At 60.8% G+C, this 228,623-nt stretch carries 208 protein-coding genes, 2 tRNA genes and 6 pseudogenes (2 of these 216 cut by a window edge); 110 read left to right on the plus strand and 106 right to left on the minus strand.

Features of this window, described 5'->3' with window-relative positions:
- A protein-coding gene (locus tag I5961_RS01005) for a GlcG/HbpS family heme-binding protein (RefSeq protein WP_227234082.1) crosses the window boundary here: on the minus strand, positions 1-425 show its 5' portion. The gene continues 58 nt to the left of window position 1, outside the view; only the first 425 of its 483 coding nucleotides appear in the window; the start codon lies at positions 423-425; its stop codon lies off the left edge, out of view.
- A gap of 136 nt (positions 426-561) precedes the next feature.
- Here I5961_RS01005 and I5961_RS01010 point away from each other — a divergent pair, with 136 nt between their 5' ends.
- Together I5961_RS01010 and I5961_RS01015 are read left to right on the plus strand one after the other, a co-directional pair.
- A complete protein-coding gene (locus I5961_RS01010; protein ID WP_085697973.1) occupies positions 562-1,242 on the plus strand; it encodes a heavy metal response regulator transcription factor in 681 nt (226 codons plus the stop codon).
- Entirely contained in the window at positions 1,232-2,617 is a 1,386-nt protein-coding gene (locus I5961_RS01015) for a heavy metal sensor histidine kinase (protein WP_227234083.1), read from the plus strand. Before I5961_RS01010 ends, I5961_RS01015 begins: the two co-directional genes overlap by 11 nt.
- Before the next feature lie 132 nt (positions 2,618-2,749).
- Here the strand turns inward: I5961_RS01015 and I5961_RS01020 are convergent, their stop codons facing one another.
- The gene (locus I5961_RS01020) at positions 2,750-3,754 is read right to left on the minus strand and encodes an AraC family transcriptional regulator (RefSeq protein WP_085697975.1); all 1,005 of its coding nucleotides are present in this window, start codon (positions 3,752-3,754) and stop codon (positions 2,750-2,752) included.
- 100 nt (positions 3,755-3,854) lie between these two features.
- Here I5961_RS01020 and I5961_RS01025 point away from each other — a divergent pair, with 100 nt between their 5' ends.
- Positions 3,855-4,931, plus strand: a complete 1,077-nt coding sequence (locus I5961_RS01025; RefSeq protein WP_227234085.1) for a fatty acid desaturase — start codon at positions 3,855-3,857, stop codon at positions 4,929-4,931.
- 118 nt (positions 4,932-5,049) lie between these two features.
- On the opposite strand, the gene I5961_RS01030 is transcribed toward I5961_RS01025, so the two are convergent.
- From I5961_RS01030 to I5961_RS01040, 3 genes are read right to left on the minus strand one after another with little or no spacing between them, the layout of a single operon-like run.
- On the minus strand, positions 5,050-6,660 hold the full coding sequence (locus tag I5961_RS01030) for an arylsulfatase (protein WP_227234086.1): 1,611 nt from the start codon (positions 6,658-6,660) through the stop codon (positions 5,050-5,052).
- Between the two features lie 14 nt (positions 6,661-6,674).
- Positions 6,675-7,490, minus strand: coding sequence for an ABC transporter ATP-binding protein (locus I5961_RS01035; RefSeq protein WP_085702770.1), 816 nt, complete (start codon positions 7,488-7,490; stop codon positions 6,675-6,677).
- Positions 7,487-9,085, minus strand: coding sequence for an ABC transporter permease (locus tag I5961_RS01040; protein ID WP_227234088.1), 1,599 nt, complete (start codon positions 9,083-9,085; stop codon positions 7,487-7,489). The genes I5961_RS01035 and I5961_RS01040 overlap by 4 nt, the downstream gene beginning before the upstream one ends.
- Before the next feature lie 303 nt (positions 9,086-9,388).
- Here I5961_RS01040 and I5961_RS01045 point away from each other — a divergent pair, with 303 nt between their 5' ends.
- A complete protein-coding gene (locus I5961_RS01045) occupies positions 9,389-10,402 on the plus strand; it encodes an ABC transporter substrate-binding protein (protein ID WP_227234089.1) in 1,014 nt (337 codons plus the stop codon).
- 39 nt (positions 10,403-10,441) lie between these two features.
- Here the strand turns inward: I5961_RS01045 and I5961_RS01050 are convergent, their stop codons facing one another.
- Entirely contained in the window at positions 10,442-11,362 is a 921-nt protein-coding gene (locus tag I5961_RS01050) for a LysR family transcriptional regulator (RefSeq protein ID WP_085702767.1), read from the minus strand.
- Positions 11,363-11,543: 181 nt separating this feature from the next.
- Between I5961_RS01050 and I5961_RS01055 the strand changes: the two genes are divergently transcribed.
- Positions 11,544-12,464: a TauD/TfdA dioxygenase family protein gene (locus tag I5961_RS01055; RefSeq protein ID WP_007952791.1), complete on the plus strand. Its 921-nt coding sequence runs from the start codon at positions 11,544-11,546 to the stop codon at positions 12,462-12,464.
- Between the two features lie 127 nt (positions 12,465-12,591).
- Here I5961_RS01055 and I5961_RS01060 read toward each other — a convergent pair whose 3' ends face one another.
- On the minus strand, positions 12,592-14,202 hold the full coding sequence (locus tag I5961_RS01060) for an alkaline phosphatase family protein (protein ID WP_085702766.1): 1,611 nt from the start codon (positions 14,200-14,202) through the stop codon (positions 12,592-12,594).
- Between the two features lie 322 nt (positions 14,203-14,524).
- Between I5961_RS01060 and I5961_RS01065 the strand changes: the two genes are divergently transcribed.
- Together I5961_RS01065 and I5961_RS01070 are read left to right on the plus strand one after the other, a co-directional pair.
- Positions 14,525-15,571: an AAA family ATPase gene (locus tag I5961_RS01065; protein ID WP_085702765.1), complete on the plus strand. Its 1,047-nt coding sequence runs from the start codon at positions 14,525-14,527 to the stop codon at positions 15,569-15,571.
- Position 15,572: 1 nt separating this feature from the next.
- Positions 15,573-16,076, plus strand: a complete 504-nt coding sequence (locus I5961_RS01070) for a hypothetical protein (protein ID WP_085702764.1) — start codon at positions 15,573-15,575, stop codon at positions 16,074-16,076.
- A gap of 35 nt (positions 16,077-16,111) precedes the next feature.
- On the opposite strand, the gene I5961_RS01075 is transcribed toward I5961_RS01070, so the two are convergent.
- Complete coding sequence (locus tag I5961_RS01075; RefSeq protein ID WP_227234091.1) at positions 16,112-17,056, minus strand: LysR family transcriptional regulator; 945 nt, start codon at positions 17,054-17,056, stop codon at positions 16,112-16,114.
- Positions 17,057-17,221: 165 nt separating this feature from the next.
- On the opposite strand from I5961_RS01075, the gene I5961_RS01080 reads away from it, so the two are divergent.
- From I5961_RS01080 to I5961_RS01120, 9 genes are all read left to right on the plus strand, one after another.
- Positions 17,222-19,582 (plus strand): TonB-dependent receptor, encoded by a 2,361-nt coding sequence (locus I5961_RS01080; protein ID WP_227234092.1) that lies wholly within the window; start codon positions 17,222-17,224, stop codon positions 19,580-19,582.
- A gap of 24 nt (positions 19,583-19,606) precedes the next feature.
- Positions 19,607-20,950, plus strand: coding sequence for an aryl-sulfate sulfotransferase (locus tag I5961_RS01085; RefSeq protein ID WP_227234094.1), 1,344 nt, complete (start codon positions 19,607-19,609; stop codon positions 20,948-20,950).
- A gap of 181 nt (positions 20,951-21,131) precedes the next feature.
- Complete coding sequence (locus I5961_RS01090) at positions 21,132-21,458, plus strand: hypothetical protein (protein WP_007952780.1); 327 nt, start codon at positions 21,132-21,134, stop codon at positions 21,456-21,458.
- A 379-nt stretch (positions 21,459-21,837) separates the two neighbouring features.
- Positions 21,838-22,650 (plus strand): energy transducer TonB, encoded by an 813-nt coding sequence (locus tag I5961_RS01095; protein ID WP_227234095.1) that lies wholly within the window; start codon positions 21,838-21,840, stop codon positions 22,648-22,650.
- Positions 22,651-22,736: 86 nt separating this feature from the next.
- Complete coding sequence (locus I5961_RS01100; protein WP_227234097.1) at positions 22,737-23,462, plus strand: MotA/TolQ/ExbB proton channel family protein; 726 nt, start codon at positions 22,737-22,739, stop codon at positions 23,460-23,462.
- 1 nt (position 23,463) lies between these two features.
- Positions 23,464-23,865 (plus strand): ExbD/TolR family protein, encoded by a 402-nt coding sequence (locus tag I5961_RS01105; protein WP_227234098.1) that lies wholly within the window; start codon positions 23,464-23,466, stop codon positions 23,863-23,865.
- A gap of 168 nt (positions 23,866-24,033) precedes the next feature.
- The gene (locus I5961_RS01110; RefSeq protein WP_085702757.1) at positions 24,034-24,615 is read left to right on the plus strand and encodes an alpha/beta hydrolase; all 582 of its coding nucleotides are present in this window, start codon (positions 24,034-24,036) and stop codon (positions 24,613-24,615) included.
- A gap of 54 nt (positions 24,616-24,669) precedes the next feature.
- Positions 24,670-25,602: a sigma 54-interacting transcriptional regulator gene (locus tag I5961_RS01115; protein WP_227234100.1), complete on the plus strand. Its 933-nt coding sequence runs from the start codon at positions 24,670-24,672 to the stop codon at positions 25,600-25,602.
- Between the two features lie 164 nt (positions 25,603-25,766).
- Positions 25,767-26,564 carry a MetQ/NlpA family ABC transporter substrate-binding protein gene (locus I5961_RS01120; protein ID WP_085697980.1) on the plus strand — a complete coding sequence of 266 codons (798 nt, stop codon included), beginning with the start codon at positions 25,767-25,769 and terminating at the stop codon, positions 26,562-26,564.
- A gap of 413 nt (positions 26,565-26,977) precedes the next feature.
- Here I5961_RS01120 and I5961_RS01125 read toward each other — a convergent pair whose 3' ends face one another.
- A complete protein-coding gene (locus tag I5961_RS01125) occupies positions 26,978-28,138 on the minus strand; it encodes an AAA family ATPase (protein WP_085697981.1) in 1,161 nt (386 codons plus the stop codon).
- Between the two features lie 144 nt (positions 28,139-28,282).
- Here I5961_RS01125 and I5961_RS01130 point away from each other — a divergent pair, with 144 nt between their 5' ends.
- From I5961_RS01130 to I5961_RS01145, 4 genes and pseudogenes are all read left to right on the plus strand, one after another.
- Positions 28,283-29,386 (plus strand): efflux RND transporter periplasmic adaptor subunit, encoded by a 1,104-nt coding sequence (locus I5961_RS01130; protein ID WP_085702754.1) that lies wholly within the window; start codon positions 28,283-28,285, stop codon positions 29,384-29,386.
- A pseudogene (locus tag I5961_RS01135) lies at positions 29,383-30,446 on the plus strand (efflux RND transporter periplasmic adaptor subunit). Before I5961_RS01130 ends, I5961_RS01135 begins: the two are co-directional and overlap by 4 nt.
- Entirely contained in the window at positions 30,443-33,508 is a 3,066-nt protein-coding gene (locus tag I5961_RS01140) for an efflux RND transporter permease subunit (protein ID WP_227234102.1), read from the plus strand. Before I5961_RS01135 ends, I5961_RS01140 begins: the two are co-directional and overlap by 4 nt.
- Positions 33,509-33,598: 90 nt before the next feature.
- Positions 33,599-35,851 (plus strand): glycoside hydrolase, encoded by a 2,253-nt coding sequence (locus I5961_RS01145; RefSeq protein WP_227234103.1) that lies wholly within the window; start codon positions 33,599-33,601, stop codon positions 35,849-35,851.
- 3 nt (positions 35,852-35,854) lie between these two features.
- Here the strand turns inward: I5961_RS01145 and I5961_RS01150 are convergent, their stop codons facing one another.
- The 12 genes from I5961_RS01150 to I5961_RS01205 form a co-directional block, all read right to left on the minus strand.
- Entirely contained in the window at positions 35,855-36,481 is a 627-nt protein-coding gene (locus I5961_RS01150) for a class I SAM-dependent methyltransferase (RefSeq protein WP_085697986.1), read from the minus strand.
- 48 nt (positions 36,482-36,529) lie between these two features.
- The gene (locus tag I5961_RS01155; RefSeq protein WP_065261159.1) at positions 36,530-37,174 is read right to left on the minus strand and encodes a methionine ABC transporter permease; all 645 of its coding nucleotides are present in this window, start codon (positions 37,172-37,174) and stop codon (positions 36,530-36,532) included.
- Positions 37,164-38,288: a methionine ABC transporter ATP-binding protein gene (locus tag I5961_RS01160; protein ID WP_227234105.1), complete on the minus strand. Its 1,125-nt coding sequence runs from the start codon at positions 38,286-38,288 to the stop codon at positions 37,164-37,166. Before I5961_RS01160 ends, I5961_RS01155 begins: the two co-directional genes overlap by 11 nt.
- Positions 38,289-38,290: 2 nt before the next feature.
- Entirely contained in the window at positions 38,291-39,100 is an 810-nt protein-coding gene (locus I5961_RS01165; protein WP_227234106.1) for a MetQ/NlpA family ABC transporter substrate-binding protein, read from the minus strand.
- 69 nt (positions 39,101-39,169) lie between these two features.
- A complete protein-coding gene (locus I5961_RS01170; RefSeq protein WP_227234108.1) occupies positions 39,170-40,522 on the minus strand; it encodes an LLM class flavin-dependent oxidoreductase in 1,353 nt (450 codons plus the stop codon).
- The gene (locus tag I5961_RS01175) at positions 40,522-41,715 is read right to left on the minus strand and encodes an SfnB family sulfur acquisition oxidoreductase (RefSeq protein ID WP_227234109.1); all 1,194 of its coding nucleotides are present in this window, start codon (positions 41,713-41,715) and stop codon (positions 40,522-40,524) included. The genes I5961_RS01170 and I5961_RS01175 overlap by 1 nt, the downstream gene beginning before the upstream one ends.
- A gap of 37 nt (positions 41,716-41,752) precedes the next feature.
- A complete protein-coding gene (locus I5961_RS01180; RefSeq protein ID WP_227234111.1) occupies positions 41,753-42,994 on the minus strand; it encodes an SfnB family sulfur acquisition oxidoreductase in 1,242 nt (413 codons plus the stop codon).
- Positions 42,995-43,260: 266 nt separating this feature from the next.
- Positions 43,261-44,025, minus strand: a complete 765-nt coding sequence (locus tag I5961_RS01185) for a hypothetical protein (RefSeq protein ID WP_085697992.1) — start codon at positions 44,023-44,025, stop codon at positions 43,261-43,263.
- A gap of 456 nt (positions 44,026-44,481) precedes the next feature.
- On the minus strand, positions 44,482-45,231 hold the full coding sequence (gene tcyN, locus I5961_RS01190; protein WP_064382730.1) for an L-cystine ABC transporter ATP-binding protein TcyN: 750 nt from the start codon (positions 45,229-45,231) through the stop codon (positions 44,482-44,484).
- A gap of 3 nt (positions 45,232-45,234) precedes the next feature.
- Entirely contained in the window at positions 45,235-45,900 is a 666-nt protein-coding gene (gene tcyL, locus I5961_RS01195) for a cystine ABC transporter permease (protein ID WP_011331947.1), read from the minus strand.
- Complete coding sequence (gene tcyJ / locus I5961_RS01200) at positions 45,900-46,700, minus strand: cystine ABC transporter substrate-binding protein (RefSeq protein WP_227234112.1); 801 nt, start codon at positions 46,698-46,700, stop codon at positions 45,900-45,902. Before tcyJ ends, tcyL begins: the two co-directional genes overlap by 1 nt.
- A gap of 312 nt (positions 46,701-47,012) precedes the next feature.
- Positions 47,013-48,017 carry a D-cysteine desulfhydrase gene (locus I5961_RS01205; RefSeq protein ID WP_085702744.1) on the minus strand — a complete coding sequence of 335 codons (1,005 nt, stop codon included), beginning with the start codon at positions 48,015-48,017 and terminating at the stop codon, positions 47,013-47,015.
- A 190-nt stretch (positions 48,018-48,207) separates the two neighbouring features.
- Between I5961_RS01205 and epsC the strand changes: the two genes are divergently transcribed.
- Entirely contained in the window at positions 48,208-49,134 is a 927-nt protein-coding gene (gene epsC / locus I5961_RS01210) for a serine O-acetyltransferase EpsC (protein ID WP_227234114.1), read from the plus strand.
- A gap of 288 nt (positions 49,135-49,422) precedes the next feature.
- Complete coding sequence (gene betT, locus I5961_RS01215) at positions 49,423-51,384, plus strand: choline transporter BetT (protein WP_176247724.1); 1,962 nt, start codon at positions 49,423-49,425, stop codon at positions 51,382-51,384.
- 24 nt (positions 51,385-51,408) lie between these two features.
- Here the strand turns inward: betT and I5961_RS01220 are convergent, their stop codons facing one another.
- A complete protein-coding gene (locus I5961_RS01220) occupies positions 51,409-51,669 on the minus strand; it encodes a hypothetical protein (RefSeq protein ID WP_085697997.1) in 261 nt (86 codons plus the stop codon).
- A 268-nt stretch (positions 51,670-51,937) separates the two neighbouring features.
- Here I5961_RS01220 and I5961_RS01225 point away from each other — a divergent pair, with 268 nt between their 5' ends.
- Entirely contained in the window at positions 51,938-52,120 is a 183-nt protein-coding gene (locus I5961_RS01225; protein ID WP_065261145.1) for a type II toxin-antitoxin system HicA family toxin, read from the plus strand.
- Positions 52,117-52,581: a type II toxin-antitoxin system HicB family antitoxin gene (locus tag I5961_RS01230; protein ID WP_371917921.1), complete on the plus strand. Its 465-nt coding sequence runs from the start codon at positions 52,117-52,119 to the stop codon at positions 52,579-52,581. The genes I5961_RS01225 and I5961_RS01230 overlap by 4 nt, the downstream gene beginning before the upstream one ends.
- 22 nt (positions 52,582-52,603) lie before the next feature.
- Here I5961_RS01230 and I5961_RS01235 read toward each other — a convergent pair whose 3' ends face one another.
- Positions 52,604-53,566 (minus strand): substrate-binding domain-containing protein, encoded by a 963-nt coding sequence (locus I5961_RS01235; RefSeq protein ID WP_371917922.1) that lies wholly within the window; start codon positions 53,564-53,566, stop codon positions 52,604-52,606.
- Here I5961_RS01235 and I5961_RS01240 point away from each other — a divergent pair.
- From I5961_RS01240 to mgrA, 3 genes and pseudogenes are all read left to right on the plus strand, one after another.
- Positions 53,447-54,439 (plus strand): annotated as a pseudogene (locus I5961_RS01240) (TonB-dependent receptor); the annotation flags it as partial. The gene I5961_RS01235 and the pseudogene I5961_RS01240 sit on opposite strands and share 120 nt — an antisense overlap.
- A 1-nt stretch (position 54,440) precedes the next feature.
- Positions 54,441-55,760, plus strand: a complete 1,320-nt coding sequence (locus I5961_RS01245; protein ID WP_227234115.1) for an LLM class flavin-dependent oxidoreductase — start codon at positions 54,441-54,443, stop codon at positions 55,758-55,760.
- A 39-nt stretch (positions 55,761-55,799) separates the two neighbouring features.
- Positions 55,800-56,837, plus strand: a complete 1,038-nt coding sequence (gene mgrA / locus I5961_RS01250) for an L-glyceraldehyde 3-phosphate reductase (RefSeq protein ID WP_085702740.1) — start codon at positions 55,800-55,802, stop codon at positions 56,835-56,837.
- 160 nt (positions 56,838-56,997) lie between these two features.
- Here mgrA and tauD read toward each other — a convergent pair whose 3' ends face one another.
- The 7 genes from tauD to I5961_RS01285 form a co-directional block, all read right to left on the minus strand.
- The gene (gene tauD, locus I5961_RS01255; protein ID WP_085698001.1) at positions 56,998-57,840 is read right to left on the minus strand and encodes a taurine dioxygenase; all 843 of its coding nucleotides are present in this window, start codon (positions 57,838-57,840) and stop codon (positions 56,998-57,000) included.
- A 57-nt stretch (positions 57,841-57,897) separates the two neighbouring features.
- A complete protein-coding gene (tauC, locus tag I5961_RS01260; protein ID WP_085702739.1) occupies positions 57,898-58,737 on the minus strand; it encodes a taurine ABC transporter permease TauC in 840 nt (279 codons plus the stop codon).
- Positions 58,734-59,528 carry a taurine ABC transporter ATP-binding subunit gene (tauB, locus tag I5961_RS01265; RefSeq protein WP_227234117.1) on the minus strand — a complete coding sequence of 265 codons (795 nt, stop codon included), beginning with the start codon at positions 59,526-59,528 and terminating at the stop codon, positions 58,734-58,736. Before tauB ends, tauC begins: the two co-directional genes overlap by 4 nt.
- A 16-nt stretch (positions 59,529-59,544) precedes the next feature.
- Complete coding sequence (tauA, locus tag I5961_RS01270) at positions 59,545-60,522, minus strand: taurine ABC transporter substrate-binding protein (RefSeq protein ID WP_227234118.1); 978 nt, start codon at positions 60,520-60,522, stop codon at positions 59,545-59,547.
- A 267-nt stretch (positions 60,523-60,789) separates the two neighbouring features.
- Positions 60,790-62,373 carry a glutamate--cysteine ligase gene (gene gshA, locus I5961_RS01275; RefSeq protein ID WP_227234120.1) on the minus strand — a complete coding sequence of 528 codons (1,584 nt, stop codon included), beginning with the start codon at positions 62,371-62,373 and terminating at the stop codon, positions 60,790-60,792.
- 317 nt (positions 62,374-62,690) lie between these two features.
- Positions 62,691-63,074 (minus strand): PaaI family thioesterase, encoded by a 384-nt coding sequence (locus tag I5961_RS01280; protein WP_007952699.1) that lies wholly within the window; start codon positions 63,072-63,074, stop codon positions 62,691-62,693.
- Positions 63,074-65,398, minus strand: coding sequence for a Tex family protein (locus I5961_RS01285; RefSeq protein WP_085698005.1), 2,325 nt, complete (start codon positions 65,396-65,398; stop codon positions 63,074-63,076). The genes I5961_RS01280 and I5961_RS01285 overlap by 1 nt, the downstream gene beginning before the upstream one ends.
- A 360-nt stretch (positions 65,399-65,758) precedes the next feature.
- Between I5961_RS01285 and ompR the strand changes: the two genes are divergently transcribed.
- Positions 65,759-66,499 (plus strand): two-component system response regulator OmpR, encoded by a 741-nt coding sequence (gene ompR, locus I5961_RS01290; protein WP_007952694.1) that lies wholly within the window; start codon positions 65,759-65,761, stop codon positions 66,497-66,499.
- Positions 66,500-66,613: 114 nt separating this feature from the next.
- A complete protein-coding gene (locus tag I5961_RS01295; RefSeq protein ID WP_085698006.1) occupies positions 66,614-67,927 on the plus strand; it encodes an ATP-binding protein in 1,314 nt (437 codons plus the stop codon).
- 35 nt (positions 67,928-67,962) lie between these two features.
- Here the strand turns inward: I5961_RS01295 and rimK are convergent, their stop codons facing one another.
- The 3 genes from rimK to I5961_RS01310 are packed head-to-tail and all read right to left on the minus strand — an operon-like array spanning position 67,963 to position 70,140.
- The gene (gene rimK / locus I5961_RS01300; protein WP_065257794.1) at positions 67,963-68,868 is read right to left on the minus strand and encodes a 30S ribosomal protein S6--L-glutamate ligase; all 906 of its coding nucleotides are present in this window, start codon (positions 68,866-68,868) and stop codon (positions 67,963-67,965) included.
- Positions 68,865-69,311: an ATP-dependent zinc protease gene (locus I5961_RS01305; protein WP_170844915.1), complete on the minus strand. Its 447-nt coding sequence runs from the start codon at positions 69,309-69,311 to the stop codon at positions 68,865-68,867. The genes rimK and I5961_RS01305 overlap by 4 nt, the downstream gene beginning before the upstream one ends.
- A 49-nt stretch (positions 69,312-69,360) precedes the next feature.
- Entirely contained in the window at positions 69,361-70,140 is a 780-nt protein-coding gene (locus I5961_RS01310; RefSeq protein ID WP_227235557.1) for an EAL domain-containing protein, read from the minus strand.
- Between the two features lie 116 nt (positions 70,141-70,256).
- On the opposite strand from I5961_RS01310, the gene I5961_RS01315 reads away from it, so the two are divergent.
- Entirely contained in the window at positions 70,257-70,664 is a 408-nt protein-coding gene (locus I5961_RS01315; protein ID WP_085702734.1) for an RNA-binding S4 domain-containing protein, read from the plus strand.
- A 65-nt stretch (positions 70,665-70,729) separates the two neighbouring features.
- Here I5961_RS01315 and I5961_RS01320 read toward each other — a convergent pair whose 3' ends face one another.
- On the minus strand, positions 70,730-71,530 hold the full coding sequence (locus I5961_RS01320; protein ID WP_085698009.1) for a phosphatase PAP2 family protein: 801 nt from the start codon (positions 71,528-71,530) through the stop codon (positions 70,730-70,732).
- 104 nt (positions 71,531-71,634) lie between these two features.
- Here I5961_RS01320 and hslO point away from each other — a divergent pair, with 104 nt between their 5' ends.
- Together hslO and I5961_RS01330 are read left to right on the plus strand one after the other, a co-directional pair.
- Positions 71,635-72,537 (plus strand): Hsp33 family molecular chaperone HslO, encoded by a 903-nt coding sequence (gene hslO / locus I5961_RS01325; RefSeq protein ID WP_227234121.1) that lies wholly within the window; start codon positions 71,635-71,637, stop codon positions 72,535-72,537.
- A gap of 181 nt (positions 72,538-72,718) precedes the next feature.
- A complete protein-coding gene (locus I5961_RS01330) occupies positions 72,719-74,260 on the plus strand; it encodes a phosphoenolpyruvate carboxykinase (protein WP_085702732.1) in 1,542 nt (513 codons plus the stop codon).
- Positions 74,261-74,325: 65 nt separating this feature from the next.
- On the opposite strand, the gene nadS is transcribed toward I5961_RS01330, so the two are convergent.
- From nadS to I5961_RS01355, 5 genes are all read right to left on the minus strand, one after another.
- Complete coding sequence (gene nadS, locus I5961_RS01335) at positions 74,326-74,613, minus strand: NadS family protein (protein ID WP_041475108.1); 288 nt, start codon at positions 74,611-74,613, stop codon at positions 74,326-74,328.
- Positions 74,614-74,615: 2 nt separating this feature from the next.
- Positions 74,616-74,930, minus strand: a complete 315-nt coding sequence (locus I5961_RS01340; RefSeq protein WP_011331970.1) for a type II toxin-antitoxin system RelE/ParE family toxin — start codon at positions 74,928-74,930, stop codon at positions 74,616-74,618.
- A gap of 111 nt (positions 74,931-75,041) precedes the next feature.
- Positions 75,042-75,341 (minus strand): hypothetical protein, encoded by a 300-nt coding sequence (locus I5961_RS01345; protein ID WP_227234123.1) that lies wholly within the window; start codon positions 75,339-75,341, stop codon positions 75,042-75,044.
- Between the two features lie 347 nt (positions 75,342-75,688).
- Positions 75,689-76,816, minus strand: coding sequence for a hypothetical protein (locus tag I5961_RS01350; protein ID WP_085698015.1), 1,128 nt, complete (start codon positions 76,814-76,816; stop codon positions 75,689-75,691).
- Between the two features lie 102 nt (positions 76,817-76,918).
- Entirely contained in the window at positions 76,919-77,200 is a 282-nt protein-coding gene (locus tag I5961_RS01355) for a hypothetical protein (protein ID WP_085698016.1), read from the minus strand.
- A 304-nt stretch (positions 77,201-77,504) separates the two neighbouring features.
- On the opposite strand from I5961_RS01355, the gene I5961_RS01360 reads away from it, so the two are divergent.
- The 4 genes from I5961_RS01360 (at position 77,505) to I5961_RS01375 (ending at position 82,104) form a co-directional block, all read left to right on the plus strand.
- On the plus strand, positions 77,505-78,008 hold the full coding sequence (locus tag I5961_RS01360; protein WP_227234124.1) for a polysaccharide deacetylase: 504 nt from the start codon (positions 77,505-77,507) through the stop codon (positions 78,006-78,008).
- A gap of 371 nt (positions 78,009-78,379) precedes the next feature.
- Positions 78,380-80,308, plus strand: a complete 1,929-nt coding sequence (locus I5961_RS01365) for an ATP-dependent DNA helicase RecQ (protein ID WP_227234126.1) — start codon at positions 78,380-78,382, stop codon at positions 80,306-80,308.
- Between the two features lie 109 nt (positions 80,309-80,417).
- Positions 80,418-81,641 (plus strand): 3-hydroxyacyl-CoA dehydrogenase, encoded by a 1,224-nt coding sequence (locus I5961_RS01370; RefSeq protein WP_227234127.1) that lies wholly within the window; start codon positions 80,418-80,420, stop codon positions 81,639-81,641.
- 31 nt (positions 81,642-81,672) lie between these two features.
- The gene (locus I5961_RS01375) at positions 81,673-82,104 is read left to right on the plus strand and encodes an acyl-CoA thioesterase (protein WP_085698020.1); all 432 of its coding nucleotides are present in this window, start codon (positions 81,673-81,675) and stop codon (positions 82,102-82,104) included.
- A 64-nt stretch (positions 82,105-82,168) separates the two neighbouring features.
- Here I5961_RS01375 and I5961_RS01380 read toward each other — a convergent pair whose 3' ends face one another.
- From I5961_RS01380 to I5961_RS01395, 4 genes are all read right to left on the minus strand, one after another.
- Positions 82,169-82,648, minus strand: a complete 480-nt coding sequence (locus I5961_RS01380) for a YMGG-like glycine zipper-containing protein (RefSeq protein ID WP_227234129.1) — start codon at positions 82,646-82,648, stop codon at positions 82,169-82,171.
- A gap of 210 nt (positions 82,649-82,858) precedes the next feature.
- A complete protein-coding gene (locus I5961_RS01385; RefSeq protein ID WP_227234130.1) occupies positions 82,859-85,207 on the minus strand; it encodes an FdhF/YdeP family oxidoreductase in 2,349 nt (782 codons plus the stop codon).
- Complete coding sequence (gene fdhD, locus I5961_RS01390; RefSeq protein WP_085702727.1) at positions 85,204-86,043, minus strand: formate dehydrogenase accessory sulfurtransferase FdhD; 840 nt, start codon at positions 86,041-86,043, stop codon at positions 85,204-85,206. Before fdhD ends, I5961_RS01385 begins: the two co-directional genes overlap by 4 nt.
- Positions 86,044-86,135: 92 nt before the next feature.
- Entirely contained in the window at positions 86,136-87,023 is an 888-nt protein-coding gene (locus I5961_RS01395) for a LysR family transcriptional regulator (RefSeq protein ID WP_064382760.1), read from the minus strand.
- Between the two features lie 137 nt (positions 87,024-87,160).
- Here I5961_RS01395 and lysM point away from each other — a divergent pair, with 137 nt between their 5' ends.
- Entirely contained in the window at positions 87,161-87,601 is a 441-nt protein-coding gene (gene lysM, locus I5961_RS01400) for a peptidoglycan-binding protein LysM (RefSeq protein WP_085698024.1), read from the plus strand.
- Positions 87,602-87,657: 56 nt separating this feature from the next.
- On the opposite strand, the gene yrfG is transcribed toward lysM, so the two are convergent.
- A complete protein-coding gene (gene yrfG / locus I5961_RS01405; RefSeq protein ID WP_085698025.1) occupies positions 87,658-88,320 on the minus strand; it encodes a GMP/IMP nucleotidase in 663 nt (220 codons plus the stop codon).
- An 88-nt stretch (positions 88,321-88,408) separates the two neighbouring features.
- Here yrfG and nudE point away from each other — a divergent pair, with 88 nt between their 5' ends.
- Both nudE and cysQ read left to right on the plus strand, forming a co-directional pair.
- Entirely contained in the window at positions 88,409-88,975 is a 567-nt protein-coding gene (gene nudE, locus I5961_RS01410; RefSeq protein ID WP_064382762.1) for an ADP compounds hydrolase NudE, read from the plus strand.
- Between the two features lie 11 nt (positions 88,976-88,986).
- Positions 88,987-89,814 (plus strand): 3'(2'),5'-bisphosphate nucleotidase CysQ, encoded by an 828-nt coding sequence (gene cysQ, locus I5961_RS01415; protein WP_227235558.1) that lies wholly within the window; start codon positions 88,987-88,989, stop codon positions 89,812-89,814.
- 13 nt (positions 89,815-89,827) lie between these two features.
- Here cysQ and I5961_RS01420 read toward each other — a convergent pair whose 3' ends face one another.
- From I5961_RS01420 to rfbC, 4 genes are all read right to left on the minus strand, one after another.
- Positions 89,828-90,283: a YiiD C-terminal domain-containing protein gene (locus I5961_RS01420; protein WP_085698027.1), complete on the minus strand. Its 456-nt coding sequence runs from the start codon at positions 90,281-90,283 to the stop codon at positions 89,828-89,830.
- Positions 90,284-90,323: 40 nt separating this feature from the next.
- Positions 90,324-91,712: a sigma-54-dependent transcriptional regulator gene (locus tag I5961_RS01425; protein ID WP_085698028.1), complete on the minus strand. Its 1,389-nt coding sequence runs from the start codon at positions 91,710-91,712 to the stop codon at positions 90,324-90,326.
- Positions 91,709-93,517 carry a sensor histidine kinase gene (locus I5961_RS01430; protein WP_085702725.1) on the minus strand — a complete coding sequence of 603 codons (1,809 nt, stop codon included), beginning with the start codon at positions 93,515-93,517 and terminating at the stop codon, positions 91,709-91,711. The genes I5961_RS01425 and I5961_RS01430 overlap by 4 nt, the downstream gene beginning before the upstream one ends.
- Before the next feature lie 106 nt (positions 93,518-93,623).
- On the minus strand, positions 93,624-94,169 hold the full coding sequence (rfbC, locus tag I5961_RS01435; protein WP_085698029.1) for a dTDP-4-dehydrorhamnose 3,5-epimerase: 546 nt from the start codon (positions 94,167-94,169) through the stop codon (positions 93,624-93,626).
- A 180-nt stretch (positions 94,170-94,349) separates the two neighbouring features.
- Between rfbC and I5961_RS01440 the strand changes: the two genes are divergently transcribed.
- The 9 genes from I5961_RS01440 (at position 94,350) to I5961_RS01480 (ending at position 103,959) form a co-directional block, all read left to right on the plus strand.
- Complete coding sequence (locus I5961_RS01440) at positions 94,350-97,262, plus strand: aminotransferase (protein WP_227234132.1); 2,913 nt, start codon at positions 94,350-94,352, stop codon at positions 97,260-97,262.
- A gap of 179 nt (positions 97,263-97,441) precedes the next feature.
- A complete protein-coding gene (gene aguA, locus I5961_RS01445; protein ID WP_007952634.1) occupies positions 97,442-98,548 on the plus strand; it encodes an agmatine deiminase in 1,107 nt (368 codons plus the stop codon).
- Positions 98,549-98,793: 245 nt separating this feature from the next.
- Positions 98,794-99,006, plus strand: a complete 213-nt coding sequence (locus I5961_RS01450) for a hypothetical protein (protein WP_007952633.1) — start codon at positions 98,794-98,796, stop codon at positions 99,004-99,006.
- Positions 99,007-99,245: 239 nt separating this feature from the next.
- Positions 99,246-99,914 (plus strand): DsbA family protein, encoded by a 669-nt coding sequence (locus tag I5961_RS01455; RefSeq protein WP_227234133.1) that lies wholly within the window; start codon positions 99,246-99,248, stop codon positions 99,912-99,914.
- Positions 99,915-100,213: 299 nt separating this feature from the next.
- Positions 100,214-101,515, plus strand: a complete 1,302-nt coding sequence (locus tag I5961_RS01460; protein ID WP_085698033.1) for an OprD family porin — start codon at positions 100,214-100,216, stop codon at positions 101,513-101,515.
- A 231-nt stretch (positions 101,516-101,746) separates the two neighbouring features.
- Positions 101,747-102,493: a 2OG-Fe dioxygenase family protein gene (locus I5961_RS01465; RefSeq protein ID WP_011331995.1), complete on the plus strand. Its 747-nt coding sequence runs from the start codon at positions 101,747-101,749 to the stop codon at positions 102,491-102,493.
- Between the two features lie 79 nt (positions 102,494-102,572).
- Complete coding sequence (locus I5961_RS01470) at positions 102,573-102,950, plus strand: GNAT family N-acetyltransferase (protein WP_007952618.1); 378 nt, start codon at positions 102,573-102,575, stop codon at positions 102,948-102,950.
- On the plus strand, positions 102,947-103,663 hold the full coding sequence (locus I5961_RS01475; protein ID WP_227234135.1) for an AzlC family ABC transporter permease: 717 nt from the start codon (positions 102,947-102,949) through the stop codon (positions 103,661-103,663). The genes I5961_RS01470 and I5961_RS01475 overlap by 4 nt, the downstream gene beginning before the upstream one ends.
- Positions 103,642-103,959 carry an AzlD domain-containing protein gene (locus tag I5961_RS01480; protein WP_007952614.1) on the plus strand — a complete coding sequence of 106 codons (318 nt, stop codon included), beginning with the start codon at positions 103,642-103,644 and terminating at the stop codon, positions 103,957-103,959. The genes I5961_RS01475 and I5961_RS01480 overlap by 22 nt, the downstream gene beginning before the upstream one ends.
- Here the strand turns inward: I5961_RS01480 and I5961_RS01485 are convergent.
- Positions 103,876-104,802, minus strand: a complete 927-nt coding sequence (locus I5961_RS01485; protein WP_085698035.1) for a LysR family transcriptional regulator — start codon at positions 104,800-104,802, stop codon at positions 103,876-103,878. The genes I5961_RS01480 and I5961_RS01485 overlap by 84 nt on opposite strands.
- Before the next feature lie 446 nt (positions 104,803-105,248).
- On the opposite strand from I5961_RS01485, the gene I5961_RS01490 reads away from it, so the two are divergent.
- The 4 genes from I5961_RS01490 (at position 105,249) to I5961_RS01505 (ending at position 107,734) form a co-directional block, all read left to right on the plus strand.
- Positions 105,249-105,782: a PBECR2 nuclease fold domain-containing protein gene (locus I5961_RS01490; RefSeq protein ID WP_227234136.1), complete on the plus strand. Its 534-nt coding sequence runs from the start codon at positions 105,249-105,251 to the stop codon at positions 105,780-105,782.
- Between the two features lie 348 nt (positions 105,783-106,130).
- Positions 106,131-106,349: a tautomerase family protein gene (locus I5961_RS01495; protein WP_007952610.1), complete on the plus strand. Its 219-nt coding sequence runs from the start codon at positions 106,131-106,133 to the stop codon at positions 106,347-106,349.
- A complete protein-coding gene (locus I5961_RS01500) occupies positions 106,346-106,990 on the plus strand; it encodes a DsbA family oxidoreductase (protein ID WP_227234138.1) in 645 nt (214 codons plus the stop codon). Before I5961_RS01495 ends, I5961_RS01500 begins: the two co-directional genes overlap by 4 nt.
- A gap of 33 nt (positions 106,991-107,023) precedes the next feature.
- A complete protein-coding gene (locus I5961_RS01505; RefSeq protein ID WP_085608639.1) occupies positions 107,024-107,734 on the plus strand; it encodes an SDR family NAD(P)-dependent oxidoreductase in 711 nt (236 codons plus the stop codon).
- A 58-nt stretch (positions 107,735-107,792) separates the two neighbouring features.
- Here the strand turns inward: I5961_RS01505 and I5961_RS01510 are convergent, their stop codons facing one another.
- Positions 107,793-108,059, minus strand: coding sequence for a DUF3077 domain-containing protein (locus I5961_RS01510; protein ID WP_085698038.1), 267 nt, complete (start codon positions 108,057-108,059; stop codon positions 107,793-107,795).
- Positions 108,060-108,587: 528 nt separating this feature from the next.
- On the opposite strand from I5961_RS01510, the gene I5961_RS01515 reads away from it, so the two are divergent.
- Positions 108,588-109,013, plus strand: coding sequence for a type II toxin-antitoxin system HicB family antitoxin (locus tag I5961_RS01515; protein ID WP_227234139.1), 426 nt, complete (start codon positions 108,588-108,590; stop codon positions 109,011-109,013).
- A gap of 115 nt (positions 109,014-109,128) precedes the next feature.
- Here I5961_RS01515 and I5961_RS01520 read toward each other — a convergent pair.
- The 7 genes from I5961_RS01520 to I5961_RS01550 all read right to left on the minus strand — a co-directional run bounded on the left by I5961_RS01520 (position 109,129) and on the right by I5961_RS01550 (position 114,651).
- Positions 109,129-109,204, minus strand: a tRNA-Thr gene (locus tag I5961_RS01520).
- A gap of 76 nt (positions 109,205-109,280) precedes the next feature.
- On the minus strand, positions 109,281-110,096 hold the full coding sequence (locus tag I5961_RS01525) for an FkbM family methyltransferase (RefSeq protein ID WP_227234141.1): 816 nt from the start codon (positions 110,094-110,096) through the stop codon (positions 109,281-109,283).
- Positions 110,097-110,441: 345 nt separating this feature from the next.
- A complete protein-coding gene (locus I5961_RS01530) occupies positions 110,442-111,677 on the minus strand; it encodes a methyltransferase (protein ID WP_227234143.1) in 1,236 nt (411 codons plus the stop codon).
- Positions 111,658-112,347 (minus strand): ABC transporter permease, encoded by a 690-nt coding sequence (locus I5961_RS01535; RefSeq protein WP_007952568.1) that lies wholly within the window; start codon positions 112,345-112,347, stop codon positions 111,658-111,660. Before I5961_RS01535 ends, I5961_RS01530 begins: the two co-directional genes overlap by 20 nt.
- Positions 112,344-113,039: an ABC transporter permease gene (locus tag I5961_RS01540; RefSeq protein WP_085698042.1), complete on the minus strand. Its 696-nt coding sequence runs from the start codon at positions 113,037-113,039 to the stop codon at positions 112,344-112,346. The genes I5961_RS01535 and I5961_RS01540 overlap by 4 nt, the downstream gene beginning before the upstream one ends.
- 78 nt (positions 113,040-113,117) lie before the next feature.
- The gene (locus tag I5961_RS01545; RefSeq protein WP_085684088.1) at positions 113,118-113,864 is read right to left on the minus strand and encodes an ABC transporter substrate-binding protein; all 747 of its coding nucleotides are present in this window, start codon (positions 113,862-113,864) and stop codon (positions 113,118-113,120) included.
- 13 nt (positions 113,865-113,877) lie between these two features.
- Positions 113,878-114,651 (minus strand): ABC transporter ATP-binding protein, encoded by a 774-nt coding sequence (locus tag I5961_RS01550; protein ID WP_007897462.1) that lies wholly within the window; start codon positions 114,649-114,651, stop codon positions 113,878-113,880.
- 552 nt (positions 114,652-115,203) lie between these two features.
- On the opposite strand from I5961_RS01550, the gene gabP reads away from it, so the two are divergent.
- Positions 115,204-116,595 carry a GABA permease gene (gene gabP, locus I5961_RS01555; RefSeq protein WP_085698043.1) on the plus strand — a complete coding sequence of 464 codons (1,392 nt, stop codon included), beginning with the start codon at positions 115,204-115,206 and terminating at the stop codon, positions 116,593-116,595.
- Between the two features lie 70 nt (positions 116,596-116,665).
- Here gabP and I5961_RS01560 read toward each other — a convergent pair whose 3' ends face one another.
- The 4 genes from I5961_RS01560 to I5961_RS01575 form a co-directional block, all read right to left on the minus strand.
- Positions 116,666-117,118, minus strand: coding sequence for a hypothetical protein (locus tag I5961_RS01560; RefSeq protein ID WP_085698044.1), 453 nt, complete (start codon positions 117,116-117,118; stop codon positions 116,666-116,668).
- 6 nt (positions 117,119-117,124) lie between these two features.
- A complete protein-coding gene (locus I5961_RS01565) occupies positions 117,125-117,538 on the minus strand; it encodes a hypothetical protein (RefSeq protein ID WP_085698045.1) in 414 nt (137 codons plus the stop codon).
- A 20-nt stretch (positions 117,539-117,558) separates the two neighbouring features.
- Positions 117,559-118,530, minus strand: coding sequence for an alpha/beta fold hydrolase (locus I5961_RS01570; protein WP_085702714.1), 972 nt, complete (start codon positions 118,528-118,530; stop codon positions 117,559-117,561).
- Positions 118,531-118,599: 69 nt separating this feature from the next.
- The gene (locus I5961_RS01575) at positions 118,600-119,658 is read right to left on the minus strand and encodes a PDDEXK nuclease domain-containing protein (protein WP_085702713.1); all 1,059 of its coding nucleotides are present in this window, start codon (positions 119,656-119,658) and stop codon (positions 118,600-118,602) included.
- A gap of 261 nt (positions 119,659-119,919) precedes the next feature.
- Here I5961_RS01575 and I5961_RS01580 point away from each other — a divergent pair, with 261 nt between their 5' ends.
- The gene (locus I5961_RS01580; protein WP_085702712.1) at positions 119,920-120,369 is read left to right on the plus strand and encodes a hypothetical protein; all 450 of its coding nucleotides are present in this window, start codon (positions 119,920-119,922) and stop codon (positions 120,367-120,369) included.
- A gap of 5 nt (positions 120,370-120,374) precedes the next feature.
- Here I5961_RS01580 and I5961_RS01585 read toward each other — a convergent pair whose 3' ends face one another.
- The 5 genes from I5961_RS01585 to I5961_RS01605 all read right to left on the minus strand — a co-directional run bounded on the left by I5961_RS01585 (position 120,375) and on the right by I5961_RS01605 (position 124,566).
- Positions 120,375-120,635 (minus strand): hypothetical protein, encoded by a 261-nt coding sequence (locus tag I5961_RS01585; RefSeq protein ID WP_227234145.1) that lies wholly within the window; start codon positions 120,633-120,635, stop codon positions 120,375-120,377.
- Between the two features lie 205 nt (positions 120,636-120,840).
- Positions 120,841-120,916, minus strand: a tRNA-Phe gene (locus tag I5961_RS01590).
- Positions 120,917-121,007: 91 nt separating this feature from the next.
- Positions 121,008-121,280: an oxidative damage protection protein gene (locus I5961_RS01595; protein ID WP_007952551.1), complete on the minus strand. Its 273-nt coding sequence runs from the start codon at positions 121,278-121,280 to the stop codon at positions 121,008-121,010.
- Positions 121,277-122,344 (minus strand): A/G-specific adenine glycosylase, encoded by a 1,068-nt coding sequence (mutY, locus tag I5961_RS01600; protein WP_085702710.1) that lies wholly within the window; start codon positions 122,342-122,344, stop codon positions 121,277-121,279. The genes I5961_RS01595 and mutY overlap by 4 nt, the downstream gene beginning before the upstream one ends.
- The gene (locus I5961_RS01605) at positions 122,341-124,566 is read right to left on the minus strand and encodes an AsmA family protein (protein WP_085698053.1); all 2,226 of its coding nucleotides are present in this window, start codon (positions 124,564-124,566) and stop codon (positions 122,341-122,343) included. Before I5961_RS01605 ends, mutY begins: the two co-directional genes overlap by 4 nt.
- Positions 124,567-124,921: 355 nt before the next feature.
- Between I5961_RS01605 and I5961_RS01610 the strand changes: the two genes are divergently transcribed.
- The 7 genes from I5961_RS01610 to I5961_RS01640 all read left to right on the plus strand — a co-directional run bounded on the left by I5961_RS01610 (position 124,922) and on the right by I5961_RS01640 (position 130,763).
- On the plus strand, positions 124,922-126,586 hold the full coding sequence (locus I5961_RS01610) for an OFA family MFS transporter (RefSeq protein WP_085611172.1): 1,665 nt from the start codon (positions 124,922-124,924) through the stop codon (positions 126,584-126,586).
- 292 nt (positions 126,587-126,878) lie between these two features.
- Positions 126,879-127,472: an imidazoleglycerol-phosphate dehydratase HisB gene (gene hisB, locus I5961_RS01615; protein ID WP_039764670.1), complete on the plus strand. Its 594-nt coding sequence runs from the start codon at positions 126,879-126,881 to the stop codon at positions 127,470-127,472.
- Positions 127,472-128,110: an imidazole glycerol phosphate synthase subunit HisH gene (hisH, locus tag I5961_RS01620; protein ID WP_085698054.1), complete on the plus strand. Its 639-nt coding sequence runs from the start codon at positions 127,472-127,474 to the stop codon at positions 128,108-128,110. The genes hisB and hisH overlap by 1 nt, the downstream gene beginning before the upstream one ends.
- Complete coding sequence (locus tag I5961_RS01625; protein WP_056787227.1) at positions 128,111-128,371, plus strand: DUF2164 domain-containing protein; 261 nt, start codon at positions 128,111-128,113, stop codon at positions 128,369-128,371.
- A 42-nt stretch (positions 128,372-128,413) separates the two neighbouring features.
- Positions 128,414-129,151, plus strand: a complete 738-nt coding sequence (gene hisA / locus I5961_RS01630; protein WP_085698056.1) for a 1-(5-phosphoribosyl)-5-[(5-phosphoribosylamino)methylideneamino]imidazole-4-carboxamide isomerase — start codon at positions 128,414-128,416, stop codon at positions 129,149-129,151.
- Positions 129,152-129,160: 9 nt separating this feature from the next.
- Positions 129,161-129,931: an imidazole glycerol phosphate synthase subunit HisF gene (hisF, locus tag I5961_RS01635; RefSeq protein WP_007897430.1), complete on the plus strand. Its 771-nt coding sequence runs from the start codon at positions 129,161-129,163 to the stop codon at positions 129,929-129,931.
- Positions 129,932-130,007: 76 nt separating this feature from the next.
- Positions 130,008-130,763: a substrate-binding periplasmic protein gene (locus I5961_RS01640; RefSeq protein WP_085702709.1), complete on the plus strand. Its 756-nt coding sequence runs from the start codon at positions 130,008-130,010 to the stop codon at positions 130,761-130,763.
- Here the strand turns inward: I5961_RS01640 and I5961_RS01645 are convergent.
- The 5 genes and pseudogenes from I5961_RS01645 to gpmI all read right to left on the minus strand — a co-directional run bounded on the left by I5961_RS01645 (position 130,744) and on the right by gpmI (position 137,452).
- On the minus strand, positions 130,744-132,150 hold the full coding sequence (locus tag I5961_RS01645; RefSeq protein ID WP_085702708.1) for a Vps62-related protein: 1,407 nt from the start codon (positions 132,148-132,150) through the stop codon (positions 130,744-130,746). The genes I5961_RS01640 and I5961_RS01645 overlap by 20 nt on opposite strands.
- A 107-nt stretch (positions 132,151-132,257) precedes the next feature.
- Positions 132,258-133,033, minus strand: a pseudogene (locus I5961_RS01650) (divergent polysaccharide deacetylase family protein).
- A gap of 2 nt (positions 133,034-133,035) precedes the next feature.
- Complete coding sequence (locus I5961_RS01655; protein ID WP_085698060.1) at positions 133,036-134,355, minus strand: S41 family peptidase; 1,320 nt, start codon at positions 134,353-134,355, stop codon at positions 133,036-133,038.
- Between the two features lie 33 nt (positions 134,356-134,388).
- On the minus strand, positions 134,389-135,675 hold the full coding sequence (locus I5961_RS01660; protein ID WP_085698061.1) for a murein hydrolase activator EnvC family protein: 1,287 nt from the start codon (positions 135,673-135,675) through the stop codon (positions 134,389-134,391).
- Between the two features lie 250 nt (positions 135,676-135,925).
- Entirely contained in the window at positions 135,926-137,452 is a 1,527-nt protein-coding gene (gpmI, locus tag I5961_RS01665; RefSeq protein WP_085702706.1) for a 2,3-bisphosphoglycerate-independent phosphoglycerate mutase, read from the minus strand.
- A gap of 152 nt (positions 137,453-137,604) precedes the next feature.
- Here gpmI and I5961_RS01670 point away from each other — a divergent pair, with 152 nt between their 5' ends.
- From I5961_RS01670 to secB, 3 genes are all read left to right on the plus strand, one after another.
- Positions 137,605-138,018 (plus strand): rhodanese-like domain-containing protein, encoded by a 414-nt coding sequence (locus tag I5961_RS01670; RefSeq protein WP_085702705.1) that lies wholly within the window; start codon positions 137,605-137,607, stop codon positions 138,016-138,018.
- 1 nt (position 138,019) lies between these two features.
- Entirely contained in the window at positions 138,020-138,274 is a 255-nt protein-coding gene (gene grxC, locus I5961_RS01675) for a glutaredoxin 3 (RefSeq protein WP_039764687.1), read from the plus strand.
- 63 nt (positions 138,275-138,337) lie between these two features.
- Positions 138,338-138,823 (plus strand): protein-export chaperone SecB, encoded by a 486-nt coding sequence (gene secB, locus I5961_RS01680; RefSeq protein WP_007909233.1) that lies wholly within the window; start codon positions 138,338-138,340, stop codon positions 138,821-138,823.
- A gap of 183 nt (positions 138,824-139,006) precedes the next feature.
- Here secB and I5961_RS01685 read toward each other — a convergent pair whose 3' ends face one another.
- Entirely contained in the window at positions 139,007-139,462 is a 456-nt protein-coding gene (locus I5961_RS01685) for a tRNA (cytidine(34)-2'-O)-methyltransferase (RefSeq protein ID WP_007952520.1), read from the minus strand.
- On the opposite strand from I5961_RS01685, the gene I5961_RS01690 reads away from it, so the two are divergent.
- The gene (locus I5961_RS01690; protein WP_227234147.1) at positions 139,461-139,901 is read left to right on the plus strand and encodes a hypothetical protein; all 441 of its coding nucleotides are present in this window, start codon (positions 139,461-139,463) and stop codon (positions 139,899-139,901) included. The genes I5961_RS01685 and I5961_RS01690 overlap by 2 nt on opposite strands.
- 410 nt (positions 139,902-140,311) lie before the next feature.
- Here the strand turns inward: I5961_RS01690 and ntrC are convergent, their stop codons facing one another.
- The 5 genes from ntrC to glnA form a co-directional block, all read right to left on the minus strand.
- Positions 140,312-141,748, minus strand: a complete 1,437-nt coding sequence (ntrC, locus tag I5961_RS01695; protein WP_007952518.1) for a nitrogen regulation protein NR(I) — start codon at positions 141,746-141,748, stop codon at positions 140,312-140,314.
- Complete coding sequence (gene glnL, locus I5961_RS01700; RefSeq protein ID WP_007952516.1) at positions 141,745-142,830, minus strand: nitrogen regulation protein NR(II); 1,086 nt, start codon at positions 142,828-142,830, stop codon at positions 141,745-141,747. Before glnL ends, ntrC begins: the two co-directional genes overlap by 4 nt.
- 230 nt (positions 142,831-143,060) lie before the next feature.
- On the minus strand, positions 143,061-143,684 hold the full coding sequence (locus I5961_RS01705) for a DUF4124 domain-containing protein (protein WP_227234149.1): 624 nt from the start codon (positions 143,682-143,684) through the stop codon (positions 143,061-143,063).
- Positions 143,681-144,190 carry a DUF4124 domain-containing protein gene (locus I5961_RS01710; RefSeq protein ID WP_227234151.1) on the minus strand — a complete coding sequence of 170 codons (510 nt, stop codon included), beginning with the start codon at positions 144,188-144,190 and terminating at the stop codon, positions 143,681-143,683. Before I5961_RS01710 ends, I5961_RS01705 begins: the two co-directional genes overlap by 4 nt.
- 144 nt (positions 144,191-144,334) lie before the next feature.
- On the minus strand, positions 144,335-145,741 hold the full coding sequence (glnA, locus tag I5961_RS01715; RefSeq protein ID WP_085698068.1) for a glutamate--ammonia ligase: 1,407 nt from the start codon (positions 145,739-145,741) through the stop codon (positions 144,335-144,337).
- A 327-nt stretch (positions 145,742-146,068) separates the two neighbouring features.
- On the opposite strand from glnA, the gene thiI reads away from it, so the two are divergent.
- Entirely contained in the window at positions 146,069-147,523 is a 1,455-nt protein-coding gene (gene thiI / locus I5961_RS01720; protein WP_227234152.1) for a tRNA uracil 4-sulfurtransferase ThiI, read from the plus strand.
- A gap of 139 nt (positions 147,524-147,662) precedes the next feature.
- Positions 147,663-149,483, plus strand: a complete 1,821-nt coding sequence (typA, locus tag I5961_RS01725) for a translational GTPase TypA (protein ID WP_085702700.1) — start codon at positions 147,663-147,665, stop codon at positions 149,481-149,483.
- Between the two features lie 148 nt (positions 149,484-149,631).
- Here the strand turns inward: typA and I5961_RS01730 are convergent, their stop codons facing one another.
- On the minus strand, positions 149,632-150,069 hold the full coding sequence (locus tag I5961_RS01730) for a YkgJ family cysteine cluster protein (protein WP_007952500.1): 438 nt from the start codon (positions 150,067-150,069) through the stop codon (positions 149,632-149,634).
- 257 nt (positions 150,070-150,326) lie between these two features.
- Between I5961_RS01730 and I5961_RS01735 the strand changes: the two genes are divergently transcribed.
- The 5 genes from I5961_RS01735 (at position 150,327) to I5961_RS01755 (ending at position 159,643) form a co-directional block, all read left to right on the plus strand.
- Positions 150,327-152,777 (plus strand): glycogen/starch/alpha-glucan phosphorylase, encoded by a 2,451-nt coding sequence (locus tag I5961_RS01735; RefSeq protein ID WP_227234154.1) that lies wholly within the window; start codon positions 150,327-150,329, stop codon positions 152,775-152,777.
- A 102-nt stretch (positions 152,778-152,879) separates the two neighbouring features.
- A complete protein-coding gene (locus tag I5961_RS01740) occupies positions 152,880-156,470 on the plus strand; it encodes a DUF2339 domain-containing protein (protein ID WP_227234156.1) in 3,591 nt (1,196 codons plus the stop codon).
- A complete protein-coding gene (locus I5961_RS01745) occupies positions 156,467-157,831 on the plus strand; it encodes a DUF3999 domain-containing protein (RefSeq protein ID WP_227234158.1) in 1,365 nt (454 codons plus the stop codon). Before I5961_RS01740 ends, I5961_RS01745 begins: the two co-directional genes overlap by 4 nt.
- A gap of 195 nt (positions 157,832-158,026) precedes the next feature.
- Positions 158,027-159,037 carry a class 1 fructose-bisphosphatase gene (locus tag I5961_RS01750; RefSeq protein WP_085698074.1) on the plus strand — a complete coding sequence of 337 codons (1,011 nt, stop codon included), beginning with the start codon at positions 158,027-158,029 and terminating at the stop codon, positions 159,035-159,037.
- Between the two features lie 3 nt (positions 159,038-159,040).
- Positions 159,041-159,643, plus strand: coding sequence for a DUF924 family protein (locus tag I5961_RS01755; RefSeq protein ID WP_227234159.1), 603 nt, complete (start codon positions 159,041-159,043; stop codon positions 159,641-159,643).
- Positions 159,644-159,655: 12 nt separating this feature from the next.
- Here the strand turns inward: I5961_RS01755 and I5961_RS01760 are convergent, their stop codons facing one another.
- From I5961_RS01760 to I5961_RS28730, 4 genes and pseudogenes are all read right to left on the minus strand, one after another.
- Complete coding sequence (locus tag I5961_RS01760; RefSeq protein WP_227234161.1) at positions 159,656-159,988, minus strand: type II toxin-antitoxin system RelE/ParE family toxin; 333 nt, start codon at positions 159,986-159,988, stop codon at positions 159,656-159,658.
- The gene (locus tag I5961_RS01765) at positions 159,985-160,257 is read right to left on the minus strand and encodes a type II toxin-antitoxin system Phd/YefM family antitoxin (RefSeq protein ID WP_039764708.1); all 273 of its coding nucleotides are present in this window, start codon (positions 160,255-160,257) and stop codon (positions 159,985-159,987) included. Before I5961_RS01765 ends, I5961_RS01760 begins: the two co-directional genes overlap by 4 nt.
- A 124-nt stretch (positions 160,258-160,381) precedes the next feature.
- Entirely contained in the window at positions 160,382-161,146 is a 765-nt protein-coding gene (locus tag I5961_RS28725; RefSeq protein ID WP_371917923.1) for a methyl-accepting chemotaxis protein, read from the minus strand.
- Between the two features lie 93 nt (positions 161,147-161,239).
- A pseudogene (locus I5961_RS28730) lies at positions 161,240-162,274 on the minus strand (cache domain-containing sensor histidine kinase); the annotation flags it as partial.
- A 282-nt stretch (positions 162,275-162,556) separates the two neighbouring features.
- On the opposite strand from I5961_RS28730, the gene I5961_RS01775 reads away from it, so the two are divergent.
- Both I5961_RS01775 and I5961_RS01780 read left to right on the plus strand, forming a co-directional pair.
- Entirely contained in the window at positions 162,557-162,811 is a 255-nt protein-coding gene (locus I5961_RS01775; RefSeq protein WP_007952486.1) for a hypothetical protein, read from the plus strand.
- A 31-nt stretch (positions 162,812-162,842) separates the two neighbouring features.
- On the plus strand, positions 162,843-163,412 hold the full coding sequence (locus tag I5961_RS01780; RefSeq protein ID WP_085702695.1) for a lipocalin family protein: 570 nt from the start codon (positions 162,843-162,845) through the stop codon (positions 163,410-163,412).
- A gap of 137 nt (positions 163,413-163,549) precedes the next feature.
- Here the strand turns inward: I5961_RS01780 and I5961_RS01785 are convergent, their stop codons facing one another.
- Positions 163,550-164,914, minus strand: coding sequence for a formimidoylglutamate deiminase (locus I5961_RS01785; RefSeq protein ID WP_227234164.1), 1,365 nt, complete (start codon positions 164,912-164,914; stop codon positions 163,550-163,552).
- A gap of 146 nt (positions 164,915-165,060) precedes the next feature.
- On the opposite strand from I5961_RS01785, the gene hutC reads away from it, so the two are divergent.
- The 20 genes and pseudogenes from hutC (at position 165,061) to I5961_RS01885 (ending at position 189,678) form a co-directional block, all read left to right on the plus strand.
- A complete protein-coding gene (gene hutC, locus I5961_RS01790; protein ID WP_170844914.1) occupies positions 165,061-165,771 on the plus strand; it encodes a histidine utilization repressor in 711 nt (236 codons plus the stop codon).
- On the plus strand, positions 165,768-166,337 hold the full coding sequence (locus I5961_RS01795; RefSeq protein WP_227234165.1) for a HutD family protein: 570 nt from the start codon (positions 165,768-165,770) through the stop codon (positions 166,335-166,337). The genes hutC and I5961_RS01795 overlap by 4 nt, the downstream gene beginning before the upstream one ends.
- A 446-nt stretch (positions 166,338-166,783) precedes the next feature.
- Entirely contained in the window at positions 166,784-168,481 is a 1,698-nt protein-coding gene (gene hutU, locus I5961_RS01800) for a urocanate hydratase (RefSeq protein WP_227234167.1), read from the plus strand.
- A gap of 177 nt (positions 168,482-168,658) precedes the next feature.
- Positions 168,659-170,131, plus strand: a complete 1,473-nt coding sequence (locus I5961_RS01805) for a purine-cytosine permease family protein (RefSeq protein WP_085698082.1) — start codon at positions 168,659-168,661, stop codon at positions 170,129-170,131.
- A 70-nt stretch (positions 170,132-170,201) separates the two neighbouring features.
- Complete coding sequence (locus I5961_RS01810) at positions 170,202-171,170, plus strand: ABC transporter substrate-binding protein (RefSeq protein WP_085702691.1); 969 nt, start codon at positions 170,202-170,204, stop codon at positions 171,168-171,170.
- A gap of 84 nt (positions 171,171-171,254) precedes the next feature.
- Positions 171,255-172,106 carry an ABC transporter permease gene (locus tag I5961_RS01815; protein ID WP_085698084.1) on the plus strand — a complete coding sequence of 284 codons (852 nt, stop codon included), beginning with the start codon at positions 171,255-171,257 and terminating at the stop codon, positions 172,104-172,106.
- The gene (locus tag I5961_RS01820) at positions 172,103-172,933 is read left to right on the plus strand and encodes a quaternary amine ABC transporter ATP-binding protein (protein WP_085684013.1); all 831 of its coding nucleotides are present in this window, start codon (positions 172,103-172,105) and stop codon (positions 172,931-172,933) included. Before I5961_RS01815 ends, I5961_RS01820 begins: the two co-directional genes overlap by 4 nt.
- Positions 172,934-173,115: 182 nt before the next feature.
- On the plus strand, positions 173,116-174,639 hold the full coding sequence (gene hutH, locus I5961_RS01825) for a histidine ammonia-lyase (protein ID WP_227234169.1): 1,524 nt from the start codon (positions 173,116-173,118) through the stop codon (positions 174,637-174,639).
- A 117-nt stretch (positions 174,640-174,756) separates the two neighbouring features.
- Positions 174,757-176,289, plus strand: coding sequence for a histidine ammonia-lyase (gene hutH, locus I5961_RS01830; RefSeq protein WP_227234170.1), 1,533 nt, complete (start codon positions 174,757-174,759; stop codon positions 176,287-176,289).
- A gap of 145 nt (positions 176,290-176,434) precedes the next feature.
- Positions 176,435-177,640, plus strand: a complete 1,206-nt coding sequence (gene hutI / locus I5961_RS01835; protein WP_227234172.1) for an imidazolonepropionase — start codon at positions 176,435-176,437, stop codon at positions 177,638-177,640.
- A gap of 10 nt (positions 177,641-177,650) precedes the next feature.
- Positions 177,651-178,450, plus strand: a pseudogene (gene hutG, locus I5961_RS01840) (N-formylglutamate deformylase).
- Positions 178,451-178,725: 275 nt separating this feature from the next.
- Positions 178,726-179,673 (plus strand): choline ABC transporter substrate-binding protein, encoded by a 948-nt coding sequence (locus I5961_RS01845; RefSeq protein WP_085702686.1) that lies wholly within the window; start codon positions 178,726-178,728, stop codon positions 179,671-179,673.
- Positions 179,673-180,590: an alpha/beta hydrolase gene (locus tag I5961_RS01850; RefSeq protein WP_227234174.1), complete on the plus strand. Its 918-nt coding sequence runs from the start codon at positions 179,673-179,675 to the stop codon at positions 180,588-180,590. Before I5961_RS01845 ends, I5961_RS01850 begins: the two co-directional genes overlap by 1 nt.
- 104 nt (positions 180,591-180,694) lie before the next feature.
- Positions 180,695-181,666 (plus strand): prolyl aminopeptidase, encoded by a 972-nt coding sequence (pip, locus tag I5961_RS01855; protein ID WP_085698092.1) that lies wholly within the window; start codon positions 180,695-180,697, stop codon positions 181,664-181,666.
- A complete protein-coding gene (gene dtd / locus I5961_RS01860) occupies positions 181,663-182,100 on the plus strand; it encodes a D-aminoacyl-tRNA deacylase (protein WP_085698093.1) in 438 nt (145 codons plus the stop codon). The genes pip and dtd overlap by 4 nt, the downstream gene beginning before the upstream one ends.
- 321 nt (positions 182,101-182,421) lie before the next feature.
- Complete coding sequence (locus I5961_RS01865; protein ID WP_085684400.1) at positions 182,422-184,236, plus strand: glucan biosynthesis protein G; 1,815 nt, start codon at positions 182,422-182,424, stop codon at positions 184,234-184,236.
- Positions 184,229-186,799 carry a glucans biosynthesis glucosyltransferase MdoH gene (gene mdoH, locus I5961_RS01870; protein WP_085702684.1) on the plus strand — a complete coding sequence of 857 codons (2,571 nt, stop codon included), beginning with the start codon at positions 184,229-184,231 and terminating at the stop codon, positions 186,797-186,799. Before I5961_RS01865 ends, mdoH begins: the two co-directional genes overlap by 8 nt.
- A gap of 253 nt (positions 186,800-187,052) precedes the next feature.
- Entirely contained in the window at positions 187,053-187,850 is a 798-nt protein-coding gene (locus tag I5961_RS01875; protein WP_085698095.1) for a transporter substrate-binding domain-containing protein, read from the plus strand.
- A 141-nt stretch (positions 187,851-187,991) separates the two neighbouring features.
- Complete coding sequence (locus I5961_RS01880) at positions 187,992-188,951, plus strand: amino acid ABC transporter permease (RefSeq protein WP_085702683.1); 960 nt, start codon at positions 187,992-187,994, stop codon at positions 188,949-188,951.
- Complete coding sequence (locus I5961_RS01885) at positions 188,944-189,678, plus strand: amino acid ABC transporter ATP-binding protein (RefSeq protein WP_085702682.1); 735 nt, start codon at positions 188,944-188,946, stop codon at positions 189,676-189,678. Before I5961_RS01880 ends, I5961_RS01885 begins: the two co-directional genes overlap by 8 nt.
- 49 nt (positions 189,679-189,727) lie before the next feature.
- Here I5961_RS01885 and I5961_RS28735 read toward each other — a convergent pair whose 3' ends face one another.
- From I5961_RS28735 to ubiE, 11 genes and pseudogenes are all read right to left on the minus strand, one after another.
- The gene (locus I5961_RS28735) at positions 189,728-190,600 is read right to left on the minus strand and encodes a methyl-accepting chemotaxis protein (RefSeq protein WP_371917924.1); all 873 of its coding nucleotides are present in this window, start codon (positions 190,598-190,600) and stop codon (positions 189,728-189,730) included.
- Positions 190,583-191,644: pseudogene (locus tag I5961_RS28740) on the minus strand (methyl-accepting chemotaxis protein); the annotation flags it as partial. The gene I5961_RS28735 and the pseudogene I5961_RS28740, both read right to left, overlap by 18 nt.
- Positions 191,645-191,751: 107 nt before the next feature.
- Entirely contained in the window at positions 191,752-192,459 is a 708-nt protein-coding gene (locus I5961_RS01895) for a 16S rRNA (uracil(1498)-N(3))-methyltransferase (protein WP_227234177.1), read from the minus strand.
- On the minus strand, positions 192,456-193,244 hold the full coding sequence (gene tatC, locus I5961_RS01900) for a twin-arginine translocase subunit TatC (RefSeq protein WP_085608402.1): 789 nt from the start codon (positions 193,242-193,244) through the stop codon (positions 192,456-192,458). Before tatC ends, I5961_RS01895 begins: the two co-directional genes overlap by 4 nt.
- On the minus strand, positions 193,241-193,705 hold the full coding sequence (gene tatB, locus I5961_RS01905; protein ID WP_085702680.1) for a Sec-independent protein translocase protein TatB: 465 nt from the start codon (positions 193,703-193,705) through the stop codon (positions 193,241-193,243). The genes tatC and tatB overlap by 4 nt, the downstream gene beginning before the upstream one ends.
- 10 nt (positions 193,706-193,715) lie before the next feature.
- A complete protein-coding gene (locus tag I5961_RS01910; protein ID WP_007952423.1) occupies positions 193,716-193,994 on the minus strand; it encodes a twin-arginine translocase TatA/TatE family subunit in 279 nt (92 codons plus the stop codon).
- A gap of 25 nt (positions 193,995-194,019) precedes the next feature.
- On the minus strand, positions 194,020-194,352 hold the full coding sequence (locus tag I5961_RS01915) for a phosphoribosyl-ATP diphosphatase (protein ID WP_007952422.1): 333 nt from the start codon (positions 194,350-194,352) through the stop codon (positions 194,020-194,022).
- Positions 194,345-194,746, minus strand: a complete 402-nt coding sequence (hisI, locus tag I5961_RS01920) for a phosphoribosyl-AMP cyclohydrolase (RefSeq protein WP_007909357.1) — start codon at positions 194,744-194,746, stop codon at positions 194,345-194,347. The genes I5961_RS01915 and hisI overlap by 8 nt, the downstream gene beginning before the upstream one ends.
- A gap of 80 nt (positions 194,747-194,826) precedes the next feature.
- The gene (ubiB, locus tag I5961_RS01925) at positions 194,827-196,431 is read right to left on the minus strand and encodes a ubiquinone biosynthesis regulatory protein kinase UbiB (RefSeq protein WP_085698101.1); all 1,605 of its coding nucleotides are present in this window, start codon (positions 196,429-196,431) and stop codon (positions 194,827-194,829) included.
- The gene (locus tag I5961_RS01930; protein ID WP_085702675.1) at positions 196,428-197,051 is read right to left on the minus strand and encodes an SCP2 domain-containing protein; all 624 of its coding nucleotides are present in this window, start codon (positions 197,049-197,051) and stop codon (positions 196,428-196,430) included. The genes ubiB and I5961_RS01930 overlap by 4 nt, the downstream gene beginning before the upstream one ends.
- A complete protein-coding gene (ubiE, locus tag I5961_RS01935; RefSeq protein WP_007952418.1) occupies positions 197,051-197,821 on the minus strand; it encodes a bifunctional demethylmenaquinone methyltransferase/2-methoxy-6-polyprenyl-1,4-benzoquinol methylase UbiE in 771 nt (256 codons plus the stop codon). The genes I5961_RS01930 and ubiE overlap by 1 nt, the downstream gene beginning before the upstream one ends.
- 165 nt (positions 197,822-197,986) lie before the next feature.
- Here ubiE and I5961_RS01940 point away from each other — a divergent pair, with 165 nt between their 5' ends.
- On the plus strand, positions 197,987-198,262 hold the full coding sequence (locus I5961_RS01940; RefSeq protein ID WP_007952417.1) for a polyhydroxyalkanoic acid system family protein: 276 nt from the start codon (positions 197,987-197,989) through the stop codon (positions 198,260-198,262).
- A gap of 55 nt (positions 198,263-198,317) precedes the next feature.
- On the opposite strand, the gene I5961_RS01945 is transcribed toward I5961_RS01940, so the two are convergent.
- The gene (locus I5961_RS01945) at positions 198,318-199,265 is read right to left on the minus strand and encodes an IS110 family transposase (protein ID WP_227234178.1); all 948 of its coding nucleotides are present in this window, start codon (positions 199,263-199,265) and stop codon (positions 198,318-198,320) included.
- Between the two features lie 434 nt (positions 199,266-199,699).
- Between I5961_RS01945 and I5961_RS01950 the strand changes: the two genes are divergently transcribed.
- Together I5961_RS01950 and I5961_RS01955 are read left to right on the plus strand one after the other, a co-directional pair.
- A complete protein-coding gene (locus I5961_RS01950; RefSeq protein ID WP_085698102.1) occupies positions 199,700-200,122 on the plus strand; it encodes a phasin family protein in 423 nt (140 codons plus the stop codon).
- 10 nt (positions 200,123-200,132) lie between these two features.
- On the plus strand, positions 200,133-201,008 hold the full coding sequence (locus I5961_RS01955) for a phasin family protein (protein WP_227234180.1): 876 nt from the start codon (positions 200,133-200,135) through the stop codon (positions 201,006-201,008).
- 100 nt (positions 201,009-201,108) lie between these two features.
- Here the strand turns inward: I5961_RS01955 and I5961_RS01960 are convergent, their stop codons facing one another.
- The 10 genes from I5961_RS01960 to I5961_RS02005 form a co-directional block, all read right to left on the minus strand.
- A complete protein-coding gene (locus tag I5961_RS01960; RefSeq protein ID WP_227234181.1) occupies positions 201,109-201,729 on the minus strand; it encodes a TetR/AcrR family transcriptional regulator in 621 nt (206 codons plus the stop codon).
- A 27-nt stretch (positions 201,730-201,756) separates the two neighbouring features.
- Positions 201,757-203,439, minus strand: a complete 1,683-nt coding sequence (phaC, locus tag I5961_RS01965; protein WP_085704928.1) for a class II poly(R)-hydroxyalkanoic acid synthase — start codon at positions 203,437-203,439, stop codon at positions 201,757-201,759.
- A 151-nt stretch (positions 203,440-203,590) separates the two neighbouring features.
- Positions 203,591-204,445, minus strand: coding sequence for a poly(3-hydroxyalkanoate) depolymerase (gene phaZ / locus I5961_RS01970; RefSeq protein WP_007952412.1), 855 nt, complete (start codon positions 204,443-204,445; stop codon positions 203,591-203,593).
- 154 nt (positions 204,446-204,599) lie between these two features.
- A complete protein-coding gene (phaC, locus tag I5961_RS01975; protein ID WP_085698106.1) occupies positions 204,600-206,279 on the minus strand; it encodes a class II poly(R)-hydroxyalkanoic acid synthase in 1,680 nt (559 codons plus the stop codon).
- A gap of 257 nt (positions 206,280-206,536) precedes the next feature.
- A complete protein-coding gene (locus tag I5961_RS01980) occupies positions 206,537-206,914 on the minus strand; it encodes a gamma-butyrobetaine hydroxylase-like domain-containing protein (protein ID WP_085698107.1) in 378 nt (125 codons plus the stop codon).
- 153 nt (positions 206,915-207,067) lie between these two features.
- On the minus strand, positions 207,068-208,405 hold the full coding sequence (hslU, locus tag I5961_RS01985) for an ATP-dependent protease ATPase subunit HslU (protein ID WP_085704930.1): 1,338 nt from the start codon (positions 208,403-208,405) through the stop codon (positions 207,068-207,070).
- Positions 208,406-208,460: 55 nt separating this feature from the next.
- Complete coding sequence (gene hslV, locus I5961_RS01990) at positions 208,461-208,991, minus strand: ATP-dependent protease subunit HslV (protein ID WP_039772440.1); 531 nt, start codon at positions 208,989-208,991, stop codon at positions 208,461-208,463.
- Positions 208,992-209,249: 258 nt separating this feature from the next.
- Positions 209,250-209,966, minus strand: a complete 717-nt coding sequence (locus I5961_RS01995) for an SPOR domain-containing protein (protein ID WP_011332070.1) — start codon at positions 209,964-209,966, stop codon at positions 209,250-209,252.
- A 1-nt stretch (position 209,967) separates the two neighbouring features.
- Positions 209,968-211,704 carry an arginine--tRNA ligase gene (argS, locus tag I5961_RS02000; RefSeq protein ID WP_085704997.1) on the minus strand — a complete coding sequence of 579 codons (1,737 nt, stop codon included), beginning with the start codon at positions 211,702-211,704 and terminating at the stop codon, positions 209,968-209,970.
- 212 nt (positions 211,705-211,916) lie between these two features.
- Positions 211,917-214,136 carry a primosomal protein N' gene (locus I5961_RS02005; protein WP_085698110.1) on the minus strand — a complete coding sequence of 740 codons (2,220 nt, stop codon included), beginning with the start codon at positions 214,134-214,136 and terminating at the stop codon, positions 211,917-211,919.
- A gap of 284 nt (positions 214,137-214,420) precedes the next feature.
- Between I5961_RS02005 and rpmE the strand changes: the two genes are divergently transcribed.
- The 3 genes from rpmE to I5961_RS02020 all read left to right on the plus strand — a co-directional run bounded on the left by rpmE (position 214,421) and on the right by I5961_RS02020 (position 216,916).
- Positions 214,421-214,639 (plus strand): 50S ribosomal protein L31, encoded by a 219-nt coding sequence (gene rpmE / locus I5961_RS02010; RefSeq protein ID WP_085698111.1) that lies wholly within the window; start codon positions 214,421-214,423, stop codon positions 214,637-214,639.
- A gap of 41 nt (positions 214,640-214,680) precedes the next feature.
- Positions 214,681-215,463, plus strand: coding sequence for a thermonuclease family protein (locus tag I5961_RS02015; RefSeq protein WP_227234183.1), 783 nt, complete (start codon positions 214,681-214,683; stop codon positions 215,461-215,463).
- 184 nt (positions 215,464-215,647) lie between these two features.
- Positions 215,648-216,916 carry a malic enzyme-like NAD(P)-binding protein gene (locus I5961_RS02020; protein WP_085698113.1) on the plus strand — a complete coding sequence of 423 codons (1,269 nt, stop codon included), beginning with the start codon at positions 215,648-215,650 and terminating at the stop codon, positions 216,914-216,916.
- 269 nt (positions 216,917-217,185) lie between these two features.
- Here I5961_RS02020 and I5961_RS02025 read toward each other — a convergent pair whose 3' ends face one another.
- A complete protein-coding gene (locus I5961_RS02025; RefSeq protein WP_371918985.1) occupies positions 217,186-219,630 on the minus strand; it encodes a penicillin-binding protein 1A in 2,445 nt (814 codons plus the stop codon).
- A 218-nt stretch (positions 219,631-219,848) separates the two neighbouring features.
- Here I5961_RS02025 and I5961_RS02030 point away from each other — a divergent pair, with 218 nt between their 5' ends.
- The 9 genes from I5961_RS02030 to gltB all read left to right on the plus strand — a co-directional run.
- Positions 219,849-220,913, plus strand: a complete 1,065-nt coding sequence (locus tag I5961_RS02030; RefSeq protein WP_007952389.1) for a pilus assembly protein PilM — start codon at positions 219,849-219,851, stop codon at positions 220,911-220,913.
- Entirely contained in the window at positions 220,913-221,479 is a 567-nt protein-coding gene (locus tag I5961_RS02035; RefSeq protein ID WP_085698115.1) for a PilN domain-containing protein, read from the plus strand. The genes I5961_RS02030 and I5961_RS02035 overlap by 1 nt, the downstream gene beginning before the upstream one ends.
- Positions 221,476-222,099, plus strand: coding sequence for a type 4a pilus biogenesis protein PilO (gene pilO / locus I5961_RS02040; RefSeq protein ID WP_085698116.1), 624 nt, complete (start codon positions 221,476-221,478; stop codon positions 222,097-222,099). The genes I5961_RS02035 and pilO overlap by 4 nt, the downstream gene beginning before the upstream one ends.
- Entirely contained in the window at positions 222,096-222,620 is a 525-nt protein-coding gene (locus tag I5961_RS02045) for a pilus assembly protein PilP (protein WP_227234185.1), read from the plus strand. Before pilO ends, I5961_RS02045 begins: the two co-directional genes overlap by 4 nt.
- Before the next feature lie 14 nt (positions 222,621-222,634).
- Positions 222,635-224,713 (plus strand): type IV pilus secretin PilQ, encoded by a 2,079-nt coding sequence (gene pilQ / locus I5961_RS02050; RefSeq protein WP_085698118.1) that lies wholly within the window; start codon positions 222,635-222,637, stop codon positions 224,711-224,713.
- Positions 224,714-224,717: 4 nt separating this feature from the next.
- Positions 224,718-225,236, plus strand: coding sequence for a shikimate kinase AroK (gene aroK, locus I5961_RS02055; RefSeq protein ID WP_011332081.1), 519 nt, complete (start codon positions 224,718-224,720; stop codon positions 225,234-225,236).
- Positions 225,237-225,388: 152 nt separating this feature from the next.
- A complete protein-coding gene (aroB, locus tag I5961_RS02060) occupies positions 225,389-226,489 on the plus strand; it encodes a 3-dehydroquinate synthase (RefSeq protein ID WP_085698119.1) in 1,101 nt (366 codons plus the stop codon).
- Between the two features lie 10 nt (positions 226,490-226,499).
- On the plus strand, positions 226,500-228,101 hold the full coding sequence (locus I5961_RS02065) for an AAA family ATPase (RefSeq protein ID WP_227234187.1): 1,602 nt from the start codon (positions 226,500-226,502) through the stop codon (positions 228,099-228,101).
- A gap of 349 nt (positions 228,102-228,450) precedes the next feature.
- Positions 228,451-228,623, plus strand: partial view of a glutamate synthase large subunit gene (gltB, locus tag I5961_RS02070; protein WP_227234188.1) — the start only. Its footprint extends 4,273 nt past the window's final position; only the first 173 of its 4,446 coding nucleotides appear in the window; it begins with the start codon at positions 228,451-228,453; its stop codon lies beyond the right edge, outside the window.

A 228,623-nucleotide genomic window follows, 5' to 3' on the forward strand; every position in this document is an offset into this window, starting at 1 on the left:
TCCTGCTCGCCGCCGCCGGAACCGGCCACGCCCATGGCGCCGACCAGTTCTTTTTCGGCGAATAGCGGAATGCCGCCGCCGAGCAGCAGCAACTCATCAAGGGTGTTGAGGTTGGCGGTTTCCGGATTGCTGCGGGCGCGCTCGGCGAACAGCCGGGTCGGGGTTTTCGTCGACAGCGCGGTGTAGGCCTTGCGTTGGCTGGCGGCGGTGTTATGCGGGCCGATACCGTCGCCGCGCAAGGTCACCAACAGGTTGCCGCCACGGTCGAGCACCGACACCGTGGCGGTGCAGTTTTCCAGCGCCGCGTCGGCCAGCAGCCGCGCGGTTTTCAGATCGAGATCAGCGTGACGGGGCAGCTCAGGCGTGGCGTGCGCCGCGCCGCTGAGGCCGATCGCGAGGCTGGCAAGCAGGTATTTGACGGACATGGGCAGGCTCCAAAAGCGAAGGCCGTCACCTTATCCGCCGGTCCCCGTCGAAACCTCGTCAGTCGGATTACAAGTTTGTAATGGGCAACACGGTCGAAGGAGCCTAGCCTGTGTCTCTGATCAATCGAGGTGTGCCATGCGTTTGCTGGTCGTAGAAGATGAAGCCAAAACCGCGAATTTCCTCGCCAAAGGGCTGGGCGAGTCGGGTTTCGCCGTGGACGTGGCACTCAATGGCCTCGACGGGCGCTACTTCATCGAGCAGCAGGAATACGACCTGATCATCCTCGACGTGATGCTGCCGGGCCTCAACGGCTGGCAATTGCTCCAGCTGATCCGTCAGCGCGGCGCCACGCCGGTGCTGTTCCTGACGGCGAAGGATGCCATCGAAGACCGCGTGCGCGGCCTCGAACTGGGGGCCGATGACTATTTGCTCAAACCGTTCGCCTTTGCCGAATTGCTGGCGCGGGTGCGCACGTTGTTACGACGCGGGCCAATGCGTGAGGCCGAGTCGTACAGCATCGCCGATCTGGAAATCGACGTGCTGCGCCGCCGCGTCAGTCGGGGCGGCCAGCGCATCGCCCTGACCAACAAGGAATTCGCCCTGCTGCATCTGCTCGCCAGCCGCCAGGGCGAAGTGCTGTCGCGCACGCTGATCGCTTCGCAAGTGTGGAACCTGAATTTCGACAGCGACACCAACATGGTCGAAGTCGCGGTGCGTCGCTTGCGTTCGAAAGTCGATGATCCGTACATGCCCAAACTGATCCACACCGTGCGCGGAGTCGGCTATCAACTCGAAGCCCCCGACGATGCGCGCTAGATCCATCGCCTGGCGCCTGGCCCTGGCGTTCGCTGCCGTCTGCGCGCTGGTACTCAGCGCGATCGGCGTGTTCCTGTATCGCTCGCTGGCCTCGGAAATCGCCTGGCGCGACGACATGGCGTTGCTCGGTCGCCTGGAACAGGTGCGCGCGCTGCTCGCCGACAGCGACAGCCTAGACGCCTTGCAGGCGCGGCCACGGCTTTACCAGAACATGCTGGGCAACCTCGACAGTCTGCTGCTGGTGCAACGCGCGGACGGCTCGAATGTGATCACGATCAACCCTCGTCAGCGCGAACTGCCGTCCATACAGGCCATTGCGCGAGAGCAGCCGCCGCAACGCCGCGATGTGCTGACCTGGCAAGCGGCGGACGGTGTCGAGCTGGCGCTGTTGTCAGGTCAGGCTCAAGGTCCGAACGGTGAAGCGCTGACCGTGATTGCTGGCAAGGTCTTGAGCGAGCGCGAGCAGATGCTAGGCAGCTATCGGCTGCGCTTGTATCTGGCGGTCGGGCTGGGTGCCGTGCTCGCCTTCACGCTGGGCCTGGTGCTGCTGCGCCGAGGTTTGCGGCCTCTGCGCAAGCTGAGTGAAGCGCTGCGCGGCATCGACCTGCGCAGCCTCGATCAACGCGTTCCCACCGCCGGCACGCCAGCGGAATTGCTGGAACCGGTGCACGCGCTGAACGGCATGCTGGTACGGCTGGACGATGGCTTCCAGCGCCTCTCACAGTTTTCCGCCGACCTCGCCCATGAAATCCGCACGCCCCTGCACACCTTGCTCGCGAGCAACGGCCAGGCACTCAATTACCCGCGCAGCAGCGCCGAGTATCAGGAAGTGCTGGCGTCGAACATGGAGGAGTTCGAGCGGCTCAAGCGCATGGCCGAAAACCTGATGTTTCTCGCCCGCGCCGAGCAGGCCGAGCGAGCGCTCGATCTGCGCACGCTGGAACTGCACGACATCGGCGATGAGTTGTGCGACTACTTCGAAGCCCTGGCCGACGACCGGGGAATCCGCCTCGAAAACACGTTCAGCGGAGAATTGCTGGCCGATCAGCAACTGCTGCAACGCGCCTTGGGCAATCTGTTGGCCAACGCCGTGCGCCATGCCGACGCCGGTTCGATCATCAGCCTGCGCCGGCGCGACGAACCAGGCATGTGCTGGCTGCAAGTCCACAACCTCGGCCCGGTCATCGCGCAGGAGCATCTGGACAAACTGTTCGACCGCTTCTACCGCGTCGACCCGTCCCGCGCGCAGCCTGGAGATTCCGGCGGCTTGGGACTGGCGATCGTGCAGTCGATCATGCAGTTGCATGGAGGGCGGGTGCGGGTCAGCAGTGGTGCAACGGGTACGGTGTTTGAGCTTGGATTTGCAGCGATCTGAATGGCCTCTTCGCGGGCAAGCCTGCTCCCCCACTAGTCGAGGTGTGACACAGGGTTTTTGTACGCCCCAATCCTTGTGGGAGCGGGCTTGCCCGCGAAGAGGCTGGTCGATTCAGTACAAGTTCCGGCCCCTTCAACGCAACTGATCCCGAAACTGCCCCGGCGTCATTCCCGTCCAGCGCTTGAACGCGCGGCTGAAGCTGCTCGTATCGGCAAACCCCAGCAGATAACTGACCTCACTCAGCGAGCATTGCGGATCGCGCAGGTGCAGCAGCGCGAGGTTCTCGCGGCTTTCATTCAATAGCGTATCGAAGCGACAACCCTCGTCCGCCAGGTGCCTTTGCAGGCTGCGCAGGCTCAGGTGCAGGGCCTGGGCGATGCGTTCGGCGCTGGGTTCGCCTTCGGGCAGTTGTTCTTCGATGGCGTCGCGCACCTTGCGCTCCCAGGTCAGCGGCTTGAGCTGAGCGAGGGTGCGTTTGAGCACGGCTTCGTTGTGCTCGGCCAGTTCCGGGTTGGCATCGTCGAGATGGCTGTCGAAGTCGGCGAGGGCGAATTCGATGCGGTCTTCTTCGGCGGAAAAATGCACGGGTGCGCGGAACACCTTGTGCCATTGATGCGCGTCAGCGGGTTCCGGGCGGCGCAGGTACACCGCCAGCGGCGCGTAGTCGCGGCCGAGGCGATTGCGGCAGGTGCGCACGTAGATTGCGGCGAAGGCGTCGATGGCCTCGAAGGCGGGCGCCGGGTTGTCCGCCGGGATTTTCAGGCGAAACCGATAGCGGTCTTCGGTGCGGGTCAGCTCCAGTTCCAGCGCGTCGCTGACCACCTGGTGATAACGCACGATCCGCTCGAACACTTCCCGCAGGCTGCCGCTGGCCACCAACGCGTAGCCCAGTGCGTGAAATGTCGTAGGGCTGACGAACCGCGAAACCCGCAAACCGATCGCCGGATCACCGCTGACCTGCACCGCGATTTCCCACAGGCGTGTCGTCGCGGATAGCGGGTAGCGGGCGTTCGGGTCGTCCATCAGTTGCGGATCGAGCCCGGCCTGCTGGCACAGGGCAGTGCTGTCCAGCCCCAGCGCGTCGAGTTGCTTGCGCAGGGCACGGGTCCAGCTGGCGAGAGAAGTCGGTTCCTTCATGCTGGTTGGCGCTTCCGGTCAACAGGTTGGCGTTCTCGGCTACCGCGTTCGGAACCCGCGCGGGGCAGGATGCGAACATCAATAACCAGAGGATGGAAGCATGGACCGTACTTCTGCAAGTCCCCGGCGACACAATGCTGCCCAGCGATCAGCGCATATTCGCGAAGTGGTGCTGGCCAAGGGCGTCGAGCTGCGCGAGCGCTACCCGATTCTCAAGCATCAGGACGCCCTCGGTGCGGGGATTCTGGCGTTTGCCCTGGCCGGGATGATCGGTTCGGCGGCGCTCTACATCACCGGGCACATGGCAGGGTGGGCGTGCCTGTTGCTCAACGCGTTTTTCGCCTCGCTGACCCACGAACTCGAGCACGACCTGATCCACAGCATGTATTTCCGCAAACAGCGCGTGCCGCACAACCTGATGATGGGCCTGGTGTGGCTGGCGCGGCCGAGCACGATCAACCCGTGGATTCGTCGCCATTTGCACCTCAATCACCACAAGGTGTCCGGCACTGAAACCGACATGGAAGAACGCGCGATCACCAACGGCGAACCCTGGGGTTTTGCGCGGTTGCTGATGGTGGGTGACAACGTGATGTCGGCGTTCATCCGCATGCTGCGGGCCAAGACCTGGGCGCATAAATTCAGCATCATCAAGCGCTCACTGAAGGTCTACGCGCCGTTGGCGCTGGTGCATTGGGGCGCGTGGTATGTGTTTCTCGGGTTTCATGCGGCCAACGGAATTGCTGACTTGATGGGTTCACCGATTGAATGGTCAGCGACCACGTTGTCGGTGATGCAGGTGATCGATATCGCCGCCGTGGTGATCATCGGCCCGAACGTGTTGCGCACGTTTTGCCTGCACTTCATCAGTTCGAACATGCATTACTACGGGGATGTGGAGCCGGGTAACGTTCTTCAGCAATGCCAGGTATTGAACCCTTGGTGGCTGTGGCCGTTGCAGGCGTTCTGCTTCAACTTCGGCAGCAGCCACGGGATTCATCATTTTGTGGTGAAGGAGCCGTTTTACATTCGCCAGTTGACGGTGCCGGTGGCGCATAAGGTGATGCGGGAGATGGGGGTTCGTTTCAATGATTTCGGGACGTTCGGGCGGGCGAACCGGTTTGTTCGCAAGGATGAAGCAGAGGTGCAAGAAAACGCACGTACAGCCCGGGCTTGATGGTGAGTTTGCGGGCCTCTTCGCGGGCAAGCCCGCTCCCACAGGGGAATGCATTTCAACTGTGGGAGCGGCGGTGCGACGATTCGACTTGCCCGCGAAGGCGTCAGGTCGGGCAACCTCAATCCGGCTGAAACGGCGAGGCACTCAAAATCACGCCAGTCTCTTCCACATACTTTTGCCAGTGCTCGATCAAGGTGTTGAGCTTGTCCGGCTTACTCGACGCCAGGTCATGAATCTCCCCAGGATCACTCCCCAAGTCATAAAGCTGCCAGGTCGCCGGCCCCACCGGCCCGGGGATCCACACTGCCTTCCACTGACCCTGCCGAATCGCCCGGCGCCCGAACAACTCCCATCCAGTGACGGTGTGTTCGTCATGCACCTGCGCCGTCTCGCCGGACAGGAAACCCAGCCACGATTTCCCGCGCAACGGCGCCACCGGTTTGCCGTGCCACTGCTTGCCGGGATGGCGCACGCCGGCCAGATCGAGGAGGGTCGGCGTGATGTCCATCACCGTGCCGAAACCATGGCTGATCTGCCCCTTGAGCGGCAGCTGCGGATAGTGCAACAGTGCCGGAACGCGAATCCCGCCCTCGGTGGTGAACGCTTTGAACAGGCGTGACGGCGCGGTCGCCACCTGCGCCCAGTTCGGTCCGTACCAGACGTAGGAATTGGCGCGGCCGATGTTGTCGAGGCTGTTGTCGTAATGCTGGTTCAGATAGGTCAGCAATTGCGGGCCGAACTTGGGGAAGGCCTCCAGCAGCGCGCCTTCGGCACCGTTGTCGGACATGAACAGGATGAAGGTATTGTCGAGCTGGCCCTGCTGGCGCAGGTAGTCGACGACGCGGCCGATGTTCCAGTCCATGCGCTCGACCATCGCGGCGTAGACCTCCATCGCCCGCGCGGAAATGCGTTTTTGTTCATCGCTCAGCGCAGCCCATTGCGCGGTCAGCTGGATCAGCGGATGCGGCTCGACATCCGCTTCGATCAGCCCCAGCAACTTGAGTTTTTCCAGCCGCTCAAGGCGCAGCACTTCCGGCCCCGCGTCGTAGCGGCCACGGTATTTTTCGACGATATCGGCGGGCGCCTGCAACGGCCAGTGCGGCGCGGAAAACGGCAGGTACGCGAAGAACGGCCGGCTCTGGTCACGCTCCTTGAGGTACTGCAACAGCTTGTCGCCGAAGGCGTCGGAGGAATAGAAATCCTTCGGCAATTCGTCGATGAACGTGTCGTCCTCGATGTACAGCGCCGGGGTGGATTTCAGCAGGCCGGGCGTGTGCTCATCGTAGGTCGGTTCGAATCCGTAGTGGTTGGCCGCACCAGGCAGCAGCGAGAACGAACGCTCGAAACCACGGGCGTGGGGCGCCAGTTCGGCGGTCAGGCCCAGGTGCCATTTGCCGCTCATCAAGGTCTGGTAACCGGCTTCGCGCAGCAACTCCGGCAACGCGACGACACGGTCGTTGAGGTAACCCTCGTAGCCCGGTTTGCCGATCAGATCCGGGGTCAACGCTTCGGCCATGGTGCCGATGCCGGCGATGTGGTGATCGGTGCCGGTAAGCAGCATCGAGCGGGTCGGTGAGCAGGTCGGTGCGGTATGAAAGTCGGTCAGGCGCAGACCGTTGTTGGCCAGGGCATCGAGGTTCGGCGTGGCGATTTCGCCGCCAAAAGCACCGATGTCGGAGAAGCCGAGGTCATCGGCCAGAATCACCAGAAAGTTGGGACGTTGCGGCATCAACAGGCTCCTGTTCAGCAGGCAATGAACGACAACGGCAGATCACGGATCTGTACCGGTGCGCTCGGTTGGTAATGATCGTCACTGGTCAGTTCGTGCAGCAGCTCTTCGCGCAACTGATGGAAGTCAAAACTGCTGCGCTGGCGTGGATGGGGCAGGGTGATGCCCACCACCTGTTTGATCCGGCCCGGGCGTGGCTCCATCACCACTACGCGATCAGCGAGGAAAATCGCTTCCTCGACATCGTGGGTGACCAGAATCGTGGTGATTTTTGCCCGTTCACGAATCGCCAGCAGTTCGTCCTGCATCTGCTGGCGGGTCAGTGCGTCGAGGGCACCGAAGGGTTCGTCGAGCAGCAAGATCCGCGGGCTTGCCACCAGCCCGCGAGCGATCGCCACGCGCTGGGCCATGCCGCCGGAGAGTTGATGCGGATAGGCGCGAGTGAAATCGCGCAGCCCCACCAGCTCGATGAAGTCGTTGATGCGCTGCTGTTTTTCGGAGGCAGCCAGCGGCTCATTGACCAGGCCCAGACCGATGTTGTCGGCGACCGTCAGCCACGGGAACAAACGATGTTCCTGAAACACGATGCCGCGCTCGCCGCCGATGCCGTTGACGGCTTTGCCATCGACTGTGATCTGCCCGCGAAATTGCGTATCGAGGCCCACCAGCAAGCGCAGCAGGGTGGATTTGCCGCAGCCGCTGGAACCGACGATGGCGACGAACTCGCCCTCCGCAATGTCGAGGTTGAACTCGCGAATCGCCTCCAGTTCGAAGCCGTCGACGTCGAAGGATTTGCCTACATGGTTGAAGCTGACAATCGGTGCGTTCATGCGTGTCTCCAGCGGGTGGCGCGGATTTCCAGGCGTTGGCCAATGAGGTTGAGCAGGGCGCCAGTGAGGCCGACCAGCAGCATCCCGGCCATGATCAGGTCCATGCGCAGCAGTTGTTGGGCGCCGATCATCTGGCTGCCGATGCCGCCGTTGGACGGCATGAAGTATTCGGCGCCGATGGTGCCGAGCCACGCGTAGATCAGACTCAGGCGCAGGCCGGCGAAAATCCCCGGCGCAGCGCCCGGCAACACCAATCGACGCAGGCGTTGAGCGAGGCTCAGGCGCAGTACTTGTGCGGCTTCGTTGAGCTGCGGTGAGAGGTTGGCGACGCTGCGTTGGGTCGCGACAAACAACGGAAAGAAAGCGGCGAGGGCGACGAACACCCACTTCGCCAGTTCGCCCAGACCGAACCAGGCGGTGAGCAGCGGCACCCAGGCGAAAATCGCGATCTGGCGCAGGGCGGCGAGGGTCGGACCGAGTACGCGCTCGCTGGTCCGTGACAGACCCAGCAACAAGCCCAGCACGAGGCCGAGGCCGCCGCCAATCAGCAAGCCGCCGAGGGTGCGGCCCAGGCTCAGGGCCATACCTGAAATCAACGTGCCGTCTAGCAATCCGTTTTTCGTCGCCTCAAGCACTGCCCACGGGCTGACCAGAATGTTGGCATCGATCCATTGCTGATCGACCGCCAGTTGCCACAGCGCGAACAGCGCCAGTGGCAACAGCCACGGCTGCACGCGCTGCCAGCCTTCATAGCGTGGGCCGCGACGAATTTCTGCCGTGGCGGGATGCGGCCAGTGCACCAGTTTCCTGTCCAGCAGGCCGATGCCGCGATCCATCGCCACGCCGATCAGGCCGATCACCACGATGCACACGAACACGATATCGAGCATGAACAATTGACGCGCCCAGACCATCAGGTAACCGATGCCTTCGCTGGAGGCCAACAACTCAACGGCAAGCAACGACGTCCAGCCAGCGGCCAGTGCCAGGCGTATGCCGGCCATGAATGCGGGGAGGGCGGCGGGCAGCACCAGTCGGCGAATCAGCAACCGTGGCGGCAGGCGTAACACGGCGGCGGCTTCGCGCAGTTTCGGTTGCGCGTCACGCACGCCGACCAGGGTGTGCAAGGTAACTGGCACTACGATGGCCTTGACCAGCACCACCAGTTTCAGCGTTTCGCCGATGCCGAAAAAAACCATGAACAGTGGAATCCACGCCAGCGTCGGCACCTGGGCCAGACCGGCGAAAGTCGGGAAGACCAAGCGTTCGAGGCGACGGCTCAAGCCCAGCGCCGCGCCGAGTACCGCGCCGGCGGTAATGCCCGTCAGCAGGCCCCAGAACAGCCGTTGCAGGCTGATCCACAAGTGACTCCACAACTCGCCTTGGGACAGCTCGATCGCGCTGTTCCACACCAGTGACGGCGCCGGCAGGATCTGTTCGCTCATCCATTGATTGCGCGCCGCCAGCCACCACAGGGCGAACAGTCCGAGCGGCAATATCCAGGGTAGAACGCGGTGGCTCAGGCTTGGCCAGGTGCGCCGGCTTTTCAACGGTGGTGCGGCCAGGGGCAGGCTGAGCAGGGATTCACGGGCCATGGTGACCTCCGTTGTCGGGTTGGATCGAGTTAGCGGAATTAGCTGAATAACAATGGTTATAAGCGAGTTTGAAAATAATCATTTTGGAGATAAGCAGCGCCATTTAAGGCCTCCAGCCCTGCGCGCATCCAATGCATTCGAAGAATATTTTCGATGCTCTCCCTGCATACCGCTCTGCATGGCCGGACTTTCCTGGCTTAGCTTGAAAAGCTATAAAAATGTGCTTTTTAAGTATTTAAGTGCTGGCGGGGATTGCGCCTACTTTCGGCTCCTCAATGCCCGCCGTGATCAGGAGCCGTACCCATGAACTTTCGTCTCAAACGTGTCATCAGTCTGTTTGCCGCGCCGGCCCTGGCGGGTCTGCTGGCGTTCTCTGCCCAGGCCGACGAGCTCAAGGAAATCAGGATTGCCGTGCCTGATCTGAGCGCCGGCACCCAGCACAGTGGCGGGGGCATCGTGGACGTGCTGCGCGATCAGCAGATCTTTGAAAAGGCCTTCGCCGATCAGGGCATCAAGATTCAGTGGAGCTTCTTCAAGGGCGCTGGACCGGTGATCAACGAGGCATTCGCCAACGGCCAGGTGGACCTGGCCTATCTCGGAGACCTGGCGGCGATCATCGGCAAGTCCAACGGACTGGATACGCGCCTGCTCAGCGCCAGCGCCCGGGGAGTGAAGCAATACCTCGGCGTGGTGCCGGGTTCCGGGATCAAGACGTTGCAGGATCTCAAGGGCAAGCGCGTGGCGATCTTCCGGGGTACGGCGACCCAGTTGTCGTTTGACGCGGCGCTGGCCAGCGTAGGCCTGAGCGAGAAGGACGTGAAAGTGATCAACCTCGATTTCAACGCAGCGGTGGCGGCGTTGGCGGCGAAGCAGATCGATGCGTCGTGGGGTAGCTCCGGGCTGACTGCATTGCAGGCCAAGGGCCTGGCCGAGTTGCCCCTGAACACCAAGGATCTCGGCGGTGCAGGCAGTGTGCAGTCGGTGCTGGTAGGAACCGGCAAGTTTGTCGATGGGCATCCGGACGCCGTGGCGAAGCTGCTCAAGGCGCAGCAACAGGCAGTGGAGTGGCTGACTCAGGACGGCAACAAGGACGCCTACGTGCAACTGGTCTCGGGGCTGGCGAGCTACCCGCCGGTCATTCTGACCCAGGATCTGAAGGATCAGAACCTGAGTGAAGTGTTCCCCTCGACACTGGATCCTCTGTTCCTCGAAAACCTGCAGGGAAAAGTGGATCTGGCGGCGCAGCAGAAGCTGATCCGCAAGCCGTTCAAGGTGAACGAGTGGGTGGCGCCGGAGCTGGCGGCTGCGAAGCTTTGAGTCATGCGGTCATTCCCGCGCAGAGCGTGGGAATGACCCTCAAACCGCGACGCTGACTTCCTGTTTGTCCACCGCCACCAGCGTCTCGATCATCGCCCGCGCCGCCGGTGACAGCCGGAATCCCGTACGGCTGACGATCCCGCACCGCGCATTCATGCTCTCCAGGTTCTGCGGCAGATTGCGCCAGTGCAGCAGCGCCAGCGAGCCTTGGGCGATGTCCTCGACAAAGGCCTCTTCGGTGCCGACGCCGATCGCGTTGGACTGCAGCACCACTTTCACCAGCGCCGGAAAATGCTCGGTCTCGATGGTCGGTGAGAAATCGATCCGGCCGCTGAGATTCGCCAGCAATTTGCGAATGCCCGGCGGAATCAGCGTGGTCGCCAGCGGGTAGTCGAACATGTCGTTGGTCGACAGGCTTTCCTTGGCCAGCAGCGGATGCCCCGGCCGGCAGAAAAACACTCCGCGCTTGGGAGTCAGCGGCTGGGTCTGGAAGTTCGGGTCGGACTCGAAATGGCGGATGTCGGCGATGAAGAATTCGATCTCCTCGCGGCTCAGGGCGCGGCTGAGTTTTTCCCAGTTATCTACTTGAAAACAGGTGCGCACTTTCGGGTGCGCGTTGATGAATTGCGCCACCGCGTCCGGCACCAGTTTCACCGCTGGCGCCGGGCCGCAACCGAAGTGCAGTTCGCCGGCGTCGAGCTTGGTCATCTGCGTCACTTCGGCGCTGAGCAATGCCGCGCCTTGCACCAGCGTCAGGGCGTGCTGCAGCACCACCTGGCCTTCGGGCGTGGGGCGCAGATCCTTGTTGCCACGATCCACCAGCACACAGCCGAACTCCTGCTCCAGCCCTTGAATACTGCGGCTGAACGCCGGTTGAGTGATGCCCATGGCGTCGGCCGCGCGGACAAAACTGCGGTGTTCGTTGAGGGCGATGAAGTAGCGCAACTGGCGAAGATCCATATGCTTTTCCGGCATCCTAAAAATAGCTCGAAGGCATTTGCGACGAGGGCTGCCTGAGGTTTTAAATGCAAGCTCTTATTCCGTCAACGAAGCATGTGAATATCTATTAGATGTAAATGGAATATAGATAGAGCGTTGTTTCGCTGCCGTCCAACCGCAAGCAGTCGATGAGGGTCTACCCATGAGCAATGCCGCACTCGCTGTAAAACCCGCTGTCCACGCGCTGGACATTCATCCGGTGGCCGGCCGCATCGGCGCCGAAATCCGTGGCGTGCACCTGTCCGGTGAGCTGGATGCCGCGACGGTTGAAGCCATTCAACAGGCGCTGATCCAGTACAAGGTCGTGTTCTTCCGCGAGCAGACCCAGCTCGACGATCAACGTCAGGAAGCCTTTGCGCATTTGCTGGGCGAGCCAGTGGCGCACCCGACCGTGCCGTCCCGCGAGGGCACCCGTTATCTGCTGGAACTGGACGGCGCCGAAGGGCAGCGCGCCAACTCCTGGCACACCGACGTAACTTTCGTCGATGCCTACCCGAAAGCCTCGATCCTGCGTTCGGTAGTGGCCCCGGCATTCGGCGGCGATACCCTTTGGGCGAACACCGCGACCGCGTACAACGAACTGCCGACCGAATTGCGCGAGCTGGCGGACAAGCTGGTGGCCGTGCACAGCAACGAATACGACTACGCCGCTGTGAAGCCGGATGTGTCGGCGGAGAAGCTTGAGCGCTATCGCAAGATCTTCACCTCGACGGTTTACGAGACCGAACATCCGGTGGTGCGTGTACACCCGATCAGCGGCGAAAAGAGCTTGCTGCTGGGGCATTTCGTCAAGCGCATCAAGGGCTATTCCCAGGCTGATTCGGCGCATCTGTTCGGCTTGCTGCAAAGTCATGTGATCCGCCAGGAGAACGTCGTGCGCTGGCGTTGGAAGGCCGGTGATGTGGCGATCTGGGATAACCGCTCGACGCAGCATTATGCGATTGATGACTACGGCACTCAGGATCGGGTGGTGAGGCGGGTGACGCTCAAAGGGGAAGTGCCGGTCGGGGCGAATGGGCAGCGTAGTCAGACCATCAAAGGCGCAGAAATCGTCGGCGTCTGACTGATCGTTCCCACGCTCTGCGTGGGAATGCAGCCCGGGACGCTCTGCGTCCCAAAGCGGACGCAGAGCGTCCATTGAGGCATTCCCACGCGGACGGTTCGACGCCTCGACGTGGGAATGATCACTGTCACCACACGCCGATCTGAACCATCTTCTCCGTCTCCGGCTCCCCATAACGAAACCGCTGCCCACGCAAATCAATCTCCTGATGACTGATGGTGGTACGCCGCTTCAGTCCGCGCACCCACTCGAACAAATACCCCGCATGTTCCTCGCGCACCGCCGCATATGCCGGATCCGCGCCCAGATCCTGCAGCTCCTGCGGGTCATTCAACAGATCGAAAAGCTGCGGCCGGAAGCCGTCGTATGCCAGGTACTTCCAGCGCTCGCTGCGCACCATGGTCATGCGGCAGCGGTCGATCGGCTGGCCCAGTCGCTCACGTGCCGGGGCCTGGAAGGCATAGTCGTATTCGCTGATCGCATAGCGGCGCCAGTCAGGACTTTCACCGTGCAGCAGTGGAATCAACGAACGACCTTCAAGGCGATGTTCGGCTCCCGTCACACCCAGCGCTTCGAGAAAGGTCGGCACGCCATCGATGGTTTCCGCCAGGCGCTCGTCCACCGTGCCCCGTGTGACGTCCGCCGCTGCACGCGGGTCGCGCACGATCAAGGGAACGCCCACTGCCTGCTCCAGCAAAAACTCTTTCTCGCCCAGCCAGTGATCGCCCAGAAAGTCGCCGTGATCGCTGGTGAACACGATCAGCGTGTCTTCCCAGCGGCCGGTGCCTTGCAGGAAATCGAACAGCCGCCCCAACTGATCATCGACCTGTTTGACCAGGCCCATGTACGTCGGGATCACGTTCAGTCGTACCGGATCTTTGGAGAAATTCAGGCTTTCCTCATGCTGGCGAAAGGCCTGATAGACCGGGTGGTCGCTTGGAGAGGCATTACGTACCGGTTCGAGAATCGATTTCGTACTGTACAAGGTGTGGTACGGAGCCGGTACGATGTAAGGCCAGTGGGGTTTGATATAGGACAGGTGTAAAAACCACGGTTTTTCACCTTGCTCACCGATGAAGTCGATGGCTCGATTTGTAGTGTAGACAGTCTCTGAATGTTGCTCGGGAATTCGCGCTGGCAAATGGGCATTGCGCATTTGCCAGCCGCTGAGGATTTCGCCGTTGTCGCCTTCGGCAGCGTTGGCCCAGTCGTGCCAGGGGTTGCGTCCTTCGAAACCCTGCTCGCGCAGGTAATGGGTGTACGGCGCGGATTCGCGTTTGTCGTCGAACAGCGGGTCGTCGGGGAAGATGCCGTCGTGGCGAAAGTACGGCTCGAAGCCGACTTCGTTAAGCACTTCGGCCTGGGCGCTTTCGGGGTTGATCGCCAGCCGCTGCAAGGCATCGACGTTGGCCGTGGCGTGGGTCTTGCCGACCAGCGCAGTACGAATGCCGTGGGGGCGCAGGTAATCACCGATGGTCAGTTCTTCCAGCGGCAGCGGCACGGCGTTCCACGCCACTTGATGGCTGCTGACATAGCGCCCGGTATAGGCCGACATCCGTGACGGGCCGCAGATCGTGCCTTGAGTGTAGGCGCGGCTGAAACGCACGCCGGCGGCGGCCAGGCGATCGATGTTCGGAGTGTGCAGGTGCGGGTGGCCGTAGCAGGACAGGTAATCGCGGCGCAGTTGATCGCACATGATGTACAGCACGTTGCGCACAGGGTTTTGCGGGTTGGACATGGGGTTCACCGGTCAGAAAGACAGGTGAGGTTTTTCGCTTTCGGCGAGGGTGTTCGGCAAGTGCATTCGGGGAATGCCTTCGATGCAGCAATTGCATAGTGCAGAGAGGGAAAAATCCTTAGAACACAGGTGATTTTTGAGTCTCTTTGATTAAGCAATGGCCAGCTAACCAAGCTATCATCCCTAGGCATTCTTGCGTGCGGCAGCCCTTGGCCGATTCAAATTTTGCTAATACAAATCTCCTGATGCCCCAGGTTTGGTAGTGTTAACGTCGCTAATGGCGACTTTATCTGTGCCGCTGCGCTCTTATCTCGAGGACACCATGCTCAAGCAACTCCACATAAAAAACTTCACAGTCTTTGAAGAGGCCGATCTCCAGTTCGCAAAGCATTTGAACGTGATTGTGGGGGAAAATGGTGCAGGCAAGACGCATCTCTTGAAGCTGGCGTACGCCGGTTTGGCGACTAGCTCTGAAGAAAGTAACAGGCCGGTGGCTCTCTCTATAGAACCGACCAAGGCGACGTTGCAGCTGCGTATGGCAGAAAAATTGATCGGTGTTTTCCGCCCCGAATCCTTAGGTCGGCTGGCTCGACGTAGGAGGGGGCGAGAACGGTGTGATATCAGGCTCTGTTTTGATAAGAATGAATATGATCTGGCTTTCAGCTTTGCAACTAACAGCAAGACGGAAGTCAGTGTGGAGCATCTTCCTCATCGTTGGTTAAAAGCTACACCTACTTATTTACCTACTCGTGAGTTATTGAGTATTTACCCAAACTTTCTCGCGGTTTATGACGGTCACTATCTAGAGTTTGAAGAAACATGGAGAGATACCTGTCGCCTGCTTGGGGGACTGCTGCGTAAAGGACCTACCGAAGAAAGGGTTAGGGAGTTGCTTGCCCCGTTGGAAGCCGCTATGCAGGGCAGCATCGAGCTTGATAAAAGTGGGCGATTCTATCTGCGCAATAACAGTGGGCGAATGGAAATGCCGCTGGTGGCGGAAGGTCTGCGCAAATTGGGAATGTTAGCCCGGCTCATCAGTACCGGTGCTTTGCTCCATCAAGGTTATTTGTTTTGGGATGAACCCGAAGCTAATTTGAATCCTCGGCTGATCAAGCAAGTAGCGAGGACTATCGTTGACTTGAGCGCCAGTGGAATTCAAATTTTTGTAGCAACTCATAGTTTGTTTTTGTTGCGCGAGTTGGAAATTCTTCTGGCCAATAGATCTCTGGATACCGCGTTTTTTGGTTTGCATTCCAGCGAAATCGGCGTTGTCGTTCAGCAAGGCAAGGGGCTGGAAGATATAGGCGATATCACAGCGCTTGAAGAAAGTCTTCAACAGTCAGATCGCTATCTGGAACTGGAGTCCTGATATGCCGAGATTGGATGTAGACGGGCTTTTTTTTAGTTTTCCCGAGGAGTGGCGGGCTAGCAAATTTGATGAGTGGGGATACTATCGAAATCATTTCTTGAAGCAGCGCGACAAGATTAAAGCGATAGATATTCTGGTTCTCTCTCCAGAAAACACTGCATTTTTGGTAGAGGTAAAAGATTATCGTCATCCGCAAGCGGTTAAACCTTCGGATCTCCCAGAGGCCATCGCCAATAAAGTCTTCTGTACTCTAGCTGCGCTTTTACCAGCTCGACTGCATGCCAGTACCGAGGACGATGAGAGAGAACTGAGTCGGGATGTCTTGAATTGTCAAAGGCTTCAGATAGTCGTGCACATCGAACAGCCTCAAGCTCATTTACCGAAGGTAGATTTGGCTGATGTGAAGCAAAAGCTGAAAAAGCTCCTGCGTGCTATTGATGCTCACCCCAAGATTGTCAGCATGACCAAACCTCAAGGTATGGTTTGGAGTGTGTCTGCCCGTTAGTCTGCCTCTGGGTTCATTGGTGTGAAAGTTGAAATTCAAACGGCCAGATTTGCCAGCGAGCAGACCTCCTCTTCCACCGCATCGATTGCCTTGATCTGCTCGATCATCGCCTCGGCCAACGGCGACAGGCGATACCCGGCGCGGCTGACAATTCCGTAACGGGTGTAAAGCTCATCCAGATCATCCGCCAACCCCTTGACCTTCAAACACACCAACTCGCCACGAGCCTGATGCAGCGCATCCGAATAGGCACCGACGATGCCGATTGCATCGGAGCGCAGCACCACGCCGAGCAGGCTGGCGCTGTTTTCACACTCCACGTTCGGGACAAAATCCGGGCGGCCACTGAGGTCGACAATGACCTTGCGCAGGTTCGGCGGACGAATGCTCACGGCCAGTGGATAACTCATCAATTGCTCTGCCGTGACTTGCTCGAAAGCGCCCAGCGGATGCCCGGCGCGGCAGCAGAAATGCCATTTGCGTGGCCGCAAGCGGTGGGTCAGATAATCCGGGTCCGCCTCGAAGTGCCGAGTGTCGGCGACGAAGAATTCGAACTCCTCGCTCAGCAGTCTTTTGCTCAGGCTCTGCCAGTCATCGACCTGGTAGTGCACCCGCGCTTTCGGGTAGCGGCCGATGAAGCTGCCGATCGCTCGCGGGATCAATCCTGCCGCCGGCGCCGGGCCGCAACCGAAGCGTAATTCCCCCGCCTCCAGCCCGTTGAACTGGCTGATCTCGTTGGCCATCTGCTGCGCACCGCTGACCAGTCGCCGCACGTGTTCAAGCAGCACCTGGCCCTGTTTGGTCGGCGGCAATTCCTTGCGCCCGCGATCCACCAATTGGCAACCGACGCTGTGCTCCAGCGCCTGAATGCTGCGACTGAACGCCGACTGCGACAGGTTCACCGCCTGCGCGCCGGCGACAAAGCTGCGTTGTTCGGCAAGGGCGATGAAGTGTCTGAGTTGGCGCAAGTCGATATGCATTTTTCACATAAAAAATATCCGGGAAATGCATTGGATATGCATTAGGTCGACTCCTTATAAAGGCAATCTCTTATGCAGTAAATCTTTGTAAAAACATAAATAAATAACTTAAAAGAATATGCAGTGCGGTTGATGTCTGCGTGTTTTTTGACCAGGAGCAGCCCCATGAGTCCGTTGAATATCGCTTCACCGCCGCCGCCACGACGGCTCAAACATCTGCCTCTGGCCCTGTTGCTGGCGGGGAGTGCCATTTGGAGCCACGGCTACGCCGCTGAAGCGCAAACCCCTGCGCCGGCACCGGCAGACAAGGCCACGAGCGCCACTTCGCAACTGGAAACCGTGACCGTCACCACCCGCCGTCGCGAAGAAAGTTCTCAGGATGTGCCGACGCCAATGAGCGTGGTCAGCGGCCAGACGCTAGAGACGCAAAGGGTCTACCGGATTCAGGATCTGCAGCAGCTGGTACCCAGCGTCAACGTCGCCTACATGCATGCACGCCAGTCCAGCGTGTCGATCCGGGGCCTGGGCAACAACCCGGCCAGCGATGGTCTGGAAGGCAGCGTCGGGCTGTACATCGACAACGTTTATCTGGGTCGCCCGGGGATGGCGGTGTTCGACCTGATGGACATCGAACAACTCGAAGTCCTGCGCGGGCCGCAAGGGACGTTGTTCGGCAAGAACACCACCGCCGGGGTGATCAACATCAGCACCCGCGCGCCGAGTTTCACCCCGGAACGCAGCATCGAAACCTCGTTCGGCGAGGACGGTTACTTTCAGACCAAGGGCACGCTGTCCGGGCCGCTCAACGATCAGTTGGCCGGACGCATATCTGCCTATCGCACTCGCAGCGACGGCGACATCAAGAACGAATTCAACGGCCATGATCTGAACGGTGGTTCCCGCGACGGTTTCCGGGCGCAGTTGCTGTTCAAGCCCAACGAAGACTTCAATCTGCGCTGGATCGGTGACTACAACGAAGAGGATTCCAGCGCCGGCACCCGCGTGCTGTTCAACACCGGGCCGACCATCAATGGCGTCAATCTCTACTCGACCCGAGCCGCCGCTGCTGGCGCGACACTGGTCAACGGCTCGCACCGCAAAGTCAATCTGGACAGCGACCAGCACGTCACCGTGCATCAGGGCGGCACGTCGGTGGAGGCCAACTGGACCCTGCCGAGCGACTTCACCCTGACCTCGGTCAGCTCCTACCGCTTCTGGAATTTCACCCCGCGCAACGATGATGGCCTCAACGTGGCGGCGACCTACAACGCCGGGGTGTCGGTGGAGGACAAACAGTATTCCCAGGAATTTCGCCTGGCATCGCCCAAGGGCGAGTTCTTCGATTACGTCCTCGGTGCCTACTATTTCGGCTCGGACCTGGACAACAAATCCTTCGCCTATTACGGCCCACAGGCGGACATCTGGAACGGCACGCCACGGGGCGCACTGGCCAACGTCAACAGCGTCGGCCGTGGCCATATCAAGACCGACAGCTTCGCGCTGTTCGCCCAAGGCACCTGGCACCTGACCCCGCGTCTGGATTTCACCGCCGGGGTGCGTGGCACTTATGAAGAGAAGAACGCCTGGGTCAATCGTGATGCGCCGGTGGGTGGCGCAGCGGTCACCGGCGCCGCAGCCAATGCGCGACGCGGCCGCACCGGCGCCTACGATTCCGGCGACCTGAACCAGTACAGCTCCAGCCCGTCCGGATTGCTCAACCTCAGCTATCGCTTCACCGATGATCTGCTCGGCTACGCCACGCTGTCCCACGGCGAGAAATCCGGTGGGGTCAACCTCGTGGTCGGCTCGGCTCCTACCGCTGGCGCCGACTCGCTGCTGATCGGCACCGAGCGCGCCAACAACGCCGAACTCGGCTTCAAGAGCACGCTGTGGGATCGGCGTTTGCAGCTCAACGCCAACGTGTTCTGGACTCAGGTCAACGCTTACCAGACCAACGCCTATGACGACGTCAACCGGGTGCAATACCTGACCAACGCCGGCTCAGTGCGCTCGCGCGGGGTGGAGTTCGACAGCACCGTGATCCCCGTGCGCGGCCTGACGCTGAACTTCAACGGCTCGTACAACGACGTCAGTTATCTCTCGTACAAGGACGCGCCGTGCCCGCCGGAAGTCAGCCAGGCCCCGGGTGCTCCGGCCTCTTGCGACCTCAGCGGTCATCAGGTGGTCGGCGCTTCGAAATGGATCGGCAACGCCAACGGCAAGTACGAATGGAATCTGGATAACGGCCTGCAACCTTACGTCACCGGCAGCTACGCATTCCGCTCCAAAGCGGTGGGCACGGTCGAGGATTCCGACTACGGCCAGATCCCGAGCTACGCGGTGGTCAACCTCTCCACCGGCTTGCGCGGCGACTTCAATCAGGGCCAGTGGGATGTCTCGCTGTGGCTGAAAAACGCCTTCGACAAAACCTACTACACGACCCTGTGGACTGGCGGCAACGGCGGCTATGAAGGCCTGCTCGGTACGCCGCGCACCCTCGGCGTCACCGGTCGCTACGACTTCTGATCGATCCTTCAAGGAGCCGCAATCATGTTGCCCATCACAACCGCTTTACCGGTGTTGTTGTCCGGCGCAGTGCTCAGTGCCGGGGCGCTCGCCGCGCCCAGCGTCTACCCCACCGGCGTTACCCGTTACGACCCGGCCAAGGCCTTCAATCAATATGTGATCTTCAGCGGTGCCGACAAGCAGACGCACCTGATCGACATGAACGGCAATGAGGTGAAGAGCTGGCCGCAATCAGGTTTTCCCTCGGCAATCATCGACCCGAAACTGGTCGGTGGAGAGCGCGGCCATGTGTTGCTGCAGCTGAGCGAAAAGGATCCCGGCAAGTTGGGCTCTGCCGGCAACGGCCTCGGCAATCAGAGCATCGGCGAGCTGGACTGGAACGGCAAAGTCGTCTGGCAGTGGGGCGACCAGGCACCCGGTGGTGCTGCGCAACAGCATCACGATCAGCGTCGCCTGAGCAACGGCAACACCGTGGTGCTGGCGAACAAGGTGCACAAGGTCAAAGGCTTCAAGGTGCCCGAGGTGATCGACGATGCGATCTACGAGGTCAGCCCCGCGGGCGAGGTGAAATGGCAGTGGCTGGCGTCGGATCACTTGAACGAGTTCGGCTTCACCGCCGAACAATTGAAGCTGGTACGTGCCAGCGAAAATCCGGATTACCTGCACATCAACAACCTCAGCCTGGTCGGGCCGAACAAGTGGTTCGATGCCGGCGACAAGCGCTTCAACCCGGACAACCTGCTGCTCGATTCGCGCAACGCCAATTTCATCGCGATCATCGACAAACACAGCGGCAAAGTGGTGTGGCGCCTGGGGCCGAACCTGCCGTTGGCCAATCCGAAAACCGCGCAGCAGATTCCGCGTCCGGTAGACCAGTTTGTAGGTCAGCATGACGCGCACATCATCCCGGCGGGGTTGCCCGGCGCGGGCAATCTGCTGGTGTTCGACAACCAGGGTTTGGCGGGTTACCCGAACGTCACGCTGGGGCTGATTTCCGGTTCGCGGGTGCTGGAAATCGACCCGGTGAAAAACGAAATCGTCTGGCAGTACAGCGCCGCCAATTCGAAGCAGCCGGGGTGGGCGTTCTACAGCTCGTTCATCAGCAGCGCGCGGCGCTTGCCCAACGGCAACACGTTGATTGATGAGGGCATGAACGGGCGATTTTTCCAGGTCACGGCCAATGGCGAAAACGTCTGGGAATACGTCAGCCCTTATTTGGGCAAGGCACCGGGCAGTGACGCGATCAGCAATTGGGTCTATCGGGCCCTTCCTGTGAGTTATGACTGGGTTCCTGCGGAAACGCCGCGTTCGGAGACGGCAGTGATTGCGCCGGCCATTGGTGTGCAACAAACCAATGCCAGTCGTTAGTTATCACGACGATTCACAATCGAAATAAGTTATGAATGACTTGAATAGTGCATATAGCAATTTCGTTGAAAAGTCGCGTGGACAATAAATGAATGTCCAACCATCCTGAGTGTCGTGAGTTTCCAGGAGGAAACTTGCTCTCATCGGAAGACACTTATCCAACGATAAAGGAAATCTCGTTATGTCGAGCATTAATGGCAACTATGTAAACGCTAACGCTGGCGCCAAACTGACGATCACCGATGGCAACGACTCCAACGGCACCTTCAGCGGAAAGTTCAGCCAGAACGGCGTGAACTACGACATCGCGTACGGTCACTACCACTTCCAGAACAGCACCGGGCAGCCTACGATCATTACTTTCGCGGCACTGAATGACGGCACTGGCTATCAGTCCTGGACCCTGTTCTCGCCGGATCATAACTACTCGAAAGTGCGTGCGGTGGGCTCTCGCACCAACTTTGACGGTGATGTAGTCGGTCTGGCCGGGGAGTTTGTCAAGCAGTAATAAATTCTGTAAAGCGAAGGCCGATGCATTAATCATGCATCGGCCTTTTTATTTGCCTTTTAAAAAATTGGTCAACTATCACCTTGGTATTAGTTGTCACTGAATCCCGGGTCATCGATAACCTGATGCCTTGGATGAATACTTTTTATGCCGGGAAAGCATGCCGATTTTGGCGAATCGCTGGAAGCCTTGCTGGTCGGGGCTTTGGCGGAAATGACTGTTTCTTATATTCCATATGCGTCTATCCATAAGATGAAAGATTACTTTCGGAGATAAGCGGCTGGCCCAATGATTGATCCATCGATCACGCCGTGGGGGATTCAACAAGCGGCGGATTGGTTAAGCGAAAAAACGCAAAGAGACCGCAGGGAGTCATTCAATGGGCAATGTCCAGACCGCCGCCAGTGCACAGGAGGTGCTGTGGCGCCAGGCGCCGAGCGGCGAGTTGGTCGATCTCGGCCGGCCTCATTGTGTGCCGTTGGGGCAGCTGCGTCTGCAGCGCGCGCCCAAGGGCATCCTGAGCCGCCGCGAAACGATTCTGCTCGGCGTTCTGGCGCTGGTAGTGCACGGCGCGGTGATCTACTGGATCAACCAGCATCCGACGCCGGCGCTGCCGATCGTGCCGCCGGAAATTCCACCGATGACCATCGAGTTTTCGCGTCCGGCACCCCCGGCGCCGCCTGTGGTTGTGCCGCCGCCACCGGTACCTGTGGTCGAGCCTCCGCCGCCGGTGGAAGACGAACTGGCGACCAAGCCACCACCGAAACCGAAGCCGATTCTCAAACCGAAACCGGTCGCCAAACCCGTACCGAAACCAGCGCCAAAAGCGGTCGAGCAAACACCGGCTCCGCCACAACCGGCAGCCCCGGTCGCTGCGCCAGCGCCACCTGCACCACCGGCGCCTGCTCCGGTGACGCCGGCCTCGGCCAACGCCGCGTACCTGAAGAACCCGGCGCCGGAATATCCGTCGCTGGCCCAGCGTCGCGGTTGGGAAGGCACGGTGTTGCTGCGGGTTCATGTGCTGGCCAGCGGCAAACCGGGAGAAATCCAGATTCAGAAAAGCAGTGGCCGGCAACAGCTCGACGACGCGGCGCTGGACGCCGTGAAGCGCTGGAGCTTCGTGCCGGCCAAGCAGGGTGATGTCGCCCAGGACGGCTGGGTCAGCGTACCCATCGATTTCAAGATTCATTAATTGGTAATCAGCCGGCTTTATTCTCGCGGTGTGTCTGTAACCGTCATCGCGAGCAAGCTCGGCTCCCACACACGAGGGAACTCATCATGACGTTACTGGCATCTCCACTGGAATCCATCGAAAGCGCGGTGATCTGGCTGCTGGTGGTCTTCTCTGTCGCAACCTGGGGCCTGGCATTGCTCAAGGCTTTGCAGTTCGGCCGGTTGAAGGCGCAGGACCGCAAATTTCACAAGCGCTTCTGGGCGGCGTCGAGTCTGGACTCCGCCGCCGAGTTGAGCGAAACCCAGCCCGGCGCTGCAGCGCGGGTGGCACAAGCCGGTTATGCGGCGATTCAGGTGGGCGAGGCCCCGCAGGCCAATGACCTGAGCCAGGCGATCAACCATCAGGATCGTCTCGAACGTGCCTTGCGCCAGCAGATTGTCCGCGAGCGCCGTTCGCTGGAAACCGGTCTGGCGGTGGTCGCGAGTATTGGCAGCACCTCGCCGTTCATTGGTCTGTTCGGCACGGTGTGGGGAATCATGGAAGCGTTGAAAGGTATCAGCGCGGCGGGCTCGGCTAGCCTGGAAACGGTCGCCGGTCCCATCGGTGCAGCGCTGGTCGCCACCGGTGTGGGGATCGCGGTCGCGGTGCCGGCGGTGCTGGTTTACAACTACTTTTTGCGTCGTCTGAAACTGACGGCGGCGGACCTGGACGACTTTGCCCACGACTTCTACAGCCTGGCGCAAAAGAGCTCGTTCCGTGTGCTGATCCACCCGACCGCGCACAAGGCTGCGGTCCAGGGCAACGCGACAAAAGTGAAGGAGGCGTCCTGATATGGCCTTCTCCACGCAAGACAGCGACGAGGTGCTGAGCGAGATCAACGTGACGCCGCTGGTGGACGTGATGCTGGTGCTGCTGGTGGTGTTCATCGTCACCGCGCCGCTGCTGACCAACGCGATACCGATCAACCTGCCGAAAACCGAAGCGGTGGCACCGGTCGAGCAGAAAGACCCGTTGGTGGTGAGCATCGACGGTACGGGAAAACTGTTTATCAACAAGGACGAAATCCAGACGGATTTGCTGGAGTTCAACCTCAAATCGGCCAAGGCCAAGGACCCGGAAGTGCGCGTGCAATTGCAGGCCGACAACGGGGTGAATTACGGCGAAGTGGCGCGAGCCATGGCTTCGATTGAGCGGGCGGGCATCACCAGGCTGTCGGTGATCACTGCACGATAAGGGTTTGACGTTTTTCCGGGGCCGTCTCCTTGGCAGGGTGCGGCCCCTTTTTTGTTCGTTGCTTGATATTCGTTTAGGGTCTTAATAAATAGCTTCTTATTCCTTAACGAATATAAATCCCGTCCCTATACTCGTTCAGGAACAGACACGACGCAGGAGAGCTCCCCCATGCGCAACGAATCAATCCGCTATCTGATTGTGCCGGGCTGGCAAGGATCGCCAGAAGATCATTGGCAAACCCACTGGCAAAACAGCCTGCCCAACAGCGCGCGGGTGGAGCAGGCCGACTGGCTGACGCCGCGTCGTGAAGACTGGGTCGCGGCGCTGGCCGAGGCGATTGCCGCCGACAGCTCGCCGGTGATTCTCATCGCGCACAGCCTGGGCTGCATCACCGTGGCGCACTGGGCGGCCACCGCGCCGCTGCATCACCTGCGTCAGGTGCGCGGCGCGCTGCTGGTCGCACCGGCGGATGTCGAACGCCCGGCTTGCGCGCCGGCACTGCGCAATTTCGCACCGATTCCGACCGATCTGTTGCCGTTCCCGAGCCAAGTCGTCAGCTCCGACAACGACGCCGCCGTCAGCGCGCCGCGTGCGCTGGAACTGGCGCGCAACTGGGGCGCCGAGGCGGGGATTCTCGCAGGCGCCGGCCATATCAACGTGAAGTCCGGGCATCAACGCTGGGAGCAGGGATTCGCTTATCTGTATCGCCTGCAAAACCGCATGGAACACCACGCCCGGCGCCGTGCCTGACCCATTTTTTTTTCAACGCCCCCGTCTCCCGGCGATTTGGGGCGGGAGTCTGCCATGAGTTTTGAAACCTTCGGTCAGCCGTTGCTGACCTTTCCCGATGCGGAAAAAAGTCCCCTGAGCATTCGCGCCAAGGCGCTGGTGTTCGTCGATCCGCGCTCACGCCAGTTGCGCGAGGAAATGGCCCAACTCGCACCGCGCTCGATCTCGGTGTTGATTCGCGGTGAGACCGGCACCGGCAAGGAATTGCTCGCCCGCCACATCCACCGTGCCAGTGATCGCAGCGGGCTGTTTGTCTCGGTCAATTGCGGCGCGATCAGCCCGACCTACGCCGATGCCGAATTGTTCGGCTACGCCGCCGGCAGTTACAGCGGTTCGGCCAGCAGCCGCGCTGGCTGGTTCGGCTCGGCCAACGGCGGCACCTTGTACCTGGACGAAATCGGCGACCTGCCGCTGCCGATCCAGATCAAGTTGCTTGCCGCCCTGGAAAATCACGAAGTCACCCGCGTCGGTGCTCATCAACCGAGCCCTGTGGACGTACGTCTGGTGGCGGCGACCAGCATCGATCTGGCGCAAGCGGTGGCGGCGGGGAAATTCCACGAGCGGCTTTATCACTATCTCAGCGAAGGGCAACTGGAACTGCCGGCACTGCGCGCGCGGGTCGGCGACATTCTGTCGCTGGCCGAGTACTTCCTCGGCATCTACAGCCAGCGCCTCGATCTGCCAGTGCCGCTGATCAGCGAAGCGGCGCAGCAGGTGCTGGAACAACACAGTTGGCCGGGCAACACTCGGGAGCTGGAAAATGTCATTCATTTTGCGCTGCTGGTGAGCACCGGCGACGAAATCCTGCCGGAGCACCTGAACCTGCCCGAGGTGTCTGGGCCGCTGGTTCAGATCGAGCGTCATGCGGCGAGCATCAGCCTCAATGGCACCGCCGACGAACGTAAGGCATTGAAAGAATTGCTGTTGAGTCTGAGCGAGGCGTTGTAACCATTTTGTTCAACATGAACAAAATGGAATATGAAGCTGAATAAACGTTATTGTCCTGGAATAAAAAATCCCGGTATTGTCCGCTTCACGCCAGCAGTAGCACATCGCTGGCACACGTATTAATGCCGTCGTCGATGACGACCGATTTTCGATAAGGACACTGCATGAAAAAGGTTCTGTTGTTTACCGCATTGGCGGCTGCTCTGACTGCTTCCCTGGCCCAGGCCGGCGAGAAACTGGTGGTGGCCGCGACGCCAGTGCCGCACGCCGAAATCCTCGAACTGATCAAACCGACCCTCGCCAAAGAAGGCGTGGATCTGGAAATCAAAGTCTTCACCGACTACGTTCAGCCGAACGTACAAGTGGGCGAGAAGCGTCTGGACGCCAACTACTTCCAGACTCTGCCGTACCTGAACAGCTTCAACCAGGGCAAATACAAGGACGACAAGGCCAAGTACCTGGTAACCGTGCAAGGCGTTCACGTTGAACCGTTCGGTGGTTACTCGAGCAAGTACAAGACCCTGGCCGAATTGCCTGACGGCGCCACCATCGCCATTCCGAACGAAGGCAGCAACAGCGGTCGCGCACTGATCCTGCTGCAGAAGGCCGGCCTGATCGAGCTGAAAGATCCGAAGAACGCCCTGGCCACGCCAAAAGACATCGCCAAGAACCCGCACAACTTCAAGTTCAAGGAACTGGAGTCGGCCCTGCTGCCGCGTGTTCTGAAAGAAGTCGATCTGGACATGATCAACACCAACTATGCGCTGGAAGCCAAGCTGAACCCGACCAAGGACGCCCTGGTGATCGAAGGCGCGGATTCGCCTTACGTGAACTTCCTGGTCGCCCGTGAAGACAACAAGAACAGCGATGCCATCAAGAAACTGGCCGCTGCCCTGACCAGCCCTGAAGTCAAAGCGTTCATCGAGAAGAAGTACGACGGCGCGGTACTGCCGGCGTTCTGATCCGACGCAACAGCAACCCTCTTCAAGGTTGGAAAAAAACGCCGATGAACAGCGATGGTCATCGGCGTTTTGTTTGGGGCGTGGGTCACTCAGGCAGCGCTGGTTTTCAGCGCCCTGCGCAAAGCCACCAGCCATTTCACGAAGTCCTGCGGGTCCGGTCGCTGCGGCACTTTTACGTCCATGTTCTCTTCCTTGTTATGGTTTGGCCGGGGGAGTCTGGCCAAAAGCTGTTCGTCCTTGGAGGGCCTTCATGAAAAAAAGATCCGTCCTACAGCGGAAGGAAAAATAGCTTTCTTATTCTGTCGGGGCAAATCCCGCGCAGCAGTTCCTGAAGAAGTTCTCCGACGTCGAAGCGCTGACTGGGAGATGGCCAGGCGGGCGGTTTTCCGATGATGGGCTCTTGGCTGGCAGGGCTAATCAGGCCAATTCCACGCCGGCTCATCCAGAACCCTCTGCCCGACGATCCCGGTCTGGCCGAGGGTTTTTTCCAGCACGATGCAATTGCATTCCGGGTCTTGCTGCAACGCCGAAATCAACCGCCGGGCATGGGATACCACCCACACCTGACACTGCTCCGACACGCGGATAATCAAGCGCGCCAGCGCCGGCAGCAGGTCCGGATGCAGGCTGGTTTCCGGTTCGTTCAGCACCATCAGCGACGGCGGGCGAGGCGTCAGCAGCGCGGCGACCAGCAGCAGATAACGCAATGTGCCATCCGACAGTTCCGCCGCCGACAACGGTCGCAACAAACCCTCCTGAAAAAACTCGATGGCAAAGCGGCCGCCCGCCAGCGGTGCAATATTCAGCCGTGCGCCGGGAAACGCATCACTGATCGCGGCCTGCAACGCGTCGGGATCGCCAATCTCGCGGATCGTCTGCAAAGCGGCTGCCAGATCTCGCCCGTCGTGATGCAGCACCGGCGTGCGGGTGCCCAGTTGCGGCTGGCGCACCGGGGCGTCGGCGTCGCTGCGAAAGTGATCGTAGAAGCGCCAGCGGCGGATGAACTCGCGCATCTGGAACACTTCCGGCGAGCTGCGCAGGCTGCCGACCTGATCGAACAGGCTGTCGAAGTTCGGCGTGTGCTGGGCCAGCACGTCCCAGTTGCGGCCGTCACGGACACGGATCATCCGCCCGTCGCGATCCACCAGCAAACTCGCCGGACGATACAGCGGGCCGGCCCAGATGCATTCCTTTTTGATTTCCGGGTCGAGGGAGAAGAACGAAAGACTCGGCTCCGGCAATCCCAAGGCGATCGAATAGCTGAAGTCCTCGCCGGCAAAGCCCAGGCGCAGGCGTTTGACGCCCCGGCGCACGGTGGACTGGATCGGCACCTCGCCGTTGCGCATGCGCCGGGTGATGGTTTCCGGTCCGGCCCAGAAGGTCGAATCCAGCCCACCCTCGCGGGCCAGCGCATTGACCACGCCGCCCTGAGCGGTTTCCGCCAGCAGCCGCAGCGCCCGGTACAGGTTGGACTTGCCGCTGCCGTTGGGGCCGGTGATCAGGTTCAGACGGCCCAGCGGAATCACCAATTTATTGATCGAGCGGTAATTGGCTACCGCGAGGGTCTTGAGCATGAAAATCCTTCTTGGGTGCCCCGAAATCCGGGTCAGGATACTCGCTGCACAGAAATGCCTGTATCGCGCGGACGAAGGTTGAACCCTGTTCTAAGCTCACAGTCGTATCGTCACTTGCACGTTCGTACACAGGAAGGAGTCTGCATGGCGAGTCCCGGATTGAAAACAGCGGTCATGCTGAGTCTTTTCGCTTTGTTGAGCGCATGCGGCGAGAAAAAGGCGCCCGAAGAGTACCTGCCCCGGGTCTTCGTCCAGGAAGTGAGCCCCGTCAATTACGCCGCCGCCGTGACCCTCACCGGTGATGTTCAGGCGCGGGTGCAGACCGAACTGTCGTTCCGCGTCGGCGGCAAGATCATTCAGCGCATGGTCGATGTCGGTGACCGCGTCTCCGCCAGACAAGTGCTGGCCAAACTCGATCCGAAGGATTTGCAGACCAACGTCGATTCCGCCCAGGCCCAGGTGCTGGCCGAGCAGGCGCGGGTCAAACAGAGCGCCGCCGCGTTCGTCCGCCAACAGAAACTCTTGCCCAAGGGCTACACCAGCCAGAGCGAATACGATTCCGCACAGGCCGCATTGCGCAGCAGCCAGAGTGCCCTGAGCGCGGCCCAGGCGCAGTTGGCCAACGCCAGGGATCAATTGAGCTACACCTCGCTGATCGCCGATGCGCCCGGCGTCATCACCGAGCGTCAGGCCGAAGTCGGCCAGGTGGTTCAGGCCACAGCGCCGATTTTCAGCCTGGCCCGGGACGGCGACCGCGACGCCGTGTTCAACGTGTACGAGTCCCTGCTGGCCGAGCGGCCGGCGGAACGTTCGATCGTCGTGAGCCTGCTCGACAACCCCGCCATCAAGACCACCGGTACCGTGCGCGAAATCACCCCGGCGGTGTCCGCGCAGTCTGGCACGGTGCAGGTCAAGGTCAGCCTCGACAGCCTGCCGCAGGGGATGCAACTGGGCTCGGTGGTGAGCGCCACGGCCAAGGGCACTGGCAAGTCGGCCGTTGAATTGCCGTGGTCGGCGCTGACCAAGAACGTCAGCGATCCAGCGGTGTGGATGGTCGACGATAACGGTGAAGCGCAGCTGCACAACGTCACCGTCGGCCGCTACCTGATCGGCAAGGTCATCATCAGCGAAGGTCTCAAGGGCGGGGAAAAAGTCATTGTCGCGGGTGGGCAATTGCTGCATCCGGGCATGAAGGTCGAAATTGCCGAAAACACCTACAAGGGCCTGCAACCGGGAGCGCAGCCATGAAGCGTCTGGGGCTGATATCCATTGGCGTGTTGCTGGCCGCCTGTTCGAAAAGCGAGCCACCGCCGGAGCCGGTACGGCCGGTGTTGTCGGTCAAGGTCGAGGCGATGAACGAGGAAAACCTCGGGCGTTTCGCCGGCAGCATTCAGGCGCGCTATGAAAGCAACACCGGTTTTCGCGTCGGCGGGCGCATTGCCAGCCGCAACGTCGATGTCGGCACCGAGGTGCAAAAGGGCACGCTGCTCGCCACCCTCGATCCGTCCGATCAGCAGAACCAGTTGCGTTCGGCCCAGGGCGACCTGGCCAGGGTTCAGGCACAGCTGATCAACGCTCAGGCCAACGCCCGCCGTCAGCAAGCGCTGTTCGACCGGGGCGTGGGCGCGCAGGCGCAGCTGGACATTGCCATGACTGACCTGAAAACCACCCAGGCTTCGCTGGATCAGGCGCGGGCGGCAGTCAAACAAAGCAAGGATCAACTCGACTACACCGAGTTGCGTTCGGATCACAAAGCCGTGGTGACCGCTTGGAATGCGGAGGCCGGGCAAGTGGTGACGGCGGGCCAACAGGTGGTGACCCTGGCGCAACCGGACATCAAGGAAGCCGTGATCGATCTGCCCGACACCCTGGTCGATGAGATCCCGCCCGACGTGGTGTTTCTGGTGGCCGGGCAACTCGACCCGAGTATCAACACCACGGCAACCCTGCGCGAGATCGAACCGCAGGCACAAAGTGCGACGCGCACCCGACGCGCACGGCTGACCCTGGCCAATACACCCGACGGCTTCCGCCTCGGCACGGCGATCAGCGTCACCCTCAGCTCGGCGATCAAGCCGCGTATCGAATTACCAGCCACGGCGTTGCAGGAGGTCGACGGCAAACCGCGAATCTGGGTCATCGACACCCGGAGCAAAACCGTCAACTCGCGCGACGTCAGCGTGATCAGCCGCACCGACAGCAGCGTGGTGCTCGCGGGGGCGTGAAGAACGGCGAGCGCGTGGTCAGCGCCGGCGTCAACAGCCTCAAACCCGGACAATCCGTGAAACTTGACGAGGACAGTCAATGAAAGGCTCTTTCAATCTCTCCGAATGGGCCCTCAAGCATCAGTCTTTCGTCTGGTATCTGATGTTCGTGGCATTGCTCATGGGGGTGTTTTCCTACTTCAATCTGGGGCGCGAGGAAGACCCGTCGTTCACCATCAAGACCATGGTGATCCAGACCAGATGGCCAGGTGCGACTCAAGAGGAAACCCTCAAGCAGGTCACCGACCGCATCGAGAAAAAACTCGAGGAACTCGATTCCCTCGACTACGTGAAAAGCTACACGCGCCCCGGCGAATCGACGGTCTACGTGTACCTGCGCGACACCACCAGTGCCAAGGACATACCGCAAATCTGGTACCAGGTGCGCAAGAAGATCGACGATATTCGCGGGCAGTTCCCTCAAGGCATTCAAGGGCCGGGATTCAACGACGAATTCGGTGACGTGTTCGGTTCGGTGTACGCCTTCACCGCCGACGGCCTGACCATGCGCCAGTTACGCGATTACGTGGAACAGGCGCGGGCCGAGATCCGCAGCGTGCCGGGGCTGGGCAAGATCGAGATGATCGGCCAGCAGGATGAAGTGATTTACCTGAACTTCTCGACCCGCAAACTGGCGGCGCTGGGCATCGATCAACGACAAGTCGTGCAGAGCCTGCAATCGCAGAACGCGGTGACTCCCGCCGGTGTGATCGAGGCGGGCCCCGAGCGGATTTCGGTGAGAACGTCCGGGCAGTTCGCTTCGGAGAAAGATCTGGCCGAGGTCAATCTCAAACTCAACGACCGCTTCTATCGCCTGGCCGATATCGCCGAAATCACCCGTGGTTACGTCGACCCGGCCACCCCCGAGTTCCGCTTCGACGGCAAGCCGGCGATCGGTCTGGCGATTGCCATGCAGAAGGGCGGCAACGTTCAGGAGTTCGGCAAGGCCCTGCACAAACGCATTGATGAGGTGACGGCGGATCTGCCGGTGGGCGTGGGTGTGCACACGGTGTCCGATCAGGCGGTGGTGGTAGAGGAAGCCGTCGGCGGCTTCACCAGCGCGCTGTTCGAAGCGGTGGTGATCGTGCTGGTGGTCAGCTTCATCAGCCTCGGGGTGCGCGCCGGGCTGGTGGTGGCGTGCTCGATTCCGCTGGTGCTGGCGATGGTGTTTGTGTTCATGGAATACAGCGGCATCACCATGCAGCGGATTTCCCTCGGTGCTCTGATCATTGCCCTCGGCTTGTTGGTGGACGACGCGATGATCACCGTGGAAATGATGGTCACGCGCCTGGAAATGGGCGAGAGCAAGGAAGAGGCCGCGACATTCGCCTACACCTCGACCGCGTTCCCGATGCTCACCGGTACGCTGGTGACGGTCGCCGGTTTCGTCCCCATCGGTCTCAACGCCAGCTCGGCCGGCGAGTACACCTTCACGCTGTTCGCGGTGATTGCCGTGGCGATGATCGTGTCCTGGATCGTGGCGGTGTTCTTCGCCCCGGTGATCGGCGTGCACATTCTCAGCACCAACGTGAAACCCCATGAAGCCGAACCGGGACGCGTCGGCCGCGCATTCAATGGCGGTTTGCTGTGGTGCATGCGCAATCGCTGGTGGACCATCGGCATCACCGTGCTGTTGTTTGTGCTGGCGGTGTTCTGCATGCGGTTTGTGCAGAATCAGTTTTTCCCGTCCTCGGACCGACCGGAAATCCTGGTCGACCTCAACCTGCCGCAAAACGCCTCGATCGACGAAACCCGCAAGGCCGTCGACAAACTCGAGGCCACGCTCAAGGGCGATGCGGACATCGTGCGCTGGAGCACCTACATCGGCCAGGGTGCGATTCGTTTCTACCTGCCGCTCGACCAGCAATTGCAGAACCCGTACTACGCGCAACTGGTGATCGTCAGCAAAGACTTCGAAGCCCGCGAGGCGCTGAGCAAGCGCCTGCGCGAACGTCTGCACAAGGATTTCGTCGGCATCGGCAGCTACGTGCAGGCGCTGGAAATGGGCCCGCCGGTGGGGCGTCCGATCCAGTACCGGATCAGCGGCAAGGACATTGATCAGGTGCGCAAGCATGCCATCGACCTGGCGACTGAACTGGACAAGAACGAGCACATCGGCGAGATCATTTACGACTGGAACGAGCCTGGCAAAGTCCTGCGAATCGACATCGCCCAGGACAAGGCGCGCCAGCTCGGCCTGTCGTCCGAAGACGTGGCGAACCTGATGAACGGCATCGTCAGTGGCGCGCCGCTGACCCAGGTCGACGACGATATCTACCTGATCAACGTGGTCGGTCGGGCTGTGGATTCCGAGCGCGGTACGCCGGAAACCCTGCAGAACCTGCAAATCGTTACGCCCAACGGCACGTCGATTCCACTGCTGGCCTTCGCCACGGTTCGTTATGAGCTGGAGCAGCCGCTGGTGTGGCGTCGTGATCGCCTGCCGACCATCACCATCAAGGCGTCGGTGCGTGACGAGATTCAGCCGACCGATCTGGTGAAAATCCTCAAGCCGTCCATTGATGCCTTCGCCGAAAAACTGCCTGTGGGCTACAAGGTCGCCACCGGCGGTACGGTCGAGGAAAGTGGCAAGGCGCAAGGGCCGATCGCCAAGGTGTTGCCGTTGATGCTGTTCCTGATGGCGACTTTCCTGATGATCCAGCTGCACAGTGTGCAGAAGCTGTTCCTGGTGGCCAGCGTCGCGCCGCTGGGGTTGATCGGCGTGGTGCTGGCGCTGGTGCCGACCGGTACGCCAATGGGCTTCGTGGCCATCCTCGGGATTCTGGCGTTGATCGGCATCATCATCCGCAACTCGGTGATCCTCGTGACCCAGATCGACGAATTCGAGCGCAAAGGCTACTCGCCCTGGGATGCAGTGGTGGAAGCGACCGAGCACCGACGCCGGCCGATTCTGCTGACCGCTGCGGCGGCGAGCATGGGCATGATCCCGATCGCCCGGGAAGTGTTCTGGGGGCCGATGGCCTACGCGATGATCGGCGGGATTGTGGTGGCGACCCTGCTGACACTGCTGTTTCTGCCGGCGCTGTATGTGGCCTGGTACAAGATTCGCGAGCCGAAGAAGGACGCTTCGACATCGGCCCATTAAGCAGGCTTGTTACATATTTGCGAAGGGTCTGACTTACAGCGTCGGCGTATTCAGTTAACGTCCCCGATCCTTTGGGAGAAGGGACGTCTGATGTCTACCGTTATTCGCTGGCTGCGCGCGCTATTGCTGATTGCCGGATTGTGCGTTTCATCCCTGTCATGGGCCGACACGTCATTGGAAAACTCGCTGTGGCGCGTGCAACTCGATCCTGCAACGCTGGCTGTCCGTGTCACCCCGGCCGGCGGCGAGACGGTGCAGGCATCGGCGGGGATTGCCCCACACAAAGTCAGTCAGTTGAGCAGACGCGACAACCGCATCGACTGGCAATGGGATGACGGGGCCTGGACCCTCAGCGCCACGCTCGATCAACGTGATCTGTCCTTCTCGATCAAGGCGCGTGAGCCGGCAGAACTGGAATTTCTCCATCAGCCTGCCAGCGCGCTGGGCAAGGCGCTGATCTGGCCTCTGGCCGAGGGGCACTATGTGCCGCGTGGCGATCCGGTATGGCAGGCCTTTCTGTTGAGTCAGGGGGAATTCAATACCACTCAGGATCTGAGCTTGCCGCTCTGGGGGGTTGAACATGACGGGTTCAGCCTGCATTGGCTGATGACCAATCCCTACAACAATCGGCTGCTGTTCAGCGACCAGGGCAAGGCTCTGGCACTGTCCGCCCGGCATCGTTTCACCCCGCTCGAGCCGTCCACACCAATGACATTCACCCTGTTTCTCGGGGCGGCCGACCCGTTGGCTGGCGCCAAACGCTACCGGCAGTGGCTGATCGATAACGGTCGCCATGAAAGCTTGAACAGCAAATTCGAAAAAACACCTGAGGCGAAGCGGCTGTTGGGCGCCAGTCATCTGTACCTGTGGGGCAACGACCTGCTGGGCGCCAGGGATGTACGCAGTTGGCCCTTGCTGCTCGACACCTTGCGCGGGGGTGATGCGTTGATCCGTGAACTGAAAGCGGGAATGGATCATGAGGCGTTGCAGATCCTTGCCAGTGGCACGGTGTTGAACGGTTATCAGAAAAAAGTGCTTCTGCGCAGTCTCAACCACGCCTTGAATACGCTGGCGCGCAAGACTTGGCAGGCCCGTGCCGTGCCGGACATGCAGGCTCTGGCGAGCGGTTACGCTGATGTGCGCGCGCAAGTGGCTGCTTCACTCGGTGAAGCGCTGACCCCCGAGCCCGAGCGCTGGGGCAGCACCTTGTCATTGGAAACGATCAGGCAAGTACAGAATGCCGGTCTGTTGCGTCTGTGGTTGGGATTGGGCGAAGGCTGGGAAGGTGGCCTGTGGCACCCCGAGGCGATCAAGGCCGGCGTGGCGGCGGGTTATCTGATCGCACCGTATGACTCCTATGAAACGGCGCTGAGCCGCAATGAAAACCCTGACTGGACCACGGCCCATCTGGGGGACAAGGCAAATCTTGAATGCGCAGTCGTAAAGAGCGACGGAACGCTGAAAAGCGGCTTCCAGCAATCGGGGCATTACACCGATCCCCGTTGCGTGCGGCCGTTGCTTGAACAGCGGGTCGCGGCGATTCGCGACGCCGCCGGTTTCAACAGCTGGTTTCTCGATGCCTATGCCACCGGCATGCTGTTCGACAGCTACCGACCCGGGGCAACGATGACCCAGGCCCAGAATGCCGAAGGCAACATCGGGGCATCACGCTGGATCAATGAAGTGTTGAAACTGCCCACCGGTTCAGAGGATGGCAACGCAACGACCGCGCAAGGCGTGTTGTTCACCCATGGCATGCAGACCCCGGTGATCGGTTGGGGTGACGTCGAAATGAGCAAGAACCCCGAATCCAGGTACTTTGCAGGCAAGTGGTATCCGCCGGAGCAGCCAGAGGTTTTCTTCAAACCTGTGCCGATCAAAGAGTCTTTGCGGCGTATTCACTTTGACCCGGCCAGCCGTTTGCCGTTGTATCAGGCGGTGTTCCATGGGTCGGTCATCACGTCCCACCATTGGCTGTTCGATAGTCTGAAACTGACCAATGTAAGGGCGGACAACGAACTCGCACAGTTGCTCTACAACGTTGCGCCGCTGTATCACCTCAGTGCTGACACGCTTGCACAGCGATTGCCGCAGATTGCCCGTCAGGATGCGTTCTTCCGGCCTTTGCATGAACGTCTGGCGACCCAGGCGCTCACCGGTTTCGAATGGTTGAGCGCGGACCGGCTGGTTCAGCAGACCTCCTTTGAAGACGGCACGCGATTGCTGGCCAATTTTGATATTCAGGCGCGTGAAGTACAGGGGCAGACGCTGCCCGGGCGGAGCCTTACGGTGCGTTCACCCGCAAGTGCGCCGACCCGGTTTCAGATTGAGGCGAGGCCCTGAGTTTCAGGTTTTGCGCCAGACACTCGCCAGCCACGGCTGCTGCTCCCGCGGCAACCCTGCCGGCCGGTAGTAATGCTCAAGTTCCACGAATCCGGCAGCGGTCAACAACCCGCGCCATGCCTCCAGATCGTGGTACGAGCCATAACGCGGCCCGTTCCAGCCTTCACGGTTGTCCCCGCGAGGATTGGAGCTGAACAACACGCCCCCCGGTTTTAGTGTCCCGTGCAACTGCTTCAACACCCGTGGCAATTCCTGCAACGGCACATGAAACAGCACCGCATTGGCGAAGATTCCGTCGAAGCGTTCTGCCGGCAGATCCAGCTTCAGAAAGTCCTGACACCACACTTCACAGCCACTGTCCTCTCGAGCCATCTGCGCGAATTTTTCCGCGCCGTCGAGGCCGACGGCGATGTGACCCATTCGTGTGAAGGTCTGCAAGTCCCGGCCCGGCCCGCAGCCGAAGTCGAGAATGGAAAGCGGCCCTTCAGCCTGAATATGCCGCAGCAGGGCGTCGATGTTCTGGCTGACATCATGGTCGCGGGTGCCTTCACGAAAATCCTCGGCCACCGCGTTGTAGTGGCCGAGGGTAGTGGAGGTGATCTGTTCCAGATCGATAGGCGTCTGTTTCATGGTCGGGCTGCGCTGGCAATGGATGTTGCCGACTATACGCCATGGGATTCAGCGCTTGTTCAACCCTCGCGCCAGACGGTCGCCGCCCAGTTGAATCACCGCCACCAGCGCCACCAGCAGCACGATCACGGTCAGCATGATCTGGCTGTCGAAGCGCTGATAGCCGTAGCGATAGGCGATGTCGCCCAGACCGCCGGCGCCAATCGCTCCGGCCATTGCCGATGAGTTGATCATCGTCACCAGCGTAATGGTGAACCCGCCGACGATGCCCGGCAGCGCTTCGGGCAGCAGCACATGCCAGACGATGTGCCAGCGCCGGCAACCCATGGCCTGCGCGGCTTCGATCAAGCCGTGGTCGACTTCACGCAGGCTTACTTCGGCAATCCGCGCAAAAAACGGCGTGGCCGCGATGGTCAGCGGCACAACGGCCGCCCAGACACCGTAGGTGGTGCCGACGATCAGCCGGGTGAACGGGATCAGTGCCACCATCAGAATCAGGAACGGAATCGAGCGAAACAGGTTCACGAAAGCACCCAACGCACGATTGAGCACTGGCGCCTCGTAGATGCCGCCCTTGTCGCTGGTGACCAGAATCACTGCCATGGGAATCCCGGCGAGCAATGCAATCAGCGATGACACGCCAACCATCAGAAACGTGTCGATGAAACCCTGCAGCAAGCGATCAAACCACATAACCCAGCACCTCCGTGCCTTGTGCCCACTGGCCCGCACGCTGACGCAGTTCCTCGGCGTTCAGCTTCGATCCCGCGACTGCCAGCAGCAATTGTCCGAGTGCATGGCCCTGAATCCGCTCCACGCCCCCCTGCAGCAATTTCACCCGACCACCGAGGGCGGCGAACAGCGCGGCCAGATCCGGTTCATCCTGCTGGCTGCCGGTGAACTGCAAACGCAGCACCACGGCCGCATCGGACGAAGACGGTTGCGCCTGCAAACGGCTCTGCAACTCTTCGGGCAAGGCATGTTGCAGTGGCGCGAGCAATGTCTGGCTGACGTCGTGCTGCGGGTTGCCGAACACTTCCCAGACCGGACCCTGTTCGACGATGCGGCCATGTTCCAGAACGACGACGCGGTCGCAGATTTCCCGGATCACCGCCATTTCGTGAGTGATCAGCACGATGGTCAGGCCCAGGCGTTTGTTGATCTCGCGCAGCAGGCCGAGGATCGACTGTGTGGTTTCCGGATCGAGGGCGGAGGTGGCTTCGTCGCACAGCAGAATGTCCGGGTCGTGCACCAGCGCGCGGGCAATGCCGACGCGCTGTTTCTGCCCGCCCGACAACTGCGCCGGATACGCCTTGTGCTTGGCTTGCAGGCCCACCAGCTCCAGCAGTTCGCAAACCTTTTTTTCCCGTTGCTCCTTCGGGACGCCGGCGACTTTCAGTGGCAGTTCGACGTTCTGCCACACCGTTTTCGCTGACATCAGGTTGAAGTGCTGGAAGATCATGCCGATCCGCCGGCGCAGGGCGACGAGGCGATCTTCGTCGTACTCGCCGATGTCCGCCTGATCGATCAGCACCCGGCCCGAGGTCGGTTGTTCGAGGCGGTTGATGGTGCGGATCAGCGATGACTTGCCGGCGCCGCTGCGGCCGATAATGCCGAACACTTCACCGCGCTGGATTGCCAGGTCGATGCCTTGCAGGGCCGCGACCGGGCCTTGTTTGCCGTCGTAGGTTTTGCCGAGCCCGACGAAACGCACATGGGCGCGGTTCAGTTCGGGATGCAGTTCGGTGCGCTGCGCAAGCGCGGGTGACTCTGGAAGATCCAGTCGCCGTTGAATGGCTGCCGTCATCCTCAGCTTTCCCAACCGGCCTGGTACAGCTTGCCGTGGGCCTTATCCAGCGCCGCGCGAACGGCCGGCGAATGCTGGTAGATGTCGACGAACTTGATCAGGCGCGGGTCGTCCTTGGTCTTGGGCTGGATCACGAACTGGATCACGTATTCCTTGTGGTCGAGGCCGTCGAACAGCAACGCGGAGCCGGCATCGAAGGTCTTCGCCAGACGGATGTAGGCCGGGTAGCCCTGGACCAGATCGGCGTCGTCGTAGGCGCGCACCAGTTGCACGGCTTCGACCTGGAGGATCTTGATCTTCTTCGGATTGACGACGATGTCGTCTTCGGTGGCCTTGTAGCCGACACCCGGTTTCAGGGTGATCAGACCGGCCTTGGCCAACAGTTGCAGACCGCGTCCGCTGTTGATCGGGTCGTTGGCGATGGCGACGCTGGCGCCCTCAGGCAGTTCGTCGAAGCTTTTGTATTGCTTCGAGTACAGGCCGACGTTGTTGATGATGCCCGGCGCGAACGGCACCAGGTCGAAACCGGAAGCGGCCTTGGCGTTTTCCAGGAACGGGATGTGCTGGAAGTAGTTCACGTCGATGTCACCGGCGGCGAGGCTGACGTTCGGTGCGATCCAGTCGGTGAACTCCACCAGTTCCACTTTCAGGCCCTGTTTGGAGGCTTCTTCGACGGCCGCTTCCAGCGGAATCGCGAACGCGGCGGTGGTGCCGATTTTCAACGGCGCATCGGCGGCGAACACCGCCGAGCTGAACAGGCCGAAGGCCAGGGCCAGTGCTTTGACTGGGTGGGAGAGCAGTTTCTTGGTCATGGTGGTTTTCCAGTCAGTTGATTCAGCCTGATCGCTCCCACGCGGAGGTGGGAACGATCGGTGCAAGGGTTAGTGTCGGTAGTGGGCGCCCGTGTGTTGCTGCGGCAGGTGCGCTTCGCCGTGAAACAGTTTTTCCCGCAGGCTGCCGGTGTCGTATGCGGTCTTGTACGAGCCGCGCCGTTGCAGTTCGGGAATCACCAGGTCGATGAAATCCACATAGCTTTCCGGGGTGACGATGCGGGTCAGGTTGAAGCCGTCCAGACCGGTCTCGGCGATCCACGATTCCAGCTCATCCGCCACTTGTTGCGGTGAGCCGACCACGGTGATGTAGCGCCCGCCGAGGGCGTGCTGGTCGAGCAATTTGCGCCGGGTCCAGTCGTTGTTCTGCAGGTTCGTGGTGGCGGACTGGATCGCGTTGCTCTTGACGTACTGGATCGGCTCGTCGATTTCGTACCGGGAAAAATCGATCCCGGTGGACGCCGAAAAATGCGCCACACCCGCTTCGGCGCTGGCGTAGCTCAGGTATTCGGCGTGCTTGGCCCAGGCCGCTTCTTCGGTCTCGCCGACGATCACGTTCAGGCCCATGAACACCTTGATGTCCTCCGGGTTGCGACCCGCTTCGACGGCGCTGGCACGGACCTTGTCTACTTGCACCCTGGTCGACGGCTTGTTCTGACCGCTGATGAACACGCACTCGGCATGACGTCCGGCAAACAGCAGACCGCGCTGCGAACTGCCGGCCTGGAACAGCACCGGCGTGCGCTGCGGCGACGGTTCGCACAGGTGATAACCCTCGACCTGATAGAACTCGCCCTTGTGTTCGACCTTGTGCACCTTGTCTGGCTGCGCGTAGATCCGCTGTTGTGGATCGTTGAGTACCGCGCCGTTTTCCCAACTGCCTTCCCAGAGTTTGTAGAGCACTTCGAGGTACTCGTCGGCCTGGTCGTAACGCCGGTCGTGCTCGACCTGTTCGCTCAGGCCCATGGCCTTGGCGGCGCTGTCCAGATAGCCAGTGACAATGTTCCAGCCCACCCGTCCACGGCTCAGGTGATCGAGGGTCGACAGGCGGCGGGCGAACAGATACGGCGGCTCGTAGGTGAGGTTGGCGGTCAGGCCGAAACCGAGGTTTTTGGTCACCGCAGACATCGCCGACACCAGCAGCAGCGGGTCGTTGACCGGCAACTGGATCGACTCTTTCAGGGTGATGTCCACCGAGTTCTGATAGACGTCGTACACGCCGACGATGTCCGCGATGAACAGCCCGTCGAACAGTCCGCGCTCCAGCAGCTGTGCCAGCTCGGTCCAGTATTCGAGGGTCTTGTACTGGGTCGAGGTGTCGCGTGGATGAGTCCACAAGCCGTGGTTGATGTGGCCGATGCAGTTCATGTTGAACGCATTGAGCAGGATCTTTTTCTTGCTCATCAGATGGTCCCTCGCAGCGGAGGGTTTTCATCGTTGAGGTAGTAATTGCCCACCGCGTGATACTTCCAGCGCACCGGGTCGTGCAGGGTGTGCACCCGGGCGTTGCGCCAGTGACGGTCGAGGCCGTGCTCGATCAGGGTGGCCTGGCTGCCGGCCAGTTCAAACAGCGTGCTGCCGGCGGCCAGGGATATTTCGGTGCTGATCGCCCGTGCTTCGGCGACGGCAATCGAGGCTGCTGCGACCGTCTCGGCGTTGGTTTCGGCCTGGGCAGTGTCGAGGAATTCGCCGGCGCGTTCGAGCAAGGCTTCGGTGGCGTGCAGACGAATGCTCAGATAGCCGAAACTCTTGAGGGTCAGCGGGTCTTCGGTGGCCTTGTCGTTGCCCGAATCGATCCATGGCCGGGTCTTGCTGCGCACGAAGTGCAGCGCATCTTCGTAAGCGGCGCGGGCGATGCCGGTGTCGATGGCGGCGTGAAGGATCTGCGCCAGCGGGCCGACCGGGGTCGGGCGTTCGAAAGCACTCTGGAACGCGATGACATCTTCGGCAGCGACATACACGTCTTCGAACACCACCGAACCGCTGCCGGTGGTGCGCTGGCCGAAGCCGCTCCAGTCGTCGATCACGGTCAGGCCTTTGCTGTCGCGCGGGACGAAGGCCAGTTGCTGCACGCCGTTTTCATCGACGACGGACGTTGGAATCCGTTGGGCGTAGATCGCGCCGGTCGCATAGAACTTGCGGCCGTTGATGCGATAGCCGCTGCCGTCGCGTTTGAGGCTGGTGACTCGGTCGTGGGCGGTCCTGGTGCCCAGTTCTGCCAGGGCATTGCCGAAGCGCCGGCCGGCGAGGACTTCGGCGTACAGGCGTTGTTTCTGCTCGTGGCTGCCATTCACCCGAAGCACTTCCAGGGCATAGAAATGGTTCTGTGGAATCTGCCCGAGCGAGCCGTCCGCCCGGGCGATCAGGGCGATGACTTTGGCCAGGGTCACGTTGGATACGCCGGCGCCGCCGTATTCCTTGGGCACGCTGATGCCCCACAGGCCGGAGCGGGAAAACACGTCGAGCTCCGGCAGCGGCAGCCGGCGTTCGCGGTCGCGCAGGTTGCTGTCGCGCTGGAAATCTTCGGCCAGGTCGCTGGCGACGATCAGGGCTTGCTCGTCGCTGGTGATGACCGCGACGGGGTGGGAAAGAGTCATGTGTTTCTCCAGAGATCTGGTCAAAGTGTTCTGGTCGTCAGATCCAGGAATGGCGAGCCGGAAGTTTTCCGTTGAGGCAATAAGCGCCGACCGCGTGGTACTTCCAGCGCACCGGATCGTGCAGGGTGTGGACCCGGGCGTTGCGCCAGTGACGATCGAGGTTGAATTCGGCGAGGGTGGCGCGGCTGCCGGCCAGTTCGAAAAGTTTTTCGCTGGCCAGCAGCGAGATCTCGGTGGTCAGCACCTTGGCTTCGGCCACGGCAATCGAAGCGCGGGCGGCGGATTCGGCGGTCAGTGGCGCGGCGTGCACCTGATCCAGCACTTGCCCGGCCTTGCGCAGCAATGCTTCGGCGGCGTGCAGTTCGATTTTCAGTTTGCCGATGTCGGCGATCACGTAGAGGTCATCGCTGGCCCGCTCGACCCTGGCGTCGATCCACGGCCGGGCGCGGGTCTTGACGAATTCGATGGCGTCATCGATGGCGCCACGGGCGATGCCGGCGTCGATGGCTGCCTGAATCAGCTGCGACACTGCGCCCTGGGTGTTGGGCTTTTCGTTGATTTTCCAGTTGTCCACCACGAGGCCGGCATCGACCCGCACGTTGTTCAACAGGATCGTGCCACTGGCGGTGGTCCGCTGGCCAAAACCCGACCAGTCATCGACGATGCGCAATCCCGGCGTACCGCGACGGACGAAGGCCAGGACTTGCTTGCCGTCATCGTTCAGCGCCTTGACCGCCACCCAGTGGGCGAACAGGGCGCCGGTGGAATAGAACTTCTGGCCGTTGATCACGTAGTCATCGCCGTCGGCGCTGATGCGCGCTTTCAGTTCCAGGGTGTCCCTGGTGCCGCGTTCAGGTCCGGCATTGCCGATGCGCCAGCCTTCGAGCACGCTCTGCAGCAGCTGTTTTTTCTGCTGTTCGGTGGCGCTGCCGAGGATCAGGTTGATGATGCCGAACTGGTTCTGCGGGATCTGTCCCAACGCCGGGTCGGCTGCGGAAATGATCGCGAACACTTCGGCCAGGGTGACGAAGGAAACCTGCGGGCCGCCGAACTCGCGCGGGATGGCGATGCTGCCCAGACCACTGCGGGTGAACTGTTCGATTTCCGACCATGGCAGCTTGCGCTGGCGGTCACGTTGGGCGGCCTGCACGCGAGCGACTTGCGCCAGTTCATGGGCGGCCTTGATGGCTTGATCGTCGTTGCGCAGCACTTGCGCGGGCAACAACAACGGGGCGATGTCCAGGTCACTCTGGACGTTTGCGTCTGCCAGACTGGACATCAGTGCCGCTCCTTGACTGCACGCAATGCCCTGGCGATCTGCACTGGGGTGATTGTGTTCCGGACCATGTTACCTACCTCACATCTCATGAAAGACGCCGCAAAAGTGCGGCGAACGAAAGAATGTCCGGTGGTCCGGTTTATATACCCTAATCGCGTATAAATTTTAAATAAACTAACTTTTGGGAATATGTATAGAAGAGGGCGTGGTCCGTCTGGTTAAGCGTGCGGCGGCGAAGGACGTTGTCCCTCGCCGATCATCGATGCTTATTTTTTTCGCGGCTCTGCTGCCTTCAGCGTTTTCTTGAGCGGCACCTTGAGGTAAGGGTTCACGCAGCCGATTTTCAGCGTTCGCGGCGGCGCCCAGCGCGAGTTGTTGCCGACCCGGTCGAGGATGCAGTAGGTGACGTCCAGCCGCAGATCTTCACCGGCTTCGGTGATGATCGCCGGTGGCACCCAGACCTGGACCGGCTTGCCGATGTCGGCCGGGGTGATGCGCGCCAGGTCCATCCGTACATCGCCCCAGCGCAAGGTGATGGCGTCGTCTTCGGCCATGTTCAGATACGGCTCGATGGTCAGCGGCACGCCGCGTCTGATCTGGTTCGCGTTGACGCCGTTGCGGCGAATGGTGTCGGGCAATGTCACCGGTGCAAGTTGCTGGTTCTCGTCGCCACACAGCGCTGGAGGCTGCCCGCCGGGGCAGTCGAGCTTCACCGTGACCCGCGCGGCTGCCGACAGCGATGGCCCGTGACCCACCCGCATGACCCGATAGTGGATGCGTGACGAGCCGCTGGCGATGAAGCTTTCCGGCACTCGCAGGCTGACCGGGGCAGCGACATCCTGCGCTGTCAGCACATGAGAGGCGACATAGCAGTTGTTCCAGAAAAGTTCGATCAAGTCGCCGGTGTCCATGTCCGGATAGGGCGGTACATCGACCCGCAAGCGGGCCGCTGCCGCGAGGTTGATGCCGTTGGTTTGCGAGGGCGCCAGGCGCGGCGCGGCCAGTTCGGGGATGTGCGAAGTGCGGGTCATGAAATCCTCTCCTTGAAGCCTTGCAGCGAAATCCGTTTCTGAAAGTTCAAAAGACCAGAATGACCTGGTAATAAAAAACAGGACTTCTCGGCCGATCGGTATTGGGTCTTGGTGATGTGCGGGTTGCGATGAGTGACTAGATAAAAGTTCGCCGAATGGCATGTCAACGGACAGGATTGTTTAATTGAAGAATTACGGACTTATCAGAATGCTCCTACATCGATAAAGCACTCTACCTATCCGGCTTGGCGAATCGGGCCACGGATTTTGCCGGGTTTGACGGTTCTGACGTCGATTGGTTTGGGTAGCTGGCTATTCGAAGGGCACTGAATTTAATTACGCCGGGTCTGTTGCAGGACATATATATGTACCGCAATGGATTGATTAAGTTTTTGGCAGGAAGGATGTAAATAAAACTTCCATCCATGGAAGTTTGTGTTCAGGAAAGTTAGCGGCTCAGCCGTTGTTTCTGAACTTGCTGAGGAACTGTCGAGTGCGTTCTTCTTTCGGATTGGCAAACAACGCTTTCGCCTCACCTTGTTCGACGATCACGCCTTTATCGAAAAACACCACGCGGTTGGCCACGTCGCGGGCGAACGCCATTTCGTGGGTTACGATCACCATGGTGCGTTTCTCCTCGGCGAGGCCGCGGATGGTCGCCAGCACTTCACCCACCAGTTCCGGATCGAGGGCCGAGGTCGGCTCGTCGAACAGGATCACTTCCGGCTCCATCGCCAGCGCCCGGGCAATCGCCACGCGCTGTTGCTGGCCACCGGACAGGCGCCGTGGGTAGGCGTCTTCCTTGCCCGCCAGGCCGACCTTGGCCAGCAGCTTCTTGCCCAGGGCAATGGCTGCATCGCGGGGCGTCTTCTTGACCACGATCGGGCCTTCGATGACGTTTTCCAGGGCGGTGCGGTGGGGGAACAGGTTGAAGTTCTGGAACACGAAGCCCACGTGCTGGCGCAGGTTGCGCACCAGGCTCTGCTGCTGGTTCAGCGGGCGGCTGGTATCGATCTCGATCTCGCCGACCTTGATCCGACCGCTGGTGGGTTCTTCGAGGAAGTTCAGGCAACGCAGGAACGTGGTCTTGCCCGAGCCGCTGGGGCCGATGATGGCCACGACCTCGCCTTCCTTCACCTCCAGATCAATGCCGTTGAGCACGACTTGACCCTTGAACTGCTTTGTCAGTTTTTCCACGACAATCATGGGTCAGGACTCCTGGTCGTGCCGATTGACCCGCTCTTCCAGCTTGTTCTGGAAGTGCGACAGCACCGTGGCCAGAATCCAGTAGATCAGCGCGGCGGCAAGATACATGGTGAAGACTTCGAAAGTCCGGGCGGTAATCAGTTGTGCCTGACGGAACAGCTCCGGCACCTGAATGGTGGCGGCCAGTGCGGTGTCCTTGACCAGTGAAATGAAGCTGTTGCCCAGCGGCGGCAAGGCCGTGCGCATGGCCTGCGGCAGGATGGCCCGGCGCAGGGTCTGCGCGCGGGTCATGCCGATGCTCGCAGCGGCTTCCCACTGGCCGCGTTCGATCGAACCGATCGCGGCACGCAGGATTTCACAGGCATAGGCGGCCATGTTCAGCGAGAAGCCGATCAGCGCCGCCGGCAGCGGGTCGAGTTCCATGCCCAATTGCGGCAAGCCGTAATAGATCACGAACAGTTGCACCAGCAACGGCGTGCCGCGAAAGAACGACACGTAGATGCGGGCCAGCCAGCTGACCGACTTGAAACGCGACAGGCGCATCAACGCCAGGCCAAAGCCCAGCAGCAGGCCGAAGAACATGCCGCCGAGGCTGAGGATTACCGTGTAGTACGCGCCCTTCAAGAGGAAGGGCGCGGAGTCCAGTGCGAGTTGGAAAGCCTCTTCCATTATTTGGTGACGTCAGCGTTGAAGTATTTCGTGGACAGCTTCTCAAGGGTGCCGTCGGCACGCAGTTCGTCGAGGGCCTTGTTCACGGCGGCCAGCAGCTCAGGCTCGCCTTTGCGCAGGGCAATACCGGCTTCCTGACGCGAGAAGGCTTCACCGGCAGCGACGGTTTTCGGCGCTTTCTTGGCATATTCCAGCGCAGCCAGACGGTCGATCAGGATGGCGTCGGTACGGCCGTTGTTCAGGTCGGCGAACTTGGTCGGATCATCGTCGTAGGTGCGAACGTCGGCACCCGGCACGTTGGCGCGGACCCACTGTTCGTAGTTGGTGCCCAGACCCACGCCGACTTTCTTGCCGGACAGGTCAGCGGCGGACTTGATGTTCAGCGCGGCGGCCTTGTCTTTCAGCACCAGCGCCTGAATCCCGGAAACGGTGTACGGCTCGGAGAAGTCATATTTCTTCTTGCGCTCGTCGGAGATGGTCACCTGATTGACCACGACGTCCAGACGTTTGGATTCCAGGGCCGCGAGGATGCCGTCCCATTTGGTCGGCTGGATCTTGGCCTTCACGCCCAGCTTCTTGGCCAGTGCTTCGGACAGCTCGACTTCGAAACCGGACAGCTTGCCGTTCTCGTCAACGAAGCTGAATGGTGGGTAAGTGCCTTCCAGGCCGACGTTGATAACGCCTTTGTCCTTGATCTGTTGCAGTTGTTCACCGGCAACGGCGCTGCTGATCAGACCGGCGCTCAGTGCCAGGCCCAGCGAACCTACCAGCAGATTTCGACGTAGTGCGGAAAGAATCATGACAAGCCCCTGTGTTTTCTTATGGAAGACGCTTAAGGAAAGTTGGCGAATCCGGGAATTGGACGACAGCGCTATCCTGCCTTAAAGCAGCTTATGCGTCTCTCGCGAAATTCGCCTGCGGCGAGACTATATGCCGGCTCTTTTAGAATGGAAAATAATGAATTTTCAATTTGTTATTCTTCTTTGGAATATTTGTTGTTGTTTTGCGAGTGTTCCCTGGCTCCGCGTCCCCTTTGAAAGGGGACACGGAGCATCCCGGGCTGCATTCCCATGCAGGGCGTGGGGAACGAGCGCTGCGGTACGCGCTTCGAATTACAGAAAGTCCTTGTAAGCGAACAACGCCGGAGCGCCGCCGGTGTGCAGGAAGATGATCGGGCCTTCATCGAAGCGCCCGCGTCCGATACCGTCGAGCAGCCCGGCCATGGCTTTGCCGGTGTAGACCGGATCGAGCAGCACCGCGTCCTGGCTGGCCAGCAGCTTCACTGCCGACAGCGTCCCGGCATTTGGCTCGCCATAGCGCGGGCCGAAGTATTCGTCCCACAGCTCGACCTTGAAGCTGTCCGGCAGCGCCACGCCCAGCAGGTCGGCGGTGCGTTCGGCCAAGCCCTGGACTTTCGGGCGCTGATCTTCTTCGCTGCGCGAAACCGTTACGCCGATCACCGGCAGTTGCGGCAGGGCTTCGCTCAACGCCAACGCCAGACCGCTGTGGGTGCCGGCACTGCCCGAGGCCAGGACCACGGCGGAAAATTGCAGCCCGGTGTCCTTGATCTGCTCAGCCAGCTCCAGACCGGCGCGCACGTAACCCAGCGCGCCGAGGGCGTTGGAGCCACCGATCGGCACCAGATACGGCTTCTTGCCGTTGCTGCGCAGGCGCACGGCGAGGGCGGCCAGTTGTTCGTCGGCGTTATCGAGGTTGTCGACCAGCTCGACCTTGGTGTCGAACAGATCCAGCAGCAGGCGGTTGCCGTTGCCGGTGTAGTTGCTGTCATCGGTGCCCAGCGGATTTTCCAGCAGGGCCACGCAGCCCAGGCCCAGTTTCGCGGCCAGCGCGGCGGTCTGGCGAACGTGGTTCGATTGCAGTGCGCCGGCGGTGATCAGGGTGTCCGCGCCTTGGGCGAGGGCATCGGCGGCGAGGTATTCAAGCTTGCGCAGCTTGTTGCCGCCCATGGCCAGCGGCGTCAGGTCATCGCGCTTGATGTAGACATCGCGGCCGAGCCAGGTGGACAGGCGTTCAAGTTTTTCCAGTGGGGTCGGTTGGCCGAGCAGGTCGAGGCGGTTAAAGCGTTGCAGCTGTTGTTTGATCGGTTGTGTGGACATGGTTCCGTACTGGCGGAGGAAGATCACAGGACTATAGGCACGCCGATTTTCCGGGGCAACCGCCAATCGCTTATAGCCAAAAGTGCTTGGGCCAGCACTATCGGTTCTTAATTCGCGCCCGTGGGCTTGCCGTAAAGTAGTCGCCGTTGACGCGGCCAGACAGTCCGGCCGCCCGTGAGGAGTCTTTACCGTGAGCGAGCGTTCCAGCCATTGGCAATTGCAGACCATCGTCAGCCAGCTGCGTACCGCGCGGGATCAGTGGCGGGCACAAAATGGCCGTGCTTCCGGCGAGCAGGGCGGGCGCGAATTGCCGTCCCGTGATGCGATGGCGCAGATCCTTGAAGCCCTGTGCGGCGCGCTGTTTCCGATGCGGCTGGGGCCGGTGGATCTGCGTGAAGAGAGCGAAGATTTTTACGTCGGGCACACCCTCGATGTTGCGTTGAATGCGTTGCTGGCCCAGGCACGACTTGAACTGCGTTACGTCGCCCGCCACAGCGCCCGGGATGACAGCGAAGTCGAGGCGCAGGCCACCAGGATCATTCAGGATTTCGCTCTGGCGCTGCCGGGCCTGCGCAGTCTGCTCGACACCGATGTGCTGGCGGCGTATCACGGCGATCCGGCGGCGCGCAGCGTCGATGAAGTGCTGCTGTGCTATCCGGGGATTCTGGCGGTGATCCACCATCGTCTGGCTCACCATTTGTACAGCGCAGGCCTGCCGCTGCTGGCGCGGATCAGTTCGGAAATCGCCCACTCGGCAACCGGCATCGATATTCACCCGGGCGCGCAGATCGGCCGCAGTTTCTTCATCGATCACGGGACGGGAGTGGTGATCGGCGAGACCGCGATCATTGGCGAGCGCGTTCGGATCTATCAGGCGGTGACCCTCGGCGCCAAACGCTTCCCGGCGGACGAGGACGGCCAGTTGCAGAAGGGCCATCCGCGGCATCCGATCGTCGAGGACGACGTGGTGATCTACGCCGGAGCGACGATTCTCGGGCGGATCACCATCGGCAAAGGCTCGACCATCGGCGGCAACGTCTGGCTGACCCGCAGCGTGCCGGCCGGGTGCAACCTGACCCAGGCCAATCTGCAGCATGATGACGGGACACAGAAGTAACACTTGCGCCTCATCGTTCCCGCGCAAGGCGGGAACGATCGCTCTCACTAAAGCGTCATACCCCTCCTTGAGCTAGCGTACGAAAGGTACCGCTGAGCCCTGCGATTAGTCCTGAGCGTACTATCCATGTTTAACTTGAACGTTCATTCAAGTTAAACCGGCGGTTCGCTGCCCGCTCACAACAGGAGGCTTGCCTTTGCTGAGTCCGATCATTTCAGCCATTTTCCAACCCCGTGAGGTGCACCGTTCATGAGCGCATCCTCCACCCCCGCCAGCGGTCTGGTGCGCATGAATCCACCGGTGTTCTGGTTCGCCGCAACGGTGATCCTGCTGTTCGGCCTGACGGTCATCGCCATGCCGGAACAGGCCGGCGCCTGGCTTCTCGAAGCGCAGAACTGGGCGGCCAACACGGTCGGCTGGTACTACATGCTCGCGATGACCCTCTATCTGATCTTCGTGGTGGTCACCGCATTGTCGGGCTACGGCAAGATCAAACTCGGTGCCGACCACGACGAACCCGAATTCAGTTACCTGTCCTGGGCCGGCATGCTGTTCGCCGCCGGGATCAGCATCACGCTGTTTTTCTTCTGCGTGTCCGAACCGCTGACCCACATGATCCAGCCGCCGCAAGGCGAGGCCGGCACGGCTGAAGCGGCGCGTCAGGGGATGCAGATTCTGTTTCTGCACTGGGGTCTGCACGGCTGGGGCGTGTTCGCTTTCGTCGGCATGGCGCTGGCGTATTTCGCCTACCGGCACAACCTGCCGCTGGCCCTGCGTTCGGCGCTGTACCCGCTGATCGGCAAGCGCATCAATGGCCCCATCGGTTACGCGGTGGACGGCTTCGGCATCATCGCCACGGTGTTCGGCCTCGGTGCGGACATGGGCTTCGGCGTGCTCCATCTCAACTCGGGTCTGGATTACCTGTTTGGCATCGCTCACACCCAGTGGATTCAGGTCGGCCTGATTACGTTGATGATGGGCGCGGCGATCATCGTGGCCGTCTCCGGCGTGGATAAAGGCGTGCGGGTCATGTCCGACATCAACATGCTGCTGGCCTGCGCGCTGCTGCTGTTCGTGTTGTTCGCCGGCCCCACACAGCATCTGCTCAACACCCTGATCCAGAATCTGGGCGACTACCTCGGCGCGTTGCCGATGAAGAGTTTCGACCTCTACGCCTACAACAAACCGAGCGACTGGCTCGGCGGCTGGACGGTGTTCTACTGGGCCTGGTGGATTGCATGGTCGCCGTTCGTGGGCCTGTTCATCGCACGGATTTCCCGTGGCCGGACCATCCGCGAATTCGTCTTCGGCGTGCTGCTGATCCCGCTCGGTTTCACCCTGGCGTGGATGTCGATCTTCGGCAACAGCGCCATCGACCAGGTGCTCAATCACGGTATGTCGGCTCTGGGCATGTCGGCCCTAGACAACCCGTCGATGACCCTCTACCTGTTGCTGGAAACCTACCCGTGGAGCAAGACCGTCATTGCGGTGACGGTGTTTATCAGCTTCGTGTTCTTCGTCACGTCTGCCGACTCCGGCACTGTGGTGCTCTCGACCCTGTCGGCCAAGGGCGGAAACCCGGATGAAGACGGGCCGAAATGGCTGCGGGTGTTCTGGGGCGCGATGACCGCACTGATCACCAGTGCGCTGCTGTTCTCCGGCAGCATCGATGCGCTGAAGTCGGCGGTGGTGCTGACCTCGCTGCCCTTCTCGATGATTCTGCTGCTGATGATGTGGGGCCTGCACAAAGCCTTCTATCTGGAGTCGCAGAAGCAGATCGCGCAACTGCATTCGCTGGCGCCGGTGTCCGGCTCACGGCGGGGCAAGGGCGGCTGGCGTCAGCGCCTGAGTCAGGCCGTGCACTTCCCGTCGCGGGACGAGGTGTACCGCTTCATGGACACCACGGTGAAACCGGCCATCGAGGAAGTGACGGCCGTGTTCGCCGAGAAAGGGCTCAATGTCGTTACGCAACCCGATCCGGCGCACGACAGCGTCAGCCTGGAAATCGGTCACGGCGAGCAGCACCCTTTCATCTACCAGGTGCAGATGCGCGGCTACTTCACTCCTTCGTTCGCCCGCGGTGGCATGGGCTCCAAGCAGCTCAACAATCGCCGCTATTACCGCGCCGAAGTGCATCTGAGCGAGGGCAGTCAGGACTACGATCTGGTCGGTTACACGAAAGAGCAGATCATCAACGACATCCTCGACCAGTACGAACGGCACATGCAGTTCCTGCATCTGGTGCGTTGATCGGGGCAGGGCGCCGGGACGTTTTCAGGTCTCGGCGCTCAGCACCATGAACAACACCATCGCCGCAATCGGCACGCCGAACACGGCACTGCCGATCGCAATCTCCGACCCCAGCGTCTGCCCGGCGTGCACCACGCCGACCGCCCCGTTGATCACCGTCAACGCCAGCCACAACGCCGCGAAGCCATAGGCCAGCGTCTGCCGACTGAAGCCGATGCGCTCGCCGATGTAGAACATCAGCGCCAGCAGGATCAGGCCGAAGAAGATGATGATTGCGGTGTGCATGGTCGGGATCTACCAGTGGATGGGAGTCGTCCTGGCTTTGCTCGTGTTGAGCATAGGTCAGCTGTCGGGCTCATGCTGATCGACACATTTCGCCACGTATACATCTGTTTATGAGAGCTGTGTGCCAGGGCGCGTCCACCGCCGATCTGGCGATTAAACACGCGCCTGTCCACTAGGCTAATATCTCTCCAAGTGTGTATGGTGTGTATTGATGAAGAAGGACAGCTCTTAAAGTACGCAGCTCTTGCTGTCGAACGGGGCGAAGGAAATGCGTAGTCGGGAAATGATCAGGATGATCGAGGAGGATGGATGGTATCTGGTCGCCGTCAAAGGCAGTCACCACCAATACAAACATCCGGGCAAGCCAGGGAGGGTGACGATCAAGCATCCGGATTCAGATCTTCCCAAGGGAACGATCAACAGCATCTTGAAACAGGCGGGTTTGAAATGAAGCCCGTCATTGGAAACGAAATTCCCTTAATGGACATGTCAGAGGAAGGATTCACTTACATGAAATTCCCGGTCGTTCTGCACAAGGATGCCGACTCAGACTACGGAGTGATTATCCCGGATGTACCCGGGTGCTTCTCCGCAGGCACTACGGTAGCCGAAGCATTTGACAACACTCAGGAGGCACTGGCCTTGCACTATGAAGGACTGGTCGCTGATGGCGCACCGTTGCCTCGGGTTCAGGACATTGATGCCCATCTCGAGAATCCGGATTACGCCGGCGGTATCTGGGGTGTAGTCGAGTTTGATATCACTCCCTACTTCGGCAAGTCGGTGCGCTTCAACGCTACGCTCCCGGAGCAGTTGCTGGAGCGTATTGACCAGACTGTACGACGTGATCAGCGTTACAGCTCTCGCTCCGGATTTCTGGCTGCTGCTGCCTTGCGTGAATTGTCAGCTTAAGGCCGATTTACAGAATTCTGGGTCAGGTACTTTCTCGCTCGATGACTTGGCATTGCAGCAAATTAAGTCGCTGCACCTCATCGCTCGGCAGCACGCCCAGGCTTTCCAGCACCCGCGTCGCCGCGAGTACGCCGATCTCCAGCGCCGGCGGTTTGATGGTGCTCAGGCTCGGCAGCAGCATCTCGGCAAACGGGTAATCGCCGAAGCCGAGGACGGCGCAGTCTTCGGGGATCTTGAGGCCGGCGCGTTGCCCGGCGAGCAGGCCGCCGGCGGCGAGGTTGTCGTTGGCGAAGATGATGGCGTCCGGGCGTTGTGAGGCGTTCATCAGCGCTTCCATTCCTTGCTTGCCGGCCTCGAACGGGGCGTGATCGGCGTCCGGTGCGAACACCCACGGTTCCAGACCGAATTCACGCATGGTCGCGGCGTAACCGTCGCGGCGTTCCAGTGCGCTGAAGTCACCTGGCGCGCTGTTCTGCACGAAGGCGATTCGCCGATAGCCCTTGCCGTGCAAATAACGAGCGGCGTTGACCCCCACTTCGAAGTGCGAGAAACCGATCTGAATCGGTTCGCGATCCGGTTGGTAATCCCAGGTCTCGATCACCGGGATATCCGCTTCGGCGAGCATCTTTTCCGTGCCCGGACTGTGGAAGTGACTGGTCACCACCAGCGCCGCCGGTGACCAGCCGAGGAATGCCCGTACCGCGTTTTCTTCTTGCTCCGCGCTGAAGTAACTCGAGGCCAGCAGCAGTTGGTAGCCATGAAGTTCCTTGAATACGTCGGCGGCCTGTTCTACATGCACGGCATGGATGACGAGACCTATCAGCGCACGCTGACCACTACCACGCGCACAGATCGCGGCGTTGCCGATTACAGCACCACCAGCGACAGCTATGCAGTGTTCGGCGAGAGCACGCTGAATTTCACTTCGGACTTGCGTGGCATCGCCGGCCTGCGCTACACCCACGACGATCTGGAATACGATCACCGTCGAGTTTCCACTTCCGCCACCACCGTCAGCGGCATTCAACCGGCCACCAGGAGTTCCGGTTCGGTGGACGAGGACGGTTGGTCCGGCCGGCTCGGTTTGCAATACGACCTGAGCGATACCGTCACCACTTATCTGACTTACTCGCGCGGCTACAAAGGCCCGGCCTACAACGTGTTCTTCAACATGCAGCCGCGCGACACCGAAGCGCTGAAACCGGAAACCTCCAACACCTGGGAGGCGGGTATCAAAGCCTCAAGCTGGAATAATCGCCTGACCACCAACCTCGCGGTTTTCCACAGCGACTACGACAACTATCAGGCGAACTTCTTCGACACCGTCGCCGGGCAAGTCGTAACTCGGCTAATCAACGCCGGCAGCGTCAGCACCGAGGGTGTGGAACTTGATTTCGCTCTGCAGGCGACCCAGCAACTGAAGTTCTCCGGCGCGCTGGCCTACACCCGCGCCCGGATTGATGAGTTCGCCTGCCCGGCCGGTGCGGCGGCGTCGTGCAACGTCAACGGCAAACCGCTGCCGTTCAGCCCGGACTGGAAAAGCTACGTGCGGGCCGACTACACCATCGCGCTGGATAACGGCCTGGATATCGAACTCGGCACCGACTACAGCTGGCAGAGCGAAGTGCAGTACGACATCAGCCAGAACGCCGACACCAAACAGGGCGCCTACGGTCTCTGGAACGCCAGCGTGGCACTGGCCGATTACTCCAATGGCTGGCGCGTGGCGTTGCTGGGCAAGAACCTCACCGACAAGACGTATTCGCCATTGCTCGCCAGCGGTGGCAACTACATCTACCGCGCTGTGCCGCGCGACGACGAGCGCTACTTCGGCGTGCAACTGCGCAAGGACTTCTGAGATGAGCAGACAGCTGAAACTCGGCGCGTTCCTCATGGCCACCGGGCACCACGTTGCTGCGTGGCGGCATCCGGACGTACCCGCCAACGCCGGGCTGGATTTCGCCCATTACAAACGCCTGGCGCAAATTGCCGAGGCAGCGAAGTTCGACACCTTGTTCGTCGCCGACAGTGTTGCCGCCCCGACCCAGGACATCGCCAGCCGCATGGCCCGTTCGGATCACTTCGAACCGCTGACGTTGCTCTCGGCTTTGAGCGCAGTGACCGAACACATCGGCCTGATCGCCACCGCCACCACCAGCTACAACGAGCCCTACCACGTGGCGCGTAAATTCGCCTCGCTCGATCACCTGTCGGGCGGGCGAGCGGGGTGGAATCTGGTGACCTCGGACAACGCCGCCGAAGCACAGAATTTCGGTCGCGATGAACACATCGGCCATGCCGAACGCTACAGCCGCGCCCGGGAATTTCATCAGGTGGTCACCGGGCTCTGGGACAGTTGGCAGGACGATGCCTTCATTCGCGACAAGGCCAGCGGCGCGTATTACGATCCGGAAAAACTGCATGTGCTGGATCACGTCGGCGAACACTTTCGGGTCAAGGGCCCGTTGAACGTTGCGCGTTCGCCACAGGGTCAGCCGGTGATCGTACAGGCCGGCTCGTCGGAAACCAGGCGTGAACTGGCGGCGCAGACGGCCGAAGTGGTGTTCACCGCGCAGACTTCGCTGGCCAACGCCCAGGCGTTTTACGCCGACCTCAAGGGACGCTTGCCGAAGTACGGACGCAGTGCCGATTCGCTGAAAATCATGCCCGGCGTGTTTGTTGTGGTCGGACAAACGGAAGCCGAAGCGCAGGAAAAATGTGAAACGTTTCAGCAATTGGTCGAACCCGAGGTTGGCGTCGCCCTGCTTGGGCGTATGCTGGGCAACTTCGATCTGTCGAAGTACCCGCTGGACGGGCCGCTGCCGGAACTGCCGCTGACTGAAAGCGGCCAGCAAAGTCGACAGAAACTGCTGACCGAACTGGCTGGCCGGGAGCATCTGACCCTGGCCGAATTGGGTCGCAGAATCGCCGGCGGTCGCGGGCATTACAGCGTCGTCGGCACCCCGGCGCAGATTGCCGACCGCTTGCAGGAATGGTTCGAGCAAGGCGCGGCGGACGGTTTCAACGTGCTGGTGCCGCACCTGCCGGGCGGGCTCGAAGACTTCGCCATTGGCGTGGTTCCGGAACTGCAACGGCGCGGGCTGTTCAGAACCGAATACGAGGGCCGGACCTTGCGCCAGAACCTTGGCCTCGCCCGGCCCGGCAACAGATTTGCGTAGCAATCGACACCCGATTCAAGACCGACAAGAGAGGATTCGATGACTTACACCGCTGCCGAAAACCGCTATGACTCCATCCCTTACCGCCGCGTCGGACGCAGCGGTCTGGTATTGCCGGCGCTGTCCCTGGGCCTGTGGCACAACTTCGGCGACAGCACGCCGATCGACACCCAGCGCGCGTTGCTGCGTACCGCGTTCGATCTGGGGATCAACCACTTCGACCTGGCCAACAACTACGGCCCGCCCTACGGCAGCGCCGAGACCAATTTCGGCCGCCTGCTGCGCGAAGACTTCAAGCAGTACCGCGATGAACTGATCATCTCCAGCAAGGCCGGTTGGGACATGTGGCCCGGCCCTTACGGCCAGGGCGGCGGTTCGCGCAAATACGTGCTGGCCAGCCTCGACCAGAGCCTGCAACGCCTCGGTCTGGACTATGTGGATATCTTCTATTCCCACCGCTTCGATCCGGACACCCCGCTGGAAGAAACCGCCAGCGCCCTCGCCACTGCGGTGCAGCAAGGCAAGGCTTTGTACATCGGTATCTCGTCGTACTCCGGGGTGAAAACCCGCGAAATCGCCGCGTTGCTCAAAGAGTGGAAAGTGCCGCTGTTGATTCACCAACCGGCGTACAACCTGCTCAACCGCTGGGTGGAAAAGGACCTGCTCGACACCACCGACGAACTCGGCACCGGCGTGATTGCGTTCACTCCGCTGGCGCAAGGTCTGCTGACCGACAAATACCTCAACGGCGTGCCGGCGGATGCACGGGTCAATCGTCCGGGCGGTGGTTCGTTGCAGGCTTCGCACTTGTCCGAGGCCAACATCGCTCACGTGCGGGCGCTGAACGAGATCGCCAAGCGTCGTGGCCAGAGCCTGGCGCAACTGGCGTTGGCGTGGACGCTGCGCGATCCGCGAGTGACCTCGGCGCTGATCGGCGCGAGCCGGCCGGAGCAGATTATCGAGAACGTCGAAGCGTTGAAGAACCTGAGCTTCAGTGCGCAGGAGCTGGCGGAAATTGACCGGTTTGCCCAGGAGGGCGGGATCAATCTTTGGGAGAAGCCTTCCACGGCTGAATAAGTGACTGGCGCCGAGTCATTCGGCGCCTGCTCTGACGCTTTCGCGGGCAAGCCCGCTCCCACAGGGGCCGAGTCGTACACAAAACTTGTGAACGCCGCTGTACCTGTGGGAGCGGGCTTGCCCGCGAAGAGGACGGCTCAAGCACCAGGAAGATCGGTGCCTATTTAAAGAACGGCACATCCCCCAACACCGTAGCCCGCTGCATCACCCGTCGCGCCGGACGGTAATCATCCACCGCGTAATGCTGGGTCACGCGGTTGTCCCAGAACGCGATGTCATCCTTCTGCCAGCGCCAGCGAATGGTGAATTCAGGGCGTGTCGCGTGGGCGAACAAGAACTTCAGCACCGCTTCACTCTCGGTTTCCGACAGCTCATTGATCTTCGACGTGAACCCTTCACTGACGAACAGCGAACGCCGTCCGCTTACCGGGTGCGTGCGAATTACCGGGTGCGACAGCGGGGGATTCTTGCGCCGCGCCGCTTCCCACTGCGCCAGTGCTTCCGGGGTGTTGCCGTAGCGCTCCAGCGGAAACGAGCGGGTGAAATCATGCGTAGCGGTCAACCCTTCGAGCATTGCCTTCATCGGCGCCGACAGCGCTTCATACGCGGCAATGCCGCTGGCCCACAACGTGTCGCCACCAAACTCCGGCAACAGCTTGGCGCTGAGCACCGCGCCCATGGCCGGGGTCGGCAGGAAGGTCACGTCGGTGTGCCAGATCGCGTTGTCGCGTACGTCGGTGACGGCGGTGTCGAGGATCAGCACTTCCGGCTGTTCCGGCACGTTCGGGTAGATCGGATGAATGTGCAGATCGCCGAAGTAGGCGGCGAAACGCGCCTGCTGCGACGGCTCGATCGGCTGATTGCGGAAGAACAGCACCTGGTATTTGAGCAGCGCCTGCTCGATGGCGTCGCGTTGTTCCAGGTTCAGCGGCTGGCTGATGTCGACGCCGCTGATCTGTGCGCCGAGGGCCGAGCTTAACGGGGTGATGTTCAGGCTGCTCATGGTGGTTCTCTTCAATTCCGGGGCCCCGAAACTGTCGGGGTAGTCAGTGCTGAAAAATCAGTGGGCCTGGCCGTGCCACGGCACCAGCTTGCGTTGCAGGGCGCGCAGGCCCATTTCCATGGCGAAGGCGATCAGGGCGATGACCAGAATCCCCAGCACCACCACATCGGTAACCAGAAATTGCGCGGCCGACTGCACCATGAAGCCCAGGCCGCTGGTGGCTGCGATCAATTCGGCGGCGACCAGAGTCGACCAGCCGACACCCAGACCAATGCGCACACCGGTCAGAATGTCCGGCAGGGCGCTGGGCAAAATAACGTGGCGGATCAGTTGTGCGCGGGTGGCGCCAAGCGATTGCGCGGCGCGCAGTTTGGCCGGGTCGACGGTGCGCACGCCGGTGGCGGTGGCAATCGCGATCGGGGCAAAAATCGCCAGGTAGATCAGCAGCACTTTTGACAACTCGCCGATGCCGCACCAGATCACGATCAGCGGCAGATAGGCGAGTGGCGGAATCGGCCGGTAGAACTCGATCAGCGGATCGAGCACGCCACGGGCGATGCGATTGGCGCCGATGGCAATGCCCACCGGCACGGCGGTCAGAATCGCGAAACCGAGGCCCAGGCCGATGCGGCTCAGGCTCGCGCCCAAGTGCTGCCACAACGTCGAGTCCATGTAGCCCGTGGTCGCCAGCAACCAGCCTTTTTGCAGCACGGCAGATGGTGGCGGCAGGAACAGCGGCTCGATCAGGCCGGTGGCCGTGACGGCCCACCAGATCACCAGTAACGCGAACAGGGTCAGCAGGCTGATCCAGCGGATGCTGAGGCTGCGGCGCACGGGAATCGCCACCGACGTGGTGGCGGGTTTCACTGCGGTGGCGGAAACGTCGTAACTGCTCATGCGCGCTCCTGCCGTTGAACGGCGCTGCGTTGCGAGAACACTTTGGCCAGCACGTGTTCGCGGGTTTCGATGAAGCGTGGATCGGACTTGATCGCCCGCGCCGATTCGCCGGCGGCGTAACGCTTGCCGAAATCCAGGTGCAGGCGCTCGACGATCTGCCCCGGATTCGGCGCCAGCAGAATCAGGTCAGTGGCGAGGAACACCGCCTCTTCAATGTCGTGGGTGATCAGGAATACCGGTTTGGCGGTGCGTTGCCAGACTTGCAGCAACAGCTCCTGCATCTGTTCGCGGGTGAAGGCATCGAGGGCGCCGAAGGGTTCGTCCATCAGCAACACACGCGGGTCCGCCGCGAGGGCGCGGGCCAGGCCGACACGCTGCTTCTGGCCGCCTGAAAGCTGCCAGATGCGACGGTGTTCAAAACCGGAAAGATCGACCAGCGCCAGCATTTCCCGGGCGATCTGTTCGCGTTTGTCTCTGGCCACACCGGCCAGCTCCAGACCGAAGGCAACGTTGGCCAGCACGTCCTGCCAGGGCAGCAGGGCGTCGTCCTGGAATACCACGCCGCGCTCGGCGCTCGGGCCTTTGACCGGCACGTTGTCGAGAGTGATGCGCCCGGCGCTCGGTTCGACGAAACCGGCGATCAGGTTCAACAGCGAAGTCTTGCCACTGCCGGACGGGCCCAGGGCCACCAGCAATTGCCGAGGGCCGAGGGTCAGGGAAATGTCGGACAGAACCGGTTCCGGGCTGCCGGGATACTGTGCGCTGATGCGCTCCAGCTGTAGCAAGGCCATCGCAATTAACTCCCGATCAGTTGGTGATGTACTTGGCGCTGACGTACGGCGCGTAGTCCGGCAGTACCGCTTCGACCTTGCCTTGCTCCTTGAGGAACGCGGCGGTGTCGGTGATGGCTTTGGTGGTCGGTGCGCCGAGGTCGCTGACCTGATCCGCCGCCAGCGGGTAGACGTTGCCCTGCAGCAGCAATGGAATGTCGCCGGCCTTGGCGCCCGAGAGCTTCACCAGCTTGTCGACGTTGCTCTGATTGGCCAGCCAGGCTTTCGGATCCTTGCGGTAGTCGGCGTAGGCGTCGAGGGTGACCTTGGCGAATGCGGTGACGATTTCCGGGTGCTTCTCGGCGAAGTCCTTGCGCACGATCCAGGCGTCGAAGGTCGGCGCACCGAACTTGGCCAGTTCGCCGGAAGTGATCAGCACTTTGCCGTTTTCCTTGGCCACACCCAGCGCCGGATCCCAAACATAGGTGGCGTCGATGTCACCGCGTTTCCACGCGGCAATGATCGCTGGCGGGGCGAGGTTGAGGACGGTGACTTTCGACGGGTCGATGTTCCAGTGCTTCAGTGCGGCGAGCAGGCTGTAGTGACCGGTGGACACGAACGGCACGGCGATTTTCTTGCCGACCAGATCCTGCGGGGTTTTGATGCCGGAGCCGTCGCGGGCGACCAGTGCTTCGGCGGCGCCGATCTGGGTGGCGATGAGGAAGGTTTCCACCGGGACCTTGCGGGTGATCGCCGCGGTCAGCGGGCTGGAACCGAGGTAGCCGATCTGCACGTCGCCGGACGCGATGGCGGCGATGATGTCGGCACCGTTATCGAATTTGCGCCAGTTGATGTCGGCCTTGGTGGCTTTCTCGTAGGCGCCATCGGCCTGGGCAACTTTCGCCGGGTCAACGGTGGTCTGGTAGGCGACGGTGAGGTCGGCGGCCTGAGCCAGGAAACTCGCGGCAGCCAGAGAGGCCACGGCCAGCAGGCGAAACGGGAAATTCAGTTTCATTGAAAAGCTCCATATCAGGCGACCGAACGTCGGCGTGAAAGGAGACTAAATGATCTAAGAAACTAAAAATAAATAACTTTTTAGAATGAGCTTATGAGCGGAAAAATCTAAGGGAAAGAACGTGATAGTTCCCGCGCAGACGGTTGATAGTTCCCACGCTCTGCGTGGGAATTCAGCTCGTGACGCTCTGCGTCACTGGGACGCAGAGCGTCCCTTGAGGCATTCCCACGCAGAGCGTGGGAACGATCAACAATAAAAGACAAACGATCAGTTGCTGATCGCCAGAATGCTCGCCTGATACGCACCGACAAACACGTCGAAATCGCCAACCTCGTTCTGTTCCAGCTCAGCCTGTTGCGCCAGCGAAGACCGCGCCAGTTCTTCGAACCGCGCTTGTTCTTCAGCCGCCAACGGCTCGCTGCGGAAGAATTCGGCGTGGGCCTGGCTCTGGCGCAGGGAGAATTGCGCGAAGCTTTCCTTGTGCGTGGCCATCGCCGCCAGCACCTGGGCCGAAGGCGTCAGGGACGAATCCTTGACCTTCGCCAACTGCGCATCGAGCGCCTTGCTGTGGGCATCGCCGCCGTGGCTTTGATCCAGCAGCGCCGCCAGCGGAGCGATTTTTTCCAGCAGTTCGGCGGCCCATTCCTTCAGCTCGACCGGTTGACCGTCGCGCTGCAATTGCAGGCCCGGACGGCGACCTTCCTTGACCACGCTGAGGAAGTTGGAGGTGGCGTTGCCGCAGGAGTTGTTGGTCAGCAGCGGGCTTTCGTTGAGTGCGCAGTACAGCAGGAACGCGTCGAGGAAGCGCGACTCGGTGAGGTCGATGCCCATCGGCAGGAACGGGTTGATGTCCAGGCAGCGCACTTCGACGTACTGAATGCCACGAGACATCAAGGCCTGGATCGGCCGCTCGCCGGTGTAGGTCACGCGTTTCGGGCGGATGTTCGAGTAGTACTCGTTTTCGATCTGCAGGATGTTGGTGTTCAGTTGCACCCACTCGCCATCCTGGTGCGTGCCGACTTCGACATACGGCGCGTACGGCGTGGCCACTGCTTTGCGCAGGCTGTCGGTGTAGCTCGCCAGGTCGTTGTAGCACGGGGTCAGGCCGGCCTGGGCGTTGCTCTGGTAACCGAGGTCACTCATGCGCAGGCTGGTGGCGTAAGGCAGGTACAGGGTGTCCGGATCCAGTTGTTCCAACTGATGCGGACGACCGCGCAGGAAACCGGCGTCCAGCGCCGGCGAGGCACCGAACAGGTACATCAGCAGCCAGCTGTAGCGGCGGAAATTACGGATCAGCGCGATATAGGACGATGACTGGAAATCCCGGTCGGTGCCGACGAAGCCTTCGGCTTCTTTCAGCAACGGCCAGAGCTTTTCCGGCAGGGAGAAGTTGTAGTGAATCCCGGCGATGCACTGCATGGTCTTGCCGTAACGCAGGGCCAGGCCCTTGCGATAGACGTACTTGAGCTGACCGATGTTGGAGGTGCCGTAATAGGCGATCGGGATGTCTTCCTCGGCCGGCAACGGGCACGGCATCGATGGACTCCACAGGTACTCGTTGCCGAGCTTGCTGTAGGCGAAGCGATGAATCTTTTCCAGGCTCGCCAGCGTGTCGGCAGGGTCTGGCAGGGCGGGCGTGATGAACTCCAGCAGCGACTCGGAATAGTCGGTCGTGATCTGTTCGTTGGTCAGCGCGGAACCCAGGGCTTCAGGGTGCGGGGTTTGGGCCAGGCGGCCTTCGCCGGTCACGCGCAGGCATTCACGTTCGATACCGTGAAGGCACTGCTCAAGCAGAGAGAGGTTAGCGCGCTCGCCGAGCAGAGCCAGGCGGCGGTTGAGAAGTTCGCTCAATTTGGATTCCTTCACGCGTCAGTCGCCCCAATATGGGGGTGGGCAGGACGGTCTACAAGGGTGAAGTTGAAACTGGCGTTTTCGCCTGGTTTTTCGGGCTCTGAAGCCCCCGTTGAAACGCCAACTTCACTCCCTGAATCTGGCCGATGCACGCGAAGATTACGCAGTCCCTGTGGGAGCGGACTTGCCCGCGAATGGGGCGTATCAGCCAGTATCAACTTGTCTGACACACCGCTTTCGCGGGCAAGCCCGCTCCTACAGAAAAGCTCGACGCTGCGATCACAGCGCCGAAATTAACTCAAAATGATGAACAACATCTACAGGACAGCGAACGTGCCTTGCGCTTTTGCGACCAGTTTGTCGCCCTGCATCACATCGGCCTCGACCACCAGCGTGCGCCGTCCCGGGTGGATCACCCGTGCCGTGCACATCACCTCGCCTTCGGAGACGGCGCGGATGTAGTTGATCTTGCACTCGATGGTCGCGCTCTGCTGGTCAAAGCCGTGGGTGCTGGAACAGGCCAGCCCCATGGCGATATCCACCAGACTGAACAGCGCGCCGCCGTGCAGCTTGCCGCCGCGGTTGCGCAGTTCGGGTTCCAGCGCCAGGGCGACTTGCGCCACCCCGGTTTCCAGGCTGTGCAGGCGGCAGCCCAACAGCTTGAAAAACGCGCTCTCGACGAGCCCGGCCGGAATGTCCATCAGCGTTTCTTCAACTGCTTGGCGTTGGCAAACAACGACGCCATCGCGTTATTCACCGGAGCAGCCGGGGTGCTTTCCTTGCGTGGCGCCGAACCCTGCGACTGGCGTGGTGCCGAGCCCGGACGCGAGCCACGGGCACCGTCGATCTTCTCGCCCGGGGTGTCGCTCATGCGCATCGACAGGCCGACGCGTTTGCGCGGGATGTCGACTTCCATGACCTTCACTTTCACCACATCACCGGCCTTCACCGCTTCGCGCGGATCCTTGATGAATTTCTCCGACAGCGCCGAAATGTGTACCAGACCGTCCTGGTGCACGCCGATATCGACGAACGCACCGAACGCGGTGACGTTGGTCACCACGCCTTCGAGGATCATCCCCAGTTGCAGGTCCTTCAAGTCCTCGACGCCTTCCTGGAACTCGGCGGTCTTGAACTCCGGACGCGGGTCGCGGCCCGGCTTTTCCAGTTCCTGCAGGATGTCGGTGACGGTGGGCAGACCGAAGGTCTCGTCGGTGAACTTCTTCGGATCCAGGCGCTTGAGGAACGCGGCGTCGCCGATCAGCGAGCGGATGTCGCGGTCGGTTTCAGCGGCGATGCGTTGCACCAGCGGATAGGCTTCCGGGTGAACGGCCGAGGAATCCAGCGGATTGTCGCCGTTCATCACGCGCAGGAAGCCGGCGGCCTGTTCGAAGGTTTTCTCGCCCAGACGCGCGACTTTCTTCAACGCAGCGCGGGTCTTGAACGCGCCGTGCTCGTCACGGTGAGTCACGATGTTCTGCGCCAGGGTCGCGTTGAGGCCGGAGATCCGCGCGAGCAGCGCCACGGACGCGGTGTTCACGTCCACACCCACGGCGTTCACGCAGTCCTCGACCACGGCGTCCAGGCCGCGCGCCAGTTTCAGCTGCGACACGTCATGCTGGTACTGGCCGACACCGATGGATTTCGGATCGATCTTCACCAGTTCGGCCAGCGGATCCTGCAAGCGACGGGCGATCGACACGGCGCCACGGATCGATACGTCCAGATCCGGGAATTCCTTGGCTGCCAGCTCCGAGGCCGAATACACCGACGCGCCCGCCTCGGACACCATGACTTTGGTCATTTTCATCGCCGGGTATTTTTTGATCAGCTCGATCGCCAGCTTGTCGGTTTCACGGCTGGCGGTGCCGTTGCCGATGGCGATCAGGTCGACCGAGTGCTTGGCGCACAGGGCGGCCAGGATGGCGATGGTCTGATCCCATTTGTTGTGCGGCACGTGCGGGTAAACCGTGGTGTGATCCAGCAGCTTGCCGGTGGAGTCGACCACCGCAACCTTGCAACCGGTACGCAGGCCCGGGTCGAGGCCCAGGGTGGCGCGCGGCCCGGCCGGGGCGGCCAGCAGCAGGTCGTGCAGGTTGTGAGCGAACACGTTGATCGCTTCGGTTTCGGCGCCGTCGCGCAACTCGCCCAGCAGGTCGGTTTCCAGGTGAGTGTAGAGCTTGACCTTCCAGGTCCAGCGCACCACTTCACCCAGCCATTTGTCGGCCGGCCGGTTCTGGTTCTGAATGCCGACGTGCTGGCCGATCATGCCTTCGCACGGGTGCAGGGTGCCCGGCAGTTCTTCGCCGACTTTCAGCGCGCAGCTGAGGATGCCTTCGTTGCGGCCACGGAAAATCGCCAGCGCGCGGTGCGACGGCACGCCTTTGAGCGGTTCGTCGTGTTCGAAGTAATCGCGGAACTTGGCGCCTTCCTCCTCCTTGCCGGCGATCACGCGGGCACTGAGGGTGGCTTCCTGCTTCAAATAGTTGCGCAGTTTTTCCAGCAGGTTGGCGTCTTCGGCGAAACGCTCCATGAGGATGTACTTGGCGCCTTCCAGCGCAGCCTTGATGTCCGCCACGCCTTTTTCGGCGTCGATGAAGCGCGCTGCTTCGGTTTCCGGGGCCAGGTTCGGATCGTTGAACAGCCCGTCGGCCAGCTCGCCGAGGCCGGCTTCCAGGGCGATCTGGCCCTTGGTACGGCGCTTCTGTTTGTACGGCAGGTACAAGTCTTCGAGGCGGGTCTTGGTGTCGGCGAGTTTGATTTCGCGCTCCAGCTCAGGGGTGAGTTTGCCCTGCTCCTGAATGCTGGAAAGAATGCTGATGCGCCGTTCGTCGAGTTCTCGCAGGTAGCGCAGACGCTCTTCCAGATGACGCAGTTGAGTGTCATCGAGGCTGCCGGTCACTTCTTTCCGGTAACGGGCGATGAAGGGAACGGTAGAGCCTTCATCGAGTAGCGCGACGGCCGCTTCGACCTGTTGTGGGCGTACGCCGAGTTCCTCGGCGATGCGGCTGTTGATGCTGTCCATAAAACCACCTGACAAATTGTGAAAGCAGGCTCGCAGGCGCGTAAATAAAGGCCCGGAGTCTGGTGGGGCGGCTTGAAGCTGGCCGCTGCCTGGGTCAAAAGGCATCCCATTGACCCGTGAAATCGAACAATTACTGCGGCGCCCATGAAAATAAGGGGCGGCCACCTGCGGTAACGATTCAGACGTTGCCTGACACAAAAGGCCGCGCATTATAACCAGCGTTCTGTCATTCGGGGGCGACGCAGTCTGTAGGCACAAGCCCCGGTTTTCTGGCAGTGAAGGAAAAATCTGCTAACAATGCACACGGTGCGTATAACGGCAGCTACGCCATAATGCGCGCCGAGCTAAAAGGAGCATCCAATGAGCAGCACTGCACAAACTGCTGAAGGCGAAAAAATTCTCATCGTTGACGACGATCCGGGGCTGAGCAGCCTGCTGGAACGCTTTTTCGTCAGCAAGGGCTACCGTGCCCGCGCCGTACCGAATACCGAGCAGATGGATCGTCTGCTGTCGCGTGAAGTGTTCAACCTGGTCGTCCTCGACCTGATGCTGCCGGGCGAAGACGGCCTCACCGCTTGCCGCCGCCTGCGCGGTGCGAACAATCAGATTCCGATCATCATGCTCACCGCCAAGGGCGACGAGCTGAGCCGTATCAAGGGTCTGGAACTGGGCGCCGACGACTACCTGGCCAAGCCGTTCAACCCGGACGAGCTGATGGCTCGCGTCAAAGCCGTATTGCGCCGCCAGGCGGCACCGGTGCCGGGCGCGCCGGGCAGTGAAGAAGAAAACGTCACGTTTGGCGATTACGTGCTGTCCCTGGCCACCCGCGAACTCAAGCGCGGCGACGAAGTGCACATGCTCACCACCGGTGAGTTTGCGGTACTCAAGGCTCTGGTGATGAATGCCCGCCAGCCACTGACTCGCGACAAACTGATGAACCTGGCCCGTGGCCGCGAGTGGGATGCTCTGGAGCGTTCCATCGACGTGCAGATTTCCCGTCTGCGCCGGATGATCGAACCTGATCCGTCCAAACCGCGTTACATCCAGACCGTCTGGGGTGTCGGCTACGTGTTCGTGCCGGATGGCAACTCCACCAAGTGATGGGTGATTTGTAGGAGCGGGTCTGCGGGAAAAGGTCGGAAACGCCGTCCGCGCAGACTCGCAATCCGCAATATGCGAGCATTGCTCGCTCCTGCAAGTGTGTAGCGCTTATCCATGAAAACCCCCGTCTGGTTCCCCCAAAGTTTCTTCTCCCGCACCCTGTGGCTGGTGCTCATCGTCGTATTGTTTTCCAAGGCACTGACTCTGGTTTATCTGTTGATGAACGAGGACGTGCTGGTGGATCGGCAATACAGCCACGGCGTCGCCCTGACGCTGCGTGCCTACTGGGCGGCCGACGAAGAAAACCGCGCGAAAATCGCTGATGCCGCGACCCTGATCCGGGTGGTTGGTGCCGGTGTGCCGGAAGGTGAACAGCACTGGCCGTACAGCGAAATCTACCAGCGGCAGATGCAGGCGGAGCTGGGCGCCGACACCGAAGTGCGCTTGCGCATGCACTCGCCGCCGGCCTTGTGGGTTCGCGCGCCGAGTCTCGGCGATGGTTGGCTGAAAGTCCCGCTGTATCCACACCCGCTGCGCGGCCAGAAAATCTGGAACGTGCTTGGCTGGTTCCTGGCGATCGGTTTGCTGTCCACGGCGTCGGCGTGGATTTTCGTCAGCCAGCTCAACCAACCGTTGAAACGTCTGGTTTATGCTGCCCGGCAACTCGGCCAGGGCCGTAGCGTGCGCCTGCCGATCAGCGATACCCCCAGCGAAATGGCCGAGGTTTATCGTGCCTTCAACCAGATGGCCGAAGACGTCGAGCAGGCCGGTCGCGAGCGTGAGCTGATGCTCGCGGGGGTATCCCATGACTTGCGCACACCGCTGACCCGTTTGCGGCTGTCACTGGAGTTGATGGGCGACCGCACCGACCTGACCGAGGACATGGTCCGAGACATCGAAGACATGGACGCGATCCTCGACCAGTTCCTCGCATTCATTCGCGATGGCCGGGACGAGTCGGTGGAGGAAGTGGATCTCAGCGATCTGGTGCGTGAAGTGGCGGCGCCCTTCAACCAGAGTGAAGAGAAAGTACGCCTGCGCCTGGAGCCGATCCAGCCGTTCCCGCTGCGTCGGGTGTCGATGAAGCGTTTGCTGAACAACCTGATCGGCAACGCCTTGAATCATGCCGGCGGCAGCGTGGACGTCGCGGCCTATGTCTCCGGAGACACCAGTGCGCCGTACGTGGTGCTGAGCGTAATGGATCGGGGTGCGGGGATCGATCCTTCCGAGCTTGAGGCGATCTTCAACCCGTTCACCCGTGGCGATCGTGCGCGGGGCGGCAAGGGCACCGGGCTGGGACTGGCGATTGTGAAGCGGATTGCTTCGATGCACGGCGGCAATGTCGAGTTGCGCAACCGCTCCGGTGGCGGGCTGGAGGCGCGGGTCCGGTTGCCATTGGGATTGATGCTGCCGCGAGACGCGGTTTAAGTTTCAGGCGGCCTTGCGGCCGCCTGATTCAAGGTTCAACCCTTGCCTTTTGTGCGGGTCATGTTCGGCCCGCCATTCTTCTCAAGGTGCTCGATGATGATCCCCGCCACGTTTTTGCCCGTGGTGGTTTCGATCCCTTCCAGACCCGGTGACGAATTCACTTCCATCACCAGCGGCCCGTGGTTGGAACGCAGAATATCCACACCCGCCACCGTCAGCCCCATGACCTTGGCTGCACGCAGCGCAGTCATGCGTTCTTCCGGGGTGATTTTGATCAGGCTGGCGCTGCCGCCCCGGTGCAGGTTGGAGCGGAACTCGCCGGGCTTGGCCTGACGCTTCATCGCCGCGATCACCTTGTCGCCGACCACGAAGCAGCGGATGTCCGCGCCGCCGGCTTCCTTGATGTATTCCTGCACCATGATGTTCTGCTTCAGGCCCATGAACGCCTCGATCACCGACTCTGCCGCCGTCGCGGTTTCACACAACACCACGCCGATTCCCTGGGTGCCTTCCAGCACCTTGATCACCAGCGGCGCGCCGTTGACCATGTCGATCAGGTCGGGAATGTCATCCGGCGAGTGGGCGAACCCGGTCACCGGCAGGCCGATGCCCCGGCGCGACAGCAATTGCAGCGAACGCAGCTTGTCCCGGGAGCGGGCGATGGCCACCGATTCGTTGAGCGGAAACACCCCCATCATTTCAAACTGGCGCAACACTGCGCAGCCATAAAACGTTACCGAAGCGCCGATCCGCGGGATCACTGCATCGAAACCCTCCAGCGGCTTGCCGCGGTAGTGGATCTGCGGCTTGTGGCTGGCAATGTTCATATAGGCGCGCAAGGTGTCGATCACCACCATTTCATGCCCGCGTTCGGTTCCGGCTTCGACCAGACGGCGGGTGGAATACAGACGCGGATTTCGCGACAGCACAGCGATCTTCATGCAACACCTGTGGAGGAGGTAGATACCGGGAACACCGGCTTGTCTTGTACATATTTGATGCCCGGATTGACCACCAGCTGGCCGTCGATCAGGGCTTTGGAACCGAGCAACAGGCGATAGCGCATGGACTTGCGGCAGGCGAGGGTGAACTCGATCGGCCAGACCCTGTCACCCAGGGCCAGCGTGGTGCTGATCACGTAGCGGACCTGGGCCTGGCCATTGGAGCTCTTGATGGTCTTGCGGGCGACCAGCGGCGCTTCGCATCGCCGATGGCGCAACTGCACGACGGTGCCCAGGTGCGCGGTGAAGCGCACCCACTTCTCACCGTCGCGTTCGAACGGCTCGATGTCGGTGGCATGCAGGCTGGAGGTGCTGGCGCCGGTATCGATTTTTGCCCGAAGGCCGGCGACTCCCAGATCCGGAAGCGCCACCCACTCGCGCAGACCGATAACGGTCAAATGGTCAAATGTCTTCAAAGGAAAAAACCAACGATTAACGCGTCCACGCTTCAGGGGACACCTGAGCCAACGCTTTGAATGCGGGCCTGGCGAACCAGAAACCCTGCATCAGAAATATTCCGCAGTCCGCCAGGAAATCCCGTTCCCCCGCACTCTCTATGCCTTCGGCGATGACTGTAACGTTCAACTCCGCACAGATTGTGACAATCCCCCGAACGATAGCCTGACGAACACGGTCACGGTCGATATCGCGGATCAGCGACATGTCGAGTTTGATCAGATCCGGTTGGAAATCGGCCAGCAGATTGAGCCCCGAATAACCGGCACCGAAATCGTCGATGGCCGTCTTGAAGCCGAATTCGCGGTATTCACGCAGAATATTAGTCAAATGGCGATAGTTATCTACGTGCTCGCTTTCCAGGGTTTCGAAAATCAGCCGGTCGATCGGGAAATTGTGTTTCCTGGCAGCCTCCAGGGTGCTGCGAATGCATAACTCTGGACGATAGACGGCGTTGGGCATGAAGTTGATCGACAAGTGTGTCTGCATATTTAGTCCGGCTGCGCCTTCGATGGCGCGAGTCCGGCAGAGCTGGTCGAAACGGTAGCGATTATCTTCCGTAACCTGATCCAGCACGGTTAAAGCGCCTTCACCGGCCACACCACGAACCAGTGCCTCGTAGGCGTACACCGACTCGTCACGCAGATCCACGATGGGCTGATAGGCGAAGGAAAAATCGAAGCCCAGCGGTTCGCTTTGCTGGCAGCCCGCGCACCCGGATTTGGGTGAGGTCAATGAAGACGGAAATTTGGTCACTCGATCACTCCATGCCGTTGAACCGGCGAAGATCACAGTTTATCTGGAGGGCCGGATTCTTGCGCCCGACAGAATCGGTAGTACAGTTCCGACTACTGGCTGAACGAGGAATTCATATGGCGCAAAAACAGGAAGAGGACGACAAGGTCCGTCTCGACAAGTGGTTGTGGGCTGCGCGTTTTTTCAAGACCCGCGCGTTGGCCAAGGCTGCCATCGAGAGCGGCAAAGTGCATTGTCGGGGAGAGCGCTGCAAACCTGGCAAAGAACCACGCATTGGTGATGAGTTCGAGATTCGCACCGGCTTCGACGAGAAGACCGTTGTGGTTCAGGCCTTGTCGATCGTGCGTCGCGGCGCACCTGAGGCGCAGACGCTGTATGCCGAGACCGAGGCGAGTATTGCCAAACGTGAATCGGCTGCTGCGATGCGCAAGGCCGGCGCCCTGGGCGTGACCACTGACGGTAAACCGAGCAAGAAGCAGCGTCGGGATCTGTTTAAATTTCGTGGGAACAGTAGCGGCGAATAAAAAAACGCAGCCTGCCGGACTGGGTTCAAGACCCGCCGGCGGCTGCGTTTTTTTCAGCCATTTGATTACTGCGCGGACACCACACTCATCCGCGAAATCACCGGCAGTTTGCCCAGCAGCCGGAAAACCGGCGACGTGACCTTCAACCAGAAGTTCGCCGCGTGATAAGCAAATGGCGTGTAGTAACCCCAGCCCAGTGCCCACACCGCCAGCAGCATGCCGCCGATGTAATCGTCCTGGCCCCAATGGGCACCGGCGACCAGACGCGGCAGCATGAACAGCAGCGCCAGGCCCCAGATCACTGCGAACTGGCCGACCGTGCGGCTGAACACGCCCATGAACAGCGCCCAGATCAGCAACACCGAAGCGTGGTCACCGGGGAAGCTCTGGCTCGAGCGATCCTTCAGTTCCCAGGTCTTCTCCAGATGCGGGAAGTAATCGCTGATATGCACCGCGCCTTCGAGCACCATCGACGGGCTGCTGTGTTGCCAGTCCATGTGATCGGCGAACTTGGAAAACAGCGCGCGGATCACCACCATCAACAGCAGGATCGAGAAAAATCCGAAAAAGGCGCGACGCACGTCAATCGCCCTGAACACCCAGTCGCCCTTGATCAGCAGCATCAGCAGAATCAGGCCGACGACGATGTCGAACGGTCGCAGACTTGCAATTGCCCAGATGTGGAGCCATATGGGGTTGCTGGCCAGCGGTGCGTTGAGTGAGCGGAACAGCCACTCGTCGAAAATCACACACAGCATCTGACCCGTAGGCCATAACCAGAAAGCCAACAGTGCCAATGGCACGATGTTGCACAGAACCAGCCGGCCGAGGTTCCACCTTGATTGGAACAAACCCGGATTGTTCATAAAATGCCTCCCGTGGCTGAACATCGGCATCAAGAAGGATGCCAGAAGCGCGGAATTTTCATCCTTTGTAACCATTTTGTCATCACATTCAGATACCCAGACCTATGACCGATTTCCTCGATACCGATTACACCCAACGCTTCATCTTCGATGACAGCGACACTCGCGGCGAACTGGTGTCGCTGGAGCGCAGCTATGCCGAAGTGCTCGCCAAGCACCCGTACCCGGAACCGGTTGCGCAATTGCTGGGCGAACTGATGGCTGCCGCGTCGTTGCTGGTGGGCACCCTGAAATTCGATGGCTTGCTGATTCTTCAGGCCCGTTCCGAAGGCCCGATCCCGCTGCTGATGATCGAGTGCTCCAGCGAGCGCGAAATCCGTGGCCTGGCGCGCTATCACGCCGATCAGATTCCGGCCGACGCCACCCTCGGCGAACTGATGCCCAACGGTGTGCTGGCCTTGACCGTCGACCCGATCGTCGGCCAGCGCTATCAGGGCATCGTCGACCTCGACGGCGAAACCCTGTCCGACTGCTTCACCAACTATTTCGTCATGTCCCAGCAGGTTGGCACCCGCTTCAAGCTGTGCGCCGATGGTCGTCGTGCCCGTGGTCTGCTGCTGCAGCAACTGCCGGCCGATCGCTTGAAAGACGAAGAAGAACGCGCCGCCAGCTGGCAGCACATCACCGCGTTGGGCAACACCCTGACCGCTGATGAACTGTTGAGCCTGGACAACGAAACGATTCTGCATCGCCTCTACCATGAAGAGCAGGTTCGTCTGTTCGATGTGCAGAAATTGCACTTCCACTGCAGCTGCTCCCGCGAGCGTTCGGGCAATGCACTGGTCAGCCTGGGTCTGGAAGATGCGCAGGCACTTGTTGCCGAGCAAGGTGGACAAGTCGAGATCGATTGCCAGTTCTGCAACCAGCGCTACCTGTTCGATGCGGCAGATATCGCTCAATTGTTCGCTGGCGCGGGCGTCGAGACGCCGTCAGAGACCCGGCACTAAAACGGTTCAGCGCAGGTAAATTCACTGCTCAACGACGGAATAACGCCGTTACGACGGGAGGGCCCTACTCTTTTTGGGCTTTTCTGGCATAATCCGGCCCACTTTTTTCGCGGTAGTAGTGCACGACTTTCTACTACAAAACGTTTGGAGCACACTCGGCCACTGGCCGACGGGGAACCTCATGACGCAAGCCAATAACGCCGTGTACACCGATCTGAGTGTTGATGATCTGGTAAAAGAAGCCCTGAACCGCGGTGAAGGCGAGCTTGCCGATACCGGCGCTCTGGTTGTTCGCACCGGTCACCGCACCGGCCGTTCGCCAGTCGACCGTTTCATCGTTGAAGAGCCTTCCACCCAGGCTGCCATTGCCTGGGGCCCGATCAACCGCAAGTTCCCGGCCGACAAGTTCGACGCGCTGTGGGCTCGTGTTGAAGCATTCAACAACGCGCAAGAGCATTTCGTTTCCCACGTGCATGTAGGCGCGGCCGAAGATCACTACCTGGCTGTGAAGATGACCACCCAGACTGCCTGGCAGAACCTGTTCGGTCGTTGCCTGTTCATCAACCCGGCTCAGTACAACCCGGCCGGTCGCGAAGAGTGGCAAGTGCTGAACGTTGCCAACTTCGAGTGCGTACCAGAGCGTGACGGCACCAACTCCGACGGTTGCGTGATCATCAACTTCGCCCAGAAGAAAGTGCTGATCGCCGGCATGCGTTACGCCGGTGAAATGAAGAAAGCCATGTTCTCCGTGCAGAACTTCCTGCTGCCGGCCGCTGACGTGCTGCCAATGCACTGCGCTGCCAATATCGGCGAAGAAGGCGACGTGACCCTGTTCTTCGGTCTGTCGGGCACCGGCAAGACCACCCTGTCCGCCGACGAAAGCCGTTATCTGATCGGTGACGACGAACACGGCTGGGGCGAAGGCGTTGTCTTCAACATCGAAGGCGGCTGCTACGCCAAGTGCATCGACTTGTCCGAGAAGAACGAGCCGGTCATCTGGAAAGCCATCAAGCACGGCGCGGTGCTGGAAAACGTCGTGATCGACGACGCCAAGCACGCCGACTACGCCGATGTCAGCCTGACCCAGAACAGCCGCGCGGCCTACCCGCTGGAGCACGTTGCCAAGCGTTCCGCGAAGAACCTGGGCGGTGAGCCAAACGCTGTAATCTTCCTGACCTGCGACCTGACCGGCGTCCTGCCACCCGTGTCGATCCTCAACGAAGAACAAGCGGCCTATCACTTCCTGTCCGGCTACACCGCACTGGTGGGCTCGACTGAAATGGGCTCGGGCAGCGGCATCAAGTCGACCTTCTCCACCTGCTTCGGCGCACCGTTCTTCCCGCGTCCGGCCGGCGAATACGCTGAACTGCTGATCAAGCGCATCCGCGGCTTCGGCTCCAAGGTCTACCTGGTCAACACCGGCTGGACCGGCGGTGGCTACGGCGTCGGCAAACGCTTCAACATCCCGACCACCCGCGCGGTGATCGCAGCGATCCAGAGCGGCGCGCTGATCGGCGCAGCCACCGAGCACCTGGACACCATCAACCTGGACGTGCCACTGGCTGTACCGGGCGTCGAAACCAACCTGCTCAACCCGCGCAACACCTGGGCTGACAAGGCTGCGTACGACGAAGCTGCCAAAGCACTGGCCGGTCTGTTCATCGAGAACTTCAAGAAGTTCGAAGTGAGCGACGCGATCAAGGCTGCCGGGCCTAAGTTGTAAGACTGGGTTTTGGTGAATGAAAAAGCCGCCTCTTGTGGGCGGCTTTTTTGTGGGCGTTCATTTTCTCAATGGGCCAATGCATTCAAAACATGAACCGGGTCGTTATGAATGGCCTTGAGCAAAGCTTTTGCCGGCCCAGTAGGCTCGCGACGACCCTGTTCCCAATTTCGTAGAGTGCCGAGCTGGACGTCGATCAGTGCCGCAAATTTGGCCTGGGTCAAACCGGTAGCTTTACGAATCTCTTTGACCTGCAAAGCATCAACGTGGAATTCGCGAGAAGGTGTGCGCTCGCCTCGTACGATCTCGTCCATCTCTTGCACACTTTCCATCAGCTCATCAAAAAATTTGCTCATGGTCATCTCCATTTTTCGATCAAGACCTTGAGTGCTTTGCGCTCATCGCTGGACAGATCGTGTTGTTCATTTTTAGGGTAGATCATCAATAACCCGATTTGTGATGCCGAAACGAAGTGGTAGTAGATAACCCGTGCTCCGCCTCGCTTGCCGTGTCCTTTCGCTGCGATTCGGGTTTTTCGGATCCCGCCTGTGCCTTCAATTACATCGCCAATCGAGGGACTTACAACCAGTTGCTTCTGAAAAGCGGCGTAAGTGTCATCGTCCAGCAGCTCTTTTACTCGACGGGTAAAGATCCGAGTCTCAATAAAAATCATCGCAAATGTACGCCATTGGCTTACCTTCCAGCAATGCTGGCGGGATTTGAGTAGATGACTGGTAAGTGATCGTTCTCATGTCGAACATGGGAACGATCTGATCACTCAACCTCAGACTGGAGCTTTCCAGTTGAGCATTCGTTGCTGGGCGACCTGTAACAGGTCAAACCCGTCTTTGGTCAGCAGGTAAAGGGCGTGGGTGATGTGAGGAATGTCTTCAACGTCGGCGTGTTTGAAGCAGAGGCAGTAGAGGGTTTGCAGCAGGTCGCTTGAGGCGCGCAGGCGCTGGACGGCGCATTCGAGGATGTCTTGCGGGTTGGCTTCGGTGTCGATGACGAGGGGCTTGGTGTCGGTGAGATTGGAGTCGAGTGGGCGGTAGCGATTGGAGTGGAGCTCGTTCCATGATTTCATTTTTTAGATCCTCAATTGCTTCGAATGAAGCCACCACATCGTGACCAAGCGACTGGAGGCGACTGTGTTCGGGTTGGTCAACCGGTGAGGATCATGCACATACCCGGCACGCTCGAAAGCGTCCCAAACACAGCCACCATAACGCTGCTGGCAATTGAGTGCCGGCAGCATACAGCGGACGCGAATGCATGATCCATTCGGGTGACCAAGCCCGAGTCGCTGAATTGTCAGCGACAGTCACAACTATAGGTTTCGGCCCACTGGCGCCGATAGAAGACAAGGCGCCGCTGCGTGTAGGAACGGGATGCAGATTCGTGCAGCCCGTTCCTACGGATCAATCACGGTTTTCAACGAATCGATCGATACGCCTCAATATCCAGCACACTCGTGGTCAGCCCGGTCGCCGGGGTATAGATCGTGCCTTTCACCGTCGAGAACGGAACGCCTTTGCTGCCCAGCGAAACGTAGCGCTCGCCTTGATCCAGCTCGGTGAACCAGGTGTAGGAACACTTCTCCATGGCCTTGTATTTCGCTGCCGCGTTGACGATGGCGGCGGTGTGGTTGCGAAGGGCGGCATCGGTGAGGTTGAGGTTTTTGTCGAGTACGGTGCCCCAGCGTTTCAGGCAGACCTCGGCAAAGTGGCGCACGATCAGGCCGGGTTCGGCCAGCACTTTTGGACCACTGTTGCCATCGGCGGAGGCGTTGCCCACCAGGGTGGCGTGACGGCCGGGCATCGGGAAGATGCTGGTCTTGGTTCCGGTCGCGGTTTGCGGGATGACGCAACTGAAGCCCTTGGAACGTTCATCCCGAGCGTAGAAACCCACATACTCTTTTACGTTGCTGTTGAGCTTTACCCGATGTTCCTGAAAATTGCCAATACCTGGCACCGGGTCAATGGCGAAGATATTCACTGGAATGTTTTTCAGTGCACTGTCCTTGAACATGACATTGGCCAGCATGTGACAACTGATACCCCCGCGGCTCCAGCCCACCAGATTGACTTTTGTTGGAATAACACCACCCTTTCGGAAGGTTTTAATAATCTGCTCCTGTAACTTCTGTTGCGTGACGCTGCGATCGCCATAGTTGTATTTGCGCCACAGCCACGAACCTTCGACCTTTACATCTTCAATCGGGATGCCGGCGGCTTTGAGGCGGTTATATTCCGCTTCGGTCAGTTGCTCGCGCTGCCAGTCACATTGGCCCTTGATGATGTTTACCGCGTGTTGGACGTTCTCCTCCCAGCCCTTGCCGAACAAAGTTCCGCTGAGACCGTAGTCCTTGGATTTGGTGAACAGATCATCAGCTTGCAGGTTGCTGGTACCGGGGCCATCGACGACGATCCATTCGGCGAACTCGCGCCCCGTGTGATGAGACGCAAGTGTGGAGACCAATTCTCCATTCCAATAGTTTTCATGAGTATCATCAAACTTTGTCGAACCTGTACCGCAAAAGAAAATAGTCAGCGTAGTCATGTTATTGCTCTTGGTTGATGTAAGAGCGAACAGGCTAGTTCTGAACTTTGCTGTAAGGGAAGTGGTGGGTTGTTGCGAACTTTGTAAGTTTGTCCGCGAGCGCTAATTATTTAATCGTTGCCTGGCAACTTCCAATAAGTCGCAGCCGTCCTGCGTCAATAAATAAAGCGCATTGACGATGTTGGGGATGTCTTTTACATCGGCCTGTTTGAAACACAAGCAGTAAAGAGTTTCCAGAAGATCGCTGGCGGCGCGCAACCGAAGATCGGCGGCATCGAGTAAATCAACCGGTGTTGCTTCGGTGTCGATGACCATTACCGGGTTGTTGCCGTCGCAGCTCTTGAGAGGGCGAAAACGATTATTCAGCGGTGTGGAAATGTTCATGTTTGAGGCGTGTCCTTTTCGAAGTCGCTTCGGCGGGCCGACACAGAGTTTTCAGTCGCGCCGGCCACTATAGAAGGGCTCCTTCGAATGGGACAAGACAGCCACAATGGACAGAATTCGTAGGGGTTTTTCCGGGGTTCGGGCATTTTCCCTACGCGGTTTTACGGCTTTTTCACAGCCAAACCCTGAGTGGAGAGATTTCCTACGTGTTTAGCGGGCGATTCCCGTTAAACATCTGTATGGTGCGCGCCAGAATCCGTGGGGCGTTTCCGGACGTCCGACCCAGACTTAAAGGGAATTAGGTATGCAGTGGCTACGAATGGCCTCGATCATTTTGCTTTGGGCCGGTGGATGTCGTTTGGCGTTGGCCTCCGAGGCGGGCAATGGACTGGTGCTCGCGCACGTGGAGCGCACGGACTGGCCGGACGCACTCACGACCCAGGCCGGCATCGACACGGCTTCCCGCGCTGAAGTGTTGATGTTCGGCAAGGCACTGCTGGCCTGCGAAGGCCTGGATGAATCCGCACTCAAACAACGCCTGGGTGTGCCACATGCGCAGCTCAAGTCAATCCGTCAGGTGCGTGAGGGTTTATGGGATCGTCTGCTCGCCACCTATCGCAACGCCAGTCAGAGCTGCGACGAGCAAGCGTTCTGCCCACGGGTGCGCAGTGTTGCCGACCTGCGTCAGCTGGCGGCGGCATTCACCGGTGATATCAGCCCGGCCCATGCACTGTGGGCCAGCAAAAGCCTGGGCGTGCATGAGCAGCTGTTGAACGAGCAATTGCGAGTGGCGGTGTTGCAGCCGTAGAGTCTGCTAAGCCGTTGGCGTGGGGCTCGCCGCCACCACGCTGGCGAGTGGCGGAAGCTCGCCGGGAAAGGGCAGGCACCCGCCCAGTAACAGGCTCTGGACAAGAAGGGCGAAGAGCAATTTCAAACGGTTCGACATATTCATTCCTTGGCGAGTCTCTAGATGTATCGGCCGTCCTGGCGCGATGAATGTCGGACGTTACTCTCGCCACGGCGATGCAGGCGAGGAACAAAGTGTTTCGTTTGTTTCTAGCCGTGACTCGGCATTTCACGCTGTATCATCCCGTATCGATTTGACCCCCGACCTTTCTCGACGCGCTGCGATCGCCCGCTAGGCTGTTGGCATCACAGCGGTCAACGGAGTGACAGCGAATGCACAACACCCTGGAACAGGTTTTCGGTTATCCACAGTTTCGTCCCGGTCAAGAAGCGGCAATCAGCGCCGTTCTCGCCGGGCGCTCGGCGGCTGCGATCTTTCCCACCGGCTCCGGCAAGTCCCTTTGTTATCAGGTGCCGGCAATCCTGCTGCCACACCTGACGCTGGTGGTCTCGCCGCTGCTGGCGTTGATGCAGGATCAGCTGGAGTTCTTGCGTCGGCACGGGATTTCGGCAGGCAGCATCGATTCGGCGCAGAGCCGCGAAGACGCCAACGATGTGATGGCTCGCGCCCGTTCCGGTGAACTGAAGATCCTGATGATTTCCGTGGAGCGTTTGAAGAACGAGCGCTTTCGCAACTTTTTGCAGCAGGTGCCGATCTCGCTGCTGGTGGTGGACGAGGCGCACTGCATCTCCGAGTGGGGCCACAATTTCCGCCCCGACTACCTCAAGCTGCCGGACTACCAGCGCCAGTTCAACATCCCGCAAACCTTGCTGCTGACCGCCACGGCAACACCGAAAGTCATCGCCGACATGCAGGCGAAATTCGCCATCGCTGCAGAAGATGTGGTGACCACCGGTTTCTATCGGCCAAACCTCAATCTGCTGGTCGAGCCGGTGCGTGGACAGGACAAGCGCCGCCGGCTGGTGGAGTGGATGAGCGAGCGTGCGGGTCAGCCGAGCATCGTCTACGTCACCCTGCAGAAAACCGCCGAACAGATTGCCGAACATCTTGAGCGCAATGGCATTCAGGCCGAGGCTTATCACGCCGGTTTGCCCCATGAGCAACGGGACGCGATCCAGAAGCACTTCATGAGCGGGCAGTCCAATTGCATCGTCGCCACCATTGCCTTCGGCATGGGTATCGACAAGAGCGACATCCGCAATGTGGTGCATTTCGACCTGCCCAAATCCATCGAAAACTACAGCCAGGAAATCGGTCGCGCCGGGCGTGACGGGCAGCCGTCCGATTGTCTGGTGCTGGCCAACCGCGACAGCCTCAACGTGCTGGAAAACTTTGTGTACGGCGACACGCCGGAACAGGATGGCATTCGCCATGTGTTGGACGAGTTGCAGGCCGCCGCAGCCGAAGGCCAATGGGAGTTTCTGCTCGGGCCGTTGGCGGATCAGAGCAACATTCGTTCGTTGCCTTTGAAGACGTTGCTGGTGCAGCTGGAACTGCGAGGGCTGATTGCCCCGCGCTACGCGTACTACGCTGAATACCGTTTCAAGTACTTGCTGGAGCCCGAAGCGCTGCTTGAGCGTTTCGAGGGCGAGCGCAGGGATTTCGTTGCCGCGATCATCCAGACCTCAAGCCGCGCGCGTACTTGGGCCACGGTGAATTTCGAGGCGATGTACGAGCAGTATTCGGCCGAGCGCAATCGGGTGGTGAAGGCACTGGATTATTTCCAGGAAAAGGGCTGGGTCGAGCTTGAGAGCAAGCAGATGACCGAGGTCTACAACGTCCTGCGCGGCGATTTCGACAGCCAGGCCTTGAGCGCTGAACTGCATGACTATTTCACCCGCCATGAGCAAACCGAAGTGGCGCGGATTCACGCCATGCTCGAGCTGTTCGCCACCGAGCGATGCCTTGGTTATCGGCTGGCCGAATATTTCGGTGATCACGATGCGCCGCAGCAGTGCGGGCATTGTTCGGTGTGTCACGGGCAAGTCGCCCGGCTGCCGACACCTCCGGAATTGCCGGCGCTTGTGGATAAAAATTTCGCGGCGTTGTGTGGCGATTTTATCCACAGGCATCAGCAGCACGCTGGCAGTACTCCGTCGGCGGAGCAGGTTACCCGGTTCCTGTGCGGCATCAGCGTGCCGTTGTTTACCAAGCTCAAGGCGCGGGCCATTTCCGGGTTTGCGGCGCTGGAGGAATATCCCTACGCCGAGGTGAGGGCCTGGGCTCAGGCGCATCTCTGAGCTCTCGAATCCATCTGCTGAATGTCGATCATCACGGCCATGAACTTCAAAAATGCCCGGTAGCTGACTATGGTGATGGCTGTCTTCGGATCGCCAACAAGAGAACAACATGAGCCAGACATCCTTCGCTATTCAGCAGGCCGCCGTGATCGGCGCCGGCACCATGGGCCGCGGCATTGTCATGTGCCTGGCCAACGCCGGCGTGTCAGTGCAGTGGGTCGATAACAATCCACAGATGCTCGAGCAGGCGCTGGCCACCGTGGTCGACACCTATGCGCACAACGTGCGACAGGGGCGAATTGAACAGGCCGATGCCGATGCCCGGATCGCCCGTATCAGCGCGGCGGCGGACTATGTGGCGATCCGCAACGTCGATCTGGTGATCGAAGCGGTGTACGAAAACCTTGAACTCAAGCAGAAGATCTTCCGCGAGCTTGATGGCGTGCTGAAGCCCGAGGCGCTGCTGGCGAGCAATACCTCGGCGCTGGACATCGACGCCATCGCCGCCGCGACACGGCGTCCGACTCAAGTGCTGGGCCTGCATTTCTTCAGCCCGGCGCACATCATGAAATTGCTGGAAATAGTCCGTGGCGCGCAGACCTCGCCAGCGGTGCTTGAAACCGCGCTTGAGCTGGGCAAGCGCATGGGCAAGGTCAGTGTGGTGTCGGGCAACTGCCACGGATTCATCGGCAACCGCATGCTGCATCCGTATGTGCTCGAAGCGCGCAAGATGTTGCTCGAAGGGGCATACCCGCAGCAGGTCGATGCGGCATTGCAGAGTTTCGGTTTCGCCATGGGGCCGTTTCGCATGTACGACGTGGTCGGCATCGATCTTGAGTGGCGCGCTCGCGAGCTTGCCGGCAAGGGGCAGGACGCGCCCGAGGTTCAGGTGGATAACCGCTTGTGCGAACGGGGCCGGTTCGGTCAGAAGTCTGGCAATGGTTATTACCACTACGAGCCCGGCAGTCGTCAGGCCGAACATGATCCCGAGGTCGATGCGCTGGTGTTGAGTGTCAGCGAAGGTTTGGGGTTTCATCGCCGGGATATCGGCTCGGAGGAGATCCTGGAGCGGTGCCTGTTGGCGTTGGTCAACGAGGGCGCAAAGATCCTGCAGGAAGGGATTGCCGAGTCGGCGCATGACATCGATCAGGTCTATCTGAATGGCTACGGCTTCCCGGTAGAGCGAGGCGGGCCGATGGCCTGGGCGGACGATCAGGGGCTGGTCGACATTCACAAGCGATTGCTGGCGCTGGAGACCCGGCAGGGCGATCACTGGCGGCCGGCGTCATTGATTGGCGAGCTGGCGGCGCGAGGCAAGGGTTTTTACCTTTAGACTGGGCAAATCACTCCAGGAATCGACACTCATGTCTAACCCGATGCCGCAACGCAGCGACTACCCGCACTTCCAGCCGATCACCACGCGCTGGCATGACAACGACGCCTATGGCCACGTCAACAACGTCACCTATTACAGCTTCTTCGACACGGCGGTGAACACCTACCTGATCCAGGTTGGAGGGTTGGATATCCATGACGGCGAGGTGGTGGGGTTTGTGGTGAGTTCGTCCTGCGACTACTTCGCGTCGATTGCTTTCCCGGATCGAATCGAGATCGGTCTGCGGGTCGGCAAGCTGGGCAACAGTTCGGTGCAATACGAACTGGCGGTGTTCAAGGAAGGAGAGGTGGAAGCCTGTGCCGCCGGACGTTTCGTGCATGTATTCGTCGACCGGGCATCCAATCGGCCGGTGGCGATTCCAGCCCGATTGCGCCAAGCGATGGAACGCCTGGCGGTGTGACAGGCAAAAAAAATCGCAGCCCGGGGGAGCTGCGATCTGGCTGTTACGGCAACGAGGTCAAACCTCAGTCGTGGTAGTAGCGGTGGTGCTTGCGATGACCATAGGCATGACCACGACCTGGGTGACGGTCGCGGTAATAGCGACGATCATCATGGCGACGATCGTAACGGCGATCATCGTCGTCACTCTTGTTGCCCATGTAGTTGCCCAGCGCGCCACCGGCGCCGCCGCCGGCTGCTGCGCCGATCAGGCTGCCGGTGGTGCCGCCCATGCTGCGGCCGACCACGTTGCCGCCGGCTGCGCCCAGCGCACCACCGATGGCTGCTTCGCCACGGCTGCGCTTGTCGGCGCCGACCGCACTACCACCCGCGCCGCCCAGGGCTGCGCCAATGGTTGAACCTGTACTGCCGCCTAACGACTGACCGACGACCGAGCCAAGAACCCCGCCCAATGCGCCGCCCACACCTGCTTCGGTGGTGCCTCCGGCAGAAGCGAAGCCACTGACCAGGCCAAGGGACAACAAGAGAATCGAGGAGAACTTCATAGAGGAGCCTCAAAGGGATGACGGCGCGATCCTGAGGCTCTGGAATGGGCGTGACAATCGAAATCCGACGAATAACACGACTTGTATACAATTCTGCAACTTACTGATTTTTGGGCGGAACTTAACGGATTTTCGCCGGTCTTTAGCTACTTCACAAAGGCCGCTTTTATGCAAAAGCGGCCTTTTTTGTGGGCGCAGAAAAGTTTTGTATCAGGCCGATCTGGCCATAATCAGCCCCGTCTCACTCGCCGCTTCCAGCCGGATAGCGATGAACTTCGACGTTGGCGTATGGCTGCCATCGCCGGTGCTTTCCAGCGGTACCAACGGATTCACCTCAGGGTAATAAGCCGCCGCCTGCCCCGCCGGAATGTCGAACGCCAGCAGCGTGAAGCCCTTCACCCGACGCTCGCGGCCATCGTCCCACAGCGACACGATGTCAGCCTTTTGCCCCGGCTTGAAGCCCAGACGAATGATGTCGGCTTCGTTGGCGAACAGCACATCACGCTGTCCCTTCACGCCGCGATAACGGTCGTCCAGACCATAAATCGTGGTGTTGTACTGATCGTGGGAACGCATCGATTGCAGGATCAGGTCCGGCAGTTTGCCGGTAGCGCGAGTGCGCTCGTGGATCAGGTCCTTGGGCAGCATGTTCGGCTTGAAGTTGGCCCGCCCCGACGTGGTGTTCCACTTGCGCGCGCCGGCGCTGTTGCCGAGGTAGAAGCCGCCCGGGTTCTTGACCTTCTCGTTGAAATCCTTGAAGCCCGGGATGGTGTCGGCAATCAGTTCGCGGATGCGTCGGTAGTCGGCCACCAGCCAGTTCCAGTCCACCGGTTTGCTGCCCAGGGTTGCGGCGGCGATGCCGGCGATGATCGACGGCTCCGAACGCATCTGGTTCGACAGCGGCTGCAACTGGCCGTTGGAAGCGTGCACCATGCTGAACGAATCTTCCACGGTGACGGCCTGCGGGCCTTCGGTCTGGATGTCGATGTCAGTACGGCCCAGGCACGGCAGGATCAACGCGTCCTTGCCGTGGGCCAGATGGCTGCGGTTGAGCTTGGTGCTGATCTGCACAGTCAGGTCGCAGTTGCTCAGCGCCTGGAAGGTGCGCGAGCTGTCCGGCGTGGCCTGGGCAAAGTTGCCGCCCAGACCGATGAACACCTTGGCGCGGCCTTCGGCCATCGCGTGAATCGCTTCGACCACGTTGTGCCCGTTGTGGCGCGGCACCTTGAACTGGAAGCGACGCTCCAGGGAATCGAGGAACGCCACCGGCGGACGCTCGTTGATGCCCATGGTGCGGTCGCCCTGCACGTTACTGTGGCCACGCACCGGGCACAGACCGGCGCCGGGCTTGCCGATGTTGCCGCGCAGCAGCATCAGGTTGGCGATTTCCTGGATGGTCGGCACCGAATGACGATGTTGGGTGATGCCCATCGCCCAGCACATGATCACGTTCTTGCCTTTGGCGTACATGCGCGCCGCTTGCTCGATTTCCACCAGCGTCAGGCCGGACTGCGCGACGATCTGCTCCCACGGCGTGTCGTCGACGACACCGAGGTATTCCAGCACGTTGACGCTGTGCTCATTGAGGAAGTCGTGATCGAACACCGCCGGCGCACCGGCCTTCTGCGCATCGCGTTCCCATTGCAGCAGGAACTTGGCCATGCCGCGCAGGACCGCCATGTCGCCGCCCAGTGCCGGGCGGAAATACGCGGTGTTGGTCGGCTTGTCGCCGTTGGTGAGCATTTCGATCGGGTGCTGCGGATGCTGGAAGCGCTCCAGGCCGCGTTCTTTCAGCGGGTTGATGCACACCACCTGAGCGCCGCGTTTCACCGCTTCGCGCAGCGGTTCGAGCATGCGCGGGTGGTTGGTGCCCGGGTTCTGGCCCCAGACGAAAATTGCATCGGCGTGTTCGAAGTCATCGAAGGTCACGGTGCCTTTGCCGACACCAACGCTTTGCGCAAGCGCAACACCGCTGGCCTCGTGGCACATGTTCGAGCAGTCGGGGAAGTTGTTGGTGCCGAAGGCGCGCACAAATAGTTGATACAGGTACGCCGCTTCGTTGCTGGCGCGGCCCGAGGTGTAGAACTCGGCCTGATCCGGACTCGACAGCCCTTGCAGGTGTTTGCCGATCAGCGCGTAGGCATCGTCCCAACTGATCGGCTTGTAGTGATCGGTTTCGGCGTCATAGACCATTGGCTCGGTCAGACGACCCTGATATTCGAGCCAGTAGTCGCTCTGCTCCAGCAACGCAGTGACGCTGTGCTTGGCGAAGAATTTGCCGTCCACCCGACGCTTGGTCGCTTCCCAGTTCACCGCTTTGGCGCCGTTCTCGCAGAACTTGACCATGCCGCTTTCCGGCGAATCACCCCAGGCGCAGCCCGGGCAGTCAAAGCCGCCGTTCTGGTTGGTCTTGAGCATCGCGCGCAGGTTTTTCAACGCGTTGTCACTGGTCAGCCAGGCCTGGGCCACGCTGATCAGTGCGCCCCAGCCGCCGGCTGGGCCCTTGTAAGGCTTGTAGCGCGGAACGGGTTTCTGGTCGGCTTGATGGTGTTGGCTCACGGGTGTTTCTCCATTTCTGGGCTATACACCCGCGGCGCGTTTTTTTGCGGCAGGTGGATGAGATTGAGGTTATGGCGTCGGGCCCATTGCACGGCGAGGCCGGTGGGCGCGGACAGGCTGACCAGGGTCTGAATCCCGGCCCGAAGGACTTTTTGGATCAACTCGAGGCTGCAACGGCTGGTGACAATCGCCAGGCCGCCCGTTGTGGATATCTTTTGCCGGATCAGGCCGCCGATCAGTTTGTCGAGGGCGTTGTGCCGGCCGATGTCTTCGCGACCCAGCAGCAATTCACCGCTGGCGTTCATGAACACCGCCGCATGTACCGCGCCGCAGTGCTGGCCCAGCGGCTGAAACGCGCCGATGCGCTGTCGCAGACCGTCGAGCCATTCGATGGGCGGCAAGGGGGCGCCGGGTAGAACCTTGAGATCAGGCAGCGCCTGTTCCACCGCTTCCACGCCGCACAACCCGCATCCGCTGGTGCCGGCCAGTTGCCGACGCTGTTGCTTGAGGTTCCAGAAGGCGCGGTTGGCGATGGTCACTTGCGCGTATTGCGCCGAGCCCGAGCCGGTCAGTTGCAGGTCGTAGATGTCCGAAGCGTCTTCGATGATGCCGCTGCCGAGGCTGAAGCCGACGATGAAGTCTTCAAGGTCGGTCGGCGTCACCAGCATCACGGCCTGACTGATGCCGTTGTAGGCAATCGCCAGCGCGACCTCTTCGGCCAGCGCGGTGCTGGCCGATTCCGTGAGGGGAAGATCGCTGTAACTGTAGGTCTGACTGGCAGCAGGCGCGGGCGTTTCGAGAGCAGGCGCCGCGCAGGCCGGGCGCTTGGCGTTCATGGCATCACCGACGGATTGATCAACGTTAAGACTAGGCGCGGCAAGTTGTCGCGTCTAATCGCTAGTGTCGATGCTTCGATAGATGCCGTCGATCAGGCGTCCGTTGGTGATTTTTGATAAAGCGCGAAACAGGCTTCGGCCAGCGCCGACCGTGGTGCTCCGCGACGCATGATCAGGCCCAGTCGGGCGAGGGTCTGGGCGTTTTCGATAGGTTGCAGGCGCAGGTTATCCGTAAGGTTTTCCAGGCCGCCATCCAGTGGCATCACCGCGCAGCAGAGGCCGCCATGCACCGCTTGCAACAATTGGTGAACGGCATCGGTTTGCAGCAACGGTTGCGGCGTCAGGCCTCGGCTGTGGAAGTTGTGGTCGATGGACTGGCGAAAGTGCATGCCGCTGGTGAGCATGCCCAGGGGCAGTTCGATCAGCGATTCCCAACTCAGCGGTGCTTCGCCAAAGCTGAAGAACCGCTGGTCGTAGAGCAGGCCCATCTGCGTTTCACTGAACGCCAGGGATTCAAAACGCTCGCCGTCGAGGCGATCCAGGTAAGACACGCCAATGTCGATGCGGTTGTTCGCCAGTTGCTCCAGAACCTGTTCGGAGCTCAGCGAGGACAGTTCAAAGCGCAGGTTCGGGTGTTGCGCATGCAGGCGTTGCATCAAGGGCAAGGCATCGAAACTCGACAACGGCACCACGCCCAGCCGCAGGGTGCCGATCAGGTTGCCGCGACAGGCCGCCGCTTCCGCCTGTAAACCGTCATAGGCCGCCAGCACCGTGCGCGCCCAGGCCAGCACCCGTTCCCCCGGCGCGGTGAAACCTTCGAAGCGCTGGCCACGGTTGACCAGTGGCAGGTCGAGTTCTTCTTCAAGGCTGCGCAGACGCATCGACAAGGTCGGTTGGGTGATGTGGCAGCGGGCGGCGGCCTGGCCGAAATGGCGGGTTTCGTCGAGGGCGATGAGGAATTTCAGCTGCTTGATGTCCATCTTCGCTCCGGGGCGCTGGCAAGGGTGGGCGATTCTACCGCTTGCGCGGGGGCAGGGTCATTGGTCGGGCCGCAACCGGGTTTGTCCGGCGTGGTCTAGGCTTGGGCGTCTGGAACTTAAATCAAGGAGTGTGTGCTATGAGTCTTTTGAGCTTTGTGAAAGAGGCCGGTGAGAAGTTGCTCGACCTGCTGACCCCCGGCAACGCCAATGCCAGCGACCAATTGAAGGAACACATCAGCAAGGTCGGGTTGGGTAACCCGAATGTCCAGGCGACCGTGGACGGTGACAAGGTAACGGTCACCGGTGAAGTGGCGAGCCAGGAAGAGAAAGAGAAAATTCTGCTGGCGGTGGGCAACATTGCCGGAGTCGGCAGCGTCGATGACCAGATCACCGTGACCGGGCCGGTGGTGGCGGCGGCGCGTTTTGTAGTCGTGAAGAAGGGCGACACTCTCAGCGCGATTTCCCTGGCGGTGTATGGCAACGCCAATCAGTACAACAAGATCTTCGAGGCCAACAAACCAATGCTGTCACACCCGGACAAGATTTATCCGGGGCAGACGCTGCGTATTCCCGAGTAACCGCACGCCTGCGGGAGCGGCCTTGAGCAGCTCCCGCAGTCTTCAGCGCTCGGCAATCAGAGCCCGGCAATCAAATCCCGATAATCCTCGACCGCCGCAAACTCTCCGGTGTCCTTCGGCCCTTTGCGGCTGTCCGGTTCCTTCACGGCCAACAGATGCGCCACGCCGAAATTCCGCGCACTGCGCAGGATCGGCAAGGTGTCGTCGATGAACAGGCTGCGTGCCGGGTCGAAGTCGATATCGGCCTGCAAGGCGTCCCAGAATTGCGGGTTTTCCTTGGGAAAGCCGTAATCGTGGGAGCTGATCAGCCGCTCGAAGTACGGCGCCAGTTCGATTCGTTCCAGTTTCAGCGACAGCGAATCGCGGTGCGCGTTGGTGATCATCACCACACGTTTGCCGGCTCGTTTGATCGCCTCCAGAAACGTGTCGGCGTCCGGGCGCAGGGCGATCAGGTGGGCGGTTTCCAGTTTCAGTTCACGCACCGACAGCTTCAGTTCCGCGCTCCAGAAATCCAGGCAATACCACTGCAATTGACCGGCATGGCGCTCGAACAGCGGCTGCAATTCCATTTCCGCCATGGCCCGGCTCACGCCATGCAGTTCGGCGTAGCGCTGCGGCAGGTGCTCCAGCCAGAAGTGGTTGTCGAAGTGCAGGTCGAGCAACGTACCGTCCATGTCCAGCAGAACGGTATCGATGTCGGACCACGGTAATGAAGGCATGGCAACGTCTCGAACGGTAGAAAGATATCCGACGCAAACAATCGGAAAAGCCGCGTTATAGTAGCGCGTTCACGCCAAGGAGCTTTGCATGCGCCAGAAACCCACCGTACTTGCCCGCGAGATCGTCGCCACCAGCCGACTGTTCTGCGTCGAAGAGCTGAAGTTGCGTTTCTCCAACGGCGTGGAACGCACCTACGAGCGGCTGGTCGGCAAGGGCGCCGGTTATGGCGCGGTGATGATCGTGGCGATGCTTGATGCCGAGCATGCGGTGCTGGTCGAGGAATATTGCGGCGGGACCGACGAGTACGAGCTGTCGCTGCCCAAAGGCCTGATCGAACCCGGCGAAGACGTGCTGGCCGCCGCCGAACGTGAGCTCAAGGAAGAAGCCGGTTACGGTGCGCGTCAGCTGGAGCATCTGACCGAGTTGTCATTGTCGCCCGGTTACATGAGCCAGAAGATCCAGGTGGTGCTGGCTACCGACCTGTACGAAGAGCGTCTTGAAGGCGACGAACCTGAGCCGATGCGCGTGGACAAGGTCAACCTGCGGGAGTTGTCGGCGCTGGCGCAGAATCCGAATTTCAGTGAGGGACGCGCCCTGGCGGCGTTGTACCTGACCCGCGATCTGCTGACCCAGCGCGGATTTTTTCAGTCATGAGTGAGATGTCTATGAATTTTCCCCATCCGTTGATGGCGCCGGTGGTCGAGCTGGCCCTGCGGGCCGGCGAGGCGATCCTGCCGTTCTGGCGCGCCGGTGTGGCGGTCACCGCCAAGTCCGATGATTCGCCGGTGACGGCGGCGGACATGGCCGCTCACCATGTGATCGTCGCTGGTCTGACGGCGCTGGATCCGAGCATTCCGGTGCTGTCCGAAGAGGATGCCAACATCCCGCAAAGCGTGCGCGAGGGCTGGCAGCGCTGGTGGCTGGTGGACCCGCTGGACGGCACCAAGGAGTTCATCAGCGGCCGCGAAGAGTTCACCGTCAATATCGCGCTGATCGAAAACGGCCGGGTGGTGTTCGGTGTGGTGTCGATGCCGACCAACGGGCGCTTCTACGTCGGCGGCGCGGGTCTGGGTGCCTGGCGCGGCGACACGGGCGGTACACCGGTGGCAATTCAGGTGCGTGACGTGCCGGGGCCTGGTGAAGCCTTCACCGTGGTTGCCAGCCGTCGTCATTCGAGCCCGGAACAGGAACGTCTGCTGGCCGGTTTGAGCGCCAGTCTTGGCGAGTTGCAACTGGCCAATATCGGCAGTTCGCTGAAGTTCTGTCTGGTGGCTGAAGGTGCTGCCGATTGTTACCCGCGTCTGGCGCCGACTTCGCAGTGGGACACGGCGGCGGCGCAGGGTGTGCTGGAAGGGGCCGGCGGCGAGGTGCTCGACCTGAGCGGCGAAGCATTCTGTTACCCGCCACGGGAGTCGTTATTGAACGGTTTCTTCCTGGCATTGCCGGCGAAAGCCGCCTGGCGGACGAAGCTGCTGGAACTCGCCCGCTCGTAAGCTCGCTCACTCTTCAGCGGTGCAGGACGTACTGCCCGCTGAACGTCACCGCATCTTCATCGCTGCCCGTATTGACGACCCGCGTGTGCAGCGTCAGTCGCGCCCGTCCATAGCGCTGATACATCGTCAGAAATTTCTTCCACACCGCAGCGCTCGGTGACGGGCAGATCGCGATGGCATCACCGGTCACCGGCAGTGGATAACTGATCTGTCCTTCCTGGATCACGATGTGTCCCTCCTCGATGCCTTCCTCTTTCAAACGCAAATGCAGCCAGCCCCAACCCGCCAGTACGGCGCCGCAATACAGGCTGCCGCCGAACATGGTGCTCTTGTGATTGACGTTGGCGTCCAGCGGCAGGTGCAGGCGCAGTTGCTGCTCGTGCCAGTCGAGGACTTTGAGGCCCATGTCCCGGGTCAGCGGGATGTCGTGGTGAAGGACCGATTCCAGATAACGACTGTCGTGCTTCATGCCCGGACCTCTTGCGGCAGAAAAGTGAATTGAGCGTGCTTCATTCGGACTCGTCGGAATGGCCGCCGCTGCCAGCGAAATTCAACCCGTGCTTGCGCAGTTTGTCATGCAAGGTCTTGCGCGGAATGCCCAGGGCTTCGGCGAGACTGCGCACGGAACTGTGAGAGCGGGCCAGTTCGGCGGCGATCAGCGATTTTTCGAAGTTTTCCACTTGCTCGCTGAGCCCTCCCGCCGTGATTTCGACGCTGGTGCCGGGGCTGCCATCGGGCTGCGTGTTGTCCAGTGCCAATTCCAGGCCGAGGGCAAAACGCTCCGCCGCGTTCTGCAATTCCCGCACGTTGCCCGGCCATGAATGCCGCAGCAGCAACGCCCGTTGCGCCGGCTGCAATTCATGCGGTGGCAGGCCATGGCGGGCGCTGGCTTCGTCGGCGTAATGCTGGAACAGCATCAGCGCGTCTTCACCCCGTTCACGCAGTGGCGGAATGCGCAGCGGCGCCACGTTGAGTCGGTAATACAGGTCCGCCCGGAAACGCCCCTGATCGGCGGCCTGGCGCAGGTCTTCCTTGGTGGCGGCGATGACGCGAATGTCCAGCGGGATCAACTGATTGCCGCCCAGACGCTCGACCACGCGCTCCTGCAGCATGCGCAGCAGTTTGACCTGCACGTCCATGCTCATGCTCTCGATTTCATCGAGGAACAGTGTGCCGCCGTTGGCAAATTCGAACTTGCCGATCCGGCGCTTTTGCGCGCCGGTGAAGGCGCCGGGCTCATGGCCGAACAATTCGCTTTCGACCACCGACTCGGCCAGCGCTCCGGCGTTGATCGCCACGAACGGGCCGTTACGCCGACTCGACAGATCATGCAGGGCGCGGGCGACGACTTCTTTACCCGCGCCGGTTTCGCCGAGGATCAGCACGTCGGCCTTGGTCGCCGCCAGTGCGCCGATCTGCTCGCGCAGGCGCGACATCGGCGCGGACTGACCGACCAGCCGCGCGCTTAATTCGTTGCGATCACTCAGGGCCATGCGCAGGCTGCGGTTGTCCAACACCAGACGCCGCAGAGCCAGGGCGCGACGCACGCTGTCGAGCAGGGCGTCACTGGCGAAGGGTTTTTCCAGAAAATCATAGGCACCGGCGCGCATGGCCTGCACGGCCAGGGGCACGTCGCCGTGGCCGGTGATCAGCAGCACCGGCAGCTCCGGATCCTGAGCGTGCAGTTCGCTCAGAAGTTCCAGGCCATCCATGCCGGGCATGCGGATGTCGCTGACCACGACGCCCGGCCAGTCGCGCTCCAGTTGCGCGGCCAGGCCCTTGGCTTCGGACAGCGGCAGAATTTTCAGGCCGGCCAGATCCAGAGTCTGGCCGAGGGCCTGACGCAGGTGCGGATCGTCGTCGATCAGCACCACCTGAATGCGGTTGTCGATGGTCATGCGCTTCGATCCTCGGACGGTTGCAGGCTGACCCCGGGTGCGCCGGCGCGCAGCCGTAGGGTAATCAAGGCGCCACCTTGCTTGTGGTTGGCGAACGACAGTTCACCGCCGAAGGCGCGCATCAGGGTTTCGCAAATGGCCAGCCCCAGACCGAGACCCTGCGTGCGGGTCTTGGTCGTGTAAAACGGTTCGCTGGCTCGGCCCAGGGCTTCCATGCAGAAACCCGGGCCATTGTCGCGAATGTACAGGTTGACGCCTTCGTCGGTGGATTCGGCACTCAGCCACAATTTGCGCGGCGGGCCTTTCTCGGTCAGGGCGTCGAGGGCGTTGGCCAGCAGGTTGCCCAGCACCTGACGCAGCCGGGTTTCCCCGGCCTCGACCCACAAGGTCGCGGCGGGCAGGTCGCGGATCAGTTCGACGTCCATGCTGCGGCGACGTTTGGCCAGCAAGGCGAGTGCATCATCCAGCGCCGGTTGCAGGGCGACGCTTTCCGGGGCGTGGCGGTCGCGGCGGGCGAAGGCGCGCAGGTGAGCGATGATCGAGGCCATGCGCCCGGTCAGTTCGCTGATCAGTTTGAGGTTGCCGCGAGCGTCTTCGGTCCGCTCATGGTCGAGCAGCACTTCTGCGTTCTCGGCGTAGCTGCGGATCGCCGCCAGCGGCTGGTTGAGTTCGTGGCTGATGCTCGCCGACATCGTCCCCAGCGCCGACAGTTTGCCGGCCTGCACCAGATCGTCCTGGGCGCGGACCAGTTCCTGCTGCGCCTGTTCACGCTCAAGCACTTCCTGCTTCAAGCGCCGGTTGAGGCCTTCGAGATCGCTGGTGCGCTCGGCAACCCGGCCCTCAAGTTCCCGTCGGGCCTTGGCTTCGAAGGCGATGCGTTCCAGGTAATGACGGCGACGCTGCATCATCAGGCCCAGCAACAGCATCACCACCAGCAAGGTGGCGCCGCCGATCGCCACCACGGTGCGCACCGGCCGGTCGATCAATGTGCGCGGGGCGAGGATGCTGACGCTCCAGCCGGTTTCCGCGATGTCCTGGGTCTGCGGCAGCCAGGCGGTCTGGCTCAGGTTCAAGGGGCGTGGCTCGCGGGTCGGATAGGGCTGGATCGCGGTAATCGCCGCACGTTCGGTATCACTCAGGGGGCGGGTCGCGCGAAAGCGCCATTCCGGGCGCGAGGTCAGGATGACCACGCCGTTGTGGTCGGTCACCAGCAGTTGTTCCGGGGTTTTGCCCCACAGGCTTTCGGTGTGATCGAGGTCAACCTTGATCACCAGCACGCCGATGATTTTTTCGCCGCTGCGCACGGCGGCGGCGAAGAAGTAGCCGCGCTTGGCGGAGGTGGTGCCCAACCCGAAGAAGCGCCCGAGGCGGCCGGCCATGGCCTCGCTGAAGTAGGGCCGGAAAGAGAAATTGCGCCCGACGAAACTGTCGTGCTTGTCCCAGTTCGACGCCGCCAGTGTCCGGCCGTTGGTGTCCATCAGGTACATGACTTCGGCGCCGGTCTGCGCGGCGATGTTTTTCAACAGGCGATTGGCATTGCCCTGGGTGACGCCGTCGTCCGGCGCGCCGAGCACTGCGCGCAGCGCGGGCAGGTCGCCGAGGATTTGTGGCAGCACCTCATAGCGATGCAGCGTGCCCAGCAGGTTGGCGACGTAGAGGTCGAGGGTCTGGCGGTTCTGGCCGGCCAGTTCGCTGCGGTAATAACGCTCGGCCAGATGTTCCAGCGGCCACAGCAGCGGTGCCAGGCACAGGGCCAGCAGGGCGAGGCTGCGCCAGCGAGGGCGGCGGGGAAGGGTCGGAGTCATGAGCATCGAGCGCCTGTGGGTACAGGCGCATTATGCCTAGGCTTGCAGGCGCAGTCTGCGCACCCGTGGCCCGGTGTGCAGCGGCGCTGAAGATTCACACAGGACTTCAGGAAAAGACGTCGGCGTCCTTGAGGAGGGCGGCAGCCTGATCCTTGGCCGACAGTTTTGGCGCTTCATCCAGTTGCCAGTCGATGCCCAGGTCCGGGTCGTCCCAGCGAATGCTGCGCTCGGACGACGGGTTGTAGTAGTCGGTGGTCTTGTAGAGGAATTCGGCGAATTCGCTCAGCACCACGAAACCATGGGCGAAACCTTCCGGTACCCACAATTGACGATGGTTGTCGGCAGACAGACGCACCGCCACCCACTTGCCGAAATGCGGCGAGCTGCGGCGGATATCCACGGCGACATCGAGGACTTCGCCGACGGTGACGCGGACCAGTTTGCCCTGGGTGTTTTCCAACTGGTAATGCAGCCCGCGCAGAACGCCTTTCTGCGAGCGCGAATGGTTGTCCTGCACGAACTGCGTGTCGAGGCCGGTCGCGTCCTGAAAGGCCTGGGCATTGAAGCTTTCGTAAAAGAACCCGCGCTCGTCACCGAACACCTTGGGTTCGATGATCAGGACACCAGGCAGGTCAGTGGGGATTACATTCATCGGGATATTCCAGTGGCAGGTTTGAATGGCCGACATTCTTGCGCAAAGTGCCGTTGGGTGCGAGGGGAGGCATGCAAATCCATCTGCTTCGCTGCGTGTCGGGGGACGGATGGTCGGGGGTTGCTTATCGCCCGAAGCAATGGCGATATAGGCGCCTAATAAAATTTCAGGGGTCGTTCCATGTCGTTCGCCACGTTGATTCATCGCGCCAGTTTGCCCAGTCCTCAGGTTTCGCTGGAGCAGGCCCGGCATCTGCTGGCGCAGCATTACGGCTTGAACGGCACGTTACTGGCTCTGGGCAGCCAACAGGACCTCAATTACCGGGTCGACAGCGAGCGTGGGCGGTTCGTGCTGAAGATCTGCCGGGGCGACTATTCGCTGGTGGAGTTGCAAGCCCAGCATGCGGGCCTCAAGTACCTGGCCGAGCAGGGCGCGGTGAAGGTGCCTCGGGTGATCGCAGCCAGCAACGGCGCTGACCTGCTGACGCTGGACGTCGAGGGCGAGTCGGTGCATGTGCGGCTGCTCGATTACATCGAGGGGCAGCCGCTGACGGCCCTTGATCATCTTGGCCATGAGGTTGTCGCCGGCTTCGGTCGACTTTGCGGCGAAATGGATCTGGCCCTCGCCGGTTTCGATCATCCAGGGCTTGAGCGGACGTTGCAGTGGGATGCGCGCCACGCCAGCGCCCTGATCGAGCACCTGCTGCCGGTGATCGAAGACGAACGCCAGCGCGCGCTGATCGCCGAGGCTGGCGAGCAGGCCCGGCTTCGTTTGCAACCGCTGGTGGAAAAGCTGCCGGTGCAGGCGATCCACATGGACATCACCGATGACAACGTGGTCTGGCAGCGTGACGCACGGCGACACTGGCAGTTGCAGGGCGTCATCGATTTCGGTGATCTGGTGCGCACCTGGCGCATCACCGATCTGTCGGTCACCTGCGCCGCGCTGCTGCACCACGCCGCCGGCGATCCGTTCGTGATTCTGCCGGCGGTGCAGGCCTATCACGCGGTCAATCCGCTGCAACGCGAAGAGCTTCTGGCGCTGTGGCCGCTGATCGTGGCGCGGGCGGCGGTGCTGGTGCTCAGTGGCGAGCAACAGGTCAGCATCGATCCGGGCAACACCTACAGCCGCGACAACCTGACCCACGAATGGGAAATCTTCCGGGTCGCCACTTCGGTGCCGCTGGCATTGATGGAGGCGGCGATTCTCACGGCAGTGGGGCAGACGTTACCGGCCATTGACAGTGAAGGCTTTGCGCCGTTGTTGCCCGGTCTGGTCGGGCGCGAGTTCGCGTTGATCGATCTGGGGGTGTTGAGTGCGCACTTCGAGGCGGGCAACTGGGAGCAGCCTGGCATCGATCAGCGTCTGTTGAGTGAAGCCGCTGCTATCCACGGCCTGGCATCCAGTCGATACGGGCAATACCGGTTGTCGCGCACCCGGCCCGACAGTGCCGAAGAGCCAGAGACATTCCCGCTGCACGTTGAATTGCATGTGCCCCAGGGGTCTACGGTGGAAGCACCGTTTGCTGGCGTATTTCACCTGTCGGCTGACGGCGCGCTGCGACTCGACGGCCCGCAACTGAGCTTGCGTTTGCTCGGTGTGAAGCCTTCGTTGCACAGCGGCGCAGCGCTGGTCAAAGGTCAGGTGCTGGGTTCGGTGGACGGTCCGTTGATTGTGCAGTGGGTCCGCGATGCGCATCTGCAGGCGCCGCTGTTCTGTACACCGAGCCGTGCGCCGGCGTGGCAGGCGTTGTCCCCGTCGCCGGCAGCGCTGCTGGGCCTGGCCTGCGACGCCGAGCCGGAACTGGACGCCAAGACCTTGCTGGCGCGCCGCGACGCCAGTTTCGCCCGCACCCAGAAACACTATTACGTCGACCCGCCGCGCATCGAACGTGGCTGGCGCAATCACCTGATCGACATGCAGGGCCGCTCCTATCTCGACATGCTCAACAACGTCGCGGTGCTCGGTCATGGTCATCCGCGCATGGCGGCGGTGGCGAGCCGGCAGTGGTCGCTGCTCAATACCAACTCGCGATTCAACTATGCGGCGGTCGCCGAGTTTTCCGAGCGCTTGCTGAAACTGGCGCCGGAGGGCATGGATCGGGTGTTCCTGGTCAACAGCGGCAGCGAGGCCAATGACCTGGCGATTCGTCTGGCGTGGGCCGCCAGCGGTGGACGCGACATGATCAGCGTGCTGGAGGCCTATCACGGCTGGACGGTAGGGGCGGATGCGGTGTCGACCTCGATTGCCGATAACCCGCAGGCCCTGAGCAGTCGCCCGGACTGGGTACATGCGGTGACCGCTCCCAACACCTATCGCGGCGAATTTCGCGGCCCGGATTCGGCGCCGGATTACGTGCGCAGCGTCGAACAGCATTTGGCGAAGATCGATGAGCAGAAACGTCAACTGGCAGGGTTCATCTGCGAGCCGGTCTATGGCAACGCGGGCGGGATCTCGCTACCGCCGGGTTACCTGAAAAAGGTCTATGAAATGGTGCGCGCCCGTGGCGGCGTGTGTATCGCCGATGAGGTGCAGGTCGGTTACGGGCGCATGGGCCACTTCTTCTGGGGTTTCGAGGAGCAAGGCGTGGTGCCGGACATCATCACCATGGCCAAAGGCATGGGCAACGGCCAGCCGTTGGGCGCCGTGATCACCCGCCGGGAAATCGCCGAGGCGCTGGAAGCCGAGGGCTATTTTTTCTCGTCCGCCGGTGGCAGTCCGGTGAGCTGCCAGATCGGCATGACGGTGCTGGATGTCATGGAAGAAGAAAAACTCTGGGAAAACGCCCAGGTGGTCGGCGCGCACTTCAAGGCGCGGCTGGAGGCGTTGATCGATCAATATCCGCTGGTCGGTGCGGTGCACGGTTCCGGGTTCTACCTGGGGGTCGAGTTGATCCGCAATCGGGAAACCCTGGAACCGGCGACCGAGGAAACCACGCGGTTGTGTGATCGCCTGCGGGAGTTGGGAATTTTCATGCAGCCGACCGGTGATTATCTGAACGTGCTGAAGATCAAGCCGCCGATGGTCACCTCGCGTCAGAGTGTGGATTTCTTCGTCGACATGCTGGTGAAGGTGCTGGAAGAAGGACTCTAAGGCGTTTCGAACCCGTTAAATACCGATTTGTATCGATATTTAACGGGGTAAATTGGGATTGTTTTTTGTTTATGGCTTCTAAAGCCGATATTTATCGTTTATAAAGTTGCCATAGTCCGTCGTCCAATTCTGTACGGCGTGTTGAAAAAACCTCGACGGTTCCCTGGAGTCTGATCGACATGACCACCTTGAAAAGTACCCCACGCGCCGATGGCTTCTACATGCCGGCCGAGTGGGCGCCGCAAACCCAGACCTGGATGATCTGGCCCGAGCGTCCGGACAACTGGCGTCTGGGCGGCAAACCGGCTCAGGCTGCTCATGCGGCAGTGGCCAAGGCCATCGCGCGTTTTGAACCGGTGACCGTCGCGGTCTCCGCCGGCCAGTACGAAAACGCTCGTGCTCGTCTCGACGTGCCGAATATCCGTGTGGTCGAGATGTCCAGCGATGATGCGTGGGTCCGAGACAGCGGCCCGACTTTCGTAATCAACAACAGCGGTGAAGTGCGCGGTGTGAACTGGGACTTCAACGCTTGGGGCGGCTTTGACGGCGGCCTGTATTCGCCGTGGAACCGAGATTCCCAGGTCGGCGGCAAGATCCTCGAAATCGAGCGCAGCCCGCGTTACCGCACCGAAGGCTTTGTGCTAGAAGGCGGCTCGATTCACGTCGACGGCGAAGGCACTCTGATCACCACCGAAGAATGCCTGCTCAACCGCAATCGCAACCCGCACCTGGGCCGCGAAGAAATCGAAGCGGTGCTCAGCGAAAACCTGTCGGTAGACAAGATCATCTGGCTGCCGGATGGCCTGTTCAACGACGAAACCGACGGCCATGTGGATAACTTCTGCTGCTATGTGCGTCCGGGCGAAGTGCTGCTGGCGTGGACTGACGATCCGCAGGATCCGAACTACCCGCGCTGCCAGGCTGCGATGAAAGTGCTGGAAAGCAGCACCGACGCCAAGGGGCGCCCGTTCACGGTGCACAAGATGCCGATTCCGGGGCCGCTGTTTGCCACTGAAGAAGAATGCGCGGGCGTGGATCCGGTGGACGGCACCCAGGAGCGCAATCCGAGCGTGCGCCTGGCCGGTTCCTACGTGAACTTCCTGATCGTCAATGGCGGCATCATCGCACCGAGCTTTGACGACCCGATGGATGCTCCGGCCCGGGAGATCCTGCAGAACCTGTTCCCGCAACACGAAGTGGTCATGGTGCCGGGCCGTGAACTGTTACTGGGGGGCGGTAACATTCACTGCCTTACCCAACAGCAACCCGCGCCGCACAAAGAGTGAGTGCGGATGTAACAGCTTGAGTTGATTGGAAAAACGACCGGGCAGTCATTTGTTGCCCATGCTTGAAGAGAAACCCGCAGCCCGTCAGGACTGCGGGTTTCTTTATGTCCGCTGGTCGACAATTTGATTACGTTGGCATAGCTCTTGTATCGCTTATGGCGCACTAGGGAGGGGGGAGAACTTCAACGGTTCTGTCATAAACCTTGGATAACTTAGCCGCTCATGAACGGGGAGAGAGCGCTGAAATGAACGCCGAAGTGAACGTAATCAGCGAGCGGACGTTGCATCCCATGGCTGTAAATAGTGAGTCGCTCCAGATTGTCGCGCACTGGTTGAAGTCCAATGGAACGCGTCAGATCAGGGAACCTGATCCGCGCCGGATGATGATCGAGCGTTACCCCGCTGGCCTGTTCAGCGAGGCCGAACTGGAAGCACTCTGGGATGTGATGGAAGGATAAGAAGAACAAACAAGGATTGTAAAAAGCGCTGCCGGGATGGCAGCGCTTTTTTTATGGACGCGATATCAGAAGCTGTTGGGGTCGTTGACCACCAGGTTGACTGCCTTTCTGGCGATGACGGCTGGCGGTTTTGATTCGACCGATTGCCGCAACAGACTGAAAGTCATTCCGGCGTTTTTCCGCAGCGACCGAGGGACTAATGTGCCGGCATCTTTCCCATCCTTTGCCGGAGTTCTCCGATGGCTCTTCATTACATCTACGACCCGCTGTGTGGCTGGTGCTATGGCGCCAAACCGCTGGTGCAAGCCGCGCAGCAGGTGCTGCCGGTGATCGCCCACGCCGGCGGCATGATGACCGGTGCCAACCGCCAGAGCGTTTCGCCGCAACTTCGCAATTACGTGATGCCTCACGACCGGCGCATCGCCGAATACACCGGTCAGCCGTTTGGCGAAGCGTACTTCGAAGGTCTGTTGCGCGATCACTCGGCGGTGTTTGATTCGACACCACCAATTGCCGCTGTGATGGCAGCCGAAAAAATCGACGGCCGTGGCCTGGAAATGCTTGGGCGTTTGCAGACTGCGCACTATGTCGAAGGGCGGCGAATTGCCGACCAAAGTGTGCTTGTGGAATACGCGGTGACGCAGGGCTACAACGCCGAGAGGTTCTTGTATGCCTTGCAGTCCGTCGACACCGAACAACACATAAAGAACAGCCGCGCCCTGTTGGCAAAACTGGGTGGGCAGGGTTTTCCAACTTTCGCACTGGAACAGGACGGTCAATTCGCATTGGTTGATATCGGGCCGTGGCTCGGCAAGCCAGAGGCCTTTGCCCAATGGTTGAGGGAGTCGTTTACACCGGCGCGAGGGACTGAAAGCCTGCCGGTCTGTGGCCTCGACGGTTGCGCATGATCCCGCATTAAAATCCCTGATTGCTGGCAGTTCCGTGCAATCGGTCATCGCAAAATTTACTTTTTTTAGACGTTTTTCGCCTATTTAAAGACGATTCTTGAAATTGACACATTGTTGAGGGCGCGGCTACGATTCGGCCCAACGCCTGTGGCTAACCGCCATGATTCAAAATCAGGAGCAGGCCCGCCATGACATTGTCTTGAGCGGGTCTTTTTGTTTCGGGGTGAATAAAAGAGTGCACCAAGCGCCGTTTCAGCCGTTCGACACAGCGCGTTTCAACCCGTAATAAGGAAAACAAGATGTTGAACAAGCGAATCAGTTTGATCGCACTGGGGATGTTGAGCGCCACTCAGGCAATGGCTAACGACCAGGCCGAGTCCAAGGGTTTTGTGGAAGACAGCAGCCTCAAAGTGCTGCTGCGCAATGCCTACATCAATCGTGACTACAAAGACGGTCGTAAAGACAAAGCCGAGTGGGGCCAGGCGGCCATCGGTACGTTCTCGTCCGGTTTCACTCAAGGCACCGTAGGTGTGGGTGTGGACGCTTTCGGTCTGTATGCACTGCGTCTGGATGGTGGCGAAGGCCATACCGGCGCGCAGGGTATCGACTTTTTCAAGCAGGGCGATCACCCGCCAGGCTCAAGCGATAAAGCCGCTCATGACCTGTCCAAGGGCGGCGCGGCCGTCAAATTCCGTATTTCCAACACCGTATTGACTTACGGCGACCAGATGCCGGCCCTGCCGGTGCTGAGCTATGACAACGTGCGTCTGTTGCCGGAAAGCTACACCGGTACCTTGATCACTTCCAAAGAGATCAAAGGCCTGGAGCTGAATGCCGGTCGTTTTACTGCCGAATCGCGCAAAAGCGCTGAAGGCCGTGACAGCGGTGGTCTGAAGTCGATCAACGTGTTGGGCGGTAGCTACCAGTTCACCGAACAGTTCAAGGCTGCGCTGTACGCTTCCGACGTCGAAGACGTGCTGAAGAAGCAATACGTGAACGCCAACTACGTGTTCCCGATCGACAAGGACCAGTCCCTGACCCTGGACTTCAACGGCTACCGCACCAAGCTGGACAACTCCTATGTCCGCGAAAATGGTGTGACCGGCGACGACAACAAGATCTGGAGCCTGGCAGCAACTTTCGCCACCGGCCCGCACTCGTTCACCGTGGCGCATCAGCGCTCCACTGGTGACAGCAACCTGGGCTATGCCTATGGCGGCTATCAGAAAGAACAAGGGCGCGTGGGTGATGGCGGCAATACCATCTACCTGGCCAACTCCTACTGGTCCGACTTCAATGCTGAAGACGAGCGCAGCTGGCAGTTGGGTTACGGTCTGGACTTCACGGCGTTCGGCGTACCGGGTCTGAGCTACAACTTCGCGTACGTGCGTGGCGACAACATCACTACCTCCACCAGCACTGGCGGTACCGAGCGCGAATATTTCAACCAGTTCAAGTACGTCGTGCAAAGTGGCCCGGCCAAAGACCTGAGCATCAAGCTGCGTAGCTCGATCCTGCGTGTGTCGCAGAAATCCAGCGAATACAACGTCAGCGGCAACGAACTGCGTGTGTTCGTGGATTACCCGATCAACGTCTTCTGATGATCGATTGACCCGCAAGACGCGACAGAAAAACCCCGACTCGTTCGGGGTTTTTTTTGACGCTTTTTGAAAAAACAGCATAAAAACCCGTGTTTTTGTCATTTGAAATGCACTTTCAGGTGGCTTCAAATCGCGTTTCAAACAGCACTTTAAATGCCTGAAATTCTTTCTCATGGACGCAAATTCTCCACCTAATAGATTAGGCCGCTCAACGCAGCGGAGAATTGGGTAATGATCGTTTTAACCAGAGAAGTGGGCGAATCGCTACGGCGCGACAAGTACGCCAATGTGCAGGGTGCTGACTTCAATCTCTACGGTCATTTCGCCGACTTCGTCAGACTGACCAAAAGTTGGGAAAACATGGAGCCTGACAGTTACTACGGTCAGGCCGAAGCCGGCATGCGTTACCGTCGTTACAGCGACTTTGAATACAACCCCAAGACGCGCGAACTGAAGCAGCTGGAACATCGCGCGTACGTGCAGTCCAAGGCCAACAACAGCTATGTGGGCGGTGTGGTGCGGCACTTCCAGGACTTCTCGGACGAAGTCATCAGTTCGCCGGTGATGCGCAGCCTGATCGACACCGATTTCGAAGTGTACAAAAGCGTGTTGCCGGAAGAGTTGCACGATGAAATCTGGCAATGCCAGATCCATCAGATCCGTATCGAGATCAAACCCGGCAAACAACTGGAAATCACTCCGGAGGGGATTCACTGCGACGGCTATCCGTTCAGCGGCGTGCACTTCTGGGGGCGCAACAATGTCGAGGGCGCCGAAAGCCGCCTGTACGACATTCACGAGCAGCAACTGGCATCGACCACTTACCAGGAAATCCTCGACACCACGTACTTCCTCGACCGCGACATGCGCCACTACGTGACACCGGCACGCAACACTCACTCCCACGCCATGGCGTACCGGCAGATCCTGGCGATTTCCTTCTCGCGGCCCGGGACCGCTTTCGACATTGTTCGCTAATCAGATCACCCCAATCGACGGCGTCGAATGCTCGACGCCGGTGGTGCTGCGGCGCGCGACGGCCAAGGACGCACAGCGCATGGAGCGTTTCTTCCGCCAGTTCGACGAGGTGTCGTTCTGCGAATGGCAGGACGCCAAATGCCTGCGCGGCGTGCTGATCCAGAAAACTACCACGGCCTATCTGGCCTTCGATGTCGAAGGCGAGATCGTCGGCGCGGTGCTGGGTGGCATGCTCGGCAGTCGCGGCACGATCAACCATCTGGCGGTCAGTCTGCGCTATCGCAGCCAGGGCGTCGGCCAGCGGCTGGTGGAAGCGGCGTCGGCCGACATGAAACGGGTCGGTGTGCTGCGGATGTTCCTGTTCGTCGATGATGCTAACCTCGCGGGCAAGCGTTTCTGGACGGCCCAGGGTTTTTGCGAACCTCATGGCGAGCGGACATTTGAGAGGGATCTATGAATGAAACATCCGGCAGTGCGCCGCTGATGGTCGACCGTCAGCCGTCGCGCACCTTTGCCGAAGCCAGCCCGGTGGTGGCCGGTTACTTCACCGTGTCGTTCGTGTTCGGGCTGATGGCGGTCAACGCGGGGCTGCCGCTGTGGCTGCCGGTGGCCATGTGTCTGTTCGTGTATGCCGGGGCTTCGCAATTCGCGGCGCTGGCGCTGATCAGCAGCGGGGCGTCGCTGACCACCATCGTACTGACCACGTTTCTGATCAATGCGCGGCACATGCTGATGTCGGTCTACATGGCAAAAGCCCTGCGGGCGCTGGGTCTGAGCCGCATGGAGCGCTGGTGCTACGCCGGCGGCCTGACCGATGAATCGTTTGCCTTCCACAGCGTCAAACTCGGCTCCGGTGCGCCGGTGAATATCCGCTATCTGATCGGCTTCAACCTGTTCTGCCACACCTCCTGGGTGATCGGCGGATTGCTCGGCGCCCTGTGTGCGCAGTACGCGTCGCACCTGATCAAGTACCAACTCGATTACGCGCTGACCGCGATGATGCTCTACGTGCTGGTCTCGCTGTGCAACACCCGCAACAAGCTCATCGCCGCCATGGCCGCCGTCGTCTGCATGGGCGCTCTGAGCCTGGTGGGCAGCTCGCCGTTCAACGTTTTCATCGCCACGTTTGTGGGCTGCGGAGTGGGTGTATGCCTGACCAAACGTTCCTGATTCTGGTGGTCGCGCTCATGATGGCCGTGACCTTTCTGCCTCGGGCTCTGCCGCTGCAGGTCAACACCGAGCACTGGCCGCCCTTCGTCGCCCGGGCGCTGGAATACCTGCCGGTGGCGATCGTCGCTGCGATCAGCCTGACACCCTTGTTGATCAAGGATCAGCACATACAGCTCGATCGCCCGGAATTTTATGCAGCGATTCCGACGCTGTTATGTGCGTACTTCAGCAAAAACCTCTTTCTCAGTGTGGCGGTTGGGACGGCTGCGTACATTGCGCTCGGCTCGTTCATGTAGCGGAAGATCGACCACGTCGTTCAACGCCTGGCCGGACAGGTCCGGGTTGTTCACCGCCAGGCGCACTTCGAGGAAATCCTCGAACCCGGGGAAGATCGTCAGGCCGTTTTTCTGAGCGGCCTCGCGAGAGACCATGCCGATGGCGTCCATCTGCGTGATGAGCGACAAGGTCAGCGTTTCGCTGCAGGAGTAGATCGTCCGCTGACTGTTCTCGTAATTGCCCAGCCCGGCGTCGAGAAAACGCAAAAAGCTGTGGGAATACGGACAATCTTCTGCCGGACGCACCTGAAACTTGTTGCCGAGCAACGTCAGCGGATCGTTCTCCTGACCACAGTGCGCGCCGACCACCTGCACCTGCACTTCCGGCAGGACAATGCTCGGCAAGCCCGGACGCTGCGGCCCGATCAGCACCGCCAGATCGAAATCCTCGTTCTTCAGCTTGCTGAGGTTTTCCATCGATTCGGCGTAGCTGAATTCCATCTGATAGTCGGGAAACACCTCGATCAGGCGTCCGATCAGTCGCCGGTTGAAATCCGGGTCCAGTGTAGTGTTCAACGCCACTTTCAGCGTGCGCTGTCCCGGCACCTTCAACGCTTCGACTTTCTCTTCCATCTGCCGCGTGGCAATCAGCACTCTGTCCATATAGGGCGTCAGCTCCGTGCCTTGCGGCGTCAGCGTCAGCCCCTTGTTGGATCGTCTAAACAAGCGGAAACCGAACTGCTCTTCGACCTTGTTCAACTGTGCGGCCAGGGCCTGCACGGTCAGGCACGAATGCTCGGCTGCGGCCGACAACGAGCCGGTCTGCACGATGCGCATGAGGTTGCGTAAGGTTCTGCTATCCATGGGTAATGCCCTCTGAAGTGGGCTGGGTATTGTTGTGTACGTGACGGCCTGAACGGCTCCATTTGCCGGCTATATTCCTGTACCTGAGCATAGTTGTCGCGCAATTAGTAGCGAATTGATGTCCGCGCCGATGGCTGGAGGCTGACACAGGATCGGGGTTTTTGGCGACGCGGGGGTGATTGGGGTCAAAAAAAGTGCACGACGCGAAGGAGTCGGGCACTTTTTTGTGCGGTTGGGTTACAGCGGCTGGGACAATTTCGTAAAGCCATCTCGCGCTGTTCTGCGTTGATGTCGGAAGCCTCCTATTGAAAGACAAGAACGGGCTGATTTATTAGCGCAGTACAAGTGGCTGAAATATCAGGCAGTTACTTTCGGGACTTTTTCAGTCCGAGGCCATTGGATATCCAGGCAATGCCGGCATCCGCGAAGCTAGCGAGAAGGTGCCAATGAATTTGCCTTGGAGCATGGCGTTACCTGAACAAAAGAACTGGAAGGATCATGGTTTACCGGACATTCGGGACATTGATCCCGAGTTGCTGACTTCTGCGATCAGAGAACGTCCGGGCGCCGAGAGTCTGGAGGCTGCATGGGAGCAAGTTGCCAAAGGCTTCGGACTTCATGACGGCCTCAATTCGACTGTGATTGAGACACCCATTTGCCCAGTTCTGGTGAGGCGCGAGCACTTGTTGCACATTGTGGAAAAACGTCCGAATGCTCGGGAGCGCTTCACAGACTTCGCGCAAGACACCCTGAAAAAACCGTTAGAGATCTGGAAGATTTCCTACGATGACGACTCTTTCCGGCTCTCATATATCGGTGCCTACAACACGAAATACCAGATGCTGGTCGTGATCCATATCGATCATGGCAACGTACTCTGGAACTTCATGAACTGTGAAAAAAAGGGTCTGAACAAGCATCGGCATGGAGAGCTACTGTTTCAACGTTACCGATGGTCCAAACAAAAAGGGCAGCCTTGATAGGCTGCCCTTCACGAAAAAGTTGCTTGATATTGTGCTCCCTCAAGCAGGGGAGAAGAGGTCTCACCCGAACGCTGATTTTCAGGTCATCAACGGGGTTCCTAACGCCGACTATAGCCACCTGATGGCAGTCGGTTTCGCGCTCTTGGGGCCGATTCTCGGCCACTGAATTCGATGTGTCAACCCGAGACTTCAGGGGGTAACTGGGAGCGACGTAGGTGTTTCAATTCATTACACCACCTCACAAATGAAGTACCCCGCCCCTACTTTTTCCCCTCCCGGCACGCGCCTAAATTGAGCTCCAACACCTGACCATCATCCCGAGGGCAGGTCACTGGAGTAGTCGTCATGCCATTTGTCAGCGTACGCATCACCCGCGACGGCGTTACCCGTGAGCAGAAAGCTCAGGTGATCGCCGAAATCACTGAAACCCTGGAACGCGTCCTCAACAAACGCCCGGACCTGACCCACATCGTGATCGAAGAAGTCGACACCGATAACTGGGGCTACGCCGGCATCACCACCACCGAATACCGCCGACAACTGGCGGAACGGGGTCAGTCATGACCCCGACCGTGACCATCGATTTCGTTTCCGACGTGGTGTGCCCCTGGTGCGCACTCGGGGCGACAGCGCTGGAGCAGGCGATCGGCAATCTGGCCGGCGAGATTTCGGTGGAGCTGACCTACAAGCCCTTCGAACTCAACCCGGACATGCCCGCCGAAGGTGAACCGGCCGTGCAGCACCTGATGCGCAAATACGGCCGCACCGCCGAAGACGTCGCTGCCGGCAAGAAGATGCAGATCGAACGCGGCAAGGCCATCGGTTTCGAGTTCGACCTGGAGAAACGCACGCACTTTCACAACACCTTCGACGCCCATCGCTTGCTGATGTGGGCGGCGCAGGAGGGTCGGCAAGTCGCGCTGAAAAAGATCCTGCTACGCGCTTACTTCCGCGACGGCGACAACCCCAACGATCACCCGACGCTGATTCGTCTGGCGACCGAAGCGGGGCTGGATGCGGCGAGGGCTCGCAAGGTGCTGGCCAACGACGAATTCGCCAGCGAAGTGCGCCAACTGCAGGCGTTCTACCGGCGGCACGGGATCAACTCGGTGCCCGCGCTGATCCTGAACGGCAAGCACCTGGTGTCCGGTTCGCAATCGGTCGAGTACTACGAACAAATGCTGAAACAACTGGCTATCGCCTGATTCAACACCCACTTATTGATTGAGGATTTCATCATGAGCAACTCGAAAAAAACCGTTGTTATCACCGGTGCTTCCCAAGGTCTGGGCGAAGGCATGGTCAAGGCCTTCCGTGAGCTGGGCTACAACATCGTCGCCACCTCGCGCTCGATCAAGCCGTCGAACGACCCGCAGATCCTCACCATCGCCGGCGACATCGGCGACCCGGCCACTGCTCAACGCGTGATCAGCGAAGGCGTGGCACGCTTCGGCCGCATCGACACCCTGGTCAACAACGCCGGTATCTTCGTCGCCAAACCGTTCACCGCCTACACCCCGGAAGACTACGCGGCGGTGCTGTCGGTCAACCTCAACGGCTTCTTCTACATCACCCAACTGGCCATCGCCGAGATGGAAAAACAGGGCAAGGGCCACGTGGTCAACATCACCACCAGCCTGGTCGACCATGCCATCGACGGCGTACCCTCGGTCCTCGCTTCCCTGACCAAGGGCGGCCTCAACGCCGCCACCAAATCCCTGGCCATCGAATACGCCAAACGCGGAATCCGGGTGAACGCGGTATCGCCGGGCATCATCAAAACGCCAATGCACGGCGAGGAAACCCACGCGGCACTGGGTGCGCTGCATCCGGTTGGGCACATGGGCGAGATCGACGACATTGCGCAGGCGGTGGTGTATCTCGATAACGCCAACTTTGTGACCGGTGAGATTCTGCATGTGGATGGCGGGCAGAGCGCTGGGCACTGATTGATCCGGTAACACAAAGCCCTCGCAGCGATGCGAGGGCTTTTTTGTGAGCGGCGGATTACGGATCTGGACTCAACACTTTGACCGCATCATCGACCAGCGCCTTGCTCAACTCCTGCAAATATTGCGAGGCGCAGGCGTGGAGTTCCGGGTCGTTGGCGGCAGAAGTATCCGAGGTGAGCAGTTTGGAAATATGAAGCAGATGCGAGGCGTGGGAGAGGGCGGTAACGACCGGGACGCCGGGGTTGGTGCGGAAGAGTGCGTGGTTGGACTGGAAGGAGAAATGGGTGAGGCCGAGGGTTTTCAGATCGTGGGGGTTGGTCATGGCTTCACCTACCGTTGGCTGGTTGGTGGAAGGGGCAGACTCTGGACGGATCGATGCTAATCATTTGTGAAACTCCCTGTATCAAATGAGCGCTACCACTTCGTTCTCAGGCGAAAGGGTGGCAGCTATGCGCAGGCTGAGAAACCGGAGATACAGGAACCCGGCAGACCCGAAGGTCTCCCACGCACAGCCGCCATTGCACGGAAATGCAGGCACAAAAAAACGCCGGCAAACGTGGGTCGGGGCGCTGGTGCGCCTGCATCTTACGCGGGTTCTCAGGCCCGGTCGCTGAATTGGCAGCGACGGGATTGACGGTAGCTTGAGGGAGGGGGAGAGCGCAATCGTGGCCAGGTGGTGGCGGGGAGGCCGACATAATCGCATGCAACACTTATGTTGCATGGGTAACAAATATGTTGCACGGTCGCTCTGCCGAAATAGCGCGTGATGCGCATAAGCGACATCGAGTTTCAGCGATGCAGCTAGGCCACAAGGGTGAGACTGAGTTTGTACCCCATGAGAGGAAACGTGATGTTCGAATATGCGTTGGAAGTCCACCAGGAGCCGGGCAGTGTCTGGTTGTCCTGCGCAGAAATTCCAGAGATGCTCGCCGCTGGCGACACCCTCGAGGAAGCACTCGACGGCGCCATAGATGCAATGGAAACAGCCTTATCGATCTACGTTGATGATCGCCGGTTGATTCCGACAGGTGATGCGGGAGAGCAGGAAAGTGACGCGGTATTGCGTCTGCCTGCACTGACTGCTGCGAAGGTTGGGCTCTGGAATACGCTTCTGGAGTCTGGGGTCAGCAAAGCTGAACTGGCACGACGCTTGGGTGTACAACGACCCCAGGTAGATCGATTAGTCGATTTCCTGCATCACTCCAAGATCGAGAATGTCGAGCGTGCATTGCAGCAGCTTGGGCGCCGGATTTTGCTCTCGGTTGAGGCTGCGTAGGATTGGAGAAAAGCCCCCGACAGCGATTGCTGTCGGAGGCTTTTCATTTGGCGCGGAAAACCCAAACCCCAGAAACAACAAAGCCCCTGCATTTCTGCAGGGGCTTTGTTTTGTATGGTGCCGGCACCAGGAATCGAACCCGGGACCTACTGATTACAAGTCAGTTGCTCTACCATCTGAGCTATACCGGCGTGTGGGCGACGATTATAGCGACTCGGGTGCTTCTGTAAACCCCTGAATTCAGACTATTTTTGCGCCCTCTTCGAATCACGCCCGGCGCAGGACGTTGCGCAGTTTTTGTACAGCGCGCCAGGCGCGGCTGTTTTGCATGGCTCGCAGTTCGGCTTCGGCTTGTTCGGCGCGTTGCAGGGCGGTTTCCAGTGCCGGGTTTACCGGGTGGGCGAGGTTGTGGCCTTTGCACAGCTGGAAGTTGTCGAGGTTGCACGGTGGCAGGTCGAACGCGGGTTTGAGGTTGATGTGTTCGTTGGCGAGGAAGAAGCTGTTGAGGCCGTCGAACAGGACGTTGGTGTAGCCGGCGTCGGTCACCAGGTGTTCCCAGGTGTGGTCGCGCTCCCATGGGGTTTCGATGAGGATGATCCATGGGCGGAATCGACTGAAGTCCATGCCGCGCAGGACGGTTTCTTCGTGGCCTTCGACGTCGATTTTCAGGAAGTGGATCGGCCGCTCGGCGGCGTGTTCTTCGCAGATCGAAGTCAGTGTGCGTGCGTTGACGGTGAGGCTTTGCACGTTCATGCCGAGGTTTTTGCGCTCTTGCGCAACGACCGGGTCAGCGGTGGACAGGCCAGTGTCGGGAATACCGAAAAAGGTCAGTTCGCCCGGCTGGTCGCTGGCCACGCATTGCAGCGTGGTGTCGCGGGGGCGATGCTGGCGGAGTGCGTCGTAGTAGTTCTGCATCGGTTCGACATTGATGCCCTGCCAGCCACGATCGTAAAAGGCCTTGGTGACCGAGTCGTGGATCGGGTCATTGGCGCCGACGTCGATATAAAAACCGTTTTCAAAATATTGCAGGGCGCGCCAAAGGCGAACGTCCTCGAAATTCTGTGCGTAAGAAATGAACGTCACGGTCGCTTCCTGTCGGTCAGATTTTTTCTTGTTCGGGCGTGCGCTACCTGCACGGCGTAGGTCTGTATAACAAGGGCGGTGGGCAGGCGCAATTGCCGGTTGCCGGCGTCCGCGATTCGGCGGTTATGTCCTTTTATTCGAAGGCTTATGCACAACAGGCTTTGTAGAGAACGCGCTTAGGCAGGTTTTTGTGAGCGGGTTCTCATTTGAGTTGCAAATCCCTGTTTTGCCGGTTTTTTCTTTTCGTGAACAAAAAATGACCAAGGCTGTTAATGGCCTGAAACAGCCGTGGATATTGGATCCACGACAATTCCATCAACAGAGTTATCCACAGGCTGTGAAGGATTAATCGCGTTCTGCCAGCAACAGGAAATTGCGCGGTGTGAGCGGCGCCTCGCAGAAGGTGCCGAGACGTACGACGTATCCTTGTTCGGTGAGGAAAAGTGCCCGATCCAGATTCAGCCAAAGCTCCAGCGGCCGTCGGAACAGTCCGCGCAGCAATTCCAGGTTGCGAACTTCGGCCAATCGCTGCCAACCAGCGGCTTCCAGTGCTACCCAATCTGGCGCGCCAACTGTGGATAACTCTTTCAACGCTGCCAGATCGCGGCAGTAATCGGCGAACGGTTTGTCCAGCCAGGCGCTCGGCAGGGACGGCGTCGGCAAGTATTCGTCGACGCCACGCACTTGCCGTTGCAATAGATCAAAGGCCAGTCGGCGGGCCATGGAGGCGTCACGCTGACGTCGGACGCGGGCACCAGCCGTGACGGTTTCGCTCATAGGCAGGGACAGATCTTCCAGCGAGAGCTGCAGGGCTGATCGCGAACCGGCGCAAGATAGCGCCTGATACTCCGTGCGACTGATCCGGTTGTAGCAACACGGTGCGATGGCCAATTGTCGGCAACCAGCCGCCGAAGCCAGTTGCATCAGCCGCACGTGCAAGTCACCGCATGCGTGCAGAGCGACGGGCGTGTGCTCGGCGCTCAGCAACAATGCGGTGTTCGCCGCAAGCACATCCTGCTCGACATGCAGCGCATGCAAATGATGACGCTGACTCAATGCCTGACCGCTGGCGACCAGCGCCGGGTCATATTCCAGGCATGTGAGTTGCTGACCAGCACCGAGCAGACGCCTGCCCAAGTGGCCTTTGCCCGAACACCAATCCAGCCAGTGCTTCGGTTGCGCGGCAAACGACAAGCGACTGGCGAACGCCTCGATCTGCTGCCATTTGCGCCCCGGCACATCGATATTCAGGCGATGTCCGGCGGCTTCCAGCGTATGCGCAGGCAAATCACCCACCGAACCCAGCTCAAGCGACAACGTTGCCAATGAAGCAAACGGCTCCGGCGAATCTATAAGTTCGGCAGGTTGGTTGTGGGCGTTTTCCGCATCTTCCAGCGATCGCCTGCGTAGCCACGAGGCCAGTTCCGGGTAGGACGCTTCCCAAGGCAGTTGCAGATGAGTGAACGGGCGGGGCTTCCACAGCGCCTGATGCGCTGTGAGAAATGTATCCAGTGCCGTGAAACGGGCGAGCAGATCCTCGCCCATCAGCACGTCAGAAGAATCAGCGCCCCTGGCACGCATCGACGCGCAGCCAGCGTTCAAGCAGCTTGAAGCCGCGAACCAGCACGTAGGCCATCACCAGGTAGAACACACCGGCAGCGAAGAAGATCTCCACCGGCAAGTAAGTGCGGGCAATGATCGTGCGCGCCATGCCGGTCAGTTCCAGCAGAGTCACGGTGCTGGCCAGGGCGCTGGCCTTGAGCATCAGGATTACTTCGTTGCTGTAGGCCGGCAGACCGATGCGCGCGGCACGCGGCAGGATGATGTAGAACAGTGCTTTCGGCCGTGACATGCCCAGTGCCCGTGCCGCTTCGATCTCGCCCGGCGGAATCGCCTGGATCGCGCCGCGCAGGATCTCGGCGATGTACGCTGCGGTGTGCAGGGTCATGGTCGCAGTGGCGCACCAGAACGGGTCGCGCAGGTATGGCCACATCGAGCTGTTACGCACCGCATCGAACTGCGCCAGGCCGTAGTAGACCAGGAACAGTTGAACCAGCAACGGCGTGCCACGGAAAAAGAAGATGTAGGCGTAGGGCAAAGCGCGCACGTACCACAGCTTCGAAGAACGGGCGATACCCAGCGGAATTGCCAGCAGCAAACCGGCGATCACGGCGATGGCCACCAGTTCCAGGGTCAGCGTCGCGCCCTGGGCCAGTTTCGGCAGCCATTTGATGATGACTTCCCAATTCATTGAGCGCTCCTCGCGAAGCCGCGTGCGGCGCGTTTTTCCAGCAGATGCATGCCGATCATCGCCAGCACGGTCAGGCACAGGTACATGAGCGCCGCCACCATATAAAAGGTGAATGGCTGCTTGGACACGGTCACGCCGATCTGCGCGTGACGCATGATTTCTTCCAGGCCAATGACCGACACCAGCGCGGTGTCCTTCATCAGGATCATGAAAAGGTTACCCAGGCCGGGCAGGGCGATGCGCCACATCTGCGGCATGATCAATTTGGTGAAGATCCGCCATTTCGACAGGCCCAGGGCCACGCCGGCCTCACGGTGGCCTTTGGGAATGGCGAGGATCGCGCCACGAAACACCTCTGTGGCGTAGGCGCCGAAGCACAGGCCCAGCGCAATGACGCCGGCGGCAAAGGCGCTGAGTTCCAGTTCGGGATTGCCGAGGAACTCACCGAGCGCGCGCATCGCGTTGACCGTACCGAAGTAGATCAACAGCACCCAGAGCAATTCCGGGACACCGCGCACCAGGGTCGAATAGGTTCCGCCAAGCCACTGCAACGGCTTGTACGGGGAAGTCTTGGCCAAGGCGCCGAGCAGACCGAGCACCAGCCCCAGGCACAGGGCCGAGAGTGCCAGTTTGACGGTCATCAGCGCACCGGCGAAGAGCGCCGGGCCGAATCCGTGGAGGTCGATAATCATGGATTTCTTTTCAAATCGCGGCAGGCAAGGCCGGGGATCGGCGCCGCCATGTGACGGTGCCGATCCGGCAGGTCAGGATCAGTAGATGCTGAACGGGAAGTACTTGTCGTTGATCTTCTTGTAGGTACCGTCGGCGACGATTTCCTTCAGTGCAGCGTTCAGCTTCTCGCGGATCGGGTCGCCTTTGCGTACAGCGATACCGATCTTGTCGCTTTCTTCCACCGGGTCGCCTTTGAATTCGTAGGCTTTGCCAGCGTCGCTTTTCAGCCATTCGTAGTTGACGTATTTGTCGGCGAGGATGCCGTCCAGACGACCGGAAGTCAGGTCGAGGTAGGCGTTTTCCTGGGTGTCGTAGAGTTTCACTTCGACGCCCGGCATGTTGTCTTCCATGTACGTACCGGCGAGGGTCGCGCGTTGGGCACCGATCACTTTGCCTTTCAGGGAGTCCTTGTCGGTCTTGAACTCTTTATCCTTCGGCGCGATGAATTGCAGCTTGTTGGAGTAGTACGGGTCGGTGAAGTCCACCGCTTGCTTGCGCTCGTCGGTGATCGACATCGAGGAAATCAGGAAGTCGAACTTCTTGGCGTTCAGGGCCGGGATGATGCCGTCCCAGTCCGAGGTGACTACGGAGCATTCAACTTTCATCTTGGCGCACAGGGCGTCGCCGATGTCTTTATCGAAGCCGACGACGTTGCCGCTGGCGTCTTTGTTGTTGAACGGCGGGTAAGCCGCTTCGATGCCCATCTTCAGGGTCTCGGCCATGGCACCGGCGCTGAACGCGAGAGTGACGGCGGCGGCCAGGAAGACCTTTTTGTAGTTCTGCATGCGGGTAGCTCCGTTAGCGGTTGCTGGACATGAATTGTTTGCAGCGCGCCGAAAGCGGGTTCTCGAACACCTGCTGTGGCGATCCTTGCTCTTCGACCAGGCCCTGGTGGAGGAACACCACTTCGCTGGAGACCTGACGGGCGAATCCCATTTCATGGGTCACGAGCAGCATGGTGCGGCCTTCTTCGGCCAGTGCGCGGATGACATTAAGTACTTCCTGGACCATTTCCGGGTCAAGGGCGGAGGTGGGTTCGTCGAACAGGATCACCTTTGGCTGCATCGCCAGTGTGCGGGCAATCGCCGCGCGCTGTTGCTGGCCGCCGGACAGTTGCGCCGGGTAGGCGTGGCGCTTGTCGGCGATGCCGACCTTGGCCAGCAGCGCTTCGGCGACTTCGATGGCTTCGGCCTTGCTCTGGCCGAGCACGCGGCGCGGGGCTTCGATGATGTTGTCGAGCACGCTCATGTGCGGCCATAGATTAAAGTTTTGAAATACAAAACCAATCTCGGAGCGCAGGCGATTGATCTGTTTGCCGTCGGCGGCAACCAGTTCGCCATTCTTGGCGGCCTTGAGCTTGAGTTCTTCGCCAGCGACCAGGATCTGGCCCTGGTGCGGGTTTTCCAACAGGTTGATGCAACGCAGGAACGTGGACTTGCCGGAACCGGAGGAACCGAGGATCGAGATCACATCGCCGTCGCGGGCGGTCAGCGAGATGCCTTTGAGCACCTCAAGCTGTCCGTAGCGTTTGTGCAAGTTGCGGATTTCAAGCGCGGGCGTGGCCTCAGCCATGTGCGTTCCTCATATATGTTGCGCTCCTGCTGTTGGTTGGCCTTCCTGGCGAGGCGGCCAAGCTAGCATAGCGTTTCAATGGCAGCCAACAGCGCTACGAGCGGTAAACGGATGGCGTGTGGCAGGTTGTCGCATCGGCGCAGCAGACTGTCGCCCCATCAACAACCGAACGGGTGTTTGAACGTGGATTCCCGTGGGTGTCGCGTAAAAAAAGGCGCGATGTTGCCACCTTTGGCGGGGTGTTGGAAGCGCTAACCGGCCGAACGTTCCTCATTCGCCCTTTTATTGTGCATCCCGTACTTTTTCAGTGTGTTTCTGGTGCGCTGATTCGTTTGAAAAGTGGGTCGCAGGGTAACGCTTTGGCGAAAGGCCATTATTCTCAATGACTTGCGATGACTGTCCGGTCGCGCTGAAAACCGCAGGCCAGAAGACTTTGAAACATTTTGGCGCAATTATTGCGTGCAGAATTCGGAACGCCCCGTTGGATTCTTTTTACGAGAAGGAACGCCAGACGGGCCGGACGCCATCGCTTTCCTCGCAAAGGTAGTTTCAATGAGCAGTACCCAAAGCTCCAATGGCCTCGAACAGGGGCTCAAACCGCGTCATGTGACCATGCTGTCGATCGCCGGGGTGATCGGTGCAGGTCTGTTCGTAGGCTCCGGCCATGCCATCGCCGCCGCCGGTCCCGCTGTTCTGCTGGCTTACGCCGCTGCTGGCGCGCTGGTTGTGCTGGTCATGCGCATGCTTGGCGAGATGGCTGTCGCCTCGCCTGACACTGGCTCGTTCTCGACTTACGCCGACCGTGCCATCGGTCATTGGGCCGGTTTCACCATCGGCTGGCTGTACTGGTGGTTCTGGGTTCTGGTGATTCCGCTGGAGGCCAACGCCGCCGCAACCATCCTGCACGCCTGGTTTCCGAGTGTGGAAATCTGGGCATTCGCGCTGATCATCACCATGCTGCTGACCGTGACCAACCTGTTCAGCGTGAAAAACTACGGTGAGTTCGAATTCTGGTTCGCCCTGCTCAAAGTCGTGGCGATCATTGGTTTCATCATTCTCGGCGTCGCGGCCATTTTCGGCTTCCTGCCGAACAGCCAGGTCAGCGGCGTTTCGCACATCTTCGACACCCAGGGCTTCCTGCCGAACGGCATGGGCGCGGTGCTGGGCGCGATCCTGACCACCATGTTCTCCTTCATGGGTACTGAGATCGTGACCATTGCGGCCGCGGAATCGAAGAACCCTGGCAAGCAGATTTCCAAGGCCACCAACTCGGTGATCTGGCGGATCGGCCTGTTCTACCTCGTATCGATCTTCATCGTTGTGGCTCTGGTGCCATGGAACGATCCTGCGCTGGCCAGCCTCGGTTCCTACCAGACCGTGCTTGAGCGCATGGGCATCCCGAATGCCAAGATGATCGTCGACATCGTGGTACTGGTCGCTGTGACCAGCTGCCTGAACTCGGCGCTGTACACCTCTTCGCGCATGCTGTTCTCCCTCGGCAAACGTGGCGATGCTCCAGCCATGTCGACCCGCACCAACAAGAGCGGCACCCCCTACTGGGCGGTGATGCTGTCCACCGGCGCGGCGTTCCTGTGCACCTTCGCCAACTACGTGGCCCCGGCTGCGGTGTTCGAGTTCCTGCTGGCCAGCTCCGGCGCCATCGCACTGCTGGTGTACCTGGTGATCGCGATTTCGCAACTGCGCATGCGTAAACAACGCGTGGCTCGCGGCGAGAAAATCGTCTTCAGCATGTGGCTGTTCCCGGGCCTGACCTACGCGGTGATCGTATTCATCGTGGCGGCCCTGACCATCATGCTGTTCCAGGAAGCCCACCGCGTGGAAATCCTCGCGACCGGCCTGCTGAGCCTGGTGGTTGTCGCGACCGGCCTGCTCGTGGCGCGTCGTCGCAAGGCAGAAAACCGTGGTGCGGTGGTGTTGAACTGATCCGTATCGCGTCATGCAAAACGGCCGCTGTCAGCGATGACAAGCGGCCGTTTTTGTTTGCGGGCGAGGTTTATTCGCTCTTTTCTTCCTGCGCTTCGAGCGACTGGCCGTAGGTGTCCAGTGCCTTCCCGAAATCGGTGATGAACTGCGGCTCGCTCAACCAGGCCTGGGCGGTCTCGCGATCCATTCCGTCGGCCCACATGCGGTAGTCGATCAGCATGTCGGCGGCCAGGTGAGTGGCGGCCATGCCTTCGTCGTCAGCATTTTCCATGTCCAGCAGTTCAGGATGGTCGACGATGATGAACGCCAGCTCCCGTAGCAGGGTCAGCAGCATTTCGTCGCGGCTGACGGCTTCGGCGTCGCGCATTTTGCTGAACATCGCCAGGGTGTATTCCGGGATCGGCTCCGCCAGGTGACCGTGGTCATCGTCCAGGGCCAGAGGTTTGCGGCCGACCATGCGGATCTGCTTGGCTTTGGCCTTGGCGCGTTTGGCGCGTTTCTGCTGCTTGTTCAGGGATGCCATGGGAACTCAGTTTTTCTGTTGGGTTTGTGCGGCGATCGCGTCGGACGCGGCCACATAGTCTTTCTGGAATTCAGGCGACTCGATCCAGGCCAGGGCGCCGGCTTCGTCGGTTTCGGTGGACCACTGGCGGTACTCGATCAGGGCGGCGAGGATGAAATCCATCGCGCCTTCTTCGCCTTCCTGCTCGTACACCAGCTCCAGCAACGGGTCCTCGAGGAATGCGGTGCACATGGCCTGCTGGCTGATCTTCTCGGCGTCGATCATTTTCTTGAACAGTTCGGTCAGGTCCACCGATTCGAAATCGATGCGGTCGTCGTTCGGGTCCAGCTCGACCGGTGCTTCGGCACGCTTGGTGCGGTTCTGCCTGGCTTTGGTCTTGGCTCGGGCGGCGCGTTTTTGCTGCTTGTTGGCGGAAGCCATGGTGTGTGTTCCGTGGTGCGTTAAAGGGCTTGGCTGCGTGGGATTTTGCGCCCCGGGGTGTCGGAGGCCAGTTCGCCGGTCTGCAGCCAGGTCAGAGCGATGGGCCATAGTGTGGCTTGGTATGCGCTGCGAAAAAAGGCGAAATGTCCGACTTGCTGTTCACCGATGTCCTGCGGCTCGATTCGCAGGTGGGTCCTTTGCGCGTTGTGAAAGTAAGCGAGCAGGCGTTCGATGGCGGCAATCGTGCCGTAGGGATCGTCGCTGATGCTGATTGCCAGGGCTTTGGCCCGGACGTTGGCGAAGGGCAAGTCGGTCATCGTTCTGCCGCTCGGGCGCCGCTCATAACGTGCGTCCGGCGTGCTCCAGTCGCGCACCACGCCGGCGGGGGTGTCTTCCAGCCAGCCAAGCCGTTTGCCCGGAAAGTAGCCACAGAACAGCGTGACCAGCGGCATCAGCAGGTGCCATTTGCCGAACATCCGCCAGCGGTGCTCGGGCGCGTAATCGCGCCAGTAAGCGAATTGCGCGCCGACCGTCACCAGTCGCCGGATTATCTTCCCGGACGCCCCCAGGCCTGCTGCGCAGCCACCGAAGCTGTGCCCGACCACATCGATCGGCTGCCCGGGGAACTCCCGCTGCGCGCGTTTGAGCATCGCCTCGAAATCCAGCGCGCCCCAATCCGTCCATGAAGCCTGCAAATGCCTCATCGATTTCGGTCGTGATTCACCAATGCCCCGGTAGTCGTAAATGATCACGTCGAAGCCGTTGGCGAAAAGGTACGCCGCGAAGCGCGAATAGTGACGGCAGCGCACGGACGTGGCGGCGTTGATGATTACCACTGGGCGTTGTGGGTCTGGTGAGGCGTGACGCCAGGTGAAACCGCCGAGCAGATAACCGTCGGCGGCAGGTTCCCGAAAGGGGGCGTCCTGAACATCGCTTGCGAGTGTGGTTCTGTTCCGGGCAGCTTCCAGTGCGTGCGTGTCTTGAAAACCCATGGCTCTCGACCTTCGCGGAGTAGCTGCCAACGATAGTCCCAGCTGGCTCGGTGAACAATCCGTCGGCGATCAATCAGCCGTCTGATCGCTCAAGCGCTCTTCCAGCAGCGTGTGTTCCCGATTCAACTCCGCTCTTAACTCCTCTTCGCTCGGCAGCACCAGTTTGTAGCTGCTGGCGAACAGTTGTTCATTACCCTTGAGGATCGTGTAGCGCGCCACCGATTCATTTTGTTGGGCACAGAGAATGATCCCCACCGTTGGCCCGTCGCCCTCGCTACGTTTGAGGTCGTCGTACATGCGGATGTACATGTCCATCTGGCCTACGTCCCGAGCACTGAGTTTGCCGCGCTTCAGATCGAGGATGACGAAGCATTTGAGCAGGTAGTTGTAGAACACCAGGTCAATGTAAAAATCATCGTCGCCAGCGCTGATGCGTTGCTGGCGACCGACAAAAGCGAAGCCTTTGCCCAGCTCAAGGAGAAATCCCTGGAGCTGGTCGATCAAGGCTTGCTCCAGTTCGGATTCCTGAAGCTTGCCCGGTGATGGCAGGCCGAGAAATTCCAGCAGGACCGGGTCGCGGATGAATTCCCGGGGATTGCTTTTCATCGCGGCAATGTTGGTTGCGGCCTCTGCATAGACGTCGGTTTTGTCCCGACTCATCAACAGACGTTCGTAGTAGAGGGTGTTGATCTGGCGATCGAGGGCACGGCTTGACCAGTTTTGCGCAGCGGCTTCGTTCATGTACCACTGCCGGGCGGGTTCGCTTTCGACCTGCAATATCCTGCGGTAATGGGTCCAGCTCAATTCGAGACGCAGTGCGTCTCGAATTGGAAAGAGCTGATAAAACTGCCGCATTTTTCGAAGATTGGTAACGTCGAAGCCTTTCCCAAAGTCTGCAGTCAGCTCCTTCGCCAGCGTAGCCAGAAGCTGTTTTCCGTACCCCGCACGCCGGGCTCCCTGTTGCTCGAACTCGACAATGTGTCGCCCGATCTGCCAGCAGGTCTGGACTTGAATTGTGTCGACCGTTCGCAGCACTTTCTGCCTGGCCTCGCGTATCAGGTCGCCCAGATCGCCCAGCAGCGACTCAAGTTTTGAATCTTGTGGTTCAGCCGTTTCCAGTTGGCTCATCAGGTCTTCCGGCTCGGGGTGAACAGAAGCAAGAGCATGCCAATTGTTCAGGGCCTGGGGATGCCGGCCGTGTCTGATGCCACTGAAGGAAGAGTGGGCGGGTTTTGCGAGATCAGGCTGACGGAGTCCGCGAACGAGGAGTACGGCGTGTAGTCCTTTTCGTATCAACCGCAACTCCCAATCGTTCTAAAACCCACCCCGCAAGACAAAATCTAAAAAGAGGTAACGATTGGGTTCCGCGAGAGCCCGGGAGTCGTCCTCATGAAACGTGTTCTTTCATTCGTGCTGCCCGTTGCCGCTGCTGCGGTGCTGCTGTTTCCGGCCATGGCGCAGGCTGCGAGTCTGGAGCCGATCGACAGCTCCGCTGTGCAGGCTCAGCAGCAAGAACAAAACGGCGTTCGCTATCTGGCTGGCGGGATTGGCGAAGATGAGTCGAAAGCCATTCAGCAATCCGCGGGCTACAACCTGCACATGACGTTCGCCGTCGGCATGCAAAACCAATACACCGCCGATGTCGACGTGATGATCCAGAAAGCTCCGGGTCAGACCGTGCTGACGCTGAATCAGACCGGGCCATTGGTCTACGTGCAGTTGCCGCCCGGCAAATACACGGTCGTGGCGACCCGCAACGGTGAAACACGCCGGGATGCGGCCGAAATAGGCGGCGGTGCTGCGCGCAATCTGGTTTTTCACTGGAATGACAACAGCTAGTAGCGTTACCGGTCGCGCCGGGATGGCGTGACCGTTGCCGTGCGGCCCAGCCAGATCAATACCCATGCTGCGCCCGACAGGAAGAGGGCGAGGAGGCAATGCGTGGCGATGGCAAACCAGAAGTTGGCGGGTTGTGTGGTCAACGAATACACGGCGAAGTGTTTGCCGCGAGCCAGGTTGCCGATGCGTCCCTGAATCAAACCGTCCACGGTTTCATAGGCGATCAGGCCGGTACACAGCATGAACATCAGGCCGAGAGCGATCATCAGCCAGTCGGTGCGTTTTATCGGTGGAGCGGGATGGGGGAGGGGAACGCGGGTTCTTTTCTGGTTCATCGCGCGGATGACCCTCTTGCGTAAGGGTTGAGCAACGTATCGCGATTTCCGGTCTGCAAGAAGGGCGGAATCGGGTCACCGTCAAATCGCAGGCATAAAAAAACCCTGAATCTTGCGATTCAGGGTTTTCGGTATTTGGTGCCCAGAGACGGAATCGAACCGCCGACACGGGGATTTTCAATCCCCTGCTCTACCGACTGAGCTATCTGGGCAACGGGGCGCATTAAAAGGGTTTTTCGGATTTGCGTCAACGACTTTTTTAAAATTTCTTAAATTAATTCCGTCGCTTACGAAATCCGGGGGTTATTCGGCTGGCGGAACGTAGCCTTCGGCCTGAGCGTATTCCTCGCCGGAGAAGTACTTGTCCATTTCGCCCTGAAGAAATTTGCGGTCTTCGGCGTTCATCATGTTCAGGCGTTTTTCGTTGATCAGCAGGGTCTGGTGTTTCTGCCAGTCGGCCCAGGCCTTGGCCGAGACGTGTTCGAAAATGTCCTGGCCCTTGGCGCCCGGGTACGGTGGGCGCTCCAGACCTTCGAGTTGTTCTTTGTATTTGCGGCACATTACGGTGCGGGTCATGTCGACTCTCCTGCATTCAAGACGGCGGCCGCGCGTTCGAGCAAGGTCTTGACCGGGGCGGCGAGGCCCAGGCGCGGCGGGGTGGCGAGGTTATACCAGAGCCAGTCGGCCTCGGCCACGTGACCGCCGACCTCCTGCACCTGAACCAGCCAGGGTTCGATGGACAGCTGGAAGTGGCTGAATGTGTGGACAAGGCTCGGCAGCGCCTGCTGCTCGCCCAGTTCCAGCGAGTGCTGCGCGGCGAGGTGTTGCAGGTCGTCGAGGTCATCGAGCTCCGGCAGGCTCCACAAACCGCCCCACAATCCGCTGGACGGTCGACGATAAAGCAGAATTGCGCCGTTCTCGTTGGCCAACAGCGGCATCAGCGTGCGTTTCTGCGGGATGGCCTTGCGCGGCTTGGGGATCGGGTAACGCGTCTCCAGGCCGAGCAGGTGCGCTTCACAGCCCTTTTTCAGCGGACACAGCAGGCAGCTCGGTTTACTACGGGTGCACAGCGTGGCGCCCAGGTCCATCATCGCCTGGGTGTAGGCGTTGACCCGATCCTGCGGCGTGAAGCGCTCGGCGTTGGCCCACAGCTGTTTCGCGACCTTAGGCTCGCCGGGGTAGCCTTCTTGCGCGGTAAAGCGCGCCAGCACCCGTTTGACGTTGCCGTCGAGAATCGGCGCACGCAGGCCCATGCTGATGCTGGCGATCGCGCCGGCCGTGGACAGGCCAATGCCCGGCAGTTCGGTGAGCTTCTCGACATCCCGGGGAAACTCGCCGCCGTACTGGCTGACGACGATCTTCGCGGTCTTCTGCAGATTGCGCGCGCGGGTGTAGTAACCCAGGCCCGTCCACAAGTGCAGCACTTCATCCTCCGGCGCTTCGGCCAGGGCTTCGACCGTCGGCAGCGCGGCCATGAAGCGGTCGAAGTAATTGAGCACGGTGCTGACCTGGGTCTGCTGCAACATGATCTCGGACACCCACACCCGGTACGGGTTGATGTTCTGTTGCCAGGGCAAATCATGGCGGCCGTGGCGGTCGAACCATTCCAGCACCGCCGTGGAAAACTGCTCCGCTCTCATCGCTTGAACAGCCCCTTCAATGCGTTTTTCAGTTCCGGGCTGACTTTGTCGCCCAGTTTCTCGTCGATTTTTTCGCTGAGCTTGTCGCCGGCCATTTTGGTCGCGACCTGGCCCAGGCGCTCGTTGTCCACGCGGCAGGCCTTGGCGCCCAGTTCCAGCGGGCCACGGCAGCGCAGCGGCCATTCGATGCCGACGAACTTCTCGCCGACCTGGCAGGCCGGATCCGGCATGGCACTGGTATCGCCTTCGACGATGATGCCGACGCGGTAATCCATGCCCAGCACCTTGAGGTCGATATCGCCGTCACCGTTGACGCTCATGCCGGGGATGCGCACTTTCAAGTCCGGGTTGCTGGCCACGCCGTTGCGGAAGGTGAGGTTGCCCTTGAGTTCCTGGAACGGCGTGTCCTTGCCGCGCGGCTCACCGCTCAGGGATTTGCGGTTGAGCGTGGCGATGCCCTTGCACAGTTGCTGCTCAAGGTTGGCGTTGAGCAATACGCCATTGTTGATCACAAAACTGGCGTTGCCGTTGAGGGTGTCGATCAGCGCCTGCTGGCTGTTGCCGCTGCCGGTGACGGTACTGGTGAGATTGACCAGACCTTTGACCGGCGGATTCTTGCCCTGGCTTTCGAGGATTTTCTCCACCGGCACCCGGTTGATCCGGGTTTGCAGGTTCAGCACCGGCGCTGTCTGGCGCACATCCAGCGTGCCCTTGGCTTCGAAGTCGCCGTTGTACAGCTCGCCGCGCAGATTTTCCAGGGTCAGCAGGCCGCCCTGGCCGGTGGCTTTCAGTGCGGCGTTCTGGATCGGCAGCTTGTCGAGGGTCAACTGGCCGAAGGTCAGGTCGGCGTTTACGTCGAGTTTGCTCAGGCGCTCAACCGGGAACAGGCGCTCGGTGCTCCAGGCGCTTTTGCTCGGTTTTTCCGGCAGCGGTGTGCTGCCGGCACCGGCCATCGCATCGGCCTCGGTGTTGGCAACTTCGGCCTGGCGGACCTGGGTGGCGTTGTTGGCTTTCTCCGATTTCGGCGGCAGGTAGCGGTCGACATTGAAGGTGTCGGCCTTGAGGATCGCCCGCAGCGATTGCTTGGCGAAATCTTCGACGGCGATGCGGCCGCTGAAGCTGCTGTCGTCGAGTTTCAGGTTGATGTTGTCCAGCGAAACGCTGGTCGGCGTGGCGGCGACACGGCTGACCAGTTCAACCTTGCTCAGGCTGCCTTCTGCCATGGCTGGCAAGGTCTGACCGATGCTGTCGACGAATTTCGCCAGGTCGAACTGGGCAATGGAAATCCCGCCGGTGATCTGTGGCGTCTTGTCCAGGTCGTTGGCTTTCAGCTCGCCCAAGGCACGCAGTTGATTGACCGACAGCTTGATGCCGGTCCATTCGGCGACGTTGGCGGCCTTGTCCAGCAATAACTGGCCTTGGGCGGCGAAGGTCACGGTTTTGCCTTGCAGCGGATCGCCGGCGACTTCGCCGGAAAGCTTCAGGTCTTCGAACTTGTAGCGTTGCAGGGCGCGCTCGAAGCGCAGCTCGCCGTTAAGCTCGGTGCGCACCCGCAGCACTGGCTGATTGGTGCCGAGAAATGCGGTGGCCTTGACCGGGATGTTGGTCGAATCGTGGACCGCACCGGTGCTCAGCTGAATGCTTTCGGCGCTGAATTGCTTGCCGGTCAGCTCGTCGTTGTATTCCACGCGGGCGTTGTTGACGGTCAGGCTGTCGATGTCGAGGCGGATCGGCTGGGCCGGTTTTTCCGGTTGCGGGGTGGTCTCGGGTGCGGTTTCGGCGGTGGTGGTCGGTGCCGGTGTGCTGCCGGCCTTGGGCGGCACCTTGCCGATGTCTTCCCAGTTGCCGTGACCATTCTTGTCGCGATTCAGGCGCAGGTTCAGGCCTTCGACGCGCACATCGCTCATCTGGACTTCGCGGCGCAGCAGCGGCAACACGCGCACGGACAGGCCGAGCATCTGCAGGTCGGCAAACGGTTCGGCAGGCTTGGCCAGAGTCGCGACGCTGGCCTCGTGCAGTTCCAGGCCGAGCCACGGGAACAGGCTCCAGCCGATGTCGCCATTGAGCGTCAGCTCGATGTGGGCCTTGTCGCGGGCAATCTGGCGGATCTCGTCTTTGTAGTCGTTGGGATCAAACAGGTGGGTCAGGGCGAAGCCCGCCGCCACAATGATCAGCAACAGCCCGAGAAGTACCAGACCCAGGATTTTGCCGAACGCTTTCATGGGCGAGTCCTTGTAAGTAGTCGAATTCGTGATTTAGCCGGGGAGTATAGCGCTGCATCAACCCTCGCTGTTGCGGTGCCCCGTCAGCCCGCTGAACCGTGATGTACAGCGCTTCGACAACGATCGGCATCGGGGTTCCCCGGCGTCAGGAGATCAGATGACCCAAAAAAGGTGATGTCAGTTTGGTTTTTCTGTCACGTGCAAATGGTAACCTTCGCCCGTTCGTCCGCCCATCTGCGACTTAACGTCGCGCTTTCAAGGAGCTTCACCCGCAAAAAAACGGTCATGCCTGCGTGCATAAAGGCCGGGGGTGAGCAGTGGCTGGCGAACCATACTAATAATTGGGGGATACATAATGAGCACGACCATTACGGCGGACGGCTTCAAAGCCGATCAGCCCGGGTTCCTGTCCAAGGAACGCATCATCGCCAAGCCCGGTTTCAACCGTTGGCTGGTTCCGCCGGCCGCTCTGGCCATTCACCTGTGCATCGGCATGGCCTACGGCTTCTCGGTGTTCTGGTTGCCGCTGTCCAAGGCGCTGGGCGTGACCGCTCCGGTGGCTTGCGCACCGGACATGAGCTTCATTGCACAAGTCTTCTCGTCGCAATGCGACTGGCCGATCTCCATGCTCGGCTGGATCTATACCCTGTTCTTCATCTTCCTCGGCTGCTCGGCAGCGATCTGGGGTGGCTGGCTCGAACACGCAGGCCCGCGCAAGGCTGGCGTTGTATCGGCTCTGTGCTGGTGCGGCGGTCTGCTGATTTCTGCGCTGGGGATCTATACCCACCAGATCTGGCTGATGTGGATCGGCTCCGGCGTGATCGGCGGTATCGGTCTGGGCCTGGGCTACATCTCACCGGTCTCGACCCTGATCAAGTGGTTCCCGGACAAGCGCGGCATGGCGACCGGCATGGCGATCATGGGTTTCGGTGGCGGCGCGATGGTTGGTGCTCCACTGGCAACCGCATTGATGAGCCACTTCGCTTCGCCGACTGGCGTGGGCGTATGGCAGAGCTTCGTGGCCATGGCTGCGATCTACTTCGTGTTCATGATCGGAGGCGCTCTGGCCTACCGCGTTCCGCCAACCGGCTGGAAGCCTGAAGGCTGGACCGCGCCGGCGAAAAAAGCATCGAACGCGATGATCACCCACCGTCACGTTCACGTGAACGTGGCCTGGAAGACCCCGCAATTCCGTCTGGTGTGGCTGGTGCTGTGCCTGAACGTGTCCGCCGGTATCGGCATCCTCGGCATGGCTTCGCCGCTGTTGCAGGAAGTGTTCGGCGGCAAGCTGCTGGGCAACGACCTGCCGTTCGGTCAGCTGGACGCCGGTCAACTGGCTTCCATCGCTGCCATTGCAGCCGGTTTCACCGGTCTGCTGAGCCTGTTCAACATCGGCGGTCGCTTCTTCTGGGCGTCGTTCTCGGACTACCTGGGCCGCAAGAACACTTACTTCGTGTTCTTCGCACTGGGTTTTGCGCTGTACGCGCTGATCCCGAATCTCGGTCACCTGGGCAACGTTGCGCTGTTCGTGGCGGCGTTCTGCATCATTCTGTCGATGTACGGCGGTGGTTTTGCGACCGTGCCGGCGTATCTGGCCGACCTGTTCGGTACGCAAATGGTCGGTGCGATCCATGGTCGTCTGCTGACTGCCTGGGCCGCCGCCGGCGTGCTGGGTCCGGTGCTGGTGAACTACCTGCGTGAGTATCAGCTGAGCATCGGCGTTGAACGCGCCGCCGCTTACGACATCACCCTGTACATCCTCGCCGGCCTGCTGGTGCTGGGCTTCCTGTGCAACCTGCTGGTGCGCCCGGTGGCCGACAAGTACTTCATGACCGACGCCGAACTGGCTGCCGAGCAGGCGCTGGGCCACGACAAGGGTGCTGACGCCAGCACCGTGCTGGAGTGGAAAGCCGCGCCGGGCAGCAAGCCACTGGCGATCGCTGCGTGGCTGGTGGTGGGGATTCCGTTGGCGTGGGGTGTGTGGGTGACCCTGCAGAAGACGGCGGTTCTGTTCCACTAAGACGCTGAAATTGCCGGCCTGATATCTCAGGCCGGCACCAACACCTGTGGGAGCGAGCTTGCTCGCGAAGAGGGTAGATCAGTCGACATCGTTGTCGGCTGACCCACCGATTTCGCGAGCAAGCTCGCTCCCACATTTGTTTTCAGGCTGCCTGTAATGGCTTGTATGGACATGTCTACCCGCGACGGCCGGGGGTTCTATCCGTCAGTCATTGCACCTCTCGTGTTTCTGTTTCGGCCCCGCGCCCCTATAATGGCTGCCTTTTTCGCCCAATGATTTTGCGGAGCTGGTGATGGCCGAACGTAAGGCGTCTGTCGAGCGCGACACTCTGGAAACCCAGATCAAAGCCTCGATCAACCTTGATGGCACCGGAAAGGCCCGATTCGATATCGGTGTTCCTTTTCTTGAGCACATGCTGGACCAGATCGCCCGTCACGGGTTGATCGACCTGGATATCCAATGCAAGGGCGATCTGCATATCGACGACCACCACACGGTGGAAGACGTCGGTATCACCCTCGGCCAGGCCTTCGCGCAAGCCATTGGCGACAAGAAAGGCATCCGTCGCTACGGCCACGCCTACGTGCCGCTCGATGAAGCGCTGTCGCGCGTGGTGATCGACTTCTCTGGCCGCCCGGGCCTGCAGATGCACGTGCCGTACACCCGCGCCACCGTCGGCGGCTTCGACGTCGACCTGTTCCAGGAATTCTTCCAGGGCTTCGTCAACCACGCGTTGGTCAGCCTGCACATCGACAACCTGCGCGGCACCAACACCCACCACCAGATCGAAACCGTGTTCAAGGCTTTCGGCCGCGCGCTGCGCATGGCCGTCGAGCTGGACGAGCGCATGGCCGGCCAGATGCCTTCGACCAAAGGCGTCCTGTAATGCAGACCGTTGCAGTTATCGATTACGGCATGGGCAACCTGCACTCGGTGGCCAAGGCCCTCGAGCACGTCGGTGCCGGCAAGGTGCTGATCACCAGCGACGCGGCAGTTATCCGCGAAGCCGACCGGGTGGTTTTCCCCGGCGTCGGCGCGATTCGCGATTGCATGGCGGAGATCCGTCGCCTCGGTTTCGACTCGCTGGTGCGTGAAGTCAGCCAGGATCGTCCCTTCCTCGGCATTTGCGTCGGCATGCAAGCCTTGCTCGACAGCAGCGAAGAGAACGACGGCGTCGACTGCATCGGCCTGTTCCCGGGCGCGGTGAAGTTCTTCGGCAAAGACCTGCATGAAGACGGCGAACACCTGAAAGTCCCGCACATGGGCTGGAACGAAGTGAAGCAGGCGGTGGATCACCCGCTGTGGCACAACATTCCGAACCTGGCGCGCTTCTACTTCGTGCACAGCTACTACATCGCCGCCGGTAACCCGCGGCAGGTGGTCGGCAGCGGTCATTACGGTGTCGATTTCGCTGCGGCGCTGGCCGAAGGTTCGCGTTTCGCCGTGCAGTTCCACCCGGAGAAGAGCCATACCCATGGCCTGCAATTGCTGCAGAACTTCGCCGCGTGGGACGGTCGCTGGTAAATGGCCGTCAAGAAATCCAGGCCGCCGATCCTGACCCTCACGCCTGAGCAGGAGAGTGAGGCCAACCGCAAGATTCAGCGGTTCATGGAGGATCGTTTCGAACTGGACCTGGGTTCGTTCGAGGCGGCGGAAATTCTTGAGCTGTTTACCCGCGAAATTGCTCCGCACTATTACAACAGGGCGATTTTCGATGTGCAGACCCACCTCAAGGAGCGGTTTGAAAGCATTGAAAGCGACCTGTGGGCGCTCGAGAAAAACTGATTTCCGAGCCAAGCTGAACATTCAAATTTGAAGGTTTGCCAGATGCTGATTATTCCCGCTATCGATCTCAAAGACGGTGCCTGCGTACGTCTGCGCCAGGGCCGCATGGAAGATTCCACAGTGTTCTCCGATGACCCGGTGAGCATGGCTGCCAAGTGGGTGGAGGGCGGTTGCCGCCGTCTGCATCTGGTCGATCTGAACGGCGCTTTCGAAGGGCAGCCGGTCAACGGCGAAGTCGTCACCGCAATCGCCAAGCGCTACCCGACCCTGCCGATCCAGATCGGCGGCGGCATCCGTTCGCTGGAAACCATCGAGCACTACGTCAAGGCGGGCGTCAGCTACGTGATCATCGGCACCAAAGCGGTGAAGGATCCGGCGTTCGTCGCTGAAGCCTGCCGCGCGTTCCCGGGCAAGATCATCGTTGGTCTGGACGCCAAGGACGGTTTTGTCGCCACCGATGGCTGGGCTGAAATCAGCACCGTGCAGGTCATCGACCTGGCCAAGCAGTTCGAAGCCGACGGCGTGTCCTCGATCGTTTATACCGACATCGCCAAAGACGGCATGATGCAGGGCTGCAACGTTCCGTTCACCGCTGCACTGGCGGCTGCCACCAGGATCCCGGTGATCGCTTCCGGCGGCATTCACAACCTGGGTGACATCAAGTCGCTGCTCGACGCCAGGGCGCCGGGCATCATCGGCGCCATCACCGGCCGGGCGATCTACGAAGGCACTCTCGACGTCGCCCAAGCGCAAGCTTTCTGCGACTCGTACCAAGGCTGAGGACTGACCATGGCGCTGGCCAAACGCATCATCCCTTGCCTGGACGTGGATAACGGTCGGGTCGTCAAAGGTGTGAAATTCGAGAACATCCGTGACGCCGGCGATCCGGTGGAAATCGCCCGTCGCTACGACGAGCAGGGTGCCGACGAGATTACCTTTCTCGACATCACCGCCAGCGTCGATGGCCGTGACACAACACTGCACACCGTCGAGCGTATGGCCAGCCAGGTGTTCATTCCGCTGACCGTCGGCGGTGGCGTGCGTACCGTGCAGGACATCCGCAACCTGCTCAACGCCGGTGCGGACAAGGTCTCGATCAACACCGCTGCCGTGTTCAACCCGGAATTTGTCGGCGAAGCGGCGCAGCATTTCGGCTCGCAATGCATCGTCGTTGCCATTGACGCGAAGAAGGTTTCGGGCCCGGGCGAAACCCCGCGCTGGGAGATCTTCACCCACGGCGGCCGCAAACCGACCGGCCTCGACGCGGTCGAGTGGGCGAAGAAAATGGAAGGCCTGGGTGCCGGTGAAATCCTCCTGACCAGCATGGATCAGGACGGCATGAAAAACGGCTTCGACCTCGGCGTGACCCGCGCCATCAGCGATGCGCTGGGTATTCCGGTGATCGCGTCCGGCGGCGTCGGCAACCTGCAGCATCTGGCTGACGGCATTCTTGAAGGCCACGCCAGCGCGGTACTGGCGGCAAGTATTTTCCACTTCGGCGAATACACCGTTCAGGAAGCCAAAGCCTACATGGCTCATCGCGGTATCGTAATGCGTTAAACATCCATACAGGCCAGTGGACAGCATGGCGTACCCAAGGCACTCTTGGGCACGCCATGGATTTCGGTAGCCCGACATGATCAAACGCCTGCTTCTCGCTCTCGCCAGTGCCTCCGTGTTGTTGATCAACACCGGCCACGCCGAAGTAAGTCCCGACACCGATCTGGTGCTTCTTACCGAAAACTTCCCGCCGTACAACATGGCGAAGAACGGCAAGAATTTCGCCCAGGATGAAAACATCAACGGCATCGCCACGGACATCGTGCGCGAGATGTTCAAGCGTGCCGGCATCACTTACAGCCTGACCCTGCGCTTCCCTTGGGAGCGGGTCTACAAACTGGCGCTGGAGAATCCCGGTTACGGTGCGTTCGTCATGGCGCGCCTGCCGGATCGCGAAAAACTCTTCAAGTGGGTCGGCCCGATCGGCCCGGACGACTGGGTCATGCTGGCCAAGGCCGACAGCAAGATCACCCTCGAAACCCTCAATGACGCGCGCAAATACAAGATCGGCGCCTACAAGGGCGATGCCATCGCCGAGACGTTGACCAAACAGGGTCTGAAGCCGGTGGTGGTGCTGCGCGATCAGGACAATGCCAAAAAACTTGTCAGCGGCCAGATCGACCTGTGGGCCACCGGCGATCCTGCCGGCCGTTATCTGGCGCGGCAGGATGGCGTGATCGGGCTGAAAACCGTGCTTCGCTTCAACAGTGCCGAACTGTATCTGGCGCTGAACAAGGACGTACCGGATGCAACCGTTGCCAAGTTGCAAGCTGCGCTGGATCAGATGCGCAAGGATGGCGTGGTCGACGAGATCATGGGGCGATATCTGTAACCGCTGCGGGTTCAGCCGGTGGTTGCGGTTTAACTGCGACCTCCGCCACCGGCGGCTCTTCAGGCTCTTTTGCCGGTTCAGTGACGGTCGGTTCCGCGGGTTCTTCGAGCGGTTCCTTCACGCGTTCGAGTTCAGGCTCGACCGGGCAATCCGTCATATGCAGGCTGTCCATGTCGGTAAAGCTGAAATGACCTTCCACTTGTGAGCCGTCTTCGCGCAACAGTCGATAGTCGCTCTGCAAGACGTAAACCGCCGCGAACCGGTTTTTTGCAACGAGTGCGATGACCTCTGCGTCCGAAGAGTTCACCCATTCGAAAGGTTCTGACTCGGCGTTGAAGAAGCTGTTGTGCAATTTGGCCGAGCAGATGATGACAGGCTCAGGTAAAGACCTGCTTGGTGACCATTGATCGCCGATTTCAATACCTGTGTTACGGCAGAACTTGCGCAACGTCTCCCAGGACTGGGTACGGCCGGCCTTCGATTTGAGCGCTCGGTTCATGTCTGTACTGTTTTGCCCCTGGCCGACAAGCAAATAGCGATCTGTTCTCTCCAGGCTGTAAAACGGTGAGGTGCGCAGTTGTTCAAGGTTTGCCATGAGTGAGTCGTTTACCGCGAACCACGGCAACTGCACCACTCGTGTGATCTTCGCTGGTGTAAGGGCGGCAGAGGCATCGTGCCCGGTGAGTACGGGGGCGGCTGGTGGTGACTCGACCTGAAGGGGAATCTGCATCCGCAAGGCATAGGCGATGACTGGCGACGCAGGCTTGCCGTAGCCGTTTTCGCCAATGAACGTGCCCGGAGCAAAGTAGATTTCCCCTGCGGGCGCTGCGGGAGGCTTGACGCTCCAGGCGCTGAAATCGCGGTCGGCTCCGCTGCCCTTGTCGCTCCAGATCAGGTCGCCGGTACTGGCGGCGATCACCAGGTCGGTGCGCACACAACGAACGGCATTGAAGGACGGCTTGCTGCGGTCGTTGGAGCACACCAGCCCGAGAGCCACGTAACCTTGCGGAGGGATCGGCCGCCAGACAGAGCAGTCGCCGTTGGCGTTCGAGCCGATATCGTTCCAGACGAGTTGGTAATCATCCGGCCTGCTCAGTGCAGGACCTTTGCCCGGCTCGGTATTTTGCAGATCCCCCTCGCGGACGACAGCCATCACCTTCTTATCGTTGATGTTGTCTCGTCCGGCGACAACGAGATCACCCAACGGAAAATAACCGGGTAGCAGGTCGGGAGCCGGTGTCGGACGCCAGAAACTGCCGGGTTTTGACTTCGAGCCGGTGTTGTCCCAGATCCGGTGGAACTCGGTGGTGAAATTGATCAGCAGGTTTTCAACCGCTATGGGTTCCATCTGCCGAACAGGCAAATGAAGATTGGTTTGGGTGTTCATGATTGATCCCGAATAAAGAAACGGCTCGGTGTGGCCGCGACGGGTCTCAATATCCGGGTAGCGAGGGGGCTGGCTGCGGTATCTATCTATCGCTTCGTGACAGCTTGTTACCGATAAACGCCGTCTTTCCCATGAGCGGCGGTGGCCCGATTGCTGCGCACGCTGATCATCTGCTTGATGTCGATCCACTCGATGCCTTGAGCTTTCAATTTCGGCAGCTCGCGCTCCAGCACGGCCAGGGTCTGCGGATAGGGATGGCCGATCATCACTGCCGAACCCTGTTTGTGCGCCAGGCTGATTGCGGTCTGCAATTGGGTCAGGATCGCCGCTTCGGTGCGCTCATCATCGAGAAACACATCCCGCGAAACGCTCGCCAGATCGATCTTCTGCGCCTGTTGCGCTGCGACGGTCTGCGCGCTGGTGCGACTGTCGACGAAGAATTTGTGGCGGCGCTGCAACTCGCCCATCAGCCACGCCATCGCCACTGGTTGAGCGGTCATGCGGCTGCCCATGTGGTTGTTGATACCCGCGGTGTACGGGACCATTTTGAACGCGGCGTTCAGCCGTTTTTCCAGCTCTTCGATCGGCAGTTCGGGATGCCAGGCGAACGGACCGGTGGCCGGGTCCATCGGCATGTGCAGGATCACGATCTTGCCGGCGCGATGGGCTTCGCGGGCGAATTCGGTGGCGTGCGGGGTGTCGGGCATGATCGCCGTGGTCACCGGCCCGGGAGGGCCAGCACGCGGCGATCCCGGGGCAGGTTCTGCCCCAGGTCGTCGATGATCAGTGTCAGGTAGGCTTTTTGAGGTGTTGGTCTGGCAGGTTCTGCATGAGCAGCACCCGCCAGACAGCACAGCAGGACGAAGAGAAAACGCAAAGACATCCTCAACGGCCGGACGTGATGCTCAGGCCTTTGAGCAGGCTCAGGGCCTGGGCCAACTGGTAATCGTCATCCTGCGGCATCGCCTTGGCCTTGCCGCCCGAACCGGTTGGACGGTCCGCGCCGCCGTTGCCGTTGCCCAGGTGACCTTGCAGGTCGGCTTCCTTGAAGTAGTCGCCGTCTGCCTCGTTGGTGATCTTGGCCTTGCGTACCTCGATGTCCGGGACGATGCCCTGGGCCTGAATCGAGCGACCGTTCGGCGTGAAGTACAGCGCAGTGGTGATCTTCAGCGCGCGGTCGTTGTTCAGCGGCAGCACGGTCTGCACCGAGCCCTTGCCGAAACTGGTGGTGCCCATGACCACGGCGCGTTTCTGATCCTGCAGGGCGCCGGCGACGATTTCCGAGGCCGAGGCGCTGCCACCGTTGATCAGCACAACCATTGGCACCGCTTCGCTTTCGTCCTTGCCGGTGGCGGAGAAGCGCAGTTCGGAGTTGGCGATCCGACCCTTGGTGTAGACGATCAGGCCTTTGGTGATGAAGTGGTCGACCACTTCCACCGCTGCCTGCAACACGCCGCCCGGGTTGTTGCGCAGGTCGAGGATGATGCCGTTGAGCTTCTTGCCGTTGTCCTTGCGCAGTTTGGCCAGGGCCTTGGAGACCTCTTCGCCGGTCTTGACCTGGAACTGGGTGATGCGGATCAGGCCATAACCCGATTCCAGCAGTTGCGCCTTGACGCTCTTCACCTGAATCACGGCGCGAGCAAGGGTCACGTCGAACGGCGTGCCGCCGTCGCGAACCAGGGTCAGGGTGATCTTCTGGCCGATCTTGCCGCGCATCTTGTCCACGGCTTCGGTCATGGTCTGGCCACGGGTCGGCGCGCCGTTGATCTTGACGATGAAGTCGCCGGCCTGGATGCCGGCCTTCGACGCCGGCGTGTCGTCGATTGGCGACACGACCTTGATGAAGCCGTCTTCGGCGCCGACTTCGATGCCCAGGCCGCCGAATTCACCGCTGGTGCTTTCCTGCAACTCGGCGAAATCCTCGGGACCAAGGTAGGCGGAGTGCGGATCAAGGTTGCTGAGCATGCCCTTGATCGCGTTTTCCAGCAGGGTCTTGTCGTCCACCGGTTCGACATAGGCGGCCTTGATCCGGTCCATGACCTCGGCAAAGGTGCGCAACTCTTCCAGCGGCAATGGCGCCTTGGAGGTCGCGGCAGTGCCTGCCGGAGCGACAGCCGGGGCCGGTTGAGCGGCAAACGCCAGAGGCGCGCCGATCACCAGGGCGATCGTCAGGGCCAGCGAGGTAAGGCGGGACAAATGCAGCATGTCGAACGAACTCCTAATTTAGGTTGCCCGCGCTTATCCTTGCGCGCGGCACCATTGCGCCGGATCACTCGGGTGACCCTGCTGACGAATTGCGAAATACAGCGCCGGAGTGTCCTGGCCGCCACTGTTACCCACAGTGGAGATGGACTCGCCGGCCTTAACCACGTCACCCGCCGACTTCAGTAGCGTCTGGTTGTGACCGTAAAGACTCAGAAAACCGTTGCCGTGGTCGAGGATCACCAGCAGCCCGGCGCCGCGCAACCAGTCGGCAAACACCACGCGCCCGCCGTGTACGGCATGCACCTGGCTGCCGGCGGAGGCGCTGATCATCACGCCGTCCCACTTGGTGCGGGCATCGTCGCCACGGGTTTCGCCGAAGCGTGCCAGCAGTCGACCATCAACGGGCCATGGAAGTTTTCCCCGACTAGACGCAAAAGGGCCACCGAAGGTCTCGCCGCCGCTGGACACCAGGGCGCCGGGAGTCGATCTGACCGGTTTGCGTGGGGCGTCGGTGTTTTCCGCCTCGGCCTCACGCAAGCGCTTTTTTTCGGCTTCCTGCTGGGCGATGAGCGCTTTCTGCCGCGCTTCTTCTGCCTCACGGGCCTGGCGGGCCAGGGTTTCCTCGATGGTTTTAAGGACTTTAGACAGGTCTGCCTGATCCTGCTCGCGGGCGGCCAGTTTCTGGTCCCGGGCTTTCACGTCTTCATTGAGTTTGGCGAGGGCCTGCTGGCGCTCCTTGCGGACCTTGTCGAGCGCTTCGCGCTGAGTGTCGAGATCGCTTTGCTGCGCCAGCAATTGCGCCTGCTGCAAGCCGATGTCCTTTTCGACATTGGCCAGTTGGCGCAAGGTTTCGTTGAAGCTTTTCAGCTGCTCCAGGCGAGCCTGGCTCAGGTAGTCGTAATAGGTGAGGGTGCGGGCGAATTTCTCGGGGTTCTGCTGGTTGAGCAGCAGCTTGAGGTATTCCTGGCGACCATTCTGGTAGGCGGCGCGGGCCTGGATGGCGATCAGTCGCTGCTGTTCAGTGCGCGCGCTCTGGAGTTTTTTTTTCTCCGCATCGAGCCGCTGCAGCTCGGATTCGCTCTTTTTCAGCTCTTTTTGCAGGGCTTCGACCTGTTTCTCGAGCTTGCCCATCTCGGTTTCAGTGCCCTTGAGCTCCTTTTGCACGCCGGATTTTTCTTCCTGGAGCTTGCCCAGCAGTTTTTTCAGCTCGGCGATGTCCTGGCGCGTGGCGTCCAGTTGCTGTTGGGTTTGCGCGCGCTCATCCGCGAAGGCCGGTTGGAGCAGGCATGTCAGAGCGAGGGCGATCAGGACGCGAAGCATAGAGGCGGGCGGCACCAGGGTAAGGGACGGCCTAGTATGCCCGCCCGACGCGGCAAAAAAAACGCCCAATTGGGACTGTGTGATAACTGGGGTGCCGGACAGAGTGAAATCCTCTTTGAAAACCCCACAAACCAATGTGGGAGCGGCTTGCCCGCGATGGCGTCTGAACATTCAACATAGTTGTTGGCTGTCAGATTGCTATCGCTGGCAAGCCAGCTCCCACAGGGTTTTTCAGTGTTTTGACGGGCGATTACACCAGAATCGAAGTCCCAGTCATTTCCGCCGGTTTTTCCAGGCCCAGCAGTTTCAGCATGGTCGGCGCCACGTCCGCCAGCACGCCGCCTTCGCGGACTTTCAGATCACGCTTGCCGACATAGATGAACGGCACCGGCTCGGTGGTGTGCGCGGTGTGCGCCTGGCCGGTGGATTCGTCGGCCATCTGTTCGACGTTGCCGTGGTCGGCGGTGATCAGCGCTTCGCCGCCGACTTTTTCCAGGGCTTCGACGATACGGCCGACGCAGGTGTCCAGGCATTCCACGGCTTTCACCGCGGCTTCGAACACGCCGCTATGGCCGACCATGTCGCCGTTGGCGTAGTTGACCACGATCACGTCGTAGCGCTGATTCTCGATGGCCTCGACGATGCGGTCGGTGACTTCGGGCGCGCTCATTTCCGGCTGCAAATCATAGGTGGCGACTTTCGGCGACGGGATCAGAATGCGCTCTTCGCCCGGGAACGGCTCTTCACGACCGCCGGAGAAGAAGAAGGTCACGTGGGCGTATTTCTCGGTTTCGGCAATGCGTAGCTGGGTCTTGCCGTTTTTCGCCAGGTAGTCGCCGAGCACGTTTTCCAGGCTGCCCGGGGCAAAGGCGGCGGGGGCCGGGATGCTGGCGGCGTATTGGGTCAGGCCGACGTACTGCACTTTTGGCTGGCGTGCGCGCTCGAACTCCTTGAAGTCGTCTTCGACAAACACACGGCTCAGCTCGCGGGCACGGTCGGCACGGAAGTTCATGAACACCACGGCGTCGCCGTCTTCGACTTTTACCGGCTCACCGATGCTGGTGGCTTTGACGAACTCGTCGCTCTCGCCACGGGCGTAAGCGGCTTCCAGACCTTCCTGGGCGGTGGCGGCGCTGAATTCGGCTTTGCCATCAACGATCAGGTTGTAGGCCTGAGACACGCGATCCCAACGGTTGTCGCGATCCATGGCGTAGTAGCGGCCGATCAGGCTGGCGATGCGGCCCTTGCCGAGCGCCTGGAAGGTCGCGTCGAGCAGTTCGATCGACGACGCGGCGCTTTTCGGCGGCGTGTCACGGCCGTCAAGGAAGGCGTGCAGGTAGATTTTCTCGGCGCCGCGCTTGAAGGCCAGTTCGGCCATGGCGATCAGGTGATCCTGGTGGCTGTGAACACCGCCGTCTGACAGCAGCCCCATGAAATGTACGGCCTTGCCGGCGGCCACGGCCTTGTCCACGGCGGCGCAGATGGTCGGGTTCTCGAAGAACTCGCCATCGCGGATCGCTTTGGTCACGCGCGTGAAGTCCTGATACACCACGCGACCGGCGCCGAGGTTCATGTGGCCGACTTCGGAGTTGCCCATCTGGCCGTCCGGCAGACCGACGTCCATGCCGCTGCCCGAGATCAAGCCGTTCGGCACGGTGGCCCACAGGCGATCCAGCACAGGCTTTTTGGCCGCATAGACGGCGTTGGATTCGTGGCTGTCGCTGTGACCGAAGCCGTCGAGAATCATCAGGACCAAAGGTTTAGGCGTGGTAGTCATGGAATCCACTCGTGGCTAATAAGAAGAGGGCGATGGAAAAGGGAGTTGGAGTTTAAAGCGAAGTTCCGGCGGCGTCACCGCCGGACGGGGTTTGGCCGACCATAGTGGCTGTGTATACTGGCCGACATTTTAACGCCCTGGAACCTCCTTCGATGGTTGCTCACCTGATTGAATTTGCCACTAACCACTACATTCTTGTCGGTATCTTCGTCGTACTGCTGGCTTTGCTGCTGGCGCATACGGTGCAGGGCGGCGGTAAAAGCCTGAGCACGGGCGAGCTGACCGCACTGGTCAACAAGGAAGCCGGCGTGGTCGTGGACATCCGTCCGAGCAAGGAATACGCCGCCGGTCACATCGTTGGCGCTGTGAACATTCCCCAGGACAAACTGGCTGCCCGTATCGGCGAGCTGGAAAAACACAAGGCCAAGACCATCATCCTGGTCGACGCCCTGGGCCAGACCGCCGGCACCCACGCCCGCGAACTGATGAAGGCCGGCTTCACCGCCGCCAAGCTGTCCGGCGGGATTTCCAGCTGGAAAGGCGACAACCTGCCGTTGGTGAAGTGACATGAGCAACGTCATCGTCTACTCCAGCGATTACTGCCCTTACTGCTCGCGCGCCAAGTACCTGCTCGCGAACAAAGGCGTGGCCTTCGAAGAGATCAAGGTCGATGGCAAGCCGCAGGTGCGCGCCGCCATGGCCCAGAAGGCCGGACGCACGTCCGTGCCGCAGATCTGGATCGGCGACACCCACGTCGGCGGATGTGACGATTTGTACGCCCTGGAGCGCGCCGGCAAGCTCGACGCGCTGCTCAAGGCCTGACCTGCTGCACGCTCTACCGAACACCAAGAACCCTAAAAGACCCGAGATCAGAAAGGATCTGAGATGACTGACCAACAGAACACTGCAGCCAGCGAAGAAGAAACCGCACCGCAATTCTCCTTGCAGCGCATCTACGTACGCGACCTGTCCTTCGAAGCCCCGAAAAGCCCGGCGATCTTCCGCCAGCAGTGGGATCCGGCGGTCGCTCTGGATCTGAACACCCGCCAGAAAGCCCTGGAAGGTGATTTCTACGAAGTCGTGCTGACCCTGTCCGTCACCGTGAAAAACGGTGAAGAAGTCGCCTTCATCGCTGAAGTGCAACAGGCCGGTATCTTCCTGATCAAGAACCTGGACGCGGCTTCGATGAGCCACACTCTGGGTGCGTTCTGCCCGAACATCCTGTTCCCGTACGCTCGTGAAACCCTGGACAGCCTGGTGACCCGTGGTTCGTTCCCGGCCCTGATGCTGGCCCCGGTGAACTTCGACGCCCTGTACGCGCAAGAGCTGCAGCGCATGCAGGAATCCGGCGAGACTCCGACCGTTCAGTAAGCGGTGGATGCAACAACGAAAAAAGCGCCGTTACAGGCGCTTTTTTCTTGGGCGATCGTTCTCGCGTTGATCGTTCCCATGCTCTGCGTGGGAATGCCTCTGGGGACGCTCCGCGTCCAGTGACGCGGAGCGTCACGGGCTGCATTCCCACGCGGAGCGTGGGCACGATCCAGGACTGGCGCGTTACTTGAAGTCGTTCTGCCGCCACGCTTCGTACACGGCCACTGCCACGGTGTTGGACAGGTTCAGGCTGCGGCAGCCTTCGCGCATCGGCAGGCGCAGGCGCTGTTCGCCCGGAAGGGCGTCGAGCACCTCCGGCGGCAGGCCGCGGCTTTCCGGTCCGAAGATGAACGCATCGCCCGGGACGAACGCGGCATCGTGAAACGGCCGCGAGCCCTTCGTGGTGAAGGCGAACAGCCGTGGATGACCGAGGCTTTCCAGGCAGCTGGCCAGGTCGGCGTGGCGTTGCAGCGTGGCGTACTCGTGGTAGTCGAGACCGGCACGACGCAGGCGCTTGTCGTCCATCTCGAAGCCCAGCGGTTCGATCAAATGCAGGTGGCAGCCGCTGTTGGCGCACAGCCTGATAACGTTGCCGGTGTTCGGTGGAATTTCCGGTTGAAAAAGGATGACGTGAAACATGCACGGCTCCGAAGGTAAAGATGACGCGCATTCTACGCCGCAAGCGGATCCGCGTTCGAAACTATTCCCGCGGGTGATGGCTTCGCTGGCGATCGTCGGTGTGATGGTCGGGATGATGATCGGCCGTTTGACCACGCCTGACCCGACCGTTTTACAGCAGGTCGAGGTGATCGATGGGGGGCTGGCGGTCTGGTTCAACAACGAGCCGAAGCTGCACGGCGAGATCGTCGATGGCAGCGTTGCGTTGCTGTTCGAGGCCGAAGGCAAGGTGCAGAAAGGACAGCTCAAGTTCAACGGCAAGGACGTGAACTGGCGGACACGCTTGAGTGACGGGGGATTGTTGCTGACGCTGGTGGCGGCGCGGCCGCTGCAGGGCGACTGGACCGGCCAGGCGGTCGATGACCGCTGGCGGCTGGAGATCCATCTCCGGGAGCAATAAAAGAGGGAATCCCCGGCCTGCCTGTACCAAGGTTCCCGAAACGGGCGGGCTCATCGCATCGCGTTCTGAGCCGGTGTAAAGAAGGAACCCCTGACCTGCCTGTATCAAGGGCCCCAAAAGGGTGGACTCGATGAGTCCGGTGTAAAGAGGGGAATCCCCGGCCTGCCTGTACCAAGGCCCCCGAAAGGGTGGGTGAATCGAATCACCTGATGGAGTTATTGCAGGGGGCGTGCCAGGTTTTCTCGTTTTGAAACAAAAAAAACCGACACAATGACGAAGGCCCCGTAATACGGGGCCTTCGTCTTTTCACAGGATGGGATTTTCAGCGGTTTTCAGTGCAAGCCTGAGCCATTGGCCGTGCCCGATTACGGGTCACGGTGCCTTGCGGCGGTGCAGACTGGCGCTCAATCTCAGCCTTCATCACCCTCATCGTCATCCCCGCCATCGACCTTCATGCCGAGCTCCTTGATCTTGCGGGTCAAGGTGTTGCGGCCCCAGCCCAGCAGCACCGCAGCGTCACGACGACGCCCGGCGGTGTGCTTGAGTGCGGTCTCGATCATGATCCGCTCGAACGCCGGCACCGCGCTGTCGAGCAGGCTCGACTGACCGCGAGCCAGGGCCTGATCGGCCCACTGGCGCAGCGCCTGTTCCCAGTTGGTCACCGGCGCCGAGTCTTGCGGCAGGCTCAACAGTTCCGGCGGCAGGTCGCTGATGTGCACCTCGCGCCCGGACGCCATCACCGTGATCCAGCGGCAGGTGTTCTCCAGCTGACGCACGTTGCCCGGCCATGGCAGGTTTTTCAGGTATTCCTCGGTCTCGCTTTTCAGCAGCTTCGGCTCGACCGCCAGTTCTTGCGCGGCGCGGCTGAGGAAGTGCTTGGCCAGGGTCGGGATGTCTTCGCGGCGATCCGACAGGCGCGGGATGTGGATGCGGATCACGTTAAGGCGGTGGAACAAGTCCTCACGGAATTTCCCGGCGTGAACCAGGGTTTCCAGATTCTGGTGAGTCGCGGCGATGATCCGCACATCAACCTTGACCGGCACATGCCCACCAACGCGATAGAACTCACCATCGGCCAGCACCCGCAGCAGTCGGGTCTGGGTGTCCGCCGGCATGTCGCCGATTTCATCGAGGAACAGCGTGCCGCCGTCGGCTTGTTCGAAGCGGCCGCGACGCAGGTTGGCCGCGCCGGTGAACGCGCCTTTTTCGTGGCCGAACAGCTCGGATTCCATCAGGTCTTTCGGAATCGCCGCCATGTTCAGCGCGATGAACGGCGAGGCCGCGCGCGGGCTGTGGCGGTGCAGGGCGTGAGCCACCAATTCTTTACCGGTGCCGGATTCGCCGTTGATCAGCACGGTGATGTTGGAATGGCTCAGGCGCCCGATGGCGCGGAACACTTCCTGCATCGCCGGCGCTTCGCCGATGATTTCCGGGGTGCGGGTCAGGGTCGGAGCGACTTCCAGGCCCTGTTGTTCCTGGGCGTGCTGGTTGGCGCGCTTGACCAGCGACACCGCTTCGTCAACGTCGAACGGCTTGGGCAGGTACTCGAACGCGCCGCCCTGATAGGAGGCGACAGCGCTGTCCAGATCGGAGTGAGCGGTCATGATGATCACCGGCAGCCGCGGGTGCTGCTCGCGGATCCGCGCCAGCAGGTCCAGGCCGCTGGCGCCGGGCATGCGGATATCGGAGATGATCACGTCCGGCTGCTGGCGTGCGAGGCGGCTCATCACGCCATCGGCACTGTCGAAGCTCTGGGTGGTCATGCCTTCCTGTTGCAGGGCTTTTTCCAGAACCCAACGGATAGAACGGTCGTCATCGACGATCCACACGGTTTCACTACGGCTCATGTCGATGTGGCTCCTTGTTCCAGTGGCAGAAAGATCGAAAACGTGGTGTGGCCTGGATGGCTGTCACATTCGATCAGGCCCTGGTGCTGGCTGATGATGTTCTGAGTGATGGCCAGGCCCAGCCCGGTACCGTCCGGACGGCCGCTGACCATGGGAAAGAAGATGGTTTCCTGGAGTTCCGCCGGAATGCCCGGGCCGTTGTCGATGATCTCGATCTTGGTCACCAGACGATGGCGGACGTGGCCGATGGTGAACTGGCGCATGGCGCGGGTACGCAGGCTGATGCGGCCCAGGCGCAGCTCGTTCTGGCTGCTGATGGCCTGCATCGCATTGCGCACGATGTTCAGCACCGCCTGAATCATTTGTTCGCGGTCGATCAGGACGTCGGGAATGCTCGGGTCGTAATCGCGCACCAGCGTGATGCAACCCTGGCTTTCGGCCTCGACCAGTTGGCAGACGCGCTCCAGCACTTCGTGGACATTGCACAGGGCCAGCGACGGCAGTTTGTTGGAACCGAGCATGCGGTCGACCAGATTACGCAGGCGGTCGGCCTCTTCGATGATCACGTTGGTGTAGTCGCGCAGGCTGTCTTCCGGCAGCTCCCGGGCCAGCAATTGCGCGGCACCGCGGATACCGCCCAGCGGATTCTTGATCTCGTGAGCCAGGCCGCGCACCAGCATCTTGCTGGTTTCCTGCTTCGACAACTGCGCCTCTTCCTTGGTGATCCGCAACAGACGGTCACGGGGATGCACTTCCAGCAGGAGCAGGGTCGCGCCGTTGCTGAGGATCGGCGTCACCGCGTAATCCACGGTCAGGGTCTGTCCGGTGAGAGCGGTGAGCATCGCTTCGCGCTTGGTGAACGGGTGCGCCTGCTCCACCGCCTGGCGCAACGAGTTGAGCGCCTCGGTGGACTCGGTGAACAGCTCGCTGATGAACTGGCCATGGCTGCGCTGGCCGCTGATGGCCAGCAGCATCTCCGCCGCCGGGTTCATGTACTCGAGGCGCAATTCGCTGTCGAGCAGGATGGTAGCGGTGGTCAGGTTGTCGAGTAGCAAGCGATGCAGTGCGTCACTGATGGTCATGAGGACCTCTTTTGGAGCATGGCGCGCGCAGGGATACAGCGCTGATGCGAGGAAAATGCAAAAACCAAACCAAGGCTCCGAAAAGAAGCGTTCAACCCCTGAAACGGGCGTTTGACGCTCGTTTGCGTGGCACTCAAACCGCTCTGGCGGGTACTTTCGAACCAAAATGGGTTGGAATGTGAGTACGGTGCAGCGTATTGCACCAATATAGTGCGCAAAGCTGAACGGCGTCAGAAGAAACGCAGGAAAGGGTTTTTCGGTTCGGCGGGTTTGTCTTTCAGCGGGCATTCCGGACGCACGCCATAGTCGGCGCTGACGCACGGTTTGACCTGACGCTTCTGGGCCAGAGAGATGCGTTGCATGTGGAACGGCTGGTTGGCGGTTTTCTCCACGGTTCGGCCCTGAGCGTCGAGGATCTCGACCGACAGATTGTGGCTGCCGCGATCGATATTGCTCAGCGGGAACACCGGGCTCAGACCTGGTTCGCCGACGGCTTTGCCATCCAGCAACAAGCGATACAGATGACCTCTTTGCAGGCCCGGCTCGCTGGTGACGCTGACGATCAGTTCGCCGGCGCTGCTGCGAATGGTCGCGTCCGGCTCGGGGATCAGCACGCGCAACATGTCGTAGTGGAACAGCGGTGGTTCCGCAGATTTCTTCGACGGCGTGATCGTTGCGGCGCTGCTCGGATTCGGGGCCATGCGATTGCTGGTGGCCAGCGGCACGCGCCTGGCGTTGCCACGCGGTTGATCGGTGTAGACGCGATTGCCCTGTGCGTCGATGTAAGTGAACACCTCGGCCGATGCGCCGAGCGCGATCAACGACAGGAACAAGGCAATCGATCCCCGCGTCATGGCTTGTGCACCCGCTGCACGGTGAACACCACCGCCGGACTCTGCTGAATGATCGCCTCGCCATTGATGACCTGCACCGCCAGCCGATGCTCGCCCCGGTCGACGTTCACCAGTTGCAGGATCGGCACGTTGCTCGGCTGGCCATAAGGCGCGTCGTCCAAAAGCAGGCGCAATTGATGCGGCGGTTGCAGACGCGGCTTGATCAGCACACTGACCGTGAAGGTGCCGTTGTTGGCGCGCAGGGCTTCCTCGGTGGGCAGGCCGGTCAGCTCCAGCACTTCGTAGGCATTGCGCGCAGGCTCACGACTGACCGTATCGGTAGACGGCGCATTCGGTGCCTGAGGCTGGACGCTGTTGAGCGGCGGCAACTCTACCGGCTGCGCCTGTACGCCGTCCGGCGCGTGATCGCTGTACACCGTGTTGCCGCCGGCGTCGGTGTACTTGTAGATCTGCGCGGCGACGGGCAGGGCGATCAGCAGCAAAATATAGAGAAGGGTGCGACCCATGAAATCGACCGAAAACGAAAACGATGGGATGCAGCATAGGACAGTGGAGCAGGGAAGGCTCGGATGGAAAACATCCGGCCAATAAAAAAGGCCTCCCGAAGGAGGCCTCTCTTTTGCCACGCCGCGTAGCGCGGCGCTACCGGATCAGCAGCTGTAGTACAGCTCATATTCCAGTGGGTGTACGAAGGTGCGGACCTTGATTTCTTCTTCGGATTTCAGCGCGATGTAGGCATCGATGAAGTCGTCGGAGAACACGCCACCCTTGGTCAGGAACGCACGGCCCTTGTCCAGCTCTTCCAGAGCTTCTTTCAGGCTGCCGCAAACTTGCGGGATCTCTTTCGCCTCTTCAGGCGGCAGGTCGTACAGGTTCTTGTCGGCAGCATCGCCTGGGTGGATCTTGTTCTGGATACCGTCCAGACCGGCCATCAGCAGTGCTGCGAAAGCCAGGTACGGGTTGGCAGCCGGATCCGGGAAACGTGCTTCGATACGACGGCCACGCGGGCTGTTGACGTAAGGAATACGGATCGAGGCGGAACGGTTGCGAGCCGAGTAGGCCAGCATCACCGGAGCTTCGAAGCCTGGCACCAGACGCTTGTAGGAGTTGGTGGCCGGGTTGGTGAAGCCGTTCAGGGCCTTACCGTGCTTGATGATGCCGCCGATGAAGTACAGGGCGGTTTCGGACAGGCCGGCATAGCCTTCGCCAGCGAAGGTGTTCTTGCCGTCTTTGGCGATGGACATGTGCACGTGCATACCCGAACCGTTGTCACCGTACAGTGGCTTCGGCATGAAGGTCGCAGTGCGGCCGTAGGCATCGGCCACGTTGTGTACAACGTATTTCAGAGTCTGAACTTCGTCAGCTTTCTTCACCAGGGTGTTGAACTTGACACCGATTTCGTTTTGACCGGCGGTTGCCACTTCGTGGTGGTGAACTTCAACGGTCTGACCCATCTCTTCCAGTGCGTTGCACATGGCGGTACGGATTTCGTGGTCGTGGTCGAACGGCGGAACCGGGAAGTAGCCGCCTTTCACGCCTGGACGGTGGCCCTTGTTGCCGCCTTCCACGTCCTGGTCGGACATCCACGAGCCTTGCTCGGAGTAGATCTTGAACATCGAGCCGGAGATGTCGGACTTGAACTTCACTTCGTCGAAGATGAAGAACTCAGGCTCGGGACCGGCGAATACGGTGTCACCGATACCGGTGGTCTTCAGGTATTCCTCGGCGCGACGGGCAATGGCACGTGGGTCGCGGTCGTAGCCCTGCATGGTCGAAGGCTCGATGATGTCGCAGACCAGGATCAGGGTCGGTTCTTCGGTGAACGGGTCCAGAACGGCGGTTTCGTCGTCCGGCATCAGGATCATGTCGGAGGCTTCGATGCCTTTCCAGCCAGCGATGGAGGAACCGTCGAACATCTTGCCCGCTTCGAAGAAGTCGTCTTCCAGCGCATCGCGAGCCGGCATGGTCACGTGGTGCTGAGTGCCTTTGGTGTCCGTGAAGCGCAGATCAATCCACTTGACGTCATGATCTTTGATGAGTTGAACCGACTTCGACATAGTGTCCTCCGGGTGAATTAGGGCGGGTAGTGGATGCCCTTAATAGTGGTGATGCCGGCGCGAATACTCTGCCAAGGCAACCTGCCTCACAAGGGAGCAAATTGCATGCCAGTGCCCCAGCATGGGTTTTTTGCCCCAAATTCACGCTTCTAAAGATCGAAAGCGCCTTAATGGCGAAAATCTCGCCCTTTAATGTAGCGTTCAAATCGAAAAATGACCCGTTTTGGTGCGCGCAAAACCTTCTGCACATTAACTGGTTAAACCTTGAGCAATTTCCGCTATAATCCGCGCCCCCCTTTTTCGGCTGGCCCTGCGCGCGCTGTTTTCATGAAACTAATCGTTAAAGTCTTTCCCGAGATCACCATCAAAAGCCGACCTGTCCGGACGAAATTCATCCGCCAGCTGGCCAAGAACATCCGCACCGTGCTCCGCGACCTGGACCCGGCCGTGGTGGTGAACGGTGTGTGGGACAATCTCGAGCTGGAAACCCGCGTTACCGATCCCAAGGCCCTGAAGGAAATGGGCGAGCGCCTGACCTGCATGCCGGGCATCGCGCACTTTCTGCAGATCGACGAGTACCCGCTGGGCGACTTCGACGACATCACCGAGAAGTGCAAGCAGCACTACGGCGATGCACTGGCCGGGAAGATTTTCTCGGTGCGCTGCAAACGTGCGGGCAAGCATGCGTTCAGCTCGATGGACGTCGAAAAATACGTCGGCAGCAAGCTGCGCCGTGAATGCGGTGCCGCGGGGATCGACCTGAAAGCGCCGGAAGTCGAAGTCCGCATCGAAGTTCGCGACAAACGGTTGTTTGTGATCCACAGCCAGCACGATGGCATTGGCGGCTACCCGCTCGGTGCGCTGGAACAGACACTGGTATTGATGTCCGGTGGCTTTGACTCGACGGTTGCTGCGTACCAGATCCTGCGCCGCGGCCTGATGACGCACTTCTGCTTCTTCAATCTGGGCGGTCGTGCCCACGAATTGGGCGTAATGGAAGTCGCGCATTTCATCTGGAAGAAGTACGGCAGCTCGCAACGCGTGCTATTTGTCAGTGTTCCGTTCGAAGAAGTGTTGGGCGAAATTCTCGGCAAGGTCGACGACAGTCATATGGGCGTCGTATTGAAGCGTATGATGTTGCGCGCAGCGTCGAGCATTGCCGAGCGCCTGCACATTGATGCGCTGGTCACCGGCGAAGCGATTTCCCAGGTGTCGAGCCAGACGTTGCCGAACCTGTCGGTCATCGATTGCGTTACCGACAAACTGGTGCTGCGACCGCTGATCGTCGCCCACAAGCAAGACATCATCGACACGGCCGACCAGATCGGTACCGGTGATTTCGCCCGGCACATGCCGGAATACTGCGGCGTCATCTCGGTCAACCCGAAGACCGCCGCCAAGCGTGGCCGGGTCGAGCACGAAGAGCAGGAATTCGACATGGCGGTGCTCGAGCGTGCGCTCGCAAACGCCAGACTGGTGCCGATCGATCGGGTGATCGACGAATTGGGCCAGGATTTGCAGATCGAAGAAGTCAGCGAAGCGCTGGCCGGTCAGATCGTCATCGACATCCGCCACCCGGATGCCGCCGAGGATGACCCGCTGGAACTCGCCGGCATAGAGGTACAGACGATGCCGTTCTACGCAGTGAACGCTCGTTTCAAGGAACTGGACCCTACTCGCCAGTACCTGCTGTATTGCGACAAAGGCGTGATGAGTCGCCTGCATGCCCACCATTTGCTCAGTGAGGGGCATGCCAATGTGCGCGTTTATCGACCGAGCTAAGTGCCCGGGGCTGTTTGCCTGTGGCCTGCGTCACCGGCCCCCCGACACCGCCGTCAAGCTGTAACGGCCATGCCGGACACTACTGCTAATCGCTGCCAGGACTTGTCAGCAAACCGAATCCTCTGATCGAGATACACAAGTGATCGAAAATCTACGTAACATCGCCATCATTGCCCACGTTGACCACGGTAAGACCACCCTGGTAGACAAACTCCTGCGTCAATCCGGCACCCTGGAGCGCAACGAGCTCAACGACGAGCGCGTGATGGACTCCAACGACCAGGAAAAAGAACGCGGCATTACCATTCTGGCGAAAAACACCGCCATCAACTGGAACGGCTACCACATCAACATCGTGGACACCCCGGGCCACGCCGACTTCGGCGGCGAAGTAGAGCGCGTCATGTCGATGGTCGACTCCGTGCTGCTGCTGGTTGACGCCCAGGACGGCCCTATGCCGCAAACCCGTTTCGTGACCAAGAAGGCGTTCGAAGCTGGTCTGAAGCCGATCGTCGTGATCAACAAGGTCGACCGTCCGGGCGCGCGTCCTGACTGGGTTCTGGACCAGATCTTCGACCTGTTCGACAACCTGGGTGCCACCGACGAACAGCTGGACTTCAAAGTCGTCTACGCCTCGGCCCTGAACGGCATCGCCGGTCTGGACCACACCGACATGGCCGAAGACATGACCCCGCTGTACCAGTCGATCATCGACAACGTTCCAGCGCCGGCCGTTGACCGTGACGGTCCGTTCCAGATGCAGATCTCCGCACTGGACTACAACAGCTTCCTGGGTGTGATCGGCGTTGGCCGTATTGCCCGTGGCCGCATCAAGCCGAACACCCCGGTCGTCGCCATCGACACCGAAGGCAAGCGCCGCAACGGTCGTATCCTGAAGCTGATGGGTCACCACGGTCTGCACCGCGTTGACGTCGAAGAAGCCCAGGCCGGCGACATCGTCTGCATCAGCGGTTTCGACGAGCTGTTTATCTCCGACACCCTGTGCGACATCAACACTGTCGAAGCGATGAAGCCGCTGACCGTCGACGAGCCGACCGTTTCCATGACCTTCCAGGTCAACGACTCGCCGTTCTGCGGTAAAGAAGGCAAGTTCGTGACTTCCCGCAACATCAAGGAACGTCTGGACAAAGAGCTGCTGTACAACGTTGCCCTGAAAGTTGAAGAAGGCGATTCCGCCGACAAGTTCAAGGTATCGGGTCGTGGTGAGCTGCACCTGTCGGTACTGATCGAAACCATGCGTCGCGAAGGCTTCGAGATGGCAGTGGGCCGTCCTGAAGTGATCATCCGCGAAGTGGGCGGCGTGAAGCAGGAACCGTTCGAAAACGTGACCATCGACATCCCTGAAGAGTCCCAGGGCAAGGTCATGGAAGAAATGGGTCTGCGTAAGGGCGACCTGACCAACATGTCCCCGGATGGCAAGGGCCGTGTGCGCCTGGAGTACAACATCCCGGCTCGCGGTCTGATCGGTTTCCGTAACCAGTTCCTGACCCTGACCAACGGCGCAGGCATCCTGACCTCGATCTTCGATCGTTACGACACCATGAAGTCCGGTCACATGTCCGGCCGTCAGAACGGTGTTCTGGTATCGGTTGAAACCGGCAAGGCACTGACCTACTCCCTGGAAACCCTGCAGGCTCGTGGCAAGCTGTTCGTGGAACACGGTCAGGAGATCTACAACGGTCAGATCGTGGGTCTGAACAGCCGTGACAACGACCTGGGCGTCAACCCTACCAAGGGCAAGAAGCTCGACAACATGCGTGCTTCGGGCAAAGACGAAACCATCGCTCTGGTTCCACCTGTCCGCTTCACTCTGGAGCAGGCTCTGGAATTCATCCAGGATGACGAGCTGTGCGAAGTGACGCCGAAGTCCATCCGTCTTCGCAAGAAGATCCTGGACGAAGGCGAGCGCACCCGCGCTGCCAAGAAAGCCAAGGCATAAGCTTTAGCCAGGCTTGAAAAAAACGCCCCCGGTCGAGAGACCGGGGGCGTTTTTGTTTGTCCGGGATTTGAATATCGCGTTCGGCGTCTGGGACGCGGAGCGTCCCGGGCTGCATTCCCACGCGGAGCGTGGGAACGATCAAGCAGGATCAGAAGCGTTCGATCGACCGCGAATTCTGCACCCGCTCCACTTCCTTTGGCTTGTAAGCGCAATATCCCGGGCGCGGGCCGATTTTCGGGTGGTTGCGGCAGGTGTCCGGGCGCTTGTCATAAATGGTGCACAGGCGGCTCTTGCGATCCAGGTAGTAGCAATCGTTGTTGCTCATGCGCTGGAGGGTGAAGATCCCCGACTTCTGGTTGAAACGCTCGACCAGACCTTCCTTTTGCAGACGCTTGGCGATGTTCTTCGGCGGGTCGCCCAGTTCGAACTCGTCGACCACACCGATACGCACCAGATCCTTGATCTTGACCTCGACCGGCAGCGTGCAGCAGCTGGAGACGCACGAGCCGCACATCGGGGCCGAATATTTGGCCCAGGTATCGAGACGGTCGATCTCGGCTGCGGCGATCAGGTTGGGCTTCATCATCGGTGTTTACCAGGCGTGTGCATCAGGGCGCGCGATCATACCGGGACTGGTGGATTTTTGAACAACCTTTCGCCAGATTTTTTCTTCATGCGCAAGTATCGTCCAACAATTCGGCACGGCCCCTGCATTCATTAAGGCATTGCCCAAGGTATTGCCGGACGAAGTCTCACTCTCACGAAAAACTGCCGAACCAGAGCTCCTACCGTCGGTCAGACCGTCTAGGCTCTGACAATTCCCGCTCGCTCGAGGTCCTATCGATGACTCAAGAACCACTAGTTCGCGAAGCAGAGGTGGCCGCATTCCGCGACGCCGTCCTGACCAAACTCACCTACGCGGTGGGCAAAGACCCGGATCACGCCTTCGACCATGACTGGTTCGAAGCCATCGCCCTGGCGGCGCGCGATCACATGGTCGAGCACTGGATGGACCACACCCGGCAGATCTACCGCAAAGGTCAGAAGCGGGTGTATTACCTCTCGCTGGAATTCCTTATCGGCCGCTTGCTGTACGACAGCCTGAGCAACCTAGGTCTGCTGGACGTCGCCCGTGAAGCGCTGACCGAACTGGGCGTCGATCTGGAGCGCATTCGCATCCTGGAGCCGGATGCGGCGCTGGGCAACGGAGGTCTCGGACGGCTGGCGGCGTGCTTCATGGAAAGCATGTCGACCCTCGGCATCGCCGGCCACGGCTACGGCATTCGTTACGAACACGGGCTGTTCCGCCAGGCCATCGTCGACGGCTGGCAGCAGGAACAGACCGAACACTGGCTGGATTTCGGCAACCCCTGGGAGTTCGAGCGGCCAGAGGTGGTCTATCCGATCGGCTTTGGCGGCAGCGTCGAGACCGTGACCGACAACGAAGGCAAATCGAAACAGGTCTGGCATCCGGCGGAAACCGTGCGGGCCATCGCCTACGACACCCCCGTGGTCGGCTGGCGCGGGGCGAGCGTCAACACCTTGCGTCTGTGGCGGGCCCGGGCCATGGAAGACCTGCACCTGGAGCGCTTCAACGCCGGTGACCACCTGGGCGCCGTCGCCGAAGTGGCCCGGGCCGAAAGTATTTCCCGCGTACTTTACCCGGCGGACAGCACCGAAGCCGGGCAGGAACTGCGCCTGCGTCAGGAATACTTCTTCGTCGCAGCCTCGCTTCAGGATCTGCTGCGCCGTCACCGCAACATGCACACCTCGGTGCTGACGCTGGGCGATCACGCGGCAATCCAGCTCAACGATACGCACCCTTCGATCGCCGTCGCCGAACTGATGCGGCAACTGGTCGATGTCTACGACGTGGCCTGGGATGCGGCATGGCAAGTCACTGTCGATACGCTGTCGTACACTAACCACACGCTGCTGCCCGAAGCGCTGGAAACCTGGCCGGTGGGGCTGATGGAACGCATGCTGCCGCGGCACATGCAGATCATTTACCTGATCAACGCCCAGCACATCGATTCGCTGCGGGCCAAGGGCATCCACGATTTCGACGTGCTGCGCGCGGTGTCGCTGATCGAGGAAGACAACGGGCGCCGGGTGCGCATGGGCAACCTGGCGTTCCTCGGCTCCCACAGCGTCAACGGGGTGTCCGGGCTGCACACGCAACTGATGCGCAAAACCGTGTTCGCCGAACTGCACAAGCTGTATCCGGAGCGGATCAACAACAAGACCAACGGCATTACCTTCCGCCGCTGGCTGTACCAGGCCAACCCTGAACTGACATCGATGCTGGTCGATTCCCTCGGCCCGGACGTCCTGGATAACCCGGAACAGCGATTGCTCGATCTTGAGCCGTTCGCCGAACAACCAGCCTTTCGCAAAGCCTTCGCCGAGCAACGGTTGCACAGCAAAAAAGCCTTGGCGTACCTGATTCATGAAAGGCTGGGGATCGCGGTCAATCCGGCAGCGATGTTCGACGTGCAGGTCAAACGGATTCACGAATACAAACGTCAGTTGCTCAACCTCATGCATACGGTCGCGCTGTATCAGGCGATTCGCGCCGAGCCGGAAATCGACTGGGTGCCGCGCGTGAAAATCTTCGCCGGCAAAGCGGCGGCGAGTTATCACCAGGCCAAGCTGATCATCAAACTGACCAACGACATCGCCCGGGTGGTGAACAACGACCCGACCGTGCGTGGGCTGCTGAAAGTGGTGTTCCTGCCCAACTACAACGTCAGTCTGGCGGAAAGCATCATTCCTGCGGCGGACCTGTCGGAGCAGATATCCACTGCCGGTTTCGAAGCCTCGGGCACCAGCAACATGAAGTTCGGCCTCAACGGTGCGCTGACCATCGGCACGCTCGACGGTGCCAACGTGGAAATGTGCGAAAACATCGGCGCCGAGCACATGTTCATCTTCGGCCTCAGTGCCCAGCAGGTCGAGGCGCGCAAGCAGAACCACGAGTTCAGCGCATTGCCGGACATCGCCGCGTCCCATCGCCTCAACGACGTGCTGCAGGCGATCCGCAGCGGGGTGTTCTCGCCGGACGACACGTCGCGCTACACCGGACTGATCGATTCGCTGGTGGATTACGACCGGTTCTTCGTCTGCGCCGATTTCGATTCGTACTGGGAAGCGCAGATGCGAGTCGATGCGCTCTGGCACGACGCCAATAACTGGTGGCGTTCGGCGGTGCTGAACACCTCGCGCATGGGCTGGTTCTCGTCCGACCGGACGATCCGCGAGTACGCCACGGATATCTGGAAGGCACTGGAGTAACTTTTAGCGACAAATGTGCGCCCGGCCCCACGATTGTTGGGCCGGGCCGATATACTGAGCCTTGGTTTCGCCCCGCCACGGGGCCGCTCAGGGATATCGACCATGCAATGGATGTTCATGTTGATCGGGCTTTTGCTCGGCTGGCTGCTCGACGAGTCGTTCAGCGATGCGCTGTTGGGCGCGTTACTGGGGCTTGCCATCGGACAGGCGATGCGCATCGCGCGGCTCGGTTCACAGGCTGCCGAGCAACAGCGTCAGCTGGATCACGCGAAGATCGCGTTGCAGGGCGTCGAACAGCGTCTGTTTCTGCTGGAGGGCGCTCCGGCACATTCGCCGGCACCGGCGAGTGTCGCACCGGCCAGCGAAACGGTCGTTGAGCCTGTCACGGTATTTGAACAACCCTCTGGCGCAGAACCCGAGCTGATCTGGGAGCTGCCACCCGAACTCGAACCTGTCGCCGTCGCCGCCAGCGAAGCTGAACAGCCGCTGCCGGTCGATGCCTGGCGCCCGGAGCCCGTTACCCGCGAACCACAATCGCCTGCCGAACCTCGTGGCCCGAATCTTATCGAGCGCGGCATCAGCGCTGCGCGCAACTGGCTGTTCGGTGGCAATACCGTGCTGCGGGTCGGTGTGGTGCTGTTGTTCTTCGGTCTGGCCTTCCTGCTGCGTTACGCCACCGAAGGCATGGTGGTGCCGATCGAAATGCGTTACGCCGGGGTCGCAGCGGCGGCGCTGGGATTGCTGGCGCTGGGCTGGTGGTTGCGCCATCGCAACAACAGCTACGCCTTGATGCTGCAAGGTACCGGGATTGCGGTGTTGTACCTGACGGTGTTTGCGGCGATGCGTCTGCACCCGCTGCTTGATCCGTCTGCTGCGCTGGGATTGCTGGTGGCAGTGACGGTGTTTTCGGCCATTTTGGCGATCACTCAGGATTCCCTTGCCCTGGCCTGCGTCGCCGCGCTGGGCGGTTTCGCTGCGCCGATCCTGACTTCCACCGGCGCCGGTAACCATGTGGCGCTGTTCAGTTATTTCGCGCTGCTCAACGCCGGCATTCTGGCCATCGCCTGGTTCAAGGCCTGGCGCCTGCTCAACCTGATCGGCTTCATTGGCACCTTCGGCATCGGTTTCGCCTGGGGCCTGCGTTCGTACACGCCGGAACTGCTGTGGAGCACCGAGCCGTTCCTGATTCTGTTCTTCCTGATGTACCTGGCCATCGGCCTGCTGTTCGCCCGGCGCAAGCTGCTGGACATGCCGGACGCCCCGGCAGAAAGCGATCGTGAGGCGCTGCTGCACTGGTCGGCGCGCAAGGGTGACTACGTCGACGGCACGATGCTGTTCGGTCCGCCGCTGGTGGGTTTCGGACTGCAATTCGCATTGATCCAGCATCTGGAATTCGCCGCCGCGTTCAGCGCATTGGCGCTGGGCATGATTTACATGACCCTCGCCCGGGTGCTGATGGGCGGCCGGGCGTTGCTGCTGGGCGAGACTTGTCTGGCGCTCGGGGTGATCTTCGCCAGTCTGGCGATTCCGCTGGGGCTGGATGCGCGCTGGACTTCCGCCGCGTGGGCGGTGGAGGGCGCGGGAATTTTCTGGCTGGGCTTGCGTCAGCAACGACCGTTGGCCCGGGCCTTCGCATTGCTGCTGCAACTGGGTTCGGCGCTGGCGTTTCTCAGCCAGTTACGTGTCGGTGAAAGCAGCCTGCTCGACGGTGCGCCGTTGGGCGCGTTGATGCTGGGCATTGCGCTGTTGTTCAGTTTCTATCAATTGCGTAAAACCCCGGCGGAGCACACCTCGGCATGGGAGCGCCAAGGCCTGCCGGTTTTGGCGAGTCTCGGTCTGACTTTTCTCTATCTGTTGGCGCCGCTGTTTTTCTTCGTCCAGTTCACGGCGATCAGTTGGGCCCTGGCCGGACTGGTGACCTTGTTCGTTGGCTTGCGCCTGCAATCGCGTACATTCCTGTTCACCGCGTTTGCCGTGCAACTGCTCGGCGGGGTGTTGTTCCTGCTGCGCCTGCAAGGAGCAGGCGAGGATTCGGCGGCCGTGTTCAGCGCTGGCTGGAGCGGTTTGCTCAGCGCCTCTCTGATTGGTCTGGCGTTGATCGCCGGCATGCTGCTGGCGGCGCGTGACGAAATGGTGCGCAGCGATGTGCGGCTGTTGCGCGGTTTGTCGGTGGTGCTGCTGGCGGGGCTGGTGCTGGTCAATCTGGCGGTGTTGTTCGTGCTGCCGTGGCAAACCGCGAGTGCGGTGTGGGCGGCCAGTGGCTTGCTGATCATCTGGCTCAGTCTGTACCTCAGGCAGCGCGTGAGTTTTGTCTTCGGTCTGTTGTTGCAACTGATCGGCGGCGCGGCGTTCTTGCTGGCCGGTCCCGAGCTGCTCGGGCCGCTGTCCAGCGAAAGTCTGCGGCCACTGGCCCATGGCGGTTTCTGGACGCCGCTGGTGCTGGGGCTGGCGGCGATGATCGGGGCGTGGCGCCTGCAACTGGGCAATCACGCTTCGGCTTTCGATGTGCTGAGTTTGCAGCGGTTGTCCGAAGTGTTGCTGGTGTGGGGCGCCGGTTGGTGGGCGCTGGCGTGGGTTAGTGAAGTGCTGCGGTTTGCGCCGCTGAATGTGCAGGCGACGCTGTTGCTGCTGGTCGCCGCGCTGAGCGTCGTGTTGTGGACGCTGTTGGCCTCGCGCCTGAAATGGCCGTCTCTCGGTCTGCTCTGCACCCTGCTGATGCCAGCGGCCGGTTTGGTGTTGCTCGCCGCGTGGCATTCGCGTTATCACCCGGCGGCGAATTTCGGCTGGCTGGCGTGGGCGGCGGTGTTCGTCGTGCATTTCATCAGCCTGCGGCGTCTGGCGCCCATGCTGCCGGCGCGGGCCTTGAGCACGGCGCATGTACTCGGTTGCTGGCTGCTGATCGGCGTGCTGGCGCTGGAATTGCGTTACGGCCTGCTGCTGTTGTCCGAGCAATACAACGCCTGGCGCTGGCTGGGCTGGGCGATTCTGCCAAGCGTGTATCTGTTGCTGATGGCCGCGCCGCGCAACTGGCCATGGCCGGTGGCGGCGTTCCCTCGTGAGTACCGTTTGTACGCGGCGGCGCCGCTGGCGGTGCTGATGCTGGTCTGGTTCTGGCTGACCAATGGCGTCAGCGATGGCAACGCCGAACCGCTGCCTTATGTGCCGCTGCTCAACCCGCTGGAATTGGGTCTGCTGTTTGCGTTGTTCGGTGTTTACGTCTGGTCGCGCAGCGCTGTTGCCGAGCTGTCGATCCGCCAGGATTACGCGGCTTACGCCACGCAACTGATTGCCGGTGTTTCGCTGTTCGCCTTCTGCACCGCGCTGGTCACCCGCGCCGCGCACCATTGGGCGGGGATTCCGTTCGAGCTGGATCTGCTGCTCGAATCGATGCTGGTGCAGGCCGGGTTGTCGATCGTCTGGACGCTGATGGCGCTGGGGCTGATGATCGGCGGGCACCTGCGCCATCGCCGCGAAGTGTGGCTGATCGGCGCGGCGCTGATTGCGCTGGTGGTGGCCAAACTGATTTTTGTCGAATTGAGCAACCGTGGCGGACTGGCCCGGATCGTCTCGTTCATCGGCGTCGGCGTGTTGCTGCTGGTGGTGGGCTACTTTGCGCCGCTGCCGCCCAAACGCGCCGAAGCTGCACCGGCGGCGGACAAACCGGCCCCGGAAACCGAAGGAGTGTCGTCTTGAGTCGCAAGCTTAATCTCGGTTGGCTGTTGCTGGGGGTGGCCATGACGGCCGGCGCCCAGGAAAAACCGGCGGACTTCGCCGCGCAGGTGCCGTTGTCGGTCAGTGGCGCAGGCCCGTGGTATCGCCTCGAACTGCCGCTGAGCGTGCAGTTGCAGGCACGTCAGACCGATCTCAGCGATCTGCGGGTGTTCAATGCCGCCGGAGAGCCGCAGGCCTATGCCCTGGCCCGGGAATCAGCACAGACCCGCGACGACGGCCAGTTACATGACGTGAAGTGGTTCCCGCTGTACAACTCGGCGGATGCGACCGAGCGCGCGCCGAGCGTTCGCGTGCAATCCACCACCACCGGCACGCTAGTGGAAGTGCAGCCGTCCAGCCAGCTCGAAGCCGGTGAAGAAGTGCTGCGTGGCTGGCTGCTCGACGCCAGTGCGATCAAGGCGCCGTTGCAGCAATTGATCCTCGACTGGACCAGCGAGCGCGACGGCTTCCAGCGTTTCAGCATCGAGGCCAGCGACGACTTGCAGCACTGGCAAGCCTGGGGCGAAGGCCAGGTCGCGCGCCTGACCTTTGCCGACGAACGGGTCGAGCAACATGAAGTGGCGCTGCCGGGGCAATCGGCGCGGTATCTGCGTCTGCTGTGGGATTCCCCGGCCTCGGCGCCGGAGCTGACGTCGGCACAACTGAAAAGCAGCGACCCGCGCCACCTGCCGCTGCCATTGGTCTGGTCGCCGGCGCTGGCGGGCAGCAGCGGCAAAGCCGGGGAATACACCTGGCAGTTGCCGATGGGGCTGAACATCGAGCGGGTGCAGGTCGAACTGAAGCAGGCCAACAGTCTGGCGCCGGTGACGTTGTCGGGACGTCGCGAAAGCAGTCTGCCGTGGCAACCGCTGAGCAGCGGTCTGCTCTATCGCCTGACCCAGAATGGCCAGGACGTGCTGCAGAACGAATTGCAGCTTTACGGCCAGACCGTGCAGCAGTTGAAGCTCACGGTCGACGAACGCGGCGGCGGCCTCGGCGAACAGGCACCGAGCTTGAAATATGCGGTGCGCGCCACGCAGGTGATCTTCCTTGCCCGTGGTGAAGGGCCGTACAGCCTGGCGCTGGGCAATCCGACCGTGAAGACGGCGAACCTGCCGCTGACCACGCTGATTCCCGATTTCAAACCGGAGAAACTGGCCACGCTGGGCAAGGCCGCGGTGCAGGGCGAAGCGCTGGCGACCCAGACTTCGACGGCCACTGCAGCAGCGACCAGCCACACCAACTGGAAGAAATTCGGCCTGTGGGCGGTGTTGTTGCTCAGCGTGCTGTTTCTGGCGGCGATGGCCTTCAGTCTGCTGCGCAAGCCACCGGCCAAATCCTGAATATGACGGGTGTGGTCGCTACACCCGTCGGGTTTCCAACTACGCTGAATCCGGTGCCTGAACTCTCCAGGTCCGATCACGTCTGATAGCAGGAATTGCACTCGACGCACGTTACCGGGCGTCATTGCTCGCTACGGTTTCAGACTCCCTGTAAACTGCGCGGGTTTTTAGCCCCCCATTCCACCGGAGCCGTCCATGTCCCGCGTTACCCTGAGTCGCTATTTGATTGAGCAGACCCGCAGCAACAACACTCCTGCCGATCTGCGTTTCCTGATCGAAGTGGTGGCGCGCGCCTGTAAGGAAATCAGCCACGCCGTGTCCAAAGGCGCCCTGGGCGGCGTTCTGGGCAGCATGGGCACGGAAAACGTGCAAGGCGAAGTGCAGAAGAAGCTCGACGTGCTGTCGAACGAAATCCTGCTCGAAGCCAACGAGTGGGGCGGTCACCTGGCCGGCATGGCATCCGAAGAAATGGACAACGCCTACCAGATCCCGGGCAAATACCCGAAAGGCGCCTACCTGCTGGTATTCGACCCGCTGGACGGTTCGTCGAACATCGACATCAACGCCCCGGTCGGCACCATCTTCTCGGTACTGCGTTGCCCGAACGAATACCTGAGCCAGAACGAAGCCCTGAACGAAAAGGCCTTCCTGCAGCCAGGTACCCAGCAGGTCGCGGCCGGTTACGCGATCTACGGTCCGCAAACCATGTTGATCCTGACCCTGGGCAACGGCGTGAAGGGCTTCACCCTGGACCGCGAAATGGGCAGCTTCGTCCTGACCCACGAAGACATCACCATTCCTGAAAGCACCCAGGAATTCGCCATCAACATGTCCAACCAGCGTCACTGGGAAGCTCCGGTACAGCGCTACGTTTCCGAACTGCTGGCCGGTGAAGAAGGCCCGCTGAAAAAGAACTACAACATGCGTTGGGTCGCGGCGATGGTGGCCGACGTGCACCGCATCCTGACCCGTGGCGGTCTGTTCATGTACCCACGCGACAGCCGCGAGCCGTCCAAGCCGGGCAAGCTGCGCCTGATGTACGAAGCCAACCCGATGTCTTTCCTGGTGGAACAGGCAGGCGGCGCTTCCACCGACGGCCACCAGCGCATTCTCGACATCAAGCCTGAAGGCCTGCACCAGCGCGTAGCGGTGTTCCTCGGCTCGAAAGAAGAAGTCGCCCGCGCCACGGCTTACCACAAGGAATAAACCATGACCGCGCCCTGGCAGCCGTTGCTCGATTGGTGGTTCGGTCATGCCGAATCAGCCACTGAAGTTTCGGCGCAACAGGGCAAGTTGTGGTTTGGCAAGAAAGACAGCCAGGACCTCGAAGCGCGTGAGCGTTTCGGGGTCTTTGTCGATCAGGCCCTCGCTGGCGGATTGACCGAGTGGACGCAACGTCCCGAAGGTTGGCTGGCAGTGGTGCTGTTGCTCGACCAACTCCCGCGCATGATCTTTCGCGATACGCCCAAGGCTTTTTCCGGTGATCTACGGGCCCAGAAGCTGGTTGCTCAGGGGATTGCTGCAGACTTCGATCGGCAGTTGAAACCGATCCAGCGACTCTTCATCTACCTTGTCTTCGAACACTGCGAAAACCTCGCGGTGCAGAATGAAGCCGTCTCGCGATTCATCGAACTGGTGGCAGAACAGCCGGAGGCGGAGCGCGGGGTGTTTGCCGACAACCTGGATTATGCCGAGCGGCATCAGAAGGTGATTGCCCGGTTTGGCCGGTTTCCGCATCGCAATGCGGTGTTGGGGCGGGAGTCTACGGTGGAGGAGTTGGAGTTTCTTTCGCAGCCGGGGTCGAGTTTCTGAGCTGCATCAGACTCAGGGATTGCCTTGAAGCAAACGCTTCATCAAGAGTGCAGGCAGGTTTTTTCTCGTATCGGCGATGATATGGATATAAATAGTCTGCTCTCGGACTTCATAAATAATGCGATTCAAACCAGAGATGACTTGCCGATATTGACCAAGGTTCAGTCTTTCTAATTCTTCGGGAATGGATCCTGAATAGGGTAAGGATGCGAGACTGCGAATAGCGACCTTCAAGCTGGCATAAGTGCTATGCCAGGTTTGAGGTGAGAACTGTTTGATGAGGTAGGTGCGAAGATCTTTGAGATCTGTTTCGGCGGACTGAAGAATAACGACCTTCAAACTCATTGGGGGTCGATCCTGTCCAGCTCTGCGAAAACGTCTTCAACGTCCCTGTACTTGCCTTCCTCAATTTCTCGATTTCCCATGGCAAGCAGTTTGAGCAGAGCCATTGTTTCTTCCTGCTCTTCAAAACTCTTGACGTCCATGACTACAAGCTTCGCTTCACCGTTCTGGGTTATCACCAGCGGCTCACGGCTTTCGCTAATCGTTTTGACGATTTCGGCGGTATGGCTTTTCAGGTAACTGATGGGTTTGATCTGGGATGAAAGCTTCACGGGCTGCGCCTCGCTCAGTGGACTAGGACCGAGTTTAGTCTTAATTCAGTCCTGAGTCAGGCCGAGGTGACAAGCGTGTTGTTCAGTCTTCGCGGGTTTACGCGCGAAGACAGCTTCGGACGCCTTAGATCCGGAAACTACCCACCAACTGCTTCAACCGCGCAGCCTGCTGCTCCAGATCCGCACAAGCGCGCAACGTCGCCTGCAAATTCTCGACCCCTTCCTGGTTCAGCGTGTTGATCTCGTTGATGTCGACGTTGATCGACTCGACCACCGCCGTCTGCTCTTCGGTCGCGGTCGCCACCGACTGGTTCATGCCGTCGATTTCGCCGATGCGCTGGGTCACGCTGCCCAGGCGTTCGCCGGCCTGGTTGGCGATGCCGACGCTGCTTTCGCTCTCGCGCTGGCTCTCGGTCATGATGCCGACCGCCTGACGCGCGCCGACTTGCAGTTCTTCGATCATGTTCTGCACTTGCTGCGCCGAATCCTGAGTACGGTGCGCCAGGTTGCGGACTTCGTCGGCCACCACGGCGAAACCACGACCGGCTTCACCGGCACGGGCTGCTTCAATGGCCGCGTTGAGCGCCAGCAGGTTGGTCTGCTGGGAGATGCTGGTGATCACTTCCAGAATCTGCCCGATGTTCACGGTGTTGCTGTTCAGGGTTTCGATGTTGCCGCATGAGTCGCTGATCTTCGCCGACAGTTGCTGCATCGCGTGGATGGTTTTATCCACCACCTGCTGGCCGTCTTCGGCCAGGCTGCGGGCGTCGCTGGAGTGTTGCGAGGCGAGGGCGGCGTTCTGGGCGATTTCCTGGGCGGCGGCGCCGAGCTGGTTGATCGCGGCGGCCACGCTGTTGGTGCGCGAGGCCTGCTGGTCGGAGTTGAACATCGACGAGTTGGACGCGGCGACTACGCGCAGTGCGACTTCGTTGACTTGCCCGGTGGCCGATGACACTTCGCGGATCGAGGTGTGAATGCGCTCGACGAAACGGTTGAACGACAAGCCCAGCGCACCGAATTCATCGTGGCCGTGGATGATCAGGCGTTTGGTCAGGTCGCCTTCGCCTTCGGCGATGTCATGCATGGCGCGGCCCATGGTCAGCAGCGGCTGCATCAACACACGGATCAGCATGCCGAGCAGGGCGATGATGATCACCACGGCGATGACCATGGCGATCAGCGCCGAGGTACGGAATTCGCTGAGCATCGAGAACGCGGTGTCCTTGTCCAGCACCAGCGCCACGTACCAGTCGGCCGACGGTACGCCGTTGACGTGGGTGAAGGAGATCAGTTGGGTCTTGCCGTCGAACTCGACTTCCTTCAGGCCCGGGCTGACTTTCGGCGCACCGTTGGGATAGGCCTCGGCCAGAGTCTTGAGCACCAGTTTGCTGTCCGGGTGGATCAGGATCTTGCCGTCGGCACTGACGATGAACGCGTGACCGTGGCCGCCGAAGTTCAGTGAGTTGATGATCGCGCTGACACTCGACAGATCAATGTCGGCGCCGGCCACACCGATCATCTGGCCCTGGCGCTGCACCGGCGTGGCCACGGTGATCACCAGTTTGCCCGACGAGGCGGCGATGTACGGTTCGGTGACGATGGTCTGTTGCGCAGCATTGGCTGCCTTGTACCAGCCACGGGCGCGCGGGTCGTAATCCGGCGCACGGTTGCCGGCCGGGACCGAGAACATCACGCCGTCGGCGCCGCCAAAGTAACTGAGTTGGAAATTGCCGGTGTAGGAGGGCAGGTCGATGATGCGTTTCAGGCTGGCCGGGGCGTTGCCGTCGGCGACGACCTGTTGCGCCATCGATTGCAGCAACTGGATGCGGCTTTCCAGCCAGGTCTGGATGTTGCTGGTGGTCAGACTGCCCAGTTCCTGCATCGACGCTTCGGTGCTGCTTTGCAGGGCTTCGCGCTGGCGATAGTCGTTGAACAAAATGAAACAGGCGAATGCAACGGCCACCACGAGGGCGGCAGCCAACAAGATCTTGTGGCTGAATTTCATGTTTCTGGTCATTAAGGGAGCTACCGCGAAGGGGCTGGTCAAGAAAGGGCGGCAATTTGCCACACTCTGGGGCTTTGCGCTGCTCTTATTTCGACCGCCGCGCGCCAAAGATTAGGCGCCTTTTGCGAAAGGCGACGAAATGCTCAACAGCTTTACAAACTGTCTGATTTATCGGCGAAAGCCGGACGAGCGGGTTAACAAATAGCCGGCCTGCCAGGGAACCAGACAGGGGTTTTCTCTTCTAAGCTTCTGGTTGGCGCCATGCCATCCCCCTTCCGCTCCAGGAGTTACACCATGTCGCTGCGATCTATCGCCCTGCTGTCGTTTTGCGTGCTGTTGGCTGCATGCAGCAAGGTCAATCAGGAAAACTATTCGAAGCTCTCGGCCGGCATGGCCAAGGCTGAAGTCGAGACGCTGCTCGGCAAGCCCACCGATTGCTCGGGCGCGCTCGGCATGTCCAGTTGCACCTGGGGCGACAAGAACAGCTTTATCAGCGTGCAGTACGCCGGTGACAAAGTGCTGATGTTTTCCGGCCAAGGCCTGAAGTAAACCGGGGCTCCGCGCCCACGGGAGAAAAACAATGAAGCGGTTATTGCTTGTCCTTTTGGCCGGCCTGGTATTGGCCGGCTGCGCCACGTCCGGTGAAGATCCGCTGGCGCCGAAGACGGTCAACAGTGTCAATCTCAAGCGTTACCAGGGCACCTGGTACGAACTGGCGCGTCTGCCGATGTATTTCCAGCGCAATTGCGCACAATCCGAAGCCCGATATTCCCTCAAGCCCGACGGCAATGTCGCGGTGTACAACCGCTGCCTGACGGCGGACTGGACGTGGGAAGAAGTCAAAGGCACGGCTTATCCACAGGTGCCGGGCAAGACCGACAAGTTGTGGGTCGAGTTCGATACCTGGTTCTCGCGTCTGATTCCGGGTGTGGCGAAGGGTCAGTACTGGGTGCTGTACGTCAGCGATGACTACAAGACCGCTCTCGTCGGCGACCCGAGTCGCCGCTATCTGTGGCTGTTGTCGCGCACGCCGACCGTCAACGGTGTAGTGCGTGAGGAACTGTTGAGCAAGGCGCGCCAGCAGGGTTACGACACCACGCGCCTGATCTGGCGTACGTCGGATCAGCAGATGGCCAAGACGTCCAACTGACTTCTCCTGTTCTGATCGTTCCCACGCTCCGCGTGGGAATGCCTCAATGGACGCTCTGCGTCCGCTTTTGGGACGCGGAGCGTCCCGGGCTGCATTCCCACGCAGAGCGTGGGAACGATCAGTAACAGAAGTTTGTGTCAGCCCAAAAGCTCTCGCAGGACCTGGGTAAAGGCGCGATTGCTGTCCTCCTCCTCGGCATGTCGCCCCTCGCGCACGACCCACTGACCGTTGACCAGCACATCGCGTACCTGACGATCGCCACCGGCAAACAGCCAGCGATTGAGAATCCCGTCACCACTGGCCGTGGCCAGATACGGATCGTTGCCATCGAGTACGATCCAGTCGGCACGCTTGCCGACTTCCAGCGCACCGATCGGTTGGCCCAGCGCCTGAGCGCCACCGTCGAGCGCCGCGTCATACAGCGTGCGCCCGACCATCGGCTGATCCGCGCCATACAAGCGATTGCGCCGCTGATCGCGCAGACGCTGGCCGTATTCCAGCCAGCGCAATTCTTCCACCACGCTCAATGACACATGACTGTCTGAGCCGATGCCCATGCGCCCGCCCTGCGTGAGGAAATCCACCGCCGGGAAAATACCGTCGCCGAGGTTGGCCTCGGTAGTCAGGCACAGACCGGCGATGGCGCGGCTCCTGGCCATCAGCGTGACTTCTTCCGGATTGGCGTGGGTCGCGTGCACCAGGCACCAGCGCTGATCGACTTCGGTGTTTTCATACAGCCATTGCAGCGGGCGGCGACCGCTCCAGCTTAGGCAGTCGTCCACTTCTTTCTGTTGTTCGGCAATGTGGATGTGCACCGGGCATTGCTTGTCGCTGGCTGCCAGCACTTCGCTGATCTGCTGCGGGGTGACCGCGCGCAAAGAGTGGAAGCACAGGCCCAGCGACTGCGCCTTTTGCTGCGCGAGCAGGGGTTGCAGGCGCGATTGCAGTTTCAGGTAGTTTTCGGTGCTGTTGATGAAACGGCGCTGACCTTCGTTCGGCGTCTGGCCGCCAAAACCGCTGTGGCTGTAGAGCACAGGCAGCAATGTCAGGCCGATGCCGGCGGCACTGGCCGCCTGGCTGATGCGCAATGCCAGCTCGGCCGGGTCGGCGTACGGCTGGCCGTTGTTATCGTGGTGGACGTAATGGAATTCGGCGACCGAGGTGTAACCGGCCTTGAGCATTTCGATGTACAGCTGGCGGGCAATCACCCCGAGCTGGTCGGGGCTGATTTTTCCGACGAGCCGGTACATCAGATCGCGCCAGGTCCAGAAACTGTCGTTGGGGTTGCCGGCCACTTCCGCCAGTCCCGCCATCGCTCGCTGGAACGCGTGGGAGTGCAGATTCGGCATCCCCGGCAGCAGCGGACCGCTCAGCCGTTGGGCGCCATCTGCGGTGGAATCGGCCTGGATTCGGGTCAACACGCCATCGGCGCTGACCTCGAGACGTACATTGTTGGCCCATCCGTTAGGCAGCAGCGCGCGTTCGGCAAAGAAGGCGGACATGGTTCGGCACCCCATCGTGTGTTATTTGTATATACATATACAGACGTTTGCCTGCCCGGTAAACTCCGGCAAGCTAGCAACTTTCATCCAATGAACAGGGATCCACCGTGCCGACTCCGCCTCCAGTCTCCCCGTTGGCCGCGAACATGGGCGACAGTCCGGCGCCCTTGTACGCCCGCGTCAAACAGATGATCACCCAACAGATCGACAGCGGTAACTGGCCGCCGCATTACCGCGTACCATCGGAAAGCGAGCTGGTCAGCCAGTTGGGCTTCAGCCGCATGACCATCAACCGCGCGCTGCGGGAAATGACCGCCGACGGCCTGTTGGTGCGCATGCAAGGCGTCGGTACTTTTGTCGCCGAACCGAAGAGCCAGTCCGCGCTGTTCGAAGTGCACAACATCGCCGACGAAATCGCCTCCCGTGGCCATCGCCATACTTGCCAGGTGATCACCCTGGAAGAAGAGGCCGCCGGTTCCGAGCGCGCGCTGGCGCTGGACATGCGCGAAGGGCAGAAGGTCTTTCACTCGCTGATCGTGCACTACGAAAACGACATTCCGGTGCAGATCGAAGACCGCTTCGTCAACGCGCTGGTGGCTCCGGAATACCTCAAGCAGGACTTCACCCTGCAAACGCCTTACGCTTATCTGAACCAGGTCGCGCCGCTGACCGAAGGCGAGCACGTGGTTGAAGCGATCCTCGCCGAAGCGTCCGAATGCAAATTGCTGCAGATCGAAAAAGGCGAGCCATGCCTGCTGATCCGCCGTCGTACCTGGTCGGGTCGTCAGCCGGTGACGGCGGCGCGCCTGATCCACCCCGGTTCCCGTCATCGTCTGGAAGGTCGGTTCCATAAATGAAAGAGTTGAAGGTTCTACGCGCCGAAGGCTACCCGCGCATGCCGTGGAAAAACGGCGGCGGCAGCACCGAGGAAATCACCCGTGACGCCGGCGCCGGCCTCGACGGTTTCGGCTGGCGTCTGTCGATTGCCGACATCGCCGAATCCGGCGGTTTCTCGACCTTCGCCGGTTATCAGCGGGTGATCACGGTGTTGCAGGGCGACGGCATGACCCTGTGTGTCGACGGCGACGACACCCGGCCGTTGTTACCCCTCGACCCGTTTGCCTTCAGCGGCGAGAGCCAGGTGTCCTGCACCTTGCTCGGCGGCGCGATCCGCGACTTCAACCTGATCTACTCGCCGCAGCGTTACAGCGCACGCCTGCAATGGCTGGACGGCGAACAGCGGTTTTTCAGTTCGGCGAGCACGGTGCTGGTCTTCAGCGTCAGTGAACGGCTGGAAGTCACGGTCGGTGGCGGCGCCTCGCAACTCGGCCGCCATGACTGCCTGCAACTGGACGGTAACACCGGTTTGACCGAGATTGCCGTCAATGCCGGTTGCTGCGTGATCGAACTGTCTGCGCGCTGATTCTTGCTATTGCTCGTTCGCACCAGAGCGTGGGAACGATCTAACGATCAACGATCAAAAACCGCTGCTTTGAAAGCAGCGGTTTTTTTTCGTCCCGACGTTCCCGAAATGCGCACCAACTTGTTACCGAACGCCCCAGCGTGGCGCAAAGCCACGCTTTCGTAACAACCTGTCGCTGTCCTCAATCCACCCCGCGAAAAAATTCATGAACGCCGGAGCCCTTGATTCAGGCGCTCTGCAGACCTGTCCTGGATTTTTGTTGAACGGTCCTCCAACAAGTTGGCCGCTTGATTGCATATGCTTGTATGTACAAGTAAAGACGTATGCGTATGAGTCGAACGAGACTCTCCGCAGCGTCCACTGATTCGCTTGCCGCGCACTGATGCGCACAGGCTGCTTGCCCACTGCCAGGGTTGGTTTGAATTGATCGCTGAGGAGTCTTTTTCGTGACTGACAACAACCGCACCACTTCTTCATTCACAAAGCATCGTGACGTCGAAATCCGCGCCGCCCGCGGCAACAAGCTGACCGCCAAGAGCTGGCTGACCGAAGCGCCGCTGCGCATGCTGATGAACAACCTCGACCCGGAAGTCGCCGAGAACCCGAAAGAGCTGGTGGTATACGGTGGCATCGGCCGCGCGGCGCGTAATTGGGAGTGCTACGACAAGATCGTCGAGAGCCTGACCAACCTCAACGAAGACGAAACCCTGCTGGTGCAATCGGGCAAGCCGGTCGGCGTGTTCAAGACCCACAGCAACGCCCCGCGCGTGCTGATCGCCAACTCCAACCTGGTGCCGCACTGGGCGACCTGGGAACACTTCAACGAACTCGACGCCAAAGGCCTGGCCATGTACGGCCAGATGACCGCCGGCAGCTGGATCTACATCGGCAGCCAGGGCATCGTCCAGGGCACCTACGAAACCTTCGTTGAAGCCGGTCGCCAGCACTACAACGACAACCTCACCGGCAAGTGGGTCCTGACTGCCGGTCTCGGCGGCATGGGCGGCGCCCAGCCACTGGCCGCAACCCTCGCCGGTGCCTGCTCGCTGAACATCGAATGCCAGCAGATCAGCATCGATTTCCGCCTGAAGACCCGCTACGTCGACGAGCAGGCCAAAGACCTCGACGACGCATTGGCCCGCATCGCCAAATACACCTCCGAAGGCAAGGCTGTTTCCATCGCCCTGTGCGGCAACGCCGCTGAAATCCTCCCGGAGCTGGTCAAGCGCGGCGTACGCCCGGACATGGTCACCGACCAGACAAGCGCCCACGATCCGCTCAACGGTTATCTGCCGGCCGGCTGGACCTGGGATGAATACCGCGCCCGCGCCAAGACCGAGCCAGCCGCTGTGGTCAAGGCCGCCAAGCAATCGATGGCCGTTCACGTCAAAGCCATGCTCGACTTCCAGAAAATGGGCGTGCCGACCTTCGACTACGGCAACAACATCCGTCAGATGGCTCAGGAAGAAGGCGTCGAAAACGCATTCGATTTCCCGGGCTTCGTTCCGGCCTACATCCGTCCGCTGTTCTGCCGTGGTATCGGCCCGTTCCGCTGGGCTGCGCTGTCGGGTGATCCGCAGGACATCTACAAGACCGACGCCAAAGTCAAAGAGCTGATCCCGGACGACGCCCACCTGCACAACTGGCTGGACATGGCGCGCGAGCGCATCAGCTTCCAGGGTCTGCCGGCGCGTATCTGCTGGGTCGGCCTGGGCCTGCGCGCCAAGCTCGGTCTGGCGTTCAACGAAATGGTGCGCAGCGGCGAGCTGTCGGCACCGATCGTGATCGGTCGCGACCACCTCGACTCCGGCTCGGTCTCCAGCCCGAACCGTGAAACCGAATCGATGCAGGACGGCTCCGATGCCGTCTCCGACTGGCCGCTGCTCAACGCGCTGCTGAACACCGCGAGCGGTGCGACCTGGGTGTCCCTGCACCACGGCGGCGGCGTCGGCATGGGCTTCTCCCAACACTCGGGCATGGTGATTGTCTGCGACGGTACCGACGAAGCGGCCGAGCGTATCGCTCGCGTTCTGCACAACGACCCGGGCACCGGTGTCATGCGTCACGCCGATGCCGGTTACCAGATCGCCATCGACTGCGCCAGGGAACAAGGGCTGAACCTGCCGATGATCACCGGCAAATAAAGGGCTTTGGCTTTGTGTGGGAGCGAGCTTGCTCGCGAAGAGGCCGGCACATTCAGTATCTGTGCTGACTGACAAATCGCTTTCGTCGGATCGCCGCCCGGAGCAAGCTCGCTCCCACAGAAAAGCTGCCCTACAGAAGCTTAGTGAACAATCAAAACAATCCACAGAGGTTGAATCATGGCAGGCAACACCGATCGTGCAGGCAGTAAACCGTTGATCGAAAGGCGTTCGATCGACTACATCCCGGAAGCGGAAAGACACGGTCGTCTGTTCAGTCAGTTCACCCTGTGGATGGGTGCCAACCTGCAAATCACCGCGATTGTCACCGGGGCCCTGGCCGTGGTGCTGGGCGGTGATGTGTTCTGGTCGTTGATCGGTCTGCTGATCGGTCAACTGCTGGGCGGAGGGGTGATGGCGCTGCACGCGGCACAGGGGCCGAAGCTTGGCCTGCCGCAGATGATTTCCAGCCGGGTGCAGTTCGGCGTCTACGGCGCGGCGATCCCGATCGTGCTGGTGTGCCTGATGTACCTCGGTTTCACCGCCACCGGGACCGTGCTGTCCGGCCAGGCGCTGGGCCAGTTGTTCGGGGTCAGCGACACCGTCGGCATCCTGCTGTTCGCCAGCGTCATCGTGGTGGTCACGGTGCTCGGCTATCGGGTGATTCACTGGATCGGCCGGATCGCCAGTGCCATTGGTGTGATCGCTTTCGTGTACCTGTTCAGCCGCCTGATGAGTCAGGTGGACGTCGGCGCACTTCTGGAAATCCGTCACTTCAGCTGGAGCAGTTTCCTGCTGGCGGTTTCGCTCGCGGCCTCCTGGCAGATCGCTTTCGGCCCGTACGTGGCGGACTACTCGCGCTACCTGCCGAGCAAGGTGTCTTCGGTGAAAACCTTTTTCGCCGCCGGTGCCGGTTCGGTGATCGGCGCGCAGGTGGCGATGATCCTCGGTGTGTTCGCAGCCGCTTCGGCCAACGGGCAATTCGCCGGGCATGAAGTCGCTTACATCGTCGGTCTGGGCGGGACCGGTGCCACTGCCGCGCTGCTGTATTTCAGCATCGCGTTCGGCAAGGTCACCATCTCCACCCTGAACTCCTACGGCAGCTTCATGTGCATCGCGACCATCATCAGCGGCTTCCGTGGCCACCTGACGGTCACCCGGATGCAGCGCCTGGTGTTCGTGCTGGTGATCGTCGGCGCAGCGACCCTGATTGCGCTGCTCGGCCAGCATTCGTTCCTCGGTGCGTTCAAGTCCTTCATCCTGTTCCTGCTGGCGTTCTTCACGCCGTGGAGTGCGATCAACCTGGTGGACTACTACTGCATCACCCGCGAGCGCTACGACGTACCGGCGCTGGCGGATCCGAACGGTCGCTATGGCCGCTGGAACATCCTCGGTATCAGCGTTTATGTGTTCGGGGTGCTGGTGCAACTGCCGTTCATTTCCACCAAGTTCTATACCGGTCCATTGGTAGCGGCCCTGGGGGATGTGGATATTTCCTGGATCATCGGTCTCGTGCTGCCCGCAGCGCTGTACTACGTCTGCGCGAAAAAATGGCACGGCACCGTACCCGATCGACTGATTCTGCCCGTCGAGCAGAACAGCGTTGTACAACCTAAAACAAGCGGGGCCGGTCGCGCTGCGGCGCAGGCCTGATTTGGACGTGGACAGGGCTGGATGCCTCTTGACTGCCGTAAGCCAATTCATGATTAGGAGCGTCACAACAATGAAATCGAACAAGACCCTGCTGACCACATTGCTTTCCATGGGCCTGCTGGCCAGCGCTGGCGCGACACAGGCCGCCGGCTGGTGCGAGTCCGGCAAACCGGTGAAATTCGCCGGCCTGAACTGGGAAAGCGGCATGCTGCTGACCGACGTTCTGCAGGTGGTGCTGGAGAAAGGTTACGACTGCAAGACCGACAGCCTGCCGGGCAACTCCATCACCATGGAAAACGCCCTGAGCAGCAACGACATCCAGATCTTTGCCGAAGAATGGGTCGGCCGCAGCGAGGTCTGGAACAAGGCCGAGAAGGCCGGCAAGGTCGTCGGTGTCGGCGCCCCGGTGGTCGGTGCAGTGGAAGGCTGGTACGTGCCGCGCTACGTGATCGAAGGCGATGCCAAGCGCAAGCTGGAAGCCAAGGCGCCGGACCTGAAAAACATCGCCGACCTGGGCAAATACGCCGCCGTCTTCAAGGACGCCGAAGAGCCTTCCAAAGGCCGCTTCTACAACTGCCCGGCCGGCTGGACCTGCGAGCTGGACAACAGCGAAATGCTGAAAAGCTACGGCCTGGAAAACAGCTACACCAACTTCCGCCCGGGCACCGGCCCGGCGCTGGATGCGGCCGTGCTGTCGAGCTACAAGCGTGGCGAGCCGATCCTGTTCTACTACTGGACACCAACCCCGCTGATGGGGCAGATCGACGCGGTGAAACTGGAAGAAAAACCGGGCGTCGACAAGACCGTGACCATCAAGGTTGGCCTGTCCAAGACCTTCCACGACGAAGCCCCGGAACTGGTAGCCGTGCTGGAAAAGGTCAACCTGCCGATCGACCTGCTGAACCAGAATCTGGGCCGCATGGCGAAGGAACGTATCGAGTCGCCAAAACTGGCGAAAATCTTCCTCAAGGAACATCCTGAGGTCTGGCATGCGTGGGTGAGTGAAGACGCTGCCAAGAAAATCGAAGCGGCGCTGTAGGTCGAATTCCTCCCGGCCAACCGAGAGGCGGGCCGGGGTATTCGCCGCAATCGCTTGATTGAGTTTCCTGATTGAGAGCCGCTTATGTTTCCCGAAAGCTTTACCTTTTCCATCGCCGACTGGGTCAACGGTTGGGTCGATGCGCTGGTCACCAACTACGGCGATGTGTTCCGCCATATCTCCGACACCCTGCTGTGGGCCATCGTCAATCTTGAAGGCCTGCTGCGCGCCGCGCCGTGGTGGTTGATGCTGGCCATCGTCGGTGTCGTGGCCTGGCACGCAACGCGCAAAGCCGTGACCACCGCCGTGATCGTCGGTCTGTTGTTCCTGGTCGGCGCTGTCGGTCTGTGGGACAAGTTGATGCAGACCCTCGCGCTGATGATGGTGGCGACGGTCATTTCGGTGCTGATCGGCGTACCGCTGGGGATTCTCTCGGCGCGCAGCAATCGCCTGCGTTCGGTGCTGATGCCGCTGCTCGACATCATGCAGACCATGCCCAGCTTCGTGTACCTGATTCCGGTGCTGATGCTGTTTGGCCTGGGCAAGGTACCGGCGATTTTCGCCACCGTGATCTACGCCGCGCCGCCGCTGATCCGCCTGACCGATCTGGGCATCCGCCAGGTCGACGGCGAAGTGATGGAAGCCATCAACGCCTTCGGCGCCAACCGCTGGCAGCAACTGTTCGGCGTGCAACTGCCGCTGGCCCTGCCGAGCATCATGGCCGGGATCAACCAGACCACCATGATGGCCCTGTCGATGGTGGTGATCGCCTCGATGATCGGCGCCCGTGGCCTGGGTGAAGATGTGCTGGTGGGCATTCAGACCCTCAACGTCGGACGCGGCCTGGAAGCCGGTCTGGCGATCGTGATTCTCGCAGTGGTCATCGACCGCATTACCCAGGCTTATGGTCGGCCACGGCATGAGGTGAGCAAATGAGCAACGCAACCGTGAGCAAGATCGAAGTCAAAAACGTCTTCAAGATTTTCGGCAACCGTGCCTCGGACGCTCTGGCGATGGTCGGCCAGGGCAAGACCAAGGATCAGGTGCTGAACGAAACCGGTTGCGTGGTCGGGGTCAACGACTTGTCCCTGAGCATCGGCACCGGCGAGATCTTCGTGATCATGGGCCTGTCCGGCTCCGGCAAATCGACGCTGGTGCGCCACTTCAACCGCCTGATCGACCCGACCAGCGGCGCGATCCTGGTGGACGGCGTGGACATCCTGCAATACGACATGGAAGCGCTGCGCGAATTTCGCCGGCACAAGATCAGCATGGTGTTCCAGAGCTTCGGCCTGCTGCCGCACAAGACCGTCCTCGACAACGTTGCCTACGGCCTGAAAGTGCGCGGCGAGAGCAAGCAGCTGTGCGCCGAGCGCGCACTGCACTGGATCAACACCGTGGGCCTCAAGGGCTACGAAAACAAATACCCGCACCAGCTCTCCGGCGGCATGCGCCAACGTGTGGGTCTGGCTCGCGCCCTGGCGGCGGACACCGACATCATCCTGATGGACGAAGCGTTCAGTGCACTCGATCCGCTGATCCGCGCCGAGATGCAGGACCAGTTGCTGGAGCTGCAAAAGACCCTGCACAAGACCATCGTCTTCATCACCCACGACCTCGACGAGGCCGTGCGCATCGGTAACCGCATCGCGATTCTCAAGGACGGCCGCCTGATCCAGGTCGGCACGCCGAAAGAGATCCTGCATTCGCCGGCGGACGAATATGTCGACCGGTTCGTGCAGCGCCGGGCGGCGGTGGTTTAAAGGTTTTACGGCAGGCTCGTTCCCACGTCGAGGCGTCGAACCGTCTGCGTGGGAATGCATACCGTGACGCTCCGCGTCACCATTGCGCAGGACTCCAGTCTTGCGTTGAGAGCGGGACGCGGAGCGTCCCAAGCGGCATTCCCACGCAGAGCATGGGAACGATCAAGTCCAAGAGGTTTTAGATGTCCCAGGCTGAAAAAATCGTTATCGCCGACGCTCCGATGCGTTGGCAGGATGTGGTCGCAGTCGCCCGTCACGGCGCGCAGCTCGAGCTGTCGGCGCAGACCTGGGCGCGCATTGAAAACGCACAGGGCATCGTCCAGCGCATCGTTGCCAGCGGCGAGCGCGCCTATGGCGTGAACACCGGTCTCGGTGCGCTGTGCAACGTTTCGCTGAAAGACGAACAGCTCAGCCAGCTGTCGCGCAACACCTTGCTCAGCCATGCCTGCGGCGTCGGCCCGGTACTGACCGATGAGCAGACGCGCGCGATCATGTGCTCGGCGATCCGCAACTACAGCCACGGCAAATCCGGTATTCATCGCCGGGTGGTCGAGGCGTTGCTGGCGCTGCTCAATCGCGGCATCACCCCGCAAGTGCCGTCCCAGGGTTCGGTGGGTTACCTGACCCACATGGCGCACATCGGCATCGCGCTGCTGGGCGTGGGCAATGTCAGCTATCGCGGGCAAGTGGTGTCCGCGCAGCAGGCGCTGGCCGAAGAGGGCCTGCAACCGGTGCAGCTCGGGGCGAAGGACGGTCTGTGCCTGGTCAACGGCACGCCGTGCATGACCGGCCTTGGTTGCCTGGCGATCGCCGACGCCACGCGTCTGGTGCAATGGGCGGATGTGATCGGCGCCATGAGCTTCGAAGCCCAGCGCGGCCAGATCGCCGCATTCGATGCCGAGATCATCGCGCTCAAGCCGCATCCGGGCATGCAGCAGGTCGGCGTCAATCTGCGCGCCTTGCTCGATGGCAGTGAAGTGATCGCCGCGAGCAAAGGCATTCGCACTCAGGATGCCCTGAGCATCCGCTCGATCCCGCAGGTGCATGGTGCCGCGCGCGATCAACTGGAACACGCGATCAAACAGATCGAAACCGAACTCAACGGCTGCACCGACAACCCGTTGCTGCTGGGCACGCCGGACGACTTCCGGGTGATGTCCCAGGCCAACCCGCACGGGCAATCGGTGGCGCTGGCGACGGATCTGCTGGCGATTGCGATGGCCGAAATCGGCTCGATTGCCGAGCGGCGTCTGGATCGCCTGATCAACCCGCACGTCAGCGGTCTGCCGGCGTTTCTGGTGGCCAATCCGGGGGTGAACTCCGGGATGATGATCGTGCAATACGTCGCCGCATCGCTGTGCGCGGAAAACCGCCAGTTGGCGCAACCGGCGGTGCTCGACAACTATGTCACTTCGGGTTTGCAGGAAGACCACCTGAGCATGGGCACCAACGCCGCGCTGAAGCTGCATCGCGCACTGGAAAACTGCACGCAGATCCTCGCCATCGAATACCTGTTGGCGGCTCAGGCCTTTGAATTCCTCAAGGAACAACGCTTCGGCGCCGGCACCGATGTGGCATGGCGACTGCTGCGCGAGAAGGTTCCGGCCTACGATCAGGACCGTTGGCTGGCGCCGGATATCGCCGCTGCCGCGAGCGTGTTGAAAGACCCGAAATTGCTGCACCACGTACTGCCGAATTTGCACTGACAATTACCCATACCAGCGTGCCAAGGCGCGGATCGTCCAAAAGACGAGAGGCGACGGATAACGGAATGCTCCGGAGCGACTGGTAGTTAATAACAATCTCTCAAAAGGAGCATTTAAATGACTGCGCTGAACCTGATCCCCGGCCAACTGAGCCTGGCCCAACTGCGTGATGTCTATCAGCAACCGGTCAAGCTGACTCTCGACAACAGCGCCTCGGCCCAGATCGAAGCCAGCGTCGCCTGCGTCGAGCAGATCCTCGCCGAGAACCGCACCGCCTACGGCATCAACACCGGTTTCGGCCTGCTGGCTTCGACCCGCATCGCCAGCGAAGACCTGGAAAACCTGCAGCGTTCGCTGGTGTTGTCACACGCCGCCGGCGTCGGCCAGCCGATCAGCGATGAGCTGGTACGTCTGATCATGGTGCTCAAGGTCAACAGCCTGAGCCGTGGTTTCTCCGGCATCCGTCGCGTGGTGATCGATGCGCTGATCGCGCTGATCAACGCCGAGGTTTACCCGCATATTCCGTTGAAAGGTTCGGTTGGTGCCTCCGGTGACCTCGCGCCATTGGCGCACATGTCGCTGGTGTTGCTGGGCGAGGGCAAGGCTCGCTACAAGGGCGAGTGGATGGACGCGACCGAGGCGCTGAAAGTCGCCGGTCTGACCCCGCTGACCCTGGCGGCGAAAGAAGGTCTGGCGTTGCTCAACGGCACACAGGTTTCCACCGCGTTTGCGCTGCGTGGTCTGTTCGAAGGTGAAGACCTGTTCGCCGGCGCGCTGGCGCTGGGCGGGCTGACGGTGGAAGCGGTGCTCGGTTCGCGTTCGCCGTTCGACGCACGCATCCACGCTGCCCGCGGCCAGAAAGGCCAGATCGACGCCGCTGCCGCTTACCGCGATCTGCTGGGCGAGCGCAGCGAAGTCTCCGACTCGCACCAGAACTGCGAAAAGGTTCAGGACCCGTACTCGCTGCGTTGCCAGCCGCAAGTCATGGGCGCGTGCCTGACCCAGTTCCGTCAGGCCGCCGAAGTGCTGGCTGTCGAAGCCAACGCCGTCTCCGACAACCCGCTGGTGTTCGCGGCCGAAGGCGACGTGATTTCCGGCGGCAACTTCCACGCCGAACCAGTGGCCATGGCCGCTGACAACATGGCCCTGGCCATCGCCGAAATCGGCTCCCTCAGCGAGCGCCGTATCTCGCTGATGATGGACAAACACATGTCGCAACTGCCGCCGTTCCTGGTGGCCAACGGTGGCGTGAACTCCGGCTTCATGATCGCCCAGGTGACCGCTGCGGCCCTGGCCAGTGAAAACAAGGCGTTGTCCCATCCGCATTCGGTGGACAGCCTGCCGACTTCTGCCAACCAGGAAGACCACGTTTCGATGGCTCCGGCCGCCGGCAAGCGCCTGTGGGAAATGGCCGAGAACACGCGCGGGATTCTCGCGGTGGAATGGCTGGCGGCGGTGCAGGGGCTGGACCTGCGCAATGGTCTGAAGACCTCGGCCAAACTGGAGCAGGCCCGAGGGATTCTGCGTCGCGAAGTGCCGTTCTACGAGAAGGACCGCTTCTTCGCGCCGGACATCAATGCGGCGACTGAACTGCTGGCATCGCGGGTTCTGACCGAACTGGTTCCGGCGAAACTGCTGCCGAGCCTTTAACCCCACCACTGATCGTTCCCACGTCGAGGCGTCGAACCGTCCGCGTGGGAATGCAGCCCGTGACGCTCCGCGTCACTGGACGCGGAGCGTCCCTTGAGGCATTCCCACGCAGAGCGTGGGAACGATCACAAGACGAGGACTTGGGATGAAAACCCTCTGGCAACACTGCCACGTCGCGACCATGGCGCAAGGCGTCTACTCGATCATCGAGGATGCGGCCATCGTGACGTCCGGTGCGCTCATCGAGTGGATCGGCCCGCGCAGCCAATTGCCGTCCGGCGAATACCCGGCGGTCAATGACCTGCAAGGCGCGTGGGTCACCCCCGGCCTGATCGACTGCCACACCCACACCGTGTTCGGCGGCAACCGCAGCGGCGAATTCGAGAAACGCCTGCAAGGCGTCAGCTACGCCGAGATCGCAGCGGCCGGTGGCGGCATCGCCAGCACCGTGCGCGCCACCCGTGAAGCTTCGGAAGACGAGCTGTTCGCCAGCGCCGCCAAACGCCTGAAAAGCCTGATGCGCGACGGCGTGACCACGGTCGAAATGAAATCCGGCTACGGTCTCGATCTGGCCAGCGAGCGCAAGATTTTGCGGGTCATCCGTCGCCTCGCCGCCGAGCTGCCGATCAGCGTGCGCAGCACCTGCCTGGCCGCTCACGCCTTGCCGCCGGAATACAAGGATCGTGCTGACGATTACATCGATCACATCTGCGCCGAGATGCTCCCGGCGCTGGCCGCCGAAGGCCTGGTGGATGCGGTGGATGCGTTCTGCGAATACCTGGCGTTCTCCCCGGAACAGGTCGAGCGGGTGTTCATCACCGCGCAAAAACTCGGGCTGCCGGTGAAGCTGCACGCCGAGCAATTGTCGTCGCTGCACGGCTCAAGTCTGGCCGCGCGCTATCACGCGTTGTCCGCCGATCACCTGGAGTTCATGGACGAGGACGACGCCATTGCCATGGCCAAGTCCGATACTGTCGCGGTGTTGTTGCCGGGCGCGTTCTACTTCCTGCGTGAAACCCAGTTGCCGCCGATGGAAGCCTTGCGCAAGCACAAGGTGAAAATCGCTATCGCCAGCGACCTCAACCCCGGTACTTCGCCGGCGCTGTCGTTGCGCCTGATGCTGAACATGGCCTGCACCTGCTTCCGCATGACCCCGGAAGAAGCCCTGGCTGGCGCCACGATTCACGCGGCGCAAGCTTTGGGAATGGCCGAAACCCACGGTTCGCTGGAGGTCGGCAAGGTCGCGGATTTTGTCGCCTGGCAGATCGACCGCCCGGCGGATCTGGCGTACTGGCTGGGTGGTGAACTGGACAAACGCGTCGTGCGTCACGGCGTTGAATCAAGTCTGTAGGAGAGCGGTTGTGGATAAGGTTCTGAACTTCAAAAAGGTCGCGTACCGCTGCTGATCAGCATGCCCCACGCCGGTGTGCGCCTGACCCCGGCGGTCGACGCCGGGTTGATCCCGGACGCGAAAAGCCTGCCGGACACCGACTGGCACATTCCGCAGCTTTACGATTTCGCTGCCGAACTGGGCGCCAGCACGCTGGCTGCCGAGTATTCGCGGTTCGTCATCGACCTGAACCGGCCATCCGACGACAAACCGCTGTACGCCGGCGCCACCACCGGTCTGTATCCGGCGACGCTGTTCGATGGCGTTGCGTTGTTCAAGGAAGGCAAGGAGCCGTCGAAAGAAGAACGTGCGACGTATCTGGAGCAGATCTGGACGCCGTATCACCGCACCTTGCAGCAAGAGCTGGCGCGGCTGAAGGCCGAGTTCGGTTACGCGCTGCTGTTCGATGCACACTCGATCCGCTCGATCATCCCGCACCTGTTCGACGGCAAGCTGCCGGACTTCAACCTCGGCACCTTCAATGGCGCCAGCTGCGATCCACAACTGGCCGCGCAACTGGAAGCGATCTGCGCCCGCCACGACGCTTACACCCATGTGCTGAACGGGCGCTTCAAGGGCGGCCACATCACCCGTCACTACGGCAACCCGGCCGATGACATCCACGCCGTGCAACTGGAACTGGGCCAGTGCACCTATATGGAAGAGTTCGAACCGTTCCGCTACCGCGCCGATCTGGCGGAGCCGACGCGGGTGGTGTTGAAGGAGTTGCTGCAGGGGCTGCTCGCCTGGGGCAAAAAACACTACAACTGAGTCTGCTCTGATCGTTCCCACGCTCTGCGTGGGAATGCAGCCCGTGACGCTCCGCGTCACTGGACGCGGAGCGTCCCTTGAGGCATTCCCACGCGGAGCGTGGGAACGATCTGCAGTGAGTGAGCGGTCTGGGGGCGCAGCCAAACAGTCGCCACTGTGCAAATCCCGGTCGCCACAGTTCGTTTTTCCGTCTCGTCTGCTGCGTAATGTTTCGGCCACGGTGCAAGAAGACACTGATCCGAACAATAACCCGCTGCCGCACGAGACGATCCCACATGAAAAAACTGTTCACTCGTTGTGCGTTAATCCTCACCAGCAGTGCGCTGCTCAGCGCCGGCGCCATGGCTTCCGACGATGCTTCCTGCAAAACCGTGCGCATGGGTGTGGTCAACTGGACCGACGTGATCGCCACCAGCGGCATGGCCGACGTGCTGCTCAACAGCCTCGGTTATGAAAGCAAGCAGACCAGTGCGGTGCAGCAAATCATCTTCGCCGGCATCCGCGACAAGCGTCTGGATATCTTCCTCGGCTACTGGAAACCGGCGATGGACAAGAACATCGCGCCGTTTCTCGCCGCCAATCAGGTCAAGGTCATGGACAAGCCAAGTCTGGCGGATGCCCAGGCGACGCTGGCAGTGCCGGACTACGTCGCGGCGGCCGGGCTGAAAACCTTCGGCGACATCGCGAAATTCAAGGATCAGCTCGGCGGCAAGATCTACGGCATCGAGCCCGGCAGCGGCGCCAACACCACGATCAAGACCATGATCGAAACCAACCACTTCGGCCTGAAGGATTTCAAGATCATCGAATCCGGTGAGGCCGGCATGCTCGCTGCCGTGCAACGAGCGGTGAACCGCAAGGAATTCGTGGTGTTCGTCGGCTGGACCCCGCATCCGATGAACATCAACATGAAGATCACCTACCTGACCGGCAGCGAAGACGTCTACGGTCCAAACGAGGGCGCCGCCACCGTTTCCACCGTCACCGCGCCGGACTACGCCGAGCGCTGCCCGAACGTCCATCGACTGCTGGAAAACCTGACCTTCACTGCGGCTCAGGAAAGCCAGTTGATGGTCCCGATCATGGAGCGCAAGACACCGCAGGAAGTGGCCAGGACCTGGCTGCGTGAGCATCCCGAAGACCTGCAACGCTGGCTGGCGGGTGTCAGCAGTTTCGATGGCAAGGATGGCGTGGCCACGGTTCAGGCCAGCCTGAAAAACTGATGGGCACTTATCCACTCTCGCCGTCGATGGCGGCGTTCGTCGCCAGGACCGAAGGCTTTGCCAGCGATGACAGCAGTCTCGGCGGGTTGCGCAAATCCTATGATGAGATGTGCCGCGCCTTCACGCCCGAACGGCCGGCGGGGCTGGAGGTGGTGGATTTCCAGTTGAGCGGAGTGGCGGTGCGTTCGTATCGCCCGCCCGTCCAGCCACCTGCCAGTGGCTGGCCGTGCGTGTTGTATCTGCACGGTGGCGGTTGGGTGGTCGGCGGGCTGGATTCCCACGATTTCATCTGCTGCGAGCTGGCCATGGCGCTCGGGGCGATGGTGGTCGCGGTGGATTATCGGCTGGCGCCGGAGCATCCGTTCCCGGCCGGTTTCGAGGATTGTCTGAGCGTCTGGCGCGCATTGCGCAGCGGGCCGTTCTGGTTCGATCCCGGACGGATGCTGGTGGCGGGCGACAGCGCCGGGGGCAATCTGGCGTCGGCGTTGTGCCTGGCGCTGCGCGATGCCGGCGAGCCGCTGCCGGGCGCGCAGGTCTTGATCTATCCGGGGCTGGGTGGCGACGAGCAGTTACCGTCTCGCAGCGAATGCGCCGATGGGCCGTTGCTCGCCAGCAGCGATGTCGATTGCTATCACGCCTTGTACCTGCGCGGCACCGCGCAGCCGAACGCTTATGCGATGCCGTTGCTGGCCGAGGACTTCGGTAGGTTGCCCCCGGCCTGGATCGCGGTGGCGCAGTTCGATCCGCTGCGTGACGACGGCGTGTGCTACGCCGAACGGCTGAACGCGGCGGGCGTCGACGCGACGCTGTACTACAGCGAAGGGCTGGTTCACGGCTGCCTGCGAGCGCGGCATCAGGTCGCCGAGGTCGATCGTCTCTTCGAGAACCTGCTGGGGTTCATGGCTGACAAATTGTGACAGCGCGCGGGCATGCTCATTGACGTAAATCGGGTTTATGATGCCGGACGGCAGAATAATAGAAGTCCCCCCAGGGATGACCTCGACCCCTTACGGAGCGCGCAATGCAGACTTTGTTTCCGCAGATCAAACCTCACGCACGGCACGATCTGGCCGTCGATGACACCCATACGCTGTACGTCGACGAAAGCGGTTCACCGGAAGGCTTGCCGGTGGTGTTCATCCACGGAGGTCCCGGCGCCGGGTGCGACGCCCAGAGTCGCCGCTACTTCGATCCGAACCTGTATCGCATTGTCACCTTCGACCAGCGCGGCTGCGGTCGCTCCACGCCCCACGCCAGCCTGGAAAACAACACCACCTGGGATCTGGTCGAAGACCTTGAGCGCATTCGCAAACACCTGGGCATTGATAAATGGGTGCTGTTCGGCGGTTCCTGGGGTTCGACCCTGGCGCTGGCCTACGCGCAGACTCACCCGGAGCGCGTGCATGGTCTGATCCTGCGCGGGATTTTTCTCTGCCGTCCGCAGGAAATCGAATGGTTCTACCAGGCCGGTGCCAGCCGTCTGTTCCCCGATTACTGGCAGGACTACCTCGCACCGATCCCGTTGGACGAGCGCGATGACCTGCTCAGCGCTTTCCACAAGCGCCTGACCGGCAACGACCAGATCGCCCAGATGCACGCGGCCAAGGCCTGGTCGACCTGGGAAGGGCGCACCGCGACCCTGCGCCCGAATCCGCTGGTGGTCGACCGTTTCTCCGAGCCGCAGCGCGCGCTGTCGATCGCGCGGATCGAATGCCACTACTTCACCAACAATGCGTTTCTTGAACCAGACCAGTTGATTCGCGACATGGGCAAGATCGCTCATCTGCCGGGCGTGATCATCCATGGTCGCTACGACGTGATCTGCCCGCTCGACAACGCCTGGGAACTGCATCAGGCCTGGCCGAACAGTGAGCTGCAGGTGATCCGCGACGCCGGCCACGCCGCGTCCGAACCGGGCATCACCGATGCACTGGTGCGCGCCGCCAGCAAAATGGCCCGGCGTCTGCTCGACCTGCCGCCTGAAGAAGCATGAAAGGTCTGCTGCAGCGCGTGAAAGGCGCGCGGGTCGAAGTGGCGGGCGAGGTGGTTGGCAGTGTCGATCAGGGGTTATTGGTGCTGGTGGCGGTCGAACCCGACGACACGCCGGCCAGCGCCGACAAACTTCTGCATAAGCTGCTTAACTATCGAGTGTTCAGTGACGCCGAGGGCAAGATGAATTTGTCCCTGACGGATGTGGGCGGCGGGTTGCTGCTGGTCTCTCAGTTCACCCTCGCCGCCGACACCAAAAGCGGGTTGCGCCCGAGTTTCTCGACCGCCGCCCCTCCGGCGTTGGGCGAAGAGTTATTCGACTATCTATTAAGCAAAGCGAAACAGATGCATGGCACAGTGGCATCAGGTAGATTCGGCGCGGATATGCAGGTGCACCTGGTCAACGATGGCCCGGTCACCTTCCTGTTACAGACATGAAAGCGCTTGAAACATCTTTTTAAGGGCTTTTCGACTGAAAACAGGGAATTTTCGCGATAAATACTTTGTTACCCCTGATGCGTTGTCACGCGGGCTACTAGATAATCGCGCGCTACGGGGATCAGCGTTCGTTGGTCCATTTTGACTTAGGTAGAGACTTGTCCGGATCCGATTGGGGAATCATTTTGACCCAGCGGAGTCGGAACAATGCTCGCCAACTTGGCAAGGGTGCCCTGAAAGGTCGGTTTTTTTGTACCGAATCCCTCACAGGCACTTCATCTGGCCGTTGGTTTATTGATCTGTTTTCGGCGAGGGTTGCTCGTGATTGTTAGTCCCTGTAATGCAGCAAAATTGTCTGCCAAACGCTTGCGCAGCGCTCTGGTAGCGGGCTCGGCAGTACTCTGCCTGCTCAGCGCCGGCCAGCTTTGGGCATTCAATCTTGACGATGTGTCGGCCAAGGCCAAAGAGCTGGCCGGGCAGAAGTTCGAAGCCCCGCGCAGCAACCTGCCAAACGAATTCCGTGAGATGAAATTCGCGGACTACCAGAAGATTCGTTTCCGCACCGAAAAAGCCGAATGGGCCGACCAGAAGACCCCGTTCAAGCTGTCCTTCTATCATCAGGGCATGCACTTCGATACGCCGGTGAAAATCAACGAAATCACCGCGAACACCGTCGAAGAGATCAAATACGATCCGAGCCGTTTCGATTTCGGCGACCTGCAGTTCGATCCGAAGGCCACCGAACAACTGGGCTACGCCGGTTTCCGTGTGCTGTACCCGATCAACAAGGCTGACAAGCAAGACGAAATCATGACCATGCTGGGCGCGAGCTACTTCCGCGTCGTCGGCAAGGGTCACACCTACGGCCTGTCGGCCCGTGGCCTTGCGATCGATACCGCTCTGCCGTCCGGCGAAGAATTCCCGCGTTTTCGCGAGTTCTGGATTCAGCAGCCGAAGCCGGGCGACAAGCACCTGGTGATCTTCGCCCTGCTGGATTCGCCGCGTGCGACCGGCGCCTACCGTCTGATCCTGCGTCCGGGCAGCGACACGATCGTCGACGTCAAGGGCCAGATGTACCTGCGTGACAAGGTCGGCAAGCTTGGCATTGCGCCGCTGACCAGCATGTTCCTGTTCGGCGCCAACCAGCCGTCGAAAGTGCTCAACTACCGTCGTGAGCTGCACGACTCCAGCGGTCTGTCGATCCATGCCGGCAATGGCGAGTGGATCTGGCGTCCGCTGAACAACCCGAAACACCTGGCCGTGAGCAACTTCAGCGTCGAGAACCCGCGTGGTTTCGGTCTGCTGCAACGTGGCCGTGATTTCAGCCACTACGAAGACCTCGACGACCGCTACGACAAGCGCCCAAGCGCCTGGATCGAGCCGAAGGGCGACTGGGGCAAAGGCACCGTCGATCTGGTCGAGATCCCGACCGCCGACGAAACCAACGACAACATCGTTGCGTTCTGGAGCCCGGAAAAACTGCCGGAGCCGGGCCAGCCGCTGGACTTCGCCTACCGCATGCACTGGACCATCGACGAAGCCGCGCTGCACGCGCCGGACAGCGCCTGGGTCAACCAGACCCTGCGCTCCACGGGTGACGTCAAGCAATCGAACCTGATCCGTCAGCCGGATGGCAGCGTTGCCTACCTGATCGACTTCGAAGGCCCGTCCCTGGCCGCTTTGGCCCCGGATGCGGACGTTCGCAGCCAGGTCAGCGTCGGCGACAACGCCGAACTGGTCGAGAACAGCGTGCGCTACAACCCGGAAACCAAGGGCTGGCGCCTGACCCTGCGGATGAAGATCAAGGACCCGAGCAAGTCCACCGAGATGCGCGCAGCGCTGGTGCAGCCAGTGGTTACCGCTGATCTGGCCAAGTCTTCGGTGCCGACGTCCAATTCGTCGGTGGCCAAGGCCGACAAGGTTGCCGCCAAGCAACAAGAGAAAGCCGACAAGGAAGCCAAGGCCGCCGAGGCCAAACAGGCCGACGCCAAGCCGGTTGCAGATGCCAAGGACAAGGCCAACAAAGACGCCAAGCAGCCAGCCGCTGCGGACGCGGCCCCAGCCACACCGGAATCGGCACCGACTGAAGAAGTCCTGACCGAGACCTGGAGCTATCAGTTGCCTGCCGATGAGTAACTCTCAAGTACAGCCAGAGACTCTGTCCGAGTACCTGGCGCATTTGCCGATGACCGACGAGCAGCGCGCGGAGCTCGCGGGCTGCCAGTCCTTCAGCGAATTGCATGAACGCCTGTCGTCCAAGACCTTTGACGCTCCGACCGAAGCCGCCCAGGCTTCGGTGGGCAAGCGCCTGATCCTGAGCACCGCCGAAGAGCTGCAAGACGCGGAAATGCTGGTGCTCGACGCCAGCGGCCGGATCAGCATGAAGGCCACGCCGCCGATCCGTCGGACCAAGGTCGTGCCGGAACCGTGGCGCACCAACATTCTGGTGCGTGGCTGGCGCCGCCTGACCGGCCGGACCAATCCGCCGAAACCGCCGAAGGACGCCAACGTGCTGCCGGCGGCGCGCTGGCGCACGGTCGGTTCGATCCGTCGCTACATTCTTTTGCTGCTGATGCTGGGTCAGACCATCGTCGCCGGCTGGTACATGAAAGGCATCATGCCGTACCAGGGCTGGTCGTTTGTCGATCTGGAAGAAGTCCTGCATCAACCGCTGCTGCAAACCGCCACGCAAGTGCTGCCGTATGCGCTGCAGACCAGCATCCTGATCATGTTCGGGATTCTGTTCTGCTGGGTGTCGGCCGGTTTCTGGACCGCGCTGATGGGCTTCCTCGAATTGCTCACCGGCCACGATAAGTACCGGATCTCCGGTAAAAGTGCCGGTAACGAGCCGATTCCGAAAGACGCGCGCACCGCGCTGGTGATGCCGATCTGCAACGAAGACGTGCCTCGGGTGTTCGCCGGTCTGCGCGCGACCTTCGAGTCGGTCGCGGCTACCGGTGATCTGGACCGTTTCGACTTCTTCGTCCTCAGCGACAGTAACGACACCGACATCTGCGTTGCCGAGCAGCAGGCCTGGCTGGACGTCTGCCGCGAAGCCAAGGGCTTCGGCAAGATCTTCTATCGCCGCCGTCGCCGCCGCGTCAAACGCAAGAGCGGCAACCTCGACGACTTCTGCCGTCGCTGGGGCGGTGACTACAAGTACATGGTCGTGCTCGACGCCGACTCGGTGATGAGCGGCGAGTGCCTGACCAGTCTGGTGCGCCTGATGGAGGCCACTCCGGACGCCGGCATCATCCAGACCGCGCCGCGCGCTTCGGGCATGGACACGTTGTATGCACGCATGCAGCAGTTCGCCACCCGCGTGTACGGTCCGTTGTTCACGGCCGGTCTGCACTTCTGGCAGCTGGGTGAATCCCACTACTGGGGTCACAACGCGATCATCCGCATGAAGCCGTTCATCGACCACTGCGCCCTGGCGCCGTTGCCGGGCAAGGGTGCGTTCTCCGGTGCGATCCTCTCTCACGACTTCGTTGAAGCGGCGCTGATGCGCCGTGCCGGCTGGGGCGTGTGGATTGCCTACGATCTGCCGGGCAGCTACGAGGAACTGCCGCCGAACCTGCTCGACGAGCTCAAGCGTGACCGTCGCTGGTGCCACGGCAACCTGATGAACTTCCGCCTGTTCCTGGTAAAAGGCATGCACCCGGTGCACCGCGCGGTGTTCCTGACCGGCGTGATGTCTTACCTGTCGGCGCCGTTGTGGTTCTTCTTCCTGGTGCTGTCGACCGCGCTGCTGGCGGTGAACACGCTGATGGAGCCGCAGTACTTCCTCGAACCGCGTCAGCTGTATCCTCTGTGGCCGCAATGGCACCCGGACAAAGCGATTGCGCTGTTCTCGACGACCATCGTGCTGCTGTTCCTGCCGAAACTGTTGAGCGTCATCCTGATCTGGGCCAAGGGCGCGAAAGAGTTCGGCGGCAAGTTCAAGGTCACTCTGTCGATGCTGCTGGAGATGCTGTTCTCCATGCTGCTGGCGCCGGTGCGGATGATTTTCCACACCCGTTTCGTGCTCGCCGCGTTCCTCGGCTGGGCTGCGACCTGGAACTCGCCGCAGCGTGACGACGATTCGACGCCGTGGAGCGAAGCGGTCAAGCGTCACGGTCCGCAGACCCTGTTGGGCTTCCTCTGGGCGCTGCTGGTGATCTGGCTGAACCCGAGCTTCCTGTGGTGGCTGGTGCCGATCGTCGGTTCGCTGATGCTGTCGATTCCGGTGTCGGTGATTTCCAGCCGCGTCGGTTTGGGCCTCAAATCCCGTGACGAGAGCCTGTTCCTCATCCCCGAGGAATACAATCCGCCACAGGCGCTGCTGGCTACCGATCAGTACACTCACGAAAACCGCTGGCATGCGCTGAACGATGGCTTCATCCGCGCCGTGGTCGATCCGCAGCAGAACGCCCTGGCGTGCTCGCTGGCGACCTCGCGTCACGGTGAGGCCGAGCCGATCGAATGGCTGCGTCAGGAACGTGTGCGTCACGCGATCAAGGTCGGCCCGGCCGGGCTGAACAACCATGAGCGCCTGCAACTGCTGAGCGATCCGGTGGCCCTGGCCCGTCTGCACGAGCAGGTGTGGGCCGAAGGCCACGCCGAGTGGCTGGACGCCTGGCGGGCCTCGGTGAAAGCCGATCCCCATGCGCCGCTGCTGCCGCTCAAGCCTGTGAGCTTGCAGGCGCAACCGGCCTGATGAAGAAACCCCGCGAAAGCGGGGTTTTTTTGCCTGCCGATTACCGACGCGGATCAATCATTCCCACGTCGAACCGTCTGCGTGGGAATGCAGGCCGGGACGCTCTGCGCCCCATCCGGCACCGACCGATCAAAAAACCTTGTGCAAACGAACGAGTGCGTTAGCATCCGTCCCCGAATTGGCGCACCCGGACACTCTTGTCCATTTCTGTCGTTTTTCGCGCTGCAAACGCAATGGTTTTGGGGACTTGAAGATGAAGAAGTATCTGTCGATGCTGCTGGTCGGCGTCACGGCACTGGTTGCAGTCAACGCGGCGCAGGCCGGCGCAATCGATGACGCGGTCAAGCGCGGCTCGTTGAAAGTCGGTATGGATCCGACCTACATGCCGTTCGAAATGACCAACAAGCGCGGCGAAATCATCGGTTTCGAAGTCGACCTCCTCAAAGCCATGACCAAGGCCATGGGCGTCAAGCTGGAACTGGTCTCCACCGGTTACGACGGGATCATCCCGGCACTGATGACCGACAAGTTCGACATGATCGGCAGCGGCATGACCCTGACACAGGAACGCAACCTGCGCCTGAACTTCAGCGAACCGTTCATCGTGGTCGGCCAGACCCTGCTGATCCGCAAGGAGCTGGAAGGCACCATCAAGTCCTACAAAGACCTGAACAGCGCCGACTACCGCATCACCTCCAAGCTCGGCACCACTGGCGAGATGGTCGCCAAGAAGCTGATCTCCAAGGCCAAGTACCACGGCTACGACAACGAGCAGGAAGCCGTGCTCGACGTGGTCAACGGCAAGGCTGACGCCTTTATCTACGACGCCCCGTACAACGTGGTCGCGGTGAACAAGGTCGGCGCCGGCAAGCTGGTGTTCCTCGACAAGCCGTTCACCTACGAGCCGCTGGCGTTCGGTCTGAAGAAGGGTGACTACGACAGCATCAACTTCATCAACAACTTCCTGCACCAGATCCACGAAGACGGCACCTACGATCGCATCCATGACAAGTGGTTCAAGAGCACCGAGTGGCTCAAGGACATGGAATAAGGCCCGCCCGCTGATCGTTCCCACGCTTTGCGTGGGAACGCCGCCCGGGACGCTCCGCGTCCCTTCGCAAGCGTGACGCAGAGCGTCACAGGATGCATTCCCACGCAGAGCGTGGGAACGAGCGAATCAGAGAAACATTCAATGAAACAGAAAAAAGCCCAATGGCCCTGGCACGTCCTGACCGTGCTGGTGCTGGTCGGCCTGGCCGGCGCGCTGTATTACGCCACGTCGCTGATGTCCTACGAATGGCGCTGGAACCGTGTGCCGCAGTACTTCGCCTATCAGGCCGAGGAAACCCAGCGCGCGAACGATATTTCCACCGTCAGCGAACTGGTGCGCAAGGGCGGCAGCGCGCAAGTCACCCTGCGCAACGATGCCGGTGACGAGCAGCACCTGACCGTCGACGAAAACAGCCTGCAATTCGCCCAGGGCGACGATGTGGCCGAAGGCGACGTCGTGGGCGTGACGCGGCATTGGGCGGCGGGTCCGCTGTTGTGGGGCCTGTGGACGACACTTTGGCTGTCGGTGGTGTCCGGCGTGCTGGGTTTGTTGATCGGTCTGGCCACCGGGCTGTGCCGGCTGTCGAGCAACCCGACCCTGCGCGACCTGTCGACGATCTATGTCGAACTGGTACGCGGCACGCCGCTGTTGGTGCAGATCTTCATTTTTTATTTCTTCATTGGCACGGTAATGAACCTGTCCCGGGAGTTCGCCGGGATCGCTGCGCTGTCGCTGTTCACGGGCGCCTACGTGGCGGAAATCATCCGTTCCGGTGTGCAGTCGATTGCCCGTGGGCAGAACGAAGCGGCCCGTTCGCTGGGCCTGAGTGCCGGCCAGTCGATGCGTCATGTGGTGTTGCCGCAGGCTTTCAAACGCGTGCTGCCGCCGCTGGCCGGACAGTTCATCAGTCTGGTCAAGGACACTTCGCTGGTGTCGGTGATCGCCATTACCGAGCTGCTGAAAAGCGGTCGTGAAGTCATCACCACCTCGTTCTCGCCGTTCGAGATCCTGTTCTGCGTCGCCGGTCTGTACTTGTTGATCAACCTGCCGCTGTCGAAAATCGCCAGCCGGCTTGAGCGGAGGCTCGCGCAAAGTGATTGAAGTCCGCGATCTGGTAAAAGTCTTCGACACCCGTGGGCAAGTGGTGCGCGCGGTGGATAACGTCAGCACCGTTGTCGCCAAGGGTGAAGTGCTGGTGGTGATCGGTCCGTCCGGTTCCGGCAAGTCGACCTTCCTGCGTTGCCTTAATGGTCTGGAAGAATTCGATTCCGGTTCGGTGAGCATCGACGGCCTGCAACTGGCCGACCCGAAAACCGACATCAACGCCTACCGCCGCGAAGTCGGCATGGTGTTCCAGCATTTCAATCTGTTCCCGCACATGACCGTGCTGGAGAACCTGTGCCTGGCGCAGAAAGTCGTGCGCAAGCGCGGCCAGAAAGAAAGCGAAGCCAAGGCGTTGGCGTTGCTGGAGAAGGTCGGTATCGCCCAGAAGGCCCGCGAGTACCCGTCGCGCCTGTCCGGCGGTCAGCAGCAGCGTGTGGCGATTGCCCGGGCGCTGGCGATGGATCCCAAGGTCATGCTGTTCGACGAGCCGACTTCGGCCCTCGACCCGGAAATGGTCGGCGAAGTACTGGACGTGATGAAAAACCTGGCCGTGGAAGGCATGACCATGGTCTGCGTGACCCACGAAATGGGTTTTGCCCGGGAAGTGGCGGATCGGGTGCTGTTCTTCGATCACGGCAAACTGCTGGAAGATGCTTCGCCGACGGAATTCTTCGACGCGCCGAAGGATCCGCGAGCCCAGGCGTTCCTGCGACAAGTTCTCTAAACGCGACGTCACCGATCGTTCCCACGCAGAGCGTGGGAACGATCAAGCGTTATACCTTGAACCGGCCCACCAGCGTTTGCAGGTGAGTGCCCAAACGCGCCAGTTCGACGCTCGAGGCCGCCGTCTCTTCACTGGCCGCCGAGGTCTGGTCCGAGACATCTCGCACATTCAGCACGCTGCGGTTGATCTCTTCGGCCACGGCGCTCTGCTGCTCGGCCGCCGCTGCGATCTGCTGGTTCATCGCCTGAATCGCCGAAACGGTGCGGGTGATGCTTTCCAGTGAACCACCGGCACGCCGGGTCAGCTCGACGCTGCTGTCGGTCAGGGTGCGGCTGTTATCCATGATCGTCGCCACTTGCTGGGTGCCGTTCTGCAAGCCGACGATCAGCTCTTCGATCTCTTCGGTGGACTTCTGGGTGCGCTGGGCGAGGCTGCGGACTTCATCGGCCACCACCGCAAAACCACGTCCGGCTTCACCCGCGCGGGCGGCTTCGATGGCGGCGTTGAGGGCCAGCAGGTTGGTTTGCTGGGCCACGGACTTGATGACGTCGAGCACGCTGCCGATCTTGTCGCTTTCGCGCTTGAGTTCGCCCATGGCCTCGGTGGAATGGCCGACTTCGGCGGCCAGACGTTCGATCTGGGCGATGGCCTCGCCCACCACCTTGTCGCCTTCACGGGCCTGCTGGTCAGCAGCGACGGCCGCTTCCGAAGCTTCCTCGGCGTTGCGCGCGACTTCCTGCACGGTGGCAGCCATTTCGTTCATGGCGGTGGCGACCTGGTCGGTCTCGACTTTCTGATTGTTGACCCCGGCGCTGGTCTGTTCGGTCACGGCGGACAACTGTTCGGCAGCGCTGGCGATCTGGGTCACGCCGTCGCTGATGCCGCCGATCAGTTCGCGCAGGCCCTGGGTCATGCTCTGCATCGAACGCTGCAACTGACCGAGTTCGTCACGGCGCAGGGACACCAGATTGTGGGTCAGGTCGCCGGCGGCTACGCGTTCGGCGACTTTCAGGGTCTGCTCCAGCGGAATGATGATCTGCCGGGTGATCGCCCAGGCCGCGAGCAGACCGAAGGCCAAGGCCAGCAGGGTGGCAATCATCAGCATGTTTTTGGCGTGCGCGGCGTCGGTGTCGCGGACGATGGTCTGGGATTCGGTGAGTTTTTTGCTGACGTCGAGCAGGATGTCGCCCTGGGTCGACATGCGAGCCAGCGCCTTGGCGTTGTTCACCTGGGAGTCGCGGAACTGGCTGACGGCAGCGCGGTAAGTCTTCAGCGATTCGGTGGCCTGTTGCAGGTTGGCGATGTGTTGCTCGGGCAGTTTGCTCGGCAGGCTTTCCAGACTGTTCAGGGCGGCGGCGATGGCATCCAGCGCCGGTTGTTCGGCGTCGGCCTTGCCGCTGTAGGTGTAGCCGCGCACCTGATAGCGCGCCTGTTGCAGCAGTTTGCTCAGCTCGATCACGCTGTTGAATTGCGCAACGCTGTCGCCTTGCAGCAGGGATTTCTCGACTTCGCTGACCTTGGCCACGGCGTTGTCGGCGCTGGCGCCGAGTTTGCTGCGGGCGTCTTCACGCTGCACGGTGGCCTGGGTCATGTCGGCAAAGGCACGTTTGTATTCGGCGACTGCCGCCAGTTGCTGATCGATCAGGGCCACGTCGGACGGTTGCTCGATCATGCCGCGGGCGCTTTGCAGGCCGCTGTCGAGTTTGCCGAGCAGGTCGTTGACCGCGCCGGGGCCCTGTTCGCCACGGCGGGCTTCATAGTCCAGGCGCGCCAGGCGCAAGTCTTTGGTCAGCTCATTGAGGCTGGAGATGAAACCGAGCTTGTCGCCCCGGCTGATGATCCCGCTCATGCCGGTCCAGCCGGTAAAGGTGATCAACAGCGTCAGCAGCAGCACCAGGCCGAAACCGATGCCCAGCTTGCGTTTGACGCTGACGTTTCCAAGATTCTCGGCTAACCAACGGTACATGCGACGACTCCCCTCGGACCACTAATTGGACTTATGGAGAGTGTATCGGCCGCATGATGGCAATCTGTAACGCGATTTGTCTGGCGAAGGGCTTGGAACGGCAGTGTTCAGAACAGCCGGGCGAGCAGCGCAGTGACGGCGGTTTCGACCCGCAGGATACGCTCGCCGAGTTGCACCGGTTGCAGGCCGGATTTGGCCAGCAGGTCGATTTCGTAGGGAATCCAGCCACCTTCGGGGCCGATTGCCAGGGTTACCGGTTCGCTGAGCGCGCGGGGGCAAGGCGGGAAGTTGCCCGGATGGCCGACCAGGCCGAGGGTGCCGTCGGTGATGGCCGGCAGGCGATCTTCGACGAACGGCTTGAAGCGCTTCTCGATGATGATTTCCGGCAGAACGGTATCGCGGGCCTGTTCGAGGCCGAGGATCAGTTGTTCGCGGATCGCTTCCGGTTCGAGGAACGGCGTCTGCCAGAAACTTTTCTCGACCCGGTAGCTGTTGACCAGAATCATCTTCGACACGCCCATCGTCGCTACGGTCTGGAACACCCGGCGCAGCATCTTCGGGCGGGGCAGGGCGAGTACCAGGGTCAGCGGCAGTTTGGCCGGCGGTGGTTGATCGAGGGTGACTTGCAGTTCGGCTTCGCCCGCTTCCAGACGCAGCAACTCGGCCGAGCCCATCAACCCGTTGATGCGTCCGACCCGCAGGCTGTCGCCGACTTCCGAGCGGTGGACTTCCTGCATGTGGGTCAGGCGCCGATCACGCAGCACGACGCGGTCGGCCGCGATGAAGTCGGCTTCTTCGAGCAGCAGCAGGTTCATGGCTGAGTCGCTGGCGGCTGGTCGTTATGATCGTCGACGGTTTCTTCCGGGCGCTCACGCTTGCTCACCAGGCTGCCGAACAGGATGCCGACTTCGAACAGCATCCACATCGGCACGGCCAGCAGGGTCTGGGAGAAGATGTCCGGCGGGGTCAGGATCATGCCGACCACGAAGCAGCCGATGATCACGTATGGGCGAATCTTCTTCAGGTATTTGACGTCGACCACACCGATCCACACCAGCAGCACCACGGCCACCGGGATTTCGAACGCCACGCCGAAGGCGAAGAACAGCGTCATGACGAAGTCGAGGTAACTGGTGATGTCGGTCATCATTTCCACGCCGGCCGGGGTGGCCGAGGCGAAGAACTTGAAGATCAGCGGGAACACGAAGAAGTAGGCGAACGCCATGCCGGTGTAGAACAGCAGGATGCTGGAAATCAGCAACGGCACCGCGACGCGCTTTTCATGCTTGTACAGGCCCGGTGCGATGAACCCCCAGATCTGATGCAGGATCACCGGAATCGCCAGGAACAGCGAGACCATCATCGTCAGCTTCAGCGGCGTCAGGAACGGCGACGACACGTCGGTGGCGATCATCGTCGCGCCGGCCGGCAGGTATTCGCGCAGCGGCGTCGAGACGAAGGTGTAGATCTGCTGGGTGAAGGCAAACAGCCCGGCGAAGATGATGAAGATCGCCGCCACGCAACGCAGCAGGCGGGTGCGCAACTCGGTGAGGTGCGAAACCAGCGGCATGTGCTGGTCGTTTTCGGGGAGATCGCTCATTGTGCTCGCGGAGGCTGTGTTGGGTCGTGAGGGGCTGGCGTGGTTGGCGCAGCCGCAGGTGCTACGGGTTCGATCGGTTTCATGACCGGGGCAGCTTCAGCGGCTGCGGCAGAAACGTGCTCGACGCTCGCCGGTGCATGAATCGTTTGCTCAGCGACAGGCGGTGTTGGCGTCTGGTCTGCCGCCGGCTGCACGGGCGTCGGCTCCTGCTGAACCGGTGGCGTGAAGATTTTCCGCGCCTCCTGCTCCAGCGACAGGATGTGCTCGTTGTGCAGTTGCCGACGGATTTCGTCGGCACCGATTTCACGCTCAACTTCCTGTTTGATCGCGTTGAAGCTGCGCTTCAGCCGTCCGACCCACAGGCCGGCGGTGCGCGCAGCACCCGGCAGACGCTCGGGGCCCAGTACCAGCAGAGCCACGAGGCCGACGAGCAGCAGTTCAGAGAAGCTGATACCAAACATTAGTCAGTGCTCACACGTCTTTGCGGATCGGCTCTTCGACTTTCTGCGCCTGCACGTCGATGGTGTGCGGCGGGTTGGCCTGAGCAGTGGCTTGCGGCTGTACCGGTGGAACCGGCTGCGCAGGCGTGACGGTCGGATCGGCCGGCTTTTCGTCGTCGTTCATGGCCTTGCGAAAGCCCTTGATCGACTCGCCAACGTCGGTGCCGAGGTTTTTCAGTTTCTTGGTGCCGAACACCAGTACCACGACCACCAGGATGACGATCCAGTGTTTCCAGTCAAAAATGCCCATGTTGCTGTTCCTCTCTAATAGTTGTTCAGGCGGACGGGCGCGAGGCTTTCTCGACGTGTCCGGACAGGCCGAAACGGCGATCCAGTTCATCCAGCACTGCCTGCGGATGCTGCCCCAGCTGGGCGAGCATGACCATGCTGTGGAACCACAGGTCTGCAGTCTCGTAGATCACGTCGCTGCAGTCGCCGCTGACGGCGGCGTCCTTGGCGGCAATGATCGTTTCGACCGATTCTTCGCCGACTTTCTCCAGAATCTTGTTCAGACCCTTGTGATACAGGCTGGCGACATACGAGCTGTCGGCGGCTGCGCCCTTGCGCTCTTCCAGCACCTGAGCGAGGCGGGTCAGGGTGTCACTCATGTTTGTGTCCTGCGGAGTAAATAGCGTGCGGGTCTTTCAGGACCGGGTCGACCGTTTTCCAGTCGCCGTTTTCGAAAACGCGGTAGAAGCAGCTTTGACGGCCGGTATGGCACGCGATGTCGCCGATCTGTTCGACCATCAGGATGATGACGTCGGCGTCGCAGTCCAGACGCATTTCATGCAATGTCTGTACGTGGCCGGACTCTTCGCCCTTGCGCCACAGCTTGCCACGGGAACGTGACCAATAGATGGCACGGTTTTCCGCCGCAGTCAGCTCCAGGGCTTCGCGGTTCATCCAGGCCATCATCAATACGCGTCCGGTCTTGTGATCCTGGGCAATCGCCGGCACCAGGCCATCGGCGTCCCACTTGATCTCGTCCAGCCAGTTTTTCATCTTCGACTCCGACAGCGAACCCACACTTCAATAGTCGGGTTCAGGCGTTGAAACAGTGTGCCAGCCGATCACGGAACTGGCTATCGGCGAACGACCAGATACAAGCCGACGGCCACCATGATCCCGGCAGGCCAATGCCCCAATTCGTTCAGCGGACCACCGGCAGCGAGGATAGTACCTCCCGCCAGATGCGCACTGCCGAGCAGACGCAGGAACCAATCGTCCTTGCGTTTTTTCCACGGTGGCGGCGGGTCGTTGGCGTGCGGTTGGGACATCCTTTCGAGCAGATCGCGGGCCATGTTGGCCAGGTGCGGCAGCTGTTCGAACTGGCTCTGGACGTTGCCGAGCAAGGCTTTCGGGCTGACGCGCTCGCGCATCCAGCGTTCGAGGAACGGCTGCGCGGTGTTCCACAGATCGAGGTCCGGGTACAGCTGACGGCCCAGGCCTTCGATGTTCAGCAGGGTCTTTTGCAGCAATACGAGTTGCGGCTGCACTTCCATGTTGAAGCGGCGCGCGGTCTGGAACAGGCGCATCAGCACCTGGCCAAATGAAATATCTTTTAATGGTTTTTCGAAGATCGGCTCGCACACGGTGCGGATCGCCGCTTCGAATTCGTTGAGCTTGGTTTCCGCCGGCACCCAGCCCGAATCGATGTGCAATTGCGCCACACGGCGATAGTCGCGCTTGAAGAAGGCGAACAGGTTGCGCGCCAGATAGTCCTGGTCTTCCGGGGTCAGGCTGCCGACGATGCCGCAGTCGATCGCGATGTACTGCGGGCTCCACGGATTGACGGTGCTGACGAAGATGTTGCCCGGGTGCATGTCGGCGTGGAAGAAACTGTCGCGGAATACCTGGGTGAAGAAAATCTCCACGCCACGTTCGGCGAGCATTTTCATGTCGGTGCGCTGGTCGGCGAGGGTCGCCAGATCGGTCACCTGAATCCCGTAGATGCGCTCCATCACCAGCACTTTCGGCCGGCACCAATCCCAATAGACTTGCGGCACGTAGAGCAGCGGCGAGCCTTCGAAGTTGCGCCTCAACTGGCTGGCGTTGGCTGCCTCGCGCAACAGGTCGAGTTCGTCGTAGATGGTTTTTTCATAGTCGCTGACCACGTCCACCGGGTGCAGCAGGCGGGCGTCGGCCGAAACCTTCTCGGCGGCGCGGGCGAGGATGAACAGCCACGCCAGATCCTGGGCGATCACCGGTTTCAGGCCCGGGCGGATCACCTTCACCACCACTTCTTCACCGGTCTTCAGTTGTGCGGCGTGTACCTGCGCCACCGAGGCCGAGGCCAGCGGTTCGACGTCGAAGCGGCTGAACACTTCACTGATCTTTTTGCCCAGTTGTCCTTCGATCAGCTTGACCGACAGCTGCGAATCGAACGGCGGCACGCGGTCCTGCAACAGCATCAGCTCGTCGGCGATGTCTTCCGGCAACAGGTCGCGGCGGGTCGAGAGGATCTGCCCGAACTTGATGAAAATCGGCCCCAGGTCCTGCAACGCCAGGCGCAGGCGTGCGCCACGGCTGAGGTCCAGCGGCTTGCGCGGGAACCAGCGCCACGGCAGGACGTAGCGCAGCGCCAGCAGGAACCACGGCAAAGGCAGATCGAACAGCAAGTCATCGAGGCGGTAGCGGATCACGACGCGCTGGATGCGCAACAGACGGCGGACGGCGAGCAGCTTCATGCGTTATCGCTTGGGTCGAGGGATCGGGAAAGGCGCTCGAAGCGCGCCTCGAGACGTTCCAGATCGAGTTTGATCCGGTCCAGTTCGCTGAAACGGGCTTCGGCTTCGCGCTGCCCGACGAGGGTGCGCGATTCTTCTGCCAGGTATTCGGCGAGGTTCTGGTTGAGGCTGGCAAATCCTTGTTGATACCAGCGAGCGCGGCTGCGCAGGTGACCGCCGACCAGTTGCGTGGCGACAGGTCCCAGCCAGCGCGAGAGTTCGAACTCCCAGTCCAGCTCCAGATCCTGCAGGACTCCCGCCAGCTCCAGCAGCACGCCGCTGTCGCCGTCGAGTTCGACTTCCGGCGCGTGCAGCACCGCGGTCTTGTCCTTGCTCAGGGCCAGTTTCACCAGGCTCGAGGCCGGGGCGCGCAGGGTGCAGTCGACGCCGGTTTCCCAGTGGGACGCCAGCATCAGGCCTTCGTCGCTCGGCAGGATGAACAGTTGCAGCGCCGGGCTGCGGCAATCCACGGCAATCACTTTGCCGGTCAGGTGCGCCAGTCTCGGCAGCGCCGTGCTGTCGAGACGCAGCACACGGTTGAGGCCGAGTTCGACGCTGGCGAGCAGCCCGGTCAGCAGCATCAGGGTTTGATGCCGCGGTGCAGGGCGACGATGCCTGCGGTCATGTTGTGATAGGTCACGCGGTCAAAACCGGCGTCGACCATCATCGACTTCAGGGTTTCCTGATTCGGGTGCATGCGGATCGATTCGGCCAGGTAGCGATAGCTTTCCGAGTCGTTGGTGATCAGCTTGCCCATCAGCGGCATGAAGGCGAACGAGTAGGCGTCATAGGCCTTGGACATCAGCGCGTTGGTCGGCTTGGAGAATTCCAGCACCAGCAGGCGGCCGCCGGGCTTGAGCACGCGCAGCATCGAACGCAGGGCGTCTTCTTTATGCGTCACGTTGCGCAGGCCGAAGGCGATGGTCACGCAGTCGAAATGGTTGTCCGGGAACGGCAGCTTTTCAGCGTCGGCCTGGACGAACTCGACGTTGCCCGACACACCGACATCCAGCAGGCGGTCACGACCGACCTTGAGCATGGATTCGTTGATGTCCGCGAGAACGACCTGACCGGTCGGGCCGACCAGGTGCGAGAATTTCTTGGTCAGGTCGCCGGTGCCGCCGGCGATGTCCAGCACGCGGTTGCCGGCGCGTACGCCCGAGAGTTCGATCGCGAAGCGTTTCCACAGACGGTGCATGCCGCCCGACAGAAGGTCGTTCATCAGGTCGTACTTGGCGGCCACGGAGTGGAAAACCTCAGCGACTTTTTCCGCTTTCTGGCTTTCCGGAACGTTTTTGAAGCCGAAGTGAGTGGTGGGTTCGGCATCGCTGCCTTTGCGCTGATCAGTCATATCGCTGTCACCAAAAGAGAATGCGCGACATTCTAATCCCCAAGCCATGCTTTGTCTTGGAATGGCTAAAGGTAAGATGGGCAACCTTCGGGACGATTTGCCGCAGTGGCGGTCAAGATTCGTTGCAGGCATTCATAGCCCCATTCAAAAAGCAGGAGTCATTCAATGGCCCATATCAGTGTTGAGCGTGCCCACAGCCTGGGCAAGGAAGCGGCCCGCGAGAAAGCCGACAAACTGGCGCAGAAACTCTCCGATCAATATGGCCTGGAGCCGCAGTGGTCGGGCGATGTCCTGAACCTCAAGCGTTCGGGCGTGAAGGGTGCGGTGCATGTGGCCGAGGATTCGATTCGGGTCGACGTGGAACTGGGCCTGATGATGTCGGCCATGAGCGGCATGATCAAAGCCGAGATCGAAAAGGCGCTGGATAAAGCGCTGGTCTGATTTCTGCCTGAAATGAAATCCTCCTGTGGGAGATTCTATGGTTTAGGGGAAACCCTCAACTTGCTTTCGGCTGGTATTCGCTCTGCCCCTTTAGTAGTGCGAATACGACCCGAGCAAGTTTACGGGCCAGAATCACCAGTGCCTGAGTGGTGCTGAACCCTTTAGCTCGTTGCTCTTCATAAAAACCTTTCCAGGTCGCTGTTCGGCTGGCCGACATGGCTGCATTGTGCAAAAGTCGGCGCGCCTCCGGATCACCTCGTTTTGTCAGACTGCGACGACCGTCCTTCTGCCCCGACTGTGAAACCCGTAAGTCCATCCCCAAAAAAGCGATGAATGCGTCAGCGTTTTTAAACTCGCCCCGTTGAAACGCCGCGATCAGGCGAGCTCCAGTCAAAAAGCCTATGCCTTCAACTTTCATGCAGCGCCTTAGATGGACAAGTAAACCGGCCTCTTTAAGGAGGTCGTTGATCATCTTCTCGACCAGCACTTCAAGCCTCTGCATTGAGGCTATTTGCTCGGCAAAAGCGGCTTTGAGCAGCGGCTCATTTGCCCAGCTCTGTACCAGGCCAACTCGTGCCTGAACCAGCGCGGCGCGCCGGCGGAAAAGGCTCAAGAGCTGACGATACAGCGGCGATGGTGGAGTCCATGGGTGAAGCTCTTCATATTCGTTTTTCAGATAACGGGCGAGCAGCTTTGCATCCAGCGCGTCGGTTTTGGCGCGAACCTTCACACCTTTGCGGTAGTGGCTTAGTTCATAGCCACCGACCATGTAAATCGTGCAGCCGGCATCATGGGCCAGATCGGCGAATTCCAAGTGATAGATATTGGTCGACTCAATTGCTATGTCGACCGGTGCCGGCAAGGTTTTCAGCCATTTCTTGATGGCTGGCTTGTTATTGGGAAGCGTTTCCAGCAGATCCAGTTCGGTCTGGTAGATCACCAGCTCATCTTTGGCGACATCCACGCCCACGATTGGCTTGGAAACAGAAACCGACATTGCCATTGAACACCCCCCGAGATATGGTTTTGAGCACTTGAAGGGCTCACCCAGAGGCGCAGGCTTGTTCCTATCGTCGGTCTAGCCAGATGCATTCTTTATCGGCGCTTGGGTGAAAGGAGGAGGGGAGAAATCTCCCACGGATCTGTACTGCGCCAACAGTCAGAATCGAGCCTTGTCCCTCCTCCTCCCTTCAAGTACCAGCATACAAGCGAGCTTGCTCGCGAATGCGGACTGTCTGCTGACTGAAATGTTGGCTGATACAACGCCTTCGTCGGATCGCCGCCCGGAGCAAGCTCGCTCCCACATTTGTTTTGTGGTGTGCCCACCTGTTTTATGTCAGTTGTTAGGGTGCCGTTTCTAATTTTTCTCCCTACTTTGTGCCTGAGCCCGACACTCGTCAGGGCAGTTCCTCAAACCTTCCGCGCGTGAGGTGCACCATGGCCAAAGTCATTTTGAAGAAAAAAATCGACGCTTCGACTTCCGCTCTGAGCGACGTCAAATCCTATGCCCGCAAGATCTGGCTGGCAGGCCTGGGTGCCTACACCAAGGTCGGTCAGGAGGGCAGCGAGTACTTTCAAGAGCTGATCAAGGCTGGTCAAACTGTTGAAAAGAAAGGCAAAAAAGCCGTCACCGAAAAACTCGAAGCGGCCAACGCCGAGATCGATGATGCCAAGAGCGAAGTCAGCTCTTTCAAAGGCCGGGTCGAAGTTCAGCTCGACAAGGTCGAGAAGGCGTTCGACACGCGTGTCGCCAGTGCCTTGAATCGTATCGGCATTCCGTCTAAACATGACGTTGAGGCACTCTCTGCTAAGCTCGATGAGCTGACGGCATTGCTCGAACGCGTCGCGCGTAAATCTTAAGGAGAACGGGATGGCTGGTAAAAAGAACACCGATAAAGAAGGCAGCTCGTGGATCGGAAAAGTCGAAGACTATTCCCGCAAGATCTGGCTGGCTGGTTTAGGCGTGTACTCGAAGATCGACACTGACGGCAGCAAACTCTTCGATACATTGGTCAAAGACGGCGAGAAAGCCGAGAAGCTCACCAAGGCTGCAGTCGGCAAGAAAGTCGATGCTGCCAAGGATTCTGCAAGCTCGGCAAAATCGCGCATCAGCGGCGTGAAAGATCGCGCGCTGGGCACCTGGGATCAACTGGAAGGGGCTTTCGACAAGCGCCTGAACAGTGCGATCTCGCGCCTGGGCGTACCGAGCCGCAACGAGGTGAAGGATCTGCACAAGAAGGTCGATACCCTGACCAAACAGATCGAAAAACTCACCGGCCTGAAAGCTCAGCCTGTCGCGGCCAAAACCGCAGCAGCCAAGCCTGCGGCCAAAACCGCTGCCAAGCCACTGGCTAAAGCCGCCAAACCGGCCGCCAAACCAGCAGCCAAAACCGCTGCCGCCAAGCCTGCTGCGAAAGCCGCGGCCAAACCGGTTGCTGCCAAGGCCGCCGCCAAGCCGGCTGCAAAACCAGCCGCCAAACCTGCGGCCAAGCCGGCAGCGAAAACCGCTGCCGCCAAACCCGCTGCCAAACCTGCTGCCAAGCCTGCCGCCAAGCCGGCTGCGGCGAAAAAACCGGCAGTGAAAAAACCGGCCGCGCCGAAAGCCGCTGCGCCGAAAGCTGCAGCACCAAAACCGGTGACCACACCGCAAGCACTGGCAAGCACGTCGAACTCCGCCTCGGCTCCAACCCCGGCGCCTGCTCCGACTGCTGCATCGACTCCGTCGACGCCGACCAGTCAGTCCTGATTTTTCAGGGCTCAAGAAAACGCCCGGCCTGTGAAGGTCGGGCGTTTTTGTCTGGATGATTTGGAAGCCATCCTTCTCCTCAAAGGACAGGGCTTTGGCGTTATTCGTGATCTTCGAGGTACTGCAGCGCCATTCTCTCCGTCGCCACCTTCACCGGCGGCAACAGGTGTGGCGCCACCAGCATCATGATCTGGTACACCACCAGTCGCACTTCCCCTTCGCGATCGAGAATCCGCTGATAGTCCAGCGAGAACAGCAACGTCATGGTGATCTGCTCCACCAGTTGCCCCAGCGCCTGAGTGTCGCTGACCAGTTGCCCCGACGCCTTCAGCCGCGCCAGCAATGACGCCAGCGTGCGCTTGAGCACGTTGAGGAGCTGGCGAATGCCCTTGGCGAGTTTCGGCAGACGTCCGGCCAGGTTCGACAGGTCCTGGAACAGAAAGCGATATTGCGCCAGCCGTTCGACGATCAGGTGCAGGAACAGCCAGTAATCCTCTGGCGCCAGTTCGACATCGGCGGGCGGGTCGAGCAGCGGGGCGAGGTCGTTCTGGAAGCGCTCGAACAATCCGAGAATCAGCGGTTCCTTGCCGTGGAAGTGGTAGTAGAGGTTGCCTGGGCTGATCCCCATTTCATTGGCAACCTCCATGGTGGAGACGTTCGGCTCGCCCTTTTCATTGAACAACTGCAGGGCACATTCGAGGATCCGTTCGCTTGTTTTCATCCAGTCTTCTTAAAGGGCTTGAGTCAGTCAGCGCACACGCACATAGGTGCCGGGTGCCGCTTCCATCGGTGGATAATTGGCGTTGCCGAGGGGCATCTGGGTTTCGCGCAGGGTGCCGGAGCGCTGTTGCACCCACTCCAGCCATTGCGGCCACCAACTGCCGTCGACTTTCCTGGCGTCGTAGTACCAGGCGCGCGGATCACTGCTGAGCTTTCCGTTCTCGACGTAATGGGCTTTCGGGTTGCCCGGCGGGTTAAGGATGCTCTGCACGTGACCGCTGTTGGACAGCACGAAACGCCGCTCACCGCCCAGCAACAGCGTCGAGCGATACACCGCATCCCACGGCGTGATGTGGTCGTTCATGCCGCCCACGCTGAAACTGTCGACCGTGACCTTCTGCAGATCGATCGGCGTGCCGCACACTTCCAGCCCGCCCGGATGGGTCAACGGGTTGTGCTTGAAGAAATCCAGAATGTCGCCGTGAAACGCGGCGGGCAGGCGGGTGCTGTCGTTGTTCCAGTAGAGGATGTCGAACGCCGGCGGCTCCTTGCCCAGCAGGTAGTTGTTGACGAAATAACTCCAGATCAGATCGTTGGGACGCATCCACGCGAACACCTTGGCCATGTCGCGACCGTCCAGCACGCCTTTCTGATAGGAGCGTCGCTTGGCCGCCTCGAGCGTTTGCTCATCGGCGAACAGGGTGGCCGGGGTGTTCATTTCACTGTCGAGCAGGCTCACCAGATAGGTGGCGCTGGAGACCCGCCGCAACTGCCGCTTGGCCTGCAGATGCCCTTGCAGCGCTGCGATGGTCAGCCCGCCGGCGCAGGCGCCCACCAGGTTGACCTCGCGAGCGCCGGTGATCGCCCGGCAGATGTTCATGGCTTCTTCCACGGCTTCGACATAGGTCGAGAGGCCCCATTCGCGATGCCGCACATCCGGGTTGCGCCAACTGATCATGAAGGTCTGCAAGCCGTTCTTCAGCGCAAACTGGACGAAGCTGTTGCTCGGGCTGAGGTCGAAAATGTAGTACTTGTTGATTTGCGGCGGCACCACCAGCAGCGGTTTCGAATACTGTTTTTCGCTCATCGGCCGGTACTGGATCAGCTCGAGCATTTCGTTGCGAAACACCACCGAGCCGGTGGTGGTGGCGACGGTCTTGCCGACTTCGAAAGCCTGTTTGGTGACCTGGCGTGGCAGGCCGTCGTTGTGCAGCAAATCATCGAACAGATGACTGAGACCGCGCACCAGACTGTGGCCGCCGGAGTTGAACAGCTCCTTCACCGCCAGCGGATTGAGCAGGGTGTTGGAGGGCGCCACGGCGTCGTTGAGCAGGGTGAAGGCGAAGTGCGCGCGGGCGCGGTCGTCGTCGCTCATGCTGCTCTCGTCGATCCAGCTCTTGACCTGTTTCTGCCAGGCCAGATAAGCCTGAAGGCTGCGCCGATAGAACGGGTTCAGGCTCCACGCCGGATCGGCGAAGCGGCTGTCCTGCGGATTGGTCGGGTGCAGGGTTTCGCCGAGCAGCACGCGTCCGAGCGCGCCTCCCAGCTTCAAGGCGTGTTTTGCACTGTGGATCGGATTGCGCAGCCCGTAAGCCGCCACGCTGCGCAAGGTCGAGACCAGGTCACGACCGCGCAGGCCGGTCATGGCACTCTGTGCATTGATGAACACGGCGGGGCTGGGCACGACGCCCGTCGCTGGTTTGTCACGCATGACTCAACACTCCTTCGTCTTCAGGCCAGAAACAAACACACCGAACCAGAACACCATAGACGCTGTTGCGGGTTGTTGCCTGCGTGGCTCCCTGCCACGCACCTGTGCGGATGCGTTGCAAAACGCTCTCCAGAAATCCGTGCCGGGAAGGTTATCCGCCCAGCGGTGTCGGGTGCGGATGCATCACCGCACGCTGACGTTCCTCCTGGAGGAACTTCATGATGATCGGCGCCACCGCCTCGGCCCGGGTAATCAGGAACAGATGCCCGTCGTCGATGATGTGCAACTGCGCGTTGGGGATTCGCCAGGCGAGCATGCGCATGTTGATCAGCGGGATCAGCGGGTCGTCATCGCCGGCCAGCACCAGCGTCGGCTGGTGGATCTTGTGCAGCCAGTGAATGCTGGTCCAGCCCAGGCCTGCGAACAGTTGCCAGTAGTAGCCGAGCTTGCCCGCCGAGCGCACCTTGGCCGCATGGCTGGCGGCGAGTGTCGGGTCGCGACGGAACGAGCCGCCGTAGATCATCGGGGCGATGCGGATCACATGGGACGGCTGGATGTAGCGCCGTGGGCTGGCCATCATCCACAGCACTTTCGGCTTGCCCGGCACCATCACCGCACCGGCAGCGGTTGCCGCCAGCACCAGCTTCTTGCAGCGCTCGGGATAGTCGTAGGCGAACTGCTGCGCCAGTGCACCACCCCAGGACACGCCGATCACGTTGACCTGTCCGTAGTCGAGGTAATCGAGCATCCGTGCGGTGAGCTTCGCCAGGCCCGGAAAACGGTACGGTCGGCTCGGCGTCGAGGAACCGCCGACACCGGGCACGTCGAAGGCGATCACTTCCAGATCCGGATCCAGCGCCGCGACAAAAGGAAACACCAGCTCCAGGTTGGCGCCGATGCCGTTGAATATCAGCAAGGGCGTCAAGTGAGGCTTGCCGGGGCGGACCGCCGTGCGGATGGTCTGGCCATCGAGCTCGACGGTTCGAAAGATGAACGGATGCGGCATGCTTCAAGGCCCTGTGGGTGAAATCTCTATCTCATCTTTAACTGTGGGAGCGAGCTTGCTCGCGAAAGCGGCGGATCAGTCGACTTCAATGTTGAATGTCAGTCCGCCTTCGTCGGAACGCCGCCCGGAGCAAGCTCGCTCCCACAGATGTCGGTTACCGCTCGTGAACGTAAGTGCCCGGCGACGCTTCGCCTGCCGGGAACGCCTTGTTGCCCAGCTTCGTCGGTGCCTTTTTCAATTCGCCCGAACGTGCCGCCTGCCAGGCTTGCCAGTGCAGCCACCAGGAATCGGCATGCTTGGTCGAATTTTCCTGCCAGTCATCGGCATTGGCGGTCATTTCGTCGCTGGTCATGTAGCGCGATTTCGGGTTGCCCGGCGGGTTCAGAATGCTCTGGATATGTCCGCTGCTGGACAGCACGAACTCCACCTTGCCGCCAAACAGCTGCGCCGACTTGTAGCAGGACTTCCACGGCGTGATGTGGTCGTTGGTGCCGGCCAGCGAGAAGATGTCGGCCGTGACCTTCTTGAGGTCGATCGGCGTGCCGCACACTTCCAGTGCATCGGGGCGGGTCAATGGATTGTTTTTGAACATCTCGATCAGGTCGCCGTGGAACGCGGCCGGCAGTCGAGTCGTATCGTTGTTCCAGAACAGGATGTCGAACACCGGCGGCTCGTTGCCCAGCAGGTAGTTGTTGACCCAGTAGTTCCAGATCAGATCGTTGGGGCGCATCCAGGCGAAGACCTTGGCCATGTCTTTGCCTTCAAGCACACCGGCCTGATAGGAGTGCCGCTTGGCCATTTCCAGCGTCTGCTCGTCGACGAACAACGCGACGTCGCTGTCGAGCGTGGTATCGAGCACGCTGACCAGCAGGGTCAGGGCATTGACCTTGTTCTCACCCGTCGCCGCATAGTGGCCGAGCAGGGCGGTGCAGGTGATGCCGCCGGAGCAGGCGCCGAGCATGTTGACGTCCTTGCTGCCGGTGATCGCGGTGACCACGTCAACCGCTTCCTTCAGAGCTTCGATGTAAGTCGAGAGGCCCCACTCGCGCTGTTCCTTGGTCGGGTTGCGCCAGCTGACGATGAAGGTCTGCACATTGTTGCGCAGGCAGAAACGCGCCAGGCTCTTGTCCGGGCTCAGATCGAAGACGTAGAACTTGTTGATCTGCGGCGGCACCACCAGCAGCGGGCGCTCGTGCACTTGCTCGGTGATCGGCTTGTACTGGATCAGTTCCAGCACGTCGTTGCGAAATACCACCGCGCCTTCGGTCACGCCCAGGCTCTTGCCGACCTCGAACGCGCCCATGTTGACCTGGCTCGGCATGCCGCCGTTGTGCACCAGATCCTTGGCCAGATGCGAGAGACCGTCGAGCAGGCTCTTGCCGCCGGTCTCGAAGAAGCGTTTGACCGCCGCCGGGTTGGCCATGCTGTTGGTCGGCGCCATGGCTTCGGTCATCAGGTTGATCACGAAGTGGCCACGCGCGATGTCCTTGGGCGAGAGGCTGCTGTCGTCGATCCAGGCATGGAGTTCCTTGCGCCATGCCAGATAAGTCTGCAGATAACGTTTGTACAGCGGGTTCTGGCTCCACGCCGGATCGACAAAGCGACGGTCATCGCCCGCCGGTTGCAGTTCCGATTTGCCGAACAGCACGTTCTTCAGTTCGAGGCCGAACCGGGTGACGTGCGTGACGCTATGGATCGGTTGTTTGATGGCCTGGGTCAGCACCATTCGAGCAGAGGCCAGCAGATCCTTTCCGCGAAGCCCAACGACAGGATTCAGCCCCAGGGTGTTCTCCGAGGCCTGGTACTTCAAATCATCGTTATTCTTGTTACTCATCTACGACGCTCCATTGTCCTGAGACGAGTACCCGGTTTCTGCTGTGCAGTTCCACAGCCAATGCCAGGTACTACTGCTCGGGTGACCGTTGATTCTGCATAGCTGCTTTACAGTCGTAGAGCACTGCAGGGAACTTGCCAGTTCCATTGGTTACCCGAGATTGATTTTTTTCGCAAGCAGCCGATCCCGGGCCGCTTTAGCGGAGCATTCAAACAGATGAATCTAGAAAATGCCCTCTAAACAGTCCGAGCCGCGGACTAGAGCATCAGCTTGACGACGGACTGATCCGGGTCGCGGGTTTTGCCGGCGGCTTTGAGTTCGGCCAGATAATCCGCCCAGAGTGCGTCATAACGTCGCCCCAGCTCGTACAGGTAATCCCAGGTGAACAGACCGCTGTCGTGACCGTCGTCGAAGGTCAGTTTCAGTGCGTACTGACCGGCCGGTTCTACCTTGGTCAGGCCGACGTGCAGTTTGCCGAATTGCAGGATCGGTTTGCCGTGGCCCTGGACCTCGGCGGAGGGGGAGTGCACGCGCAGGAATTCGGCGGGCAGGGTGTATTCCTCGCCGGACGCGTATTTGAGCGACAGGGTTTTCGAGGCTTTGTGCAGTTTGATGTCGGTGGGGAGTTGGGTCATGGGCTGGCGTCCGAAGTGTGGGCGACCCTTAAGCAAATGTGGGAGCGAGCTTGCTCGCGAAAGCGGTGTGTCAGACAACATTGATATCGACTGACACGGCCTCTTCGCGAGCAAGCTCGCTCCCACAGGGTCCGCTACTACTGTAAGTATGGCTTACAGGATATAACGGGACAGGTCTTCGTTCTGCGCCAATTCGCCCAGGTGGCTGTTGACGTACTCGGCGTCGATCTGGATCGCCGTGTCATCGTGGGCGCTGGCCAGATCGCCAGCACTGAACGACACCTCTTCCAGCAGACGCTCGAGCAGCGTGTGCAGGCGACGGGCTCCGATGTTCTCGGTCTTCTCGTTGACCTGCCAGGCGATCTCCGCCAGACGCTTGATGCCTTCGGGCTGGAACTGGATGTTCAGGCCTTCGGTTTTCAGCAGCGCGCAGTATTGCTCGGTGAGCGAGGCGTGCGGTTCACTGAGGATGCGTTCGAAATCCTGCGGGCTCAGGGCCTTGAGTTCAACGCGGATCGGCAGACGGCCTTGCAGCTCCGGCACCAGATCGCTCGGCTTGCTCAGGTGGAAAGCACCGGAGGCGATGAACAGGATGTGGTCGGTCTTGACCATGCCCAGCTTGGTGTTGACGGTGCAGCCTTCGATCAGCGGCAGCAGGTCACGTTGCACGCCTTCGCGGGATACATCGGCACCACCGACATTGCCGCGCTTGGCGACCTTGTCGATTTCGTCGATGAACACGATGCCGTGCTGCTCGACCGCTTCCAGGGCCTTGGCCTTCAACTCTTCTTCGTTGACCAGACGACCGGCTTCTTCATCGCGCACCAGTTTCAGCGCTTCCTTGACCTTGAGCTTGCGGGCCTTCTTCTTGCCCTTGCCCATGTTGGCGAACAGGTTCTGCAACTGGTTGGTCATTTCTTCCATGCCCGGAGGCGTGGCGATTTCGATGCCGGCCATTTCGGCGACTTCGATCTCGATTTCCTTGTCGTCCAGCTGACCTTCGCGCAGGCGCTTGCGGAACAGTTGGCGAGTGTTGGAATCCTGGGTCGGCGCTTCTTCGTTGCCGAAGCCCATGCGTGCAGGTGGCAGCAGGGCGTCGAGGATACGGTCCTCGGCGGCGTCTTCGGCGCGGTGACGAACGCGGGTCATTTCCTGCTCGCGCAGCATCTTGATTGCGGCATCGGCCAGATCACGGATGATCGATTCGACGTCACGGCCGACGTAGCCGACTTCGGTGAACTTGGTCGCTTCGACCTTGATGAACGGTGCGTTGGCCAGCTTGGCCAGGCGACGGGCGATTTCGGTTTTACCGACACCGGTCGGGCCGATCATCAGGATGTTCTTCGGGGTCACTTCAACGCGCAGCTCTTCAGGCAGCTGCATGCGGCGCCAGCGGTTGCGCAGGGCAATCGCGACAGCGCGCTTGGCATCGTCCTGGCCGATGATGTGGCGGTTGAGTTCGTGGACGATTTCGCGGGGAGTCATGGACATAATAATTGACGGTCCTCAAGCAGAAACAAGCCGTGGCACAGGGGCCGCGTCAGGCTTATTCAGCGAGATCCTGCTCCTCAATGGTCTGGGTGTGGTTGGTGAATACACAGATGTCGCCGGCGATGCCGAGAGCGGTCTCGACGATTTCGCGGGCCGACAGGTCGGTCTTCTTCAGCAGGGCGCTGGCGGCGGCTTGCGCATAGGCGCCACCGGAACCCATGGCGATCAGGCCGTCCTCGGGTTCGACCACGTCACCGTTGCCGGTGATGATCAGGGATGCGTCCTTGTTGGCGACCGCAAGCATCGCTTCGAGGCGGCTCAGGGAGCGGTCGGTGCGCCATTCTTTGGCGAGTTCGACGGCAGCGCGGATCAGGTGGCCCTGATGTTTCTCGAGCTGGCCTTCGAAACGTTCGAACAGGGTGAAGGCGTCGGCGGTGGCACCGGCGAATCCGGCAATGACTTCACCGTGGTACAAGCGACGAACTTTCTTCGCGTTGCCTTTCATCACGGTGTTGCCGAGAGAAACCTGGCCGTCGCCGCCCATGACGACTTTGCCGTGGCGGCGGACTGAAACGATGGTGGTCAAGGGAAGAGTCTCCACACTGCGGGGCGAAAATGCCTTATGCCCATTCATATGGGGGTGGTGGAGAGGATTTCAACTGCGGGGCGGGAGAGGGGACGAGCGGTGGTTTGCGCGGGGTCGTTCCCACGCAAAGCAACGTGACCGTTCCCACCTTCCGCTTGGGAATGCCTCAACGGACGCTCCGCGTCCCTGCGGCAAGGGACGCGGAGCGTCCCGGGCTGCATTCCCACGCAGAGCGTGGGAACGGTCAGTGGGGAGTTGTCAGCGGCTCTGGCGTTGTTGTAACAACAGGTTGCTGAAGCCCGCGCCCGCCAGTTGTTTCTGGGCGGTGGTCAGTTGTTCGCGGTTGCTGAACGGGCCGACCAGTACGCGGTACCAGGTTTCATCCTTCACGGTCCCGGATTCAACCGCGACCGCCTGGCCGAGCAGAATGATCTGCGCGCGGACCTTGTCGGCATCCGTCTCTTTGCGGAACGAGCCGGCCTGCAGGAAGAATTTGGTCACCGGTGCAGCCTTGGTCACCGGTGGCGCTGGCGGCGGCGTGATCCCGGCCAGTGCCGCCTGCGCGCGCGCCGTGTCGATCTTCGCCGCTTCGGCCGGGGTCACCGGCGTGGTCGGGATCGCCGGCACTTGTGGCGTCGGCAGGGTTTTCTCCGGCACCGCGTCCGGCGGCACGATCACTTCCGATTCCGGCAGCAGGGTGTAGAAGTCGTACTTCGGCTTCACCGGTTGCGTCGGGCTCGGCGGGGTCTTGTTGGCCTCGGCGATCTTGGTGGCTTTCTGTTGTTGCTGTTGCTCGATTTTCTCGCGCTTGACCGTGTCGCTGCCCTTGCCCGGCTCCAGTTTCATCAGGAACACGATGAACGCGCCGACCGTCAGGCCGATGGCCATCCACAGCCAGCCCGGAATCGGCTGCTTCGCTGGAGCTTGGTAACGGCTGGCGCCACGCTTGGGTGCAGGTTTTTTCTTGGCAGCCAACTTACATGCGCTCCAGGGTTTCCAGGCCGAGCAGTTCCAGGCCTTGCTTGAGGGTACGGCCGGTCAGCGCGGCAAGGCGCAGACGGCTTTGCATTTGTGCCGGAGTTTCGGCGGCGAGGATCGGGCAGTTCTCGTAGAAGCTGGAGAACAGGCCGGCAACATCGTACAGGTAGGTGCACAGAGTGTGTGGCGTGCCCTTTTCCGCAACGTTGTTCAGCACTTCACCGAACTGCGCCAGTTTGGCCGCCAGTTCCTGCTCGTGCGCCGCTTCGAGGACGATCTGGCCGTCGACTTCGCTGAAATCCTTGCCCAGTTTGCGGAACACGCCGGCCACGCGGGTGTAGGCGTACAGCAGATACGGCGCGGTGTTGCCTTCGAAGTTGAGCATCAGGTCGAAGTTGAAGCTGTAGTCGCTGGTGCGGTGCTTCGACAGGTCGGCGTATTTCACCGCGCCGATGCCGACCACTTTGGCGATCGAGCGAAGTTCGTCTTCGGCCAGCGTCGGGTTCTTTTCCTTTACCAGGTTGTAGGCACGTTCCTGCGCTTCGGTCAGCAGGTCGATCAGCTTCACGGTGCCGCCGTCACGGGTCTTGAACGGACGGCCGTCGGCGCCGTTCATGGTGCCGAAGCCCATGTGCTCCATTTCCATCGGATGGGTCACGAAACCGGCCTTGCGCGCCACGGCGAACACTTGCTGGAAGTGCAGGGCCTGACGCTGGTCGACGAAGTACAGCGCACGGTCGGCCTTGAGTTTGCCGCTGCGGTAGCGCACGGCGGCCAGGTCGGTGGTGGCGTACAGGTAGCCGCCGTCGGCCTTGACGATGATCACCGGCAGCGGCTCGCCTTCGGCGTTCTTGAATTCGTCGAGGAACACGCACTGGGCGCCGTTGCTTTCGACCAGCATGCCGGCGGCTTTCAGGTCGTTGACCACGTTGATCAGGTCGTCGTTGTAGGCGCTTTCGCCCATCACGTCGGCCATGGTCAATTTGACGTTGAGCAGTTCGTAGATCTTCTGGCAGTGCGACAGCGAGATGTCCTTGAACTTGGTCCACAGCGCCAGGCACTCGGCATCGCCGGCCTGCAGCTTGACCACCAGGCCACGGGCGCGGTCGGCGAATTCCGGGGACTCGTCGAAGCGCTGCTTGGCGGCGCGGTAGAAGTTTTCCAGGTCCGACAGCTCGTCGCTGGTGATCGGGTTTTCCTGCAGGTACGCCATCAGCATGCCGAACTGGGTGCCCCAGTCACCGACGTGGTTCTGGCGGATCACGGTATCACCGAGGAATTCGAGCACACGGGCCACGCCGTCGCCGATGATGGTCGAGCGCAGGTGACCGACGTGCATCTCTTTGGCCAGGTTCGGTGCCGACAGGTCGACCACCGTGCGTTGCGCCGGGCCGGCCTTGCGCACGCCGACGTGATCATCGGCCAGGGCGGCGTCGAGGCGCGAGGCCAGCGCCTGGGTGTTCTGGAAGAAATTGATGAAACCAGGGCCGGCGATTTCGGCCTTGGTGACGTTCTCGTCGGCCGGCAGGGCGGCGATGATTTTTTCTGCCAGGTCACGCGGCTTCATGCCCGCAGGCTTGGCCAGCATCATCGCGATGTTGCTGGCGAAGTCGCCGTGGGTCTTGTCCCGGGCGTTTTCCACCTGGATCGCCGGCGTCAGGCCTTCAGGCAACACACCTTCGTTGACGAGTTGGGTGAGGGCTTGTTGGATCAGCTGGCGAATGGTGTCTTTCATGGTCTTCTCTTTCGACCGCAAGCGCGGCGGCGCATCGATGCGCGGGTGGAAAAACTGGGCATTATCCGTTGCGAAGACGGGCTTGCCAACCTTAGCAGGCAGGATGTGGATGTGTGGTGACAATTCGTCAGCCATCGCTGGCAAGCCAGCTCCCACAAGAGCGATGCAATTTCCCTGTGGGAGCTGGCTTGCCAGCGATAGCAATCGATCAATCAATACAAGTCGACGGGGTCGACATCCAGCGACCAGCGCACCGCCCTGCCGCTTGGCATCTGTTCCAGCACCAGCAGCCAGCTCGCCAGCAATCGGTGCAGCGGCGCCCGGGCCGTGGCCTGCAACAGCAGCTGCGCGCGGAAGCGCCCGGCGCGGCGCTCCATTGGCGCTGGCACCGGTCCCAGCAGTTCGATCCCGCTCAGGTTCTGTTCGGCCAGCAAACGCTCGGCCTCGCTGCACGCTTCATCAAGAAAGCCTTCGGCCTGCCCCGGCTTGTGCGCTTCGGCGCGCAAGAGGGCCAGATGCGCGAACGGCGGCAGGCCGGCGGCGCGGCGTTCGCTCAGGGCCTGCTCGGCGAAGGCGAAGTAACCCTGCTCGGTCAGTTGCACCAATAAAGGATGGTCGGCCAGGTGGGTCTGGATGATCACCTTGCCCGGTTCCTCCGCCCGCCCGGCACGTCCGGCAACCTGCACAATCAACTGCGCCATGCGCTCGCTGGCGCGGAAGTCGCCGGAGAACAGCCCGCCGTCGGCATCGAGGATCGACACCAGAGTGACGCGCGGGAAGTGGTGACCCTTGGCCAACATCTGGGTGCCGACCAGAATGCACGGCTGGCCTTTCTGGATGGTGGCGAACAACTGGTTCATCGCGTCCTTGCGCGAGGTGCTGTCCCGGTCGACGCGCAGCACCGGATAGTCCGGGAACAGAATCGCCAGCCGTTCTTCGGCGCGCTCGGTGCCGGCGCCCACCGGCCGCAGATCGACCTTGTTGCACTTCGGGCATTGGCGCGGCACTCGCTCGACGTAACCGCAATGGTGGCAGCGCAATTCGCCATAGCGCTGATGCACGGTCATCCGCGCATCACAGCGCTGGCACTCGGACATCCAGCCGCAGTCGTGGCACAGCAAGGTCGGGGCAAACCCGCGGCGGTTGAGGAACACCAATACCTGCTGGCCGGCGGCGAGGGTCTGGCCGATGGCTTGTTGCATCGGTCCGGAAATACCACTGTCCAGCGGGCGACTTTTTACATCCAGGCGCAGGAATCGTGGCGGCTTGGCACCGCCAGCGCGTTCGTTCATTCGCAGCAGTCCGTAGCGACCGGTGTAGGCGTTGTGCAGGCTTTCCAGCGATGGCGTGGCGGAACCGAGCACGATCGGGATGTTTTCCTGGCGCGCCCGTACCAGCGCCAGATCCCGCGCGTGGTAGCGCAGGCCTTCCTGCTGTTTATAGGAACCGTCGTGTTCTTCGTCGATGATGATCAGCCCCGGATTCTTCATCGGGGTGAACAGCGCCGAGCGGGTGCCGATAATAATGTCGGCCTCGCCATCGCGGGCGGCAAGCCAGGCATCCAGACGATCACGATCGTTGACCGCCGAGTGCAGCAGGGCGATGCGCGCGTTGAAACGTTGTTCGAAACGGGCGAGGGTCTGCGGGCCGAGGTTGATCTCCGGTATCAGCACCAGCGCCTGTTTGCCGGCCTCGAGGGTTTCGCGGATCAACTGCAAATAGACTTCGGTCTTGCCGCTGCCGGTTACCCCGGCCAGCAGGAACGCGTGATAACTGTCGAACCCGGCGCGAATCGCTTCATAGGCGGCGCGCTGCTCGCCGTTGAGCGGCAGTTCGGGCTGGGCCAGCCAGTGTTCGTGGCGCGCGCCGGGGGCGTGGCGGCGCACTTCGACCTGCACCAGATCCTTGGCCAGCAGCAGATCGAGGCTGTCTTTGCTCAGCATCAGTTTGCTCAGCAACTGATGGGCGACGCCATGAGGGTGCTGGGCCAGCGTCGCCAGGGCTTCACGCTGGCGCGGGGCGCGGGCGATGCGCGGGTCATCAAGGCTGGCGCCGGGAGCCGCCGACCAGAAACGTTCCTGACGGGCCTCGGCCAGTTCGCCCTGACGCAGCAGCACCGGCAGCGCCCAGCTCAGGGTATCGCCGAGGCTGTGCTGATAATACTGGGCGGTCCACAGGCAAAGCTTGAACAGCGCCGGCGGCAGCGGTGCGGTGGCGTCGAGCAGGGCGAGCGCCGGTTTGAGCTTCTCCAACGGGACTTCGCTGGTGTCAGTGACCTCCACCAGAATCCCGATCATCTCCCGCCGGCCAAACGGCACCCGCAGGCGCATGCCCGGTTGCAACTGCGAACGCAGCACGCCGGCCGGGGCCCGATAGTCGAACAGGCGGCGCAGGGGCGAAGGCAGGGCGAGGCGCAGAATAGCGTCGGGCACGCGGGGGATTCTCGATAGCAACGATAAAAGGGATTGGTATTCAATCTGTGGGAGCGAGGCTGCTCGCGAAAACGGTGCGTCAGGCGGCTGATATGTTGCTGACAGATCGCCTTCGCGAGCAAGCTCGCTCCCACAGGGATCGCGCAATGGGCCGGGAGCCTAGCAGACGGTCGGTCTCAGTGACAGCTTGCGTGATCGGGATTGTCTGGTAGAATCCGCGGCCTAATTACGTGCGGTATTCAACAATCGTGTTGGATGGCGGCACGCCAGCTGAGGAAAAAACCATGAAAGCCGATATCCACCCGAATTACCCAGTAGTTGCAGTAACTTGCAGCTGCGGCAACAAGTTCGAAACCCGTTCGACCTTCGGCAAAGCCCTGGCGGTCGACGTTTGCAACGAGTGCCACCCGTTCTACACCGGTAAGCAGAAGACTCTGGACACCGGTGGTCGCGTTCAGAAGTTCGCCGACCGTTTCGGTGCTTTCGGCGCGAAAAAGGCCTAAGGCCCTTCATTCTGGAAAACCTCAGCGGATTTTCCGGTCTGATGAAAAAGGCGTCCCTTGCGGGCGCCTTTTTTGTGTCCGCGATTTGGCTCTCCGCCGCCCAGGCCTTCTGCCCGGCACCGTCTGGTCTGGACGGTGCCACGGTGCAGCGGGTGGTCGACGGCGACACCCTGCGCCTGAGCGACGGGCGCAATGTGCGGATGATCGGCCTTAATACGCCCGAACTCGGCAAGCAGGGTCGTAGCGACGAGCCGTTTGCAGTGGCTGCGCGCAAGCGTCTCGAAGCGCTGGTCGCCGAGAGCGACGGGCGGGTTGGTCTGCACCTTGGCACCCAGCCCAAAGACCATTACGGCCGAACCCTGGCCCACGTTTTCAGCGCCAAGGGTGAGAACCTCGAAGCGCAAATGCTCGCCGATGGTCTCGGTTTCCAGGTCGCGGTGGCGCCGAATGTCGATCTGATCGATTGCCAGCAAGCTGCCGAGCGCCGTGCGCGACAGGCCGGGCTCGGCCTGTGGAAGCGCTCACCTGTACTGAAAGCAGAGCAGATCGAGCGCTCTGGTTTCGCGCTGGTCAGTGGTCGTGTGAGCAAGGTTCAGCGCAATCGTGGCGGAATCTGGATCGAGTTGCAGGACAAGCTTGTACTGCGCGTTGCACCCAATCTGCTGGATCGCTTCGATGTCGCCGCTCTGCAGGCGTTGAAGGGCAAGCAGATCGAGGCCCGTGGCTGGGTGGTGGACCGTTCCCGGCGCGGTGGGCTGAATTCAGGTCAGGCGCGCTGGCTGTTGCCGTTGACCGATCCTTCGATGCTTCAGCCGTCCCGTTGAGTAAAAAGTTGTAGACATTTTTTCTGTCGATTGTGAACAGTCCAGCCCTTGTACGCCGTGGCTCTTGGCCCAAAGTCGTAGGGCAGGGCGCTTGACAGGGGTGACCGGGCAGTCTTGTGGGGACTTTGCGAGGCGCGTATCCTCGCTGACCAGTCTGTCCAACAGTAAAAAGCGGAATGCCAAAATGTCTGATCTGAAAACTGCCGCTCTCGAATATCATGCCAATCCTCGTCCAGGGAAGCTGAGTGTCGAGCTCACCAAGGCCACTGCTACCGCCCGCGACCTGTCGCTGGCCTACAGCCCCGGCGTAGCTGAACCAGTGCGCGAGATCGCCCGCGATCCTGAACTGGCCTACAAGTACACCGGCAAGGGCAACCTGGTTGCAGTCATTTCCGATGGCACCGCGATTCTGGGTCTGGGTAACCTCGGCCCACTGGCTTCCAAGCCAGTCATGGAAGGTAAAGGCGTGCTGTTCAAGCGCTTCGCCGGCATCGACGTCTTCGACATCGAAGTCGACTCCGAAAGCCCGCAAGCCTTCATCGACACCGTAAAACGCATTTCCATCACTTTCGGCGGCATCAACCTGGAAGACATCAAGGCACCCGAGTGCTTTGAGATCGAACGCGCTCTGATCGAGCAGTGCGACATTCCGGTATTCCACGATGACCAGCACGGCACCGCGATCGTGACCGCTGCGGGCATGATCAACGCTCTGGAAATCGCTGGCAAAACCCTGGCCGACGCCAAGATCGTCTGCCTGGGCGCAGGCGCTGCCGCCATCTCCTGCATGAAATTGCTGGTGAGCATGGGCGCCAAGGTCGAGAACATCTTCATGGTTGACCGTACCGGCGTGATCCACGCTGGCCGTGACGACCTGAACCAGTACAAGGCCGTGTTCGCTCATCCTACCGAGAAGCGCACCCTGGACGACGCCATCGAAGGCGCTGACGTATTCGTCGGCCTGTCGGGCCCGAACCTGCTGAGCGCCGAGCAACTCAAGCGCATGGCGGCCAACCCGATCGTCTTCGCTTGCTCCAACCCTGATCCGGAAATCTCCCCGGAACTGGCTCACGCCACCCGTAACGACGTGATCATGGCCACCGGCCGTTCGGACTACCCGAACCAGGTCAACAACGTACTGGGCTTCCCGTTCATCTTCCGTGGTGCTCTGGACGTTCGCGCCAAGCGCATCAACGAAGAAATGAAGATCGCTGCCGCCAACGCCCTGAAGGACCTGGCCAAGCTGCCGGTGCCGAAGGAAGTCTGCGCCGCCTACGGCGTTGATGCGCTGGAGTTCGGCCGTGAGTACATCATTCCGAAGCCGATGGACGCACGCCTGATCACCGTCGTCTCCGACGCTGTGGCCAAGGCCGCGATCGAGACCGGTGTGGCGACCCTGCCGTATCCGAAGAACTACCCGCTGAAAAGCGTGGATGACGTGTTCAACGGCTAAGTCGTTGTAGCGCATCAACCGAAAGCCCCGGCTCGTGAGAGTCGGGGTTTTTTTGTGCCTGTTGATTTTGGGGTGATCTTAAGGGCCTCTTCGCGGGCAAGCCCGCTCCCACAGAGTTTTGTGGCGTTCACAAATGGAGCGTACACCCGGTTACTGCGGGAGCGGGCTTGTCCGCGAAGAGGAGGGCCCGGACAACACAAAATGAACAGGCAATAAAAAGCCCCGCACTTCAATCGAAGGCGGGGCTTTTTAGCGGTTCAGGATCAGGATCAGAACAGATCGATCGGCGCCTGCTCATCTGCCGGCAGCGGGCTGCCCGGCACGGTGCCATTGCCGATCTCGTTGACCGACGGCGGCGTGTCCTCGGCCTTGAACAGCTCGAAGTACGCACCCGGTGTGCTCGGCGAGGCTGCACGGCCGCTGACCGGATCCACCCGCAGGCTGAGGATGCCTTCCGGCTCTGGCTGGACGTGCGGCGGCTTGTCCTTCAGCGCGGCGCTCATGTAGTTCATCCAGATCGGCAGTGCCACGGTGCCGCCGAACTCCCGGCGACCGAGGCTTTCCGGCTGGTCGAAACCGGTCCACACGGTGGTCACGTAATCGGCGTTGTAACCGGAGAACCACGCATCCTTGGATTCGTTGGTGGTACCGGTTTTGCCCGCGATGTCGCTGCGGCCCATGGCCAGTGCACGACGGCCGGTGCCGAGCTTGATCACGTCCTGCAGCATGCTGTTGAGGATGTAGGTGGTACGGCCATCGACGATGCGCTCGGCGACTGCCGGTGCTTGCGGCACAGCGGCGCTGCCCGGCGCTTCACCCGGAACCGGTGCTGCGTCGACGGTGATCGATTGGGTCGCCGGTGCCGCAATGCCGTCGGTGGCCGCGCCGCCCTGCGGTACGGTCGGCGGGTTGGCGACGAAAAGCGTCTCGCCGTTGCGGCTTTCGATCTTGTCGATGATGTACGGAGTGATCTTGTAACCGCCGTTGGCGAAGGTGCTCCAGCCGGTGGCGATTTCCATCGGCGTCAGGGTCGCGGTGCCCAGTGCCAGCGAAAGGTTTGGCGGCAGGTCCTGCTTGTTGAAGCCGAAGCGGGTGATGTAGTCGATGGTCTTGCCTACGCCCATCGCCTGCAGCAGGCGGATCGAAACCAGGTTGCGCGACTTATAGAGCGCTTCACGCAAACGGATCGGGCCGAGGAACGTGTTGGTGTCGTTCTTCGGACGCCAGACCTTGTCCAGGTATTCGTCGACGAACACGATCGGCGCATCGTTGACCAGGCTGGCGGCGGTGTAGCCGTTATCCAGCGCGGCGCTGTAGACGAACGGCTTGAAGCTCGAGCCCGGCTGACGCTTGGCCTGCATCGCGCGGTTGTAGTTGCTCTGCTCGAAGGCGAAACCGCCGACCAGCGAACGGATTGCGCCGTTCTGCGGATCCAGCGACACCAGCGCGCCTTGTGCCTGTGGGATCTGGCTGAACTTGAGCGAATTGTTCGGCTGGCGTTGCACGCGAATCAGATCGCCGACCTGCGCCACATCCGACGGCTGACGCGGGTTGGCGCCCATGCTGTTGGTATTGAGGAACGGGCGGGCCCATTTCATGGTGTCCCACGCCACGTGCTCTTCGCCGGTGCGGGTCAGTACCTGCAGGCCGTTCTTGTCGACCTGGGTGACGATGGCCGGCTCAAGGCTGCTGATGGTGCGTTGCTTGGTCAGTTCGGTGGCCCAGGCTTCGCGGGTCTTGCCCGGCAGGCGCGATTCAGGGCCACGGTAGCCGTGACGCTGATCGTAGGTCATCAGGCCTTCGTGCAGCGCGGTGTTGGCCATTTCCTGGAGGTTGCTCGGCACCGTGGTGGTGACGCGGAAACCTTCGGTGTACGCGTCGCTGCCGTAGCGGCCGACCATTTCCGCACGGGCCATTTCGGCGATATACGGCGCGTTCACTTCCGGGGTCGGCACGTGATAGCTGGCGTTCAGTGGCTCGTTGACCGCGGCGGTGTAGTCGGCTTCGGTGATCTTGCCGAGCTTGTACATGCGGCCAAGGATCCAGTCGCGACGCTCCTTGCTGCGCGCCGGGTTGGCCAGCGGGTTGAAGCGCGACGGGGCTTTCGGCAGGCCGGCGATCATCGCCATCTGCGCCAGGCTGACATCGCGGATCGACTTGCCGTAATACACCTGCGCCGCCGCCTCGATGCCGTAGGCGCGGTTGCCCAGATAGATCTTGTTCACGTACAGCTCGAGGATCTCGTCCTTGGTCAGCTGTCGTTCGATCTGCAGCGCCAGGAGGATTTCAGTGGTCTTGCGCGAGAAGCTGCGTTCGCTGGTCAGGAAAAAGTTTTTCGCCACCTGCATGGTGATGGTGCTGCCGCCGGACTGGATGTGCCCGCTTTTGACCAGTTGGGTCGCGGCGCGCATCAGGCTGCTCGGATCGACGCCGTAGTGATTGGCGAAGTTGTCGTCTTCAGCACTTAGTAACGCATTGATGAAATTGGGGGGAATGTCGGCGAAACGGATCGGTGTACGGCGCATTTCGCCAAATTCTGCGATCAACTTGTTGTCGCTGCTGTAGACCCGGAGCGGAATCTGCAACTGAATGCTTCTCAGCGCCTCCACAGATGGCAAACCCGGACTAAGGTAAAGAAACGCGCCGCTGAGACCTAAAAGCAGTCCGCAGAAAACGGCGACGATGGACCAACCGAAAAATTTCAGCAGACGAATCAAGGCTTTTGGACATCCACGGCAAAGAATGAATTGGGCGACAGGGTTCCGGTTAACACAGAACGACCCGCGCCGGCAGTAAAAAGCGGAAAAAAACGCTGGGCATTATAAGCACTTTTCCGCTGAGGGCGTCATTTGCGCTTCTGTCAAGACGGGGCGAGGGAACGCAATGCGCATTACAGAGTCCGTAACTCACGGATAGTCATAGGGAATTGGTAGTGCTAGGACTCTTCAATAAAAAGGCCAATACGTTACTGGGGATCGACATCAGTTCCACATCGGTGAAGCTGCTGGAGCTGAGTCGTCAGGGGGAGCGCTACCGGGTCGAGGCGTATGCGGTGGAGCCGTTGCCGGCGAGTGCCGTGGTCGAAAAGAACATCGCCGAGCTCGAGGGCGTCGGCCAGGCCCTGTCCCGGGTCCTGGTCAAGGCGCGCACCGGGCTGAAAACCGTGGCAGTGGCGGTGGCCGGTTCGGCGGTGATCACCAAGGTTATCGAGATGGACGCCGGGCTGTCCGACGACGAACTGGAAAACCAGCTCAAGATCGAGGCCGATCAATACATTCCCTATCCACTGGACGAGGTCGCCATCGACTTCGAAGTCCAGGGCGTCTCGCCGCGCAACCCCGAGCGGGTCAACGTACTGCTGGCCGCCTGTCGCAAGGAAAACGTCGAAGTCCGCGAAGCGGCGCTCGCACTGGCCGGGCTGACCGCGCGGGTGGTGGATGTCGAAGCCTATGCGCTGGAGCGTTCGTTCGGCCTGCTGGCCACGCAACTGGCCGCGTCCCAGGACCGGCTGACCGTGGCCGTGGTCGACATCGGCGCCACCATGACCACCCTCAGCGTCCTGCACAATGGCCGGATCATCTACACCCGCGAACAATTGTTCGGTGGTCGACAACTGACCGAGGAAATCCAGCGCCGTTATGGTCTGACCCTTGAGCAGGCGGGGCTCGCCAAGAAGCAGGGTGGGCTGCCGGACGACTACGTCAGCGAGGTGCTGCAACCGTTTCGCGAGGCGCTGGTGCAGCAGGTGTCGCGTTCCCTGCAGTTCTTTTTCGCCTCCGGCCAGTACAACGCCGTCGACCACATACTGTTGGCCGGCGGCACGGCGTCGGTGCCCGGGCTCGACCGGCTGATCGAAGAGCGCCTGAACACCCCGACCCAGGTTGCCAACCCGTTTTCCGACATGGCCTTGAGCAGCAAAGTCAACGCCGGGGCGCTGGCAAGCGATGCGCCGGCCCTGATGATTGCCTGCGGGCTTGCGCTCAGGAGTTTCGACTGATGGCGCGGATCAACCTTTTACCCTGGCGCGAAGAGCGCCGCGAAGAACGGCGCAAACGCTTCCTGCTGGTCTTGATTGGTGTGGTGGTCGGTTCGGTGGGGGCAGTGCTCATTGCCGATCAGATCATCAGCGCCGCCATCGCCCGGCAGGTGGCGCGCAATGACTACATTGGCAAGCAGATCGAAGTAATCGACGAGCGGATCAAGCAGATCAGCGAGCTCAAGGCCCGTCGTCAGCAACTGGTGGAGCGCATGCGCATCATCCAGGACTTGCAGGGCAACCGGCAGATCAGCGGGCGGATCTTCGATCAGCTGGCGCGCACCTTGCCTGACGGGGTGTATTTCACCGATGTGAAAATGGTCGGCAAGACCCTGTCGATCAGCGGTGCAGCGGAGTCCAACAATCGCGTATCCGACCTGATGCGCAACCTCGACGCGTCCGATTGGTTCGACGCGCCCAACCTCAATGAAGTGAAAGCCACCACCGCCGGCCAAGTGGATCAGGCCAATGTCTTTCAACTGACCGTTCGCCAGACTCGACCCAGGCTCGAGGAGGGCGAGCAATGAAGCCGTCCGAGTGGCTGCAAAGCCTGCGCAATGTCGATTTCAACGACCTGGACACCAGCAACATCGGCTCCTGGCCGCCAGTGGTCAAAACTCTGGCCGGCGGGCTGTTGATGGTGCTGGTCCTGGCGCTTGGCTATAACTTTTACATCAGTGACCTGGAGAACCAGCTCGAGCTCAAGCGTGAGGAGGAGACGACTCTCAAGGAGCAGTTCGCGAGCAAGGCGCGCATGGCGGCTAATCTGGAGCTGTACACCCAACAGATGAAAGAGATGGAAAACTCGTTCGGCGTACTGTTGCGGCAACTGCCCAGTGACACCGAAGTGCCGGGGTTGCTGGAAGACATCACCCGCACCGGGCTGGGCAGCGGTCTTGAGTTCGAGGAGATCAAGCTGCTGCCGGAGGTCACCCAGCAGTTCTACATCGAGCTGCCCATCCAGATCACCGTGACCGGTGCCTATCACGACCTCGCGACTTTCGTCAGCGGCGTGGCCGGTTTGCCACGGATCGTCACCCTGCACGATTTCGAGCTGGCGCCGGCCAATCCCGAAGGCGGACCGAAGTTGCGCATGAGCATCCTCGCCAAGACCTACCGCTATAACGACAAGGGGCTGCAGAAATGAGCCCGGTCCGTTTTATCGCCTTGTCGGCATTGGTATTGATGCTCGGTGGTTGTGGCGGCGATGACTTCAGCGACCTCGACGCTTATATGAATGAAGTGCGTCTGCGCCCGCCGGGCAAGATCGAGCCGACCCCGACCTTCCGCTCCTTCCCTACGTTCACCTATAGCGCTGCCAACCTGCGCAGTCCGTTTTCGCGCCAGTTGCGGGTCGACCTGGCCGGGCAGAAACATGGCTCGCGCGACGTAAAACCCGATCCCCACCGGGTCAAGCAATACCTCGAAGGCTTCAACATCGAGCAATTCGAAATGGTCGGCACGATTGCCAACGCCTCAGGTTCCTTCGCCCTGCTGCGTGGGGCGGGTGGCGTCCACAGGCTCAAGGTCGGCGATTATCTGGGCCGCAACGACGGGCGCATCGTCGCCATCAGTGCTTCACAAGTCGATGTGGTGGAAATCGTTCCGGATGGCCAGGGTGCCTGGCTTGAGCGGCCGCGCACCATTCCTTTGAAAGAGCATTCATAAGTGGAAGTCGAACAATGAACAGGATTTTCTCCACCCTCGGTTTTTCGCTATGGATAGCGCTGCTTTCGCCGATGGTACAGGCAGCCAATCTGAAGGCGCTGGACGTCGCGGCACTGCCGGGCGACCGGGTCGAGCTGAAGCTGTCGTTCGACGGCCCGCCCCCGCAACCTAAAGGCTACACCACCGATTCGCCGGCAAGGATCGCCCTCGATCTGCCGGGGGTGGCCAGTCAGCTGACGAGCAAGACTCGCGACCTGGGCAGCGGCAATGCCCGCACGGTCACGGTAGTCGAGGCCAATAACCGGACGCGGCTGATCATCAGCCTGACGCAACTGGCACCTTACGACACCCGGGTCGAAGGCAATACGGTGTTCGTGGTGGTCGGGCAAGGCAGCAAAGTCGCTGCACCGCGTACGGCGGCGCGTGCACCGCGCGCAGCACCTGTGGCCGCGCCAGTCCGCACGTTTACGCCGACTGCCAGAGCCATTCGCGGCGTGGATTTCCAGCGTGGCACGGCGGGCGAGGGCAATGTGGTCATCGATTTGTCCGACCCGGCCATCGCTCCGGACATCCAGGAGCACGACGGCAAGATCATGCTCAATTTCGCCCGTACCCAATTGCCCGAACCGCTGCGGGTACGCCTCGACGTCAAGGATTTCGCCACCCCGGTGCAGTTCGTCAATGCCGGTGTCAGCGGTGATCGGGCGACGATCACCGTCGAACCCAGCGGTACGTTCGAGTATTCCACTTACCAGACCGACAACAAGCTGACCGTCAGCATCCGCCCATTGACCATCGATGACCTGCAAAAGCGCAACGCCGACCGCAACAGCTACAGCGGCGAAAAGCTCTCGCTCAACTTTCAGGACATCGATGTGCGTTCGGTGCTGCAACTGATCGCCGATTTCACCAACCTCAATCTGGTGGCCAGCGATACGGTGCAGGGCGGCATTACCTTGCGCCTGCAGAACGTGCCGTGGGATCAGGCGCTGGATCTGGTGCTCAAGACCAAAGGCCTGGACAAGCGCAAGGTCGGCAACGTGTTGCTGGTGGCGCCCGCAGATGAGATTGCAGCGCGGGAACGGCAGGAACTGGAGTCGCAGAAACAGATCGCTGAGCTGGCGCCGTTGCGCCGCGAGCTGCTGCAAGTGAACTACGCCAAGGCTGCGGACATCGCCAAGCTGTTCCAGTCGGTCACCAGCGCCGAGGCCAAGGTCGACGAACGGGGTTCGATCACCGTCGATGAGCGGACCAACAACATCATTGCCTACCAGACCCAGGATCGCCTCGACGAGCTGCGGCGGATCGTGGCGCAACTGGATATTCCGGTGCGTCAGGTGATGATCGAGGCGCGGATCGTCGAGGCCAACGTCGACTACGACAAGAGCCTGGGCGTGCGCTGGGGCGGCTCGATCCAGAACAAGGGCAACTGGAACACTTCCGGGGTCAGCAACGGCTCTTCGACCACCATTGGCACGCCGGGCAGCACCAGCACCAACTCGCCGTTCGTCGACATGGGTACAGTCAACAACACGTCCGGGATCGGCATCGCATTCATCACCGACAACGTCTTGCTGGACCTTGAGCTGACCGCGATGGAGAAAACCGGCAACGGCGAAATCGTCTCGCAGCCCAAGGTGGTCACCTCCGACAAGGAAACCGCGAAAATCCTCAAGGGCACCGAGATTCCGTATCAGGAAGCCAGCTCCAGCGGCGCTACGTCGGTGTCCTTCAAGGAAGCGTCGCTGTCGCTGGAAGTGACGCCGCAGATCACCCCGGACAACCGCATCATCATGGAGGTGAAGGTCACCAAGGACGAACCGGATTACCTGAACAAAGTGCAGGATGTTCCGCCGATCAAGAAGAACGAGGTCAATGCCAAGGTGCTGGTGAACGACGGCGAGACCATCGTGATCGGGGGCGTTTTCTCAAATACTCAAAGCAAGGTCGTAGATAAGGTGCCATTTCTTGGCGATGTGCCGTATCTTGGCCGCCTTTTCCGGCGTGATGTGGTTTCGGAGAAAAAATCCGAGCTGCTGGTATTTCTCACTCCGCGTATCATGAATAACCAGGCGATTGCTGTGAGTCGTTGATTCTGTGCGAAATTTGATTCTTGTAGGACCGATGGGGGCTGGAAAAAGCACCATCGGCCGATTACTGGCCAAAGAGCTGCGCCTGCCGTTCAAGGATTCCGACAAGGAAATTGAACTGCGCACGGGCGCCAATATCCCGTGGATCTTCGACAAGGAAGGCGAGCCCGGCTTTCGTGATCGTGAGCAGGCGATGATCGCCGAGTTGTGCGCGTTCGACGGCGTGGTGCTGGCGACCGGCGGCGGCGCGGTGATGCGCGATGCCAACCGCAAGGCCCTGCACGAGGGCGGGCGGGTGGTCTACCTGCACGCATCTGTCGAACAGCAGGTCGGCCGCACCTCTCGCGATCGCAACCGGCCGTTGCTGCGCACCGCCAATCCGGAGAAAACCTTGCGCGATCTGCTGGCGATCCGGGATCCGCTCTATCGGGAAATCGCCGATCTGGTGGTGGAAACCGACGAGCGGCCACCGCGCATGGTCGTGCTCGATATTCTCGACCGCCTGGCGCAGCTTCCGCCCCGTTAAAGCATCGCTCGAAATGCGCTATCCTCGGCGTCCTGTCACAGCCCGCCGAGGTTGTGGCGGATGGCGTGCGAGCGGCGTCATACCCGCTACAGGCCGCAGACAACCAATAATTCAGGGCAGGACGCCTGCTTCCATCTTCACTGTGGGGACACATGCAGACACTCAAGGTCGACCTAGGCGAGCGCAGCTACCCGATTCATATTGGCGAAGGATTACTGGACCAGCCTGAATTGCTGGCCCCGCATATCCACGGGCGGCAAGTGGCAATCATCTCCAACGAGACCGTTGCGCCGCTCTATCTCGAGCGTCTGACCCGCAGCCTGGCGCAGTTCTCAGTGATTTCCGTGGTGCTGCCCGACGGCGAAGCCTTCAAGAACTGGGAAACCCTGCAACTGATCTTCGACGGCCTGCTGACCGCCCGTCATGACCGCCGCACCACGGTAATCGCCCTCGGCGGCGGCGTAATCGGCGACATGGCCGGTTTCGCAGCCGCCTGCTACCAGCGTGGCGTCGATTTCATCCAGATTCCTACCACGCTGCTGTCCCAGGTCGATTCGTCGGTGGGCGGCAAGACCGGGATCAACCATCCGCTGGGCAAGAACATGGTCGGCGCGTTCTATCAGCCGAACGTGGTGCTGATCGATACTGCGTCCCTGAAAACCCTGCCCGCGCGCGAGCTGTCGGCCGGCCTGGCGGAAGTCATCAAGTACGGTCTGATCTGCGACGAGCCATTCCTGACCTGGCTCGAAGACAACGTTGACGCCCTGCGCGCGCTGGATCAAACGGCCCTGACCTATGCTATCGAACGCTCCTGCGCCGCCAAGGCTGCGGTGGTCGGTGCCGACGAGAAGGAAACCGGCGTGCGGGCCACCCTCAATCTCGGCCACACCTTTGGCCACGCCATCGAAACCCACATGGGCTATGGTGTCTGGTTGCATGGCGAAGCGGTCGCCGCTGGCACCGTGATGGCACTGGAAATGTCCGCGCGCCTCGGCTGGATCAGCGAGCAGGAGCGTGATCGCGGCATCCGCCTGTTCCAGCGTGCCGGTCTGCCGGTGATCCCGCCGGAAGAGATGACCGAAGCCGATTTTCTTGAACACATGGCAATTGACAAAAAAGTGATCGACGGTCGCTTGCGCCTGGTGCTGCTGCGCCGGATGGGCGAAGCGGTGGTGACCGACGATTATCCGAAAGAGGTTCTACAGGCCACGCTGGGAGCGGATTACCGCGCTCTGGCTCAGCTTAAAGGTTAATAAGATTCCGATGACTAGTTTGCATGCCGACGAGGCGTTCCTCGGCCATTTCCAGTTAAGTCACGACCCTTTCGCGCCGCGGGTTCCGGGCTTCAAATTCTTTCCGGCCCAGCGCAAGCCGGTGCTGGGGCAGCTGCATCATCTGGCGCGTTACAGCCAGTTGCTGCTGGTGGTTACCGGCCCGCAGGGCAGCGGCAAGACCCTGCTGCGTCAGGCGCTGGTCGCCAGCACCAACAAGCAATCGGTGCAGAGCGTTGTCGTTTCCGCCCGTGGCGCAGGCGATGCAGCCGGCGTGCTGCGTCAGATCGCCCAAGCGCTGGACGTGGCGCAGGCCGAGGTCGGGGCGATTCTCGATCAGGTCGTACAGTTGGCGCTGACAGGGCAGGAAGTCTATCTGCTGGTTGACGATGCCGAGCAGCTCGACGAGTCCGCGCTTGAAGCCCTGATGGCGCTGGGCGCCGGCGCTCCGGAAGGCCGCCCGCATGTGTTCCTGTTCGGTGAGTCGTCGCTGATTGCCCAGCTCGAGGCTTTGCACCTTGAGGAAGAGCGCTTCCACGTCATCGAATTGCAGCCGTACACCGAAGAAGAAACCCGCGAGTATCTCGACCAGCGGCTGGAAGGCGCGGGCCGGGGTGTCGAACTTTTCACCGCGGATCAGATCTCTGATATTCACGAAAGCTCCGAGGGTTGGCCGGGCAACATCAACCAGGTCGCTCGCGATGCTCTGATCGAAGTCATGATTGCAAGCCGCTCCGCGGTCAAGCGTCCAAGTATGGGGTTCAACATGCCGAAGAAACACGTATTGGCGATTTCCGCCGTCGTTGTGGTCGCGGTCGCTGCCGCCTGGCTGATGCCGGGTCGCAACAAGGCGCCGACCACCGGTGCGCCGGCCAACGAGCAGGCGCAACTGCCATTGGGCCAGGGCACGCCGCAGGCGGGTGGCGCGCCGTCCGTCGAATTCAACGGCAATACCCAGCCGATGCCGCTGCCGCTGGTCGGCAACTCGCAACCGGTGATGCGCGGTCCGTTGGCTGAAGCGGCTGGCGGCATTACCGAAGGCGACGACGGTGTGCCGGTCGAAGGTTCCAGCAACACGCCACCGACCGTGACCACCACTGCGCCACCGGCGGGCGTTCCGGCCGGACCTGCGCCGACCCCGGTTCCGGTTCCGGCAGCCAAACCGACCCCGGCGCCAACCCAGGTCGCTAGCGCCAAGCCTGCGCCTGCTCCTGCCGCTCCAGCGGCCAAACCGGCTCCTGCGCCTGCCAAGCCTGTTGCCGCCGCCAAACCTGCCGAGAAGCCGGTCACCGTCGCCAAGGCAGCCGGTGGCAGCTGGTACGCCGGTCAGCCGACCAGCAACTACGTGGTGCAGATCCTCGGCACCAGCTCCGAAGCGACCGCGCAAAACTTCGTCAAGGAGCAGGGCGGCGAGTACCGTTACTTCAAGAAAGTCCTCAACGGCAAGCCTCTGTACGTGATCACCTACGGCAACTTCGCCAATCGTGATGCAGCCGTTTCTGCCATCAAGGCCTTGCCAGCGAAGGTTCAGGCTGGTAAACCTTGGCCTCGCACTGTCGCCAGCGTCCAACAGGAACTGGCAACAACTCGCTGAAGATTCGGCGGCCTTACCCAGGCCGCCTCTCCAAGCACCTCAAAATTTCTACAAGTGCGCGCTTCCTTTCAGGTCGCGTGCCTTGTGGTGTCTGCGTCACAGTAGTCTTTGAGTCGTTGCGGTCAAAATTAAAAAAGTTTTGACTAGCACAGCAGATCGCTTTAAACCTTTCACAAATGCGACATGAATTTGCGACATTTCGTCGTCAAATTTGTGAGCCTCTGTGTCGCTGTGTACAATGACCACCCTTTTGCCCCCGCAAAGCCGGCGTACGTTCGGCGCGGCAAGCAAGTGGTTGAATTGAAAAGAAATTTGCCTCGACAAGAGGCAGCCTGGTGAGAAAGTGTCTATGAAAGCAGGTCTGTACCAACCAGATGAATTCAAGGATAACTGCGGTTTCGGCCTGATAGCCCATATGCAGGGCGAACCCAGTCATACCCTTTTGCAAACGGCCATCGAGGCCCTGACCTGCATGACCCACCGCGGTGGGATTAATGCCGACGGCAAGACCGGTGACGGTTG

Origin of the sequence: Pseudomonas sp. IAC-BECa141, from assembly GCF_020544405.1 — a bacterium.
Taxonomy (GTDB): domain Bacteria; phylum Pseudomonadota; class Gammaproteobacteria; order Pseudomonadales; family Pseudomonadaceae; genus Aquipseudomonas.

Excerpts from the sequence above, each read along its gene's own strand:
- I5961_RS01485 (WP_085698035.1), bottom strand. The coding sequence starts at position 104,802 with ATGGATAGCAGAACCTTACGCAACCTCATGCGCATCGTGCAGACCGGC.
- I5961_RS01950 (WP_085698102.1), top strand. The coding sequence starts at position 199,700 with ATGGCCAAAGTCATTTTGAAGAAAAAAATCGACGCTTCGACTTCCGCT.
- I5961_RS01140 (WP_227234102.1), top strand. The coding sequence starts at position 30,443 with ATGAAAGGCTCTTTCAATCTCTCCGAATGGGCCCTCAAGCATCAGTCT.
- I5961_RS01655 (WP_085698060.1), bottom strand. The coding sequence starts at position 134,355 with ATGCTGCATTTGTCCCGCCTTACCTCGCTGGCCCTGACGATCGCCCTG.
- I5961_RS01295 (WP_085698006.1), top strand. The coding sequence starts at position 66,614 with ATGAAAACCCCCGTCTGGTTCCCCCAAAGTTTCTTCTCCCGCACCCTG.
- I5961_RS01930 (WP_085702675.1), bottom strand. The coding sequence starts at position 197,051 with ATGCTGCTGACCGGGCTGCTCGCCAGCGTCGAACTCGGCCTCAACCGT.
- hslO (WP_227234121.1), top strand. The coding sequence starts at position 71,635 with ATGACCGATTTCCTCGATACCGATTACACCCAACGCTTCATCTTCGAT.
- I5961_RS01040 (WP_227234088.1), bottom strand. The coding sequence starts at position 9,085 with ATGGCCCGTGAATCCCTGCTCAGCCTGCCCCTGGCCGCACCACCGTTG.
- I5961_RS01910 (WP_007952423.1), bottom strand. The coding sequence starts at position 193,994 with ATGGGCATTTTTGACTGGAAACACTGGATCGTCATCCTGGTGGTCGTG.
- hisB (WP_039764670.1), top strand. The coding sequence starts at position 126,879 with ATGGCCGAACGTAAGGCGTCTGTCGAGCGCGACACTCTGGAAACCCAG.
- tauC (WP_085702739.1), bottom strand. The coding sequence starts at position 58,737 with ATGAGCAGTTACGACGTTTCCGCCACCGCAGTGAAACCCGCCACCACG.
- I5961_RS01370 (WP_227234127.1), top strand. The coding sequence starts at position 80,418 with ATGAGCCAGACATCCTTCGCTATTCAGCAGGCCGCCGTGATCGGCGCC.
- I5961_RS01570 (WP_085702714.1), bottom strand. The coding sequence starts at position 118,530 with ATGGGTTTTCAAGACACGCACGCACTGGAAGCTGCCCGGAACAGAACC.
- I5961_RS01440 (WP_227234132.1), top strand. The coding sequence starts at position 94,350 with ATGTCGTTCGCCACGTTGATTCATCGCGCCAGTTTGCCCAGTCCTCAG.
- I5961_RS01360 (WP_227234124.1), top strand. The coding sequence starts at position 77,505 with ATGCAGTGGCTACGAATGGCCTCGATCATTTTGCTTTGGGCCGGTGGA.
- I5961_RS01610 (WP_085611172.1), top strand. The coding sequence starts at position 124,922 with ATGAGCACGACCATTACGGCGGACGGCTTCAAAGCCGATCAGCCCGGG.
- I5961_RS01180 (WP_227234111.1), bottom strand. The coding sequence starts at position 42,994 with ATGTCCAGTCTGGCAGACGCAAACGTCCAGAGTGACCTGGACATCGCC.
- I5961_RS01330 (WP_085702732.1), top strand. The coding sequence starts at position 72,719 with ATGACGCAAGCCAATAACGCCGTGTACACCGATCTGAGTGTTGATGAT.
- I5961_RS01220 (WP_085697997.1), bottom strand. The coding sequence starts at position 51,669 with ATGCACACCGCAATCATCATCTTCTTCGGCCTGATCCTGCTGGCGCTG.
- I5961_RS01815 (WP_085698084.1), top strand. The coding sequence starts at position 171,255 with ATGTTTCCCGAAAGCTTTACCTTTTCCATCGCCGACTGGGTCAACGGT.
- I5961_RS01155 (WP_065261159.1), bottom strand. The coding sequence starts at position 37,174 with ATGTGGTTTGATCGCTTGCTGCAGGGTTTCATCGACACGTTTCTGATG.
- I5961_RS01660 (WP_085698061.1), bottom strand. The coding sequence starts at position 135,675 with ATGCTTCGCGTCCTGATCGCCCTCGCTCTGACATGCCTGCTCCAACCG.
- I5961_RS01560 (WP_085698044.1), bottom strand. The coding sequence starts at position 117,118 with ATGGCATCCCTGAACAAGCAGCAGAAACGCGCCAAACGCGCCAAGGCC.
- I5961_RS01080 (WP_227234092.1), top strand. The coding sequence starts at position 17,222 with ATGAGTCCGTTGAATATCGCTTCACCGCCGCCGCCACGACGGCTCAAA.
- I5961_RS01185 (WP_085697992.1), bottom strand. The coding sequence starts at position 44,025 with ATGACCCGCACTTCGCACATCCCCGAACTGGCCGCGCCGCGCCTGGCG.
- secB (WP_007909233.1), top strand. The coding sequence starts at position 138,338 with ATGACTGACCAACAGAACACTGCAGCCAGCGAAGAAGAAACCGCACCG.
- I5961_RS01640 (WP_085702709.1), top strand. The coding sequence starts at position 130,008 with ATGATCAAACGCCTGCTTCTCGCTCTCGCCAGTGCCTCCGTGTTGTTG.
- I5961_RS01160 (WP_227234105.1), bottom strand. The coding sequence starts at position 38,288 with ATGACGGCAGCCATTCAACGGCGACTGGATCTTCCAGAGTCACCCGCG.
- tauD (WP_085698001.1), bottom strand. The coding sequence starts at position 57,840 with ATGAGCAGCCTGAACATCACCCCGTTAAGCTCGGCCCTCGGCGCACAG.
- I5961_RS01430 (WP_085702725.1), bottom strand. The coding sequence starts at position 93,517 with ATGACTCCGACCCTTCCCCGCCGCCCTCGCTGGCGCAGCCTCGCCCTG.
- dtd (WP_085698093.1), top strand. The coding sequence starts at position 181,663 with ATGAAAGGTCTGCTGCAGCGCGTGAAAGGCGCGCGGGTCGAAGTGGCG.
- argS (WP_085704997.1), bottom strand. The coding sequence starts at position 211,704 with ATGAAAGACACCATTCGCCAGCTGATCCAACAAGCCCTCACCCAACTC.
- I5961_RS02035 (WP_085698115.1), top strand. The coding sequence starts at position 220,913 with ATGGCGCGGATCAACCTTTTACCCTGGCGCGAAGAGCGCCGCGAAGAA.
- I5961_RS01500 (WP_227234138.1), top strand. The coding sequence starts at position 106,346 with ATGACCCCGACCGTGACCATCGATTTCGTTTCCGACGTGGTGTGCCCC.
- mgrA (WP_085702740.1), top strand. The coding sequence starts at position 55,800 with ATGACTTACACCGCTGCCGAAAACCGCTATGACTCCATCCCTTACCGC.
- I5961_RS01015 (WP_227234083.1), top strand. The coding sequence starts at position 1,232 with ATGCGCGCTAGATCCATCGCCTGGCGCCTGGCCCTGGCGTTCGCTGCC.
- I5961_RS01455 (WP_227234133.1), top strand. The coding sequence starts at position 99,246 with ATGGCTCTTCATTACATCTACGACCCGCTGTGTGGCTGGTGCTATGGC.
- rpmE (WP_085698111.1), top strand. The coding sequence starts at position 214,421 with ATGAAAGCCGATATCCACCCGAATTACCCAGTAGTTGCAGTAACTTGC.
- I5961_RS01340 (WP_011331970.1), bottom strand. The coding sequence starts at position 74,930 with ATGATTTTTATTGAGACTCGGATCTTTACCCGTCGAGTAAAAGAGCTG.
- hutI (WP_227234172.1), top strand. The coding sequence starts at position 176,435 with ATGAAAACCCTCTGGCAACACTGCCACGTCGCGACCATGGCGCAAGGC.
- tauB (WP_227234117.1), bottom strand. The coding sequence starts at position 59,528 with ATGGCCTTGCTACAGCTGGAGCGCATCAGCGCACAGTATCCCGGCAGC.
- ubiE (WP_007952418.1), bottom strand. The coding sequence starts at position 197,821 with ATGACTGATCAGCGCAAAGGCAGCGATGCCGAACCCACCACTCACTTC.
- tatC (WP_085608402.1), bottom strand. The coding sequence starts at position 193,244 with ATGAGCGATCTCCCCGAAAACGACCAGCACATGCCGCTGGTTTCGCAC.
- I5961_RS01735 (WP_227234154.1), top strand. The coding sequence starts at position 150,327 with ATGACTCAAGAACCACTAGTTCGCGAAGCAGAGGTGGCCGCATTCCGC.
- ubiB (WP_085698101.1), bottom strand. The coding sequence starts at position 196,431 with ATGAAGCTGCTCGCCGTCCGCCGTCTGTTGCGCATCCAGCGCGTCGTG.
- hisI (WP_007909357.1), bottom strand. The coding sequence starts at position 194,746 with ATGAAAAACTGGCTGGACGAGATCAAGTGGGACGCCGATGGCCTGGTG.
- grxC (WP_039764687.1), top strand. The coding sequence starts at position 138,020 with ATGAGCAACGTCATCGTCTACTCCAGCGATTACTGCCCTTACTGCTCG.
- hutC (WP_170844914.1), top strand. The coding sequence starts at position 165,061 with ATGGGCGACAGTCCGGCGCCCTTGTACGCCCGCGTCAAACAGATGATC.
- I5961_RS01175 (WP_227234109.1), bottom strand. The coding sequence starts at position 41,715 with ATGACTCTTTCCCACCCCGTCGCGGTCATCACCAGCGACGAGCAAGCC.
- I5961_RS01020 (WP_085697975.1), bottom strand. The coding sequence starts at position 3,754 with ATGAAGGAACCGACTTCTCTCGCCAGCTGGACCCGTGCCCTGCGCAAG.
- hutH (WP_227234170.1), top strand. The coding sequence starts at position 174,757 with ATGACTGCGCTGAACCTGATCCCCGGCCAACTGAGCCTGGCCCAACTG.
- mutY (WP_085702710.1), bottom strand. The coding sequence starts at position 122,344 with ATGAGAGCGGAGCAGTTTTCCACGGCGGTGCTGGAATGGTTCGACCGC.
- I5961_RS01030 (WP_227234086.1), bottom strand. The coding sequence starts at position 6,660 with ATGCCGCAACGTCCCAACTTTCTGGTGATTCTGGCCGATGACCTCGGC.
- I5961_RS01595 (WP_007952551.1), bottom strand. The coding sequence starts at position 121,280 with ATGACCCGCACCGTAATGTGCCGCAAATACAAAGAACAACTCGAAGGT.
- I5961_RS01495 (WP_007952610.1), top strand. The coding sequence starts at position 106,131 with ATGCCATTTGTCAGCGTACGCATCACCCGCGACGGCGTTACCCGTGAG.
- I5961_RS01510 (WP_085698038.1), bottom strand. The coding sequence starts at position 108,059 with ATGACCAACCCCCACGATCTGAAAACCCTCGGCCTCACCCATTTCTCC.
- rimK (WP_065257794.1), bottom strand. The coding sequence starts at position 68,868 with ATGAAGATCGCTGTGCTGTCGCGAAATCCGCGTCTGTATTCCACCCGC.
- I5961_RS01475 (WP_227234135.1), top strand. The coding sequence starts at position 102,947 with ATGAATGAAACATCCGGCAGTGCGCCGCTGATGGTCGACCGTCAGCCG.
- I5961_RS01230 (WP_371917921.1), top strand. The coding sequence starts at position 52,117 with ATGAAGCCCGTCATTGGAAACGAAATTCCCTTAATGGACATGTCAGAG.
- I5961_RS01090 (WP_007952780.1), top strand. The coding sequence starts at position 21,132 with ATGTCGAGCATTAATGGCAACTATGTAAACGCTAACGCTGGCGCCAAA.
- I5961_RS01755 (WP_227234159.1), top strand. The coding sequence starts at position 159,041 with ATGACCGCGCCCTGGCAGCCGTTGCTCGATTGGTGGTTCGGTCATGCC.
- I5961_RS01540 (WP_085698042.1), bottom strand. The coding sequence starts at position 113,039 with ATGATTATCGACCTCCACGGATTCGGCCCGGCGCTCTTCGCCGGTGCG.
- I5961_RS01785 (WP_227234164.1), bottom strand. The coding sequence starts at position 164,914 with ATGTCCGCCTTCTTTGCCGAACGCGCGCTGCTGCCTAACGGATGGGCC.
- I5961_RS01120 (WP_085697980.1), top strand. The coding sequence starts at position 25,767 with ATGAAAAAGGTTCTGTTGTTTACCGCATTGGCGGCTGCTCTGACTGCT.
- I5961_RS01285 (WP_085698005.1), bottom strand. The coding sequence starts at position 65,398 with ATGGACAGCATCAACAGCCGCATCGCCGAGGAACTCGGCGTACGCCCA.
- I5961_RS01045 (WP_227234089.1), top strand. The coding sequence starts at position 9,389 with ATGAACTTTCGTCTCAAACGTGTCATCAGTCTGTTTGCCGCGCCGGCC.
- I5961_RS01670 (WP_085702705.1), top strand. The coding sequence starts at position 137,605 with ATGGTTGCTCACCTGATTGAATTTGCCACTAACCACTACATTCTTGTC.
- I5961_RS01605 (WP_085698053.1), bottom strand. The coding sequence starts at position 124,566 with ATGAAAGCGTTCGGCAAAATCCTGGGTCTGGTACTTCTCGGGCTGTTG.
- I5961_RS01530 (WP_227234143.1), bottom strand. The coding sequence starts at position 111,677 with ATGCGTGCCAGGGGCGCTGATTCTTCTGACGTGCTGATGGGCGAGGAT.
- tauA (WP_227234118.1), bottom strand. The coding sequence starts at position 60,522 with ATGAAACTGAATTTCCCGTTTCGCCTGCTGGCCGTGGCCTCTCTGGCT.
- I5961_RS01805 (WP_085698082.1), top strand. The coding sequence starts at position 168,659 with ATGGCAGGCAACACCGATCGTGCAGGCAGTAAACCGTTGATCGAAAGG.
- cysQ (WP_227235558.1), top strand. The coding sequence starts at position 88,987 with ATGAATTTTCCCCATCCGTTGATGGCGCCGGTGGTCGAGCTGGCCCTG.
- hisH (WP_085698054.1), top strand. The coding sequence starts at position 127,472 with ATGCAGACCGTTGCAGTTATCGATTACGGCATGGGCAACCTGCACTCG.
- I5961_RS01550 (WP_007897462.1), bottom strand. The coding sequence starts at position 114,651 with ATGGCTGAGGCCACGCCCGCGCTTGAAATCCGCAACTTGCACAAACGC.
- betT (WP_176247724.1), top strand. The coding sequence starts at position 49,423 with ATGAATCCACCGGTGTTCTGGTTCGCCGCAACGGTGATCCTGCTGTTC.
- I5961_RS01820 (WP_085684013.1), top strand. The coding sequence starts at position 172,103 with ATGAGCAACGCAACCGTGAGCAAGATCGAAGTCAAAAACGTCTTCAAG.
- I5961_RS01915 (WP_007952422.1), bottom strand. The coding sequence starts at position 194,352 with ATGAGTGACACCCTGACCCGCCTCGCTCAGGTGCTGGAAGAGCGCAAG.
- I5961_RS01980 (WP_085698107.1), bottom strand. The coding sequence starts at position 206,914 with ATGACCCAACTCCCCACCGACATCAAACTGCACAAAGCCTCGAAAACC.
- lysM (WP_085698024.1), top strand. The coding sequence starts at position 87,161 with ATGAGTCTTTTGAGCTTTGTGAAAGAGGCCGGTGAGAAGTTGCTCGAC.
- tcyL (WP_011331947.1), bottom strand. The coding sequence starts at position 45,900 with ATGGAAGAGGCTTTCCAACTCGCACTGGACTCCGCGCCCTTCCTCTTG.
- I5961_RS01065 (WP_085702765.1), top strand. The coding sequence starts at position 14,525 with ATGCTCAAGCAACTCCACATAAAAAACTTCACAGTCTTTGAAGAGGCC.
- I5961_RS01420 (WP_085698027.1), bottom strand. The coding sequence starts at position 90,283 with ATGAAGCACGACAGTCGTTATCTGGAATCGGTCCTTCACCACGACATC.
- I5961_RS01130 (WP_085702754.1), top strand. The coding sequence starts at position 28,283 with ATGGCGAGTCCCGGATTGAAAACAGCGGTCATGCTGAGTCTTTTCGCT.
- I5961_RS01165 (WP_227234106.1), bottom strand. The coding sequence starts at position 39,100 with ATGACCAAGAAACTGCTCTCCCACCCAGTCAAAGCACTGGCCCTGGCC.
- I5961_RS01875 (WP_085698095.1), top strand. The coding sequence starts at position 187,053 with ATGAAGAAGTATCTGTCGATGCTGCTGGTCGGCGTCACGGCACTGGTT.
- I5961_RS01205 (WP_085702744.1), bottom strand. The coding sequence starts at position 48,017 with ATGTCCACACAACCGATCAAACAACAGCTGCAACGCTTTAACCGCCTC.
- glnL (WP_007952516.1), bottom strand. The coding sequence starts at position 142,830 with ATGACCATCAGTGACGCACTGCATCGCTTGCTACTCGACAACCTGACC.
- I5961_RS01730 (WP_007952500.1), bottom strand. The coding sequence starts at position 150,069 with ATGATGAAGCCCAACCTGATCGCCGCAGCCGAGATCGACCGTCTCGAT.
- I5961_RS01535 (WP_007952568.1), bottom strand. The coding sequence starts at position 112,347 with ATGAATTGGGAAGTCATCATCAAATGGCTGCCGAAACTGGCCCAGGGC.
- I5961_RS02020 (WP_085698113.1), top strand. The coding sequence starts at position 215,648 with ATGTCTGATCTGAAAACTGCCGCTCTCGAATATCATGCCAATCCTCGT.
- I5961_RS01565 (WP_085698045.1), bottom strand. The coding sequence starts at position 117,538 with ATGGCTTCCGCCAACAAGCAGCAAAAACGCGCCGCCCGAGCCAAGACC.
- I5961_RS01425 (WP_085698028.1), bottom strand. The coding sequence starts at position 91,712 with ATGACCATCGACAACCGCATTCAGGTGGTGCTGATCGACGACGATCCG.
- I5961_RS01350 (WP_085698015.1), bottom strand. The coding sequence starts at position 76,816 with ATGACTACGCTGACTATTTTCTTTTGCGGTACAGGTTCGACAAAGTTT.
- I5961_RS01035 (WP_085702770.1), bottom strand. The coding sequence starts at position 7,490 with ATGAACGCACCGATTGTCAGCTTCAACCATGTAGGCAAATCCTTCGAC.
- I5961_RS01150 (WP_085697986.1), bottom strand. The coding sequence starts at position 36,481 with ATGAAACAGACGCCTATCGATCTGGAACAGATCACCTCCACTACCCTC.
- I5961_RS01710 (WP_227234151.1), bottom strand. The coding sequence starts at position 144,190 with ATGGGTCGCACCCTTCTCTATATTTTGCTGCTGATCGCCCTGCCCGTC.
- I5961_RS01750 (WP_085698074.1), top strand. The coding sequence starts at position 158,027 with ATGTCCCGCGTTACCCTGAGTCGCTATTTGATTGAGCAGACCCGCAGC.
- I5961_RS01955 (WP_227234180.1), top strand. The coding sequence starts at position 200,133 with ATGGCTGGTAAAAAGAACACCGATAAAGAAGGCAGCTCGTGGATCGGA.
- phaC (WP_085698106.1), bottom strand. The coding sequence starts at position 206,279 with ATGAGTAACAAGAATAACGATGATTTGAAGTACCAGGCCTCGGAGAAC.
- hisA (WP_085698056.1), top strand. The coding sequence starts at position 128,414 with ATGCTGATTATTCCCGCTATCGATCTCAAAGACGGTGCCTGCGTACGT.
- gpmI (WP_085702706.1), bottom strand. The coding sequence starts at position 137,452 with ATGACTACCACGCCTAAACCTTTGGTCCTGATGATTCTCGACGGCTTC.
- I5961_RS01170 (WP_227234108.1), bottom strand. The coding sequence starts at position 40,522 with ATGAGCAAGAAAAAGATCCTGCTCAATGCGTTCAACATGAACTGCATC.
- fdhD (WP_085702727.1), bottom strand. The coding sequence starts at position 86,043 with ATGAACGCCAAGCGCCCGGCCTGCGCGGCGCCTGCTCTCGAAACGCCC.
- pilO (WP_085698116.1), top strand. The coding sequence starts at position 221,476 with ATGAAGCCGTCCGAGTGGCTGCAAAGCCTGCGCAATGTCGATTTCAAC.
- ompR (WP_007952694.1), top strand. The coding sequence starts at position 65,759 with ATGAGCAGCACTGCACAAACTGCTGAAGGCGAAAAAATTCTCATCGTT.
- I5961_RS01320 (WP_085698009.1), bottom strand. The coding sequence starts at position 71,530 with ATGAACAATCCGGGTTTGTTCCAATCAAGGTGGAACCTCGGCCGGCTG.
- I5961_RS01075 (WP_227234091.1), bottom strand. The coding sequence starts at position 17,056 with ATGCATATCGACTTGCGCCAACTCAGACACTTCATCGCCCTTGCCGAA.
- I5961_RS01465 (WP_011331995.1), top strand. The coding sequence starts at position 101,747 with ATGATCGTTTTAACCAGAGAAGTGGGCGAATCGCTACGGCGCGACAAG.
- I5961_RS01110 (WP_085702757.1), top strand. The coding sequence starts at position 24,034 with ATGCGCAACGAATCAATCCGCTATCTGATTGTGCCGGGCTGGCAAGGA.
- I5961_RS01895 (WP_227234177.1), bottom strand. The coding sequence starts at position 192,459 with ATGAACCTGCTGCTGCTCGAAGAAGCCGACTTCATCGCGGCCGACCGC.
- I5961_RS01705 (WP_227234149.1), bottom strand. The coding sequence starts at position 143,684 with ATGACGCGGGGATCGATTGCCTTGTTCCTGTCGTTGATCGCGCTCGGC.
- aroB (WP_085698119.1), top strand. The coding sequence starts at position 225,389 with ATGCAGACACTCAAGGTCGACCTAGGCGAGCGCAGCTACCCGATTCAT.
- I5961_RS01810 (WP_085702691.1), top strand. The coding sequence starts at position 170,202 with ATGAAATCGAACAAGACCCTGCTGACCACATTGCTTTCCATGGGCCTG.
- I5961_RS01880 (WP_085702683.1), top strand. The coding sequence starts at position 187,992 with ATGAAACAGAAAAAAGCCCAATGGCCCTGGCACGTCCTGACCGTGCTG.
- yrfG (WP_085698025.1), bottom strand. The coding sequence starts at position 88,320 with ATGCCTTCATTACCGTGGTCCGACATCGATACCGTTCTGCTGGACATG.
- I5961_RS01395 (WP_064382760.1), bottom strand. The coding sequence starts at position 87,023 with ATGGACATCAAGCAGCTGAAATTCCTCATCGCCCTCGACGAAACCCGC.
- I5961_RS01010 (WP_085697973.1), top strand. The coding sequence starts at position 562 with ATGCGTTTGCTGGTCGTAGAAGATGAAGCCAAAACCGCGAATTTCCTC.
- hisF (WP_007897430.1), top strand. The coding sequence starts at position 129,161 with ATGGCGCTGGCCAAACGCATCATCCCTTGCCTGGACGTGGATAACGGT.
- I5961_RS01345 (WP_227234123.1), bottom strand. The coding sequence starts at position 75,341 with ATGAAATCATGGAACGAGCTCCACTCCAATCGCTACCGCCCACTCGAC.
- I5961_RS01095 (WP_227234095.1), top strand. The coding sequence starts at position 21,838 with ATGGGCAATGTCCAGACCGCCGCCAGTGCACAGGAGGTGCTGTGGCGC.
- I5961_RS01055 (WP_007952791.1), top strand. The coding sequence starts at position 11,544 with ATGAGCAATGCCGCACTCGCTGTAAAACCCGCTGTCCACGCGCTGGAC.
- hutH (WP_227234169.1), top strand. The coding sequence starts at position 173,116 with ATGTCCCAGGCTGAAAAAATCGTTATCGCCGACGCTCCGATGCGTTGG.
- I5961_RS01580 (WP_085702712.1), top strand. The coding sequence starts at position 119,920 with ATGAAACGTGTTCTTTCATTCGTGCTGCCCGTTGCCGCTGCTGCGGTG.
- I5961_RS01145 (WP_227234103.1), top strand. The coding sequence starts at position 33,599 with ATGTCTACCGTTATTCGCTGGCTGCGCGCGCTATTGCTGATTGCCGGA.
- I5961_RS01685 (WP_007952520.1), bottom strand. The coding sequence starts at position 139,462 with ATGTTTCACGTCATCCTTTTTCAACCGGAAATTCCACCGAACACCGGC.
- I5961_RS01505 (WP_085608639.1), top strand. The coding sequence starts at position 107,024 with ATGAGCAACTCGAAAAAAACCGTTGTTATCACCGGTGCTTCCCAAGGT.
- I5961_RS01585 (WP_227234145.1), bottom strand. The coding sequence starts at position 120,635 with ATGATCGCTCTCGGCCTGATGTTCATGCTGTGTACCGGCCTGATCGCC.
- I5961_RS01850 (WP_227234174.1), top strand. The coding sequence starts at position 179,673 with ATGGGCACTTATCCACTCTCGCCGTCGATGGCGGCGTTCGTCGCCAGG.
- I5961_RS01940 (WP_007952417.1), top strand. The coding sequence starts at position 197,987 with ATGGCCCATATCAGTGTTGAGCGTGCCCACAGCCTGGGCAAGGAAGCG.
- I5961_RS01225 (WP_065261145.1), top strand. The coding sequence starts at position 51,938 with ATGCGTAGTCGGGAAATGATCAGGATGATCGAGGAGGATGGATGGTAT.
- I5961_RS01050 (WP_085702767.1), bottom strand. The coding sequence starts at position 11,362 with ATGGATCTTCGCCAGTTGCGCTACTTCATCGCCCTCAACGAACACCGC.
- I5961_RS01100 (WP_227234097.1), top strand. The coding sequence starts at position 22,737 with ATGACGTTACTGGCATCTCCACTGGAATCCATCGAAAGCGCGGTGATC.
- I5961_RS01025 (WP_227234085.1), top strand. The coding sequence starts at position 3,855 with ATGGACCGTACTTCTGCAAGTCCCCGGCGACACAATGCTGCCCAGCGA.
- I5961_RS01070 (WP_085702764.1), top strand. The coding sequence starts at position 15,573 with ATGCCGAGATTGGATGTAGACGGGCTTTTTTTTAGTTTTCCCGAGGAG.
- I5961_RS01125 (WP_085697981.1), bottom strand. The coding sequence starts at position 28,138 with ATGCTCAAGACCCTCGCGGTAGCCAATTACCGCTCGATCAATAAATTG.
- I5961_RS02015 (WP_227234183.1), top strand. The coding sequence starts at position 214,681 with ATGAAAAAGGCGTCCCTTGCGGGCGCCTTTTTTGTGTCCGCGATTTGG.
- I5961_RS01780 (WP_085702695.1), top strand. The coding sequence starts at position 162,843 with ATGAAGCGGTTATTGCTTGTCCTTTTGGCCGGCCTGGTATTGGCCGGC.
- glnA (WP_085698068.1), bottom strand. The coding sequence starts at position 145,741 with ATGTCGAAGTCGGTTCAACTCATCAAAGATCATGACGTCAAGTGGATT.
- I5961_RS01515 (WP_227234139.1), top strand. The coding sequence starts at position 108,588 with ATGTTCGAATATGCGTTGGAAGTCCACCAGGAGCCGGGCAGTGTCTGG.
- phaZ (WP_007952412.1), bottom strand. The coding sequence starts at position 204,445 with ATGCCGCATCCGTTCATCTTTCGAACCGTCGAGCTCGATGGCCAGACC.
- I5961_RS01480 (WP_007952614.1), top strand. The coding sequence starts at position 103,642 with ATGCCTGACCAAACGTTCCTGATTCTGGTGGTCGCGCTCATGATGGCC.
- I5961_RS01085 (WP_227234094.1), top strand. The coding sequence starts at position 19,607 with ATGTTGCCCATCACAACCGCTTTACCGGTGTTGTTGTCCGGCGCAGTG.
- rfbC (WP_085698029.1), bottom strand. The coding sequence starts at position 94,169 with ATGAATGTAATCCCCACTGACCTGCCTGGTGTCCTGATCATCGAACCC.
- mdoH (WP_085702684.1), top strand. The coding sequence starts at position 184,229 with ATGAGTAACTCTCAAGTACAGCCAGAGACTCTGTCCGAGTACCTGGCG.
- tcyN (WP_064382730.1), bottom strand. The coding sequence starts at position 45,231 with ATGATTGTCGTGGAAAAACTGACAAAGCAGTTCAAGGGTCAAGTCGTG.
- I5961_RS01355 (WP_085698016.1), bottom strand. The coding sequence starts at position 77,200 with ATGAACATTTCCACACCGCTGAATAATCGTTTTCGCCCTCTCAAGAGC.
- phaC (WP_085704928.1), bottom strand. The coding sequence starts at position 203,439 with ATGCGTGACAAACCAGCGACGGGCGTCGTGCCCAGCCCCGCCGTGTTC.
- I5961_RS01460 (WP_085698033.1), top strand. The coding sequence starts at position 100,214 with ATGTTGAACAAGCGAATCAGTTTGATCGCACTGGGGATGTTGAGCGCC.
- I5961_RS01450 (WP_007952633.1), top strand. The coding sequence starts at position 98,794 with ATGAACGCCGAAGTGAACGTAATCAGCGAGCGGACGTTGCATCCCATG.
- I5961_RS01625 (WP_056787227.1), top strand. The coding sequence starts at position 128,111 with ATGGCCGTCAAGAAATCCAGGCCGCCGATCCTGACCCTCACGCCTGAG.
- hslU (WP_085704930.1), bottom strand. The coding sequence starts at position 208,405 with ATGTCCATGACTCCCCGCGAAATCGTCCACGAACTCAACCGCCACATC.
- I5961_RS01380 (WP_227234129.1), bottom strand. The coding sequence starts at position 82,648 with ATGAAGTTCTCCTCGATTCTCTTGTTGTCCCTTGGCCTGGTCAGTGGC.
- gabP (WP_085698043.1), top strand. The coding sequence starts at position 115,204 with ATGAGCAGTACCCAAAGCTCCAATGGCCTCGAACAGGGGCTCAAACCG.
- I5961_RS01945 (WP_227234178.1), bottom strand. The coding sequence starts at position 199,265 with ATGGCAATGTCGGTTTCTGTTTCCAAGCCAATCGTGGGCGTGGATGTC.
- I5961_RS01545 (WP_085684088.1), bottom strand. The coding sequence starts at position 113,864 with ATGCAGAACTACAAAAAGGTCTTCCTGGCCGCCGCCGTCACTCTCGCG.
- tcyJ (WP_227234112.1), bottom strand. The coding sequence starts at position 46,700 with ATGATTCTTTCCGCACTACGTCGAAATCTGCTGGTAGGTTCGCTGGGC.
- I5961_RS01575 (WP_085702713.1), bottom strand. The coding sequence starts at position 119,658 with ATGAGCCAACTGGAAACGGCTGAACCACAAGATTCAAAACTTGAGTCG.
- tatB (WP_085702680.1), bottom strand. The coding sequence starts at position 193,705 with ATGTTTGGTATCAGCTTCTCTGAACTGCTGCTCGTCGGCCTCGTGGCT.
- I5961_RS01690 (WP_227234147.1), top strand. The coding sequence starts at position 139,461 with ATGCACGGCTCCGAAGGTAAAGATGACGCGCATTCTACGCCGCAAGCG.
- I5961_RS01115 (WP_227234100.1), top strand. The coding sequence starts at position 24,670 with ATGAGTTTTGAAACCTTCGGTCAGCCGTTGCTGACCTTTCCCGATGCG.
- I5961_RS01470 (WP_007952618.1), top strand. The coding sequence starts at position 102,573 with ATGGAGCGTTTCTTCCGCCAGTTCGACGAGGTGTCGTTCTGCGAATGG.
- ntrC (WP_007952518.1), bottom strand. The coding sequence starts at position 141,748 with ATGAGCCGTAGTGAAACCGTGTGGATCGTCGATGACGACCGTTCTATC.
- pip (WP_085698092.1), top strand. The coding sequence starts at position 180,695 with ATGCAGACTTTGTTTCCGCAGATCAAACCTCACGCACGGCACGATCTG.
- I5961_RS01490 (WP_227234136.1), top strand. The coding sequence starts at position 105,249 with ATGAATTTGCCTTGGAGCATGGCGTTACCTGAACAAAAGAACTGGAAG.
- nudE (WP_064382762.1), top strand. The coding sequence starts at position 88,409 with ATGCGCCAGAAACCCACCGTACTTGCCCGCGAGATCGTCGCCACCAGC.
- I5961_RS01960 (WP_227234181.1), bottom strand. The coding sequence starts at position 201,729 with ATGAAAACAAGCGAACGGATCCTCGAATGTGCCCTGCAGTTGTTCAAT.
- I5961_RS01740 (WP_227234156.1), top strand. The coding sequence starts at position 152,880 with ATGCAATGGATGTTCATGTTGATCGGGCTTTTGCTCGGCTGGCTGCTC.
- I5961_RS02045 (WP_227234185.1), top strand. The coding sequence starts at position 222,096 with ATGAGCCCGGTCCGTTTTATCGCCTTGTCGGCATTGGTATTGATGCTC.
- I5961_RS02065 (WP_227234187.1), top strand. The coding sequence starts at position 226,500 with ATGACTAGTTTGCATGCCGACGAGGCGTTCCTCGGCCATTTCCAGTTA.
- I5961_RS01845 (WP_085702686.1), top strand. The coding sequence starts at position 178,726 with ATGAAAAAACTGTTCACTCGTTGTGCGTTAATCCTCACCAGCAGTGCG.
- nadS (WP_041475108.1), bottom strand. The coding sequence starts at position 74,613 with ATGAGCAAATTTTTTGATGAGCTGATGGAAAGTGTGCAAGAGATGGAC.
- I5961_RS01775 (WP_007952486.1), top strand. The coding sequence starts at position 162,557 with ATGTCGCTGCGATCTATCGCCCTGCTGTCGTTTTGCGTGCTGTTGGCT.
- I5961_RS01645 (WP_085702708.1), bottom strand. The coding sequence starts at position 132,150 with ATGAACACCCAAACCAATCTTCATTTGCCTGTTCGGCAGATGGAACCC.
- I5961_RS28735 (WP_371917924.1), bottom strand. The coding sequence starts at position 190,600 with ATGCAGAGCATGACCCAGGGCCTGCGCGAACTGATCGGCGGCATCAGC.
- I5961_RS01280 (WP_007952699.1), bottom strand. The coding sequence starts at position 63,074 with ATGGACATTCCGGCCGGGCTCGTCGAGAGCGCGTTTTTCAAGCTGTTG.
- thiI (WP_227234152.1), top strand. The coding sequence starts at position 146,069 with ATGAAACTAATCGTTAAAGTCTTTCCCGAGATCACCATCAAAAGCCGA.
- I5961_RS01105 (WP_227234098.1), top strand. The coding sequence starts at position 23,464 with ATGGCCTTCTCCACGCAAGACAGCGACGAGGTGCTGAGCGAGATCAAC.
- pilQ (WP_085698118.1), top strand. The coding sequence starts at position 222,635 with ATGAACAGGATTTTCTCCACCCTCGGTTTTTCGCTATGGATAGCGCTG.
- I5961_RS01060 (WP_085702766.1), bottom strand. The coding sequence starts at position 14,202 with ATGTCCAACCCGCAAAACCCTGTGCGCAACGTGCTGTACATCATGTGC.
- I5961_RS01315 (WP_085702734.1), top strand. The coding sequence starts at position 70,257 with ATGGCGCAAAAACAGGAAGAGGACGACAAGGTCCGTCTCGACAAGTGG.
- I5961_RS01365 (WP_227234126.1), top strand. The coding sequence starts at position 78,380 with ATGCACAACACCCTGGAACAGGTTTTCGGTTATCCACAGTTTCGTCCC.
- aguA (WP_007952634.1), top strand. The coding sequence starts at position 97,442 with ATGACCACCTTGAAAAGTACCCCACGCGCCGATGGCTTCTACATGCCG.
- I5961_RS01375 (WP_085698020.1), top strand. The coding sequence starts at position 81,673 with ATGTCTAACCCGATGCCGCAACGCAGCGACTACCCGCACTTCCAGCCG.
- I5961_RS28725 (WP_371917923.1), bottom strand. The coding sequence starts at position 161,146 with ATGTTCAACTCCGACCAGCAGGCCTCGCGCACCAACAGCGTGGCCGCC.
- I5961_RS01760 (WP_227234161.1), bottom strand. The coding sequence starts at position 159,988 with ATGAGTTTGAAGGTCGTTATTCTTCAGTCCGCCGAAACAGATCTCAAA.
- I5961_RS01795 (WP_227234165.1), top strand. The coding sequence starts at position 165,768 with ATGAAAGAGTTGAAGGTTCTACGCGCCGAAGGCTACCCGCGCATGCCG.
- I5961_RS01245 (WP_227234115.1), top strand. The coding sequence starts at position 54,441 with ATGAGCAGACAGCTGAAACTCGGCGCGTTCCTCATGGCCACCGGGCAC.